This window comes from [Clostridium] citroniae WAL-17108, assembly GCF_000233455.1.
GTDB lineage: Bacteria > Bacillota > Clostridia > Lachnospirales > Lachnospiraceae > Enterocloster > Enterocloster citroniae.
Genome location: NZ_JH376424.1, coordinates 162,349 through 365,163, shown reverse-complemented (window position 1 = coordinate 365,163; position 202,815 = coordinate 162,349). Strand labels below are relative to the sequence as shown.

The 202,815-nt window shown below is 47.7% G+C and carries 186 protein-coding genes and 3 pseudogenes (1 of these 189 only partly in view); 157 read left to right on the top strand and 32 right to left on the bottom strand.

Annotated features, from left to right (window positions below; genetic code table 11):
- From HMPREF9469_RS18845 to HMPREF9469_RS18690, 35 genes and pseudogenes are all read left to right on the top strand, one after another.
- Positions 1-608 (top strand): polysaccharide biosynthesis protein (locus HMPREF9469_RS18845; RefSeq protein WP_007865177.1); only part of this gene is annotated, 608 nt, incomplete at its 5' end.
- A gap of 204 nt (positions 609-812) precedes the next feature.
- On the top strand, positions 813-1,343 hold the full coding sequence (gene loaP, locus HMPREF9469_RS18840; RefSeq protein WP_007865175.1) for an antiterminator LoaP: 531 nt from the start codon (positions 813-815) through the stop codon (positions 1,341-1,343).
- The gene (locus tag HMPREF9469_RS33010) at positions 1,324-1,545 is read left to right on the top strand and encodes a hypothetical protein (protein WP_007865172.1); all 222 of its coding nucleotides are present in this window, start codon (positions 1,324-1,326) and stop codon (positions 1,543-1,545) included. The genes loaP and HMPREF9469_RS33010 overlap by 20 nt, the downstream gene beginning before the upstream one ends.
- The gene (locus HMPREF9469_RS33850; RefSeq protein WP_242827929.1) at positions 1,509-1,658 is read left to right on the top strand and encodes a DegT/DnrJ/EryC1/StrS family aminotransferase; all 150 of its coding nucleotides are present in this window, start codon (positions 1,509-1,511) and stop codon (positions 1,656-1,658) included. Before HMPREF9469_RS33010 ends, HMPREF9469_RS33850 begins: the two co-directional genes overlap by 37 nt.
- Before the next feature lie 349 nt (positions 1,659-2,007).
- On the top strand, positions 2,008-2,316 hold the full coding sequence (locus tag HMPREF9469_RS33845) for a sugar transferase (RefSeq protein WP_227884455.1): 309 nt from the start codon (positions 2,008-2,010) through the stop codon (positions 2,314-2,316).
- A 341-nt stretch (positions 2,317-2,657) separates the two neighbouring features.
- Positions 2,658-3,266 (top strand): annotated as a pseudogene (locus HMPREF9469_RS31430) (polysaccharide biosynthesis protein).
- Between the two features lie 155 nt (positions 3,267-3,421).
- Complete coding sequence (locus HMPREF9469_RS18825) at positions 3,422-4,705, top strand: DegT/DnrJ/EryC1/StrS family aminotransferase (protein WP_007865170.1); 1,284 nt, start codon at positions 3,422-3,424, stop codon at positions 4,703-4,705.
- A 24-nt stretch (positions 4,706-4,729) separates the two neighbouring features.
- Complete coding sequence (locus HMPREF9469_RS18820) at positions 4,730-5,401, top strand: sugar transferase (RefSeq protein WP_007865169.1); 672 nt, start codon at positions 4,730-4,732, stop codon at positions 5,399-5,401.
- A gap of 24 nt (positions 5,402-5,425) precedes the next feature.
- Positions 5,426-6,130 carry an acetyltransferase gene (locus HMPREF9469_RS18815; RefSeq protein ID WP_007865168.1) on the top strand — a complete coding sequence of 235 codons (705 nt, stop codon included), beginning with the start codon at positions 5,426-5,428 and terminating at the stop codon, positions 6,128-6,130.
- On the top strand, positions 6,052-6,762 hold the full coding sequence (locus tag HMPREF9469_RS18810) for an acetyltransferase (protein ID WP_082197774.1): 711 nt from the start codon (positions 6,052-6,054) through the stop codon (positions 6,760-6,762). Before HMPREF9469_RS18815 ends, HMPREF9469_RS18810 begins: the two co-directional genes overlap by 79 nt.
- A gap of 33 nt (positions 6,763-6,795) precedes the next feature.
- The gene (locus HMPREF9469_RS32645) at positions 6,796-8,130 is read left to right on the top strand and encodes a 3-hydroxyacyl-CoA dehydrogenase family protein (protein ID WP_007865164.1); all 1,335 of its coding nucleotides are present in this window, start codon (positions 6,796-6,798) and stop codon (positions 8,128-8,130) included.
- 15 nt (positions 8,131-8,145) lie between these two features.
- Positions 8,146-9,414: an acetyl-CoA acetyltransferase gene (locus HMPREF9469_RS18800; protein WP_007865161.1), complete on the top strand. Its 1,269-nt coding sequence runs from the start codon at positions 8,146-8,148 to the stop codon at positions 9,412-9,414.
- 92 nt (positions 9,415-9,506) lie between these two features.
- A complete protein-coding gene (locus HMPREF9469_RS18795; protein ID WP_007865158.1) occupies positions 9,507-10,352 on the top strand; it encodes an aldolase/citrate lyase family protein in 846 nt (281 codons plus the stop codon).
- Positions 10,353-10,355: 3 nt separating this feature from the next.
- On the top strand, positions 10,356-11,504 hold the full coding sequence (locus HMPREF9469_RS18790) for a glycosyltransferase (RefSeq protein ID WP_007865155.1): 1,149 nt from the start codon (positions 10,356-10,358) through the stop codon (positions 11,502-11,504).
- Positions 11,505-11,521: 17 nt separating this feature from the next.
- On the top strand, positions 11,522-12,694 hold the full coding sequence (locus HMPREF9469_RS18785) for a glycosyltransferase family 4 protein (protein WP_007865153.1): 1,173 nt from the start codon (positions 11,522-11,524) through the stop codon (positions 12,692-12,694).
- Between the two features lie 5 nt (positions 12,695-12,699).
- The gene (locus HMPREF9469_RS18780; protein ID WP_007865149.1) at positions 12,700-13,845 is read left to right on the top strand and encodes a glycosyltransferase family 4 protein; all 1,146 of its coding nucleotides are present in this window, start codon (positions 12,700-12,702) and stop codon (positions 13,843-13,845) included.
- A gap of 585 nt (positions 13,846-14,430) precedes the next feature.
- A complete protein-coding gene (locus tag HMPREF9469_RS31420) occupies positions 14,431-15,066 on the top strand; it encodes an O-antigen ligase family protein (RefSeq protein WP_082197773.1) in 636 nt (211 codons plus the stop codon).
- Positions 15,067-15,087: 21 nt separating this feature from the next.
- The gene (locus HMPREF9469_RS18770) at positions 15,088-16,596 is read left to right on the top strand and encodes an MATE family efflux transporter (protein WP_007865144.1); all 1,509 of its coding nucleotides are present in this window, start codon (positions 15,088-15,090) and stop codon (positions 16,594-16,596) included.
- Positions 16,593-17,240 (top strand): DUF1919 domain-containing protein, encoded by a 648-nt coding sequence (locus HMPREF9469_RS18765; RefSeq protein ID WP_050814474.1) that lies wholly within the window; start codon positions 16,593-16,595, stop codon positions 17,238-17,240. Before HMPREF9469_RS18770 ends, HMPREF9469_RS18765 begins: the two co-directional genes overlap by 4 nt.
- A gap of 12 nt (positions 17,241-17,252) precedes the next feature.
- On the top strand, positions 17,253-17,441 hold the full coding sequence (locus HMPREF9469_RS18760) for a glycosyltransferase family protein (protein WP_007865137.1): 189 nt from the start codon (positions 17,253-17,255) through the stop codon (positions 17,439-17,441).
- A 2-nt stretch (positions 17,442-17,443) separates the two neighbouring features.
- Positions 17,444-18,349 carry a polysaccharide pyruvyl transferase family protein gene (locus HMPREF9469_RS18755; protein WP_242827928.1) on the top strand — a complete coding sequence of 302 codons (906 nt, stop codon included), beginning with the start codon at positions 17,444-17,446 and terminating at the stop codon, positions 18,347-18,349.
- 2 nt (positions 18,350-18,351) lie between these two features.
- The gene (locus tag HMPREF9469_RS18750) at positions 18,352-19,335 is read left to right on the top strand and encodes a DUF6625 family protein (protein WP_007865133.1); all 984 of its coding nucleotides are present in this window, start codon (positions 18,352-18,354) and stop codon (positions 19,333-19,335) included.
- A complete protein-coding gene (locus HMPREF9469_RS18745; RefSeq protein ID WP_007865130.1) occupies positions 19,316-20,521 on the top strand; it encodes a Coenzyme F420 hydrogenase/dehydrogenase, beta subunit C-terminal domain in 1,206 nt (401 codons plus the stop codon). Before HMPREF9469_RS18750 ends, HMPREF9469_RS18745 begins: the two co-directional genes overlap by 20 nt.
- Before the next feature lie 73 nt (positions 20,522-20,594).
- A complete protein-coding gene (locus HMPREF9469_RS30735) occupies positions 20,595-21,131 on the top strand; it encodes a VanZ family protein (RefSeq protein WP_007865128.1) in 537 nt (178 codons plus the stop codon).
- Positions 21,132-21,177: 46 nt separating this feature from the next.
- Complete coding sequence (locus tag HMPREF9469_RS18735) at positions 21,178-22,263, top strand: NAD-dependent epimerase/dehydratase family protein (RefSeq protein ID WP_085952478.1); 1,086 nt, start codon at positions 21,178-21,180, stop codon at positions 22,261-22,263.
- Between the two features lie 96 nt (positions 22,264-22,359).
- Positions 22,360-23,061 (top strand): hypothetical protein, encoded by a 702-nt coding sequence (locus tag HMPREF9469_RS18730; protein WP_007865118.1) that lies wholly within the window; start codon positions 22,360-22,362, stop codon positions 23,059-23,061.
- A gap of 146 nt (positions 23,062-23,207) precedes the next feature.
- Positions 23,208-24,458, top strand: coding sequence for a nucleotide sugar dehydrogenase (locus HMPREF9469_RS18725; protein WP_007865116.1), 1,251 nt, complete (start codon positions 23,208-23,210; stop codon positions 24,456-24,458).
- A 127-nt stretch (positions 24,459-24,585) separates the two neighbouring features.
- Complete coding sequence (locus HMPREF9469_RS32095) at positions 24,586-24,735, top strand: hypothetical protein (RefSeq protein ID WP_007865114.1); 150 nt, start codon at positions 24,586-24,588, stop codon at positions 24,733-24,735.
- Positions 24,736-24,911: 176 nt separating this feature from the next.
- A pseudogene (locus HMPREF9469_RS33840) lies at positions 24,912-25,894 on the top strand (phosphohexomutase domain-containing protein); the annotation flags it as partial.
- Between the two features lies 1 nt (position 25,895).
- Positions 25,896-26,857, top strand: a pseudogene (locus tag HMPREF9469_RS18715) (glutamine--fructose-6-phosphate aminotransferase); the annotation flags it as partial.
- 11 nt (positions 26,858-26,868) lie between these two features.
- Entirely contained in the window at positions 26,869-27,321 is a 453-nt protein-coding gene (locus HMPREF9469_RS18710) for an AfsR/SARP family transcriptional regulator (RefSeq protein ID WP_007865099.1), read from the top strand.
- Positions 27,322-27,390: 69 nt separating this feature from the next.
- Positions 27,391-29,649 (top strand): hypothetical protein, encoded by a 2,259-nt coding sequence (locus HMPREF9469_RS18705; protein WP_007865096.1) that lies wholly within the window; start codon positions 27,391-27,393, stop codon positions 29,647-29,649.
- Between the two features lie 137 nt (positions 29,650-29,786).
- Positions 29,787-30,206 (top strand): Hsp20/alpha crystallin family protein, encoded by a 420-nt coding sequence (locus tag HMPREF9469_RS18700; RefSeq protein WP_007865094.1) that lies wholly within the window; start codon positions 29,787-29,789, stop codon positions 30,204-30,206.
- Between the two features lie 159 nt (positions 30,207-30,365).
- The gene (locus HMPREF9469_RS30730; protein ID WP_007865093.1) at positions 30,366-34,493 is read left to right on the top strand and encodes an EAL domain-containing protein; all 4,128 of its coding nucleotides are present in this window, start codon (positions 30,366-30,368) and stop codon (positions 34,491-34,493) included.
- Positions 34,490-34,765, top strand: coding sequence for a metal-sensing transcriptional repressor (locus HMPREF9469_RS18690; protein WP_007865091.1), 276 nt, complete (start codon positions 34,490-34,492; stop codon positions 34,763-34,765). Before HMPREF9469_RS30730 ends, HMPREF9469_RS18690 begins: the two co-directional genes overlap by 4 nt.
- A gap of 239 nt (positions 34,766-35,004) precedes the next feature.
- Here HMPREF9469_RS18690 and HMPREF9469_RS18685 read toward each other — a convergent pair whose 3' ends face one another.
- The 3 genes from HMPREF9469_RS18685 to HMPREF9469_RS18675 form a co-directional block, all read right to left on the bottom strand.
- A complete protein-coding gene (locus HMPREF9469_RS18685) occupies positions 35,005-35,748 on the bottom strand; it encodes an ABC transporter permease (RefSeq protein WP_007865088.1) in 744 nt (247 codons plus the stop codon).
- Positions 35,735-36,463, bottom strand: coding sequence for an ABC transporter ATP-binding protein (locus HMPREF9469_RS18680; protein WP_007865087.1), 729 nt, complete (start codon positions 36,461-36,463; stop codon positions 35,735-35,737). Before HMPREF9469_RS18680 ends, HMPREF9469_RS18685 begins: the two co-directional genes overlap by 14 nt.
- A gap of 75 nt (positions 36,464-36,538) precedes the next feature.
- Positions 36,539-37,282, bottom strand: coding sequence for a MerR family transcriptional regulator (locus HMPREF9469_RS18675; RefSeq protein ID WP_007865084.1), 744 nt, complete (start codon positions 37,280-37,282; stop codon positions 36,539-36,541).
- Between the two features lie 441 nt (positions 37,283-37,723).
- On the opposite strand from HMPREF9469_RS18675, the gene HMPREF9469_RS18670 reads away from it, so the two are divergent.
- Positions 37,724-39,250 carry an ABC-F family ATP-binding cassette domain-containing protein gene (locus HMPREF9469_RS18670; RefSeq protein WP_007865082.1) on the top strand — a complete coding sequence of 509 codons (1,527 nt, stop codon included), beginning with the start codon at positions 37,724-37,726 and terminating at the stop codon, positions 39,248-39,250.
- Here HMPREF9469_RS18670 and HMPREF9469_RS18665 read toward each other — a convergent pair.
- A complete protein-coding gene (locus HMPREF9469_RS18665; protein WP_007865078.1) occupies positions 39,234-39,905 on the bottom strand; it encodes a Crp/Fnr family transcriptional regulator in 672 nt (223 codons plus the stop codon). The two genes, HMPREF9469_RS18670 and HMPREF9469_RS18665, sit on opposite strands and share 17 nt — an antisense overlap.
- A 120-nt stretch (positions 39,906-40,025) precedes the next feature.
- Here HMPREF9469_RS18665 and HMPREF9469_RS18660 point away from each other — a divergent pair, with 120 nt between their 5' ends.
- The 11 genes from HMPREF9469_RS18660 (at position 40,026) to HMPREF9469_RS18610 (ending at position 53,005) form a co-directional block, all read left to right on the top strand.
- Complete coding sequence (locus HMPREF9469_RS18660; RefSeq protein WP_007865065.1) at positions 40,026-40,349, top strand: nitroreductase family protein; 324 nt, start codon at positions 40,026-40,028, stop codon at positions 40,347-40,349.
- A 178-nt stretch (positions 40,350-40,527) separates the two neighbouring features.
- Positions 40,528-41,535, top strand: coding sequence for a phosphate acyltransferase PlsX (plsX, locus tag HMPREF9469_RS18655; protein ID WP_007865063.1), 1,008 nt, complete (start codon positions 40,528-40,530; stop codon positions 41,533-41,535).
- 50 nt (positions 41,536-41,585) lie between these two features.
- A complete protein-coding gene (gene acpP / locus HMPREF9469_RS18650) occupies positions 41,586-41,816 on the top strand; it encodes an acyl carrier protein (RefSeq protein ID WP_002564308.1) in 231 nt (76 codons plus the stop codon).
- A gap of 74 nt (positions 41,817-41,890) precedes the next feature.
- Positions 41,891-42,583, top strand: a complete 693-nt coding sequence (gene rnc, locus HMPREF9469_RS18645) for a ribonuclease III (protein WP_007865052.1) — start codon at positions 41,891-41,893, stop codon at positions 42,581-42,583.
- 48 nt (positions 42,584-42,631) lie between these two features.
- Complete coding sequence (gene smc, locus HMPREF9469_RS18640) at positions 42,632-46,192, top strand: chromosome segregation protein SMC (RefSeq protein ID WP_007865051.1); 3,561 nt, start codon at positions 42,632-42,634, stop codon at positions 46,190-46,192.
- Positions 46,193-46,249: 57 nt separating this feature from the next.
- Complete coding sequence (gene ftsY / locus HMPREF9469_RS18635; RefSeq protein WP_007865050.1) at positions 46,250-47,188, top strand: signal recognition particle-docking protein FtsY; 939 nt, start codon at positions 46,250-46,252, stop codon at positions 47,186-47,188.
- A 57-nt stretch (positions 47,189-47,245) separates the two neighbouring features.
- Positions 47,246-48,478: a threonine ammonia-lyase gene (gene ilvA, locus HMPREF9469_RS18630; protein ID WP_007865049.1), complete on the top strand. Its 1,233-nt coding sequence runs from the start codon at positions 47,246-47,248 to the stop codon at positions 48,476-48,478.
- A gap of 54 nt (positions 48,479-48,532) precedes the next feature.
- Entirely contained in the window at positions 48,533-50,116 is a 1,584-nt protein-coding gene (locus HMPREF9469_RS18625) for a ClC family H(+)/Cl(-) exchange transporter (RefSeq protein WP_040416849.1), read from the top strand.
- Between the two features lie 39 nt (positions 50,117-50,155).
- Positions 50,156-50,704 (top strand): hypothetical protein, encoded by a 549-nt coding sequence (locus HMPREF9469_RS18620; protein ID WP_007865042.1) that lies wholly within the window; start codon positions 50,156-50,158, stop codon positions 50,702-50,704.
- A 12-nt stretch (positions 50,705-50,716) separates the two neighbouring features.
- Positions 50,717-51,010 carry a hypothetical protein gene (locus HMPREF9469_RS18615; RefSeq protein ID WP_007865039.1) on the top strand — a complete coding sequence of 98 codons (294 nt, stop codon included), beginning with the start codon at positions 50,717-50,719 and terminating at the stop codon, positions 51,008-51,010.
- A 297-nt stretch (positions 51,011-51,307) separates the two neighbouring features.
- Positions 51,308-53,005: an ammonium transporter gene (locus tag HMPREF9469_RS18610; RefSeq protein WP_007865036.1), complete on the top strand. Its 1,698-nt coding sequence runs from the start codon at positions 51,308-51,310 to the stop codon at positions 53,003-53,005.
- A gap of 62 nt (positions 53,006-53,067) precedes the next feature.
- On the opposite strand, the gene HMPREF9469_RS18605 is transcribed toward HMPREF9469_RS18610, so the two are convergent.
- On the bottom strand, positions 53,068-53,952 hold the full coding sequence (locus tag HMPREF9469_RS18605) for an MBL fold metallo-hydrolase (protein ID WP_007865033.1): 885 nt from the start codon (positions 53,950-53,952) through the stop codon (positions 53,068-53,070).
- A 216-nt stretch (positions 53,953-54,168) separates the two neighbouring features.
- Here HMPREF9469_RS18605 and HMPREF9469_RS18600 point away from each other — a divergent pair, with 216 nt between their 5' ends.
- The 4 genes from HMPREF9469_RS18600 to HMPREF9469_RS18585 all read left to right on the top strand — a co-directional run bounded on the left by HMPREF9469_RS18600 (position 54,169) and on the right by HMPREF9469_RS18585 (position 59,036).
- Positions 54,169-55,047 (top strand): DUF368 domain-containing protein, encoded by an 879-nt coding sequence (locus tag HMPREF9469_RS18600; RefSeq protein WP_007865030.1) that lies wholly within the window; start codon positions 54,169-54,171, stop codon positions 55,045-55,047.
- Positions 55,048-55,057: 10 nt separating this feature from the next.
- Positions 55,058-56,971 (top strand): sigma-54-dependent Fis family transcriptional regulator, encoded by a 1,914-nt coding sequence (locus HMPREF9469_RS18595; protein ID WP_007865027.1) that lies wholly within the window; start codon positions 55,058-55,060, stop codon positions 56,969-56,971.
- Positions 56,972-57,229: 258 nt separating this feature from the next.
- Positions 57,230-58,114 (top strand): 2-hydroxy-3-oxopropionate reductase, encoded by an 885-nt coding sequence (gene garR / locus HMPREF9469_RS18590; RefSeq protein ID WP_007865023.1) that lies wholly within the window; start codon positions 57,230-57,232, stop codon positions 58,112-58,114.
- Positions 58,115-58,136: 22 nt separating this feature from the next.
- Positions 58,137-59,036: a dihydrodipicolinate synthase family protein gene (locus HMPREF9469_RS18585; protein WP_007865020.1), complete on the top strand. Its 900-nt coding sequence runs from the start codon at positions 58,137-58,139 to the stop codon at positions 59,034-59,036.
- A 54-nt stretch (positions 59,037-59,090) separates the two neighbouring features.
- On the opposite strand, the gene HMPREF9469_RS18580 is transcribed toward HMPREF9469_RS18585, so the two are convergent.
- Positions 59,091-60,014, bottom strand: coding sequence for a LysR family transcriptional regulator (locus HMPREF9469_RS18580; RefSeq protein ID WP_007865018.1), 924 nt, complete (start codon positions 60,012-60,014; stop codon positions 59,091-59,093).
- Between the two features lie 484 nt (positions 60,015-60,498).
- Here HMPREF9469_RS18580 and HMPREF9469_RS18575 point away from each other — a divergent pair, with 484 nt between their 5' ends.
- From HMPREF9469_RS18575 to garD, 9 genes are all read left to right on the top strand, one after another.
- On the top strand, positions 60,499-61,833 hold the full coding sequence (locus HMPREF9469_RS18575; protein WP_007865015.1) for an ABC transporter substrate-binding protein: 1,335 nt from the start codon (positions 60,499-60,501) through the stop codon (positions 61,831-61,833).
- A gap of 63 nt (positions 61,834-61,896) precedes the next feature.
- Positions 61,897-62,790: a carbohydrate ABC transporter permease gene (locus tag HMPREF9469_RS18570; protein ID WP_007865013.1), complete on the top strand. Its 894-nt coding sequence runs from the start codon at positions 61,897-61,899 to the stop codon at positions 62,788-62,790.
- 10 nt (positions 62,791-62,800) lie between these two features.
- The gene (locus HMPREF9469_RS18565) at positions 62,801-63,637 is read left to right on the top strand and encodes a carbohydrate ABC transporter permease (RefSeq protein WP_007865010.1); all 837 of its coding nucleotides are present in this window, start codon (positions 62,801-62,803) and stop codon (positions 63,635-63,637) included.
- Positions 63,638-63,659: 22 nt separating this feature from the next.
- The gene (locus HMPREF9469_RS18560) at positions 63,660-64,610 is read left to right on the top strand and encodes a phosphoglycerate dehydrogenase (protein WP_007865004.1); all 951 of its coding nucleotides are present in this window, start codon (positions 63,660-63,662) and stop codon (positions 64,608-64,610) included.
- 27 nt (positions 64,611-64,637) lie between these two features.
- A complete protein-coding gene (locus tag HMPREF9469_RS18555; RefSeq protein ID WP_007865002.1) occupies positions 64,638-65,546 on the top strand; it encodes a dihydrodipicolinate synthase family protein in 909 nt (302 codons plus the stop codon).
- A gap of 89 nt (positions 65,547-65,635) precedes the next feature.
- Positions 65,636-66,649 carry a LacI family DNA-binding transcriptional regulator gene (locus HMPREF9469_RS18550; RefSeq protein ID WP_007864999.1) on the top strand — a complete coding sequence of 338 codons (1,014 nt, stop codon included), beginning with the start codon at positions 65,636-65,638 and terminating at the stop codon, positions 66,647-66,649.
- Between the two features lie 16 nt (positions 66,650-66,665).
- The gene (locus tag HMPREF9469_RS18545) at positions 66,666-67,316 is read left to right on the top strand and encodes an RpiB/LacA/LacB family sugar-phosphate isomerase (protein WP_040416844.1); all 651 of its coding nucleotides are present in this window, start codon (positions 66,666-66,668) and stop codon (positions 67,314-67,316) included.
- 4 nt (positions 67,317-67,320) lie between these two features.
- Positions 67,321-68,592 (top strand): nickel-dependent putative hexonate epimerase, encoded by a 1,272-nt coding sequence (locus HMPREF9469_RS18540; protein WP_007864996.1) that lies wholly within the window; start codon positions 67,321-67,323, stop codon positions 68,590-68,592.
- A 115-nt stretch (positions 68,593-68,707) separates the two neighbouring features.
- Positions 68,708-70,225: a galactarate dehydratase gene (gene garD / locus HMPREF9469_RS18535; RefSeq protein WP_007864968.1), complete on the top strand. Its 1,518-nt coding sequence runs from the start codon at positions 68,708-68,710 to the stop codon at positions 70,223-70,225.
- A 75-nt stretch (positions 70,226-70,300) separates the two neighbouring features.
- On the opposite strand, the gene HMPREF9469_RS18530 is transcribed toward garD, so the two are convergent.
- On the bottom strand, positions 70,301-71,209 hold the full coding sequence (locus tag HMPREF9469_RS18530) for an AEC family transporter (protein ID WP_007864965.1): 909 nt from the start codon (positions 71,207-71,209) through the stop codon (positions 70,301-70,303).
- 199 nt (positions 71,210-71,408) lie between these two features.
- On the opposite strand from HMPREF9469_RS18530, the gene HMPREF9469_RS18525 reads away from it, so the two are divergent.
- From HMPREF9469_RS18525 to HMPREF9469_RS18305, 45 genes are all read left to right on the top strand, one after another.
- On the top strand, positions 71,409-72,845 hold the full coding sequence (locus HMPREF9469_RS18525; protein WP_007864962.1) for a D-alanyl-D-alanine carboxypeptidase family protein: 1,437 nt from the start codon (positions 71,409-71,411) through the stop codon (positions 72,843-72,845).
- A gap of 127 nt (positions 72,846-72,972) precedes the next feature.
- On the top strand, positions 72,973-73,623 hold the full coding sequence (locus HMPREF9469_RS18520; protein WP_007864959.1) for a precorrin-2 dehydrogenase/sirohydrochlorin ferrochelatase family protein: 651 nt from the start codon (positions 72,973-72,975) through the stop codon (positions 73,621-73,623).
- On the top strand, positions 73,616-74,524 hold the full coding sequence (hemC, locus tag HMPREF9469_RS18515; protein WP_007864957.1) for a hydroxymethylbilane synthase: 909 nt from the start codon (positions 73,616-73,618) through the stop codon (positions 74,522-74,524). The genes HMPREF9469_RS18520 and hemC overlap by 8 nt, the downstream gene beginning before the upstream one ends.
- A 1-nt stretch (position 74,525) precedes the next feature.
- Positions 74,526-76,079 (top strand): uroporphyrinogen-III C-methyltransferase, encoded by a 1,554-nt coding sequence (gene cobA, locus HMPREF9469_RS18510; protein ID WP_007864955.1) that lies wholly within the window; start codon positions 74,526-74,528, stop codon positions 76,077-76,079.
- Between the two features lie 81 nt (positions 76,080-76,160).
- Complete coding sequence (locus HMPREF9469_RS18505) at positions 76,161-76,805, top strand: hypothetical protein (RefSeq protein WP_007864954.1); 645 nt, start codon at positions 76,161-76,163, stop codon at positions 76,803-76,805.
- 76 nt (positions 76,806-76,881) lie between these two features.
- Positions 76,882-78,270 (top strand): Wadjet anti-phage system protein JetA family protein, encoded by a 1,389-nt coding sequence (locus HMPREF9469_RS18500; RefSeq protein ID WP_007864952.1) that lies wholly within the window; start codon positions 76,882-76,884, stop codon positions 78,268-78,270.
- A complete protein-coding gene (locus tag HMPREF9469_RS18495; RefSeq protein ID WP_007864949.1) occupies positions 78,260-79,057 on the top strand; it encodes a DUF4194 domain-containing protein in 798 nt (265 codons plus the stop codon). Before HMPREF9469_RS18500 ends, HMPREF9469_RS18495 begins: the two co-directional genes overlap by 11 nt.
- The gene (locus tag HMPREF9469_RS18490; RefSeq protein WP_007864947.1) at positions 79,044-82,466 is read left to right on the top strand and encodes an ATP-binding protein; all 3,423 of its coding nucleotides are present in this window, start codon (positions 79,044-79,046) and stop codon (positions 82,464-82,466) included. The genes HMPREF9469_RS18495 and HMPREF9469_RS18490 overlap by 14 nt, the downstream gene beginning before the upstream one ends.
- A 95-nt stretch (positions 82,467-82,561) precedes the next feature.
- Positions 82,562-83,920, top strand: a complete 1,359-nt coding sequence (locus HMPREF9469_RS18485; protein ID WP_007864935.1) for a citrate/2-methylcitrate synthase — start codon at positions 82,562-82,564, stop codon at positions 83,918-83,920.
- A gap of 282 nt (positions 83,921-84,202) precedes the next feature.
- Positions 84,203-85,534, top strand: a complete 1,332-nt coding sequence (locus HMPREF9469_RS18480) for an enolase C-terminal domain-like protein (RefSeq protein WP_007864932.1) — start codon at positions 84,203-84,205, stop codon at positions 85,532-85,534.
- 61 nt (positions 85,535-85,595) lie between these two features.
- A complete protein-coding gene (locus HMPREF9469_RS18475) occupies positions 85,596-86,972 on the top strand; it encodes a GntP family permease (protein WP_007864929.1) in 1,377 nt (458 codons plus the stop codon).
- A 125-nt stretch (positions 86,973-87,097) separates the two neighbouring features.
- Positions 87,098-87,307: a DUF4177 domain-containing protein gene (locus HMPREF9469_RS18470; RefSeq protein WP_007864926.1), complete on the top strand. Its 210-nt coding sequence runs from the start codon at positions 87,098-87,100 to the stop codon at positions 87,305-87,307.
- Positions 87,308-87,563: 256 nt separating this feature from the next.
- Positions 87,564-88,310 (top strand): 5-formyltetrahydrofolate cyclo-ligase, encoded by a 747-nt coding sequence (locus HMPREF9469_RS18465; RefSeq protein ID WP_007864923.1) that lies wholly within the window; start codon positions 87,564-87,566, stop codon positions 88,308-88,310.
- A gap of 14 nt (positions 88,311-88,324) precedes the next feature.
- A complete protein-coding gene (locus HMPREF9469_RS18460; protein WP_007864921.1) occupies positions 88,325-89,857 on the top strand; it encodes an ABC transporter ATP-binding protein in 1,533 nt (510 codons plus the stop codon).
- Positions 89,844-90,923, top strand: a complete 1,080-nt coding sequence (locus HMPREF9469_RS18455) for an ABC transporter permease (RefSeq protein ID WP_007864918.1) — start codon at positions 89,844-89,846, stop codon at positions 90,921-90,923. The genes HMPREF9469_RS18460 and HMPREF9469_RS18455 overlap by 14 nt, the downstream gene beginning before the upstream one ends.
- Entirely contained in the window at positions 90,920-91,861 is a 942-nt protein-coding gene (locus tag HMPREF9469_RS18450) for an ABC transporter permease (RefSeq protein WP_007864916.1), read from the top strand. Before HMPREF9469_RS18455 ends, HMPREF9469_RS18450 begins: the two co-directional genes overlap by 4 nt.
- 54 nt (positions 91,862-91,915) lie before the next feature.
- Positions 91,916-92,980, top strand: coding sequence for a BMP family protein (locus HMPREF9469_RS18445; RefSeq protein ID WP_007864914.1), 1,065 nt, complete (start codon positions 91,916-91,918; stop codon positions 92,978-92,980).
- 179 nt (positions 92,981-93,159) lie between these two features.
- On the top strand, positions 93,160-94,026 hold the full coding sequence (locus HMPREF9469_RS33370) for a MerR family transcriptional regulator (protein ID WP_007864911.1): 867 nt from the start codon (positions 93,160-93,162) through the stop codon (positions 94,024-94,026).
- A gap of 89 nt (positions 94,027-94,115) precedes the next feature.
- Complete coding sequence (gene ylxM / locus HMPREF9469_RS18435; protein ID WP_007864908.1) at positions 94,116-94,460, top strand: YlxM family DNA-binding protein; 345 nt, start codon at positions 94,116-94,118, stop codon at positions 94,458-94,460.
- Between the two features lie 31 nt (positions 94,461-94,491).
- Positions 94,492-95,868 carry a signal recognition particle protein gene (gene ffh, locus HMPREF9469_RS18430; protein ID WP_007864905.1) on the top strand — a complete coding sequence of 459 codons (1,377 nt, stop codon included), beginning with the start codon at positions 94,492-94,494 and terminating at the stop codon, positions 95,866-95,868.
- Between the two features lie 88 nt (positions 95,869-95,956).
- Positions 95,957-96,199, top strand: a complete 243-nt coding sequence (gene rpsP / locus HMPREF9469_RS18425; protein ID WP_007864902.1) for a 30S ribosomal protein S16 — start codon at positions 95,957-95,959, stop codon at positions 96,197-96,199.
- A 20-nt stretch (positions 96,200-96,219) separates the two neighbouring features.
- Entirely contained in the window at positions 96,220-96,447 is a 228-nt protein-coding gene (locus HMPREF9469_RS18420) for a KH domain-containing protein (protein WP_007864899.1), read from the top strand.
- A 66-nt stretch (positions 96,448-96,513) separates the two neighbouring features.
- Positions 96,514-97,026: a ribosome maturation factor RimM gene (rimM, locus tag HMPREF9469_RS18415; protein ID WP_007864896.1), complete on the top strand. Its 513-nt coding sequence runs from the start codon at positions 96,514-96,516 to the stop codon at positions 97,024-97,026.
- Between the two features lie 159 nt (positions 97,027-97,185).
- Positions 97,186-99,225 (top strand): DNA mismatch repair endonuclease MutL, encoded by a 2,040-nt coding sequence (gene mutL / locus HMPREF9469_RS18410; RefSeq protein ID WP_007864893.1) that lies wholly within the window; start codon positions 97,186-97,188, stop codon positions 99,223-99,225.
- Positions 99,226-99,278: 53 nt separating this feature from the next.
- Positions 99,279-100,235 (top strand): tRNA (adenosine(37)-N6)-dimethylallyltransferase MiaA, encoded by a 957-nt coding sequence (gene miaA, locus HMPREF9469_RS18405; RefSeq protein ID WP_040416839.1) that lies wholly within the window; start codon positions 99,279-99,281, stop codon positions 100,233-100,235.
- Positions 100,236-100,310: 75 nt separating this feature from the next.
- Positions 100,311-101,606 (top strand): methionine gamma-lyase family protein, encoded by a 1,296-nt coding sequence (locus HMPREF9469_RS18400; RefSeq protein ID WP_007864889.1) that lies wholly within the window; start codon positions 100,311-100,313, stop codon positions 101,604-101,606.
- Positions 101,607-101,663: 57 nt separating this feature from the next.
- Positions 101,664-101,915 (top strand): DUF4321 domain-containing protein, encoded by a 252-nt coding sequence (locus tag HMPREF9469_RS18395; RefSeq protein ID WP_007864887.1) that lies wholly within the window; start codon positions 101,664-101,666, stop codon positions 101,913-101,915.
- A 53-nt stretch (positions 101,916-101,968) separates the two neighbouring features.
- The gene (radC, locus tag HMPREF9469_RS18390; protein ID WP_040416777.1) at positions 101,969-102,664 is read left to right on the top strand and encodes a RadC family protein; all 696 of its coding nucleotides are present in this window, start codon (positions 101,969-101,971) and stop codon (positions 102,662-102,664) included.
- 14 nt (positions 102,665-102,678) lie between these two features.
- Positions 102,679-103,524: a rod shape-determining protein MreC gene (mreC, locus tag HMPREF9469_RS18385; RefSeq protein WP_007864883.1), complete on the top strand. Its 846-nt coding sequence runs from the start codon at positions 102,679-102,681 to the stop codon at positions 103,522-103,524.
- Complete coding sequence (mreD, locus tag HMPREF9469_RS18380) at positions 103,521-104,054, top strand: rod shape-determining protein MreD (protein ID WP_007864882.1); 534 nt, start codon at positions 103,521-103,523, stop codon at positions 104,052-104,054. Before mreC ends, mreD begins: the two co-directional genes overlap by 4 nt.
- Positions 104,047-106,965: a penicillin-binding transpeptidase domain-containing protein gene (locus HMPREF9469_RS18375; RefSeq protein ID WP_007864879.1), complete on the top strand. Its 2,919-nt coding sequence runs from the start codon at positions 104,047-104,049 to the stop codon at positions 106,963-106,965. Before mreD ends, HMPREF9469_RS18375 begins: the two co-directional genes overlap by 8 nt.
- Positions 106,966-106,986: 21 nt before the next feature.
- Positions 106,987-107,655 (top strand): septum site-determining protein MinC, encoded by a 669-nt coding sequence (locus HMPREF9469_RS18370; protein WP_007864878.1) that lies wholly within the window; start codon positions 106,987-106,989, stop codon positions 107,653-107,655.
- A gap of 77 nt (positions 107,656-107,732) precedes the next feature.
- Complete coding sequence (gene minD / locus HMPREF9469_RS18365; protein WP_007864875.1) at positions 107,733-108,524, top strand: septum site-determining protein MinD; 792 nt, start codon at positions 107,733-107,735, stop codon at positions 108,522-108,524.
- Between the two features lie 16 nt (positions 108,525-108,540).
- Positions 108,541-108,822 (top strand): cell division topological specificity factor MinE, encoded by a 282-nt coding sequence (gene minE / locus HMPREF9469_RS18360; RefSeq protein ID WP_007864872.1) that lies wholly within the window; start codon positions 108,541-108,543, stop codon positions 108,820-108,822.
- A complete protein-coding gene (locus HMPREF9469_RS18355) occupies positions 108,823-109,944 on the top strand; it encodes an FtsW/RodA/SpoVE family cell cycle protein (RefSeq protein WP_007864869.1) in 1,122 nt (373 codons plus the stop codon).
- Positions 109,945-109,964: 20 nt separating this feature from the next.
- Positions 109,965-110,360 (top strand): methylglyoxal synthase, encoded by a 396-nt coding sequence (gene mgsA / locus HMPREF9469_RS18350; RefSeq protein WP_007864855.1) that lies wholly within the window; start codon positions 109,965-109,967, stop codon positions 110,358-110,360.
- Positions 110,360-111,352 (top strand): D-alanyl-D-alanine carboxypeptidase family protein, encoded by a 993-nt coding sequence (locus HMPREF9469_RS18345; RefSeq protein ID WP_007864852.1) that lies wholly within the window; start codon positions 110,360-110,362, stop codon positions 111,350-111,352. Before mgsA ends, HMPREF9469_RS18345 begins: the two co-directional genes overlap by 1 nt.
- Before the next feature lie 89 nt (positions 111,353-111,441).
- Positions 111,442-111,861: a hypothetical protein gene (locus HMPREF9469_RS18340; RefSeq protein WP_007864849.1), complete on the top strand. Its 420-nt coding sequence runs from the start codon at positions 111,442-111,444 to the stop codon at positions 111,859-111,861.
- 136 nt (positions 111,862-111,997) lie between these two features.
- Positions 111,998-113,395, top strand: a complete 1,398-nt coding sequence (locus tag HMPREF9469_RS18335) for a biotin/lipoyl attachment domain-containing protein (RefSeq protein ID WP_007864846.1) — start codon at positions 111,998-112,000, stop codon at positions 113,393-113,395.
- A gap of 32 nt (positions 113,396-113,427) precedes the next feature.
- Entirely contained in the window at positions 113,428-114,108 is a 681-nt protein-coding gene (locus HMPREF9469_RS18330; RefSeq protein WP_007864844.1) for a YggS family pyridoxal phosphate-dependent enzyme, read from the top strand.
- An 86-nt stretch (positions 114,109-114,194) separates the two neighbouring features.
- Positions 114,195-114,704 carry a cell division protein SepF gene (locus HMPREF9469_RS18325; protein WP_007864841.1) on the top strand — a complete coding sequence of 170 codons (510 nt, stop codon included), beginning with the start codon at positions 114,195-114,197 and terminating at the stop codon, positions 114,702-114,704.
- 95 nt (positions 114,705-114,799) lie between these two features.
- The gene (aroB, locus tag HMPREF9469_RS18320) at positions 114,800-115,897 is read left to right on the top strand and encodes a 3-dehydroquinate synthase (protein WP_040416772.1); all 1,098 of its coding nucleotides are present in this window, start codon (positions 114,800-114,802) and stop codon (positions 115,895-115,897) included.
- On the top strand, positions 115,894-116,421 hold the full coding sequence (gene lspA, locus HMPREF9469_RS18315; RefSeq protein ID WP_007864837.1) for a signal peptidase II: 528 nt from the start codon (positions 115,894-115,896) through the stop codon (positions 116,419-116,421). The genes aroB and lspA overlap by 4 nt, the downstream gene beginning before the upstream one ends.
- Positions 116,422-116,426: 5 nt before the next feature.
- On the top strand, positions 116,427-117,338 hold the full coding sequence (locus HMPREF9469_RS18310; protein ID WP_007864834.1) for an RluA family pseudouridine synthase: 912 nt from the start codon (positions 116,427-116,429) through the stop codon (positions 117,336-117,338).
- Between the two features lie 179 nt (positions 117,339-117,517).
- Positions 117,518-118,156, top strand: a complete 639-nt coding sequence (locus HMPREF9469_RS18305; protein WP_007864832.1) for a cytidylate kinase-like family protein — start codon at positions 117,518-117,520, stop codon at positions 118,154-118,156.
- Between the two features lie 80 nt (positions 118,157-118,236).
- Here the strand turns inward: HMPREF9469_RS18305 and glmS are convergent, their stop codons facing one another.
- Positions 118,237-120,063: a glutamine--fructose-6-phosphate transaminase (isomerizing) gene (glmS, locus tag HMPREF9469_RS18300; protein WP_007864830.1), complete on the bottom strand. Its 1,827-nt coding sequence runs from the start codon at positions 120,061-120,063 to the stop codon at positions 118,237-118,239.
- Positions 120,064-120,650: 587 nt separating this feature from the next.
- Between glmS and HMPREF9469_RS18295 the strand changes: the two genes are divergently transcribed.
- Positions 120,651-122,261: an NlpC/P60 family protein gene (locus HMPREF9469_RS18295; RefSeq protein WP_007864828.1), complete on the top strand. Its 1,611-nt coding sequence runs from the start codon at positions 120,651-120,653 to the stop codon at positions 122,259-122,261.
- Positions 122,262-122,313: 52 nt separating this feature from the next.
- Positions 122,314-124,299 carry an LCP family protein gene (locus tag HMPREF9469_RS18290; RefSeq protein ID WP_007864826.1) on the top strand — a complete coding sequence of 662 codons (1,986 nt, stop codon included), beginning with the start codon at positions 122,314-122,316 and terminating at the stop codon, positions 124,297-124,299.
- Between the two features lie 41 nt (positions 124,300-124,340).
- Here HMPREF9469_RS18290 and HMPREF9469_RS18285 read toward each other — a convergent pair whose 3' ends face one another.
- Positions 124,341-125,066: a tRNA lysidine(34) synthetase gene (locus HMPREF9469_RS18285; protein WP_007864824.1), complete on the bottom strand. Its 726-nt coding sequence runs from the start codon at positions 125,064-125,066 to the stop codon at positions 124,341-124,343.
- 124 nt (positions 125,067-125,190) lie between these two features.
- Here HMPREF9469_RS18285 and HMPREF9469_RS18280 point away from each other — a divergent pair, with 124 nt between their 5' ends.
- From HMPREF9469_RS18280 to prfH, 21 genes are all read left to right on the top strand, one after another.
- A complete protein-coding gene (locus tag HMPREF9469_RS18280) occupies positions 125,191-125,448 on the top strand; it encodes an HPr family phosphocarrier protein (RefSeq protein WP_007864823.1) in 258 nt (85 codons plus the stop codon).
- A gap of 140 nt (positions 125,449-125,588) precedes the next feature.
- On the top strand, positions 125,589-126,683 hold the full coding sequence (locus HMPREF9469_RS18275; protein WP_040416836.1) for a DUF871 domain-containing protein: 1,095 nt from the start codon (positions 125,589-125,591) through the stop codon (positions 126,681-126,683).
- Positions 126,684-126,710: 27 nt separating this feature from the next.
- Positions 126,711-128,633, top strand: a complete 1,923-nt coding sequence (locus HMPREF9469_RS18270) for a BglG family transcription antiterminator (protein WP_007864818.1) — start codon at positions 126,711-126,713, stop codon at positions 128,631-128,633.
- A 152-nt stretch (positions 128,634-128,785) separates the two neighbouring features.
- Entirely contained in the window at positions 128,786-129,124 is a 339-nt protein-coding gene (locus HMPREF9469_RS18265; RefSeq protein WP_007864815.1) for a PTS sugar transporter subunit IIA, read from the top strand.
- A gap of 58 nt (positions 129,125-129,182) precedes the next feature.
- Entirely contained in the window at positions 129,183-129,503 is a 321-nt protein-coding gene (locus HMPREF9469_RS18260; protein WP_007864812.1) for a PTS sugar transporter subunit IIB, read from the top strand.
- 58 nt (positions 129,504-129,561) lie between these two features.
- A complete protein-coding gene (gene celB, locus HMPREF9469_RS18255) occupies positions 129,562-130,893 on the top strand; it encodes a PTS cellobiose transporter subunit IIC (RefSeq protein ID WP_007864808.1) in 1,332 nt (443 codons plus the stop codon).
- 58 nt (positions 130,894-130,951) lie between these two features.
- Entirely contained in the window at positions 130,952-131,476 is a 525-nt protein-coding gene (locus HMPREF9469_RS18250; protein ID WP_007864805.1) for a GrdB-related putative oxidoreductase, read from the top strand.
- Positions 131,477-131,501: 25 nt separating this feature from the next.
- Complete coding sequence (locus HMPREF9469_RS18245) at positions 131,502-132,458, top strand: N(4)-(beta-N-acetylglucosaminyl)-L-asparaginase (protein WP_007864803.1); 957 nt, start codon at positions 131,502-131,504, stop codon at positions 132,456-132,458.
- Positions 132,459-132,461: 3 nt separating this feature from the next.
- Positions 132,462-133,595: a Sapep family Mn(2+)-dependent dipeptidase gene (locus tag HMPREF9469_RS18240; RefSeq protein WP_007864801.1), complete on the top strand. Its 1,134-nt coding sequence runs from the start codon at positions 132,462-132,464 to the stop codon at positions 133,593-133,595.
- Between the two features lie 49 nt (positions 133,596-133,644).
- Positions 133,645-134,400, top strand: a complete 756-nt coding sequence (locus HMPREF9469_RS18235) for a copper homeostasis protein CutC (protein ID WP_007864798.1) — start codon at positions 133,645-133,647, stop codon at positions 134,398-134,400.
- Complete coding sequence (locus HMPREF9469_RS18230; protein WP_007864795.1) at positions 134,397-135,269, top strand: YitT family protein; 873 nt, start codon at positions 134,397-134,399, stop codon at positions 135,267-135,269. The genes HMPREF9469_RS18235 and HMPREF9469_RS18230 overlap by 4 nt, the downstream gene beginning before the upstream one ends.
- 261 nt (positions 135,270-135,530) lie before the next feature.
- Entirely contained in the window at positions 135,531-135,908 is a 378-nt protein-coding gene (locus HMPREF9469_RS18225) for a BlaI/MecI/CopY family transcriptional regulator (protein WP_007864793.1), read from the top strand.
- Entirely contained in the window at positions 135,905-137,308 is a 1,404-nt protein-coding gene (locus HMPREF9469_RS18220) for a M56 family metallopeptidase (RefSeq protein WP_007864790.1), read from the top strand. The genes HMPREF9469_RS18225 and HMPREF9469_RS18220 overlap by 4 nt, the downstream gene beginning before the upstream one ends.
- Positions 137,309-137,610: 302 nt before the next feature.
- The gene (locus HMPREF9469_RS18215; protein ID WP_007864787.1) at positions 137,611-138,174 is read left to right on the top strand and encodes an NADAR family protein; all 564 of its coding nucleotides are present in this window, start codon (positions 137,611-137,613) and stop codon (positions 138,172-138,174) included.
- 5 nt (positions 138,175-138,179) lie between these two features.
- Positions 138,180-139,100, top strand: a complete 921-nt coding sequence (locus HMPREF9469_RS18210) for an NUDIX hydrolase (protein ID WP_007864774.1) — start codon at positions 138,180-138,182, stop codon at positions 139,098-139,100.
- On the top strand, positions 139,101-139,955 hold the full coding sequence (locus tag HMPREF9469_RS18205) for a TIGR02452 family protein (RefSeq protein ID WP_007864772.1): 855 nt from the start codon (positions 139,101-139,103) through the stop codon (positions 139,953-139,955).
- Between the two features lie 37 nt (positions 139,956-139,992).
- Positions 139,993-140,751, top strand: coding sequence for a hypothetical protein (locus HMPREF9469_RS18200; RefSeq protein ID WP_007864770.1), 759 nt, complete (start codon positions 139,993-139,995; stop codon positions 140,749-140,751).
- A gap of 14 nt (positions 140,752-140,765) precedes the next feature.
- The gene (locus HMPREF9469_RS18195) at positions 140,766-142,997 is read left to right on the top strand and encodes a DUF3160 domain-containing protein (protein ID WP_007864768.1); all 2,232 of its coding nucleotides are present in this window, start codon (positions 140,766-140,768) and stop codon (positions 142,995-142,997) included.
- Positions 142,991-143,935, top strand: a complete 945-nt coding sequence (locus tag HMPREF9469_RS18190) for a CapA family protein (RefSeq protein WP_007864767.1) — start codon at positions 142,991-142,993, stop codon at positions 143,933-143,935. Before HMPREF9469_RS18195 ends, HMPREF9469_RS18190 begins: the two co-directional genes overlap by 7 nt.
- A gap of 555 nt (positions 143,936-144,490) precedes the next feature.
- On the top strand, positions 144,491-145,564 hold the full coding sequence (locus HMPREF9469_RS18185) for an RNA ligase RtcB family protein (RefSeq protein ID WP_007864761.1): 1,074 nt from the start codon (positions 144,491-144,493) through the stop codon (positions 145,562-145,564).
- 8 nt (positions 145,565-145,572) lie between these two features.
- Positions 145,573-146,163 (top strand): peptide chain release factor H, encoded by a 591-nt coding sequence (gene prfH, locus HMPREF9469_RS18180; RefSeq protein WP_007864758.1) that lies wholly within the window; start codon positions 145,573-145,575, stop codon positions 146,161-146,163.
- Here the strand turns inward: prfH and msrB are convergent.
- Together msrB and HMPREF9469_RS18170 are read right to left on the bottom strand one after the other, a co-directional pair.
- Entirely contained in the window at positions 146,150-147,112 is a 963-nt protein-coding gene (gene msrB, locus HMPREF9469_RS18175) for a peptide-methionine (R)-S-oxide reductase MsrB (RefSeq protein WP_007864755.1), read from the bottom strand. The genes prfH and msrB overlap by 14 nt on opposite strands.
- A gap of 274 nt (positions 147,113-147,386) precedes the next feature.
- Complete coding sequence (locus tag HMPREF9469_RS18170; RefSeq protein ID WP_007864752.1) at positions 147,387-148,802, bottom strand: sodium-dependent transporter; 1,416 nt, start codon at positions 148,800-148,802, stop codon at positions 147,387-147,389.
- 227 nt (positions 148,803-149,029) lie between these two features.
- Between HMPREF9469_RS18170 and HMPREF9469_RS18165 the strand changes: the two genes are divergently transcribed.
- From HMPREF9469_RS18165 to HMPREF9469_RS18155, 3 genes are all read left to right on the top strand, one after another.
- Entirely contained in the window at positions 149,030-149,758 is a 729-nt protein-coding gene (locus tag HMPREF9469_RS18165) for a helix-turn-helix domain-containing protein (protein ID WP_007864750.1), read from the top strand.
- 111 nt (positions 149,759-149,869) lie between these two features.
- Positions 149,870-150,727, top strand: a complete 858-nt coding sequence (locus HMPREF9469_RS30725; RefSeq protein WP_007864747.1) for a hypothetical protein — start codon at positions 149,870-149,872, stop codon at positions 150,725-150,727.
- Between the two features lie 8 nt (positions 150,728-150,735).
- Positions 150,736-152,865: a penicillin-binding transpeptidase domain-containing protein gene (locus HMPREF9469_RS18155; protein WP_007864746.1), complete on the top strand. Its 2,130-nt coding sequence runs from the start codon at positions 150,736-150,738 to the stop codon at positions 152,863-152,865.
- A 13-nt stretch (positions 152,866-152,878) separates the two neighbouring features.
- Here the strand turns inward: HMPREF9469_RS18155 and HMPREF9469_RS18150 are convergent, their stop codons facing one another.
- On the bottom strand, positions 152,879-154,018 hold the full coding sequence (locus HMPREF9469_RS18150; RefSeq protein WP_007864744.1) for an ROK family transcriptional regulator: 1,140 nt from the start codon (positions 154,016-154,018) through the stop codon (positions 152,879-152,881).
- Positions 154,019-154,300: 282 nt separating this feature from the next.
- Here HMPREF9469_RS18150 and HMPREF9469_RS18145 point away from each other — a divergent pair, with 282 nt between their 5' ends.
- From HMPREF9469_RS18145 to HMPREF9469_RS18105, 9 genes are all read left to right on the top strand, one after another.
- Positions 154,301-155,323: a zinc-dependent alcohol dehydrogenase family protein gene (locus HMPREF9469_RS18145; RefSeq protein WP_007864741.1), complete on the top strand. Its 1,023-nt coding sequence runs from the start codon at positions 154,301-154,303 to the stop codon at positions 155,321-155,323.
- Between the two features lie 235 nt (positions 155,324-155,558).
- On the top strand, positions 155,559-155,996 hold the full coding sequence (locus tag HMPREF9469_RS18140) for a MarR family winged helix-turn-helix transcriptional regulator (RefSeq protein WP_007864737.1): 438 nt from the start codon (positions 155,559-155,561) through the stop codon (positions 155,994-155,996).
- 14 nt (positions 155,997-156,010) lie between these two features.
- Positions 156,011-157,753: an ABC transporter ATP-binding protein gene (locus tag HMPREF9469_RS18135; protein WP_007864734.1), complete on the top strand. Its 1,743-nt coding sequence runs from the start codon at positions 156,011-156,013 to the stop codon at positions 157,751-157,753.
- Positions 157,750-159,603: an ABC transporter ATP-binding protein gene (locus HMPREF9469_RS18130; protein WP_007864731.1), complete on the top strand. Its 1,854-nt coding sequence runs from the start codon at positions 157,750-157,752 to the stop codon at positions 159,601-159,603. The genes HMPREF9469_RS18135 and HMPREF9469_RS18130 overlap by 4 nt, the downstream gene beginning before the upstream one ends.
- Positions 159,604-159,672: 69 nt before the next feature.
- A complete protein-coding gene (locus tag HMPREF9469_RS18125) occupies positions 159,673-160,302 on the top strand; it encodes a hypothetical protein (RefSeq protein WP_007864728.1) in 630 nt (209 codons plus the stop codon).
- A 100-nt stretch (positions 160,303-160,402) separates the two neighbouring features.
- Positions 160,403-161,125 (top strand): response regulator transcription factor, encoded by a 723-nt coding sequence (locus HMPREF9469_RS18120; protein ID WP_048930545.1) that lies wholly within the window; start codon positions 160,403-160,405, stop codon positions 161,123-161,125.
- Between the two features lie 110 nt (positions 161,126-161,235).
- On the top strand, positions 161,236-162,222 hold the full coding sequence (locus HMPREF9469_RS18115; RefSeq protein WP_227884435.1) for an ATP-binding protein: 987 nt from the start codon (positions 161,236-161,238) through the stop codon (positions 162,220-162,222).
- A gap of 100 nt (positions 162,223-162,322) precedes the next feature.
- A complete protein-coding gene (locus HMPREF9469_RS18110) occupies positions 162,323-163,108 on the top strand; it encodes an ABC transporter ATP-binding protein (RefSeq protein ID WP_007864718.1) in 786 nt (261 codons plus the stop codon).
- Positions 163,092-165,128, top strand: a complete 2,037-nt coding sequence (locus tag HMPREF9469_RS18105; protein WP_007864715.1) for an FtsX-like permease family protein — start codon at positions 163,092-163,094, stop codon at positions 165,126-165,128. The genes HMPREF9469_RS18110 and HMPREF9469_RS18105 overlap by 17 nt, the downstream gene beginning before the upstream one ends.
- Before the next feature lie 165 nt (positions 165,129-165,293).
- Here HMPREF9469_RS18105 and HMPREF9469_RS18100 read toward each other — a convergent pair whose 3' ends face one another.
- Positions 165,294-166,346: a tyrosine-type recombinase/integrase gene (locus tag HMPREF9469_RS18100; RefSeq protein ID WP_007864713.1), complete on the bottom strand. Its 1,053-nt coding sequence runs from the start codon at positions 166,344-166,346 to the stop codon at positions 165,294-165,296.
- A 768-nt stretch (positions 166,347-167,114) separates the two neighbouring features.
- Between HMPREF9469_RS18100 and HMPREF9469_RS18095 the strand changes: the two genes are divergently transcribed.
- From HMPREF9469_RS18095 to HMPREF9469_RS18080, 4 genes are all read left to right on the top strand, one after another.
- Entirely contained in the window at positions 167,115-168,524 is a 1,410-nt protein-coding gene (locus HMPREF9469_RS18095; RefSeq protein ID WP_007864711.1) for a hypothetical protein, read from the top strand.
- Entirely contained in the window at positions 168,521-168,793 is a 273-nt protein-coding gene (locus HMPREF9469_RS18090; protein WP_007864708.1) for a hypothetical protein, read from the top strand. The genes HMPREF9469_RS18095 and HMPREF9469_RS18090 overlap by 4 nt, the downstream gene beginning before the upstream one ends.
- A gap of 103 nt (positions 168,794-168,896) precedes the next feature.
- Positions 168,897-169,724, top strand: coding sequence for a rolling circle replication-associated protein (locus HMPREF9469_RS18085; protein WP_007864705.1), 828 nt, complete (start codon positions 168,897-168,899; stop codon positions 169,722-169,724).
- 43 nt (positions 169,725-169,767) lie between these two features.
- Positions 169,768-170,049 carry a hypothetical protein gene (locus tag HMPREF9469_RS18080; protein WP_007864703.1) on the top strand — a complete coding sequence of 94 codons (282 nt, stop codon included), beginning with the start codon at positions 169,768-169,770 and terminating at the stop codon, positions 170,047-170,049.
- A 115-nt stretch (positions 170,050-170,164) separates the two neighbouring features.
- Here HMPREF9469_RS18080 and HMPREF9469_RS18075 read toward each other — a convergent pair whose 3' ends face one another.
- Entirely contained in the window at positions 170,165-170,371 is a 207-nt protein-coding gene (locus HMPREF9469_RS18075; RefSeq protein ID WP_040416768.1) for an Arc family DNA-binding protein, read from the bottom strand.
- Between the two features lie 220 nt (positions 170,372-170,591).
- Here HMPREF9469_RS18075 and HMPREF9469_RS18070 point away from each other — a divergent pair, with 220 nt between their 5' ends.
- The 8 genes from HMPREF9469_RS18070 (at position 170,592) to HMPREF9469_RS18040 (ending at position 174,750) form a co-directional block, all read left to right on the top strand.
- Positions 170,592-170,771 carry a hypothetical protein gene (locus tag HMPREF9469_RS18070; protein WP_143111247.1) on the top strand — a complete coding sequence of 60 codons (180 nt, stop codon included), beginning with the start codon at positions 170,592-170,594 and terminating at the stop codon, positions 170,769-170,771.
- Positions 170,772-170,821: 50 nt separating this feature from the next.
- Entirely contained in the window at positions 170,822-171,055 is a 234-nt protein-coding gene (locus tag HMPREF9469_RS18065; RefSeq protein ID WP_007864694.1) for a hypothetical protein, read from the top strand.
- Positions 171,056-171,070: 15 nt separating this feature from the next.
- Positions 171,071-171,358 (top strand): hypothetical protein, encoded by a 288-nt coding sequence (locus HMPREF9469_RS18060; RefSeq protein WP_007864692.1) that lies wholly within the window; start codon positions 171,071-171,073, stop codon positions 171,356-171,358.
- 120 nt (positions 171,359-171,478) lie between these two features.
- The gene (locus HMPREF9469_RS18055; RefSeq protein ID WP_007864682.1) at positions 171,479-172,147 is read left to right on the top strand and encodes a hypothetical protein; all 669 of its coding nucleotides are present in this window, start codon (positions 171,479-171,481) and stop codon (positions 172,145-172,147) included.
- Between the two features lie 4 nt (positions 172,148-172,151).
- Positions 172,152-172,283, top strand: coding sequence for a hypothetical protein (locus HMPREF9469_RS33365; protein WP_007864680.1), 132 nt, complete (start codon positions 172,152-172,154; stop codon positions 172,281-172,283).
- Between the two features lie 101 nt (positions 172,284-172,384).
- Complete coding sequence (locus HMPREF9469_RS18050; RefSeq protein WP_007864678.1) at positions 172,385-173,086, top strand: hypothetical protein; 702 nt, start codon at positions 172,385-172,387, stop codon at positions 173,084-173,086.
- 95 nt (positions 173,087-173,181) lie between these two features.
- Entirely contained in the window at positions 173,182-173,412 is a 231-nt protein-coding gene (locus HMPREF9469_RS18045; RefSeq protein WP_007864676.1) for a hypothetical protein, read from the top strand.
- A gap of 453 nt (positions 173,413-173,865) precedes the next feature.
- A complete protein-coding gene (locus HMPREF9469_RS18040) occupies positions 173,866-174,750 on the top strand; it encodes an aminoglycoside 6-adenylyltransferase (protein ID WP_007864674.1) in 885 nt (294 codons plus the stop codon).
- 104 nt (positions 174,751-174,854) lie between these two features.
- Here HMPREF9469_RS18040 and HMPREF9469_RS18035 read toward each other — a convergent pair whose 3' ends face one another.
- The 11 genes from HMPREF9469_RS18035 to HMPREF9469_RS17985 form a co-directional block, all read right to left on the bottom strand.
- Positions 174,855-177,038, bottom strand: coding sequence for an ABC transporter permease (locus HMPREF9469_RS18035; protein WP_007864672.1), 2,184 nt, complete (start codon positions 177,036-177,038; stop codon positions 174,855-174,857).
- Positions 177,039-177,042: 4 nt separating this feature from the next.
- On the bottom strand, positions 177,043-177,723 hold the full coding sequence (locus HMPREF9469_RS18030) for an ABC transporter ATP-binding protein (protein ID WP_007864658.1): 681 nt from the start codon (positions 177,721-177,723) through the stop codon (positions 177,043-177,045).
- Positions 177,724-177,780: 57 nt separating this feature from the next.
- Positions 177,781-178,965 (bottom strand): sensor histidine kinase, encoded by a 1,185-nt coding sequence (locus HMPREF9469_RS18025; RefSeq protein ID WP_007864655.1) that lies wholly within the window; start codon positions 178,963-178,965, stop codon positions 177,781-177,783.
- Complete coding sequence (locus tag HMPREF9469_RS18020) at positions 178,962-179,612, bottom strand: response regulator transcription factor (protein ID WP_007864652.1); 651 nt, start codon at positions 179,610-179,612, stop codon at positions 178,962-178,964. Before HMPREF9469_RS18020 ends, HMPREF9469_RS18025 begins: the two co-directional genes overlap by 4 nt.
- Before the next feature lie 64 nt (positions 179,613-179,676).
- Positions 179,677-180,300 (bottom strand): DUF4317 family protein, encoded by a 624-nt coding sequence (locus tag HMPREF9469_RS18015; RefSeq protein WP_040416766.1) that lies wholly within the window; start codon positions 180,298-180,300, stop codon positions 179,677-179,679.
- Positions 180,301-180,535: 235 nt separating this feature from the next.
- Positions 180,536-181,963, bottom strand: a complete 1,428-nt coding sequence (gene glnA / locus HMPREF9469_RS18010) for a type I glutamate--ammonia ligase (protein ID WP_040416763.1) — start codon at positions 181,961-181,963, stop codon at positions 180,536-180,538.
- A 257-nt stretch (positions 181,964-182,220) separates the two neighbouring features.
- Positions 182,221-182,580, bottom strand: a complete 360-nt coding sequence (locus HMPREF9469_RS18005) for a hypothetical protein (RefSeq protein ID WP_007864644.1) — start codon at positions 182,578-182,580, stop codon at positions 182,221-182,223.
- 82 nt (positions 182,581-182,662) lie between these two features.
- On the bottom strand, positions 182,663-186,496 hold the full coding sequence (locus tag HMPREF9469_RS18000; RefSeq protein WP_007864640.1) for an acyl-CoA dehydratase activase: 3,834 nt from the start codon (positions 186,494-186,496) through the stop codon (positions 182,663-182,665).
- 29 nt (positions 186,497-186,525) lie between these two features.
- On the bottom strand, positions 186,526-187,221 hold the full coding sequence (locus tag HMPREF9469_RS17995) for an ABC transporter ATP-binding protein (protein ID WP_007864637.1): 696 nt from the start codon (positions 187,219-187,221) through the stop codon (positions 186,526-186,528).
- Positions 187,208-187,954, bottom strand: a complete 747-nt coding sequence (locus HMPREF9469_RS17990; protein ID WP_007864635.1) for an ABC transporter permease — start codon at positions 187,952-187,954, stop codon at positions 187,208-187,210. Before HMPREF9469_RS17990 ends, HMPREF9469_RS17995 begins: the two co-directional genes overlap by 14 nt.
- Positions 187,944-189,071 carry an ABC transporter substrate-binding protein gene (locus HMPREF9469_RS17985; RefSeq protein WP_007864632.1) on the bottom strand — a complete coding sequence of 376 codons (1,128 nt, stop codon included), beginning with the start codon at positions 189,069-189,071 and terminating at the stop codon, positions 187,944-187,946. The genes HMPREF9469_RS17990 and HMPREF9469_RS17985 overlap by 11 nt, the downstream gene beginning before the upstream one ends.
- A gap of 127 nt (positions 189,072-189,198) precedes the next feature.
- On the opposite strand from HMPREF9469_RS17985, the gene HMPREF9469_RS17980 reads away from it, so the two are divergent.
- The 3 genes from HMPREF9469_RS17980 (at position 189,199) to HMPREF9469_RS17970 (ending at position 190,780) form a co-directional block, all read left to right on the top strand.
- On the top strand, positions 189,199-189,873 hold the full coding sequence (locus tag HMPREF9469_RS17980; RefSeq protein WP_007864629.1) for a Crp/Fnr family transcriptional regulator: 675 nt from the start codon (positions 189,199-189,201) through the stop codon (positions 189,871-189,873).
- Between the two features lie 105 nt (positions 189,874-189,978).
- Positions 189,979-190,320, top strand: coding sequence for a cupin domain-containing protein (locus HMPREF9469_RS17975; protein ID WP_007864627.1), 342 nt, complete (start codon positions 189,979-189,981; stop codon positions 190,318-190,320).
- A gap of 118 nt (positions 190,321-190,438) precedes the next feature.
- The gene (locus HMPREF9469_RS17970) at positions 190,439-190,780 is read left to right on the top strand and encodes a cupin domain-containing protein (RefSeq protein WP_007864624.1); all 342 of its coding nucleotides are present in this window, start codon (positions 190,439-190,441) and stop codon (positions 190,778-190,780) included.
- A 101-nt stretch (positions 190,781-190,881) separates the two neighbouring features.
- Here the strand turns inward: HMPREF9469_RS17970 and HMPREF9469_RS17965 are convergent, their stop codons facing one another.
- The 5 genes from HMPREF9469_RS17965 to HMPREF9469_RS17945 all read right to left on the bottom strand — a co-directional run bounded on the left by HMPREF9469_RS17965 (position 190,882) and on the right by HMPREF9469_RS17945 (position 196,430).
- On the bottom strand, positions 190,882-191,430 hold the full coding sequence (locus HMPREF9469_RS17965; RefSeq protein ID WP_252208251.1) for a YdeI/OmpD-associated family protein: 549 nt from the start codon (positions 191,428-191,430) through the stop codon (positions 190,882-190,884).
- A 162-nt stretch (positions 191,431-191,592) separates the two neighbouring features.
- A complete protein-coding gene (locus HMPREF9469_RS17960) occupies positions 191,593-192,861 on the bottom strand; it encodes an O-acetylhomoserine aminocarboxypropyltransferase/cysteine synthase family protein (protein ID WP_007864620.1) in 1,269 nt (422 codons plus the stop codon).
- A 129-nt stretch (positions 192,862-192,990) separates the two neighbouring features.
- On the bottom strand, positions 192,991-195,057 hold the full coding sequence (locus HMPREF9469_RS17955) for a ribonucleoside triphosphate reductase (RefSeq protein WP_007864618.1): 2,067 nt from the start codon (positions 195,055-195,057) through the stop codon (positions 192,991-192,993).
- Between the two features lie 45 nt (positions 195,058-195,102).
- Complete coding sequence (locus HMPREF9469_RS17950) at positions 195,103-196,017, bottom strand: YitT family protein (RefSeq protein WP_007864616.1); 915 nt, start codon at positions 196,015-196,017, stop codon at positions 195,103-195,105.
- Between the two features lie 29 nt (positions 196,018-196,046).
- Positions 196,047-196,430, bottom strand: coding sequence for a metal-dependent transcriptional regulator (locus HMPREF9469_RS17945; RefSeq protein WP_007864613.1), 384 nt, complete (start codon positions 196,428-196,430; stop codon positions 196,047-196,049).
- Positions 196,431-196,686: 256 nt separating this feature from the next.
- Between HMPREF9469_RS17945 and HMPREF9469_RS17940 the strand changes: the two genes are divergently transcribed.
- Positions 196,687-197,529: a YitT family protein gene (locus HMPREF9469_RS17940; RefSeq protein ID WP_007864612.1), complete on the top strand. Its 843-nt coding sequence runs from the start codon at positions 196,687-196,689 to the stop codon at positions 197,527-197,529.
- A 20-nt stretch (positions 197,530-197,549) separates the two neighbouring features.
- Here the strand turns inward: HMPREF9469_RS17940 and HMPREF9469_RS17935 are convergent, their stop codons facing one another.
- The gene (locus HMPREF9469_RS17935) at positions 197,550-198,788 is read right to left on the bottom strand and encodes an MFS transporter (protein ID WP_007864600.1); all 1,239 of its coding nucleotides are present in this window, start codon (positions 198,786-198,788) and stop codon (positions 197,550-197,552) included.
- A gap of 165 nt (positions 198,789-198,953) precedes the next feature.
- Here HMPREF9469_RS17935 and HMPREF9469_RS17930 point away from each other — a divergent pair, with 165 nt between their 5' ends.
- Complete coding sequence (locus tag HMPREF9469_RS17930) at positions 198,954-200,114, top strand: DUF2812 domain-containing protein (RefSeq protein ID WP_007864596.1); 1,161 nt, start codon at positions 198,954-198,956, stop codon at positions 200,112-200,114.
- On the opposite strand, the gene HMPREF9469_RS17925 is transcribed toward HMPREF9469_RS17930, so the two are convergent.
- Positions 200,084-202,815, bottom strand: the 3' portion of a protein-coding gene (locus HMPREF9469_RS17925) for a diguanylate cyclase domain-containing protein (RefSeq protein WP_242827924.1). It continues 154 nt past the right edge of the window; only the last 2,732 of its 2,886 coding nucleotides appear in the window; its start codon lies beyond the right edge, outside the window; its stop codon occupies positions 200,084-200,086. The two genes, HMPREF9469_RS17930 and HMPREF9469_RS17925, sit on opposite strands and share 31 nt — an antisense overlap.

The following is a 202,815-nucleotide window of genomic DNA, read 5'->3' as shown; positions in this document are numbered from 1 at the left end:
TGGGAAGCAACGGAAGTGTTATCCCGCTGTTTAAAAGACAGATTGAAAGCGGCGGACCGGTAACTGTGACACATAAGGATATCATACGGTACTTTATGACCATACCGGAGGCGGTCAGCCTGGTGATACAGGCAGGAGCCTATGCAAAGGGCGGGGAAATATTTGTCCTGAACATGGGAAATCCGGTCCGGATTCTGGACATGGCCGAGAACCTGATCCGTTTGTCCGGCTATGAGCCGTACAAGGACATTGATATCTGCTTTACCGGACTTAGACCCGGGGAAAAACTGTATGAGGAGCTGCTCATGGATGAAGAAGGTCTCCAGAAGACGGAGAATGAGCGCATTTTCATAGGAAAGCCCATAGAAATGGATTATGACAGGTTTGAGCGGGCGCTTCACCGTTTGGGGGAGGCTGCCAAAAGCGAGACAGGAAACGTACGCCAGCTGGTACATGAGCTGGTGCCGGAATACCATTACAAGGGTATGGACTCAGATCTTGCTGCCGCAGAGGCTGCAACGGGCCGGGAATCCGGTGTTGTGGCTTTGAACGCAGACCAGTTGACCGGGCATAAGAAGGTTGCAATGTATCAATTGGGATTAAAGTAGGATGAAAAGGGTATGAAAGCAGAATTGTCGCTTTGCCGCATTCTGAGGTCATACCTGTTATATTATTAAAAACTATCTATGGGAAAGGCAGGATTTATCCGCTTTATTCATGGAATGGCGAAGCACGCCCTTTTGATACAATGTTGAAATAAGGTACAGGTAATAGATAAAAAGATCTGATTATCAAAAAGGATTGAGAATGGAATGGAAAACTGGTATGCAGTACAAGTAAGGACCGGTCGGGAAGAAATAACAGCCCAGCTCTGCACTAAATTGGTGGAAAAGGATGTTATTATAGAATGCTTCATTCCTAAATGTGAGCGGATGAAACGCTATCTTGGAGAATGGCATATAGAACAGCATGCTATGTTTCCAGGATATATTTTCATTATAACAAAACAGATTGAAATGCTGTTTTTGGAATTAAAAAAAATCCCGGAACTGACAAAAATTCTGGGAAGTGGGACGGAATTTATCCCTTTGAAGGATTCTGAAGAAGAATTGCTGTTGCATATAGGAGGAGAGGAACACCTGGCCAAAATGTCACAAGGATATATAGTGGGAGATAAGGTTATCATCACTTCCGGGCCTATGAAGGATATGGGAGGATATATTAAATATATTAACAGACACAAGCGATTAGCGGTGGTCAGGGTAAACATGTTTGCAGGAGATCATGATGTGACAATGAGTTTGGAGATTGTGAGAAGATTGAATGAATATAGAGAATTTTAAGGGATTTAAAGATAAAATATGGCTGTCCAGTCCTACGATGCATGGGGAAGAACTGGATTTCATTCATGAAGCATTCAAAACCAACTGGATTGCACCTTTCGGAAAAAATGTAGATGAATATGAAAAAAACTGGCGGAATTTGTGGGGTGTGCTGACGCTGCTGCAATGGTATCCGGCACTTCTGCGTTGCATTGTTGCATGAAACTTGCAGGTGTCAAGAGGGGAAGTATTGTTCTCTGCTCAGATCTTACATTTGCGGCTACTGTTAATCCTGTTGCATATGAAAAACGGTACACAGGTATTTATCGATTCTGAGAAAGCGCAGAAGAGGAGGCAAATGTTGGCGGCGAGATTTTTACAAGGGGGTTATGTCTGCCTTCTGGTATCAAAATGACGGTGGAACAGCAGAATACTGTAATTGTAGTTATAGGAAGGATATTCCAGAAAAATAACAGCAGATGATTATTGGATGAATAAGATTATACAAAAATAATGTATGGATGTACATAGAAAGGGCCTTTATAAAAAATATATAAAGTACCCACAGGATTTCCTTTGCACATTACTGGCGTTAGTTGTTTTGTCGCCAATAATGTTGATTATTGTTATTTTAGTTAAAGTAAATATTGGCAGTCCCGTTATTTTTAAGTAGGAGCGACCGGGACTGAATGGTCAGGTATTTACTCTATATAAATTCAGGACTATGACAGACCCAAAAGATAGGAACGGGATTATTCTTTCCGATGATGTACATTTTACGCCATTTGGAAGAAAATTGCGTTCATCCAGCCTGGATGAATTGCCAGAACTACTTAACATGCTCTGGGGAATTTTACAAGGCTTTCGGTGGCCTGAGTTGAATCCTGTTATGAGATTTTTATACAGGTTGACGATTCGAGAGCCGAAAACCGTGAGGTTGGGAAGGCTTCTTGAATGTTCTGTTTGGCCCAACCTAAAGAACATAAAAATCTGATAGGGAGGTTTAACTTAAGCCTGTGTCTGAATCGAAAGAGAAAAGATATGGGCTTTTTGCCGTTGTCTTAGAAAAAGACAATGGCAAATGAATAAAACATATAGAAACAAAATCAAAGCAGGAAATTAGATTTGTTTTCAGCATGTTTGTTGGATATGACTTGATTGTATATGCCATCGTAGCACTCATATTATTAGTTCTTTACCAAGGAATGAATAAGTTGTCAATCAGAGGGATACTGCAGCAGGTATGCCTTTCTGTGATTTGTATTTAGTTAGCAAAGATGAATCCGAAGCAGATTATCATTTTAGACATCTATTATAAATTGGTGCCTATGATGTTTGGCAGGAATTGAGATTGCATATGGCAATCGTCTGCACCTTCAGATTGACATATGTTCGATTACTTATAGAAAAGCACTTGAAAAAGTTTTCGAGAATTATCACCCACAGATCATTATCAATGCCGCTGCTCACAAGCATGTGCTGTTAATGGAACATAACTGTGTAGAAGACATTTATAACAACGTGTTTGGTACACAGAATCTTGTGGAGCTTTGTGAAGCATATGGTGCGGAGCGCTTTATGATGGTTTCCACAGATAAGGCTGTCAATCCGAACAATGTTATGGGCGCAACCAAGAGAATGTGCGAAATGATTTTACAGAGTGCAAGTACACACGGAAATGTAAAATACAGTGCCATACGTTTTGGAAATGTGCTTGGAAGTGCCGGATCAGTGATTCCACTCTTTAAACGGTAGACTGCAAACAGCGGACCGGTTACGGTAACAGATAAAAGGATTATCAGATACTTTATGACAATTCCAGAAGCATTACAGCTTGTGCTGCAGAGTGGAGCAACCGCAAATAACGGAGAACTGTTCGTCTTAGATATGGGACAGCCGGTTAAGATTATGGATTTAGCTGAAAATATGATTCGTATAAGTTAAAGGTACTAAAGGATGCGTATGATACAGGTGACAACTTGAGTACAAAGGAAGCATTGAGAAGTGTGGTTTCTACATTTAAAAGACCTGAAGAAGTCAACAAAGAAATCGCTTCATAAATAATATACTTTAAAGTCATACATAAAAGGGGAACTGTGATGTTTAACAAAGATAGGAAATTTGAGAGATTTGAAACCAAATTGTGGTTGAGCAGCCCGACCATGCATGAAAAAGAAATTGAATATGTGAAGAAAGCCTATGACACAAACTGGATGTCTACGGTTGGAGAGAATATTAACGAAGTGGAAAGATTAGCCTGTGAGTATATAGGGTGCAAATATGCAGTTGCATTGTCAGCAGGAACCGCATCCCTTCATTTGTCAATGAAGCTTGCAGGGATTGAGGCATATGGTATGCCAAAAGTAGGACATGGTGCATTGGAAGGAAAGAAAGTATTCTGCTCTGATATGACTTTTGATGCAACAGTGAATCCTATTACTTATGAAGGCGGAGAACCGGTATTTATTGATACAGAATATGATACTTGGAATATGGATCCGGCAGCCTTGGAGAAGGCTTTTGAAATCTATCCGGACGCAAAAGTGGTGGTTGTGGCACATCTCTATGGAACTCCAGGGAAAATTGACGAATTGAATGCAGTAATCAAGAAGCATGATGCAATTCTGGTAGAAGATGCAGCAGAGTCTATGGGGGCAACCTATAAGGGAGTACAGACGGGAACCTTCGGTAAGTATAATACAATTTCGTTCAATGGAAATAAGATTATCACCGGAAGCTCAGGGGGATGTTTTTTAACGAACGATAAAGAAACTGTAAACAAAGTTCGTAAATGGTCTACACAGGCAAGAGAAAATGCCGAATGGTACCAGCATGAGGAAATTGGATATAACTATCGCATGAGCAATGTAATAGCCGGAGTTGTCCGTGGTCAGTTCCCATATTTAGAGGAGCATATTGCCCAGAAGAAAGCAATTTACGAAAGATATAAAGAAGGACTTAAGGGCTTGCCGGTGGCTATGAATCCAATTGATTTTGAAAATTCAGAACCCAATTACTGGCTTTCCTGCATGATTATTGATGATAACTATATGTGCAAGCAGGTTCGTGGAGAGCGAGAGGCTTGCTATGTGAAAGAAAAAGGGAAAACATGTCCGACAGAAATTCTGGAGGCAATAGCATCAATCAATGCAGAAGGAAGACCAATCTGGAAACCGATGCATATGCAGCCAATATACAGATTAAATCCATTTATTATCAGAGATGGAAATGGACGTGCCAGATCGAATGCTTATATTGCAGGCAGTGCCGCAGATGTGGGAATGGATATTTTTTCAAGGGGATTATGTTTGCCTAGTGACAATAAGATGACAGTGGAACAGCAGAATAGAATTATTGAAGTGATACACGCCTGCTTTGAGTAAATATGGTAACAGAGGATTATAAAAATGGACAATAACATAGCAGCTTCTCACAAAAAAGGATTTTACGAAAAGTACATAAAAAGACCACAGGATTTCATCCTTTCACTTGTAGCAATTATAGTCTTGTCTCCAGTGTTATTGGTGACTACATTTCTTGTGAAAATCAAGTTGGGTTCACCGGTTATTTTTAAACAGCCAAGACCCGGTTTAGATGGAAAGATTTTTAATATGTATAAATTCCGTACAATGACGGATGTAAGAGATGCAGAGGGTAATTTATTACCGGATGAAAAACGGCTCACAAAATTCGGAAAAATGCTCCGGAGTACCAGTCTGGATGAACTCCCGGAATTGTACTGCATCTTGAAAGGTGATCTTTCCATCTGCGGGCCAAGACCACTCTTGGTATCTTATTTGAAATTGTACAATGAGCATCAGATGCGCAGGCATGAGGTCAGACCCGGTTTGACAGGATATGCCCAAGCTCATGGAAGAAACAGTGTAACGTGGGAAGATAAGTTCGATATGGATGTTTATTATGTAGACCATGTGAGTTTACTCATGGATTGGAAGATTGTTTTCCAGACGGTGCTGACCGTGTTGAAAAGGGACGGGATCAATGCAGAAAATTCTGCCACGATGGAAGCATTCAGAGGAACGACAGATACTGGAACGATTGAAAAAAGTAATTCGTAGCAACAGAGAAGGATAGAAGAAATTATGAAGGATATTGTTATTATCGGTGCTGGAGGCTTCGGAAGAGAAGTCCAATGGTTAATAGAGAGAATAAATGATTCCAGTCGAAAAGACAACAGATGGAATATTCTCGGATATATTGATGACAATGTGGAAGCAGGGACTGACATGAACGGGTATAAGGTGCTTGGAGGAGTGGAGTATCTACTCAGCACAAGTACACTGTTGGCTGTAACTTGCGCTATTGGTGAATCAAAAATAAGGGAAAAAGTCATTGGTAAGTTACGTGCACAAGAGAACTTATATTTCCCGAATTTATTTGACCCTTCCGTATTACATTCTGACTTAATTCAGATTGGAGAAGGAAATATTATATGTGCCGGCACTATCATGACGGTAAACATTCAGATTGCGGATTTCTGTATTGTCAATTTGGATTGTACCATCGGACATGATGATGTTCTGGATTCATTTGTGACTATTTATCCGAGTGTCAATGTGTCTGGATGTGTACACGTTGGAAAATGTTCAGAACTGGGTACAGGTACTCAGATTATACAGGGAAAGAATATTGGAAGTGAAACAATTATTGGAGCAGGAGCAGTGGTGGTAAAAGATATGCCGGATGAATGTACAGCAGTAGGAAGTCCATGCAAACCAATCAAATTTCACAATTTGGATGTGTCTCCGAGGGAGGGGGGGGGGGTGATTGGAAAGATACGTTGTTAATTATAGGTGCAAGCGGTCATGGAAAAGTGGCTGCGGATATTGCAGAATTTTCTTACAAGAAGGTTTTATTTATTGATGATGATAAGAATGCTGTTGGAACTAAGGGAGTACCTGTTGTAGGAGATAGCTCTTATGCAGTTATTCATAAAAATGACTGTGATGTCTTTGTCGCAGTCGGGAACTCGAAAACCAGAGAAAAATTGAATATTTATTACAAAGAGAATGGAGTGACACAGGTTTCCCTGATTCATCCCAATGCCTGTGTCTCGGCAGATGCCTACATAGGAATGGGCACGATCATCATGGCTGGAGCGGTGGTAAATGCAGATTGCCATATTGGAAATGGGGTGATTGTCAATACCGGAGCGACAGTTGATCACGACAATACGATTGAGGATTATTCACATATCTCAGTTGGAGCACACCTTGCCGGAACCGTCCGAGTGGGTAAGCATACGTGGGTGGGAGCCGGAGCAGTGGTTAAAAACAACATATGTATTGGAAATACCTGCATGATTGGCGCAGGTGCTGTTGTCGTAAAAAATATTGTTGAGCCTGGAACCTATGTGGGATTACCTGCGGTAAAAGTGGAAGAAAGGCTTCCTGAATTGAATTTGTCATATAAAGCCTAAGTGTGTTCTACTCCATTCAGATTAGGAGGAGCAGTGCAGAATATCAAAGTGAATATCGTAACAGTCGTTGGGGCAAACGGCACAATGGGAAGGAATATTTCCGCTATCTTTGCATCTTTTGGAAATGCAAAGGTCTACATGGTCAGTCGAGATTTGAAAAAATCAGAACAAGCCAAAGAAAAGGCATATCAATCCGTCCGGGCAGAAAGCGTCAAGAATCATATGATACCGGCAGACTATTCCATGTTGGAACAGTGTGTTAGAGAGTCAGATATTATTTTTGAGAGTACAGCAGAAAACTGGAAGATAAAGTCTGAAACAAATAAAAGGATAGCAGAAATTGCAGGCAAGAATTTAAAAGAGTGCCATAGCACTGTTTTCTGTACCGGAACATCCGGCTTATCCATCGCTGAATTAGCTAAGCTGTACCCGGAAGGGGTACGGAGGAATTATATGGGAATGCATATGTTCAATCCCCCGTATACGATGACACTTTGTGAAATGACACCAACGGTATACACTGACCGGAATCTATTTGAGGCTGCGACAGCTTACTGCAGAGATGTTTTACATAGAACTGTGGTAGAAGTAAAGGATTCACCGGCGTTTCTCGGTAACCGTATCGGTTTCCAGTTTATCAATGAAGCTCTTCAATGTGCAGAAAAGTATAAATATAACGGTGGTATAGATTATATAGATGCGATACTCGGAAGTTTCACAGGAAGAACGATGGCACCGCTTGTCACATCAAACTTTGTTGGTCTGGATGTTCATAGAGCGATTGTGGATAATCTGTATGCCAATACAGATGATTTTGCACATGAGGCGTTTATTTTGCCTGAGTTCGCAGAGAAATTGATTGCAGAGGGGCAGCTTGGACGCAAGTCTGGTGGTGGGCTTTACAAGACCGTGATTCATGACAGCGGAGCAAAAATTTATCAGGTGTATGACATAGAATCCGGTATCTACCGGAATGTGATGAAGTATACATTTCCATTTGCAGAAGCAATGCTTGCAAGTTTGAAGGACGGAGATTACGATCAGGCTTTTCATATATTAAAGACAAATCGTTCTCCGGAAGCGGAGTTATGTCTGGGCTTCTTATTGAAATATGTACTTTATGCCCTCAGAGCCACGGAACTGGTGGGATACGATATTCATTCAGCCGATGATGTTATGGCAACAGGATTCAACTGGTGTCCGCCGCTTGCCATGATTGAGGCATTAGGCGGTCTGGACGAGTTCAGAAGATTATACATGGAGCGAATCCGGCAGGAAGATATTGATAAAATCCAACTGAAGCAGTTACTCCAAAGAGTTGAACCATCAAAATATGATTTCCGCAAATTTATTAAGGCAAAGAGATAGAGGTAGGTGAGAAATATGAGCAAAGTATTCTATAACGAGAATAAGGTGTATGTCCTTGGAGGGGCACAGACAGACTTTGAAAGAAACTGGACAAAGGAAGGAAAAGGGGTCGTTGCCCTTCTGAAAGAAGTAGTGAAAGACGGCTTGAATGATGTCCGAATGACCTTTGAATATATAAAAAAACTGAATCAAGAAAATAGAGTTTGTTGTTTTGTCGGTAATTTTATTGCAGAGAATTATATCAATCAGGGACATCTTGGCGCATTGCTTACCGAAGTGGATGAAGCATTTTATGGCGTTCCAAGTGCCAGATACGAAGCTGCCTGCGCTTCCAGCTCGGTTGCATTAGATGCGGCAATCACAAAACTGCGGGTCGGAGATTATGATGTGGCAATCGTGGTCGGATTTGAACTTATGAAAACCGTAGATGCACAGGTTGGAGGCGATTACCTTGGCAGGGCGGCATTCTATGAAAAAGAAGGTGCCGGAATTGCATTACCGTTTCCAAAACTCTTTGGCAAACTGGCTAATAAATATATAGAAAAATATCAACTTGATGAGAAACGTTATATGGATGCGCTGGCAAGAATCTCAGTGATCAATTATGAGAACGCAAAGCGTAATCCGGCGGCACAGACAAGAAAATGGTTTATGGACTTTGAGCAGGCAAGCCATAGAGGTACGGAAACAAATGCGTTCGTTGGCGGCAGACTTGCCATCTCTGATTGCTCACAGGTAACAGATGGGGCGTCAGTGGTCATATTAGTATCCGAACGTTATATGAAAGAGCATCCGGAATATAAAAATGCTCCATTTGTTAAGGGCTTCGGTCATAGAATCGCACCGATGATATTTAGCAAGAAAATGGCTGACAATGAAGGAAGTGAATATGCACTTCCGTGGACAAGACAGACTGTTGAAGACTGTTATAAACGGGCAGGAATGAGCGTGAATGATATTGATTGTTTTGAAACGCATGATTGCTTTACCAGTTCAGAATACGCAGCTATTTCTGCATTTGGCTTAACGGAACCAGGAAAGGAATATGAAGCAGTTGAAAACGGAATGATTGCTTTTGATGGCAAAAAACCGATCAATCCCAGTGGTGGCTTGATTGGGTGTGGACATCCGGTCGGGGCAAGCGGAGCAAGGATGTTTTTAGACTTATACAGACAGGTGACAGACAGGGCAGGAGCGTATCAGGTCAAGAACGCAAAAAATGCAATGATGCTGAATATTGGTGGAAGTGCGACAACAAATTATGTCTTTATTGTTGGCAAATAGAACTATAGATAGGTAATTCAGAAAAATTCAAACAGAAAAATCACATTACCGAAGTGATGTGATTAAAAAGAATAAAGGAATGGTGATTTAGAATGGCACTTATACTGATGTATATAACAAATAATCCAGTTACAGCAAAAATTGCTCAAGAAGCAGGAGTTGACCGTATCTGGATTGATATGGAGTATATAGGAAAGAACGAGCGGCAAGGCGGTATGGATACTGTTCAGAATTACCATACGATTAGTGATATTGAGAAGCTGAGACCAATAGTTACAACAGCAGAGTTAATGGTCAGAGTAAATCCGCTTCATGAGGCAAACGCAGAATATTGTAGTTCAGAGGAAGAAATCAATGATGCGATTAATGCTGGTGCGGATGTAGTAATGTTTCCAATGTTTAAGAGTGCTGAAGATGTAAAGAAATTTGTTGATTATGTTCATGGTAGAGCTAAGGCTCAGCTCTTAGTGGAGACAGCAGAAGCAGTAGAAAACATTGATGAGATTTTGGAAGTACCGGGCATAGATGAAATTCATATCGGGCTTAACGATTTACATTTGGCATATCATAAGACATTCATGTTCGAACTGCTATGTGATGATACGGTATCCAATCTGTGTAAAAAAATCTCTGATAAGGGAATCAAGTATGGATTTGGCGGTATTGCCCGGGTTGGACTTGGTATGTTGCCTGCAGAGTATATTATAACAGAACACTATCATCTTGGTTCAACAGCGGCAATTCTTTCCAGAGGATTTTGTGATGCGAATATTGTTAGCAATCCAATCGAAATTGAGAGTATCTTTATAGAAGGAGTCGCAAATATTAGAAAAAAAGAGATTGAGGTAGCGGCATATTCAGAAGAACAATATCTAAAAAATATAGAAATTGTTCGGGAGAAAGTAGCTGAAATAGTAGAAAAGAAAAAGGCGAGATGATTTATGAGAAGGATTTGTATTTGTACCACAGTCTCAATTACGATGAAAACTTTTGTTGTTGAAACGGCAAAATATTTGCATGAAAAGTGTGGTTATGATATTACACTAATCTGCAATGAAGATAAAAAATTTGAGGAATCATTGCCGGAATATCTGCATTTTATTCCGGTACATATGGCAAGAGGTATTGATTTTTCAGCAATAAAATCAATTAAACAGTTTACAAGGATTTTCAAGGAGCAGAAGTTTGATATGGTTCAGTATTCGACACCGAATGCTGCTTGTTATGCAAGCATAGCTGCCCAAAAAGCGAAGATTCCTGTCAGGCTGTATTGCCAGTGGGGAATCCGATATGTAGGATTAAGCGGTATCTCCCGAAAAATATTTAAATATATAGAAAAAATAGTGTGCAGGAATTCTACCGATATCCGGGCAGTAAGTCAGATGAATAAAGAATTTGCTGTATCCGAAGGACTGTATCCGAGAGAAAAGGCAGTTGTTGTTGGAAAAGGCGGTACAATCGGCGTTGACATGAAACGCTATGATATAGATAAAAAGTCAGAGTATCGTGAAAAAATACGTGCACAGAATGGAATTGGCAGAGAGGATTTTGTCTGTGGATTTGCAGGAAGAGTATCTGCCGATAAAGGATGTACAGAATTGCTGACTGCTTTTCAAAAAGTTGCTGAAAGTAATTCCAAAGCTAAGTTATTCATAGTTGGTCCGATTGAAAGTAACTGCGGCGTTCCTTTAAATATCATTACATGGGCAAAGGAATCTGAACAGGTAATTATGACAGGAATGGTTGAAGGTTCAAAGATGAATGAATACTATTGTGCAATGGATGTATTGGTTCATCCTACATACAGAGAAGGATTTGGCATGGTTCTTCAAGAAGCAGGTGCTCTTGGTCTTGCTATGATTACAACTAAGATTCCAGGAGCATCCGAGGTTATGGAGGATGGGATTTCTTGTCTTCTCGTAGAGCCTAAAAATACAGAAGAATTAAGGATATCTATGCTTGAACTTGTTGAAAATAGAGCGAAGGCTGCTGAATTTGGAAATGCGGCGTATGAAAGAACAAAAAAATATTATGATAGACCAATTATGTTAGAAAACCAAAGAAAAGACTATGAAACACTATTGAAATAAATGCCGGAGGTGACATTATGAAACTGACTTTTGTGCATGATGGTACATTGAAGTATGATAAAGAGGGAAATTATTATGGTACTGCGGTAACACCATATTCATTATCAAGATATAAGTATATGTCAGATGATATTATCGTTGTGATTCGGACATATCCGTTTAAAGAAGGAGAATCAAGAGATCGGTATATGTTGATTCCATCAGAATATAAGATTCAACATGTATCGAATTATATGTCTGTGAAGGGAATACTTTTTGATCGAAGTAAAGTACGAAAAGAGCTAGAAGAAACAATTCGTTCATCAGATCTGGTAATATGCAGATTCTCAGGCGAAACAGGAAAGATCGCTGCAGATATTTGTCATAAGATAGGAAAACCATATATTGTTGAATGCGTAGGGTGTGCATGGGATTCTTATTGGAATTACAATGTTAAAGGAAAAGTTATTGCACTTTATCAGTTCCTGGATCAAAAGAGATTAATACGAAAAGCTCCCTATGTTATTTATGTTACAGATGAATTTTTGCAGAGACGTTATCCAACAAATGGAAAGTGGATTCCGGCATCTAATGTTGAGTTGCTGCCAATGAATCAGAGTAATTTGTCAAATCGCATTCATAAGATAAAGAGTGAAACTTCAAAACCTGTTTTGACAGTAGGCACAGCAGCAGCTATCAATGTTAAGTATAAGGGACAGGCATATGTGATCGAAGCAATGTCCATTCTAAAAAAGGAAGGTCTGCGGTTTAAATATCAGCTAATCGGATCAGGAAACAAGGGATACTTGTATAATATTGTGAAGAAATATGGTGTGGAAGATGACGTTGAATTTTTAGGTACAATTCCACATGAAAAAGTATTTGAATGGGTAGATGCTCTTGATTTGTATATACAGCCTAGCAATCAGGAAGGACTTCCCCGTGCCCTAATTGAGGCAATGAGTCGTGGCTGCCCGGCTATTGGTTCAACAACAGCAGGCATCCCGGAACTTTTGGATAAACAGGCTATATTTATGAGAAAAAAGGTAAACGAACTTGTCGAAGTATTACGCCGGATGGTAAATCCAAGTGTTCGTTTGGAACATGCGGAAAAGAATTATAATGCTGCTTTGCGTTATCAACGTGAAGAAATTTATGCTAGGAGAAACAAATTCTTTGATATGGTTATGAAAGAAAATAAGTTGAGGTAGGGCAAATGAGATTTCTATTTACAGTTGCATCGTATTATCCTGTTGCAGGCGGTGTTCAAATGGTTACACAGTACACAGCAGAAGAGTTAGTAAAAATGGGACATGAGGTTACTATTATAGTTTCAAATTATGATAGAAATGGTAATGAAATACCTTCTCATAATGGTGTAAATCTTCTGTATACAGATGTGTATTCCTTCAGGGATAAAATACACGGAAATAAAGATGAATATATCAATTTGGTTCAAAGTATGGCTAAAGATAATGATGTATTGATTAACGTTTCTTTGCAGACAGCAACTACTGACATGTTGTTGCCGGTGCTCGATACTATTAAGTGTAAAAAGGTGCTTTATTTACATGATATTCATGATTTTTCATGGCAAACATCTGACAAAGAAAGTATCCATAGAGTGATTTCTAAAGTGTATTATAATTTATCAAGGAAAAGATTTTATAATTCAGCATATAAATACATAAAAAATTATGATTTAATAACACATTTATCGCCATTTGATTTGTCTATGAAGTACATGAAGAAACATGGTATAACTCAGAACATTGTTATAGGTAATGCTGCTTTAGATAGTGTATTTGAAGCGAAATCATATTCAGAAAAAGAAGAAAGATATTTTCTCTGTGTAGCAACATATGCAGAGCGAAAATATCAAGAATTTATTGTACGTGCATTTTATCAGGCCAATCTCAAAAACATAAAAATGATTTTTGTTGGTCGAGAGAAAAATGAATATTTGAATAAACTGCTAAAACTTAATGAAAATCTGGCAAACAATCGACCAGATAAACGAATTGAGTTCAAAGTTGGTATTTCGAGAGAGGAAACAGAATGTCTCATTGCTAATGCGGATGCAATGCTGTTAAGCAGCAATTTTGAGAGATTTCCAGTCGTTATTGTGGAAGCTATGGCTTGCGGTGTTCCATTCGTTTCAACGCAACAAGGATGTATAAAATATTTACCAGGTGGCTTTATTGTAAATAATGAAGATGAAATGAGCTATTGGATGGAATTTATTGAAAATAATCAAGAAGTTGTAAAGAAGATTGGAGCTGCTGGATATGAATATGCAATTCATAATATGACGGTAAAATCTAAGGTACAATTGCTTTTAGAATATTTAGATAAGGTGTAAAGATAATATGAAAGAGACAATATATGGGAACGGCAATAGACGAGAGTTACTTTGTCGGATATTATCAATAAATATATTTTGCACGATAGCTTTAGCCAATACTACCAGTGGGGCAGGAAGTTTACAAGTGATTTTTATATTGATAAGTAAATTGTTTATAGTTGTGACAATTTTTTTTAGTTTGTTTTATATTTTTAAGTGTTATGGGGCATTGGTATCAAAGTACATTATGTTACCATTTATATTTGTTGCATACATTTGTATTGTTTATTTAGTACACAATTATGAATTTTCGATTTCATCCTTGATTACTTCATTTCTGTTATATTTTTCATACGCCATTACACTAGATCACAAAAATTACTTTGAAATACTGCCTGATTGGATTATTTTTGGAGGGTATGGGCTTGTAATATACTATATATATTCATATCGAGGAATTATGACTCTATTTCGTTCAATGCAGATGTCATCCATTGATAATGTTTTGGTTCAAAAAAATATTCTTGCTTTCTGCATGGCAATTACAATTTTAATGTGTGCATATAAAGTAATGTATGAAAATAAAAAAAATATTTACTATTAATAATATTACCAGCTTTTATCACATTGGGAAGTGGTTCAAGACGAGGATTAATTTCTCTTTTAATTTCTATTAGTTTGCTATATGTGCTTAAGAATTTGAATTATAAAGTTATTCCTAAAATTGTTGCTATAATAATATTGATTTGTGTTGCTTATAAAATATTGCAAAATAGTGAGATGTCTTATTTGACAGAACGAGTAGAAAGCCTTCTATACATCTTTTCAGATTCATCGTCTTCATCTGCTTCTGATCAAGGTAGAATGGCAATGATAGAAACGGGGTTGCATATGTTTGCAAGCAAACCTTTTTTTGGTTATGGAGCAGGTGGTTTTAAAGCCTTATCAGGTTATAGAATCTATTCACATAATAATTATGTAGAATTATTAGTGAACTATGGAATAACAGGTTTTATAACGTATTATGGTCTAATATTAAATATTTTAGTAAATTTATTCAGAAATATTAAAATAAAAAAAGATGATTATTCCAAACTTCTATTTACATTTTGGATTACAAGATTAGTGTCTGATTTTGGCAACGTATCATACTACGATAGATTGACGCACATTGTGATAGCTTTTTCTATAGTATACATTTATAAATTGAAATACCCACGCAAATTATGTCAACATTAAATCTTTGACTTTGGAGGATTTATGAAGAGTAAGATTTTATTAAATGTAAAATACGGAGTGTTATCTCAAATAGTGAAAACACTTCTGCAGTTTGCAAGTAGAAAGGTATTTATTTATTTTTTGGGAATTGAACTTCTTGGGGTAAACTCTTTGTTTGCAAGTATTCTTTCAATTTTATCAATGACAGAATTGGGGGTAGGTTCAGCGGTAGCTTACAGTTTATACAAACCAATAGCGGATAAAGATTCTAAGAAAATAGCCGGCATTATGTGCTTATATCGAAAGGTATACAGGATTATCGGTTTTGTTGTTCTTGGTATCGGTATAGTGCTACTTCCGTTTATCCCTATGATGGTAAATACTACTGATAATATACCGTTTATCAGAGTGATGTTTTTCATAGTATTATTAAAAACGGCACTAACATACCTATTATATGCATATTCTCAAACTTTTTTGATTGCATCAGAGCAGAAGTATGAAGTAGATAAGACGATCTCTTTGTTTTATATAATTACGAATATCTGTGAAATATGTGTTCTTTTTTTAATAAGGAATTTCATTACATATCTCATTATAGAAATGCTTTGCCTTATCGGTCAGCAGTATACAATATATAAGAAAGCATATAAACAATACCCAGACATTATGTGTGCCCGTGGTGTGCAACTGAAAAAGAGTGAGAAAAAAGAAATATGGAAAAATGTATATGGGCTTTCGATAAATAAGTTTGCAGGAGCAATTCTTAGTTCGATTGATAATGTGATTATTTCAACATTCATTTCTACCACAGTAGTAGGTATATATTCTAATTATACAATGATTTTGGCTGCAGCCACAGGGATTATTTCTATGGTATTTACATCTGTTACTGCAAATGTTGGAAGAAAATTTGCTGATAAGTCTATCAGTGAAGAACATTTTTACATAATGTTTTATTTAAACTTTCTTATATGTGGTTTGAGTACGGCACTATTTTATTTGTTAATCAATGATTTTATATCTATTATGTTTGGAAAAGATTTGGTGTTGGATAATGTGGCAGTATTAGCAATTACAATTAATATGTTAGTATCATATATGGGACAGACGATACAGGTATTTAAAGATGCATCAGGCATTTTCTGGTACGGAAAATATAGACCACTTGTTACTTGTATAATGAATATTGTTTTTTCAATTATTTTGGTAAAGCCTTTTGGAATTGCCGGTGTCGTTATTGCTACTGCCTTAAGTCGTATTTTTACTACAGTATGGTTCGACCCATATCTTGTTTTTAAACATGCTTTTAGTAAAGGAACGAGAAGATATTGGGCAACTTATTTCTTATATATATTTGTTATTGCATCAGCTGTATGTTTAACAAATTTGGTATTTACATTATTCAAATTGAATTCTGGAAGTATCGTGATATTTGTTACAAAGACTGTAATATCTATTGTGTTGTGTTCCATTGTGATGTTATTGGGAACAGTTTGGATGAAAGAAACAAAAATGATTTTTAAGATGATTCTTGGGGAAAAAAAGTGAAAAAGATAAAAAAATATCAAAAAAAGATATATACATCAACTATACAGAAATTTGTTCGATTGTTCAGGAGAGAGTATTTTTTGAAAAATAAGAATTTCACGATTATTTCTAATAACTGCTGGGGAGGTCGTGTGTATCAAAGATATGGACTTCCGTATACATCCCCAACCATTGGGTTGCTTTTATTTGCTGATGAGTACATCAAGTTTGTATCAAATATGAAATACTATCTTTCTCTTGATTTGGAATTTATTCCCAAGACAGAATCTCGCTATTATGAATACTATACAGAGAAAGATAAGTATTATCCTATTGGTGTGTTGGGGGATATTGAAATTGTCTTTTTGCATTATAAAAGTGAAGATGAGGCACGAGAAAAGTGGAATAGACGGAAACAGAGAATTAACTGGAACAATTTGATTGTCAAGTTTAATGATCAAAATAGGGCTACTGAGGAACATATACGAGCATTTGATTCATTACCATATAAAAACAAGCTATGTTTTGTTGCACACCCAGTAGAGGGAACAGAGAGCACAATTCAGTTTACTGAATTTCAAAATGAAAAATTTGTGAAAAACGACATAACCTCATATAAGAGGTATATCAATATTGATAAATATTTGAATGAACATAGAGATTAGAAGGAGAATTTAATGAAGGTTGCCATTGCTACAATGCACGCTGCAAGAAATTACGGAGCTGTGCTTCAAACATATGCATTACAGCAATATTATGAGAATGTTGGATGTGATGTGGAAATTATTAACTATAAATTGCCCAATCAGAGCACAAGAGGGTATTTATTTAATATTAATAGTAAGTTTAAAAAAATATTTTGTTGAAAGTGGCATACCTTGCAAAGACGATTTTACCGAAATGCTTGACCACAAAACTATTTTTAGATTTTCAAAATAGAATGCTTCATCTTTCTGCTCCCGTTGTTTTAGAAGACGGAGAGGTAAAAGAATATCCTAAAGCTGATATATATTGCTCTGGAAGTGATCAAATTTGGAATCCGAGAGCAAATGGCGGATTTAATCCCGTATATTTTTTATCAGAGGCTAATGGAAAGAAAGTATCTTATGCTTCTAGTATAGGAATTCACGATTTATCAGAATTAGAAGAGAAACAAATGAAAAGTTATTTGAGAGAATTTGCTAATATATCTGTTCGTGAACTTTCCAGTGTTCCGATGCTCAAGGAGATGGGATATGACGCATTCTGTGCACTTGATCCGACATTGTTGTTGACGCAGGATGATTGGACAAAGTTTTCGCATGAAAGCATTGATGAAGAACCATATCTATTGGTCTATTACTTTGGAAATGCTAAGGATGCTATGAATACAGCTTCATTGATTGCTCATAAACGAGGATTGAAAATCAGACGAATTGCAGTTGGATTTGAAAAATATGCCTGTGATGAAGAAATAGAACGTTTTATCTCACCGGAACGTTTTGTTTCCTTGTTTTTAAATTCTTCTTATGTGATAACAAATTCGTTTCATGGAACTATTTTTTCAATCAATTTTAAAAAGCAGTTTTTAACCTATCCGACAACCAAAAAAAATGCTCGATTTGATAGTGTATTTCAAATGTTTGGGTTAAGTGATAGAAACTTACAGTTGTATTCGTCTGAGGAGGCTGTTGAGATTCCGGACGTTGATTATTCAGATGTTACTCAGATATTGAATGTAAGGCGCAGAGAGTCCGGGGAGTATGTAGAAGAAACGTTAAAGATAGAGGGATAGTTATGAAAAAAGCGATTTTTATTATTCCGTATTTTGGAAAATTACCATACTATTTCCTGTTGTGGGAAAAAACAGCAGGATATAACAAAGAGTTTACTTTTTGGATTTTAACTGATGACAAAACTGTTGTAACACATTATGAGAATGTGGTGATAACTCAGCTCTCTTTTGAACAGTTTGTTCAAAAGGCGCAAAAGGTATTTGATTTTCCTGTTGGGCTGACAACTCCTCGTAAATTGTGCGACTTTAAACCGACATATGGTTATATATTCGAAGATGAGATAAAGGATTATCAGTATTGGGGCTATTGTGATATAGATGTCGTTCTTGGAAATCTAAATAAACTGATTCCATTGGAAGAAGGACATGATAAGTTATTTGTTCATGGGCATATGACGCTATTTAAAAATACGCCTGACATAAACAGGATGTTTATGTCAGATATTCATAGTAATGAAACGTTTCAGGATGTTTTGGCGGATACAGAAAATCATATATTTGATGAACCTTCAGATGGACTGAATATTAATTTAATCTCAGAACAATGTGGTATTAAGACCTTCTTTGATTATAAGGTGGCTGATATTAATCCATATTCCTATCTTTTTAAAAGATCTTTATATGATTATAGCTGCCCGAGAAAACAGGGACGTATCGTAAAACAGGAAAATATAGCAAAACAAATTTTTTATTGGGAAAGGGGAAATCTGTTTCGATATGCATTAAATAGCAGTAATGAAATGGAGGTAGATGAGTTCCGTTATTTTCATTTTCAGAAAAGAAATATGAAAATTGGAGATATTGAGACTTGTGATTCATTCCTTATTATTCCTAATACGGTAATTCCTTTTGAAGAGGGTATAATTGGAGACACCATTCAGGGTTACACTAAAGATAAGTTGATATATCCTCAATACTATTATTTGAAGTGGAAAAATTTAAAGAAAAAAGTTGGAGGACGTATACATGTTGGTTCTAGAGGATAAGACAAAATGTACCGGCTGTTCAGCTTGTGCTCAAAAATGTTCACAAAAATGTATTAAAATGATACCTGATGAAGAGGGCTTTTTGTATCCGCATATTTCTGATACGGAGTGTATACATTGCGGGATATGTACAAAAGTATGTCCGCAAGAGAATGAAAGTTATGTAAATAAGGAACCTGTCGCTTTCTGGGGGGGAATGGTAAAGGATGAAGCACTGTTAAAAAGCAGCTCATCAGGCGGAGCCTTTTCAGCTATCTGTATGTCACTGGATGAAGATGCAATTATTTGTGGTGCAACATATGATGATGAGCTTAAAGTACACCATTCATGTTGTAAAAATGGCAGTGAAATTGAAATCTTTCGAAAATCTAAATATTTACAGAGTGATGTTAGAAGTGTTTATTCAGAGATAAAACAATTTTTGAAAGATGATAAAACAGTTCTGTTCTCAGGAACAGCATGTCAGGTTGCAGGATTATATGCGCACCTTGGAAATAAACCAGATAAATTATATACTGTGGACTTAATTTGTCATGGGGTTCCAAGTCAAAAGGTGTTTGATGCTTACATTAGTAGTTTGGGAAAACATAAAAATATGAAGATTTCCAGATTTTCCTTTAGAGATAAAAGTTATTTCTGGGGAGACTGGGAAATTGGAACAGCTTTTGGAGATAAAAAACAGTGGAAACATCAAGCTTGGGGTGAAGATTATTATATGACAGGTTTCCTTAGAGGGCTGTTTTACAGGCCGTCATGCTATCAATGTAAGTATGCAAATTCAGATATACAACGTCCTGCTGATTTGACAATCGGAGATTTTTGGGGAAGCGGGAAAGTTAATCCGCAATATAATGATAAAAAAGGGAGTTCGTTAATTGTAGTAAATTCTATCAAGGGTCAAGAACTGCTTGATAAAATGAAAAGCACTATGAAGCTTTCTCTAGTTGACAGAAATCAAGCGATTGAAGAAAACCACAATTTAATTGAGCCTACGAAAACAAATCCGAGAAGAGGTGAATTCTTCGTTGGATTATCTGAAAATCAGGATTTTATGGATTTAATGGAAAAATTCAGGAAAGGGGAATCTCATTCCCAGAAGATAAGAGTGATTGTTACTAAGTTAGTACCATGGATTGTAGAGAAGAAGAGAATAAAAGTAAGAGAAGAACGTAAGGCTGGAACTTAATAAAAAATACAGATTAAGTCTCATTATGATGCAATTCGGATAGTTTTCTGTACAAGTTTTGGGAGGATTGCGTATGTTGAGAGTTATAGCTTTTTTAGGAATCGTGCTCATTATTGCATTTGTGATGAAGCTTTTGCACGAATTCTGTTCAAGAAAAACATTCTATTTTTTGAAATGGTTTATTTTCTGCAGCTATTTTATGAGTGTGCTATATATTACAATATTTTCGCGACCGACTGGAAGTGAAATGAAAGCAAAGTTGGGATTATTCCGTCCATTTCGTGAAAGTTTTTCTTTACACTACACATGGCCAGAGACTTTTCGCATATTTGTTACGGAAGGAATGTCAAGTGCAATACATCTAAGAAGCAATGAGATGTTTCCAAGTATGTTGCTCAATATTATAATGTTCATCCCTATGGGAAATTTGATCCCCTACTTAGTGAAAAAAGCGAAAATTAAATATGCATGTGTCATAGCTGGGATTGTTTCTTTGGCGATCGAGATGATTCAGTATTTCTCTATGAGAGGATGTTTTGAAACGGATGATTTAATTACGAATATTTTAGGGGCTTTCATAGGGTATATTTTATATAAATGTATTGAATGAAAACAATGGTGAGAGATACTTGAGTATTATGGAAAGGACGAAAATGATGGTAAATATTGAACTAAAGAATAAGACAATTCTGGTAACTGGAGCTGCAGGTTTTATTGGTTCTAATCTTGTGTTGGAACTTTTAAAAAAAGAATCACCAGTTAATATTATCGGAATTGATAATTTGAATGATTATTACGATGTAAGTATTAAAGAATGGCGATTAAAAGAAATTGAAAAGGAAACTGAAAGGCATCAGGAATCTATCTGGACATTTATAAAAGGAAACATTGCTGATAAAGTACTAATTGAGAGTATCTTTGAAAACTATCAGCCACAAATAGTTGTGAATTTGGCAGCACAGGCAGGTGTTCGATATTCTATTACCAATCCGGACGTTTATATTGAATCGAATTTGATCGGATTTTACAATATCTTAGAGGCTTGCCGTCATTCTTATGATGAAGGTGCTTACGGAGTAGAGCACTTAGTATATGCTTCTTCTTCCTCTGTGTACGGTACGAATAAGAAAGTTCCATATTCCACAGATGATAAGGTGGATAATCCGGTATCGTTATATGCAGCTACAAAGAAATCAAATGAGCTGATGGCTCATGCATATAGTAAGCTATATAATATCCCGTCCACTGGACTGCGTTTCTTTACTGTCTACGGACCGGCAGGTAGACCGGATATGGCTTACTTTGGATTTACGAATAAACTAATAAAAGGTGAAACAATACAGATTTTTAATTACGGAAATTGCAAACGTGATTTTACCTATGTGGATGATATTGTGGAAGGTGTGAAACGTGTGATGCAGGCTCCGCCAGAGAAGAAGAACGGAGAGGATAGGCTTCCGATTCCACCATATGCCGTGTACAATATTGGTAACAATCAGCCGGAGAATCTGCTTGATTTTGTGACAATCCTTCAGGAAGAACTGATCAGAGCGGAGGTGTTACCTGCAGATTATGATTTTGAAGCACATAAAGAACTTGTTCCGATGCAGCCGGGAGATGTGCCTGTTACATATGCAGATACAAGTGCACTTGAACATGACTTTGGATTTAAACCGAACACAAGTCTCAGCGATGGATTGAGAAAGTTTGCCGAGTGGTATAAGACGTTCTACCTGAATTAAACAAAGCACTATATTTGAAACACCGGGGGTGATGAAATGCCACTATTATTTGAAATGAAACTTCCGGAAACAACCGATGATAGAGAATTTTAAGATATGGTAGTAGATGTCTGTAACGGGATTTATGGAATAGAATTTAGGAAATATGGACGTTGGGGACAGAAGCAATATGGAATAGATATTTTTGAAGACAGCATAAAACATGAGAGGGCTGTACAGTGCAAAAACTATAAACTGAATGTAGCTGAGTTAGATAAAATCATCCATTGCATTACGGTCAATTTTCAAATAGGAGAATTTATAGTTGCTACTAGCGGAAATACAGATGCCAGATTACATAATCGTGTAATTTTGTTTAATCAATCCCAAAACTATCCATATAAAATCACACTGTTGTTTTGGGATGATATTGAAAATGTGATTGTTGAAAACAAATTGCTGTTGCAAAAGTATTATAAGAACCCATCATCAGCTTTCGAGAATAATGGATATAGCGTGGGTAATATGACAGATGAATTTAATTGCATATTATCAGAACATCATGATGTAGAATTTTTAAAAGGTGATCCGATTGCAGGATTTTCCTATGAGTTATGTGTAGATATAGATGTTTTTTTAGGGATCATGGATAAATTGCTCAATAAGTTTTTGATTTTTCAAAAAACAGAGACGTATAATGCAATAGCAAAATTCAGGTATAAGATGGATGAACTTGCAGAGTATCTTTCAAAAAAGCTATATTTAAGTAATAATAGAGAATTTGTTCTATACCTCCCCCTCGTATCAAGAAAACATTGATACAAGTATGAAAAAACAGCAGGAAATTGTTACAAATTCAAATCGTATGAAGGAAGAAATTAATTAGCTATATGGAGTTATAAACCAGGGAAAAACACTATTTCCATATTGATATATGGAATAGGACAGAGGAGTGAAACATTATTATGAAAAACTTTGAAGATTTGAAGATTGCGGTGGCTGGAACCGGTTATGTCGGATTATCCATTGCAACATTATTATCTCAGCATCATGAAGTGATTGCTGTAGATATTGTACCAGAAAAGGCAGACTTAATTAACAATAGGAAGTCACCAATTCAAGATGAGTATATTGAGAAGTATTTAACTGAAAAAGACCTTAATCTAATGGCAACACTGGATCCGAAAATTGCATATAAAGATGCAGATTTTGTTGTGATTGCGGCACCGACTAATTATGATAGTAAAAAGAACTTTTTTAATACATCTGCAGTTGAGATGGTTATAAAAACAGTCATTGAGTATAATCCGGAAGCTATTGTGGTAATCAAATCAACCATCCCGGTTGGTTTTACGGCTTCCGTTCGAGAAAAATATCATTGTGATAATATTATTTTCAGCCCGGAGTTCCTGCGAGAGTCAAAGGCTCTTTATGATAATCTGTATCCTTCGCGAATTATTGTCGGAACGGATATCCAGAATGCAAGGCTGGTAAAGGCAGCTCATACATTTGCTGAACTTCTCCAAGAGGGTGCAATTAAGGAAGATATTGATACATTATTTATGGGATTTACAGAGGCAGAAGCAGTGAAGCTGTTTGCAAATACATATTTGGCACTTCGTGTATCTTATTTCAATGAGCTTGATACCTACGCAGAGATGAAAGGGTTAGATACGCAACAGATTATCAATGGTGTGTGTCTGGATCCGAGAATCGGTACACACTATAATAACCCGTCTTTCGGATATGGGGGATACTGTTTGCCGAAAGATACAAAACAGCTCCTTGCAAATTATGCAGATGTACCCCAGAATATGATGAGTGCCATTGTGGAGAGCAACCGGACAAGAAAAGACTTTATCGCAGATCAGGTACTGCATATGGCAGGGTATTACGAAGAAAATAGTTCCTGGGATGAAAGCAGAGAGAAAGATGTTGTGATTGGTGTTTATCGACTGACCATGAAAAGCAATTCTGATAACTTCCGCGAGAGCAGTATTCAAGGTGTCATGAAACGTGTGAAGGCGAAAGGTGCGACTGTGATTGTATATGAGCCAACACTTGAAAACGGTGTCAAGTTCTTCGGAAGCGAAGTTGTAAATGATCTTGATGAATTCAAAAAACGCTGTGATGCTATCATTGCAAACAGATATGATTCCTTACTGGATGATGTAAAAGAAAAAGTCTATACAAGAGATGTATATCAGAGAGATTAAATATTTCAAATGTTGTCTGCCCTAGCCCCACTTCTGAGAGTTTCAGGGAGGTGCAGGGCAACAATAATTTTTATAATCTGATTAGATTAACATGGTTATTTGACAATTGATTGGAGAATGGTAAGTTATGGGAAAACAGAAAAAGAATCCAAATTATGATGTAGAGAGAATCTTTAAGGAATATACCGATGCAGTAGTTGAAATTTATCTGACAGAGCAAAACGGTCAGACAGTTTCGATACGTTCTGTTGCTGACGAGTTTGATACCATCGTTTAGTAGCCATAAATTTTCTCTTCTATAGGTTGTAAGATATGTTGGTGTTATTACCCCTATTTTACCACTCTTGGAAAGAAAATTCATATAGATCAAGTGACAAAACCCAGTAAAATCAAAGGGTTGCGGCGTATATCAAACGCCTAAAAATACATATATTAAGGAGATACATCATGTAAAAATACTTCGGCACCAATGGCTTCCGCGGCGAAGCCAACAAAACACTAACAGTAGAGCACGCATACAAGATCGGCCGGTTCCTGGGCTGGTACTACAGCAAAAATAAAAAAGATGAGAAATGCCGGGTTGTCATCGGAAAAGACACCCGGCGTTCTTCATACATGTTTGAATATTCCCTGGCCGCCGGGCTTACGGCATCCGGCGCGGACGCTTACCTTCTTCATGTGACCACCACCCCCAGCGTCTCCTACGTGGCTTGCACCGAAGGCTTTGACTGCGGCTCCCCCCACATGGACGGGCTTATATAGTTTGTCAAGGAACAGAAACTGGAGGTGGGATTTGCGTTTGATGGAGATGCAGACCGATGCCTGTGCGTGGATGAAAAGGGCAATTTAGTTGACGGCGACCTTATCCTTTACATATGTGGTTGCTACATGAAAGAACGCGGAAAACTCCTGGGTAATAAGGTAGTTACCACGGCCATGTCTAATTTTGGTCTGTATAAAGCCCTAGAGGAAGTTGGTATCGAATATGAAAAGACTGCAGTAGGGGATAAATATGTTTATGAAAATATGGCCTCCAACGGCTACCGCATTGGCGGTGAACAGTCGGGCCATATTATTTTTGCAAATATGCAACCACAAGAGACGGAATCCTGACAGCTATTAAGATGACGGAAGTGATACTGGAGAAAAAGCAGCCTTTGAGTAAGCTGGCAGAACCGGTACATATTTATCCTCAGGTTTTGGAAAATATTCGGGTGAAGGATAAAAGGGCTGCCAGGGAGGATGCAGATGCACAGAATGCCATATGCCAAGTGGAGCAAAAACTTGGAAAAGAGGGCCGCATCCTTGTAAGGGAAAGCGGGACCGAGCCGGTAATGCGAGTTATGGTGGAGACGGTCGACCCGGCCATATGCAGGGAATACGTGGACCAGGTCATTAGCATTATCATAGCTAAAGGCCATCCGGAGGTATTATAGTATGTGCGGAATTGTAGGATATGCTGGTGAAAACCAGGCAGCTTCCATACTGCTAGACGGACTGGAGAGGCTGGAATACAGAGGGTACGATTCCGCGGGAATTGCGGTAGCAGGCCGGACAGAAGCAGGTGAGGAATACCTTGAGGTGATTAAGGCTAAAGGCCGCCTGAAGGTACTTTGTGAAATGACGGATAATGGGAAAGCGGTGATCGGTTCCTGCGGAATCGGACATACCAGATGGGCCACCCATGGAGAGCCTTCTGTAGTTAATTCCCACCCCCACTGTGCAGGGGATAAGAGTGTAGCAGTGGTTCACAACGGAATCATTGAAAACTTTCAGGAAATAAAAAATAAACTGCAAAAAGGCGGTGCCGAGTTTATTTCGCAGACAGATACAGAAGTGCTGGCCCATCTTATGGAAAAGTATTACAAGGGAAACCCCATTGAGGCTATTGCCCGCATGATGGTGAGGGTCCGCGGCTCATATGCCCTTAGCATCCTGTTTAAGGATAGACCAGGAGAGATATATGCGGTGCGCAATGATAGTCCCTTGATCGCAGGACGTTCCAGACAAGGAAATTTCATTGCCTCTGATGTGCCCGCTATCCTGAAATACACAAGAGAGATCTATTTGTTAAGAATATGGAGATCCTCTGCATTACCAAGGACAATGTCTGTTTATATAATATCGACCAGGAACAGATGGAACCGGAGTTTTTCCTGATAGATTGGGATACAGAGGCGGCAGAAAAAGGTGGGTTTGAACATTTCATGCTGAAAGAAATTTATGAACAGCCCAAAGCAGTAAGGGATACCCTGAACACCAGGATCAAAGACAATCAGAACACACTGGATGATTTAGAAATGAAGAATGAGGAAATTCAAGGCTTAAGGAGGATCCGGATGGTTGAATGCGGTTCCGCCTATCATGTGCGTATGAGTGCAAAATACATTTTTGAACAGGAAGATACAATATGATTTTTATTCAGACATTTTGCGGATTTGATGTTTTTATTAATAATCAGATGATATACTTTCCCAGCAAAAAAGCAAAGGAGCTTCTGGCTATCCTTGTGGATAAACGAGGGGGCAGTGTAACCATTTCCCAGCTTGCATATATGTTGTATGAAGAAGTTCCGGAGATCACAGCCAAAAAGAATATACGGGTACTTGCCCACCGCCTGCGGAAAACATTAAAAGAGCATGAATGCGAGGAACTTCTGATTCACCGGCGCGGCATATATTCAGTCAATACCCAATCATTTACCTGTGATCTATACGAATTGTTAAGTGGGAATAAAACATATATGGCGGCTTACACAGGAAACTATATGTCGGAATATGTATGGGCAGCTCAAACAGTTCCCTATTTAAATGTGGTATACGGCAATTATTATGACAAGGAGACGCCTCCTGGGAATCAATAAAATGGTGTTTCATTTGCTGGGGTATCTATTACAAAAATATATGGAGCGCTTTCATAAGGAGCATAATTAATGAAAAGAGAAAAACTCATAAGAATTATCACGTGCACGGCCGCCTTTTTTGCCGTTTCAACCATCCCGGTATTGGGAGCAGACGGATGGCAGCAAGACTCTGTCCATCAGTGGGTTTACATGGAAAATGATAAAAAATTAGTGAACCAGTGGCTTCCATGGACGGATGGAACCATGAGATATGTGGGAGGAAATGGACAGATTGTAACAGACAATTGGGTAACAATAGGTGAAAACCGCTTTCGTGTCCGGTCGGATGGATCCAGGTATGAAAATGAGTGGTTCAGCCTTACATCCAAACCATCATTGCCATCCGGTAATCCTGGTACCACCTGGTATTACGCAGGGGTTGATGGGAATATACTAAAAAATGGCTGGTATGATTTGAATGGAAAATTGTATTATTTTTACCCGGGAGGAAATTCACCCAGAAATTCTTTTTTTAACCTGGAGGATAAACGATATTATGTAGATGAGATGGGGGCCAGAAAGAATCCCGGATGGTTCTCTATTGATAACGTAAACAGCAAGGGGATCTCCTACACCACTTGGTATTATGTTACGGAAGATGGCTTCCTTTTGCGGGATGGCTGGCATGAACTGGAAGGTGTAACCTGTTATTTTGACACCAATGGCAGCGCCTACCGCAACAGATGGTTTAACTTGAATGATGACCGATACTATGTGGACGAGAACGGAAATCGGCAAAATGGTTGGTTCTCTGTTACAAGTACCAATGCCAATGGTCAGGAATATACCAACTGGTATCGTGCGGATTCAAATGGTGTATTATGGCGCAATGGGTGGAGGGAGTCAGATGGAAACTGGTACTTCTTTGATGCCAATGGTTTGAATTACAGGAAGCGCTGGTACACAGATGAATCCGGGAACCGATACTATCTGGATGAAAATGGAATCCTTCAGGATGATGGCTGGTTTAAGATTGAAAATATTAACAGCAACACCGGTATTGTGTCTGAAAGTTGGTATTATGCATCTGAATCCGGTGCAGTGCTCAAAGGCGGTTTTAGGGAGCTGGAGGAAAAAAAATACTACTTTGACGCCAATGGCCTTAATTACCGGAAACGATGGCTGACCGAGGAAAACGGTAAAAAGCGTTACATAGGGGATGAGGGATATTTATATCAGAGCCAGTGGTTTGTCATCAGTGGTCTGGATTCCAGGAATTCAGATTACAACAACTGGTATTATGGTGATAGTAACGGATATGTGCGTATGGATGGATGGTACAAAATCGATGGGAAATATTATTGTTTTAACTCTTCCGGTGTCATGCGGACAGGCTGGCTGACCGAAACAGCGGATGATGAGGAAGACGAGAATGCCTATTATTACTGCGGGCAAGACGGAGCCAGGGTTACAGGATGGCAGTGGCTGGAAATCCCGCAGAGCTGGATGGATAACTCTGATGTGGTGGATTATGTACAGGAGCATGGAGAGTATGCCTACTTTTATTTCAGCAAATCTTCAGGAAATAAAAAACGTTCTTCGGGAGGCAAAAAAGAAGTTAATGTGGATGGTATAACCTACTGCATTGATGGTAATGGAATTATGTATCCCGGCTGGGTAAAACTTAGCAGCACCACACCGGAGATCAAAGGCTATCGTTACTTTTATCAGCCGACATCAGATCAGGATAAGACTCTCGCCGAAGGGGAGCGGGTCGAAGGAATGTGGTTAAAGCTGGACGGCCCTCCAGACCTTAACAGTTCAGGACAAAAAGAATGGTATTATTTCGACCGGTCTGGCAAACCTAAATTTGGAGAAGAAGACAGCTATCATGTGGAAAAAATTCATGACAGCTATTATGTTTTTGATATGTATGGAGTTGCACAATACGGTCTGATTGAATTGAACGGTGAATTTTATTACTGTAAAGGACCAGACGATGACAGAAAATGTGTTACTGGTAAAACAATGCTAAATGATGGTATAGGCTCATCCCGGGCTCAATATTGCTTTGATCTTAAAGGAAAAGGAATCACGGGCATAAAAGACGGAAATTTTTATTATAAAGGTAAACTCCAAAAGGCAGATTCTGCTGCCCGATACGAAGTATTTGATATTCCGGGAGAAGGAAAGCGTTTGATCAATTCCAGCGGGAAAATCATGAAGAATACAAAAGTAACAGACGGAAACGATCAAAAATGGACGTTAGGCTCAGGAGGTAAGATCTTAACTTATGGTTCCAATGAAGTGGCGGAAATTCTTGCGCCAGAGGCTACGGTTTCCTATTAACAGTTCAAGGAATTATAAACTTTCTATAAATTCCCACCCCCATTCTTGACATCCACCTGGTTGCGTGTTATATTACATATAGAACATAGATAACAAAACATACAAAGCAATTAATGATGGAAAAGGAGAGATGACCTATGTTAATGCCTAGTATATTCAGAGACAACTTATTGGATGACTTTTTTGATTTCCCATTTGACAGGTACGGCACCGGCAGCCTTATGAACACGGACATTAAGGATACGGATAACGGCTATGAAGTTACCATCAACATGCCCGGGGTAAAGAAGGAGGATGTAAAGGCTGAACTGAGGGACGGGTATCTGACCATCCAGGCATCCACTGATTCTAATAAGGAAGAGAAGGATTCCAATGGCAGGTATATCCGCAGGGAACGTTACAGCGGTTCCTGCAGCAGAAGCTTTTATGTAGGAGATGCCGTAACCCAGGAGGATATCAAGGCTAAATTTGAGGACGGCACCCTGAAACTGCTGATTCCTAAAAAGGAAGCAGTGCCGGAAGTGGAAGAGAGGAAGTACATTGCCATTGAGGGATAATACCCCGCGGCTATCCTGACCATAATGAATAATATCCATACCCCGAAAGCCCCTGAGCACAGTCTCAGGGGCTTTTTAAGTTGAGAAGTTGGATCTTTCGTGGTAAACTAGACGGGAAAGCAACGTAAAACCATAATCCTATCCTGAGTGAGGTATCATATGCCGCATAATCCTTTGCTGTTTAGCTCGCCTTTGCTTGTCATGATCACAGATACAATGGGGAGGATCATCTTTATACATGAAAATATGAAACAATTCCTGGGACATCCTGTGTCTGATTACATGGGAATGGATATAGAGTCTGTTGTCGGTGAGATTACAAAAAAGAATCCATTTACAACATCCCGGTATCCCGACCTGAAAATGATTTTTCCGTTCCGGGGAGATAATTACTGCCTTTCTTTCCAAAAAGTACTGCTGGATGAACATGTGGAGGTAACCATGGCCCTTTTGCAGCGAAGCGGGGACATGGAACGGCAGACAGTTTACCATTTTGCATCCATTCTCAACAGCGGTATCTGCATTTTACAGTACACGGAGACCCTTACGATCGTCAGCGCCAATGAGGCCTGCTATCGTGTATATGGTTATACTCCAAAACAGTTTGCCGAAGAGAAGAACAACAGCCCAGTCTCTTTGATCCACCCGGACGACCGCATGGGTATCCGGGAAAAGCTGAACCAATCCATTGCAAGGGGCGAACACTATGTGAGCTTTGAGATGCGCTGCTTTTGCAGGGATGGTTCCATGATATGGGTGGAGGTCAAATCCACCCTTTTAAGGGAAAATGATATGGATATCCTGGTCTGCCTGATCTGGGATATCACGGAAAAGAAACAGCTGGAACACGAGATCTCCCTGAATGTCCAGCGCTATAAGATCGCCCTTTCCAAAAGCCATAATCTCATTTGGGAATATCACATGGACGAAGACTGGGCCTGTATTGAGAATACCACGGATTCGCCCTTCCGGGAAGCTGAGATCATCCGTGATTTTAGTAAACAGACCTTTGAGAGTGCCCGTCTGGACCAGGAATACCTGCCCGCCTTTCGCCAGATGTTCCGGGACCTTAAAGACGGCAGGACTATGACCAGTGCCGTCATACGTGCGACCCCGGGGAACGGAGAAGAAAAATGGTACAGGATCACCCATACGCTCCTGAGCCACGGCAGCCGGCCGGGCAATGTTGCCATCGGTGTTGCCGAGGATATAAGCAGGGAGCATCAGGAACAGGAACGGTACCAACAGGAGGAGAAATACCGTCAGGCCCTGGTCGGCGGTGCCCTGGCCAGTTATGAGATCGATATTGATGATGATCGGATCATGGAGATGATTACTGAGAAAAATAAGGACATGCTGGCATCTGTGGGCCTGTCTGAAAATTGCAGCTACAGCCGTTTTTTAGACCGATGGTCTGAGCAGAATGTGCATCCCCAAGACCGGGGCCTATTCCTGCGGGAACTAAATCCCCAATACCTGCGCAGACAGTATGAAAACGGCCGCCAGGAAGTGGTTTGTGAATACCGCAGCCTGAACGCGGATGAGAAGATGGTCTGGTGCAACACTACGATCTATCTGATCCTGTCAGGCGGACATCTCAGCGGTTTTGTCTATGTCCGCAACATTGAAGAGAAAAAGCATAAGGAGCTTGAACTTCTGCGCCAGTCACGGATCGATCCCCTGACAGGCCTTTTAAACCGTGCGGCCTGTCTTCAGGAGATCAACCGTATGCTGAAGGATCAAGCAGGCGCCTTAAGCGCGCTGCTGATGATTGATGTGGATAATTTTAAGGCGGTCAATGACAATTACGGCCACATGTACGGAGACAAAGTACTGGCAGGAATTGCCTATAAATTAAAAAGTATATTTGAAGATAACGCCGTCCTGGGCCGGCTGGGCGGAGATGAGTTTGTCGCCTTCATGCCTGATATCCCCAATGACGCCGCCGCATGTAACAAGGCCCAGATCATTGCCAGGGAACTTCAGAGTGCCCAGGAGCAGGGAGAGGATCAGATGGGAATCAGCAACTCCATTGGAATCGCCTTCTGCCCCAGACACGGGAATAAGTTTGATGAACTTTACATCAAGGCTGATGCCGCACTGCGGTACGCAAAACAGGCAGGGAAATCCTGTTACAGTGTATTTGGGAGCAAAACCTCCCAGGTTGCACCGCTGCAGTATGTAAACCGGGAGTGGCTGATCGATGAGCTGGAGGAGATTGTCTATATCAGCGATATCCAGGACCATTCCCTGATCTATCTCAACAGGGCGGGACGGGAGCTCACCGGTCTTAAGATGGAGGAGTTTGAGACTTGTAAATGTTATGAGGTGCTTCAGGGAAGGGACAGCCCATGCCCCTTTTGTACCAATACAAATCTCAGCACAGAAGAGTATTATGTGTGGGAATATGAGAATCCTTATTTAAGGAAGAATTTCATTGTAAAGGACAAGCTGGTGGAGTGGAACGGCCGCCTGGTACGCATGGAGATTGCGGTGGATGTGGGGAGCAAGGTGCTCATTGATTCCAATATAACCTCCAAATACCATATGGAGACCGTTATGCTGGAAAGTCTCCGTGCCCTGAATTCAGCCGGCAGCCTGGAGGAGGCCATTGACAGGGTACTGTCCCTTATCGCTGATTTTTATGATGGGGAGCGCGCCTATATTGCGGAGATCGACCGGAAGCGCGGGGTTATAAGCAATACGTATGAGTGGTGCCGCAAGGGCATTTCGCCGCAGAAATCCATGCTTCAGAATGTGCCTGTGGAAAAGATCCCATATATCTATGAAACCATTCATAACAAACAGCATCTGATCATTGCCCGCGCAGATGAGCTGAAGCATACCTATCCAAGTGAGTATCAATATCTGTCTTCCAGAGGAGCGCACAGCTTGTTTGCCGTACCGTTTGAGGATGAGGCCATGGTCAGCGGATATATCGGGGTGGATAATCCCACCATTAATCAGGATACCATCCGGCTGTTGGATTCCATAGCCCTGAACATATCCGGTGAGATGAAAAAGCGGCGCCTGTACCACCGCCTGGAATATGAAGCCTCCCACGATGCACTGAGCGGGCTTCTGAACCGTGGAAGCTTTGTCCAGTACCAGGAAAAACTGGACAGGTCCATGGACCGTTCCTGCGGGATCGTGGCTGCGGATATCAATGGCTTAAAACAGCTGAACCGGGATTATGGCCACAGCCTGGGGGATCAGGTCATTGTGACTGCAAGCTCTGTTATGAGAGCCTGTTTCCCGGAGAGCCGGATTTTCCGGCTCAGCGGAGATGAGTTTGTGATCATTGTCCTGGGAATGGATTATGACGGGTTTATGGAACAGGTAAAGCTGATGGGCAATGATCTGGACATGGAGACACCCAACGGTGTTTCCCTGGGATGTACCTGGGTGGAGCATCTGACTGACTTTAACACCACCCTTCACCATGCGGAAGAATTGATGATCGTCAATAAACAGATCTATTACAAGATCAGCGATGATGTGCGGAAACATTATTCACCGGAAAGCGCAAAAAAGCTATTTTCCGATATGGAACACGGGTACTACAAAATCTATCTGCAGCCCAAGCTGGATTCAGCCACCGGCGGACTGCGCTCCGTGGAGGCTCTGGCCCGGTATCATGACCCCGGGCAGGAGGTGAAGCCGCCCGGCAAGTTCGTGCCCCTTCTTGAAAAGGTAAAGCTGATCCGGTATCTGGATTTTTACATGCTGGAGCAGGTACTGAAGCTCCTTTGCGGATGGAAAGAAAAGGGCAGGCCCCTGGTGCCTGTTTCCGTGAACTTTTCAAGGATCACTCTGCTGGAAAGCGATCTGTTCCGGATCCTGAGGGAAATAAAAAGCAGGTATGATATACCCAGCGGCCTGGTTATGATAGAGATAACAGAGAGCATTGGAGACATTGAACATAAAGTCATAGAATCCATCGGCTCGCGGCTTAGGCAAGCCGGATTTAAGCTTTCGCTGGATGATTTCGGCTCTAATTACGCCAATATGTCCATTCTTTCCATCATACATTTTGATGAGGTAAAGCTGGACAAATCCCTGATCGACAACCTGGCGGAAAATGAGACCAACCAGACAGTTGTAAAATGCATTGTCAATATGTGCCGCAGCCTGGATGTGGAATGTGTGGCTGAGGGAGTGGAGACCAGGGAACAGCTGGAACTTCTCAAATCTTTTGGGTGCAGGACCATCCAGGGATACTATTTCAGCAAACCGGTGGAAGCTGGACAATTTGAAACAAACGACTATAAGGAGGTCCTGACATGAAACAATGTATGGATTCTGAAAATTTACACCGCCGCCTGAAGAAGATCATCGGACAGGTCCAGGCCATTGACAGGATGGTGGATGAGGATGTTCCCTGCGAGGATGTCCTTGCACAGATCAATGCGGCCAAGTCCGCTCTTCACAAGGTGGGCCAGGTGGTGTTGGAAGGCCACATCAAACACTGTGTGCGGGACGGGATCGAACACGGGGATGCGGATCAGACCATTGCCAGCTTTACAAAGGCAGTGGAGCGCTTTGCCAATATGATCTAGGTCAGGACAGGAGATATGACCCATGCATGAGATCAGCGTAAAATCCGTTTTATCAGCCAAAATCGGTATGAACCCGTACCGCGGCTGGATCCCTACACACCGCCGGAGCAGGAACTTTGCATTATTTCCCCGGCGGCCTGGAGACAGATATCGGCCGCCTTTTTTCCTTTATGAATGAATTTGAAGATAAGCAGGAAGGAGAGCAGATGAGCATGACGGATCTCCTTTCCTGAATAAAACTACTCCCACCTGAAGAAGCGAAGGCTGATACAGCTGCAAAGAAGGAACACGCCCGTGATGACAGCCATGGGAATCCAGACGGTAACCGGCTCCTGATCCAATGAGACTGCCTTTAGCAGCTTGATCCCCTGTGTAAGGGGCATCAGGCCGGCTGCCTTTTGCATGGGCTCAGGCATCACCTCATAGGGCAGGGTGGCCCCGGAAAAGATCAGCATTGGGAAATACAGGACAGATGCCGCCACACTGGCTGATTTCATATCAGGCGCAATGCCTCCCACCATCATGCCTATGCTGAACATGGACAGCATAACCAGAATATAGCACAAAAGGAAGGCTGCCGGAGAGCCCTGCATGCGGTAACCGAACAAAAGGGCTGCGCTTGCGTAGACCAGTACCAGGGACACAAGGGAATAGGCTGCATAGATGGTGACATGCACGGCCAATATCATGGCCGGGCTTACAGGTGTTACCTGAAAACGTTTCAGGATGTGTTTCTGCCTGTAATCAGACACCAGAAGGGGCAGACCCATGACACCGCCTGCGCAGACTGCAATGGTGGAAAGCGCTCCAAAGGACTGTTCTAAAAATGTATAGGGCGCTCCCTGGTATGCGGGCCTGTCCCCGAATATGATACCCAGGATAAAAACCATGACCACCGGCATGCACAGGGCAAAGATCACCATGTCCATTCCCCGGACAGAGAGCCTGGATTCGATCTTAAGCATTGTCTTAAATGTTCTCATTTTCTTCCTCCTCTGTAAACCACAGATATGCTTCCTCCAGTGTACAATATGGACTGGCATCCACAGCCTCCTGTACCGTACCGCAAAAGACGGTCCTGCCTCTTTTTAATATGGCGACCCGGTCGCACAGGGCATTTACCTCATCCATGAAGTGGGAGGTGAGAAGGATCGTCATGCCTTCCTTTTTAAGATGCTCCAGATACCTCCATACCTCCCTTCTGGCCTTTACATCAAGCCCGGTGGTCAGCTCGTCCAGGAACACCACTTCCGGTCCGGGGATCAGAGCTAATACAATAAACAGGCGCTGTCTCTGTCCGCCGGACAGGTCGCTGACCGGACTGTGAGATTTTTCCTCCAGTCCGAATTGGCGCAGCAGCTTTTTATAATCCTCCGGTTCCCTGTAAAGGGACATGGTTTCCTCACAGAGTTCTCCCACCCGTATTTTATCCGGATAGCTGGATTCCTGGAACTGCACCCCTGCTTTTTGGAACAGCTGCCTGCGCCCGGATATGGGATCCATACCCAGAACGGACGCGGTGCCGCTGTCCGCCTGCCTGGTCCCCAGGATACACTCTATGGATGTGCTTTTGCCCGCTCCGTTAGCGCCCAGAAGCCCAAAGACTTCCCCTCGTTGCACCTCAAAGGTTAAACCGCAAATTGCCGGACGGCCATGATAGGACTTGCTCAGTCCCCTTACCTGAATCACTGCGTTCATGATAATTACCTCCTTTTCCACTAAAGGATAACACCAGTCAAAAGACTGGTGTGAAAGTGGAGGGTTATTAATTTTTTATGAATATTTTTCCTTCATGCAGCACAGCCGTTTATGGATAAGGGCGGCATTCTTTCCGGCATGGGAAAGGGAGGAGAGCAGGCTGTCACAAGCCGTGATGATCTCATCATCCGGGGTGTCGATGGCTGTCCGTAGATCCGCATCCGGGTCAAGAGATACGGCCTGGAGCATTCTCAAGATGGACGCCAGGGAATAATTGGCGCAGCGCAGGGCCCGTATGATCTTCAGCCGTTTGATATCCGCGTCCCGGTAAACGCGGTAACCGTTTTGTCTGCGTTTTATTTTCATCAGTCCGTTCATTTCCCAGTTGCGCAGCGTGTCAATGGTAATTCCCAGATAATCAGCCGCCTGGTTCCTGGTAAGCTGCAGATCCCCGTCCTCCTCATCCATTCCGGACAGAAGGACCTTTGTGATCCTGATCGCTTCCTCGGCCCCAGCCATCTCAGCCTCTACCCGGGCCATATACTGGTTGACCAGCCGGATAGCCCGGGTGAAATCCTGATCCGCAGCCGCCCTGATCACATCAATGGCCAGGCTTCGCAGTCCGTTTTGAAGGATCTCCACCTGAAAGGCAAGGCGCGCATTGATAAACTGGTCTACCTGCAGTTCTGTAAAGACCCTGTAGCCGTTATCCTTTCGCTTCGGGGGAGTGATCAGATGCAGCTCCTCATACAAACGCACGGTGTTTGGATGGATCCCTATGATCCCGGCAATCTCCGATGTGGAATATGTTCGTCCCAATTTGATACCTCCTGCTTTGACCGTAACATAATTTGATCGTAATATAAGTATTACCTTCTGCTTTGATTGTAACATAAGTTTCAAGTCTGGTGTTATAGTGGAGGCTTGACATACCCGCAGCTGTGTGATAATATGGGGCTGCATTTGTAAAAGGAGAATCATCATGAGCTTTTATTTGTCGGACCAGTTTAAAAAGAAACTCAACTCTGTACAATCCATACCGGTGAAACATTGTGCAGAGTATAGCGTATAGAACCACGCTTTAAGATTTCACCGGGAAATGAAGCGGATAACCGTAACGTCATACCGTCCTGTTTTTTACAGGGCGTATTCGGTTCATGCACATTTCCCGGGATTTTAAGCAGTCAAAGGCTATGGACAATGTTTTGTCCGTGGCCTTTTGTTGTTTAAAGAAATCAGAAAAAGTGAGGATATACGATTATGAGTTTATTAACTATTACCGGGTTATCCCATTCCTACGGCGATCACGTGCTGTACCGGAATGCGGAGTTTACACTGAACAAAGGAGAGCACATAGGGATCGTGGGTCAGAACGGAACCGGGAAAAGCACACTGATAAAAATATGCACGGAGCAGGTGATCCCGGACCAGGGCCGTATTGTACGGCAGCCCGGGATCACGGTGGGATATCTGGACCAGTATGCAAAGCTGGAAGAATACCTGACCGTTAAGGAATTCCTGCGTTCCGCCTTTTCACATCTGTATAAGACGGAAGAAAAAATGAACCGGCTCTATGAGGGAGCGGCAAAAGGGGAAGATGGAATGCTGGTCCGGGCCGCCCGTTACCAGGAATATCTGGAGCAATGTGATTTTTATTCCGTGGAGACCCGGATCAGGCAGGTTGCGTCAGGCCTTGGCCTGACCGGCATGGGATTAGACCGTCTGGTCAGCCATATGAGCGGAGGGCAGAGGGCAAAGGTGATCCTGGCCAAGCTCATATTAGAGCGGCCGGATGTACTTCTTTTAGATGAACCAACAAACTTTCTGGATCAGGAGCAGGTTACATGGCTGGGGGAATATCTGACCGGAATTGAGAACGCCTTTTTGCTGGTATCCCATGACGATCATTTTCTGGAAGTGACGTCCAACCGTATCTGTGATATTGACAATGATACAATAACCAAATATCATGGCACCTATTCTGAGTTTGTTCAAAAGAAAACACGGCTGAGAGATGATTACCAGCGCCAGTATGCAGCCCAGCAAAAGGAGATCAAAAAGACCGAGGAATTTATCCGGAAGAATATTGCGGGGCGGAATGCAAGGATGGCCAGGGGGAGGCAAAAGCAGCTGGACCGCTTAGAACGCATGGACGCGTTGGAAAACAGGGAGATCAAGCCCGCCTTTCCTTTTGTCTGCCTTCCGTTTACAGACACGGAGCATCTCACCGTGGGACATCTCACCGTGGGGTATCAGGAGCCGGTATTAGAGGATATCAGTTTTTCCGTCAAAGGCGGGCAAAAGGCAGTCATCACCGGATTTAACGGAGTTGGGAAATCCACCCTTCTGAAAACGATCATGGGGCAGATCCCCGCTCTGGGCGGAAGGGTCCGTCTGTCTGCCCAGGTAACTGCGGCCTACTTTGAACAGGAGCTTGTCTGGACGGACCAGACCATGACGCCCATTCAGGTCATATCGGATCTTTTTCCGGATATGACAGTGAGGGAGGTAAGACAACATCTTGCTTACTGCGGCATTTCCGCTAAACAGGCATTGCAGCCCATCGGCACCTTAAGCGGAGGGGAGCAGACAAAGGTGAAGCTGTGTATCCTGACACTTATACCCTGTAATCTGATGATCATGGATGAGCCCACCAACCATCTGGATATCCAGGCCAAGGATGCCCTGAAAAAATCCCTGTCCCAATTTCCGGGAACCGTCCTCCTTGTTTCCCATGAGGAATCCTTTTACCGCGGCTGGGCCCAGCGGGTTATTGAGATTTCATGAGCCGGAACTGGTTTTTGTAATAATCCAGGATGCCATCCGCCTTCATCCTGGACAGTTCCCTGGACAGAGCGCTGCGGTCAATGTTCAGGTATTCAGCCATGGCGCTGCGATCCATTGGAATAGTAAAGGAGCTGCTTTCCTTTTCCCTGGATATACAGTTGAGATAGGTGAGGATCTTTTCCCTGGCCGTGGGTTTGAGCAGACAGTCGATCCGTTCATGGAGCACCAGCCCTTTTTGCGCCACTATGCCCATAAAATTCTGCAGCAGCTGTTTGTGGCAGGGACAGTTTTTGCAGCAGCTGCCAGTCAGGCTGGTGTAGGATATGAAAAGAATGGAGGAACCCTCCGATACCTCCACTGAAACCGGGCTTTTGCACTCCCGGCTGGCGGCCAGAAGCACGCCTATTTCGCTGCCCTCACGGAGCAGGGTAATGGTTATGGTGCGGCCTGAGGGATCTGTCCGGTAGGAACGTCCCTGCCCGTTGAGAAGCACACCAAAGCGCCTCACACAGCTGCCCTCCTCGATCACGGTAGCTGCCGCGGTATATTTCCACACCTGTGTATCCAGGCAGGACAGCAGATGCTCAGCGTCCCGGTGGGATATCCCGGCAAAAAGTCCGGTTTTGCATAAGTCCTGAATCGCGCTTGTTTCCATTCCTCTATCCGGTCTTCTTAAAGGCCGTCCTCCTGGCTTTATTCTATAATATAAGGGGAAGGGATTGCAATAGTAACCTTAATAACCTTTGGATTGCCGAACAGGTAACGGTGGTTTATAATGGAACAGGCGCCTGCCACCATACTGATTGTCAACACCCTGGGACTTGGCCTGTCCGCACCACTGACCCCGGAGGAACGGATCTATGAGATCTGCAACTACCAGTCTATCGGAGCCGCCATTGAAAACATGACGCTGGAGGCAGCAAAACTGGGCCTGGGAAGCCTGTGGATCTGCGATATCTTTTTTGCGTACAGGGAACTAAAGGAATGGATGAATGCAGAGGGGGAACTGGCTGCCGCGCTTTCCATCGGGTATGGGGACGAGACCCCGGCTCCCAGGCCCAGGAGACCTCTTAAGGAGGTGACAACATGGAGGAACTGATGCCTGTTCCCTGTCTTGGCTCCTTCTGAAAGAGCCGGATCCGCATGGTTTTGGTACGGGAGGGGAACCATATTTTTACTCCCCCCGCATTTCAAAAAACAGGATAAAAAACATATTGATTTATAGAATGATATCTAGTATATTATAAGTTGTATGCAGGACCGAAAGGAGAGTCAGTATGATTAAAGTAGCGGTAGATGCCATGGGCGGAGACTTTGCGCCGGGCGAGATGGTGGCAGGAGCAGTGGAAGCTGTGAATGCGAAGCCGGGGATCCGGGTATTGCTTGTTGGCCAGGAGCAGACAGTTGCTTCGGAATTAGGCAGATACACCTACAACAAGGACCAGATCCAGGTGGTGAACGCCACAGAGGTGATCGCGACCGAGGAGCCGCCGGTTAACGCTATTAGAAAGAAGAAGGACTCTTCTATAGTGGTAGGTATGAACCTTGTGAAAAAGGGGGAGGCTGATGCCTTTGTTTCTGCAGGAAGTTCAGGGGCCATCCTGGTGGGTGGACAGGTAATCGTGGGGCGTATCAAGGGCGTGGAACGACCGCCTTTAGCGCCGCTTATTCCAACAGAAAAAGGCGTATCACTTTTGATCGACTGCGGAGCTAACGTGGATGCCCGCGCATCTCATCTGGTGCAGTTTGCCCAGATGGGCTCCATCTATATGGAGCATGTGATGGGGATCCGGAATCCAAGAGTCGCAATCGTCAATATCGGTGCGGAGGAAGAAAAGGGCAATGCGCTGGTGAAGGAAACATTTCCATTGTTAAAGGAATGTGAGGGAATCAATTTCATCGGAAGCATTGAAGCCAGGGAAATTCCCCATGGCGCAGCGGATGTCATTGTCTGCGAAGCATTTGTAGGCAATGTCATTTTAAAGCTTTATGAGGGTGTCGGGGCCACTCTGATCAGCATGGTTAAGGGAGGGATGATGTCCACCTTAAGAAGCAAGATAGGAGCACTACTTGTGAAACCGGCGCTGAAGCAGACACTGAAGGCCTTTGACGGCAGCCAATACGGAGGGGCACCGCTTCTTGGCCTGAATGGCCTGGTGGTTAAGACCCATGGCAACTCCAAGCGCACGGAAGTGCGTAATTCCATTATTCAATGTGTCACGTTCAAGGAGCAGGAGATCAATGAAAAGATCCGGGAATCCTTAGGAGCAAAAGGCACAGAATAAGTCCGAAGGACGAACGTAAAAACAAGATTGTAAGAAAGAGGAGCTAAGAGATGGAATTTGAGAAATTACAGGGAATTATCGCAGAAGTGTTGAACATTGAACCGGAGGAAGTGACAATGGCAGCTACGTTCGTAGATGACCTGGGTGCAGACTCGCTGGACATTTTCCAGATCATTATGGGAATTGAAGAGGAGTTTGATATTGAGATTCCAAATGAAGCTGCAGAACAGATTGTGACTGTGGGAGACGCAGTAGAGCAGATTAAGAACGCATTAAATTAATGATGGCACAGGGGCTGTGAGCACAGCCCTTTTTGTGCGTTTTAGGCAGGTCACTAATAGAAAGAAGGATATATATGAACGGCCATTTGAAAGAATTAGAAGAAAGGATTTCTTACCAGTTTAAAAATCCAAACCTGTTTTCCCAGGCCCTGACACACAGTTCTTATGCCAATGAGCACCGCCTGGACCACAATCGCTGCAATGAACGCCTGGAGTTTCTGGGAGACGCTGTCCTGGAGATCGTCACCAGTGATTTTCTTTACCACAAATACGAATCACTGCCGGAAGGTGATCTGACTAAAATACGGGCCAGCATTGTCTGCGAACCAACCCTGGCTTACTGTGCGGGGGATATCCGTCTGGGGGACTACCTGCTCTTGGGCAAGGGGGAGGACGCCACCGGAGGACGCTGCCGCAATTCCGTGGTAAGCGATGCCATGGAGGCACTTATAGGCGCAATCTATCTGGACGGTGGTTTTGCTAATGCAAAAGAGTTCATACATCGTTTTATCCTCAACGATATTGAACACAAGCAGCTCTTTTATGATAGCAAGACTATCTTACAGGAAATGGTCCAGAGCCGCCAGGCGGCCGCCCTGTCCTACGAAATTCTCAGGGAAGATGGACCGGACCACAACAAGTCCTTTGAAGTCTGCGCCAAAATCGGAAGCGAGGAGATCGGGCGCGGCGTGGGACGCACCAAAAAGGCCGCGGAACAGGTGGCAGCATACAACGGCATCCTGAAGCTGAAGGCGGAAGACGTATAACAAGGGGATGCCTGAAACCCGCCGACACAGAAAATAAGCAGGTGAAGCATGTATCTAAAGAGTATTGAAATTCAGGGTTTTAAATCCTTTGCCAACAAATTACTGTTTGAATTCCACAACGGCATTACCGGAATCGTAGGACCAAACGGCAGCGGCAAAAGCAATGTGGCCGATGCCGTGCGCTGGGTCCTGGGAGAGCAGAGAATCAAACAGCTCAGAGGCGCCAGCATGCAGGATGTGATCTTTGCCGGCACCGAGATGAGAAAGCCCCAGGGCTTTGCCTATGTTGCCATTACACTGGACAACAGCGACCATCAGCTGACCATTGACTATGATGAGGTCACTGTGTCCCGCCGTCTGTACCGCTCCGGCGAGAGCGAGTACATGATCAACGGAAGCTCCTGCAGGCTGAAGGATATCAATGAACTGTTCTACGACACCGGTATCGGTAAGGAGGGATACTCCATTATCGGGCAGGGTCAGATCGATAAGATATTAAGCGGAAAGCCGGAAGAACGGCGCGAACTATTTGACGAGGCGGCCGGAATCGTTAAATTCAAACGGAGAAAAGCCATTGCCCAGAAAAAGCTGGAGGATGAACAGGCAAATCTGGTGCGTGTCAGCGATATCCTGTCGGAACTGGAAAAACAGGTGGGGCCTTTGGAACGACAGTCCAGGGCTGCCAGGGAATACCTGCAGTTAAAGGACGAACTGAAGATCTGCGATGCCAACCTGTTCCTTATGGACACGGAGGCGATCGGCCGGCAGCTGCAGGAGGTGGAAAAAAACTGCAGCCTGTTATCCGGCGACATGGATGATACCAGAAAAGAATCAGAACGCCTGAAAACAGAGTATGAAAAGCTGGAGCAGGACCTGACCGGCCTAGAGACCCAGATCACGGCGGACAGGGAAACCTTAAACCGTGAGACGGTTTCACGGGGAAGCCTGGAAGGCCAGATCAATGTCCTGAACGAACAGATACATACGGAGGAGATGAACGAAGAACATCTCTCCAGCCGGAGGACTGTCATCACCGGTGAACTGGAAGTTAAAAAAGGACAGCTGTCCTCCTATGAGGAAGAATACTCCCTCATGGATGCACAAGTATCGGATGCCAGGGAGCGCCAGAACATGGCCCAGGGGCAGCTGGACCGCCAGGACGAGCTGATCCGCACACTGGATGATTCCATAGAAGCAGCCAAGGCTGCGGTGATCCAGTCCCTCAATGAAAAGGCATCCCTTACCGCCAGGCAGCAGCGTTATGAGACCATGCTGGAGCAGGTAAATCTGCGGCGCAGCGAGGTAACGCAGAAACTGCTTAAGTATAAAAGTGATGAGTCTGTTCAGGATGAACTCATCCATAAGGAACAGACAGCCCTGGACCAGGTGCGGGAACTGATGGAGAACAAGCAGTTCCTGGCCCAGGAAACAGAAGATGCCATGACAGAGGCCGAGGGAGAGGTCAGGCGTCTCACACGCAACCAAAACGATACCCAGCAGGAATACCACATGGCTTACACCAAGCTGGAATCCCTGAAGAACCTGGCTGAGCGCTACGATGGATACGGCAACAGCATCCGCCGTGTCATGGAAGTGAGGGACCGGGTCCATGGGATCCACGGCGTTGTGGCGGATATTATTTCCACGGAACAAAAATATGAGACAGCCATTGAGACAGCCCTGGGAGGGAGCATACAGAACATTGTAACAGACTCCGAGGCAACTGCCAAACAGCTGATCGAATATCTGAAAAAGAATAAGTACGGCAGGGCCACATTCCTGCCTCTCACCAGCATTAATGGAAACCAGCATTTCCCACAGCCGGCGGCCCTAAAGGAAAAAGGCGTGCTGGGTCTGGCAAACACCCTGGTGCAGGCGGCCAAACAGTACGAAGGCCTGGCCGGATATCTTTTGGGGCGGGTGGTGGTGGTGGATACCATTGACAACGCCATTGCCCTGGCAAGGAAATACAGATACAGCCTGCGCATTGTGACCCTGGAGGGCGAACTTCTCAGCGCCGGCGGTTCCATGACAGGCGGTGCCTTTAAAAACAGCAGCAATCTGCTGGGACGGCGCAGGGAGATCGAAGAACTGGAGGAGGCCTGCGGCAAGGCGCTGGTCCAGATTGAGAAGATACAGAATGAACTGGCTCTGAAGGAGAGCCTGGCCCAGGAGAAAAAGGCGGAGCTGGAGCAGTTAAAAGCAGAGATCCAGTCCCTTGCCATTAAAGAGAATACCATCCGCATGAATATTTCCCAGCTGGAGGACAAGAAGGCTGAGATCGCGGATTCCTCCAGCGACCTTGTAAGGGAACACGGACAGCTTGAGGAACAGGTAAAGGAGATCAACCAGAGCCGGACGGCCCTGGAGGAGGACACCAAAGGACTGGAGTCCAAGAACACCCAGGCTAACCAGGAGATCGAGGAAAAGACCACGCTCCTGGAAAATGCCCGCAAAGAGCGGGAGGTGGCTGCCGCGGCCCTGTCCGCTGTCCAGATGGAAACTGCCAACCTGGTCCAGAAGCAGGACTTTATAAAAGAAAATACAAACCGTGTGGCCGGTGAGATCCGGAAACTGGAGGAAGAATTTAAGTCCCTGGAAGCCGGCACCGGTAACGCACAGCAGGTCATCCTGGGCAAGCAGCAGGAAATTGAACGCCTGAAGGCGCTGATCGCGGACGGCGATACGCGGATGAGGGAGCTGGAAGCAATCATCGCGGAGCGGGCTGCCCGCAGGGAGACAATGACCAAAGGGCAGAAAGCTTTTTTTGCCAGGCGGGAGGAACTGACCGGCCGTCTGGCCGACCTGGACAAGGACATGTTCCGTATCCAGGCACAGCAGGAAAAGCTGGAAGAAAAGCTGGAGCATTCCACATCCTATATGTGGACCGAATATGAGATGACCTATTCCACAGCCCTGGAGTTAAAAAAGGAGGAATACCAATCCTCCTCAGAGGTGAAAAAGCGGATCGATGAGCTGAAATCCAGGATCAGGGGACTGGGCAACATCAATGTGAACGCCATTGAGGACTATAAGGAAGTATCTGAGCGGTATGAATTCCTGAAAACCCAGTATGATGACCTGACCCAGGCCCAGGCGGAGCTGGAAAAGATCATCGAGGAACTGGACACTGGTATGAGACGCCAGTTTGAAGAAAAGTTTTCCCAGATCCGCGCGGAATTCGACAAGGTGTTCAAGGAATTGTTCGGAGGCGGCCGGGGTACACTGGAACTGATGGAGGATGAAGATATCCTGGAAGCGGGAATCCAGATCATCGCCCAGCCTCCGGGCAAGAAGCTTCAGAATATGATGCAGCTGTCCGGCGGCGAGAAGGCGCTGACAGCCATTTCCCTGCTCTTTGCCATCCAGAACCTGAAGCCCTCCCCCTTCTGCCTGCTGGATGAGATCGAGGCAGCCCTGGACGATTCCAACGTGGACCGTTTTGCGGGATACCTACACAAGCTGATCAAGAACACCCAGTTTATCGTCATTACCCACAGAAGGGGAACCATGGTGGCGGCGGACCGCCTGTACGGTATCACCATGCAGGAAAAGGGCGTATCCACCCTGGTTTCCGTTAACCTGATAGAGGATGACCTGGATAAATAACAGGAACTGTGATATGATTATTGATAAATGTAAATGACAATTAAGGAGTGAAGGTTTATGTCTGAGGGAAAGAAGGGATTTTTCGGTCGTCTGGTAGAAGGGCTTGCCAAGACCCGCAACAACATCGTATCCGGCATTGATTCCATCTTCAGTGGGTTTTCCGCCATTGATGATGATTTCTACGAGGAGATAGAGGAGACACTGATCATGGGCGATCTGGGGATCCAGACCACCATGTCCATTGTGGAGGATCTGAGGGCCAAGGTCAAGGAGCAGCACATCAAGGAGCCGGAGGAGTGCAAGGAACTGCTGGTGAGCAGCATCAAGGCACAGATGGACCTGGGTGAGAATGCCTATGAGTTTGAACACAAAAAGTCCGTGGTCCTTGTCATCGGGGTCAACGGCGTGGGCAAGACCACGTCCGTGGGCAAGCTGGCGGGACAGCTTAAGGATTCCGGCCACAAGGTGATACTGGCAGCGGCGGATACATTCCGCGCCGCTGCCATTGAACAGCTGACGGAATGGGCCGGCAGGGCGGGAGTGGATATTATCGCACAGCAGGAAGGCTCCGACCCGGCGGCTGTGATCTATGACGCCGTGGCTGCCGCCAAGTCCAGGAAGGCGGATGTGCTGATCTGTGACACGGCCGGCCGGCTCCATAATAAGAAGAACCTGATGGAGGAGCTTAAAAAGATCAACCGTATTATTGACAAAGAATACGCCGATGCCTACAGGGAGACCCTGGTGGTGCTGGACGGCACCACGGGCCAGAATGCACTGGCCCAGGCGCGCCAGTTTATGGAGGTTGCCGATATTACGGGGATCATCCTCACCAAGCTGGACGGCACGGCCAAGGGCGGTATCGCGGTGGCCATCCAGTCTGAATTAGGGCTTCCCGTCAAATATATTGGCATTGGTGAGCAGATTGATGATCTGCAGAAATTTAATGCGGATGATTTTGTCAATGCACTTTTCAATGTACAAAGGAATTCTTGAATTCAGCACTGTAACGTGATATAGTAGAAGACAAACGATGGAAAGAAGGACCCAATTATGGAAGAATTGACATTAGAGTGTTTTGAAGAAGCTTCTGATCTTGTAAAAGAAGTGACCACGGAGACAAAGCTTGTATACAGCGAGTATTTCTCTGCCCAGACCGGCAACAAGGTGTATTTTAAACCGGAGAACATGCAGTATACCGGCGCTTACAAGGTGAGAGGCGCTTACTATAAGATCAGCACCCTTAGTGATGAGGAAAAATCCAAAGGCCTGATCACCGCATCAGCGGGCAACCATGCCCAGGGCGTTGCCTATGCAGCCAAGCTGGCCGGTGTGAAGGCCACCGTTGTTATGCCCACCACCACGCCCCTGATGAAGGTAAACCGCACCAAGGGATATGGCGCCGAGGTGGTGCTGGAGGGCGATGTGTTCGATGAAGCATGTGATTATGCCTATAAACTGGCGGAGGAACACGGATATACCTTTGTACATCCATTTGACGATCTGGCCGTGGCAACAGGACAGGGCACCATTGCCATGGAGATCATAAAGGAACTGCCCACCGTGGATTACATACTGGTTCCCGTTGGCGGAGGCGGACTGTGTACAGGTGTTTCCACCCTGGCAAAGCTTCTTAATCCCAAGATCAAGGTGATCGGCGTGGAGCCGGCGGGCGCCAACTGTATGCAGGAATCCCTGCGCCAGGGACAGGTGACCACCCTTCCCGAAGTGAACACCATTGCGGACGGCACCGCGGTCAAGAGACCGGGAGAAAAGCTTTTCCCCTATATCCAGCAGAATGTGGATGATATCATCACCATTGAGGACAGCGAGCTGATCGTTTCATTTCTGGACATGGTGGAGAACCACAAAATGATCGTGGAGAACTCCGGTCTTCTCACCGTTGCCGCATTAAAGCATCTGAATGTACAGAAAAAGAAGATCGTTTCCATCTTAAGCGGCGGCAATATGGACGTGATCACCATGTCCTCTATTGTGCAGCACGGACTGATCCAGAGGGACCGCGTGTTCACGGTTTCCGTACTTCTTCCTGATAAGCCGGGTGAACTTGCCAGGGTATCATCCCTTTTGGCAAAGGAACAGGGCAACATCATCAAGCTGGAGCACAACCAGTTTATCAGCATCAACCGCAACGCTGCCGTGGAGCTCCGCATCACCATGGAGGCATTTGGAACAGACCACAAGAATCAGATCGTGGCGGCGCTCACAGGTGCGGGCTACCGTCCGAAGCTTGTTAAATTCAAGGGAACCTACAGCGAGATGTAATGGAAAGTGTAAGAAAGGGCTTTCAAAGTGATTTGAAACAGGGGGGTATATATGATGCGGCCGGAAGAACATACGGTTACTCATACGATTAACCGTTACCGGAGTTTTCGCTATGAGTTAATATTAGAAGGAGTGATAGTGGGGGCCATTGCAGGCGCCGTGGTGGTGGCGTTCCGGTATTTGATCGGATACGCGGACACATTGCTGCATTCCATTTTGGATTTTGGTCAGAGCCATCCATGGTTCATACCTGTGTGGTTCCTGATCCTGGCAGCAGCGGCCTTTATTGTGGCATGGCTTCTCAAATGGGAATCCCTGATCTCCGGAAGCGGCATCCCGCAGATCGAGGGCGAGATCATGGGTGAGATCGATGAATGCTGGTGGCGGGTGCTGTTAGCCAAGCTGGGGGGCGGCATCCTGTCACTGGGATGCGGCCTTTCCCTGGGCCGTGAAGGTCCCAGCATCCAGTTGGGCGCCATGGCGGCCAAAGGTTTTTCAAGGGTCACTAAGCGTGTTAAGACTGAGGAAAAGCTGCTGATCACATGCGGTGCCAGCGCCGGATTGTCGGCTGCCTTTAACGCTCCCATCGCGGGTATCCTGTTTTCCCTGGAGGAGGTACATAAGCATTTTTCACCGGAGCTTCTCCTATCCTCCATGGCGGCCTCCATCACATCGGACTTTGTTTCCAGAAATGTGTTTGGACTGAAACCTGTTTTTACATTTACCATTACTCACATGATGCCCTTATCCACTTACGGGCATGTGCTGTTTTTGGGAGTTATAATCGGAGCAATGGGGGTTGTCTACAACACCACACTTTCCAAGACCCAGGACCTGTATGAGAGGATCCCCTGGCGCCTTGTAAAGATCCTGATCCCCTTTATGCTGGCCGGAGTGTTCGGCTTTTTATACAGGGGAGTCCTGGGCGGAGGCCACGCCCTGGTGGAGGAGTTGTCTGCCGGGGATATGGTGTTGGGATCCCTGTGCCTGCTTTTGGTGGTCAAGTTCTGCTTTTCCATGGTCAGCTTTGGCTCAGGCGCTCCGGGCGGCATTTTTCTTCCCCTGCTTGTGCTGGGGGCTATTATCGGAAGTATTTATTACCGTGTGGCGGAGCATATGAGCCCTTCTCTGTCAGGACTTCTGGTGAATTTTATCATTCTTGGCATGGCGGGATACTTTTCAGCCATTGTCAGGGCGCCCATAACAGGAATTATCCTGATCAGCGAGATGGCAGGCTCTTTTTCTCACCTGCTCACACTGTCCATGGTATCCCTGGCCGCTTATCTGGTGCCCGATATGCTCCACTGCGCACCTGTTTATGACCAGCTGCTCCACAGACTGCTGCGAAAGCAGAATCCGGACAAACAAGCCACTCTGACCGGTGAAAAGGTCCTGGTGGAGGGGATGATCTTCCATGGAAGCGCTGCCGAAGGCAAAAAGGTATCCGCCATTGCCTGGCCAAGGACCTGTCTGGTGGTGTCCCTGATGCGGGGGGATGCCGAGTTTGTGCCAAGGGGGGATACCATGCTTTTGGCGGGAGATAAGATCGTGGTGCTGTGTGATGAGACGTCCGAGGGACAGCTCCACAGGACCCTGCAGGAATATTGCCAGACCGTTGGCCTCAGGCCTGAGGAGTGATGGAATAACGTATGGCAGATTGGAAAAGGGAGAATATATATGGATCATTATGGAAAAATCTTAAGGAACTCATTGCTGGTTTTTGCTGTAACAGCCGCCTCTGTGCTGGGCGGATGTGCCAAGGAACCCGCTCCGCCTGCCCAGACCACCGCGGCCACACAGACGGAATCCCAGGGCATGCCTAACCCCATGAAGGAGGCGGACAGTGTCCTGGACTTTGAGGCCATAGGCGTTCACATGGTGCTGCCAAAGGAAGCAGAGTCCCCTTCCTATTATATCATCAATGGAGAAGTGGCGGATGTGCAGTTCACCTTTGACGGCACTGAGTACACCTACCGGGCCTCCGACACAGCCCAGGATTTCGCAGGCATTTTTGAACGTTTTAAAGAGGGTGTGCTCACAGAGACAGCAGGAAGCAACGGACAGGAGACCGAGGTTCAGGTCAAGACCACGGAAAGCGGCGGCCGCCTGGCTTCCTGGGAATGGGGCAGTACCAAATATACCCTTTATACATCCGGCGAGGTGGAGGATACCGCCATCGCAGGTCTGGCCGTAACACTGGCCGAGTTAAGTGAAAACGAAAAATAAGCAGGTGCCGTCATGTTGGAATTAAAAGATTTCATGCCTATTAATTTCCTGAAAAAGGAAAAATTCACTGGAAGCCACAAGGGAATGCGTTTCCAAATGGAAAAGGTGGAGGCGGAAGGGGAAGAAAAGCCTAAACTGGGTGTTACCGTATGGCCGGAGCCATATGGATATGACGCTACCCCGGACAGTGAAAAGGAGAAGGTCCTGTTTGACTTTAATGCGGACGGTCTGGCCCAAGGAGTGGACTGGGTAAACCAACAGTTTGAGGCCCAGGCCGGGCGCTGGAAGGCCGCCAGTCTGCGATAAAGGTCTGACCTTTAACATTTTGCTGAAAATAATTGGTATTTTATTCTTTTTTTATAATTTATTAACGAAAACTTAATTAGTGGTTGACTTTTAAAAGTCAGCACATTATAATAAGGCACATAAAGAAAAGCGCTGGTGCTTATAACCGGCGCTTTTTCTGTTCTTACGTAAGCAACAGTGTGCACAATGGGGTGTATTGCGATCGCCAGGTACCGGCGGCAATACACCCTTTTGTTGTTCCAGTGCCATCCGGCACCGTCATCCCCATCAAAAACAAACCTCAAGGAGGAACGTATTATGGATTATTCAGCAGTTAATACTATCTGGGTCCTGCTAGGCGCAGCTCTGGTGTTTTTTATGCAGGCAGGTTTTGCAATGGTAGAGACCGGGTTCACAAGGGCTAAAAATGCAGGAAACATCATCATGAAAAACCTGATGGACTTTGCCATCGGTACCCCGCTGTTCTGGCTTACAGGCTTTGGCATCATGTTTGGGGGCACAGGCGCACTGGTGGGAGGATTGGATCCGCTGGTAAGAGGCGACTACAGCGCGGTCCTTCCCTCAGGGGTACCCCTTCCCGCCTTTCTGATCTTCCAGACTGTTTTCTGCGCAACGGCTGCAACCATTGTGTCGGGAGCCATGGCAGAGAGGACAAAATTTATTTCCTACTGTATCTACAGCGCAGTGATCAGCGCAGTGGTATATCCTGTATCCGGCCATTGGATCTGGGGCGGCGGCTGGCTGGCCCAGATGGGATTCCACGATTTTGCAGGTTCCACTGCGGTCCACATGTGCGGCGGAGTGGCTGCCCTCATAGGGGCAAAGATCCTGGGGCCCCGTATCGGGAAATATGACAAGGAGGGGAATCCAAAGGCGATCCTGGGCCACAGCCTTACACTTGGAGCCCTGGGAGTGTTCATTCTCTGGTTCTGCTGGTTTGGCTTTAACGGCTGTTCCACGGTTGCCATGGACAGCGATGCTGCCGTGTATTCAGCGGGCAATATCTTTGTAACCACCAACCTGGCAGCGGCCACGGCCACGGTAGCCACCATGGTCATTACCTGGATCCGCTACAAAAAACCGGATATTTCCATGACATTGAACGGTTCCCTGGCAGGCCTGGTTGCCATTACGGCCGGATGTGACCTTGTAACCCCTGTGGGAGCCTTTTTCATTGGCCTGATCGCCGCTTTTGTTGTGGTATTCGGCATTGAGTTCATTGACAAGGTGTGTAAGATCGATGATCCTGTGGGGGCCATTGGGGTCCATGGAATGTGTGGTGCTGCGGGAACTCTGCTTACCGGGGTATTTGCTGCCGAGGGCGGCCTGGTATATGGTGGCGGCGCAGGATTTCTGATGATCCAGTTCATCGGCGTGATCGCTGTCATTGCATGGGTTACCGTAACCATGTTCGTCACCTTTAATGTCTTAAAGCACACCATCGGTCTTCGGGCCGGCTGGGAAGAGGAGACTAAGGGGCTGGATGCTACCGAACACAACCTGACCAGTTCCTATGCGGATTTTATGCCCATGGTATTCATGGGCAAATCACAGGAATCAGAGCCTTCCCAAGGGATCTCCATGGAAAAATCCGTTACCGTGGAACATTTCCCCGAATCCAAACCGGCTTCCACAACAGCCAAGCTGACAAAAATAGTCATGGTATTTAACCAGGCCAGATTTGTGGCCCTCAAGGATGCCCTTTCCCAGCTGGGAGTGACCGGCATGACCATTACCCAGGTCATGGGCTGCGGCACCCAGAAGGGCCATGCCAATTACTACAGAGGCATAAAGATAGAGGAAGTGGCCCTTCTTCCCAAGATCAAACTGGAAGTAGTGGTGAGCAGGGTTCCGGTGGAGGACGTGATCGCCACGGCAAAAAAAGTCCTGTACACAGGAAATATCGGAGATGGAAAACTGTTTGTATATGATGTGGAAAATGTGATCAAGGTGCGTACCGGCGAGCAGGGATTTGACGCACTGCAGGGTGAATAAGAGGTCCGGTGATCACACATCCAGACCGCTTAGATTAGACCGTTCAGATTAGACCGCTCAGATCACACGGACCAGATGATCCTGTTGTCCTGTACGTATGCCTGCAGGAGCCCCGTATCCTTCAGCCAGGCCAGGTAGGAGCGTATGGTGGAGCCTACCAGCACATGCTGCTGGAAGTTCATGGTCAGGCCGTAGTAATCAAAAACAGCTTTTAAAACCGACTCAAAGGTCTGCGGGGCAGCGCACAGCTCCAGCAATTTGGCCGCGATCTCATGGACGCACTGTTTATTGTACTCGGCCAGACTGCGGATGCTGTCGGTCGCCTCCGCATGGGCGGGAACAAAAAGGGCGGCCTCCATGGTCATGACTTTGTCAAGGGTCTCCAGATAGGAAGCCACATCATATATAAACGATACCTTGTATTTGTCCAGGGTGGCGCGGCTGCTCAGGCAGTCAGCCAGGAATAGGGTGCCATCAGGGATGCGCACCCCCACCATCTGGAAAAAATGGCCCGGAAGAGGAATGATCTCCAGTTCTCTCAGGGCCTCGTCTTCATACAGGGAATCCATGTCGCTCACCTGGCTGCTTGGGGCCATAAGAAATTTGTGGCGCAGATCCGCAAAGGGATAACCTCCGTAAAGAAATGCTGGTTCCAGTTCCGGGTAAGCGGTAAAGGCAGCCTCCACACCTTTTGCATACACCTTGCAGCCTGTCTGCTGCTGGAGATACCGGTTGCCTCCAATGTGGTCTGCATTGGAATGGGTGTTGATGATGGCGTGAAGCTGCCAGCCCTCCCGTTCCAGAATCTGGCGGACCTTTCGGCCGGCATCCTTGTCATTTCCGCTGTCAATGAGACAGACCTGGGTATCGTCTATTTTAAAAACACCTATTTTAGCAGGACAATTAATATAGAAGCTTCTGGGTCCCGCCTGGATCAGCTCATACATGATGTTACCTCCTTGCATTCTCAGCATTACATTCTTTGCATTACATTCTTTGCATTACATAATCAGGGTTACATTTTTAGTGTTGGTTTCCAGCATAAATTAGCACTATGATACCACATAAAAGCTGAAAAAGAAATAAGATGACTTTATATTTTACTTGAATTTCCCCATAATTCATGTATAATTGTTGAAAGAAATCGACAGGAGGAAATACATGTGCTTTTAAACGGTATCAGAGGGTTCTGCATGGCCATGGCGGACAGCGTTCCGGGGGTATCTGGGGGAACCATTGCCTTTTTGCTTGGGTTTTATGATGAGTTTATCAATTCGCTTAATGATCTGATGGGAAAGGATAATGCCAGGCGAAAACAGGCATTTATCTTCCTTTTTAAGTTGGGGATCGGGTGGATTCTGGGTTTTTGCCTGTCCGTCCTGGTACTTTCAGGCCTGTTTCAGGATTATATTTATGAAATCAGTTCCGTCTTTATGGGACTGACCCTGTTTGCGATCCCCATGGTCATCAGGGAGGAAAGGCATTCCATGAAGGGAAGATACGGCAATCTGATCTTTACCTTTGCAGGGATGGCTTTGGTATTCTGCATTTCGTATTTTAACCCCGCCGGCGGTCAGGGGATCAATGTTTCAGTGGAACATCTGTCCCTGGGACTGGTCGTCTATGTGTTCATCACCGCCATGGTGGCCATCACCGCCATGGTGCTTCCGGGAATTTCCGGTTCCACACTGCTTCTGATTTTTGGTATCTATGTACCCATCATAGGGGCTGTAAAAGAATTTCTTCATATGAACCTGAATTACGTGCCCATTCTGGCGGTGTTTGGTCTGGGTGTCATCACAGGCATTGTGGGGATCATTAAACTGATCAAGCTGTGCCTTGAGCGCTACCGCTCCCAGGCCATCTATACCATCATAGGCCTGATGATAGGCTCACTTTATGCCATTACCATGGGACCCACAACCTTGGACGTGCCCAGGGATCCCATGGGTCTTGACACGTTCAGGATCCTGTTCTTCCTTCTGGGCGGCCTGATCCTGGCCGGACTGGAGTTTATGAAGACAAGACTGGAGAAGCAGTAGAGGAGGACTTATGGGGAAAATCGTTCTTCTGGTGCCCAGGGAGGAAATGCTTTACCAGGCCCACAATATCCTGCAGGAAAAGAAATACGCCATCAGTGACATGCGGATGATCCAGACAGAGAACGCAGTGGTGGAGGCCAGAAGCGCCATTGCTGCCGGGGCTACCATCATCATTGCCAGGGGACTCCAGGCTTCCATTATCAAGCAGTACACGGATATCCCTGTGGTGGAGATCGTGGCAACCGCCCAGGAGATGGCCCTTTTGGTGGTCAAGGCAAAGCAGATCGTGGGTAAGACAAAACCGATCATTGCCGTGGTAGGTGTGAAGAATATGTTCTGTGATATGACGTATTTTGAGACCATCTATGACATCAAGCTGCGCACTTACTTTGCATCCAACGGGGCTGGACTGGAAGAACAGGCCAAGCTGGCCATGGAGGAAGGCGCCGACCTGATGATCGGCGGGGATGTGGCTGTGGCCACGGCAAAGGAAGCCGGTTTTCCCTCCCTGTTTCTTTCCATGACCGAGGATTCCCTGCGCATGGCATTTGCCATGGCGGAAAGCATGGACTTTGCCATGGGCGCTGAAAAGAGGAGCAATGCCCAGATCGAAGCGCTTTTGGATTATTCCTTTAACGGTGTGGTAAACATGGACAGGAATGGTGTCATTACCACGGTCAATCCTGTGATGAGGGATATCCTGGGACCCGAGGGCGAGCAGATCATAGGCCGGAGGATGGAGCAGGTATTCCAGGATATCGACCAGGGAAAACTGGTCCGGGTGCTGGAAGGGCGGGATGAAAGCTATTCCTCCTTTATGCAGGCTAACGGCACCCCTGTGTTTGCCATCCTTGCACCTGTCAGGGTGGGGGATGAGGTGGAAGGCGCCATCCTTACCTGTCACAAGGTAAAGCGCCAGAGACCGGTAAAAGAGCGGGATCACGCGGACGGAAACCATTTGAAGCATCACGGCCTGATCGCCAGGGGCAGCTTTTCATCCCTGGTCCAGAACTCCAGGCCCATGCAGGACTGTATCCATCTGGCAAGGCTTTACTCCCAATCCCAGCAGCCGGTGCTGATCCTGGGGGAGACCGGAAGCGAACTGCGCCTCATGGCAGAGAGTATGCACAATGCCGGCCTGTATAATGACGGGGCGTTTTTTTCCCTCACCTGCAACGGCCTTTCCGGGGAAGAGCAGCATGATATGATCTTTGGCGATAAGGGAGCGGTGTTTCTGGCCAATGAGGGAACCATTTACATGGAAGATGTGGAACATCTCTCCCTGTCCAGCCAGTATGGTCTGTACCAGCTGATCCGCTACAAAACAGGGAGCAGCAGGGACGTTGCGGGAACGGTGCATTTTCACATCCGCATCATGGCATCCAGCACCCTGCCTTACACCAGGCTTTGGGAGATGGTGGAGGAAGGCAGGTTCAGAAGGGACCTGTTCTATCTGCTGTCTGGACTTAAACTTCAGGTGCCCCCTCTCAGGGAGCGCCCCGAGGATCTGGAACAGCTGATCGAAGACCTTTTAAAAGAGTCCTGCGACCAATATTCCAGATATCACGTGCTGACAAAGGGAGCACGCCAGTGCCTGAAGGAATATGGCTGGCCCGGCAACAGGATCCAGCTGGATTCCTACATGAACCGTCTGGTGCTCACCGCTGGAAAAAGAAGCATTGACGAGATCCTGGTGCGTGCCATGTTGGAAGAGTTGTATCCCCCGAAAGAAATCTCCCCTCCCGGTGAGTATGAAAAGGAAGATCGGCCGGCAGGTCTTGTAAAACCTGTGCAGAGCGAGGAGGAGAGACAGATCCGGACCGCATTGGCAAAATGCAGCGGAAACAGGGAACGCACTGCAAAAAGCCTGAAAATCAGCAAGGCCACTCTTTGGAGGAAGATGAAGAAGTATAATATCGAGTAAGTATGATATGGGACTGAAATGAAATAAAATTAAAATATATTTGAAATTACTATTTCATAATTGAATCATTTTTTGAAAGACTGGACGGCTTGTATATAAAAAGCCGTCTTTTTTATTTACAATGTCAATTGTAGAAAAAGAAACGGTCAGATATAATGTGGTCATAGGTCAGGGATATCCTCAGCAGCAAGGGCACACACGCCTTCTTGTCCGCCAAGGGTATGAATGGCCAAATTGAATGAAAGGTGAGGTAATGAAATGAAAGTAGGTTTTATCGGATTAGGCATTATGGGAAAGCCAATGAGCAAGAATTTATTAAAAGCTGGTTATGAGCTGGTTATTTTTGATTTTAACAAGGACGCAGTGAACGAGGTGGTAGGCTGCGGCGCTGTAGCTGCCGCCAACGGCAAGGAGGTTACCGAACAGTGTGAGGTAGTGATCACCATGGTTCCCAACTCCCCTCATGTACGTGCTGCCGTACTGGGTGAAAACGGTGTTGCAGAAGGCGCAAAGCCAGGAACAGTTGTAATTGACATGAGCTCCATTGACCCAACTGAGAGCAAGGCCATCGGCGCTGAGCTGGCCAAGCTGGGGATCGATATGCTGGATGCACCTGTTTCCGGCGGAGAGCCAAAGGCCATTGACGGTACCCTGTCCGTTATGGTGGGCGGCAAAAAGGAACTCTTTGACAAGTATTACGACATGCTCATGGTTATGGCCGGCTCTGTTGTATATGTGGGTGAGCTGGGTTCAGGCAATGTTGCCAAGCTGGCTAACCAGATCGTGGTTGCCGTCAATATTGCTGCCGTATCTGAAGCCCTTACCTTTGCAAAAAAGGCTGGAACAGATCCTGAGTTAGTATACCAGGCGATCAGAGGCGGACTGGCAGGCTCCACTGTTATGGATGCAAAGGCACCTATGATGTTGAGCAGAAACTTCAAACCCGGCTTCCGCATTGAACTGCACATTAAGGACCTGAACAACGCGCTGAACGCAGCCCATGCCATCAGTTCCCCGGTTCCCTTAACAGGACAGCTGATGGAGATCATGCAGGGCTTAAAGGCTGACGGCTACGAGAAGGAAGACCACTCCAGTATTGTTAAGTACTACGAGAAGATCGCCAATACCACAGTTGAGTCATAATCACCCCTAAAGGAGAAGCGTCATGAATACAGATTTTATCAAGGGTGTCATTGTCCCCATTCTCACTCCTGTCAATGAAAATGAGTTTATTGACGAGGCAAAGCTGAGAGATCAGGTTAACTATGTGATCGAGGGAGGCGTACTGGGTATCCTGGCATTTGGCAGTAACGGAGAGTTCTATGTCATTGAGGAAGATGAGATGGAGCGCGGATTAAAGATTATGATCGACCAGGCGGCCGGCCGTGTACCTGTATATTTTGGAATCGGTGCGATCAGCACCAAAAAGTGCTGCCGCCTTGCTCAGATGGCGGTGCGGTGCGGTGCGGCAGGCATTTCCGTGCTGCAGCCCATGTTCTTAAAGCCAACTGAGGATGAGCTGTATCTGCATTTTAAGACCATTGCCGAAACAGTGCCTGAGACACCCGTACTGCTGTACAACAATCCGGGCCGGGTAAACTATACCATGTCCGGCAAGCTGGTGGAGCGCCTTGCCCATGAAGTTCCCAATATTGTGGGAATGAAGGATACCAGCGGCGACATCACCCAGACCTCTGAGTTCATCAGGCGGACAAGGGATGTGGGCTTTAAGGTGTTTGGCGGAAAGGACACCCTGTTATACGCATCCATGTGTCATGGCGCAGTGGGCGGCGTGTGCACGGCGGCCAACTTCATGCCTGAGCTGATCGTGGATGTTTACAATAAGTATGTGGCCGGCGACCTTCAGGGTTCCCTGGAAGCACAGTTTAAGCTGAATCCCGTAAGACTGTCCATGGACGGAGCCAGCTTCCCCGTGGCGGCAAAGGATATGGCCAATCTGAGGGGAAGGGACATCGGTCTTCCCTATAAGCCCAATCTGGCAACACCGGAAGGTCCTGTATTAGACAGGATCAAGGCTGAAATGAAAGCTGCCGGCCTGATCTAAAGGCTGCTTCACAAGGGCTTTGCAATGCCCGCTTTACATTATAGTCGGCAAGGTTCACTGTGTGGCCGTTATCTTGTCTCCCCACTGCTCCTTCATCAGATCGATGAAGCTGCGGGCCGGGCGGCTGAGGTAGCGGCCCTTTTTGTAACTGGCCGTAAACTGCCAGGTTGGGCGGGAGGGCAGGTGGAAACAGCAGAAATCCTGGTCCAGGTCCTTTACATAGTAGTAGGGCAGGATGCCGCAGCACATGTTGGCCCGTATCATGGAAATAATGGTATGGTTATTGCCTGTCTCAAATAATACCTGGGGGCTGAAGCCCGCTTCCGCGAAAATGCGGTTGAGCATGGTACTCATGGTAGAGCGGCGGTCCATGAGCACAAAGGGTTCGTACTCAAGTCTGCGGATATCCATAGTGGCATAGTCCTCCCCCTCTTCGGGCCGGGTGCTGGCCAAGGGATGTCCTGCCGGGATCACCAGGAACAGCTCCTCGTCATAGATCGGTTCATACAGATCATCGCTCCTGTCCTTGTCCGTTAATGTGAGAAACGCAAGATCCAGATCTCCCATGGAGATCAGTTTCTGGAGCTGCTTGACAATGCCCTCCACCGGTTCAATGATCACATTGGGATAGAGCTGGTGAAAGGTTCCGTACACCCGGGTAAACATATTGATCCCCCTTCCGGCGGTAAAGCCCACGGCCAGGTGGCCGCATCTTCCGTCTGACAGATCGTGGATGGTCTGATACGTTTCCCGCTTCAGGCGCATGATCTCCTTGGCGTTCCTGATATAGATCTCACCGGCTTCTGTCAGGTGCCAGTTGGTACGGGAACGGTGGAAGAGGGGGGTTCCCAATTCATTCTCCAGCTTGATCAGCTGCTGGTTTAAGGCGGACTGGGTGATAAAAAGCTTGGCTGCTGCGTGGGTAATGTTATTTTCTTCCGCTATCTTCAATATATATTCAATCTGTCTTGTGTCCATATGATCTCCTTATGATGGGAATTTAATTTCATTCTAACGCATGGATAGCCGAATTGCAAGTTTGTGGATTATTCTGGGAAAATCCGGGAATTATATGTACCAGGATCGATATTGAAATTTTTATAAGAGTGGAAAAAGTTCATAGCATAACGGGTAAGACAGAACTTGATTTATAAATACAATGTGTGCAAATGTGACAAAAAAAACAATAAACTATATAATAGATTGTCAATAGACAACAATAATAATTCGATATATAATATCTTTATAATTACGAAGATATTTCATATTACGAATATAAGAGAAAATCAGTATAATATACAAATGTATCACACTAGTTGTTATATGGCCAGAATGATGTGAATATTTAAGGGGTTTGGGTATTGGGTGAAGTCACCTTATTTTTTTAAAGTATATGTGGAAGCGCTTCCACATATATTCCACAAATGTGATTCCATAATTAAAACATGAAGGAGGAGGAAGAATGAATAAACTGGCATTATTAACGGCAGTAGCTATACTGACCGTAAGTTCATTAACGGGGTGTTCGTCAAAAGAAACTGCGAAACCGGACAATAGTAAAAACAGTGAAACAGAAAGCAACAGTACACTTGCGCAGGACCAGACAGACAAACCAAACATCAGGGTATGGATCAAAAAATCCTTTAGTGAAACTGCTGATAATGCATTGGCGGAACGTCTGAAGGAATTTGGGACATCCACCGGGAAATGTACAGTAGAAGTAGAGTTTATACCAAATGCCAACTTTGGTGAAAAATACGCAGCAGCAGTGGAATCCGGGGAGGTTCCTGATGTAGCGTTCATGACATTGTATTTATTGAGACAGTATTACGACAATGGACTGATGATGGAGATCAGTGACGTAGTGGATGGAATTGAGGGAAGCGGCCATGCATTATCTGAAAAAGCTAAAAGTGCAGCTACATTTGATGATGGTCTGTATGCGGTGCCATACTACCTTAACGGTGCAGCCATGTTTTACCGCAAAGATTACTTAAATCAAGCCGGATGGGATAAACCTCCCGTCACATGGGAAGAGGTTCGTCAATGTGCTAAAGATGTAACTGAAAAGGTAGAAGGTGTATATGGCTTGGGATTTACATATGGAAAATGCCCGGATACAGAAAACAATGGCAGAAGCGCCCTATTCAGCCTGGGAGGCCATATATTTGATACGGAAGGAAATCTGTCCTTGTCCGCACCGGAGACATTGGAAGCCCTTCAATGGATATGCGATTTATATCTGGTAGACGAATCTGTTCCCCCAACTGCCGTCAGCTGGGACGATGCTGGAAATAACACAGCGTTCCTGAGCGGCCAGGTGGCTATGATTTTTAACGCCGCGTCCTTGACAATGGAATTACAGAAACCGGATAATGCAGAATTTGCCGCCAATGTTGGGGTTGCAAACATGCCGTCCGGAGCAGACGGAACAAAGGTCTGCAACGGGCCTCAATATCTCTCCATATTTAAGAATGCAAAAAATCCGGATTTGGCGAAGGAGTTAATTCAGTATAATATGAATTACGACTGGTACAGCGGATGGGTAGATGAGATGAAATATGGGGTACAGCCGGCGTTTGCAGATATAACGTATAACGACCCTTATATTCTTCCGTATATAGATTCAAATGAAAATTCTGTGTGGCAGGGATACCCCGGTCCATATACAGGGATTGCCGCAAAGGCATGGTCTGCCTTTAAGCTGACGGATGTGTTTCAGAGAGTCCTGGTGGATAAGGTTCCGGTGGACCAGGCCGCGGCCGAAATACAGGAGCAGATTAAAGCGTTGGAGTAACAGAGGGTTGCGGGGCTGGCATATGCCGTGCCAGCTTCGCAATATGAAAGGGGGAATTGTTTTATGCAAGAGAATAGGACAAAGGTACTATTTTCCGACAGGATATTAAAGAATATCCTTCCCTATGTTTTGGTTGCTCCGGTAGTGATTTATATTGTATGTGTCATGGTATTTCCTTTCTGCTGGGCGTTATACATCAGTTTTACAGATAAGGTGATTGGTGTAGAGGGAAAATTTTCGGGTCTGAAAAATTACATTGAACTTTTGATGGATCCGGTTTTTCAAAAAAGCATACTGCATACGTTTGTATTTACCGGGGGTTCTGTAATCGCAAAACTTATCCTGGGCATCGCCATGGCTGTGGTATTAAATGAGAAAATCAAATGCCGGAATGTATTCCGTTCCATCCTTCTTTTACCCTGGACCATTCCAACGGTGGTGGTGGTTTTGATATGGCAATGGATGTTTTCTGATGTGGGAGGCGTGCTCAATGCCCTATTGCAGATGGCAGGTATTTCCAAGCCTGTGCTGTGGCTGTCCCAGCCCGGAACCGCCATGTTTTCAGTGATTCTGGTAAATGTGTGGAAAGGGGCCCCGTTTATAGCAATCTCAGTACTGGCCGGACTGCAGAATATATCCCCGGAGTATTATGAGGCGGCCAGCATAGACGGCGCTAATATCTGCCAGCGGTTTATAAGGATTACCCTTCCCCTTTTGAGGGATGTGATTTTCCTGGCGGCATTGATGACGACCATATGGACATTGAATAATTTTGAAGTCATCTGGCTTCTGACCAAGGGCGGACCCTCAAATGCCACGAATGTTGTAGCGGTTTACAGTTATATCATGGCATTCCGGAACAATAATCTGTCCAAGGCGATTGCGACCTCTGTTCTTTTTTTACCGTTCATGGTGCTTTTAATCAACAAAGTCACAAAAAAATCATTGGAAGAGTAGGAGGGAAGACATGCAAAAGAGGAACCGGACAGTTAAAAAAATTCTGCTGTATATGATTCTCGCAGTGTTTGTGATTGCAGCGATCTTCCCTATATACTGGATGCTGAATACATCTTTGAAGCCAAATAATGAAATATACAACCTTAAACCGACATTTTTTCCGAAGAAAATATCGTTAGACGGATATAAAAGGCTGTTTTTTAAAACCGGCTTTTTTACACATATGAAGAACAGTATGATGGTATCCTCAATTACCTCTGTTGTTTCTGTGTTTTTTAGCATGCTGGCAGCATATGCCATTGCCAGGTTCCGTTTCAGAGGTAAGAATCTGATATCGCGTGGGATTATCTACTCATATTTAATGCCGCGTTCGGTTATGTACATACCACTTTATCTCTTTGTGGTTCAGATGGGACTGAATAACTCCCTTGGAGCGTTATACCTGATTTATCCGACCTTTGTGATTCCCTATGCTACCTGGATGCTTATCTCATATTTCAAATCAATCCCAATGGAGCTTGAGGAGGCGGCCCTGATTGACGGGTGTACAAGAATTGGTACGCTGTGCAGGATTATTTTTCCATTATCCCTGCCAGGAATCATGTCAACCATTATTTTTTCTTTTACACTTTGCTGGAGTGAATACTTATATGCGTTTGTAATCATCTCGGATGATCTCCAAAAAACCATCACGTTAGGACTGTCAGATTTGATAGTGGATGATTTATATGCATGGGGCGCACTAATGGGAGGTGCTGCTATATCCACCATACCCGTTGTTCTGCTCTACATGTTCTCATCAAGTTATCTGGTTACAGGCAACGCAGCTGGCGGGGTAAAAGGATAAAGATTATACAGGAGGCAGTATTTTGAATCATATATTGATGAATTTGGGACTCGAAGCAAAATATGATGGGTTTGAAAAACGGCTTAAGGCAGCCGGATTTCAAGTTGTAAGGGCAGGAGAACGCTATCCGGCACAAATCATAGAAACAGGTAAAGGATGCCGGGTTGCTGTGATCAATGCAGAAGACCAGTGGAGCAAGGAAACCATGGAAGGTCTGAAGGATACGCTGGACCTGATTGTCCGATTTGGCGTAGGACTGGACAACGTGGATTTAGCTGCTGCCAGGAACCTGGGAATCCAGGTGGCCAATTCAGCAGGAGCCAACAAAGAATCAGTCGCAGAATGCGCGGTTGCTTTGATGTTGGAATGTACCAGGCGGATATCATGGCTGGATGGGAAATTGCGTGAAGGACAATGGAAAGGTCTGCCAAGGACACATCAGTTTTCAGGAAAAACAGTAGGACTGATAGGTTTTGGGGCCATTGCACAGTCTGTGGCCAAAATGGCAAAGGGATTTGGCTGCAAGGTACTGGCCTGTGATGTAAAAAAAGATGAAGCCGCCGCCAAAAGTCTGGGAACGGTATTTTGCGAGATGGATGAGCTTCTGAAAAAATCAGATTTTATAAGTCTGCATGTCCCATTGACAAAGGATACCCGCCATATGGTATCGGAAGCATTTCTGAAGAAAATGAAGACAACCGCGATTTTGATCAATACAAGCAGGGGACCGGTTGTGGACGAGAAGGCTTTATACTGTGCATTGAAAGGAGGATGGATTCAGGCGGCAGGTCTGGATGTTTTTGAACAGGAACCGCCTGGTGGGGACAACCCGCTGTTTGAATTGCAGAATATAATCGTTTCTCCCCATGCCGCATCTTCTACGGAAGAGGCAGCAGGCAACATTGCGGATCTGTGTATGGAAAATATCCGTTCTTATTTTGAAACAGGAATCCCAAAATACTTTATAAAATAGATATGATTAAATAGAGGAGGGAAATGAATGAACATGCCTATAACCGGAGGCGTTATGCCTGCATTTATTACACCTTTTGATGAAAAAGGAAGGATGATTGACAGTGGAGTACAGGAATTGATTGAATATCACCTGGAAAAAGGACTGGATGCATTCTATGTTGGAGGAAGTACTGGAGAAGCCATGATTATGAACTCTGAGGACAGAATGCATATAGCGGAACTCTCGGTCAGTCTTGTAAAAGGACGTGCTCCTGTCATCGTCCATGTAGGAGCGCCCGATACAGAAACTGCAGTAAAACTGGCGGCACATGCAAAGAAAATTGGTGCTGATGCCATTTCCTCTGTTCCTCCTTATTATTATAAAATGAGCAGGGAATATATTAAGGAATTCTACCGGGCCATATCAGAGACCGCCGGACTCCCTTTTTTGATTTACAATATACCCCAGTTAACTGGAGTTTCCATAAGCAGTGAATTTATGATTGAAATGATGGAGATACCTAATATCATTGGGCTGAAATTTACGGATACAAATCTGGAGGAATTCCGCAAGATAAAAGCATATGATAATGGATACATAAAAGCGTTCATCGGATATGATGCCATGCTGATCTGTGCCTTAATGATGGGGGCAGACGGAGGAATAGGAAGTTTTTACAATATTATGCCAGATGCATTTTCAAAGGTATATGACAGTTTCCAGGCTGGAAAGTATGAGGAAGCCAGGGATGTGCAGTGGCGGATTAATAAATATATTGCGATTATAAAGAAATATATCTGTCCAGCTAACCAGCCTGCCATCAAAGCAATCCTGCGTGAGATGGGATTTAACAGCGGAACGACCAGAGGGCCAATCCTGCCATTGAAAAAAGATATAGAAGAAGCCATGATTAAGGAATTAAAAAAGGAAGGTTTCTTTGAGTTTGTGCGCTAGTTAATAAGAAGCATAGGCACTTCAAATAACCATTGAAAATGAAATCTTCATAGTATATAGTCAAATTAAAAAATACAGGAGAAGTGGCTATGAAAACATTGGAAGATATTTCCCACGAAGCAGGGGTCAGCATTTCTACGGTTTCCAGGGTCCTGAACAACAGCGGCTATGCCAGCAAAGCAACAAAAGACAAAGTCAGAAAAGCAGCGGTTGGATATGTGCCTAATGCAATTGCCCAGAGCATGGTCACCGGACGGTCGGAAACCATAGGTATTTTAATTAACTGTACACCGGAATATTTTTTTATGAATGCATTCTATTCTAAAATATTGCTGGGAATATCTGAGGTACTGAATCAGAAAAAATATAAAATGCTGCTGATCATGAATGAAGGGCAGAATGATCTTCTGGAACTTTATTATAACCGGAAAGTTGATGGATATTTAATTCTGGGAAGCACTCAAAGTGATGTTCTGTATCACGAACTAATCCAGCACAAAGTTCCTTTTGTAGTAATCGGTGAACGCAAGAAGAATGAGGATGAAGTGCACAATGTGGATATTGACAATTTTAAATTTGCATATGATATTGTGAAATATCTGATTAATCTGGGACACAGCCGGATTGGGATGATCAGTGCCAATATGTCCCTTGCCTTTTCTGAACGGGTCAGAGGATATCGCCAAGCTCTGTCTGACAGCAGTATTGAGTTTAAGGAAAGTTATCTGGAAGTATGTGAATACTCTATTGATGAAGAAGCCGTAAACCATGCCAAAAAGCTGATGTATATGCCGGAAAAGGTCACAGCAATATTTGGGGCAAATGACATGATTGCTGTATCTGTTTATAAGGCGGCAGAAGAATTGGAAGTTAAGATTCCCAAGGATATTTCGGTTGTCGGATTCGATGATTCCCAAATTGCACAATATGTATCTCCGCCGCTTACCACAGTGTGGCAGCCCAGTCATGAAAAGGGGACCAGAGCGGCTCAGATGCTGCTGCATTTGCTGGAGTCCAATCCTGAACCGGAATCCGGGCCGGAATTAAAATGTTTTATACAATTCCGGAAGTCCTGCTGTCCGCCTGAATACAATGTCATATAGAGGATTGGGGATGACAATGAAAATTGCGTTAATGAACGAATGGAGCCAGGCACCTAAAAATGAAATTATTTATAGGAAATTACGAGCGGTTGCCGACAAGTACGGGCATTCTGTCTACAATGTTGGCATGGTGAAGGAAGACGATATGCCACATTTGACTTATATTCATTTGGGGCTGATGGCTGCGGTGCTGTTGAATTCTGGAGCAGTGGATTTTGTGGTTACGGGCTGCGGTACAGGTGAAGGCGCTATGATATCACTGAATAATTATCCGGGCGTTATGTGCGGATTGATCAGTGAACCGGTTGATGGATACCTGTTTTGCCAGATAAACAACGGGAATGCCATATCTCTGCCATATGCAAAAGGATTTGGATGGGGTGCGGAACTGAACCTCCAATATATATTTGAACATATACTGTCCTGTGAACGAGGGAATGGTTATCCGCCGGATAAGAAAGAAGTACAGAATCAGAATGCCGCCATATTAAATCGTGTGAAATCAATTGTAAATAGGGATATTATGACTATACTGAACACAATGGATCGCGATATACTGCTGACTTCCTGCAGCGGGAAAGCCTTCAGAAAATGTCTGTTTGAAAATTCTCAAATAACAGAAATAGCGGATTATATCCGGAAAATCAAGGTTCCGGCAAAGGTATAAAGATATGGCCGATCAATTTTTAGAAGAATCCCATGGATTTATTGATGAAAAAAAATGGAACAATTTTCTAGCAAAATACCTGACAAAAGAAATACCCCATAATTTACTGTTAGTGCCCCCTGATTTTACCAGAGGGCACTCTTTTGGAGGCGTCATAACCAGGTTTATATATGAAAAGATGCATAAAGAATGCAATGTGCGTATATTGCCTGCGGTAGGAACCCATATGCAGATGACTGCGGACGAAAAACGGGCGTTTTTTGGACTTGTCCCGGAGGACATTTTTCTGGAGCACAATTGGAACAGGGACAATGTTGAAATCGGTATAATTCCAGGAGAAACAGTATCCCGGGTCACAGGGAGAAGATATGATAGAGATGTTCACATTCAGATAGACCGGCGTCTTGTCTCAGGTGAATATGATAAGGTTATTTCCATCGGCCAAGTGGTTCCCCATGAAGTGGCCGGGATGTCTAATTACAGTAAGAACATACTGGTGGGCCTGGGGGGAAGGGGCCTGATCAACCAATCACATATGATCGGTGCCCTATGCGGCATCGAGACGATCTTGGGAAATGTAGATTCTCCGGTAAGGGCGATATTTGATCATGCAGAGGAATATTTTATGGGCAATATCCCTCTCACATACATCCTGACTGTCACAGCCCAACAACGCAGGGAAGCACAGATGCAGGGACTGTATATAGGCAGGAGCAAGGAACTGTTTAAAATGGCAGCCCGCCGCTCGGCCCAAACCAACATCACCTATCTTCCCGAAAAAGTGCGGAAAATGGTGGTATACCTTGATGGGAACGAATTCAAAAGTACATGGGTAGGAAACAAGGCGATATACAGAACACGGATGGCAATCAAGGATGGAGGAGAGCTTATAATCATTGCTCCGGGCTTGAAGATGTTTGGGGAAAATAAGACAGTGGACGCAGCCATCCGCCAATACGGTTACTGCGGCACTGAAACAATCATGGAATTATATAAGCACGGAGTATTTGAAAATCTGGAAATGGTAAGCGCCCATTTGATCCACGGATCTTCTGAGGGAAGATTTAATATAACATACGCCACAAATCCGGAATGGATGGCTGACACAGAGATAAGAAAAGCAGGATATGGATGGATGCCTCTGGATCATGCTCTTAAGCTGTTTCATCCGGACGATAAATGGGAGGGATATCACACATTGGAAAACGGAGAAGAATTCTATTTCATAAAATCGCCAGCTCTTGGTTTATGGAAAGCAGAGGATCACAACGCTTAAAATAATTAAGAGTAAACTTAAATCTAATAATTTTACTTATGAGTGATCCGTTGCTATAATGAAATTAATTCATAAGTGTACTCCGGGAGTGCACATAAACTAAAGGAGGAAAAAAATGAGCGTTCCCTTATACATTAAAATCAGCGGCAAAGACAATGTGGCTATTGCAGTCAATGACATTCCGGCCGGAACCCAGGTCATGGACGGTGTGGTTGCGGAGCAGGATATCCCCCAGGCCCATAAGATCGCCCTGTGCGATATCCCCAAAAACGGCAGGATCGTCCGCTACGGGGTGGTGCTGGGCTATGCCATCGACCCCATAAAAAAGGGCCAGTGGATCAATGAAACCATGCTTAAGCTGCCCACCCCGCCATCCGTGGACGAGATGACCTTTGCCACCAACCTGGTAACGGACCTTCCTGATCCGCCGGTCGTGACATGGGAAGGGTATGTAAATCCCAACGGAGGGTACGGGGGCACCAGGAACATTCTTGGGATCAGCACAACGGTGCAGTGTGTGACAGGAGTCCTGAACGTGGCTGTGGAGCGGATGAAGCGGGAGCTTCTGCCCAAATATCCCAATGTGGATGATATTGTCCCCATCAACCATGCCTACGGCTGCGGCGTTGCCATCGGCGCACCTGAGGCCAAGGTTCCCATACGCGCCCTGAGAAACCTTGCAAAGCATCCCAACTTCGGCGGGGAGCTGATGGTGGTCGGCCTGGGATGTGAAAAGTTCACAGTGGAAATGCTGCTGGATGAGGCTGACATTTCCCCGGAAAACGTGATCATCCTCCAGGAAAAAAAGGGATTTGACGACATGATCAGCTCCCTGATGGAAATGGCTGAGAAAAAGCTGGCAAAATTAAACCGGAGAACCCGCCAGACCCTTCCACTCAGCGACCTGCTTATTGGTATGCAGTGCGGGGGCAGTGATGCTTTTTCCGGAGTCACCGCCAATCCTTCTGCCGGATACGCGGCAGATATGCTGGTAAAAGGCGGCGCCACGGTTCTCTTCTCTGAAGTCACGGAAGTCAGGGACGGAGTCTATCTTCTGGGTGAGCGCTGCGTCAACAGCGAGGTTGGCAAAAAGCTGGCTGACGAGATGAAGTGGTATGACCGATATCTGGAAAACGGACAGGTGGACCGAAGCGCCAACCCCACTCCCGGAAACAAAAAGGGAGGGTTGTCCAACATTGTGGAAAAGGCCATGGGCTCCATTGCCAAGTCAGGCACGTCCCCCATTGTGGAGGTGCTGTCGCCGGCGGAAAAACCATCCAAAAAGGGACTGATCTATGCGGCCACACCGGCCAGCGATATCGTGTGCGGCCCCTGCCAGCTGGCCAGCGGGATCGGCCTTCAGGTGTTCATGACAGGCCGCGGAACCCCCTATGGCCTGGCGGTCGCTCCTGTGATCAAGGTATGTTCAAGAAACGACATGAAGATGCAGTGGCAGGATCTCATTGATGTGAACGCAGGCCCCATTGCCACCGGTGAAGCTACCATCCAGGAGATCGGAACACAGTTGTTCCACGAGATCATTGACGTGGCCAGCGGCAGAAAGCAGAGCTTTGCCGAGAAATATAAATTATATAATGACTTCTGTATTTTTAATCCCGCGCCCATCACCTGATAAAAACATATTCATATAACCAAAAGCCCTGAGCGTAAGGAACACACTCAGGGCTTTTTAGTGCGCGGACATCCGTTACAAAAGCAGCATCAGAAGCGGTATGGTAACCAGGGACAGAAGGGTGGTTGTCACAATACATCTGGAGGCATAATCCTCGTCCGCCCCATATTTAGCGGCCAGAAGAGCGCTGGTGCTTCCCGCAGGCATGCCTGTAAGGATCAGGGAGACCCCGGCCAGCATGGGTTCCACCCGGATCAGGTTCAGAATAACCAGAGCCACCAGGGGAAGGGCGATCAGACGTACAAATGCCAGATAAAACAGGCTGGGCTCCAACAGCTTTTTCCAGGGCACGCCAATGAGCATGGTCCCGATCACCATCATGGAAAGGGGTGAGGTGACGGCGCCTATATTGGCAATGGCAGTGTCCAGAAAGCCGGGAACCGGAAACCCGCTCATCCGCCGTGCCAGTCCCAAAAATACAGTGATGATACATGGATTCAGCAGGATATTGCGGCATTTTGTCTTAAGATCAGCGGTGGTGAACACGGACAGCCCTGCGGTCCACATGAAGATACGGTTGGGGATAATAAAAATGGAGGCTGCAAATAATCCGTCATTTCCGTAAACCGAAGCGACCATGGGCATTCCCAGAAATCCTGAGTTGTTGACCAGGGTACAGTACTGGAGGATGCTTTTCTTTTCCAGGGGATACCGGTTGTAGATCACCTTTCCCAGAAAAAAAGAGAGGATGGAAATACAGAAGGCCACCACCAGGATCAGAGCCGTCTGCATCAGGACCTCCGGTGTCAGCGGCTTGTTAAAGGAGTTGAAGATCATACAGGGAAGGGTGATCTTAAGGATCAGGTCCACCAGTTTCTTTTTCGTCTCCTGGTTGATGATATGTACCTTCATACAGTACATCCCCACTGCCATATAAATCAGAAGAATCAGCTGAGCATTCAGCATTTTAGTAAAATTTTCCATGCCACAAGACCTCCGGTGCGTCAATGTACGGTACACAGGCATTGCATACCAAGTATAAGTATACCTCAGATACGGTTGGATGGCTAATTAGTTTTTTAAAGAGAGAGAATAAGAAATTTTAATTCATTGACAGCGGCCCCTTATTAAAATATAATCATGTGTAGACTGTTTTATTAAGAGAGTAAAAGAAGAGGTACATATGCATCGTTTATCATACATTATCGTAAGTCTCGTCATGGTGTTATCTTTGTCGACCGTAACCGCGTTTGCAAAGCCGGACTGGCCCACTGACACAGGGGTACAGTCGGAGGCCGGCATTGTCATGGACATGGATTCCGGAGCGGTCCTGTTTGCCCAGAACATACATGAACAAAAGATCCCGGCCAGTATCACCAAACTGCTCACCGCCCTGGTGGTCATTGAAAACTGTGACAACCTGGACGCTCCTGTGACCTTTTCTCACGATGCGGTGTACAACATAGAATCAGGCAGCGGCAATAAACTGGCGTTGGAGGAGGGGGATGTGCTCAGCGTAAAGGACTGCCTTTACGTCATGCTCCTGCAGTCTTCCAATCAGGCCAGCAATGCTCTGGCCGAGTACATCGGAGGCAGCCGGTCCGGGTTTGTGGATATGATGAACCGCAAAGTGGCTGAGCTTGGATGTCAGGAAAGCCATTTTGCCAACCCCTCGGGGCTGAACGATGACACCCAGCGCACCTCCGCCTACGACATGGCTCTGATTGCAAGGGAGGCATTTAAGAATCCCACCCTTTTGGAGATCAGCTCCACAAAAAAGGCTTCCATCCCGGCAACCATCAACAACCCGGACGGAAGGACGTTTTCCATGGAACACAAGCTTGTTATAACCGAGGACGAGAGCAGCGAGGAGTATTATCCCGATGCGGTTGCCGGTAAAACCGGGTGGACCTCCCAGGCCGGCCAGACCCTTGTCACATACGCCAGGCGGGATGGCCGCAGCCAGATCGCGGTTACCTTAAGGAGTACCCAAAAGACCCATTATTCCGACACTAAGACAATCATGGATTTCGGGTTTGCAAGATTTAAGAATGTCGGCATAGCTGACAATGAAACAGACTATGTAACAGGGGATGCATTGGTCACCATCGGTTCCGAGACCTATGAACCCGGCCAGCTCTATATTGACAAGGCAGCCGTGATCACCCTTCCCAATGATGCCCAGTTTGTGGACGCACAAAAGCAGCTGGTCACCGACCTGCCGTCCGACCATCCCGAAGGCGCTGTGGCTAAACTGTCTTATACATACAATGAACGAAAGATCGGGGATGCCTGGCTTTTCACCACCAGGGAGCAATCCGTAAACACGGCCGCCCCACTTCCTTCCCAGGAAGAGCCGCAGACCCAGGATCCCCAGGTTCCCGACAGCAGCGGTGTTAAGATCCCCACCCCGGTGTTTATTGTGGGCGGCGTGATCCTTGTCCTGGCAGCACTTGCAGCCATCGGCTTTTTCTGGATCAAAAAGCGGCGGGAGGCGGAACGCCAGCGCCAGCTCAGACTCCGTGAAAAGCGCAGGCAGAGACTGGCTGATATCGGATTCACGGAAGAAGATTTTGAGCGCATCCTGGAGGAGCGGAGAAAGCAGCGCGACATGGATTAATACAAGTGTATGACGCTACCAAATGAGACGCGGACAGCATGGACCAACTTCTGTCTGCGTCTCATTCAATGTCTTTGCAGGAAGCGGGACAGGAGACAGATATGGGATTGATGGAGGAGGTAAGGAAATGGCATATTTTCCGTTTTTTGCAGATATAGAGGGAAAGAAATGGCTGATCGCCGGAGGAGGCGGGGTATCCCTGCGCAAGGTCAGGGACCTGCTGCCCTATGGCGCCATCATACGGGTGGTGTCCACAGACCTGTCCGCCGGTCTGTTGGAACTGGGTGCGGATCCTGTTTACAGGGGCAGGCTTACCCTGTCCCGCCGGGCATTTGAGGACGGGGATCTGCTGGATGCTGACTTTGTCATAGCGGCTACCAGCGACCAAGCACTGAACAGCCATATATCCGCTGTCTGTCATAGACAGGGGATTCCGGTCAATGTGGTGGACGTAAAGGAGGAGTGTTCCTTTATCTTTCCCTCCATTGTGCGGGACGGCCCCGTGGTGGTGGGCATTTCCACCGGAGGCGCAAGCCCTGTGATCGCCAGATATCTGAAGGCGCGGATCAGCCGGATCCTTCCGGACAATCTGGGGGACCTTGCACAGCAGCTGAGCGGATACAGGGGGCGGATCAAGGCCCTGTTCCCCCATTCTCCAGAGGTACGGTCCGGTCTGTTCTATGAACTGGCGGAGAAAGGCTTGGAAAACGGCTGCAGGCTGACACCGGAGCAGGCAGAAATCATTATTAACAGAAAGTTGGAGCAAGAACATGAGTAAAGTCGTCCGCATCGGCACAAGGAAGAGCGCGCTGGCCCTGATCCAGACACAGCTGGTGGCAGAGGAGCTGAAGCAAGCCTGTCCGGGGCTTGAGATAGAGGTGGTTACAAAGGACACGCTGGGAGACAGGATCTTAGACAGGCCTCTCCAGGAATTTGGCGGCAAAGGTGTGTTTGTGTCAGAATTTGAGCAGGCCATAAAGGCGGGGACCATTGACCTGGCCGTACACAGCGCAAAGGATCTTCCCATGGAGCTGGCGCCCGGACTTTGCATTGCCGCCGTCTCTCACCGCGAGGACCCCAGGGATGTGCTGGTAACCATGAAAGGGGCCATGGAGACAGGAAAAGAAATCATAGGAATCGGTACCTCCAGCCCCAGAAGGCAGCTGGAAGCCATGGAAAACCATGAGATTTTATGGCCTGGTTCAAAGGGAGTGCAGTGCGGCATTCTCAGGGGAAATGTACACACGCGGTTAAAGCGCCTGGAGGAAGGCTCCTTTGACGGGATCATACTGGCGGCCGCGGGTCTAAAGCGCCTGGATCTGCTGGGGCATGACGGATACGATTTCCGTTTCCTGCGGCCGGATCTGTTCATACCTGCCGGCGGCCAGGGGCTGATGGCCGTGGAAGCCAGGGAGGGAAGCGAAGCAGCCGCTCTGTGCCAAGCCATGGATCACCGGGAGGGGAGGCTGTGTCTGACCCTGGAGAGGGCAGTCCTCCAGCTTTTAGAGGCCGGCTGTCATGAGCCGGTGGGAATCTTCTCACAGCTGTCCGGAGAAAGAATGAAGGTTTGGGGAATCAGCCGCAAGAACAATATCACAAAACGCGCCTGCCTGGAGGGGGGCATTACCCCCCGGGAGATACGGCAAATGGCGGAACAGGCCGGAAAGGAGCTTGGCTGATATGAAGAAACAGGGAATAGTGTACCTGGTAGGGGCCGGACCGGGAGATCCGGGCCTTATGACCATAAAGGGCCGGGAACTTCTGGCTTCCTGCGATGCCGTGGTTTACGACCACCTGGCCTCAGAGCATTTCCTTGGCTGGGTCCCCGGGACATGCCGGAAACTTTATGTAGGAAAGCAGGCGGGACGTCACTCCATGAAACAGGAGGAGATCAATGAACTGCTTGTAACGCTGGCCTTATCCGGGCTGACGGTGGTAAGGCTTAAGGGCGGCGATCCCTTTGTGTTCGGCAGAGGTGGGGAGGAGATCCTGGCCCTTGAAGCCCATAAGATCCCCTATGTGGTTGTCCCCGGCGTCACCTCAGCCGTGGCAGTCCCTGAGTGTGCGGGAATTCCTGTCACCCACCGGGCGGTAAGCCGTAGCTTTCATGTGATCACCGGACATATGAGGGAGGGCGGGGAGGGCCTGCCCCCCGGCTTTGAGAACTATGGCTCCCTTCCCGGCACCCTGGTATTCCTTATGGGTCTGGGGCAGCTGCCCGCCATCACACAGCGTCTGATCACCGGGGGCAAATCGCCGGATACACCGGCCGCCGTTATTGAGAGGGGAACCCTTCCCGGCCAGCGCGTGGTCCGGGCCGCCCTGTCCCGCCTCCACGATGCGGTCCAAAGAGAGGGTATCCGCACCCCTGCCGTTATTGTGGTGGGGGAGACGGCAGCCTATGATATGAAGTGCAGCGCATTAAGGCCCCTTTCCGGGATCCGGGTCGGTATCACCGGCACGGAACAGTTTGCAGGCAGGCTGACCCGCGCACTTGAAGCCCAGGGCGCCCAGGTTTCATGGGTTCTGGACATGAAGGTGATCTCCCATGCCGAAAGCGCTCTCATGAAGGATGCCTACAAAAACCTGGAGCAATATACATGGATCGTGTTTACCAGCGCCAATGGGGTAAGGTTGTTTTTCCTGGGTCTGCGGGTTGCGGGCAGGGATTACAGAAGCCTGGGGCATGTCAAATTCGCCGTCATCGGGGAGGGGACCGGCCGGGAGCTGGAGAGGTACGGGTTCCAGGAGGATTATATGCCGGATTCCTATTGCGCCGAAGCGCTGGGACAGGGGCTCTGCGGCATCCTCACACCAGCGGACCGGCTTCTCATCGCACGTTCAAAGGGAGGTTCCCCTGTGCTGACCCGGCTGCTGGGCCAGGCGGGGATCCTGTTTGACGACATCCCATTGTACGAGGTAAAGGGCAGTTCTGTAAATGACAGTGCTGTAAATAACAGCCCTGCAAATGACAGCCCTGCAGATAAAACCGAAACGCTGGACTACCTTACATTTGCCAGCGCTTCCGGGGTCAGGGCTTATTTTGAACGCATGGACTCCATTGGCATGCCATCCTGGCTGCCGGATGCAAAGATGGTCTGTATCGGTGATATCACAGCCCGGGAGCTGGAACGATCCGGACATAAGGCCCACATCACGGCTTCCAGCTACCACATCGGCGGACTGGTGCAGGCGATCATTGACCATGCGGCTCTCTCATCATCTAAATCGTAATAAATATTAAGGTTAGGATAAAGACTTTGTCCATTTAAGCTGATATAATTTTTATATCTGGTTTTACGGGGGAATAAGGACATGAATACAGTAAAAAGGACAAAGTTAAAGGGAAAACATACTGCCTGGATCCTCGTTTTAGCGCTGGCCTGTATCCTGACAGCCGCTGCAATTTGGATGACCCATAGGGGAAAGGGCGGGATCCAGATTGCCGGTGATGCTTATTATGCCGGCAGTTTTCCGTTAGAAGGGTATTTTGATTACCATCAGATGGATAAAAAGTGGGCCGGGAACCCCCTTGGGGAGGCCAGGGACACCATGGGTTCCTCAGGCTGCCTGACCTGCTGCATCGCGGCATCCCTAAAGGGACAGGGCATTTACGATTACACGCCGGGACAGTTAAACCAGCTGTTCAATGACCACGGGGTCTATAATGAAAGCGGCGCCATTATCTGGAAAAACCTGGAGGAAGTCCTTCCAGGCGTAACCGTGGACCTGGACGGCCAAATGTCAAGTGCGTTCATCAACCGTATGATAGAACAGGGGAAATACCCCATTGTAAAGGTAAGGCGCAAAAGCGGCGCCGTACATTGGATCATGCTCACGGGAACAGAGGAAGATTCCTATGACATCACTGCCATGGATCCCATTGACGGATATGTCCGCTTAAGCGATTACGCAAACACAATTTACAGTGTCCGTGTGGTAACAGGAGGATTTTACTGATTGTCACATAGGCTGTTTCCTGCTATAATAGTACGGAAAACCGCTGTCAAAGGCAGGTTGTTACCGGAGGATTAAGATGATACTTATGAATGAAATACCGGACCGGTTTTGGAGCTTATTCCGCTCTATAAACCGGTCTACTTATATTGAAGCGCTATTAAAGATCAATGAGGAATATGAGTACAGCAACTACTTTCTCAGCAGGGAAATGTGCATCCAGCTTCTCAGCGAATATTTTTCCAGAAAAAAGTATGTCCTATGGCAGGACGAGACGGAAGATGACTGGGATACCCTTGAGCCCCCAGCCACCAGGGTCCTGAACTGGCTTTTGAGAAACGGCTGGCTGAGGAAAGTGGATGATTATGCCAATATGACCGTGAATATTGTCATCCCCGATTATGCGGCTGTTATGATCGAAGCATTTGCAAGGCTTGCAAGGGATGAGGAAGATGAAACGGAAATTTATATCCAGAATGTCTATGCCATTCTATTTTCTCTGAAAAATGATCCCCGGTCCAGTATAACCCTTCTCAACACCGCGCTGGTCAATACAAAGAAGCTGAATAAGTCTCTGCAGGATATGCTCCATAATATGGACAAATTCTTCGGCAGCCTTTTGGAGCAGAAAAATTATGAGAGCCTGCTTAAAGAGCATCTGGACCGCTATGTGGAAGAAATTGTAAACAGAAAATACCATATCCTTAAGACTTCCGATAACTTTTATCTGTATAAAACAGATATCAAACGCTGGATCACAGCCATGCGCCAGGACGAGGAATGGATCGGGCAGATGTGCGCAAGGCCCGCTGGTTTCTTTGTGCGGAAACCCTCCAATGTAACCGAGGCAGACGTCATGGAAAAGCTGGATCAGCTGGAACGCGGGTTTAACGACATAGAGCACCGCATTGCCAACATGGACAAGGAACACACCCGCTATGTGCGGGCCACGGTTACCAGGCTCAACTATCTCCTGAATCAGGAGGATAACATGAAGGGACTGGTGGTGCAGCTGCTGAACCATTTATCGGAATATGACTGTCCCCAGGAGGATGTATCATCCATTGGGGCCAGGATGAACCTGTCCCAGGTAAGTATTTTATCGGAACGATCCCTGTACAAAAAGCGCAGGACAAAGACGGATTTTAAAGAACAGTTAAAGGACGAGGCCCTGTCCAGGGAGCTGTCCATGGAGGAGGTCCTGAACCTGAACAAGGTAAAGAACCGCTACAGCAGAAAAGAGATCGAAGGCTTTATTGAAACCCATATGGAAAACGGGATCATGGCAGTGGACAAGGATACTGTTTCCAATGACGAGGAGTTTGAAAAGCTGATCCTGGCTTACGATTATTCCACCCGCTTAAAAAGCGCCTATGAGGTGGAGGACCAGGAACCGGAGATGATACACAACGGCAGATACACCTACCCGGGCTTTGTATTTGCAAGGAGGAAAAATAATGCCATTTGACATACCCTATTATGACGGCCTGATGCAGGAAGAACAGGCCCAGGTCACAGGATCCATACGCCTTTTGCTCCACCAGACATTTATCCTGGAGCGCAAATTTGACAGGCGCACCGGGCGTTTCCAGTATAACCAGGAGTTCCGCGCCTGCAACAAGCATCTGGAATTTATCAGGAACTATTTTGCGGTCAGCGGGGTCGAAGTTCAGGAGAACAGTCAGCTGGGCCTTATCTATATCCAGGGAGAAAATCTCATCGGAGATAAGCTGCCCAAGCTGGCCACTCTCTATCTGCTGGTGCTGAAGCTGATCTACGATGAGCAGATGGAGAGCGTGTCCACCAGCGTCAATATCTACACTACCCTGAGGGAGATCCACGAAAAGCTGGGCAGCTACCGTCTCTTTAAAAAGCAGCCCTCCCCCACGGACATCCGCAGGACAGTCACACTTCTCAAAAAATATCAGATACTGGAGCCACTGGACCTGCTGGAGGACTTAAACAGCGACAGCCGCATGATCATCTATCCCTGCATCAACGTGGTGCTTATGGGGGATGATGCCAGACAGCTGCTGGCATCCTTTGATGAACGGCAGGAGGATGAGGGCGTACAGGGAAAAGCGGACCTTCCGCTTGAGGAACCTGATGTGACGGAAGAAAGCGAATTGGAAGAAAATGAACTTGAGGAAAATGAACCCGAAGAAAATGAACCCGAAGAAAATGGACCCGAGGAAAATGGACCCGAAGAAAAGAACATAGAGGAGAAAGGAGCGTCAGACAATGGAATTGACTGAAATAAACCGGACAGCCCAGGAACATTCCCCTGCTCCACAGGAAGGGACCCCAGGAAAAAGCCGCTTCCTTGCCCTTTCCAGGATCTGTCTGAATAACTGGCACTATATCAGCAGGCGCACCCTCTCCTTTAATGAAAATATCAACTTTTTCACCGGCCATTCGGGAAGCGGCAAATCCACGGTCATTGACGCCATGCAGATCCTTCTGTACGCCAACACGGACGGGCGTGGGTTCTTTAATAAAGCGGCGGCTGATGACTCGGACCGAAGCCTGATCGAGTACCTGAGAGGCATGGTCAACATTGGGGACAACAATGAGTTCTCCTATTTGAGGAACCAGAACTTCAGCTCCACCATTGTGCTGGAGCTGAAGCGCAGTGATACAGGTGAATGCCAGTGCGTGGGGATCGTATTTGACGTGGAGACAGCCACCAATGATATCTCGCGGCGTTTTTTCTGGCATAAAGGCCCTGTTTGGGAAAATGAATACCGCACCGGAAAAAGGACCATGTCCATTGCGGAAGTGGAGTCATACCTTCAGTCCCACTACAACAAAGAGGAGTGCTTTGCAACCTCCCATAATGAACGGTTTCGCAGGATCCTTTACGATACCTATCTGGGCGGGCTGGATCCTGAGAAATTTCCTCTTCTGTTCAAACGCGCCATTCCCTTTCGCATGAATATCAAGCTGGAGGATTTTGTGAAAGAATATATCTGCATGGAAATGGATATCCACATTGAGGATATGCAGGAGAGTGTGATGCAGTACGGGCGCATGAGGAAGAAGATCGAGGATACCTGTGTGGAAATACGGGACCTGGAGGAGATCCGCCAGGCCTTTGCGTCCTATGAGGAAAAGGAAAACCAGATCAAGAAATGCACCTATTTTGTGAAAAAGCTGGAGATTCTGGACCTCCAGACCCAGGTCAGAACTCTGGCCGACAAGCTGAATCTTGCCAAAACAGACCTGCTGCGCCAGGAGGAGGCAAGGGCGGGCGTGGAAACACAGATCGCTGACCTGACGGAACAAAGCGATGACCTGCTGCGCCGGATTGCATCCACCGGGTACGAGGACCTGAAGCAGCAGGCGGAGAGTCTGAACGAGCTGCTGGAGCGCCTGGGAAAAAGTGAAGCCAGGTGGCAGCAGACCACACAGGCGTTAAAATGCTGGGAGGAGGAGGATATCACCTCCAATCAAACCCTTTGGGATATTGAGGAATTTGAAAACCGCACCATTGATGAACACACTCTTTGCCGGTTAAAGGAGTCCATTGGCTCCATGTGCACCGACACGGAAAAGCAGCGCCAGGAAGCGTCCTCTGTGATCCGGGACCTGAAAAACAAAGAAAAGCAGACTAAGGATGAGCTGGAGAAACTGCGCTCCGGAAGCAAGGCATATCCCAAATATCTGGAAAACGCCAGAACCTTCCTGCAGCGCCGTCTGCTGGAGGAGACGGGAAAGGGCGTGGATGTCCATGTTCTGGCCGACCTTTTGGAGGTTAAAAATGCCCAGTGGCGCAATGCGGTGGAGGGCTATCTGGGCAGCCAGAAGCTGAGTCTTGTGGTGGCCCCGGGGTATGCCAGGGCTGCCCTGAAGATCTACGGGGAACTGGACAAAAAAGAATATCACAGCGTGGCCGTGCTGGATACGGAAAAGATTTCGGGAAGCCAGCACGCGGTGCTGCCCAATGCGTTGTCCCGGGAGGTAACGGTCAGGGAGTCCTACATACAGCCCTACATGGATCTGCTCCTGGGCAAGGTCATCAAGTGCCAGACCATAGAGGACCTGCGTGAGTGCCGCATCGGCATTACGCCGGACTGCATGCTGTATCACAGCTACCGGCTGCAGTATATCAATCCGGATCAATACAGCAAATTTGCCTACATTGGCAAGGACAGCATGAGACGGCGCATCCGCCTTCTGGAGCAGGAACTGGAATCCCTGGGCGTCCAGAGAAAGCCCCATGAAGAGGTGGTCAGGGAATGCCAGCGCATCCTCACCCTGGAGCAGCTATCACTGGAGCCTGGAGAGTACATGGAGTGGCTTAAGGATATCGGTTCCTGGAATGAAAAACAGCGCGAGAAAAAGCGGATCCTTCAGAAACTGGAGAAACTGAAGGTTCAGAACGTGGACCAGCTGGAGCAGGAGAGAAAGGCTGTGGTCAGCCTGTGCGATGGCAAAAAGAGGGAGCGGGATGAGCTGCTGAATATGATAAGGGATAAGGAAAATGAGATCAGCCGTTATCAGAATGCGGCCATTGCCCTGAACGTGACCCTGACGGACCAGGAACGGGGATGGGAGACAAACCACGATTTCGAGTCCCAGCTGGCCGGATACCTCTCGTCCAAGGACCACCCCAGATATGACAGGGAAAGGGAGAGTTATGCCGCCAGATGTGTTAAACTTACGGAGAGCAGGGACACGGCCTTCCAAAACCTGATGACCGTACGGACCGATTACCTGAGGCGCTATCCCAACCGAAACTTCCCGGTCAACACAAAGGACAACCAGGCCTATGACCACCTGCTAAAGAGCCTGTCCTGCGACCACCTGGACGAGTACAGAAAAAAGGCGGCCGAACAGGCCAGGGCAGCGGTGGAGCATTTTAAAAATGACTTTATGTACAAGATCCGAAGCGCGATCCGTGAAGCCATGCTGCGAAAGGACGAGCTGAACCGTATCATCAGCCGCCTGGATTTTGGAAAGGATAAATACCAGTTTGTCATTGGACGCAACAGGGGGGCGGACGGCCGGTACTATGATATGTTCATGGACGAGTCCCTGGAGGTAAACCCCTCCGAGCTGGCGGATTCCTTTGATCATCAGATGGACCTGTTCACCGCCCAGCACGAGAACCGGTACGGGGAGCTTATGGGAGAACTCATAAGCATATTCATCCCTCCGGAAAACGCCAATCCCCAGCAGATGGAGGAAGCCAAGCGGAACATGGACAAATATGCCGATTACCGCACTTACCTTTCCTTTGACATGCAGCAGCTGATCCAAAACGAGGATGAGGTCATCAAAATACGCCTGAGCCGGATGATCAAGAAGAATTCAGGCGGAGAGGGCCAGAACCCGTTATATGTAGCTCTTCTTGCCAGCTTTGCCCAGGCCTACCGCATCAATCTCTCCCCCAAGATGGAACGCAATCCCACCATCCGCCTGGTGGTGCTGGATGAAGCGTTCTCCAAAATGGATGCGGAGAAGGTGGCCAGCTGTATTGAACTCATCCGCGGTCTGGGATTCCAGGCCATCATAAGCGCCACCAATGACAAAATCCAGAACTATGTGGAGAACGTGGACAAGACCTTTGTGTTTGCAAATCCCAACAAAAAGTCCATCTCCATCCAGGAATTTGAGAGGGAGCGTTTCCCGGAGCTGATAAAAGATTTGGAAGAGGAATAGGAAAGTATTGCAATAATTTCCAAAATATATTAAAATAGTACTATTACTGATTTTACAGGAGGATACTATATCGAAAACGGAAGGAGACGATTTGCATGATTCAGACAAAGGAATTTTTGGACAATGTGGGTCAGTGGGCAGATATCTGCCTGAATGATGAGAGGATTGATTTAGGGCTCTACGAAAAGTACGAGGTGAAACGTGGGCTTCGTGACAAGAATGGAAACGGCGTGGTTGCCGGATTGACAAAAGTGTCCAAAATTGAGTCCAATAAGGTTGTGGATGGGGTAAAGGTTCCCTGTGAGGGCAAGCTATTCTACCGCGGCTATAATATTTATGATCTCATAGGCGGAGTAGTGAGAGACAACCGGTTTGGTTTTGAGGAGATTGCTTATCTGCTGCTTTTCGGGGAGCTCCCCAATGACGTGGAGCTGTCTAAGTTCAGGGACAGCCTGGCATACAGCCGCACCCTGCCCACCAATTTTGTCCGGGACGTGGTTATGAAAGCGCCGTCCAAGGATATGATGGTTTCCCTGAGCAAGAGTATCCTTACTCTGGCATCCTATGATGACAAGGCGTGGGATATCTCCATTCCCAATGTCCTGAGGCAGAGTATGATGCTGATCAGCGTCATGCCCATGCTGGCCGCATACAGCTATCATGCCTTTAACCATTATGAGCGGGATGGGAGCATGTACATCCACCGTCCGGATGAGAAGCTGTCCACGGCTGAAAACCTGCTGCGCCTGCTGCGTCCTGATATGAAGTATTCCCAGGTGGAAGCCCATGTACTGGATCTGGCGCTGATCCTTCATATGGAGCATGGCGGAGGAAACAACTCCACCTTTACCACCCATGTGGTCACCTCTTCAGGAACCGATACATATTCCGTTGTCTCTGCAGCCCTTGCCTCCTTAAAGGGGCCCAAGCACGGCGGCGCCAACATCAAGGTAGTGGAGATGATGGCAGACCTGAGACAGAATGTAAAGGATTTAAAGGACAGGGATGAGGTGGAATCCTATCTGAAGAAGCTTCTTCACAAGGAAGCATTTGACAGAAAGGGCCTTATCTATGGTATGGGCCATGCGGTCTACTCCAAGTCCGACCCGCGTGCCGAGATCTTTAAGCGCTTTGTCAAGCAGCTTTCAGAGGAGAAGGGACGCATTGACGACTTTGAGCTTTACTCCATGATCGAGGAACTGGGTCCCAAGGTGATCACGGAGGAGCGCAAGATCTATAAGGGCGTCAGCGCCAATGTTGACTTTTACAGCGGCTTTGTATACAGCATGCTGGATATTCCCGAGGAGATGTTCACCCCTATTTTTGCCATTGCCAGGATCGTTGGCTGGAGTGCTCACCGCATTGAGGAGCTGATCAACATGGATAAGATCATCCGCCCTGCTTATACCAGCGTAATGCAGGAAGAGGATTACAAACCATTGTCACTGCGCTGATTTAAAAATCCGGTTTTTGCCGATCAATGATCCGGCTTGTGCAGAAAACATAAAAAGTACACAGGGCTATACAGGATAGATGAGTGGTCACCTATTCTGTATAGCCCTGTTTTTGTGCTGCGGCAAATTATCACCCATATTTTTACAATCATAAAACTATAAATATTTTTAAGAGTAAAAATAAAATTAAGTAATTTGACTAAGTGTAAATATTCCTTTAAAATGAAGATAACAACAAGGAACAGGGATCAGAACTTATCAAACAAAAGGAGAGTAACGAATATGACAACACCTGTAATCACAAAAATGGAAGTGTATCCGGTAGCAGGAAAGGACTGTATGGAGCTGAACCTGAGCGGTGCCCATGCTCCTTATTTCACAAGGAATGTGGTGGTCCTTTACGCGGACAACGGCGAGATGGGCGTGGGCGAGGTCCCGGGAGGCAAAAAGATCACCAATGCCCTGGAGGAATGTATTCCGCTGGTGGAGGGTACAAAGGTCGCCGAGTACAAAAGCACCCTGTTAAAGGTAAAAAAACATCTGGATTCCAAGGGCGAGGAGGATGTGAGAGGCAACCAGACCTTTGATCTGAGGACCGGGGTCCATGTGATCACTGCCATCGAAGCGCCCTGCCTGGATCTGTTAGGAAAGCACCTGGGTGTTCCCGTATGTGAACTGCTGGGAGAGGGACAGCAGAGGGACAAGGTACGGATGCTGGGCTACCTGTTCTTTGTGGGGGACCGCAACAAGACCGATCTGGCTTACGATGCCGAACCGGACGCAGACTGTGAATGGTACAGGATCCGCCATGAGGAGGCCCTTACAGCGGACAGGATCGTGGCCTTTGCCAAAGCTGCCAAGGAAAAATACGGGTTCCAGGATTTCAAGTTAAAAGGCGGCGTCCTTGCGGGTAACGAAGAGATGGATGTGATCCGGGCCTTAAAGAAAGAGTTCCCGGACGCAAGGATCGACCTGGATCCCAACGGAGGATGGCTCCTTGAGGAGGCGGTTGAGTATGTAAAGGGGATGCAGGGCATCCTGACCTATTGCGAGGATCCCTGCGGAGCTGAAGGCGTTTATTCAGGTCGGGAGATCATGAGTGAATTCCGCCGCCGGACCGGATTCCCCACAGCCACCAACATGATCGCCACAGACTGGCGTGAGGTGGGCCATTCCCTGGAATCCCAGGCCGTGGACATTATTTTAGCCGATCCCCATTTCTGGACCATGAACGGTTCCGTGAGGGTGGCCCAGATGTGCCATGATTTCGGATATACATGGGGAAGCCATTCCAACAACCACTTTGACATTTCACTGGCCATGTTTACCCAGGTGGGCGCAGCCGTGCCCGGCGAATACAATGCCCTGGACACCCACTGGATCTGGCAGGAGGGGATGGAACGCCTGACCAAGGAACCATTACAGATCGTGGACGGCTGTGTGGCCGTTCCCAGGAAACCGGGACTTGGCATAGAGGTGGACATGGAACAGGTAAAAAAAGCCCATCAGCTGTACCTGGATCACTGCCTGGGCGGCAGGGATGACTCTGTTGTAATGCAGTATCTGATCCCGGGATGGAAGTTCAATTCCAAGAAGCCCTGTCTTGTCCGTTAATGTTATTTTCCCGCCGTCCTGAACTGTTACAATCACACAAAAGAATAGGAGTCAAACCGTTATGACGAATGAAACACAAATGCTTCTGGGACTGTTTTTAGGCATTGCCGTTATGATATTTCTTGTCATGAAAACAAAGACCCATACATTCATTGCACTGCTCCTGGCAGCACTGATCACAGGTATTGTGGGACATATGAGCCCATCTGAGGCCATTGATGCCATCCAAAACGGCTTTGGAAGCACACTTAAGAGCACCGGCATCATCATCGGCCTTGGGGTCATGATGGGCGGTATCCTGGAAAAGACAGGCGCTGCAGAACGCCTTGCCTACACGTTCATCCGCCTGATCGGCAAGGGAAAGGAGGAGTGGGCACTGGGGATCACGGGATGGTTGGTTTCCATTCCCGTCTTCGCGGACTCTGCCATTGTGATCTTTGCCCCCTTGTGTAAAGCCATGTCCAGGGTCACCGGCAAGTCCGTGGTCGGGCTGGCGCTGGCACTGGCCTGCGGCCTGCAGTGCACCCATGTAATGGTTCCCCCCACACCGGGTCCGCTGACAGCCGCCGGCATGCTGGGAATTGACGTAGGACAGATGATCCTGGCAGGAAGCGGCATGTCCATCCTGATCTTTGTTGCAGCTATCCTGTATGCCAAATGGGTGGGACGCAAGATTTACCAGATCCCCCATGAGGACGGTACATTTGAGCGCATGGACTACAAAAAAGAATACTTAAAGACCATGGACCAGCTGGAGGAGATCATGAATGCCAGGGAACTTCCCGGTCTGGCTCCGTCCCTTGCCCCAATTCTTATCCCCCTGGTGCTGATCCTCTCCAAGACCATAGTTGACTTTGCAGGTATGCCGGAGGGAACCGCATATACCATCATCAGCCTGCTAGGTTCCCCCATCGTAGCCCTGGGTATCGGAACCACCCTGGCTGTCTATGGCCTGGGCGCCAAGATCGACAAGGACAAACTCCTGGGCATCATGAACGACAGCATCAAGGACACCGGAATGATCATGCTGATCACAGGTGCCGGCGGTTCCCTGGGCAATGTAATCAAGGTCAGCGGGATCGGTGACGTGCTGGGCGCCACCGTAGTGTCTTGGCCCATACCGGCCATCCTCATTCCCCTGATCATCGGCGCCCTTATGCGTCTGGCCCTTGGGTCTGCAACCGTGGCCATCACCACGGCCGCATCTCTGACAGCCCCACTGGTCAGCGTTTTGGGAGTGAACCCCATTCTCCTGGCGCAGTCATGTTGTATCGGCGCCATTGCATTCAGCTATTTCAATGACAGCGGATTCTGGGTATTCAACGGAATGTTCGGCCTGACGGACTTAAAGGACCAGTTAAAATGTAAGACGGCCGTATCCATGATCATGACAGGGGTGGGGATAGCAGAACTGCTGGTGCTCAATATGGTTATGTAGAGAAATCAGGAATGATTCCTGAATCTATATACAATCTTTATATGCCCCTTTGAAATTCCAATAGCATCTTTATGAATCATTCTCTTATAATGAAGGCAAATATCAAAAGAGAAAGAGCTGTTATTATGGGGAAATTTGACTATAAATTTGTGGAGGTCCCATTTGACGGGAATTTAAAAACAGGCAATCTGGAGACCTTTGAGCGTTGTAAAGAGATCATTATGAATGAAGCGGCCGATGGATGGAGGCTGATCCAGATCATCAGCCCTGCAGGTGAAAAGAAGTCGCTTAGCGGAAGCTGCAGTTATGAAATCGTGCTGGAAAAAGAGAACTGAACATTTAATACCGGAAATCTCCGGAAACCTGTGTCCGATCAACAGGCTTCCGGGGATTTTTTACGTTCCGGGAAAGGGGACCGTGGCCGGACCACGGCGCCCGAAGAGGGTATAATTCCCCCTCCCCGTGCAATTTTATCTGTGTGTTAATTTTATATTGACAAACATGGAAAAACATACTAATATTAGCTGTGTTAATAATAAGAATGCTCAATATGAGAAAAAACAATAAATACACAAAGGAGAATGCGGGGAAATGAAGATGGACGCAAAAACAGCAAGGGTTAAGATTTGGGAAGAGTTACTTAAAGTTGCAAGGCCGGATTCCAAATTCAGCTGGGAATTTTCAGAGTTTATAGCAGATTACGAGGGCAGTGACAAGGGCGCCGCTCTGCTGGCCTCCACAGATATGTATAAAAATGCAAAGGTGATCTTCATCACCCCTGACAATAACCTGGAAAAACTGCGTGAAACAGCATTCCGGGATAAAAAGACCGTGGTCATGACAAACTATGGGATCACCCGGGGATTTTTCCTCATCAAACCCGAGTTTATCCCCGAAGGAAAAGAGGAGGTCGCATCTTTGCTGGACGGCGTTTCCCGTTACTGGAAGCACCAGACACTGGAGCAGTTAAAGGAATCCGTGGGCCACATCGATATGCTGGTCACAGGCGCTTCCGCCATCACCCCCAGCGGCATCCGTTTTGGCAAGGGACACGGCTACTTTGATCTGGAATGGGCCATGCTGTACACCATGGGCATTGTGGATGAAACTTCCGTTATCGTTGGCGCCGGACATGACTGCCAGGTTGCTGACGTGGATGTTACGGTGGAGGAGTATGATACAGCCATTGACTATATCGTAACCCCTACGCGCATCATTGAGACACGCCACGAATTTCCCAGACCGGTGAAAGGCATTATATGGTGCCGCCTTGCCCCGGGTATGAGAGAGCAGATCCCGCCGGTACAGGAACTGTGGTGCAAAGTACATTGCAAATAAACAGGAGAACATCCATGGACAACCAGACTCCATTACTGGAATTAAAAGGTATTACAAAAACATTCGGCAGCTTTACAGCCAATGAGGACATAAATCTTACCGTATATCCCGGAGAAGTCCATGCCCTTCTAGGCGAAAACGGCGCCGGCAAAAGTACCTTGATGAATGTGATCTATGGGATCTATAAGCCGGACAGGGGAGAAATCCGCCGTTTTGGCAGCCCGGTGAAGATCCAGTCCCCCAAGGACGCCCTGCGTCATGGAATCGGCATGGTCCATCAGCACTTTATGCTGGTGGACGTGTTCTCGGCCATTGAGAACATAGGTCTGATGGGGGATGCGGGGACCTTCTCTATTACAAACCGCAAGAAGATAGAAGAGAACCTGGAACATCTGAAGGAAAAATACGGGATCGATGTGGATCTTCACAGCCCTGTGGAGCAGCTGAGCATCGGCATGCAGCAAAAAGTCGAGATCCTCAAGCTTTTGTACACAGGTGCGGACCTGCTTATATTTGACGAGCCCACGGCGGTTCTCCTGCCCCAGGAATGCGATGGCCTGTTTGAGATCATTTCCAATCTGGTCAGCGAGGGCAAAGGGGTGATCTTTATCAGCCATAAGCTGGACGAAGTCCTGAAGATCAGCAAACGTATCACAGTGCTCACCAAAGGGCGCGTCACAGGTCAGATCGATACCAGGGATGCGGATAAATCCACCATTGTGCGAATGATGGTGGGAGAGGAAGTGAATCCGCCTGAATTTGACAAAAAACAGACCTGCCATGAAAACCAGGTGCCTGTAATCTGCGCCGAGAACCTGGAGGCGGAGGATGACCGAAAAGTCAAAACCCTGAACGGCGTGTCCTTGTCCGTGTACCCGGGAGAGGTGGTAGGAATCGCCAGTGTGGAGGGTAACGGACAGGTGGAGCTGGCCGAAGTGCTGGCAGGGGTCCGCAAAGCCCTGGGCGGCACGGTGCGGATCAATGGTGAGGAGGTTTCCACCAGAAATGCAAAGAACTTTATTGATAAGGGCATTGCATATGTCCCTGCTGACCGTAACTATGTGGGCAGTGTGCCTGATTTCCCTCTCTATGAAAACTGGATCTTAAGGAACAGGAAACCTCCTAAAAAAGGGTGGTTCCTGGATTACCGCTTTATAAAGACCCAGGCAGCCAAAGCCATGATCGACTTTGATGTAAGGGCCAGGGGGATCACTGACAGGAGCGCCAACCTGTCAGGAGGAAACCTGCAGAAGTTTATTTTGGCAAGGGCGCTGAGCAAACACCCCAAAGCCATGATCTGTGCATATCCCACCAGAGGGCTGGATATCAAAGCCACCTGGTTTATCCGTGAAAAGATCCTTAAGGCACGGGAAGACGGAATGGGGCTCCTTCTCCTGTCCGGGGATTTTGAGGAGCTGTTTGCCCTTTCGGACCGCATTGTGGTCCTTTACCGGGGCAGGATCGTGGGAGAGGTGGTTCCTGAAAAGACCACGGTCCGGGAAGTAGGTATGATGATGATGGGGGTGACGGCAGATGAAACTACTTGATTCCATGCAGGAAGCCGGGACAGCGGTCAAATGTCTCATTACCCTGGCCGCCGTGCTGGCCGCCCTTTTGATCGGAGGCATTTTTATCGCCATCCTCCGCGTTGACCCTTTGGAGGCCTATTATTACCTTCTGGTACGGCCCTTCCGCTCCTTTAGAAGCATTGGAGAAATTTCCGTAAAGCTGGTGCCCATCCTGATCGTGGGACTGGGAGTATCCTTTACGTTCCAGGCCAAGCTGAGCAATCTGGGCGGGGAGGGGCAGATTTGCCTGGGCGCCATCGGCATGACCATTGTGGGGATCTCCCCTCTTGCAAAAAGCCTGGGGCCCGTGTGGCTTCCCCTGGGAATCCTGACCGCAGCCGTATTCGGCGCACTGTGGGCCGGGATCGCAGGCTTTTTTAAGACACAGTTCGGGGCCAGTGAGATCATTACAACACTGCTCCTGAATTACATAGCAGTGCAGTTTTTAAGCTACTGCGTCTATTATCCTCTTAGGGATTCCAAGGGAAATATCCCCCAGTCCGCCAAGGTGGCTTCCACACTGCCAAAGCTCTTTGAAGGTTCCCGTATGAATGCGGGTATCCTCATTGCCCTGGCCGGTTTTGTGATCTACTGGATCGTCATCAAAAAGACCAGCTTCGGATACCGACTGAGGGTCCTGGGCGGCAGCATCAAGGCCGCTGCCTTTGGAGGCATCAGCCAGAAAAAATATTATCTGTCAGCCATGCTGGTCAGCGGTGCGTTTGCAGGAGTGGCCGGAGCCATTGAGATCGCAGGCACCCAGACCCGTCTGCTGGAAGGCCTGGCCGGCTCCTACGGATTTGACGGAGTGGTGGCGGCGCTGTTGGGAATGCTCCATCCTGTGGGGGTCCTGGTATCATCCATTCTTCTGGCAGCCCTTTCCTCGGGCGCGGAGACCATGCAGGTAAAAACAGGTGTTTCCTCCCTGTTCCTCAATGTGCTCCAGGCCCTGATCGTACTGTTCATCCTGCTGGGCTTCAGCTTTTTCGGAGCAGCGGGAAAGAAGAAACAGTCTGACAAAAGAATAGGAGAGGTGAAAAAATGAGTGAGATCTTAACAGCGGCATTTTTGGTTCCTCTTTTTACAGCAGGCGTGCGCATGAGCGTACCGTTGATATTCGGTTCAGTGGGTGACGTGGTGTCAGAGCGTTCCGGTGTGATGAACATCGGCCTGGAAGGTGAGATGCTGGTAAGCGCCCTCATATCCTTTATGGCAGCTTACCATTCATCCAGTATAGTCATTGGCATCCTGGCCGGAGGACTGGCAGGAATGTGCGGGGCCCTGCTCATCGCATTCTGGGGCGTCAGCCGCAAGCAGGACCAGTCCGTGGTGGGCATCATGTTCAATATCTTTGCCCTTGGCTTTACTAACTTCCTGTACAGGGCCGTGTATGGCGTGAGTACGGATAAGATCAAAGTGGACATATTAAAGAATATTGAGATCCCTGTTCTGTCCCGCATCCCGTTTATCGGTGATATTTTCTTCAAACACAATGTACTTGTGTACATTGCGCTCATAGCCGCTGCCCTTGTATGGTTCCTGCTAAAATATACCAACCTGGGACTTAAAGTGGATGCTGCAGGGGAAAATCCCAGGGCCGCGGCCGCGGCCGGCATCAATGTGGTGAAGATCAGATACAGCACCTATATGTTCAGCGGCTTTATGGCAGGCATCGGAGGCGCATTCCTTTCCTGCGGCATAGTGGGGACATTTACGGAAAATATGTCCTCGGGCCGCGGCTTTATCTGTCTGGCCATCACCATCCTTGCCAGGTGGAACCCTGTGTTTGCGGTATGCGCCGCATTCATGTTCGGTACGGTGGAAGCTTTGCAGCTGCGGCTCCAGGCGCTGGGGTCCCCCCTTCCGTACCAGTTTTTTGTGGCCCTTCCTTATGCGGTGACGCTCATCAGTCTTGTGATATTCGGACGCAATATCCATGCTCCCCGGTATCTGGGACAAATATATAATAAGGAAAGCCGGTAACCGGCCTATTTACCTGCTTGGCAGGATTAATATAATACAAAAGGAGACGTAATTATGAAAAAGAGCAAACAAGTAGTATCCCTTCTTCTGTGTGCCGCCATGGCAGCATCTGTGATCACAGGCTGCGGCAGCAAAGCAGAAGAAACCACCAAGGCAGCTGAAACAGAAAAAACAGAGGCAGCCCAGGAACAAGGTGAAAAAGCCGCTGCCGGGGAAGTATCCAAGATTGCTATCCTTCTCCCAGGCTTTATCACGGACAAATCCTGGAACCAGGGCGCTTATGAGGGCCTTAAGGAACTGGAATCCCAGGGCTATGGGATCGCCTATACAGAGGATGTGCAGGCAGCTGACATGGAGTCCACCTTCAGAAGCTACTGCGAGGAGGATTATGACTTTGTGATCGGACACGGCGTGCAGTACGGAGACGCCTGCGTCCGCGTGGCTGAGGATTATCCTGAAAAATATTTCTTCATCACAGGAAACCCGCCTGAAGGCGAAGAAGCCCCATCCAACATTGCTTTCTATGATTACAAGGAGTATGAGGGCGCATACGTGTGCGGCGTGCTGGCAGCAGTGCAGAGCCAGAGCGGCGTGATCGGCTACATCGGCGGCGGAGACAACAGCACGCAGGCTTCCGATAAAAACGCATTTGTGGAAGGCGCAAAGGCAGCCAGACCTGACGTGGAAGTAAAAACAGTGATCACCGGCACCTTTAATGATTCCTCCAAGGGAAAAGAAACCGCCCTGGCCATGATCGAGCAGGGTGTTGACGTGATCCTTCAGACCTGCGATGAGACAGGGCTTGGAGCATTTGAGGCATGTGAGGAAAAGGGTGTGTTCTGTATCGGATATACCTCCGACCAGGCATCCCTGGTAAAGGACGACCTGTGCCTTACCTCCCTTATGGTAAGTATCCCCACCATGATCACCTCCCAGATCGACATCATCAATGCAGGCACCTTCGGCGGACTTGAAAACCCCGGTTTAAAGGAAGGCGTTATCAGTATCGCCCCTTACAGCAGCAAGGCGACTGATGAGGCAAAGGCAGCAGCTGACGAGGCAAAGGAAAAGATCATCAGCGGAGAGATCGTCCTGACCCCCAACTACAACAGCAACTAAATATTCCATAATTTTACAGTCCGGGGTGGAATGATCCGCTTCGGGCTGCTTTTTATGGCTATCACAAGGGATTATAAAAATTTCTCTATCATTTCCCCATTATTTCCAAAAATATACTTGACTGTACAGTTCCTGTATAGTTTACAATCAATGTATCCCAGGAAAGGAGGGTGCGTTGTATGAAGATGAAAGAAGCAGAAGCCAGAACCGGGCTGGACCGAAAAAACATCCGGTACTATGAAAGCGAAGAACTGCTGGAGCCCGGGCGCACGGAAGGAAACCGGTACAGGGATTACAGCGAGGAGGACATTGTACGGCTTTTGGAGATCAAGCTTTTCAGGCAGCTTGGCATTCCCATAAAAGATATACGCGGCTATTATGAGGGACGCATAGGATTGGGGGAAATGATGCGGATGCGCCGCAGCCAGATCGATGGAGAGGTGGAGCAGCTAAAAAAGATGGGGCAGATGTGCACCCGTCTGGAAGAGAGAATACAGCTGAGCCCCGTGGAGATCGGTCAGTGTCTTAAGGAGATCCATGAGGATGAAAAACAGGGCTTCCTGTTCCAGAACATCAAAAAAGACTGGATTTTGTTTAAAAAGGAACTTCATGGCCAGTACATTTATTTTGAACCCCAGGAAGAGATCCTGAACCCCACTGACTTTGCACGGGAAACCGCTATCTATGCCCAAAGGAACCATCTTGACTATGAAACGATCAGACTGGAGAAAACATATGCCCTGATCCGGCTGGAGGGGATCGCGTACCAGGCTTCATTTACCTTTGGTCCCTGTTTCCGTCTCGCAAGGCTGCCGCTCGTCAAGCTGACCCGCTGCAACCCCCCGAAAAATGTAATGTCCACGGGCAAATACCTGTTCTTCTCCCTGGTTCCCATCATGGTTGCCATGTTTGGGATCGGGTTCAGCCTGATCGGATCCCAGTTTTATCCGGGCCATGGCCAGCTGTACCGCTCCGTGACAGTCATCTGTCTCCTGGCCGCTATTTTTATCTATGCTGGCTGTAAAAATGTACATTATAACGGGTAAATAAAAATTTATAAAAACTTTCAGGGAATGTCAAGTAAAAATGCTTGACATTCTTTCTGCCATCGTGTATGATATCACAGGTGGTTGAAATGGAAAAGATTGTGGAACAAGGTTTACTTTATGATTTTTATGGAGAACTGCTGACAGAACACCAGCGCAAAGTGTATGAGGACGTGGTGTTTAATGATCTTTCTCCCAGCGAGATAGCAGGAGAACTGGGGATCAGCCGTCAGGGTGTCCATGATCTGATGAAACGATGTGACAAGATACTGGAAGAATATGAGGCCAAGCTTCATCTGGTGGCCAAATTCATGAAAATCCGGGATATGGCCAGGGAAGTGGAACACCTGGCAGACGAATGTGCCCGAACCGGAGATATGGCCCTGATCGGCCGGATCCGCAGATTGTCGGGAGAAATCACCGGCACCCTGTAACCCGCAGCGGTGCGGCCCTTAGGAGGTATTCATGGCTTTTGAAAGCTTATCCGATAAATTACAGAATGTATTCAAAAACCTGCGCGGCAAGGGCAGACTGACAGAGGCAGATGTAAAAGCTGCTTTAAAGGAAGTTAAGATGGCCCTGCTTGAGGCAGATGTGAGTTTCAAGGTAGTAAAGCAGTTTGTCAGCTCGGTTCAGGATCGGGCGGTTGGGGAAGATGTATTCGGCAGTCTGACCCCCGGACAGACGGTTATCAAGATCGTAACGGAAGAGCTGGTAAAGCTCATGGGTTCCGAAACCACGGAGATTGCCCTGAAACCGGGCAACGAGATCACCATCATTATGATGGCAGGCCTTCAGGGTGCTGGTAAGACCACCACCACGGCCAAGATCGCGGGCAAGATGAAAGCCAAAGGCAAAAAGCCTCTTCTTGCAGCCTGCGATGTATATCGTCCTGCGGCCATTAAACAGCTGCAGATCAACGGAGAGAAAGTCGGCGTCCCTGTCTTCACCATGGGGGACAGGAATAAACCGGTGGACATTGCCAAAGCCGCTGTGGAGCATGCGGCTAAGAACGGAATGAACCTGGTCATACTGGATACTGCCGGCCGCCTTCACATAGACGAAGGCATGATGGAAGAACTGGTGGAGATTAAGGATCATGTGGACGTATACCAGACCATACTGGTGGTAGACGCCATGACCGGACAGGATGCGGTCAACGTATCCGGCACATTTAATGAAAAAATTGGTATTGACGGTGTCATCCTCACAAAGCTGGATGGCGATACCCGAGGCGGTGCGGCGCTTTCCATCCGCGCTGTCACAGGGAAACCGATCCTATATGTTGGTATGGGCGAGAAGTTGTCCGATCTGGAGCAGTTCTATCCGGACCGCATGGCTTCCAGGATCCTGGGAATGGGAGATATCCAGTCCCTGATTGAAAAAGCAACGGCCGAGGTAGATGAAGAGCAGGCCAGGGAACTGAGCCAGAAGCTGCGCAAAGCGGAATTTGACTATAATGATTTCCTGACCCAGATGCAGCAGATCAAAAAGATGGGCGGTATGGGAAGTATCCTCTCCATGATGCCGGGCATGGGCAGCCAGCTCTCCGGTGTGGATATGGATGAGGGCGAGAAATCCATGCGCAGGGTGGAATCCATTATCCTTTCCATGACCAAGGAGGAAAGGGACAATCCCAACCTGATGAACCCCTCCAGAAAGCAGCGCATTGCCAAGGGCGCAGGCGTGGAGGTCAGTGAAGTCAACCGCCTGGTCAAACAGTTCGACCAGATGAAGAAGATGATGAAACAGATGCCCGGCCTTATGGGCGGCGGCAAAAAGCGGGGCGGCTTCGGCGGTCTTGGCGGACTTATGGGCGGTAAGATGAAATTTCCATTTTAAGGCCCCGGTAACACAATACATTAAGCTAGTCAAACAGGATATCCTGTATGTCTAATATAAGAACAAATCACAAGGAGGTGAAAATCACATGGCAGTAAAGATGAGATTAAAAAGAATGGGACAGAAGAAGGCTCCTTTCTATAGAATCGTAGTTGCTGATTCCAGATCCCCAAGAGATGGAAAGTTCATCGAGGAGATCGGTTATTATGATCCAACCAGAGAACCAAGCGTAATCAAGTTTGACGAGGAAGCGACTAAGAAGTGGATCGCAACAGGCGCACAGCCTACTGAGACTGTTGGAAAACTCTTAAAGATCGCCGGCATTCAGTAAGACTCAAATGAGGTGGAGAGATGAAGGAATTAGTCGAAGTGATTGCGAAAGCACTGGTCGATAACCCAGATGAAGTTGTCGTTACCGAATCAATGAAGGGCGAAGATACATTGATCGAACTTAAGGTGTCTCCTGCCGATATGGGCAAGGTCATTGGCAAACAGGGCAGGATCGCAAAAGCAATCCGTTCCGTAGTCAAGGCCGCTGCATCCAAAGAAGACAAGAAAGTAATTGTTGAGATTCAGTAATTGATGGACCGCCGGCCCCTGGGCTGGCGGTTTGTTTCTTGCTAGGTGAGAAAGGTTATATATTATATGGAAGACATGCTCAGAGTAGGCGTTATCACATCTACCCATGGAGTGAGGGGAGAGGTAAAGGTATTTCCCACAACAGATGACCCCAAACGCTTTAACGAATTAAAAGAAGTTATACTTGACACAGGAAAAGAACAGATACCTCTTGAGATTGAACAGGTGAAGTATTTTAAAAACATGGTCATTCTCAAATTCAAGGGATATGACAATATAAATGATATTGAAAAATACAAATCCAAAGACCTGCTCATTACCAGGGACCATGCGGTGGAACTGGGACCGGATGAATACTTTATCACAGACCTCATAGGACTTCAGGTGCTTACAGAGGACGGGGAAGCCCTTGGCGTCCTGAAGGACGTACTGGAAACAGGCGCCAATGACGTTTATGTGGTAGAGATGAAAAACGGCAGGGAGCTGTTAATACCCGCCATCAAGGACTGCATCCTGGATGTGGATACGGAACAGGGGACCATGACCGTACATCTTCTGGAAGGTTTGATGGATTTGTAAAACGAAAGGCAGTGAAGTGGGTACGGGTCAGAAAGTTCACCCCTGCAAAAACGAATGATTAAGGAGCCGGCCCTCCAGTAACTTGGGGCCGGCGTTTTTAGGGTTACGTACACTACAAACCCATATAACATACAAAAGCATTGACGGAAAGGATACCATATGGCCAACATTACTGTATTAGATCAAAGCACCATTAACAAAATAGCGGCAGGAGAGGTAATCGAACGGCCGGCTTCCGTGGTAAAGGAACTTCTTGAAAATGCCATTGATGCCCAGGCCACTGCCGTGACCATAGAGATTAAGGACGGGGGCTGTTCCATGGTCCGGGTGACGGACAATGGCTGCGGTATCCCCAGGGACCAGATCGCCCTGGCCTTTCTGCGCCACGCCACCAGCAAGATCAGATCCGTGGAGGACCTTTTCACTGTTTCCTCCCTTGGTTTCAGAGGTGAGGCTCTTGCCAGCATTGCCGCAGTGGCCCAGGTAGAACTGATCTCAAAAACAAGCGACAGCCTGACAGGCTCGCGTTACCAAATTGAGGGAGGAGCGGAACGTGGGCTGGAGGAGATCGGAGCGCCGGAAGGAACCACCATCATTGCCCGCAATCTGTTCTATAACACCCCGGCCAGGAAAAAATTCCTAAAGACCCCCATGACAGAAGGGGCCCATGTGGCTGCCGTGGTGGAAAAGATCGCCCTGTCCCACCCTGATATCTCCATCCGTTTTATACAAAACAATCAGAACAAGCTCTACACCTCAGGAAACCATAATTTAAAAGACCTGATCTACACCGTGTTCGGACGTGAGATCACATCCAATCTTCTGGCCGTAAACGCCCAGGAGGGCGATATCCAAGTGTCTGGATTTATCGGAAAGCCGGTGATCGCCAGATCCAACCGCAACTATGAAAACTACTTTATCAACGGACGCTATATCCGCAGCAGCGTGATTTCAAAAGCCATAGAAGAGGCATATAAGCCCTTTATGATGCAGCACAAATATCCCTTCACCATGCTGCATTTTACCATACAGCAGGACACTCTGGACGTGAATGTCCACCCCACCAAGATGGAGCTGCGCTTTTCTGACGGAGAAGCTGTCTACCGCGCAGTGGTCAAGGCGGTGGCGGATGCCCTGGCCCACAAGGAACTGATACCCGAGGTGAGCCTCGCCGAAAAAAAGGAGAAGGAGGCCGCGGACCTGGCCCAGCGGCTGGCACCCAGGCCCGAGCCGTTTGAGGTAAAAAGACGCGAGTCCATGAACCGCGCCGTCCAGCCCGCAGCCCAGGACAAGGCTTCCTCATCTGCCAGTTATGCCCGGACACCTCCGCCCAAGCCATCCTATGTGAATGAACTGATGCCGGAATGGCTGAAAGTGCGAAAACGGGAGCAGGAGGCTGCTGCCAATGCCATGAAGGATTCAAACGCCACTCAGAATACTGCCTCCACTTTTTCTGAGAAATTACAGGATATCAACAAAACAGACTCCACTTCAAACAAATATATTGGAGATAAACAGGATCAAGTCCCCACTTTAGCAGAAGATCAGTCCAATGCCCCGGCGCCAAAGGAGCCGGAGCAGCTGGACCTGTTTGACGGAAAGCTTTTGGATCCCAAGGCCAGACTGAGGCATAAACTCATTGGCCAGCTGTTTGACACCTACTGGATGGTGGAGTACAATGAGCAGCTTTTTATTATTGACCAGCACGCGGCCCATGAAAAGGTACTCTATGAAAAAACCATAAAGACCTTAAAAACAAGGCAATACGACACACAGATGGTGGAACCGCCTATTATCCTCACACTGAATATGAACGAGGAGGTCCTGTTAAGCAGATACATGAGTTATTTTACAGGAATGGGATTTGAGATAGAACCCTTTGGAGGCCGGGAATATGCAGTGCGCGGCGTTCCTGCCAACCTGTTTTCCATTGCCCAGAAGGAACTTTTGATCGAAATGATAGACGGGCTTTCCGATGATATCTCGGTGCACAATCCTGATATCATCTACGAGAGGGTGGCTTCCATGTCCTGTAAGGCTGCGGTCAAGGGCCATCACTCCCTGTCCGCCGCGGAGGCCAATGAACTTATTGACCAGCTGCTGCAGCTGGACAATCCCTACGCATGCCCCCACGGCAGGCCCACCATTATTTCCATGACAAAATATGAACTGGAAAAGAAGTTCAAGCGAATTGTGTAGACTGACAACGAAAGGAGCTGCGGAAAATGAAACAGCTGCAAATGAAACAGCCAATGAAACAGCCTCTCATTATTCTCACCGGTCCCACCGCTGTGGGGAAAACAGCCCTGTCCATTCAGCTGGCCAAGGCCATTGGCGGGGAGATCATCAGCGCTGATTCCATGCAGGTGTACCGCCGCATGGATATCGGTTCAGCCAAGATCACGCCAGATGAGATGGATGGGATTCCCCATTATCTGATCGATGTGCTGGATCCGGACCAGGACTTTAACGTGGTTACATTTCAGCACTTGGCCAAAGAGGCGTTGACGGAAATCTACAGCCACGGACATGTGCCCATTGTTGCAGGAGGCACGGGCTTTTACATCCAGGCCCTCCTATATGATATCGACTTTCGGGAAAATGACGAAGCAAGCCCTGTCCGCAGTGAACTGGAAGCCCTGGCAGAAGAAGCAGGAGAGGCGGCGCCGGATCTTCTCCACAGCATGCTGCAGGAGGTGGATCCTGAGGCGGCCGGCCAGATCCATGCCAACAATTTAAAGCGTGTCATACGGGCCATAGAGTATTTCAGGATCACCGGGGAAAAGATATCCCTTCACAACGAGCAGGAACGTAAGAGGGAATCCCCCTATAACTTCCTATACTATGTAGTGAATACGGACCGTTCCCTGCTCTATGAACGCATTGACCGCAGAGTGGACCAGATGATGGAAAACGGTCTTATTGAAGAAGTAAACAAGCTCAGGGACTTGGGGTGCCGCCGTGGACAGACCTCCATGCAGGGACTTGGCTATAAAGAGATCCTGGATTACCTGGAAGGCCGCGTAAGCCTGGATGAGGCTGTGTATATACTAAAACGCGATACCAGACATTTTGCCAAGCGCCAGCTGACCTGGTTTAAGCGGGAGAGGGATGTGCGGTGGCTGAACCTGCCTGAATTTGAAAACAATACTTCCCGGCTGCTGGATCAGATAATAGAGGATTGCAGGGCGAAGGGGATTGTGATATAATGACAAACTGGCGCGGGAGAAAACGCTTATAAAATAATAACAGCCGGATCAGACGGATTGGAGATAAGATATAAAATGGACATAAAAAGTTTACAAGGGATGTATAAGGAACTGGGCATCAGCCCCCAGGTAATGGAGTTTGGCAGGGAAGTGGAAGCCGGGCTGAAGGAGCGGTTTGAAGGGATTGACGCCATTGCCGAGTATAACCAGATGAAGGTTATCAAGGGAATGCAGGATAACCGGGTCAGCGACATTCACTTTGCCGCGACCACCGGATACGGATACAATGACCTGGGCCGTGACACTCTGGAGGATGTATATGCCAGCGTATTTCATGGAGAAAGCGCACTGGTGCGCCCCCAGCTGATCAGCGGTACCCATGCGCTGCACGTGGCTTTATCAGGCAACCTCCGCCCCGGAGATGAGCTTTTATCCCCGGTGGGCAAACCATATGACACCCTGGAGGAAGTGATCGGCATCCGCGATTCCGTGGGATCCCTTAAGGAATACGGGGTGACCTACAGGCAGGTGGACCTTCTTGAGGACGGAAGCTTTGACTTTGCCGGGATCGCAAAGGCAATGAATCCCAGGACAAAGCTGGTAACCATCCAGCGTTCCAAAGGATATGCCACACGTCCCACCCTTTCCGTGGACAGGATCGGTGAACTGATCTCCTTTGTCAAAGAGATCAGGCCGGATGTGATCTGCATGGTAGATAACTGCTATGGAGAGTTTGTGGAGGAAAAAGAGCCTACGGATGTGGGAGCCGACATGATCGTGGGATCCCTGATCAAGAATCCGGGCGGAGGCCTGGCCCCCATCGGCGGCTATATTGTGGGAACAAAGGAATGTGTGGACAGGGCATCCTACCGTCTCAGCGCTCCCGGACTTGGAAAAGAGGTGGGCGCCAGCCTGGGGATCAACCAGCAGCTTTACCAGGGCCTGTTCCTTTCCCCCACGGTTGTTGCAGGCGCCTTAAAGGGCGCTGTATTTGCCGCCAATATCTATGAACGCCTGGGATTTCAGGTGGTTCCTGACAGCAATGAGTCCCGCCATGACATTATCCAGGCCATTACCTTTGGCACACCGGAAGGTGTCATTGCCTTCTGCAAGGGGATCCAGGCAGCCGCGCCCGTGGACAGCTATGTAACGCCGGAGCCATGGGATATGCCGGGATATGACAGCCAGGTCATTATGGCTGCCGGAGCGTTTGTCCAGGGATCCTCCATTGAGCTTTCCGCGGACGGTCCCATTAAGCCGCCCTATGCTGTATATTTCCAGGGAGGACTGACCTGGTACCATGCAAAGCTGGGAATCCTTAAATCTTTGCAGCAATTATTGGATGACGGTGTTTTGAAAATTTTAAGATGACACTTTAAAGGACTTATGGTAATATATACTAATTAGGTAGACCGGAGGACAAGGTACATGCATTACAAGAATTTCTGGATACTTTTGATCATGCTCCTGGCAGGTATTGTGCTGGGCGGCTTTATGGGACAGCTGGCCGAGGGGGTGCCCTGGCTTGAATGGCTGAATTTCGGACAATCCTTTGGACTGGATTCCCCGTTGGTCATCAATTTCGGGATTCTGGTCATCACCTTTGGACTTACCATCAAGATCACCATGGCCAGCATAATCGGAATCGCTGTGGCCCTGATCATTTACCGGTTTATTTAAACAGTTCTATTTTCTTAACTTTGTACTTGGAGAGGTGCGTAGTTAGGAGAGAGATGGAAAGAATAAGAATGAAGGATCTGCCCAGTATGGACCGTCCCTATGAAAAATGTCTTTGCCATGGCCCGGAGGGCCTGACAGATGCAGAGCTTCTGGCAGTTATCATACGCACAGGCAGCAGGGACCAGTCTTCCCTGGCCCTGTCAGAAAAGCTTCTGGCCCTTGGCAGTCCCGGTGACGGATTGCTGGGGCTTTTGCATCATTCCCTGAATGATTTTATGAAGATCAAAGGCGTGGGGAAAGTGAAGGGGGTACAGCTTTTATGTATCGGCGAGCTTTCCAGACGGATCTGGAAGAGAAGAGCCCGGGTCAATCCCATTTCCTTTGGGAACCCCCAGGAGATTTCCGATTATTATATGGAAGATATGCGCCACCTGGAGCAGGAGGAAATAAGGGTCATGTTCCTGAACACCAAACAGGTTCTGATCAAAGACCATCTTATTTCCAGGGGAACCGTGAACGCATCGGTCACCACTCCCCGTGAGATCCTCATAGAAGCGCTCCGCTGCTGCGCGGTGTCCATGGTGCTGGTGCACAATCATCCCAGCGGAGACCCGGCGCCAAGCAGAGCAGACCGGATGCTCACCGGGCGTGTAAAGGAAGCAGGAGCCCTGATCGGTATTACCCTTATCGACCATATCGTCATCGGAGACAGGTGTTACCTCAGTTTCCGCGAACAGAAAATATTGTAAGAGGAAGTTAATCCATGGAATCTAAACACAGCAAATATATACTTACGGGACTCACGGTACTGTGCGTGCTGATGATCTGCATCACCTCCCTGAAAGACGGTATCATGGAACCGCTGCGGACAGGAGTGGGATATTTCCTTATTCCCATCCAGTCCGGGGTCAATGCAGTGGGCACCGGAATCTATAACGAAATAAGGGATTACGGTTCGCTGAAGGATGCACTGGCGGAAAACGAAGAATTAAAAAGTCAGGTGGCCCAGCTCACAGAGGACAACAACCGTCTTCAGGCTGAGCAGTTTGAACTGGACCGCTTACGGCAGCTGTATGAGCTGGACCAGGAATATATGCAGTATGAGAAAATCGGAGCCAGGGTCATTGCCAGGGATTCAGAAAAATGGTTCCAGGTTTTCCGCATCAACAAAGGCTCCAAGGATGGAGTGGCTGTGGATATGAACGTGGTGGCTGACGGAGGACTGGTGGGGATCGTCACGGATGTGGGGGCTAATTATGCCACGGTCCGTTCCATTATTGATGATTCCAGCCGCGTGGGAGCCATGAAGCTGGATTCCTCCTATACCTGTATCGTGGCAGGGGATCTGACCCTGTACGAGGAGGGGAAGCTGAAGCTCACCGATTTTTCAAAGGATGCCCAGCTGCGGGACGGGGACCAGATTATCACCTCCAATATCAGTTCCAAGTTCCTGCCCGGAATCCTTATTGGATATGCAACAGATGTAACCATTGACCCGGACCACCTGACCCAGTCAGGCTATCTGATTCCCATTGCGGATTTTGACAATCTGCAGGAGGTATTGATCATCACGGATATCAAAGATACAGGAGAGGCGGCTGCCCAGTGATTCATGCAAAGGTAAAACAGGTTCTTATCAATATATTGTTTATTGTGCTGGCATTTACGGTGCAGAACTGCGTATTCCCTTTACTTCCGTTTTTGTCCGCAACGCCTAATCTGCTTTTGATCCTCACATTCTCCTTTGGGTTTATCCATGGAAAGAATGCGGGGATGCTTTACGGCATTTTATCAGGACTGCTGTTAGACCTTTTTTACAGCGGCCCCTTTGGGTTCTATACCCTGATCTATATTTATATCGGATATGTGAACGGTATTTTCACCAAATATTACTATGAGGACTACATTACCCTGCCCCTGATCTTAAGTATTGTGAACGGGCTGTGGTACAGCATGTACGTTTATGTATTCCGTTTCCTGATACGGGGAAGGCTGAACCTTCCCTATTATTTCAGGAATATCATGCTGCCCGAGATCATTTTCACGGCGGTGACCACCCTTTTGATTTACCGGCTGTTCTTATCTGCCAGCAGACGCGTGGAAGATATAGGAAAAAGGAGAGACAAGAATCTTGTTTGAAGAACTTTTGGAGATCGTACAGGAATTTTTTAAAAAGCTGTTCAGTTCCAGGCTTTTTGCCCTTTCTGTCATATTTACCGTAATGTTTGCGGGCCTGGTGGGGAAACTGTTCCGGATGCAGATACTGGACGGAAGCGACTACCAGGAAAAATATATGCAGAAGACGGAGAGAAGTGTGGATACCCCAGGCACCCGGGGTAAGATTTATGACTGCAACGGATATGAGCTGGCTTACAATGAACTGGCATATTCCGTAGTCATCCAGGACACGGGAGATTACTCCAGGCCTGCTGACCGCAATAAGATGCTGTACCGTCTTGTAACCATACTGGAACGGCGGGGAGAAACCGTGGAGGGCAAGTTTGAGGTGGCCATGGACCAGAACGGAGAGATGATCTTTACTTCCACCTCCGAGTCTGCCAAGACCAGGTTCCTCCTGAACTTTTACGGCCGTTCATCCAGCGCGGAGCTGGACGACCCCAAGGGGAAATATCCCAGGAATATCACGGCCAGGGAGGCATTTGAGACAAAAAAGCACAGCTATGAACTGGACAAGATGAAGGATGATAAGGGAAATGCCCTGATCCTTCCGGATAAGATCGCCCTTGACATGGTCAACATCATTTACACCATGAAACTGACCGAATACCAGAAATACGAGACCACCACGGTGGCTGTGGGCATCAGCAATGAAACCATGACCGAGATCAATGAAAACATTGCCGACTTAAAGGGTGTTTCCGTGGAACAGTCCTCTGTCCGCAAATACAACGACAGTCTGTTCTTTGCCCCCATCATTGGCTATACAGGCAAGGTCCAGGAAGACCAGCTGGACGAACTCAACGAACAGTGGCGCCACACCGATGAGGCCGCCGGGCTTCCCCAGGACTCTAAGAAATATGATCTGAACGATATTGTGGGGCGTACGGGGATTGAAAAATCCATGGAGCTGGAGCTTCAGGGTGAAAAGGGATACTCCAGGATGTATGTGGATAATATGGGACGCCCCCGTGAGATCATTGAAAAAACAGATGCCAAGGCTGGGGATGATGTCTATCTCACCATTGACAGGGACCTTCAGATCGCCACCTACAAGCTGATCGAACAGCAGCTGGCCGGTATCATCACCTACTGGCTGAGGAATGAGGACGTGGACCCGCTGACCACAGCGGACTCCTCCAAGAAAAAGATACCTGTAAAGGATGCGTATTATCAGCTGATCAACAACAATGTCCTGTCCCTTCCGGATATGGCCAGGGAGGATGCCTCGGACATTGAAAAAGAAATATACAGCACCTATGTGACATCCAGGGACCAGATCCTGACCAATATCCGCAACGAGCTTATGAGTGCACACGCCATGGCCATGAACGACCTGCCAAAGGATATGTCCACTTACATGAACTATATCTATACATTTTTGTCGGATTCCTCCATCGGTATCATCCAAAAGGACAGGATCGACCAGTCCTCGCCGGAGTATCAGGCATGGAAAGAGGGGAGCATCAGCTTAAGGGATTATATCTACAGCGGAATTGCCGGCAGCTGGGTGGATACCACACGGCTGGATGTATCCAGCAAGTATTCCGATGCGGACGATATCTTTGGCCAGCTGGTGGATTATGTGATCGAGTCCCTGAAAACTGACAACAAGTTTACCAAGCGTATGTTCCGCTATCTTGTAAATGACGAGGTGATCACCGGCAACCAGCTGTGCCTGGCCCTCTTTTCACAGGGCGTGCTGGAGAACAATCCCCAGGAGATAGCGGCCCTCAGGACAGGAGACAGCACCTATGCGTTCCAGTTTATCCGGGAAAAGATCTCTAACCTGGACCTGACGCCGGCCCAGCTGGCCTTGGACCCCTGTACGGCCGGGGTCGTGGTCACGGATGTGCGGACAGGGGAGGTAAAAGCCCTTGTAACTTATCCCAGTTATGATAATAACCTGATGTCGGGCAGCGTGGATGCTGTGTACTTTGCCCAGCTCCAGGATGATATGTCCAAACCATTGTACAACAATGCCACCCAGGCCCAGAAGGCCCCGGGTTCCACATTTAAGCCCATCACTGCGGTGGCTGCCCTGGAGGAAGGTGTGATCGGACTTCAGGATACCGTTGAGTGTACCGGTATTTACGACCAGGTTTCCAATCCCATCAAGTGCTGGATTTATCCGGGACGGCATGGCGGCGAGAACATAGAGGAGGGCATACAGAACTCCTGTAACTATTTCTTTGCGGAACTGGCCCACAGGCTCTGTATCAAACCTGACGGCACCTATTCACCGGAGCAGGGACTGGATACCCTGCACAAATATGCGGCCATGTTTGGACTGGACCACACCTCGGGAGTGGAGATCCCGGAAAATGAACCTCAGATCTCCACGGAGGACCCTGAGCGTTCCGCCATGGGACAGGGCACCCATTCCTACACCAACGTGCAGCTGTCCCGCTATGTGGCGGCCATTGCCAACAGAGGGACCGTATTTGAACTGAGCCTTCTGGATAAGCTCACGGACTCCAACGGCAACCTGATCACGGATTACGCGCCCACTGCAAGTTCCCACATTGAGGCTTCGGACTCCACATGGAACGCGGTCCAGACCGGTATGCGCCGGGTGATCACGGACAGCTCTGCCAAGAGCATTTTCTCAGACCTCCCGGTGGAGGTTGCAGGCAAAACAGGTACTGCCCAGGAGGACAGGACCAGATCCAACCATGCCTTCTTTGTATCCTTTGCACCTTACAGCCATCCCGAGATTGCTGTTACAGTAAATATTCCTTACGGTTATGCAGGAACCAACGCGGCAACCCTTGGCAAAAAGGTGTATGAGTATTATTATAGATATACGACCCTGGATCAGATCCTTGATTCCGGAGCCTTAGGTGTATCAAATGTAAATATTGGTGACTAAACCAGCAAAAGAGGTGATTGTATGCACAATGCGGTAGTAATCAAAAGCAGTAAGGCGGGCATGACCGTGATCCTGGACCCGGACCTTCCCTTTGGCGAGTTAGTGGAAGCCATCGGGAAGAAATTCAGCGAAAGCGCCAGGTTCTGGGGTTCAGTCCAGATGACCCTTACATTGGAAGGGCGTATCCTTACTGCGGCGGAGGAATTCGAGATTGTTGATACGATTACGAGAAACTCACAGATCGAGGTGCTCTGTCTTCTGGACACGGATGCGGAGCGGATTGAACGTTGTGAGAAAGCACTGAATGATAAGCTGATGGAGCTGAGCTCCCAGACCGGGCAGTTTTACCGCGGAACACTGCGAAGGGGAGACTGCCTGGAATCAGAAGCCAGCATCATCATCATTGGCGATGTGGACCATGGGGCACGGGTGACTGCCAAAGGCAATGTCATTATCCTGGGTGATCTAAGGGGTACCGTGACAGCCGGAGTGGCGGGCAATCTGGACGCCGTGATCATGGCCTTTGAGATGGCGCCGCTGCAGATACGCATCAGCGATATCAGCAGCCGTTTCAATGAGCGGAACAAGCGTTTAGGAAGAGGACCGATGCTTGCTTTTGTGGAGAATGGAGAGATCCAGGTTCGCCCGCTCAAAAAAACATTCCTAAACAATATGTTAAATTTTGCTTAATGCCAAAAAAATACTGGTAAATTTACGAAATTTAATGTACAATAGGAAGGTAAAGTAATTTTCAGGAGGATTTCATTATGAGTGAGGTCATTGTGATTACTTCTGGAAAAGGCGGGGTAGGCAAAACGACTACTTCTGCCAATGTGGGAACAGGACTGGCTATACTGGGTAAACGTGTAGTGCTGATCGATACTGATATCGGCCTGCGCAACCTGGATGTGGTCATGGGACTGGAGAACCGCATTGTCTACAATCTTGTAGACGTGGTGGAAGGCAACTGCCGTATGAAGCAGGCCCTGATAAGAGACAAAAGATATCCAAACCTTTACTTGCTGCCATCTGCGCAGACAAGGGATAAGACTGCTGTGAACCCGGAGCAGATGATTAAGCTGGTGGACGACCTGAGGGAAGAGTTTGATTACATACTGCTTGATTGTCCGGCCGGTATCGAACAGGGATTTTACAACGCCATCGCCGGCGCGGACCGCGCCCTGGTGGTAACCACCCCCGAGGTATCCGCGATCCGCGATGCAGACCGTATCATTGGTCTTCTGGAACATGCGGAGCTGGATGAAGTGGATCTGATCGTCAACCGGATACGGTCTGACATGGTCCGGAGGGGGGACATGATGTCCCTTAGCGATGTGACGGACATTCTGGCAGTAAACATTATCGGAGCAGTTCCTGATGACGAGAATATCGTTGTATCGACCAACCAGGGAGAACCGTTAGTGGGTATGGGCTCCTCGGCCGGACAGGCTTACCTGGACATCTGCCGAAGGCTGTTGGGAGAGAGTGTTCCTATGACCAATCCCGGACAGGCTGAGACTATATTTGCCAGACTGCGCAGTATATTAAGGCGTGCTTAGAAGGGATGGTGTCAAGGTGAGATGGTTCTTAAGGTTTCACACCCGGCGTTCCGGAGAGACAGCTAAGATGCGGCTTAAGCTTTTGCTGGTATCCGACAAGGCAGGCTGCTCACCGGAGATGATACTGATGATAAAAAATGATGTGATTCACGTCATTTCAAAATATATGGAGATAGAAAAGGACAACGTCCAGATACAGATGGAAACAGACAGTCCTCTTTCCGGCAGCGGCCGGACCCTGCCTGTGCTTCATGCCAACATACCGATTCGTTCCATATCGAATAAGGGGCTATATTAGATGTTTTTGGATTATGATTTTAGACATTTTAACTTTCGGCTGATATTTTACATGATTGCGCTTAACGTCATCGGCATACTTGTCATAAGAAGTGCCACTAATCTGGACGCAGACGCAGTCAACAAGCAGCTGATGGGGGTCCTGGTGGGACTCGCAGTGGCTATAGGGTTGTCACTCATTGATTACCATAAGATATTAAATTTCAGCATAGCTATTTACGGCGTATGTATCGCCAGTCTGGTGGCTGTGCTGATATGGGGCAAAGTAGTCAACAATGCAAAACGCTGGATTGAAGTGCCGGTACTCGGCCAGTTACAACCATCGGAATTTGTAAAGATTGGCCTGATTGTGACTTTTTCCTGGTATTTCATGAAATATCAGGAAAAGATCAATCAGGTCAGTACTGTTGTGATTGCTGCCGTCCTGTTCGCAGCTCCGGCAGCACTCATATTTCAGCAGCCGAATCTGTCTACCTGTCTTGTGATCATGGTGATGATACTGGGAATTGTATTTGCCAGCGGCATCAGTTATAAGTGGATCATGGGAACCCTTGCTGTAACCATTCCCATGGTTGCTACGTTCATTTACCTGCTGCTCCATGGAATGATCCCTTTTATTAAGGAATATCAGGCAGGCCGTATCCTGGCATGGTTCTATCCGGATCAGTATGGTGAGGCCCGCTACCAGCAGAACAATTCCATTATTGCCATCGGCTCCGGTCAGTTAAAAGGCAAGGGGCTGTTTAATACTACGATTGCTTCTGTAAAAAATGGTAATTTCCTGTCAGAAGAGCAGACGGATTTCATTTTCGCCGTAATAGGTGAGGAGTTGGGATTCATAGGCTGTGTGATAGTGATCGTACTGTTTTTACTGATAGTATATGAATGTCTTATGTTGGCTGGCCGGGCAAGGGATCTATCCGGCAGGCTTCTGTGTGTGGGCATGGCAACGCTGATCGCGTTCCAGGCATTTGCCAACATTGCGGTTGCCACTGGTATCTTCCCTAACACGGGGCTTCCGCTTCCTTTTATCAGTTTTGGAAGCAGTTCCCTGATCAGTATCTTCATCGGTATGGGGCTGGTGCTGAACGTAGGACTTCAAAGAGAGACAAGACATTTCTAATCCAAGGAGGGTTATATAATATGACAATTGGTTTGATTGCACATGACGCAAAAAAGAAACTGATGCAGAATTTCTGCATCGCCTACAGGGGGATTCTCAGCAAGAACACCCTGTACGCCACAGGCACCACGGGAAGACTGATCGAGGAGGTTGCCAATCTGAATATCCACAAGTATCTTGCCGGCCATTTAGGCGGTATGCAGCAGATGGCTGCCCAGATTGAGCACAACGAGATGGATCTGGTCATCTTTTTAAGGGATCCCAACAATCCAAAACCTCATGAGCCGGATGTAAACAATGTGGTACGTCTGTGTGATATCTATAATATTCCCCTGGCCACCAACCTGGCATCCGCGGAGCTTTTGATCAAGGCTCTGGACAGAGGTGACATGGAATGGCGGGAGGTTGCCAGGTAATGACGGTTTGGGGCAGATTAAAAGGCAGAAGACGGGCATCTGCCCTTTTGTGTACGCTTTTTTTAGGTGTATCTGTCTGTGTAAGCGGATGTTCTGCCGGATATGAAGATGCCTATGTTCTGGAGGAGCGTATTCCGGCCCTGGATGAGGGAGCGGCGCCCGCGCGTTTTGCGGATGCGTTTGCATCCGACCTGTGCGTGGTTACGGACGAGAGCGGGTTTGATGCTGATTTTGCCACATCCGAGGCAGCGGCTCTGTTCGATATCAGCGACAGGGAAGTCCTGTACAGCAAAGAGGCATTTGAAAAGCTGTATCCGGCCAGCGTTACCAAGGTGATGACAGCATTGGTGGCAATCAAGGAAGGTGACCTGAATTCCCGCGTCCATGTGACGGAGGATGCCGTGATCACAGAATCCGGCGCCACCCTGTGCGGTATAGAGCCGGGCGATACCCTGACATTGGAACAGCTGCTCTATGGGCTTATGCTTCCCTCCGGAAATGACGCGGGGGCAGCCATAGCAGTCCATATTGCGGGAAGTATCGATGCCTTTGCGGACATGATGAATGAGGAGGCTCTGCGCCTTGGCGCCACAGGCACCCATTTTGTCAATCCACACGGGCTGAATGACCCGGATCATTACACGACCGCATACGATCTGTATCTTATTTTCAACGAGGCGCTGAAGTATCCTGCATTTCGCCAGATCGTGGGTACTACGGCCTATACGGCCAATTACCACAATAAGAACAGCGAGCCTGTAACAAAAACCTGGAAGGGCGGAAACTGGTTCATGACAGGCGAGAGGGAGACGCCTGACGGCCTCAAAGTATTTGGGGGAAAAACAGGCACCACCAAGGCGGCAGGGTATTGCCTGATTATGGCTTCACGGGATGACTCTGACAAGGAGTATATATCGGTTGTATTGAAGGCGGACAGCCGTCCGCATCTTTATGACAATATGGCAAATATAATTTCTAAAATCGTCAAATAGTGATTGCGCTTTCTATGAAGTTATACTATAATTAGAGTAATCTTAATTGATTTTTTATACAACATATATAACTCAAGGAGGAGATTCGTATGGTTCAGATTATTGCAGGAAAAAAGGGTAAAGGCAAGACCAAACATCTGTTAGATATGGCCAATGCAGCAATCAAGGGGGCCAACGGCACTGTCGTATATCTGGATAAAAGTGCCCAGCATATGTATGAGTTAAATAATAAGATTCGTCTCATTAATGTCAATGAATTCCCAATTACAAACAATGAAGGATTTTTAGGTTTTATCTGCGGTATCATTTCCCAAGATCACGATTTGGAAACCATGTACCTGGATAGCTTTTTAAAGCTGTCATGCCTGGAGGGGGCTGACATATCCGATACATATATGACATTGAAAAATATCGGTGAAAAGTATCATGTAACTTTCGTACTGAGTATTTCCCTGGATGCAGAAGAGCTTCCGGAATGCGCCAAAGGTGATGTGATTATTTCATTGTAATGATACATTTTTTGTGATAAGATAGGTGACAGGAGTGATAGGGCTGCCTGCCGTGCCGGGACATACATGCCTGGTATGGCGGGCAGTTGTTTGTTATTTTTTATTCTTTGATTCAGAAAAGGAGTGGCCTTGTTCCATGGCTAAGAAGAACAAGAAGGTTGTCCGCTACAAGCGGCCTCTGAATATCAATGTGGGCATGATCATTTTTGCGATTATATTCCTCTACCTGGTGTTCAGTGTATATACATATCTGAAAAGAGAAAAAATCCAGTTTTATGAAGTAGTTGACGGAGGCATTGTCAGCAACCGGATGTACACAGGGCTGATTCTCAGGGAGGAGCAGGTAAGGAATGCGGACCGTTCAGGCTACATTAATTATTATCTCAGGGAAGGCAAGCGGGCATCGGTGGGCAGCAGGATCTATTCCCTGGATGAAACCGGAAGTCTGGAAGAGCTGCTAAAGGACAATGCGGAGGCCGGCAATTCCCTGTCTGATGACAGTCTTTCCGACCTGAAAAAGCAGCTGACTTCCTTTGTACTGTCTTTCAGGGATCAGGACTTTTCTTCCATTTACGATGCAAGATATTCTCTGGAAGCTTCCGTCATGGAATATTCCAGTTTCAGCGCCCTGGATCAGCTGGACAAGCTGGCTCAGGAGTCCGGCGCAGTCTTTGAACAGGTCCGGACCGATGTGTCCGGGGTTGTGTCTTATGGCTTTGACAATTATGAGACAGTGACCACCGCTGATATCGAAGCGGCCAGTTTTAACAGGGATACCTATGTAAAGACCCTTAATAAGTCAGGAAAGCTTATTGACAGCGGCTCCCCTGCCTATAAGATCATCACCTCTGAGAACTGGTCCATTGTTTTCCCCCTCACAGAGGAGGACGCTTCCCTATATTCGGATAAGACCACTTTGCGGGTTATCTTCAGGGATTACTCCATGAGCACACCGGCTTCCTATTCCACCTTTACCGGTAAGGACGGGGCCTCCTATGGCAAACTGGACTTCACCAAATATATGGAACAGTTTATATCAGACCGGTTTATTGATTTTGAGATCAAGACAGAACAGACGGACGGCCTTAAGATACCGGCCAGCGCTGTGACTGAAAAAAGCTTTTACCTGATCCCCATAGATTATATGACCCAGGGAGGCGATTCTTCAGAAAGCGGATTTAATAAGGAAGTGTACACGGAAAACGGATCCTCTGTTGTGTTTGTGCCGACCACCATCTATTATTCAGATGATGAATTCTTCTATGTGGATATGAATGAGGAGGAAGGATTCAAGGCCGGGGATTACGTTGTCAAGCCATCGTCCTCTGAACGGTATCAGATCGGGCGCACGGCTTCCCTAAAAGGTGTTTACAACATAAATAAGGGCTATACAATTTTCAAACAAATTGATATACTGGATTCCAACAATGAATTTTATACCATAAGGCGGAATATGACCTATGGGTTGTCCGTTTATGACCATATTGTGCTGGATGCTTCCATGGTGGAAGAGGGACAGCTTCTGTATCAATAAGAAGGCTAAGGCCGGCAAGGAGGAACGAGTAAATGATAAAAGAAAATCTGGATCAGGTAAGGGAAACCATCAATGCAGCATGTATCAGGGCGGGCAGGAGACCGGAGGAAGTCACTCTGATCGCCGTGAGCAAGACAAAACCGGTTCCCATGCTGGAGGAGGCATATGCTGCAGGAACCAGGGACTTTGGAGAGAATAAGGTCCAGGAGATCCTGGCCAAGAAGCCGGAACTGCCCCAGGACATCCGCTGGCATATGATCGGCCATCTTCAGCGCAACAAGGTCAGCCAGGTGATCGGCAACGCGGTGATGATCCATTCCGTGGACTCCCTGCGCCTGGCCCGGCAGATTGAAGCGGAAGCAGCAAAAAAAGAGGTGGATGTGGACATTCTTCTGGAGGTCAATGTGGCCAGGGAGGAGAGCAAATACGGGTTCATGCTGGAGGAAGTTGAGGATGCCGTCATGGCCATAAAGGATTTTCCCCACGTGCACATAAAAGGACTTATGACAATTGCGCCATTTGTAGACAATCCAGAAGAAAATCGTGGAATTTTTAAAAAATTATTTGAATTTGCTGTTGACATAGGTAGGAAAAACATTGATAATGTTACTATGGGTGTGCTCTCAATGGGAATGACTGGGGATTATGAGGTTGCTGTTGAGGAAGGCGCAACCATGGTTAGGGTCGGTACCGGTATTTTCGGTATACGATAAGGTGTTTCCGCCAGTGAGCTGATTGCTGGAACCAGTGTCTGGACACGCTTAAGGGGACACTTCATATAGAGATTGGAGAGTGTAAGATGAGTCTGTTAGGTAAGTTAATGGATACCATGAGATTAAGTCCTGAAGAGGAAGATGATGATTACTACCTGGACGATGACTTTGAAGAGGAAGCTCCCCGCAAGGGGCTGTTTACAAAGAAAAGTACGGAATATGAAGATGAGGAAGAACAGGACAAGCCAAGATTTTTAGGAAGATCGAATCCCAAAGTAGTGCCCATGCGGCGCAGCATGGAAGTAACCATGATAAAGCCAACCTCTATGGAGGACTCCAGGGACATCTGTGATTATCTCCTGGCAGGCAAGGCAGTGGTACTTAATATGGAGGGTATACATACAGAGGTAGCTCAGAGGATCATTGATTTTACATCAGGGGCAACCTATTCCATGAACGGTAATCTTCAGAAGATATCCAACTATATCTTTATTGCAACTCCTGATTCCGTTGAACTATCCGGTGATTTCCAGGACATCCTGGCCGCAGGCGGCGCTATGGGAATGGATGTGTCAGGACTCAATATCCGTTTATAATGCATTTGGATGAGAAAGACGATATGGAAGTGAATGCGGCAGACCACGAGCGTCTGCCGATTTGTTGTTATAAGTACATAAAGGAGGAAACTGGTATGGCAGACAGAATGAACGTGTGCAGGGATGGACAGCCTATTTATGACATTGTGATGGACACATCCTTTTCACGACTAAAGGATGAGGCAATGGGTCTTTCCCTGAAAGACCATAAGATATGTATTGTGACGGATTCCAATGTGGCAAAGCTGTACCTGGAGGAGGTGACAGCCATCCTTTCAGAGTGCTGCAAAAAGGTCTCCGTGTATGTGTTTTCCGCCGGTGAGGAAAATAAAAACCTGGATACAGTCAAGAGACTGTATGAGCACCTGATCCTGGAACATTTTGACCGCAGGGATATGCTTGCCGCACTGGGAGGCGGTGTGGTTGGGGATCTGTGCGGTTTTGCTGCAGCCACTTACCTGAGAGGCGTGGGATTTTTCCAAATTCCCACAACTCTTTTATCCCAGGTGGATTCCAGCATCGGAGGTAAGACCGGTGTGGATTTTGACGCCTACAAAAACATGGTGGGAGCATTCCATATGCCACGTTTTGTGTACACCAACCTCAGTACCCTGCTGACGCTGTCCAATGAGCAGTTTTCCTCAGGCATGGGGGAAGTGATCAAACATGGTTTGATCAAGGATAAGGAGTATTACCAGTGGCTTAAGGACAACCGGGAGGGAATCGGGGCCCGGGATTTGACGCTGTGCCAGAAAATGGTCTTTGAGAGCAACCGCATCAAAAAGCAGGTGGTGGAAATGGATCCCACTGAGCAGGGAGAGCGGGCGCTTTTAAACTTTGGCCACACCCTGGGCCACGCGGTTGAGAAGTTAAAGGATTTTACCATGCTTCACGGCCACTGTGTGGGCCTTGGATGTATTGCAGCCGGATATATTTCCTATAAAAGGGGAATGATTACAGAGGAGGAGTTTAGGGATCTGAGGTCTGTCTTTGATGCTTACGGACTTCCCGTAACCGTGGACGGGCTCACCTGGGATGAGGTCCACACAGCTGCAAAAAGTGATAAAAAGATGGACGCCGGCGTGGTCAAGTTCATTCTTCTCCGGTCCATGGGGAATGCTTATGTGGACAGGACCGTGAGCAGTGACGAGATGAAAGAAGGATTTGACTGCATAGGAGGACATAAAGAATGACAAAACAGAAAAAGTCCATTCTGATCAGTTTTATGATCGGATTTGTGATTCTGGTGGGACTGGACCAATGGACTAAAGGACTGGTGGTCGCACATTTAAAGGGGCATACGCCCTTTGTGGTCTGGGATGGGGTTTTTGAATTTTATTACTCGGAAAACAGGGGAGCGGCCTTTGGCATGATGCAGGAAAAACAGCTTTTCTTTTTCCTGATCGCACTGTTGGTACTTGGCGCAGTGGCATATTTGATGGTGAAAATGCCCACTGACAGGAAATACCGTCCCATGTCCGTGTGTCTGATGATGGTCAGCGCCGGTGCGGTAGGCAATATGATCGACCGGATCAGCCAGGGTTACGTGGTGGATTTCCTGTATTTTAAGCTGATCAATTTCCCTATATTTAATGTGGCGGATTGTTATGTTACCATTGCGGCGGCCTGCCTTGTGATCCTTATCATGTTCTATTACAAGGACGAGGACATGGCTTGTTTTGCCATCAAAAAACACGGCAATGCCGAAAAGGAGTAAGCCACTTGAAACAGGAATTTTATCCAACGGACATGGAATCCGATATGAGGATCGATAAATATCTGTCTGAATCCTGCCCCGAATTAAGCCGTTCCTATATCCAGAAGCTGCTTAAATCAGGGCAGGTTCTGGTTAACAAAAAAGGCGTAAAGGCCAGCTATGTGGTGTCTGAGGATGACCATATCGAGCTGGAGGTCCCCGCGGCCGTGGAGCCGGAGATTGAGGCCGAGGCCATGGACCTGGATATCCTTTATGAAGACCAGGACATCATTCTGATCAACAAGCCCAAAGGCATGGTGGTCCATCCGGCTGCCGGCCATTACAGCCATACCCTGGTCAACGGCCTCATGTACCACTGCAAAGACCAGCTTTCGGGTATAAACGGGGTTATGAGACCGGGAATCGTCCACAGGATCGATATGGATACCACAGGCGTGCTCATTGCCTGTAAGAACGATATGGCGCACAATTCCATTGCCGCCCAGCTCAAGGAACATTCCATCACCAGACGGTATCAGGCCATTGTCCATGGTGTCATAAAAGAGGAGGAGGGGACCGTGGTTGCCCCCATTGGGCGCCACCAGACCGAGCGCAAGAAAATGTGCATCAACTACAGCAATGGACGCGGCGCCATTACCCACTATCGGGTATTACAGCGTTTTAGCCAGTTTACCTATGTGGAATGCCGCCTGGAGACAGGGCGGACCCACCAGATCCGAGTGCATATGGCCAGCCTTCACCATCCACTGCTGGGGGACCATGTTTACGGCCCGGCCAAATGCCCGGTCCCCGGATTGACCGGGCAGACCCTTCACGCCGGAATCCTGGGAATCGTGCATCCACGCACAGGGGAGTACATGGAATTCACAGCCCCCCTGCCAGAATACTTTGATAAACTGCTCCGTACTTTGCGATAAAAGCATATTTATAAGAGACAGTATAAGACAAGTTGTCACTTTTGTCGAAATCCTTTGGGTTATTTTATATCTTTTTGTACATTTCTATATACTTTTCTGAATTTTTGAGTTATAATACTTAATAGATAAAATATGATACATTCATAACATGACATAGAGAGCAGAAAGGGGAATGTAGAATGACAAATAATCTTATTATCACAATTGGCAGACAGTGTGGAAGCGGAGGCAAATTAATCGGCGAGATGCTGGCCGAGAAGATGGGGATTAAGTGTTACGACAAGGAACTGTTATCCATGGCAGCAAAGCACAGCGGACTTTGCGAAGAACTGTTTGAAAAGCACGATGAAAGACCCACCAGCAGTTTCCTGTACTCCCTGGTAATGGATTCTTATTCCATGGGATACACGGCTTCCGGATATTCCGACATGCCTATTAACCATAAGATATTCCTTGCGCAGTTTGATACCATCAAGAAGCTGGCAGAGGAAGCCTCCTGCGTAATTGTTGGGCGGTGCGCGGATTATGCACTGGAGGATTACCCCAATGTAGTCAGCGTGTTCATCACAGGAGATGACAAGGATAAGCTGAAACGTCTTCAGGAGCTTTATAAGGTGGATGAATCCAAGGCAAAGGATATTATGATCAAAACAGATAAGCAGCGTTCCAGCTACTATAATTATTACTCCAATAAGAAGTGGAGCGACCCGCGCAGCTATGACCTGTGCCTTAACAGCAGCGTCACCGGGCCGGAAGGTGCGGTGGACGTGATCATGAATTTCGCAAAGGTAAAACAGCAGTACAAAAAACAGCAGTAAAGCCCGTAATTAAAACCGCCGCCCGCCAGTTGATTTTGGCGGGCGGCGGCTTTGTTTTCGGCGGTTTTGTTTTCAGCTTTTTATTCCACTGTCACTGATTTTGCCAAATTGCGGGGCTGATCCACATCCAGGTTCTTGCCAATGGATGCATAGTAGGCAATGAGCTGAAGGGCAACGGCTATGGGGAACACGGTGAACCGGTCCTCAAGGTCAGGTATCCTAAGTTCCACATCCGACACCCCATCCTCTATGGCTGCCTGCTCCTTGGCCAGGAGGATGACATAGGCTCCTCTTGCCTTAACTTCCCTGATATTCGAGATGGTTTTGGCAAATACGTGATCCTGGGTGGCAATGGCAATAACCGGGACATTGTCATAGATCAGTGCAATGGTTCCGTGCTTTAGCTCCCCGGCAGCGTATGCCTCTGCGTGAATGTATGATATTTCCTTCAGCTTGAGGGCGCCTTCCAGGGAAAACGCATAGTCCAGCCCTCTGCCGATAAAGAAGGTATCCCTCTCACGGATCAGATGGCGTACAAAGGACTTAATATGGGAGGACTGGCCGATCATGGATTCCATGGCCGGGATCACCGCCAGCAGATCCTCCATAAATTCCTTTGCATCCGCCTCACTGCATCGTTCTCTTGAAAGGGCCATGCGGCAGCAGAGCATATATAATGCAGCCAGCTGGACGGAATAGGCCTTGGTGCTGGCCACAGCGATCTCAGGGCCGGCATGGGTGTAAAGCACATGGTCGCTTTCCCTGGCAATGGTTGATCCCTTTACATTGACAATGGACAGCGTGCGGGAGCCCAGGGACTTTGCCAGTCTCATGGCTGCCAGGGTATCGATGGTCTCACCGGATTGGGAGATTACGATCACCAGTGTGCTTTTATCTATAAGGGGATCCTCATATCGAAATTCTGAGGCAATGGACACGGTAACAGGAATCCTGAGCAGCGGTTCCATCAGCGCTTTTGCCACCATACCTGCATGCATGGCCGTTCCGCAGGCAATGATGCGGATCTGTCCGCAGTCTGTAAATAATTCATCCGGGATCCCATCTGACGTAAAATCAGGAAGTCCTCCCGCCAGACGGGGAAGGATGGTATTCTTTAACGCTTCCGGCTGTTCATGGATCTCCTTCAGCATAAAATGGGGAAATCCATTTTTCATGGCAGCATCCATATTCCAGTTCACTTCCAGCATTTCAGGCTGTATCCTGGAACAGTCCATATCATATACCCGGATCTTGTAAGGGGTCAGGCGCAGGATATGATGTTCGGGAACCACAAAATACTCCTTTGTAAAAGAGATAAGGGCAGTGAGATCCGAGGCCACCATTGCCCCTGACTGCGTGTAGGAGGCCACCAGCGGGCTGACGCTGCGCACCGCATATATTTCCCCGGGCCGGTCGTCAAAAAGGATACAAAAGCCGTAGGAGCCCTCCAGCTTTTTTACGAACGTCCCAATGGCGATCAGGGGATCATGGCTGCATTCCTCGTACACTGCATCAAGTACCCAGGCAGCCACCTCACTGTCGGTCTGGGACACCAGTCTGTCCCGGATTCCATATTCTTCTGTCAGCTGATGATAATTTTCAATGATACCGTTGTGGATCAGGGTCACCTGCCCGGCGCGGTGGGGATGGGCGTTTTCATCAGTGACACCTCCATGGGTTGCCCATCGTGTATGGCCGATTCCGCAGTGGGATATATCCCCCGTCTTTTTAACACACTCCCTGAGAGCAGCCACCTTTCCTACCTTTTTGATGACCTTTACCTGTGAGGCCGTATTAAAATAGGCAATTCCGGCGCTGTCGTAACCTCGGTACTCCAGCCCCGACAGTCCATTTAAAAGCAGATCCTTGGCCTCAAGAGGGCCTGTATATCCAATAATCCCGCACATAATTTTTACCTCTCTTTTTTCCACCACATGGATGCTCTAAAAATGGCCATAAAAAATAAGCTGTCACTGTATGCCAGATTTTTAACAATGCCAGTTGTGGGGGTTTTTATTTGATTTTTCCATTGATCCCTGTCCGGTTATACCGCTTCTGTTTTGCAGTTACCCGCATATTTAACGGTATATCACACGCCCGGACCGCATGGGAGAGTATCCGCCGAATGTTTCGATTATCTCTCCTCCTCGTTAACCTTCTCACCGGCAGCAGCTGTTCTGCTGTTCACGTTCCCGGTAAAAGGTGCATGGCGCTTAGCTTTGCTATTGGATTCTATTCCTCCTTAAATAGAATGAAAATATTATATCTCACTCTATTTTATGCGTCAACCATATTTTGGGTGAGGTCCCATTATTAATGATTACTTAAGAGATTTGTTCTGTTTTTTCCCCAGGCATTGTGTTATAATGGGGAGCGATATAAGCGCAGTATTACTGACACTGCCGGGATTACTCTTTATGTGCAGGGACACTTGTTCCCTTATCCGCTGAGAGTAGGATAACCCCATAAGACGATACCCATAGGATAAACTAAGATGAACCATGATAAGAACCATGATCTGATCCAGACAGCCCGCAAGCTGTATCAAACTTATAAACATCACATACTGAAAGGAACCGTCCTGATCCTGGTCTTAAGTACAGGCTGTTACATATCATACAGGGCAGGGCAGCATTCACAGAGGCCTTCAGACCAGGTTTCAGCTGCCCCTGACGGGGAAATGAAAGACAGTGCGGTCCAGGAGACGCTTAAGGGAGAGCCTTCTTTTGCTTTTCCGCCTTATGCTTCTTATTCTGAGGCCACCCCTGCCAATGCAGAGATTATGAGTCCCTATATCCTAAACCTGGCTTATCTGTATGAAGGGACTGAGGATGCCGCCGATGCCACCTACAGTTATGCAGGCCGCCTATACAGCATGCTTTCAAGCATGGACGCCAGGTGGTCCTCGGGACTTTATGACCTGTACAGCTATACGCCGGAGCGGCTGTCTGCCCAGATGGGTCTGCCGGTCCAGGCTGTCACTGCCGCATCAGGAGTCATACCGCAATTTAAAAATATCAGCATGAGTTTTCTGGATGGAGACGGACAGGCAACCAGCCGTACATCCAATGCCCGCGATATCATTTCCATGGCAAATACGCTTTATTATCACGGTGTTTTAAGCAGTATGGACCAGCTGGAGGAATACGCGGCAAACATGTGGAACAATTCCCATCAATATTCACTGCAGATGGGTGACATCTACTACTGTGACGGCAGCTGCCTGAAAGAGGCTGCAGCCATAACCGGGCAGACGGAAGCCCCTGCTGACGGACAGACACCCCCTGCCGCAGCTTCCGTCAGCGGTGAAAAACGGGTGGGCCCCGGTGAAACAGCTGTCTCTACAGCTACGGAATCGGAACCTTCCCTGGCCTCTGAATCCTCCTGTCCCGGACATATAGACCTTTCCATCACCATAGTGGTGACAGGTGCGTCTGAGTCAAATGGACTGTTTCCGGCGGATTCTTATGCATCTGCTTCATCCGCTGAAGTCTCATCCTCATGGAAAGGGTGGGATGAGTCCGCTATGGAAGGGGTCAGGACATTGATCGCTCAGGACTGGTATGAGGAATATGGCCTGAATACCACGGATCTTTTCCTGCGAAATCCCCTGACCTCTGGGGAGATCGATCTATATATGAGCATGGTTCCTGAGAACACCAGCCAGATGAAACGGGATTTTGTAAAATATGCGCTTACCTCGGTTGGAAAAGTCCCCTATTACTGGGGCGGGAAACCATCTTCTCCCGGATATACAGGGAACAATTTCGGTTCCATTGTCACGCCGGACGAGGACGGGCGATTCCTTAAGGGCCTGGACTGTTCGGGCTGGATCAACTGGCTATACTGGTCCGTATCAGGACGCGGTCTGGGCGCGGAGAGCACCGGCACCTTGATTTCCAGCGGAACAGCCGTCACAAAGGAACAGCTGGTTCCCGGGGATATCTGCATACGCACCGGCCCCCAGGCCCATGTGGTCATATTCCTTGGCTGGGCAGCGGACGGTCAGATGCTGTGCATCCAGGAGACAAGCGGAAACATCAATAATGTGGAGGTTGGCATCACCACGGGAGAATGGCAGAGCTACCGGCGCATTATAGAATAGATAATACCATGTTACAGCATTTTAAATTAAATGATAAATGAGGTGTTTTACCATGAATTACAATGATAATGATGATGAATTGGAACGCATGCGGGCCAGAAGCACCAGAGGACCAAGGCGCTCCACCGGAAGACCGAACCCCTCCGCGGGCAGGTCTAACCCATCTGTCGGGAGATCCGGCTTATCCTCAGCCCGTCCGGCTTCCCCTGATCGGTCCGCTGCAGGAGCCGGCTTACGGGACAATTATGATGATGAATATTATTTTGATGAGGAGTTTGGCGAGGAGGAATATGGAGGGCGGAACCGGCGGCAGGTGGATTTTGACGTTACCAACAGCCGCGGGGGATATGAAAATGATGAGTACGGTTACTTGGATGATGAGTTTTATGATGCATCTGAGGGCAGAATCGGAAACAGCAGGAACGGGAACAACAGGACAGGAAATACCAGGGCGGGAGGACAGGCCGGTGCCGCTTCCAAAGCCCATTCCGCGCACACGGGAAGAAGGCCTTCCGGCAGCCCTTCCTCCAAGACACAAAAACAATCACGGAAAACATCTCAATCCTCCAAATCCGGACAGCGGACCCGTTACCAGGATGAGGATGACTTTTATGCAGACAGCAGCGGAAGGAACAGAGACGCCTCCAGGCGTCCAGGTCAGGGACAGATGGCAAAAAGACGTAAAAAGAAAAGCTGGAAGGGAATCCTGCTCATACTGCTTGCAGCAGTCATTGGCTATGGAGCATGGCTTTTCCTCCACAGACCCACAGGGATTTGGAATGTGGCTGTATTTGGCGTGGACAGCAGGGACGGCAATACAAAAAACGCCCTGGCGGACGTGCAGATGATCTGCAGCATCAACCGCTCCACCGGAGAGATCAAGCTGGTCAGTGTGTACAGGGATACCTATCTCAAGATCAATTCAGAGGGCACTTATCATAAGATCAATGAGGCATATTTTAAGGGGGGACAGAAGCAGGCGGTCGCTGCCTTGGAAGAAAATCTGGATCTTAAGATCGATGACTATGCCACCTTTAACTGGAAGTCCGTGGCTGAGGCCATCAATATACTGGGCGGCGTGGATATCGATATCACCGATGCGGAGTTCAAACACATCAACGGCTTTATCACGGAAACGGTCAATTCCACCGGAATCGGTTCTGTCCAGCTCTCAGCGCCCGGCCCCAATCATCTGGACGGGGTACAGGCAGTTGCTTACAGCCGCCTCCGCCTGATGGACACGGATTTCCAGAGAACCGAACGCCAGAGAAAAGTTGTGATGCTGGCCCTTGAAAAGGCAAAGCAGGCTGATGTATCCACCCTTACCTCCCTTGCCACCTATCTGATCCCGCAGATTTCCACCAGCGTGGGGCCGGATGACGTACTTCCCCTGGTAAAGGATATCAACAAATACCATATTGGCGAAACAGCAGGCTTCCCCTTCTCCAGGCAGACCAAACGTGTAGGGAAAATGGACTGCGTCATCCCCACTACCCTGGAGAGCAATGTTGTCCTGCTCCATAAGTTCCTGTACGGAGAGGAGACAAGCTATAGCCCATCCTCAGCAGTAAAGAAGATCAGCGCACATATCTCCGAGGAGACAGGCCTCTATGAAGAGGGTAAGGCTGCACCTTCCGGCGGCAGTTCAGGCGGTTCCTCCGGCGGACAGACACCGGCTCAGACAGCACCGGCTCAGACGCCTGCACCGGAGACAACAGCTCCTGAGGAAAGTACCCAGGAGAGTGTGGAGGAGACAACGCAGGAGGAGACAGAACCCACGGAAGAAGAAACAGAGGAAACCCAGGAGATCGGTCCGGGGATCACTAAGCCGCACCAGGAGCCGGACAGAGACAATGAAGAGACAAAGGAATCCGACAAAGGCCCGGGAGCCGGGGAGCATACAAAACCGGCTGAAAAGCCAACCTCCGCCCCCACCACAGAAGCGCCCGATACGCCGGGTCCGGGAACCGGCGGTCCGGACTCTGCACCTTCTGATCCCGGTACAACAGGTCCGGGAGAAGCAGGCCCGGGAGTCTGATAACTTCCACAGTGAGCCCATCATAAAACCGGCCTCAGGCATTATTTCAACGCCTGGGGCCATCCTTTTATATTCCCGTCCAAAATGGCATGGAACAGGCAATCCTTCAGATGGGGATTGTCCTGCTGCAGGTCCTGAATCAGCTCCTTAACATACTGCCTTTTGGTATATCCGTCCATGGGGCAGGGATTCTTGCACACGGGAAGCTGGTACTTATTCCGGAACCCGATCACATCCGCTTCCGTCACAAACAAAAGCGGCCTGATCACGGTCAGATCCATCCGGTCCAGATATGTATAAGGGGAAAAGGAGTGGAAACGGCCCTCATAAAACAATGACATCAGCATTGTCTCGATCACATCATCCCTGTGGTGTGCGTATGCGATCTTATTGCAGCCCAGCTCCTTGGCCTTTTCATTAAACGCACCTTTGCGCATCTTGGCGCAGAGAGAGCAGGGATTGGACTCTTTGCGTATCTCAAACAGTACTTTTCCAATCTCCGTGGGTATCACAGTATAGGGGATCCCAAACTCCCGGCATAATTCCCTGACCGGCTCCAGATTCATGTTTCCCAGTCCCAAATCCACGGTAATGGCCTGCAGTTCATATTTCTTTGGGTAAAACCTCTGCAAATGGTGAAGTGCATACAACAGAGTCAGGCTGTCCTTTCCACCGGACACGCCCACGGCGATCCGGTCCCCATCCTGAATCAGTCCATATTGGTCCAGCGCCTGCCTGGTCAGGCTCAGCAATCTTTGAAGTTTCATTCTATTAGTTTCCTTCCATCATCTAAATTCCAATGATAGTATTTTAACCATCTACACACCCGGTTGTCAAGAATTCTTAACTATGTTAAAATGGGGGGAGGAATAAACAAAGGATGATGATGATATGATAAGCTATAAATACGTTGTTTCAGACAAACAGGGACTTCATGCAACCAATGCCATGAGCCTGTGCAGGGCTGCCTCCGACTATGAGAGCAGCATAACCCTGAAAGGGGAACGAAAGAGTGCCGACTGCAAGAATGTACTTGCGCTGATGAGTCTGGGCGCCCGTCAGGGAGAGTGCCTGGAGTTACTGGTGGAGGGACCGGACGAAGATCAGGCGGCCGGTTTTCTGCAGGGACTGATGCGTACGATTTTATGATCCACGCGCACGATTTTGTGATTTCCTAACTGCTAGGAAATATCTTTACCCCTTTTTTCCATATGGATGGGTTATATTGATAACAGCATATTGGATCCGGCTGCAGGACAGCCAACTTAATGAAAGAGGGGTATATATTTATGGCAAGATTAGGTATCTCCGTTTATCCGGAGCATTCCACAGCGGAACGCGACCAGGCGTATATAAGAAAGGCAGGGAGTCTTGGGTACAAGAGGATCTTCACCTGCCTGTTAAGCGTGGGAGATAAGAGCAGGGAACAGGTAGTCAGTGAATTCCGTCTTCTGGCGGATACGGCCCATGAGTGCGGCATGGAGATCATCCCTGACGTAAGCCCTGCGGTATTTTCCAAAATGGGGATCTCCTATGAGGATCTGTCTGTCTTCCAGGACATGCATGTGGATGGGATCCGTCTGGACGAGGGTTTTGACGGCATGAAGGAAAGCCTGATGACCTATAATCCCCAGGGGCTGAAGATTGAACTGAATGCCAGCACCCAGCTGGTTTACGTGGAAAACATCATGGACCACCACCCTGACCGGTCCAAACTGGTCACATGCCACAATTTCTATCCCCAGCAATATTCCGGACTGAGTCTGGAACATTTTAACAAATGCAATGAAAAGATGAAATCCATGTATCTTCCGGTTGCCGCCTTTATTTCCAGCAACAATGAAGGCACCTATGGTCCCTGGCCGGTCAATGAAGGGCTCTGTACGCTGGAGATGCACCGCGGCCTGCCCATCGGCTTCCAGGCCCGCCACCTGTTTGCCACAGGAATGGTGGATGATGTCCTTATTGCCAATGCATACGCCTCGGCTGAGGAGCTTGAGGCATGCGCGGCCGTGAATCCCAGCATCCTCACATTCGGGCTGGTTTTAGAAAAGGAACTGACCCGGACAGAGCAGAAGATCCTGGACTACGAGCCAAAGCACGTGGTCCGCGGTGATATGAGCGAATATATGATACGCTCTACCTGGCCCAGGGTAACCTTTGCGGATGAGTCCATCCCGGCTGCCAACACACGGGATTTAAAGCGGGGTGATGTGGTCATCCTCAATGACGGCTACCTGAAATATAAGGGGGAACTGCACATTGTATTAAAAGATATGCCCAATGACGGACGTAAAAATGTCATCGGCCACCTGCCGGAATATGAGCATGTCCTGCTGAATTATGTGGAGCCTTGGAAGGTGTTTGCTTTCTGTAAGGCATGACAAGAAAAACAGATAAGGAGTTAAACCATGCAGAACAAAAGACAGGAACAGCTGCTATCCATACTTTCTGAACGGGGGGACTGGATGACCAGCCGGCAGCTGGCCGGCCTTCTGCAGGTTTCAGACAGGACCATCCGCTCTGATGTGGAGTCCATCAATAAACGGATAACCCCGGCGCCCATTGAATCCAATGTGCGCCAGGGTTATCGTGTTATGGAGGGAGCACAAGACTGCCTGCCTGAAACAGTTAAACAAGGCCATGAATCAGACGTCCCCCAGACACCCGGGGCACGATGTGTATACATCATACAAAAACTGCTGTTTGATACAAAGGAATTGAACCTGGTATCTCTCCAGGATCAGATCTTTGTCAGCGGTTATTCCATTGACAATGACCTAAAGCGCATACGGAAAATGCTGGAGCCCTATTCAAACCTGAAACTGGTCCGGAACAAGGAATGCATTTCCCTGAAAGGGGACGAGGCCAGCAAACGGCGTTTTTACCGCGACCTGCTGGTAGCTGAGGTCCAGGAGAATTTTCTCAACATGAACCTGCTGGCCGGTCTTTACAAAAGCTTTGACCTTCTTGCGGTCAAGGATATATTCGTGGATGTGCTGGAGGAGTATGACTACTCCATCCATGAGTCCATGTTTCCCATGGTCATGCTGCATGCGGGCACCAGCCTTGAACGCATGAACTGTTCCAACTATGTGAATATGGAAAATGGAAACCAGGGGCTTAAGGATACCATTGAATACCAGATCTCCCAGACCTTCTTTGACCGCATATCCAAACGGCTCCACATAACGGTCCACGATGGGGAGGTGGGCATGTTTGCCCTGGTCATCATGGGTAAGCGGGCTTCCAACTACACCAGTGATTTTGTAAACTTTGAGGGGAAATGGCTGAATACAAAGAAGCTGGTCACCGAAGCCCTGGAGGGGATCTATTCCCTGTTCGGCCTGGACTTTCGGGAGGACGGAGACCTGATCGCCGGGCTTAAAATGCATATCCACGGCCTCATAGACCGCGTAAAAGCCAAAGCCCATATGCAGGATGTGTTTGTGGAGGAGATCAAGCGCAAGTATCCCCTGGTATTTGACATGGGTATCTATGTGGTGGAACAGCTGGAAGAAAAACTGGGCGCCCCCATATCCGAGGTGGAATCCTGTTACATTGCCCTTCACCTGGGGGCTGCCAGCGAGCGCATCAACAGTGCGGGAAAGTACAGGACCATCATGATCATCCCACACAACCAGTCATTTTCTGATATGTGTGTGAAGAAGATATCGGAAATGTTCCGGGAGAGGATGGAAGTGGTGGGGATTTTCCGCTATTTTGAAGAAGAGACAGCTTCCTCCCTGGACCCTGACCTGATACTGACCACATTTCCTCTGGAGCACAAACTGGATGTGCCAACAGTCCCCATCAACCTGTTTGTGGATTCAGAGACGGAATCCAGTATCCTCCAGGCTATCAATAAGCTGGACAAAAAACGGTTTCAGCTGGAATTCACATCCCATATCGGCAGCCTGATACGCAAGGAACATTTTCATGAAAATGTAACACTTGAGACACCGGAGGAAATTATATGCCTATTGTGCCGCGGCCTGGAAAAGGAAGGCATTGTGGAACCGGATTTTAAGGATATCGTTCTTAAAAGGGAGCAGATGTCACCGACTTCCTTTGTGAATGCATTTGCAATTCCTCATGCTTTTGGGGCATTTGCCAGCAATTCCACCATTGCGGTAGCCCAGCTTAAGAACACGGTGCGCTGGGGGAACTTTGACGTGGGCCTGGTCATGCTTTTTGCCATCAATGAAGGAGATGAGAGGATGATCAAGATCTTCTTTGACTGGGTCAGCAATGTGGTGAATCATCCCGAGGAGCTGGCAAAATTAGTGTCATCCTGCACCTATGAGGAATTTATTGACAAAATAATGGGTTGAATTTCCTAACAGCTAGGAAATCCGATTAATGAAAAAAACTGAATAAAGGCCTTATAATAAAGGCAACTTAATAAGAGATGCAGCAAACAGACAGTTTTGTTGCATTTTCTCATTTACGATTTTAAGCAAAACAGCAAACAGGAGGTAGCACTATGGTAGAGGGATTAGAGATGACATGCTTTCAGATCATATCCAATGTGGGAGCGGCGCGTTCCAGTTACATTGAAGGGATCCAGAAAGCAAAAGCAGGGGATTTTGACGGGGCAAGGAAATGCATCGAGGAAGGGCAGAAGCTGTTCCTGGTGGGACATGAAGCACATTTTGAACTGATACAAAAGGAAGCCCAGGGCGTGGAGGTAGGCGGCTCACTGATCCTGGTCCATGCGGAAGACCAGCTGATGAGTGCGGAAAGCTTTAAGATCATTGCCGAGGAAATGATTGCAAGCTACGAGCGCATCATTGAACTGGAAAACAAGCTGGAAAATAAATAATCATTAAAAACAAAAAAACAACCATAATAAAGAATGAGAACATAAGGAGGATTTTACAATGAAACGTGTATATTTATTCTGCAGCGCAGGTATGTCGACCAGTATGCTGGCAAGCAAAATGCAGGGTGTTGCCAACTCCCATGACCTTCCCATCGAGGTAGAGGCATTTCCGGACGGCAAGATCGGTCAGATCATTGACGAGAAGCACCCTGACGTCATCCTGTTAGGGCCCCAGGTTAAATACCGCTATGCGGAGATCGTTGAAAAATACGGCAGCACAGGTATCCCCATCCAAGTGATCGACCAGACAGATTATGGAATGATGAACGGCGAAAAAGTTCTCAAATCAGCGATCAAACTGATGAAGTCAGCGAAATAGAGAATAGCAGAGCGCCCAGGCGTATTGAACAAAATATCTGATATGGGGGAAATAGAAAATGTTAAGTAAGTTAGAGTCCGTACTCATGCCTTTGGCAGAGAAAATCGGTAAGAACAAGTATCTGATCGCTGTCCGTGACGGCTTCCTGTTATCCATGCCACTGTTGATTGTAGGTTCCTTCTTCCTGCTGATCGCCAACTTCCCAATCCCGGGCTGGAGCAGCTTCTGGGCCAGGTTCTTTGGAGAGAACTGGACCTCCTACTTCTCAAAGCCAACAGACGCCACCTTTACCATTATGGCAATCCTGGCCGTGATCGGTATCGGCTATTCCTTTGCGGAACAGATGAACGTGGATAAACTGTTCGGCGCAGCGATCGCCATGGTGTGCTGGTTCCTGATCATGCCTTACGAGATACTGTCCGGCGACACAACAGTAACCGGCATCCCTCTGGGATGGGTTGGTTCCAAGGGAATCTTCGTAGGCATCATTGTAGCCTTCCTTTCCGTGCATATCTATGCATGGGTTAATAAAAAGGGCTGGGTCATTAAAATGCCGGACGGAGTGCCGCCCACCGTTTCCAAGTCCTTCTCAGCCCTGATCCCCGCCGGTGTGGCAGTCCTGGTGTTCTTTGTCATCAACATTGTATTTGCCATGACTCCATATGGGGATGCATTTACCTTTATCTTTACCATCCTTCAGACACCGTTACTGAGACTGGGGAACACGCTTCCGGCCATGGTGATCGCTTATATATTCCTGCATTTTTTCTGGTTCTTTGGAGTAAACGGCGGTTCCGTAGTAGGCGCTGTGTTCAACCCGATCCTGCAGACCCTGTCCGCAGACAACCTGGCGGCCTTCCAGGCAGGCCAGCCGCTGCCAAATATTATTTCCCAGCAGTTCCAGGACCTGTTCGCCACCTTTGGCGGCTGCGGTTCCACCTTGTCACTGCTCATCGCCATGCTGTTATTCTGCCACTCCAAACGTATTAAAGAGCTTGGCAAGCTGGCATTTATCCCCGGTGTGTTCGGTATCAATGAACCCATTGTATTCGGCCTTCCCATTGTGCTGAACCCCATGATCCTCATTCCGTTCATGCTGGTGCCGACCATTAACATTGTTATTTCCTATGTCTGCATGAGCATCGGCCTGGTTCCTCTCTGTTCCGGCGTTGCAATCCCCTGGACCATGCCGGTTGTGCTTTCCGGTTTCCTGGCAACAGGATGGCAGGGCGCCGTGCTCCAGCTGCTGCTTCTGATCCTGGGCGTATTCATCTACATGCCGTTTATTAAAATGATGGATAAACAGTATCTGGCTGATGAAGCCAAAGCTGCTGAAAGCAAAGATGATGATGATATTGATTTTGACGACCTTTCCTTTGATGACCTGTAAAACCAGCGGGGCCTGTACCTTTTGTGCAGGCCCATTATAAAAACAAGAGGTGTATAATATGAAGATAATTATGATATATGATCAAATCCAGTCAGGACTTGGAACAAAGGACGATACCATGGTTCCCCTTACAGGGAAAAAGGAACCCATCGGCCCGGCGGTCATGATGGAACCCTTCTTAAAGCAGGTGGACGGACACGTGGCAGCATGCCTGTGCTGCGGCAACGGCACCTATCTTGCCAATCCGGAGGAAGTGAGCCGCAAGCTCTGCGCCATGGTAAATAAACTTCAGCCGGATGTGGTCATGTGCGGACCGGCATTCAATTATGCGGACTACGCGGCCATGTGTGCAAAGGTTGCCTGTGACATCAACGCAACCACCAATGCAAAGGCCTTTGCAGCCATGTCAGCGGAAAACGCGGACACCATTGCGGCATATAAGGATAAGGTGGCCATTGTGGAAACGCCAAAAAAGGGCGGAATGGGCTTAAACGATGCCTTGAAAAACATGTGCGCCATGGCCAAGGCCCTGGCTGACGGGGAAGACATAACCGGACTTAAGAATACATTCTGTTTTAAATAATTCATTGGATAAGGAGGAATCTGTCATGTGGGGAATGATCGCAACCTGGCGTATGGCCGTGGAAGGGATTACAAAGGGCGCCCAGCTTTTAAAGGACGGAAAGGACGCGGGGGATGCCATTGAGACAGCCATCCGTGAGGTGGAGGATTTTCCATACTATAAGTCCGTGGGATATGGAGGACTTCCAAACGAGGAGATGGAAGTGGAGATGGACGCCGCGTTTATGGACGGGGACACACTGGATATCGGTGCAGTGGCGGCGATTAAGGATTTTGCCAACCCTGTTTCCATTGCAAGGCGTTTAAGCCATGAAAAGGTCAACAGCCTGCTGGTGGCTGAGGGCGCTGAGAAGTTTGCCCACAAGGAAGGCTTTGAGCGCAAGAACATGCTGACCGACCGCGCCAAGGCACACTACCGCAAGCGGGTCAAGGAAGTGGCCGCCATGGAGATCAAACCTTACTCCGGACACGACACCGTGGGAATGGCCTGCCTGGATACCACAGGCAAAATGACTGCCGCCACCTCCACCAGCGGTCTTTTTATGAAAAAAAAGGGGCGGGTGGGAGATTCCCCTATCTCAGGCTCCGGATTTTATGCGGACAGCAAGCGGGGGGCTGCCAGCGCAACCGGACTGGGGGAAGACCTGATGAAGGGCTGCATTTCCTATGAGATCGTAAGGCTCATGGGTGAGGGCATGCATCCCCAGGAGGCATGTGAGACAGCTGTGAATAAGCTGGACGCGGAGCTGAAGGAGAGAAGGGGCCAGGCCGGAGACCTATCCCTGATCGCCATGAATCCCAAGGGTGAATGGGGCGTTGCCACCAACATTGAGGGATTTTCCTTTGCGGTCGTCACGGAAAACCAGGAACCCACCGTTTATCTGGTGACCCGGGGCCAGGACGGACACTGTACCTTTGAAACCGCTTCCCAGGAGTGGATGGAACATTACATGAAGACGCGTATGGCGCCTGTCGAGGAATAAAACATGGGGTTGAATTTAGGCTTGGATCAGAGTATTATAGAAGCCGTGGACAGCTTTAAGGATGAAATGATCCAAAGTATCCTTGAGCTGGTACGGATCGACAGCGTGGAGGGGGAGGCATCAGAGGATGCCCCTTTCGGCCACGGCGTAAAGCAGGCGCTTTTAAGGGCGCTGGATATCGGCGGACGCCTGGGCTTTGACACTGTGAATCTTGACAACCGCATCGGCTATGCCCAGTATGGCAGGGGAGAAGACAGTTACGTCTGCGCCATAGGGCATGTGGATGTGGTTCCGGCGGGGGAGGGCTGGAAGCAGCCGCCCTTTAGCGGATACATGGAGAACGGAACCATTTACAGCAGGGGAGTATTGGATAATAAAGGGCCTGTGCTGGCCTGCCTTTACGGTCTGGCAGCCCTTAAAAAGCTGGGTCTCACGCTAAAGCATCCGGTGAGGATCATCTTTGGCTGTGACGAAGAAACAGGCTTTGAGGATTTAAAGTATTACCTCACAAAGGAAAATCCCCCCATCTATGGATTTACACCGGATTGCAAATATCCGGTGGTATACAGTGAACGGGGACGGGCCGTTGTCCGGATCTTAGGTAAAAAAGACAGTCTGCAGCCATTTTTTAAATTTGTGAACCAGTATTTTATCGGGGCGAAAAATACAGGGGACCGGCTGGGCATTGACTTTTTCCACGAGGAATATGGGACCATGGAAATGCGCGGTTATAAGCTGGGATGCGCGGATGAAACGGTCAGCTTTGACGTGACACTCAGCTATCCGGGCGGTTTTTCCATTGGACAGGTCATGGAAAAAATCGGAGAGAAAGTGTCGGACTCAGGGCTTCACACAGAGCTGTTGACCAACTATGATCCGGTTATATTTGAAAAGGACAGCCCCATGGTAAAGGCGCTTCAGGAAAGCTACGAGATCGTAACAGGACGGGACGGTACGCCGGTCACCACCACAGGCGGGACCTATGCAAAGGGGATGCCGGGGATCGTGCCCTTTGGTCCAAGCTTTCCGGGACAAAAGGGGATCGGCCATAATCCCAATGAATGGATGACCGTGGAGGACCTGATCTCTAATGCCAGGATATATGCATTGGCACTGTACCGTCTGGGACAGCTGTAGGAGGCCGCCATACCAATGAATCAGATTCAGATGGAAAGGAACAGAAACTATGTTGGAAATATGCTGCGGCAGCTACTATGATGCGGTTCAGGCCGCTTGTGGGGGCGCCAAGAGGATTGAGTTAAACAGCGGGCTGCATCTGGGCGGGCTTACCCCTTCCCTGGGCACCCTGGAGCTTGTGAAGGAGCACTGCGCTGTGAAAACAGTGGCAATGGTACGTCCCAGAGGCGGCGGATTCTGCTACTGCAGAGAGGACTTTGAAGTAATGGAAATGGATACCGGTCTTCTGGTCCGCCATGGCGCGGACGGGATTGCCTTCGGCTGTCTGAACCCGGATGGCACCATTAACCGGGCACAGAATGAACGGCTGATCTCCATCATCCATGAATACGGGAAGGAGGCCGTGTTCCACAGGGCCTTTGACTGTACGGAAGATCCCTACCAATCCATGGAGATCCTCATTGACATGGGGGTTGACCGGGTGCTTACCAGCGGACTTAAGGCCAAGGCAGCAGAGGGGGCAGCTCTTTTAAAGGAACTGCAGGCCATGTACGGAGACAGGATTGAGATCCTGGCAGGCAGCGGCATCAATGCAGGCAATGCCAGAAAACTGATGGAGGATACCGGCCTCACCCAAGTGCACAGTTCCTGTAAGGACTGGGTAAAAGATCCTACCACCATTGTGAACAATGTTTCCTATGCCTTTGGACCCGCGCCCAACGAGGACGCCTATGACGTGGTTTCAAAAGAGCTGGTGCGCAAACTGCTCATAAGTATAGGAGAGGCAGAGGAGACAGTGCTATGATTGCCAAATACAAGAAAAACATCATGGTGCGCAGGCTTATAACCATTGCGGCGGTTGTTGTCTCCGCACTGCTTCAGACCTATGTGATACAGGCATTTATCCGGCCTGCCAACCTTTTGTCCAGCGGTTTTACCGGCGTGGCAATCCTGATTGACAGGATTGCCTCTTTATATGGGCATAATATCTCCACATCCCTTGGAATGCTGGTCCTCAACATACCGGTGGCTTTTTTGTGCAGCAAAAGCATCAGTATGCGTTTCACCTTTTATTCCATGCTGCAGGTATTCCTTGCCAGTTTTTTCCTGAAGGTATGCCACTTTGAACCACTGTTTAACGATGTGCTTCTGGATGTGGTGTTCGGCGGCTTCCTGTACGGGCTCGCCATTGCCATTGCACTGCGCGGAAATGCCTCCACCGGCGGCACTGACTTTATTGCACTTTATGTGTCCAACAAGACCGGGAAATCCATTTGGGAGTATGTGTTTGCAGGCAACTGCGTTATCCTGTGCATTTTCGGGTATATGTTCGGATGGCTTTATGCCGGGTATTCCATCCTGTTCCAGTTTGTCTCCACCAAGGCCATTTCCGCCTTCCATCACAGGTATGAGCGGGTAACCCTGCAGATCACCACCACCCATGCGGAGGATGTGATCAAGGCTTACGTAAAAGAGTACAGGCACGGCATATCCTGTGTGGACGCTGTGGGAGGCTACAGCCACAGCAAAATGTATCTGCTCCACACAGTGGTTTCCTCCTATGAAGTGAATGATATCGTTCATCTGATGCGGGAGCAGGATCCGCATGTGATCGTAAATATGATCAAGACCGAGAATTTCTACGGCGGGTTTTACCAGGCGCCTATTGAATAAGGATGAATTGTTTCAATCCATTTTTTGACCTTTTTTTCATTCCACCTTTCCGGCAGCAATCCTTTTAATTTCTAATTCACTGCTCTTAAACATCTTTGTGATTGCTGCTGAGATAATTCTATCATTTCAAAGTGTATTTCTACAGAGTTTCCCAATCATTTATTTGATCCCATTTTATTGATTCCTCTTGCCATATGGAGTACAAAATGTTATCATACTATTTAGAGTACATATTGTAATCCAATTTGGAGGTGGGATGCAATGCAGCAGATATCAAATTGTGAATTAGAACTTATGAAAATAATCTGGGGCAGCAAAGGAAAAGCTTTGTACGCGGACCTTGTAAAAGCACTGGAGGAGAAGGGCACTCCCTGGACTAAAAACACGATCATCACCTTATGCTCAAGGTTAGTTGACAAGGGATTTTTGAAAACGAATAAGATAGGGCGCAGGAATGAATACACGTCTGTTATTTCCGAGGCAGAGTATCAAGCCACACAGACCCAGGATTTTCTCGAAAAGATCTATGAAGGCGATGCAAAAGGACTTGTAGCCACTCTGTTGCAAAAGGACTTGCTTTCCTGTGAGGAATACGAGGACTTAAAGCGTCATTGGGAAAGGGGCGGAGGCAGCAAATGAACGACATGCTAAAACTATGCTTGTCCCTATCCCTTTCCGGATCGATCCTTATTCTTGTCCTTTTTCTCTGCAGGCCTTTATTCAAATCAAATATGAGCAAGGTATGGCAGTATTATATTTGGCTCATTGTGATCGCCAGGCTGCTGCTCCCCTTTGCGCCGGAACACAGCCTTGTGGGAAATTTTTTTAGAAACCATGACCGCGCTGTTTTACGATCAGAAGGATCAAGGCTGCCCGGATTACATTTTGTGCCGCAAGCAGGAGATGAAGCTGCTCCAAATGATCTCCCCACTGACCCCCCAGCAGAAGAGGAGAGCTATTTCCCGTTGCGGATCATACAAGGCTGTCTTTTAACATTGGCACAAAACAGAGGCATAATCTGGCTGGCGGCCGCCCTTATGCTTCTGATCCGAAAGATCACCATTTACCAGAGTTTTATAAAATACATAAAAGCCGGTCGTTCTCCGGTTGACGACCTCCGCCTTTTAGAACAACTGGGACAGGCGGCAGAAGAAGCAAAGATCCATGGGGCGGTGGAACTATATATTAACCCCCTTATATCCTCCCCGCTGCTTATTGGCTTTTTTCACCCCTGCATCGTGCTGCCGGGAACAGATTATCCGGATTTGGACCTCCAATATACGATCAAACATGAACTGACTCACCACAAGCGGAAAGATATGTTTTACAAATGGCTTATGCAAACAACAATATGCCTGCATTGGTTTAACCCGCTTGTATATCTAATGGCGCAGGATGTCAACCGCCTATGTGAATTATCATGTGATGAAATGATCATCCGGCATTTGGACAAAAGCGCAATGAGGGACTATGGGAACACTTTGCTGGGTGCCGTAAAGACCAAAGGAAACTATCAAAACCCACTGGCTTCTGTTACATTAAATGAAAGCAGGGAATTATTAAAGGAAAGGTTGGACGCTATCATGAATTTTAAAAGACCATCTAAAATGAAAAAGATATTATCATTCCTCCTGACACTTACCATTTGTTTCGGCGGAGTATTTACCGGCGCTTACGCCGCAGTTCCTGATCAGTTACAGGGAAATGTCTCCGGACAGGAAGCCTCTGCAGAGGAGGCCGCCCAAAAGGAAGCCGGGGATGTAGTCATAAATTTATCCAGTAATGGACAAAACGCCATCACCAAATCAGGCAGTTTTGAGGTAAACCACAATCAGGCCTTAACTCTTGTCATCCAGTCTGATATCAAGGGAGGCACCGTTGATTTATTCCTCTTTTCACCTGACAACAAGGAACAGCGCATTACCCTTGGCGGCTCAGACGAGACTAAAACCATCGATCTTTCAGCCGGCAGATGGGCTTATAATTGCACCGGATTTTTTGAGAGCGGCAGGATCACCATTATAGGCGAAATAAAATAACCGGCAAAAAACAGTGTTATGCCGAAAAGTTAACATAAAATATTTATGTCAACTTTTCGGCGTTCCTTTCTCTATCAATCCCATCTTAATGCTTTTATCTGTCTTCTCACCTTTCACCTTCTACTCATTCATTTTCTGTTACATTTTACCAAATCTTCTTGACAATCAAATGGAAAGCATATATGATGTTAGTAACGAATTGTTATTAACATATTATTACTATCATTCCATCATTACCATCGCATTACTAACACCATATTACTATTACATCTATCCCGCATAATCCAAAGGAGGAGAGCGACATGGTTTACTCATTGGAAGATTTGAAAAAAGCATATAACAAAGGCCAACATTATAAATTCCTGTTTTTCTGGGGGCATACACCGGATCCCAGGGGAAGGATCACCGAGACCTGCCTGAGCCAGTGGTGGATGGCACGTTTTGAGATAGAAGGAATCACGTATTCCTGCGCGGAGCAGTTCATGATGGCGGAAAAGGCCAGGATGTTCCATGACAAGGAGATGCTTTCCCTGATCCTGGGCGCCAAACATCCCAAGGCCATGAAAGCCTATGGCCGCAGCGTCCGCAATTTTAATCAGGAAATATGGGAGAATTCGTGTTACGATATTGTGAAAAAAGCAAGCATGGCAAAATTTTCCCAGAACCGGGAACTGTGGGAATTTCTCCGTTCCACTAAAAACAGGATACTGGTGGAGGCCAGCCCAAGGGACCGCATCTGGGGTATTGGCATGGGAAAGAGTAATCCGGATGCCAAATGCCCTGTAAAGTGGAAAGGCAGCAACCTTCTGGGTTTTGCCCTGACCGAGGCCAGGGACATCCTGATGGAACAGGAAAAGGAGGGGTGACAGGAATGGGCAAAGACATTGGAATACTTGACCGGAACGGTCTGACGGAAGCCGAATTTTTAAAATCCTATGATCCCGGCCGCTATGAACGGCCTTCCGTGGCAGCGGACATGGCTATTTTCACGGTTTTGGAAGAAACAGAAGATAATTACAGGAAGCTTCCTGAGAAGGAACTGGGCATACTGCTGGTTCAGAGAGGGGTCCATCCCTATCTGGGCTCCTGGGCCCTGCCCGGCGGCTTTGTAAGGCCGGATGAGACCACGGAACAGGCTGCCAGAAGGGAACTTAGGGAAGAAACCGGGCTGGACCATGTGTATATGGAACAGCTGTACACCTTCAGTGATCCCGGGCGCGATCCCCGCACCTGGGTTATGAGCTGTTCCTATATGGCGCTGATCGACAGCTCCAAAGTCTTTATAACAGCAGGGGATGATGCGGACAATGCCCGCTGGTTCCACATATCCTTCCATCTGATGGATGAACATACGGATTATCCCGTTCCCGCGGATACGGAGGCGCCCAGAGTGATCCGTGTCCAGCATTATAAGCTGGAATTAACCGGAGGCAGTACCTGTCTTTCTTCTATCATTGAGAAATGCATTACCAAAACAGAAAACGATACCATCATTGAATACAGGATAACAGAAAACAACGGCCTGGCCTTTGACCATGCCAGGATCATCACCTATGCCCTGGAACGGCTCCGGGGAAAGGTGGAGTACAGCGGACTGGCCCTCCACCTGATGCCCTCTGAATTTACATTGACACAGCTGCAGCAGGTATATGAAGTGATTCTGGGGAAACGCCTATTAAAGGCAGCGTTCCGCAGAAAAGCAGCCTCCCTGGTGGAGGAGACGGATTCCTACACGGGGAACGAAGGCCACCGTCCATCCAGGCTGTACAGGAAAAAATGGAAGGAGTTTTGAATGGACAGAAAAGCAATTGCCAGAGAAACACTGGAGATCATGAAACGGGGAACCTACGAAGCCCACGGAAAGACAATTGATATTATAAAACAGCACAGGGCATCTGTTGACAACAGCCTCCTATTCACCCCGGAGCAGGCAGAGACCCTTGCAGCAACCTATGTGAAGCGGGAGCCGCCCGGCAGATTACCGGTGATGAGGGCCATGAACTGCTCCACTGTGGATGCCGTTCTCCGGCTGTCACGGGAAGGGGCTGTGAACCCGGGGGTACTGAACTTTGCCAGTGCCAAGAATCCCGGAGGAGGGTTCCTAAACGGGGCAATGGCACAGGAAGAAAGCATCGCTGCTTCCAGCGGACTTTACCAGACCCTGACCAGGCACCCGGAATACTATCAGAACAACCGGAACTGCCCATCCATGATATACACCAATCACGCCATCTATTCACCTGAAGTGGTGTTTTTCCGCGATGGCCGGTTTGAACTGCTGGAGGAGCCTGTGACAGCTTCCGTGCTCACACTGCCGGCTGTCAACATGGGACAGGTAATGCAAAAGGGAGAAGATATACATAAAGGGGAAACCGCCATGTATGAACGGATGAAACTGGCCCTGGCCCTGTTCGTGCAGATGGACCACCGTCATCTCATTCTTGGGGCTTACGGGTGCGGCGTATTCCGCAATGATCCGCACAAAATAGCCTGCTGGTGGAAAGAACTGCTTATAGAATATTTTGCAGATACCTTTGACAGTGTGGTGTTTGCAGTTATGGACCGCTCTAAAAAGGGAGAGTGTCTGCGGGCATTTGAGGATATGTTTGGAGCGGATGGATCAGGCAGACCGTATGGAACACACTGACCCCGCAGTAAAACGCGATGGAGAGAGGAACTGCTATATGAAGCCCAAATTGACAGCGGCCCTGTGTCTGGCCGCGTTATTACCAGCGGCCGCAGTCACCATAGGGGCCGCAGCCATGATGGCTGCCGTTGATCACACGGCGGAAACCAATATTATTTCATGGTTTGTTGCGGATATGGACAATGATTCACTTGAAGAGCTTCTGGTTGTGGTCGGCAATGATCCAAATATGGTCCTGGATACAGGCGAAGCATACGGTGATCAAATAAAAATATATTCCGATTTTGAGATCACAGATCATAAACCAGTCGTAAAGGGAGAACCGGATCTGTCATTTGACCTCTCCGATATTAAGCCCATGAAGATACAGGCTGGGGATATCAATGGTGACGGCGTGGTGGAGATTGCCGTCTGCGTCTATAAAACCACAAAATTCCATCCGTTCCCGGCAAAACGGCCTTTTTTCTATGATCTTGCGGACGGCGGTTTGGAGCCGGTCTGGCTGGGTTCCCGGCTTTCAAGGCCCTTTGACCAATACATACTCCATGACATGGATGGGGATGGAGCGGATGAGATCATCTCCATAGAGAGGACGGAGCAAGGGGATATCTTATTTGCAGCGTACGACTGGAAGGGGTTTGGTTTTGAGGTAACAGCGGTTTCGGATGAAGTAAAGGAAGAAGCGTTTTTTTCAAATCATATAAACCATAAAGAGAAAAACATATCCGTAGCAATAGCGGGGGAGAGCTATATGCTCCGGCTGGAAAATGAAACACTTATATTAACCCAGGAGTGAGAGGAGATGAGAGGATGAATAAAAAAGCTTTATTGGTGCTGAGCATTGGAATGATACTGATATCTGTAGGCGCCTGTGCAGCTCATGAAACCAGTGAGCGGCTGAACAAAGAACCGGAACCTTCTGTGGTGGAAGAGAGCCTTCCTGAAAAGGATGGAAATGCGGACATACCCTCTGCCCCCGATCCCCAGCCCAAGGGCTCCCGGCAAGTGAAAATGAATCTGGATTTCAAACCCGGCTTTCATATTTCCAGTGAGGAATATAAACCTTTAACCATTGAGGCCAAGGTTCCCGCCTACTCACTTAATGCCGATCTGTCCAATATTGAGAACATGGACCAGTTTTCCAATCTGACCCAGGAGCAGAGGGCAATGATTTCAAAGAATGGTTTTGTGGTAACACCCACGGATTCTCAGCAGCTGTTCTACATCTATGAGGATAATACCTACAAAAAAATCCCCGGTTTTGTGACCGCGGATTCCGTTTTACAGCTCTATCACATCTTCTATGACTACTCGCTGCGTAATCTGGAAACCGAATTTTTGTGTGACGACCTGAACCGGCTTAACGAAAGCATGATAAGGGAGCTGACAAACGAATACCAGGATGCGGATAATATAGAGGTAAAGGATAGTATCCGCAAAATGCTGGGATATTTCGGAGTAGCCGGCCTGACTCTTGGTCAAGAGCTGCCGGAGGATTTTCCGGCAGAGGCCGCAGATCTTGCAAGACAGGAATATGATCTGGTCCAGGCCGCATCCGGGAAAGCTGCCTCCCCCATGTTCGGCTTTGATATTGAATATTCCCTTTTTAAGATAAGGGGGCACTATACCAGAAGCGATGAATTGGGGAAATACTTCCGGGCCATGAGCTGGTACGGCATTGTACCCATGCCGTTCTATGATGAAAAGGGGCAGAGGGATGAGGAATCCGCCATAAGGGCCATTGTGACCGTGATGGCTCTGTGCAAAGCACCTGCCGACAGCGGTGTGAAGCTGTGGGAAAATATCTACAGCACCACCAGCTTTTTTGCAGGAGAATCCGATGACATAACCCCTTATGAAGTTGCCCAGGCAGTCCAAACAGTCTATACAAATGAACCTGATATGAATCAAATTCCCAATAAGCTGGAGGATTTTTACCGCGAAGTGGAGCAGATGAGAAATGCGGATATCTTATGGAAGATGGAGGGGATCGTCACCCAGCCCCAGATGCGTTTTATGGGGCAGAGGTATATTCCTGATTCGGAAATCCTGCAAGAGCTGACAGAACCATACAAACGTCCCTTCCCATGTGGAATGGATGTATTTGCCGTATTCGGCTCGGAGCGTGCTGAGGAGATACTGGATGAAATCTACCAGCCGAAACAGCAGTGGGACAAATACGAGGAAAATTTCCGTAAGTTGGCGGACCAATTCCGTTCCCAGACCGTGGAGGAACAGACCGGCAATCTTTACAACGGCTGGCTGTACTGTCTGAAAAGCCTGACATCCAGAGTGGACAGCGGCTACCCCTTGTTTATGAGAAATACAGCCTGGGAGGACAAATCCCTGTCCACCGCCCTTGGAAGCTGGGCGGAAATACGTCACGATACCATACTTTACGGAAAACAGTCGGGAACAGAGTGCGGTGGTGACGAACCGCCGGAGATACTGGGATATGTGGAACCGAATCCTGAATTTTTCAACCGCCTCCTTTGGCTTACAACAGCTACAAGGGAAAATCTGTCCGACAGGGGACTTCTAAGCGACAGCATGAAGTATAAAATGCTGGACTTTGAGGATATGCTGGATTTCCTTAAAACTTGTGCCTGGAAGGAACTGAACGGTGAGGACCTGAGCCTGGAAGAACACTATTCCCTGCTGACCTACGGCGGCACGCTGGAGTATCTCAGCAGTTCCATAGCAGAGGCCAGCGACTGGTATCTGGTGGAGTCGGACACGGACAAACATATGGCCGTGATCGCTGATGTCCATACCAGTGACAGCGCCTATCTTGAGGCAGGTGTGGGAACTGCGGCTGAGATTTATGTGGCTGTGTCGCAGTATGGGAAAATTTATCTTACCAGGGGAGCTGTGTTTGATTATTATGAGTTCGTGTCCGGGGAACGGCTGACCGATGAAGAATGGCAGGAACAGCTCAAACAAAATCCGCCCCAGAGACCGCCTTTTACGGATTCATTTATGGATAAGACTTCCGGCGGGGAAGTTCCCGTGCCGGATGAACCGTATTCCACGGGATGTTAAAGCGCAGACGTTTATATTTCACACTGTTTGCCCTAATCATGGGAATGGGAGCCTTCATCCGGTTTAAGGCGGAACCGGATGAGGTCACCATTTCTATTGTGGGGGATATCATGCTTTCCAGGGGCGTACAGAAATACCTGGATGAATACGGCTATGACTATCCCTATGGAGATGTACGCCAGTGGTTTTTGAAGGATGACCTGACCATCGCAAACCTGGAGTGTCCCATTACAGAGAATGAAAATGCAGCCAACAAGGCCCGGCGTTTCCTGTTCAGGGCGGACCGGGAAAATGCCGCTTCTTTAAAACAGGCCGGATTCGACTGTATAAATCTGGCTAACAACCATTCCATGGACTACATGAGCGCCGGGCTTCATGACACCATGAAGTATCTGGATGACAGCGGCCTGGCCTATGTGGGAGCATCGGAAAATACTTCCCTGAAACAGCCTTATATTTTTGAAAAAAACGGGATCCGGGTAGGTGTTCTGTCCTACAGCGCCCTTCCCCCGGAAGGTTTTTTCTTTCACGAGGAAAAACCCACGGTCCAATATATCAGTACCATGGATTTTTCCGGGCTGGAAGAAGATATCGCCGCTGTCCAATGTGATTTTTTAATCGTGTATTTTCACTGGGGGATTGAATACCAGCAGTATAAAAGCGATATGCAGGAACGGATTGCCAAGAAGGCCATTGACCTTGGGGCGGACTTTGTAGTGGGCGCCCATCCCCATGTGTTGCAGGAGCCGGAAATCTATAAGGACAGGTATATTTATTACAGTCTGGGAAATTTCGTGTTTGACAAACAGATTCCGCCGGGAACGGATGAAACCATGATCTTACAGATAACCGTGGGACGCCAGGGGCTGACGGGGGTAGAGGAGATCCCGCTGGTAATCCGGGAGGGGAAACCGGTATCCGGGTTACAGGGAACCTAAACCATTGACAGGCCCGCGGCCTTGCCTTACAGATATTTTTATATTATAATAAGATACATCAAACAAATGGAGAAACGGATCATGAACGCAGGTGAATTTTTTTCAAAGCTATTTGAGAATCCGGTCAATACAGTCATTACCGTACTTACCGTAGTGATCATCATTGAACTGATCAAGTATTTTAGCAACCGTAAGTAAACGAACGGCCTTAACGGCGGTATATGTACGACAGCAGAAGGGGCGGATCCATGCCGTCTTTGACTGGATACCGCCGTATTACGGTTTTTGATACCTTAACTTATCGCTATTTTGAAACAAAATAGTTGACATTTTCCATATTTCCCATTATAGTAAATTTTAGAATCAAGAAGATTTATGATCTTCATAAGCAAAGGAGTGGTTGTTATGTTGGCAAATCAGATGAATCAGGTGAAAACAAGATAACAGTGTAGATCAGACAGGGACTGGCGTACCATATGTTTTTTTACGCACGGCTTGTTGTCGTGTTTTTTTGTACCCTTTTTTACCTGTCAGCTTATGAAGGAGAATTAAGATTTGAATCAGGAAAATTGTATATTGATCAGCAGTGAGAAGAACTGGGTGGAGCAGGCGGCCAAGGACCAGCTCTGCGGCGTGGGCAGGCTGCCCGGTGTTATAAAGGCAGTGGGGCTGCCTGACCTGCATCCCGGCAAGATACCGGTTGGAATGGCTGTACTCAGCCAGGGAAGATTTTATCCCCATCTGATCGGGAATGATATTGGCTGTGGAATGAGCCTTTTTCAGTCGGAGGTCAGACAAAAGAAATTCAGGATGGATAAGTGGGTAACACGTTTAAACTCCATACGGGAGTTGGGAGACATCCCCTGTGATATTCCCTATGAGGAAAAATGCCCCTTCCGGGATTTCGGGACCATTGGCACAGGCAATCATTTTGCTGAATTCCAGTGCCTGGACCAGGTGTATGACGAAACTGCAGCAGGTAAACTGGGACTTATGGACGGAAAAGTCCTTCTCCTCATCCATTCCGGTTCCAGGGGCTATGGACAGGATATCCTTTCACGCTTTTATTCACCAGAAGGGCTGGAGGATGGGACCCCGGAGGCGGAAGCCTATCTGGCGGAACATAACAACGCTCTTTTATGGGCAGAGCGCAACCGGCTGGCGGCAGCGGCCAAGCTTTTGGATCATCTGGGTGTGGACAGCCAGGTAAAACTGTTAATGGACAGCTGCCACAATTATGTGGAGCAGACCAAAGAGGGATGGCTTCACAGGAAGGGCAGCGTATCAGCCGGACACCGGGCCGTGGTTATTCCAGGTTCCAGGGGAAGCCTGACCTACGTGTGTGTGCCCGGAAAGGACACAGGCCTATCCCTGAACTCCCTTTCCCATGGAGCAGGGCGCAAATGGGCACGCAGTATCTGCAAAAGCAGGATTGACCGAATGTATGACCGCAATTCCATACGAAGCACAAAGTATAAAAGCCAGGTGGTGTGCCATGACACCAATCTATTGTTTGCAGAGGCGCCCGAGGCGTATAAGAACGTGGAACAGGTGATCGGATCACTGCAGGAATACGGACTGATCCATGTGGCAGCCACACTGCGTCCCCTGATCACATTTAAAGGGTAGGTGAGGGTATGAGAGTACAGATCAGTTCCGGGCAGGGCCCGGCGGAATGTGAACTTGCAGTGGGATTATTGTTCAAACAGCTTCAAAGGGAGAGAACGGATATCCGCCTGATCCAAAGTGTCCGGGGACGCAATGCAGGTGGGTATTCTTCCATTCTGTTCGAGACAGAAGAAGATGTGCGGGAGTTGGAGGGCAGCGTACTTTGGGTATGCAAAAGCCCATTCCGCCCCGAGCACAAGCGGAAGAATTGGTATATTGACGTGAGCATGCTGGAACAGCTGCCGGATGCGGCAGAGGATATGCAGCTTTGCTTTGAAACCTTCCGCAGCGGAGGAAAGGGCGGACAGCATGTGAATAAGGTGGAGACAGGGGTGCGCGTTATCCATATCCCCACCGGGATATCGGTTGTATCCACAGAGGCCCGGAGCCAGCACATGAATAAAAAGCTGGCCATAAACCGCCTGTGTGATATCCTTTCAGAAAAGAACCTGGAAAACAGGCAGAAGGAAAAGGAACTGGCGTGGCTGGAACACACCCGCCTGGAACGTGGAAATCCGGTGCGCATTTACGAAGGCATGAAGTTCATCAGGAGGAAGTGATCAGGTCTCTGTAAGCCCCATACCCCTCTGCCTCCATCCGGCTTAAGGGAATAAAACAAAGGGAGGCGCTGTTGATGCAGTATCGCAGTCCTCCCGATTCAATGGGACCATCGGAAAACACATGGCCCAGGTGGGAACCGCCTTCACGGCTTCGGATCTCCACACGGGTCATTCCATGGCTGTCATCATGGTGTTCCGTAACCGCCCCGGGATGGATGGGCCTTGTAAAGCTGGGCCAGCCGCAGCCTGAGTCAAACTTGTCATCGGAAACAAAGAGCGGCTCCCCGGTCACTACGTCCACGTAGATGCCCGGCTCCCTGGTTTCCCAATATTGACCGGAAAAGGGACGCTCCGTGGCTGAATTCTGGGTCACATCATACTGTTCCCGGGTCAATTTTTGTTTCAGGTCATTTACATCTGTGCGAATGCCCACTGTACCGTCCCGGCGCACCTTTAGGCGGTCAAGGCTGCTGAAATCAATATGGCAGTAGCCGTTGGGATGGGCCTTGAGGTAGTCCTGGTGATCATCCTCCGCGGGATAAAAGCTTTTAAGAGTTTCAAACTCCACTGCCAGGGGTTTTTCATAATCCTTCTGCACCGCGGCTATGACGGTCAGGATTTCCGCCATGTCCTCCTCGTCCGTATAATAGATGCCTGTCCTGTACTGGGTTCCCCTGTCATTTCCCTGCCTGTCCACACTTACAGGGTCAATGATCTTAAAAAACAGCTGTGTCAGTATACGCAGTGTGACCACTGCAGGGTCATACACCACATGGACTGTTTCCGCAAATCCCGTTCTGCCGGAACACACATCTTCATAGGTGGGATCCTTCGTATTCCCATTGGCATAGCCGGAGATTGTATTAAGGACACCTGGAACCCTGGAAAAATATTCCTCCACACCCCAGAAGCATCCTCCTGCATAATATATTTCTTTTGGTACATTCATTGCCATTCCCCGCTTTCTTTGTGCTGGTGGATCCTATCATATAACGTAAGTGTCTCCATCTCCGCCGGTTATTATAACACAAGCGGCAAAGATGAAGTCAAACGTGTTTCCAGCGCTTACAGGAATCATTCCATTGACGCTCGGGGGTGGGCGGATCCCTATGTGACGGAAGATGAGATCAAGGAAAAGGTCTTAATCCGGTACTTCCCCCATATGGGAAGGATCCGGTAAACGCCGGATCCGGTAAAAGATAGACCCGGCAAACAATCCGTTCTCATCCAAACCAGCCGCGGATCACGGTAAAGATACCGGCTGACTGTAAAAACAATACCGTCATCATGACAGGTGTCACATAGCGTATCATAAATGCGTACATTTTCTTGCGCTTAAAAACATTTCCATTTACTTCCATCTCCTCATTGATCCAGGATGGTTTAATGATCCAGCCCACAAAGATGCAGGTCAAAAGTGAGATAAAGGGCATCAGGAAGCTGTTGCTGATATAGTCCATCAGATCCAGCAGCTGGGCGGTCTGGCCGTTTGGCAGAGGCATTTCAAAGTAAAATACATTGTATCCCATACAGATGACCGCGGCAGCGCCCGCGAACAGGATGCCGATGGTCAGGCTCATCTGCCGGCGGGATCTGTGAAACAGTTCCATGCAGTTGGCAACCAATGTCTCCATTATGGAGATACAGGAGGTCAGGGCGGCAAATGCCACCATGATAAAGAACACAAGACCGATCAGGGAACCGGCCTTTCCCATGGCGTCAAAGACCTTTGGAAGAGAAACAAACATCAGACTGGGGCCGGAAACCATGCCTTCGGTGCCGGAGAACACGAACACGGCGGGAATGATCATAAGTCCTGCCAGGAACGCAACTCCTGTGTCGAAGAATTCAATCTGGCTTAGGGAACGGTTCAGATTAACCTCTTTTTTCACATAGGAGCCATATGTGATCATGATGCCCATGGAAACACTCAATGAAAAGAACAGCTGGCTCATGGCATCCAGAAGGATCTCCAGGAAACGCTTAAAAGTGATCCCTTCCAGATTGGGGATGATATACACCCCCAGTCCCTGAAGACCCGTACGTGTGACTCCGTTTCCATCCGTATATTTAAGGGTAAGGGAGAAAAACGCAATGCCCATGATCATGAAGATCAGTCCAGGCATGATGATCCTGGAAAACTGTTCAATTCCTTTTTCCACGCCCCGGTACACGATAAAGGCAGTGGCTGCCAAAAAGATCAGCATAAAAACCACCGGTGATGCCTTGGACGTGATAAAGGAAGTAAAATAACCGTCCTGTGCCGCTTCTGAACCGCTGGCAGTGAGATAAGCCACAATATACTTTGTGACCCACCCACCAATCACGGAATAGTAGGTCATAATCAGTGCCGGCACAAGAAAGGTAAGATATCCCAGGAAGTTCCATTTTTTGTTGATGGTGCCAAATGCCTTGAGGGCATTCTGCTTTGTCTTTCTTCCAATGGCCACATCTGTGGTAAGAAGGGTAAATCCAAAGGTCAGTACCAGCACAAAATATATGATAAGGAACAGCCCGCCCCCGTCCTTTGCGGCCAGGTAAGGAAAGCGCCATATATTTCCAACGCCCACCGCACTTCCTGCCGCAGATAATACAAATCCGATCGAACCGCTGAAACTGCTTTTCTTTTTGGTGTCCATAAAACTCCCCCATTTTTCATATGTTATAAAATTCAAACATGCTATAGTCTATCAGAAATGTCCCATAAATCAAACAGAAGAATGTTTCGCTAAAATAAACTTTTCAGGCAAAAAGTTTATTCTTAGTAGAATTTTAATGAAAGATGATGTATGATATTGTATTGGATGTGTGAAATATACAAAAGTGTGTATTTTAAAGAAACTTTTAGGAGATCACAGGAGGTACTATGAACAAGATCAGTTTGCATATAGGCGACAGGATACGCATGTACCGGAAGGCCCGGGGACTGACCCTGCAGCAGCTGGCGGACATGATCCACAAAAGCCGTGCAAGTGTGAGCAAATACGAAAACGGGGAGATCACACTGGATGTTGAGACCCTGTGTGAGATAGCCCGGGTGCTGATGGTCAGCCCCGGGCAGCTGATGGATATCCAGCCCGCTCTTCCCAAAACAGCGGAGACAGCATTTCATATTCCTGCTAAAAGTCCCTTTTTTCAGGCGAAGCGGCTGTATTTTTATTTTTATGACGGCAGGTACAAACGTCTGAAGGATGGGATCATTGATATATATGAAAGGGAAAATGCCCCGGGCAACTATGAGGCCACCTTGTCCATCAGCGCTGTAACCCCTGCCGGAAGGAGCAGTGAGATCTATTACACCGGAAAGGTGGTTTACAGTGATATGCTCATCCGGTTCTCCTTTGTAAACCAGTGCAATGCCCTGGAGGAGGATCTGCTTTATATATTCAACCCATTGGAGATCAGGGATTCCACCGTGGGGCTGCTGTGCGGTATATCCAGCGCGGACCTGATGCCCTGCGCCTTTAAGTGCCTTGTGACCCTGACGCCCCAGGAACACACGGAGAACTTTAAGCAGCAGCTTCTGATCACCAAAAAGGAACTTCAGAAATGGCAAAAGCTGAATATGCTCATTGTGGACAACCGGGAACTGTAGTCCCTTTCGTTCCTGAATTGTAAAATTACCATGCAGAAATCTCAATAAAAACTTAAAGCTTGGCCTCTGTAAATATAGTATAATTGTAACAGTTCAAGGCGGCTTGCCTTCTTGACCGAAAAAACCACCCCAAAGGAGGAACAGGAATTGCAATCCCTCAGACAGATAAAACGCTCGCGTCTCATAGCCGCGGCCCTCATTGCCCTGGCTGCGCTTTTTGTCATATGGAACTTATATGACACGGAATTCCATTATACGAATACAGAGGAGGGCAGGCTGTCGGCCCTACAGGATTACATCCCCGGTACTGATTCCCAAACCAGGAAGGTCGGCCCTGATGATCCCCTTCAGGTGATCGCCTGGCAGACTGCCAACAACCGGCTGTTTATTTTCTATGCCGCAAAAAACAGGGACAATGTACACGGGATCCTGCACCTTCAAAAGGGGATAAACGGCAAATACAGGCCTGTGAACGCAAGCATATCGCCTTTTCCTTTTACCTCCGGTGTGTACAGTGAAACCCTGTGGGTGAAAGGAACGGACTGGAGTCCTGTGATACTGGCCGGGGACGGCTGTGAAACCATTGATTCATTCCAAGTGGAATATGGGGCAGGGATCGCGGAGGACGGGATCCAGGACACCGTTACAGCCAGTATGACCTATCCGGTGGAACAGGGGGATTTCCTCTGGCTGCTGGACAGGAAGGAACTGCTGGAACAGCTGGGGCTTGCAGGGAAGGACCCTGTCCGGATCTCAGTGAACACCATCCGCCTTCTGGATACGGATGGCGGGGACGTCACCGGCCAGTACACGGATGATCTTGTCAATGACAGCTGGAGCGGCAGCAAGGGGACTGCAGAGATGGGCATGGTGTATGTGTTTATAGAGATCACCGCAATATTGGGAGTGATCGTTGTCCGGTATTTTTTAATAAATGATAAAATAAAATCAAAAAGGGACAGGAATTGAGGTATCGTATGCGAAGCAGAAGAAAGAGAAAGAACAAGGGCAGGGCAGCAGCCATTGTCATAGCTGTCCTGGCTGTTGCCGCCGGTTTGGCCGGTGGTTCCTATTACTATATACAGGGCCTGAAAAAGGCGGAAATTCCTGCCCCGGATGAGCTGTTTGCCCAATACACCTCCTACCTGGACCATGGCAGATACGAAGATATGTACGATATGCTGGATGAGCAGAGCAGGCAGGAGATCAGCCTGGAGGATTTTGTCATCCGCAACAAAAACATATATGAAGGCATCGAGGCCGGTAATATCCAGTCACAGATCAGTGCAGTGGAGGAGCCAAAGGAACATGTGGCAATTGTCAGCTACCAAATGAGCCTGGACACAATTGCAGGACCGGTTTCCTTTCCCAACCAGGTAACCTTTGTGAAAAGCCGGGAGGACAATCTTTACCGGATGGCCTGGAGTGACCGTGTGATCTTTCCTGAATTCGGGAGTACGGACAAGGTGCGGGTGTTTACGGAAAAGGCGGAGAGGGGACAGATCTACGACAGGAACGGAACTCTTCTGGCAGGAAAGGGAACCGCCTCCCTGGTGGGCCTTGTTCCCGGTAAAATGCAGGAGGACCCATCCTCCGATTTGGAGCGGCTGTCTGAACTTTTAGGCATTTCCACTGAAAGCATAGAAAAAAAGCTGAGCGCCGGATGGGTCAAAGATGACTCTCTGGTCCCCATTAAAACCCTGAAAAAGGTGGATGAACTGAATCTTCAGTCCCAGTATCCCACTGAATCCAATGTGCAAAACCGTGGGCTTCAGGATACACTTCTTGCCATTCCCGGGGTGATGATCACCGACACCCAGGTGCGCACATATCCCCTGGGCGAGCAGGCCGCCCATCTGGTGGGGTATGTGCAGAATGTCACTGCAGAGGATCTGGAAAAACATCCGGGAGAGGGGTATCTGACCGACAGCGTGATCGGACGGAGCGGAATGGAGGCATTGTTTGAAAAGGAGCTAAAGGGGACCAATGGCTGTACGGTGGCCATCATACGGTCCGATGGTTCCCTGAACCGGAATCTGGCATCCATTCCCAAACAGGATGGGACGGATATCACGCTGACCATTGACAGTGATCTTCAGCGCATGATTTATCAGGCATTTGAGACAGATAAAAGCTGTACCGTGGCCATGGATCCATGGACCGGTGAAGTCCTTGCCCTGGTAAGCACTCCGTCCTATGATAACAACGACTTTATCCTGGGGATGTCCCAGGATAAATGGACCGCCTTAAATGAGGATTCCCGCAATCCTCTGTTAAACCGTTTCAGGCAGAAGTTCGCCCCCGGCTCCTCCTTTAAACCCATCACCGCAGCCATTGGACTGGCTTCTGAGACCCTGGATCCAAATGAGGATTATGGGAATGAGGGCCTGAGCTGGCAGAAGGACCGGAGCTGGGGGAGCTATTACGTTACCACCCTCCATGAAACCGATCCGGCCAACCTGGAAAACGCCCTGGTGCTTTCCGATAACATTTATTTCGCAAAGGCGGCCCTGAATATCGGCTATGACACCTTTGCAAAGTCTATGGACCGGCTGGGCTTTGGTCAGGAGCTTCCCTTTGAGATTGCTGTGGACAAGTCCCAGTATTCCAATACCGAAACCATTGAGACGGAGATCCAGCTGGCGGACAGCGGATACGGGCAGGGACAGGTATTGGTAAATCCCATTCATCTGGCCTCCCTGTATACCATGTTCCCCAATCAGGGCACCGTCATAAAGCCCCGGCTGGTATACGAAGCCGGAATGGAAGCCGAACCATGGCTGGACCGTGTATTTACGCCGGAGATAACAGACCGCATTGCAGAGGGCATGAAAAAGGTTGTTTCCTCTGAACACGGCACCGGGCGCGCCGCCTTTCGCCCTGACCTGGAGCTGGCGGGAAAGACGGGAACAGCGGAGATCAAAGCGTCCAAATCAGATACCTCCGGTACAGAGCTGGGCTGGTTTGCCGTATATACCACGGATCCCGGACTCACAACCCCGGTGCTCCTGGTAAGCATGGTGGAGGATGTAAAAAACGCGGGCGGAAGCGGACTTGTGGTGAGAAAGGATAAGGCAGTGCTGGATGCCTATATTCCTTCAAACTAAGGCTAAATGAAACTCAAAATGAATCCAGAAACTTCCTGACCAGTGAAATAGCTGCCCCAGGGGCTGCGGAATCCTCTGTAAAAACACTGCGGCGCAGATATACGGGGGAGGATTTAAAGGGGCATTCCTCATTGACATACCGGGTCAGAAGGGAAAAATCCTGATCCTCCATGAATCTCTGCAAATATCCTCCGATCACATATTCGCAGTCCAGCAGCATACGGATATTGCTGATGGCAAGTGCAAGGTCATGGAGGTAATGGTCCCAGATTACGGCGCGTTCCCTGCTGCCTGCGCGAAGGGCAGAAAAGAACCCTCCCAGGGCTTCCCCTGCCTGAAGCTGCAGTGCATAGGCGGAACAGTAGGCTTCAATACAGCCTTTCTTTCCACAGTAGCAGGAACGTCCTCCCGGGTACAGTCTCATATGTTCAATGACGCTGCTGCTGAGCGCGTGGCCGCGGTGCACCTGGCCGTTGATGATCAGCGCTCCTCCAAAATTACGGGTCAGCAGCAGGAGCACGGCATCCTTCAGATCCTTTTGGGCCCAGACCTCTGCAGTGGCTGAAGCTTCCGTATCGTGGATCATGGTGCAGGGATATGGGATATGCCTTTTGATCTCCTCCAAGGTCAGATCCGTACAGTCCAGGATCTCTCCATAGATAACCGCGGTCCCGTCAGCGGATACAAGCCCCTGCAGGGCAATGGACACCCCAAGGACCTGATCCTGCCGGTAGGGCGTGAGGGAGACAAACTCCCGGACCGATGTGCCCAGCTGCTCAAAGTACGCAGATGTGCGGGCAAAGGGAATGGGAAATTCCTCCGCCTTTAAGATCTTGCCATACAGATCCGCCATAACAATTCCATATGATTCTTTTAGCAGGATGACTCCAACGGAAATACGCGCATCCGATACAAAGCAGTATATCTGCGCCTTGCGCCCACCGGTGGATTCATAAAGCCCCCTGCGTTCAATTAATCCCAGGTTTTCAAATTCCTTCAGGTTCTGTGTCACTGTGGGCAGGCTCATGGAGAGCTTACGGCTGATATCCTGCTTGGAGATCTCTTTGTGCTCATAAACAATCCGCAGGACCCTGCGGCGGTTGGTAACACGCAGCTCTGAGGAAGTCACCGATGAAGTTTCAGCTGACATCATTTAATACACTCCTTTTGCAATTCACTTTTATAAAAGTTAACATTCTTATTTTACCTGTAAATGTCCCCAAAGTAAAGCAGTAAGATGCCCCGTACACCAAGAATACGCCCCAGTTCCCATGTCCCAGTTCCCACGTCCCTGTTCCCACGTCCCTGTTCCCACGCAAAAAGAGATTGACATTACATCCTTCCCGTGTTATTGTTTATTCAGATAAGCAAAGTACTTTTGTATAAGTTATTTTTCAAACTGTTTTATGATGAAAACAGGGAAAGGAATGTTTGGATGAAGGGAAATTACTTTTTAGGGGACAAAAAGTTCCGGCTGGATGAGATCCCTGTACCGGAAACAGGGGAACATGATGTGCTGATCCGCGTTGCCGCCTGCGGTATCTGCGGCACGGACGTACATATTTATCACGGGAGCAAAGGTTCGGCCGAAGTGCATCCTCCGGTGATCCTTGGACATGAACTGGCCGGGGTTGTGGAAAAGACAGGCAGCGCCGTCACCACGGTAAGGCCGGGAGACCATGTCACTGTGGATCCCAACAGCTATTGCGGCAAATGCCATTACTGCAAGATTGGGAAAAAACAGGTCTGTGAAAGCCTCTACGCAGTGGGCGTCAACAGGGACGGCGGTTTTGCCCAGTACTGTGCCGTACCGGAGACGCAGTGCTATCAGCTTGACAAAGAAATCCCCTTAAAGTACGGCGCCATGACAGAGCCTTTGGCCTGCTGTATCCACGGGATTGACCGGATCGGTCTGGTGCCCGGCAACACTGTCTGCGTTATCGGGGGCGGTGCCATCGGACTTATAATGGTTCAGCTGGCAAAACTGTCAGGCGCTTCCAAGGTGGTTTTAAGCGAGCCGGTGTCCATGAGGCGTGAGATCGGAATGGAAGTGGGTGCGGACGCGGTCATTGACCCGGTGCACGAGGAGATCGGACAGCGGCTGACAGAGATCCTGGGAACGCCGGGAGCTGACGTTGTCATCGAGTGCGTGGGAATACCGGCCGCAGCGGAACAGGCGTTTAAAGCAGCGGATAAAGGGGCTGTCATTCTGCTTTTCAGCGTACCCAGTCCCGGTTCCACCTACGCCATGCATCTGGAGGAGATCTTCCAAAAGGAACTGACCATTGTGGGGTCCATCATTAATCCGGATACCCACGGCCGCGCTGTCGCCCTTATTAACAGCAATGCCATTCAGCTGGAGCCTCTGATCACCCATTTATTTCCGCTGGACCAGCTGGAACAGGCGATCCTGGCACAGCAAAGTTCAGAATCCATTAAGGTGATCGTTGAACCATAACACATAATCGAACAGAAATCCACTTGGTCAAAGGACCTCCGCTTTCCCATATCTGCACCCATACGCAGACATGGGAAAGCGGAGGTCCTTTTATATTTATCCTATCCCGCCTTATACGGTGTATATAGTTTATAAAATATTCAGAAATCCTTCATTGACATTGCAGTCAGTGCTATGATAGTATAGTCCACACAGTGAATAGTAAAATATACGGACTAATTGAGGAGGATAACCTATGAACCATCCAAGCGTGAGAGAGCAGTTACGACAGTTTTTTGATATTATGGATTCCATTGAAGACCTGTATGAAACCTACGCCAAATCAGTGGGGCTGACCTATGCCGGCCTTCTTGTGCTGGATATCATATATGACACGCCTGAAAACTGCACCCAGAAATTCATCTGCGAACAGCTCCATTTTCCAAAGCAGAGCGTCAACCAACTCATACGCGGACTGTTGGACAACGGTTACGTGGAGATGAAGGAAATGGACTTTGACCGGCGCAATAAGGTTATCAAGTTTACCCCATCCGGCCAGGAGTACGCAGACCAGGTAATGGGGCGCCTGATGGAGGCGGAAGAGGCTGCCATGGGTCAGCTTTCCTTTGAACAGAGACAGGGGCTGCTCCAATTGCTGCAGATCATGAAACATGGTTTTGAGAAAAATATATAAAGGAGAATTATTTAATGCTAAAACTAATGGTTTTTTTGAAACCATACAAAAAATGGACTGTTTTTATGTTCCTGCTCCTGTTCATTCAGGTATTGGGAACCCTGTATATTCCAACCCTTACCGCAGGTATTGTTAACAGCGGGATCGTGGCAGGCGATCTGAACTATGTGCGTGAAACCGGGGTTTTTATGCTGGTTGTCGCCTTATTCACTGCAGGCGTGTCCATTGGAGGCACCTACATTTCCACCTATATTGCAACCGGGATGGGAAGTGATATACGCAAACGCTTATTTTTCAAAGTCCAGTCATTTTCCGCAAATGATTTTAACCGGTTTGGTGCAGCTTCCATGATCACCCGCAGTACCAGTGATGTGGTCCAGATCCAGCAGGCATTTTCAGCCCTGGTCCAGATGCTGCTTCCCGCTCCCTTCATGACCATTGCCGGGCTGATCCTGGCTTTTTCCAAGAACAGGCTCCTGGCCTTCATCATATTGGGGCTTATGATGTTCCTGATCGCTTTTTCCGCAATTGTGATCACCAGGGTAACCCCTATGTTTGAACATCTCCAGACCCTGATGGATAAGATCAACCGTACGGTCAGGGACAATATCATCGGCGTAAGGGTGATCCGGGCCTTTAACCGTACCGGCCATGAAAAGGCAAGGGTGGATCAGTCTTTTGCAGATTACGCCAAAATTGCCATAAGAGCCAACAAGTTTTTTGCCTGCGTACTTCCCATGGTCATGGGTGTAATGAGCCTGTGCACCCTGCTGATCCTGTGGTTTGGCGGGAAACAGGTGGCTGCCGGAAACATGCAGATCGGTGATATCATGGCGATCATTGAGTATGCAGTGCTGATCCTCATGTATCTGATCATGGGGGTTGCCGTATTTGCCATGGTGCCCAGGGCCCAGGCCTGTGCACAGCGCATCAATGCGGTTCTTGATATGGAGCCCGAAATCTCAGACAACGTTGTTTCAGGCAAGGTCGTGAAATTAGAGGATCCCGTTTCCCATGGGGAAGTGGAGTTTAGAAATGTCACATTCCGCTATGAACACGCGGAGGAGGATGTACTCCATGGTATCAGTTTTTCCGTCCGCAAAGGCCAGACCACCGCAATCATCGGGGGGACCGGCTCCGGCAAGTCCACCATTGCCAGCCTGCTGATGCGTTTTTATGATATACAGGAAGGCAATATACTGATCAAAGGAAGAGACATACGGGAGTACGGTCAGCGGGAACTGAGGGATATGATCGGCTATGTGCCCCAGAAAGCGTTCCTGTTCAGCGGGACCATTGCCGATAACCTGCGCCATGGGAAAAAAGATGCCACGGACCTGGAAATGCACCATGCAGCCGCCATTGCCCAGATTGATGATTTTATCCGTGAACATAAAAAGGGCCTGGATGCTCCCGTATCACAGGGGGGCGGCAATTTTTCCGGCGGACAAAAGCAGCGTCTGTCCATTGCAAGGGCTGTTATAAAAGAACCGGATATCTTCCTGTTTGACGACAGCTTCTCCGCCCTTGATTTTAAGACGGATGCAAAGCTTCGCAAAGCGTTAAAGCAGGAAGTAAAGATGAGTGCTGTTATCATTGTGGCACAGAGGATCAGTACCATTACCGATGCGGACCAGATCATTGTTCTGGATGAGGGCCGGATCGTTGGAAAGGGTACCCATGAAACATTGATGGCAGACTGTTCCGTGTACCAAAACATTGCCCAATCCCAATTAAGTCAGGAGGAATCCGCATGAGTGAGGAAAAAGACATCCTGGAAAGCCAGAGTTCCATTGAATTGTTTGGGGATGAAATGTCGGCTGACCGGGCCCAAAATATCAAAGGCACGGCAAAACGTTTTTTCAGGGATCTGATGAAACAGAGAGCCAAGATACTGGCAGTGGTTCTCTGCATCATAGCCGCCGCCGTGTTTAATATCATCACGCCTGCCCTGATCGGCCAGGCCATCAACCAGATTTATGACGGCATAAAGAATGCCGTATCCCAGGGCACCGCCTTCCAGGTCAACGTGTCCACCATGGGTAAGATCATATGGGTGATCGCAGTGCTTTACCTGTTCAGCGCCCTGTTCAGTTTTCTTGAACAGTATATCATGGCCAGCATTTCCCAGGACATCTCCCTGTCCATGCGCAGGTCCATCAGTGAAAAACTGAACCGGCTGCCTCTTTGTTACTATGATACCCACAAGAAAGGAGATATCCTGAGCCGTGTCACCAGTGACCTGGAAAAGGTGGCGGACACATTGCAGGAAGGCTTAAGCCAGCTGATCACATCCGTGGTGACCATTGCGGGGGCATTTATCATGATGATGGTGATCAGCCCCTCACTGACCATGATCGCCCTGGGCAGCATTGTGGTAAGCGTGGTCACAGCAGCCCTGATCTCCCTTAAAACCAACCGGTATTATGCAGCGAACCAGGCTGCTCTGGGGGAGTTGAACGCCAGCATTGAGGAGGCATTTACGGGAAATGCCATTATTAAAGCATTTAACCTGCAGGATGAAATGGTAAAAACCAATGACGAACTCAATGACAAGCTGCAGAAGGAATCCACAAAGGCACAGTTCATCACCTACGCCATCACGCCCCTGGTGCGTTTTCTGGGGCAGATCGGCTATGTCATCATTGCTGTGCGCGGCGCTGTATCCGTTATCAGCGGCACTATTACAATCGGTGAAATCCAGGCCATCTTCCAGTATATCAATCAGATTACCGAGCCGGTTACCCAGCTGTCCTATATAATAAACCGACTGCAGGGTGCAATCGCATCAGCGGAGCGGGTTTACCAGATACAGGATGAACTGGAGGAGATACCGGACACTGCCAAAGAACAGCTGCTGCCGCAGCCAAAGGGAAATGTTTCCTTTGAACATGTACGGTTCGGATATCACAGGGACAGGATTTTAATGGAGGATATCAATATCTCGGTCCGGGCAGGAAGCAAGGTGGCCATTGTGGGGCCAACCGGAGCAGGCAAGACCACCCTGGTAAATCTGCTGATGCGCTTTTATGAACTGCAGGGAGGTAAAATAACCATTGACAATGTCAATATCAATGAAATGAGCCGCAGGGAGCTGCGTTCCATCCTGGGTATGGTTTTGCAGGACACATGGCTTTTTAACGGAACCATTGCGGAGAATATCGCATACGGGCGAAGCGGGGCAACCGGTCCGGAGATCCGCCAGGCAGCAAAAGCAGCCAGGATCGACCACTTTATCCGTACCCTGCCCCAGGGTTACCAGACCATGGTGGATGATGAGCTCCTTGGCATGTCCGTGGGACAAAAGCAGCTCCTTACCATTGCAAGAGCCATACTCGCGGACCCGTCCATCCTGATCCTGGATGAGGCCACCTCCAGCGTGGATACCAGGACAGAGATCGAGATACAAAAGGCAATGGGGAACCTGATGAAGGGGCGGACCAGTTTTGTCATCGCCCACAGACTTTCCACCATACGGGATGCGGATCTGATCCTGGTCATGCGGGAGGGCACCATCATTGAACACGGTACCCATGACGGCCTAATCAGGCAAAGAGGGTTTTACGCGGACTTGTACAACAGCCAGTTTGCTGCAAAAGCTTCGTAAGTTTTAAGAGAATTACCCCTTTTCACAGAAGCTGCAAAATGATAAGATAATGTAAAAAAGGAGTTTTGCATGTTTCCAGTGAGTACCTATGAGGAAATCGTTAAAAAAGAACGGGAATTAAACGAAAAACATATTATTGTCCTGCTGTTTGTCCGTCCCAGCCTTCCGGGAGCCCGGGAAATCGTGGAGGAGTTCAGCTATCTTTATTATAACTCCAGCAGGTACTGCTCCATCTATGCTGTGGGATATACCAATGACCCGGAGACAGGCGGCGGCTACCGGAAGGTCTATGAGATCGGCAGCAGTGCGTGGTATTACAGCGACAGGGTATTTGTGGATTTTAAAAGGCAGCTGGAGCGGCGCCTGAAGTGGAGGTACAGCGGGGAGATCGAGGCTATCATCCTTCAAAGCAACCCGGATGGGAGAGAGATCCTGAATTTTCAAAATTATGTGGCCATTGACGTGAACTACGGGATCAGGAACGGGTATCTGGATTCATTCTCACGTTTTATGGAATCCCTGGTGCGGTATTCCGAGGTGCAGGTAGAAGCCGCCCAGGTGGTAAAGGATCTCAGGAAACAGACATTTCATCTGGGTGATATGATGGGGGAGGCCATTGAGGAAAGCAAGCGGATTCCGGGCCCCTTAAAACGGATTCTAAAGGACCGCTTGTTTTACCGGACCTCCCGGTCTTATTAATCCGTGTACGCTCGGATTGATCCGTGTACGCTCGGGAGATTACCGGCCCCCATCTTTGCATCTGATCTTGCCGGAGTACACACCCATGTTTGGAGGAAGCATGTATCATATATTGATCGTAGAAGATGACAACACCATAACCAATGTTCTGAAACGCACACTGGAAAAGTGGAATTACCAGGTGGCGGCAGTCACTGACTTCAGCCGCGTCCTGGAACAGTTTGAACAGACAGCGCCGGATCTGGTCCTGCTCGATATTTCGCTTCCCTTTTTTGACGGCTACTACTGGTGCGGCCAGATCCGCAGACTAAGCCAGGTGCCTATCATTTTCATATCCTCTGCCTCGGATGATATGAACCTGGTGATGGCAGTAAATCTGGGGGCGGATGATTTCCTGGCCAAGCCCTTTAAGCTGGAAGTGGTTTTGGCGAAAATACAGGCGCTGCTGCGCAGGACCTATACATTTAATGAACAAAAGACCGTACTGAGAGCGGGTGCTGCTGTCCTTAACATAGGAGACGGATCCCTGGCCTCAGGCAGTGGAAAGCTGGATCTGACCAAGAATGAACTGCGGATCATGAAATGTCTGATGGAGCAGAAAGGCCGGGTGGTATCCCGGGACAGCATCATCCGGTATTTGTGGGAGAGCGAACATTTTATCGATGATAATACCCTTACCGTTAATATGACGCGTCTTCGCAAAAAACTGGAAAGCATCGGGTTAAAGGGACTGATTGAGACAAAAAAGGGACTTGGGTATCTTCTGTCTGAAGCAGGAATCTGCAACGAGGCAGCTATGGGGCAAGAGGAGGTAAGGTCATGATCTCCCTCTTTTTTTCGTATTGTAAAGAACGCACACCCTTTCGTTTTCCAATGATCCTTCTCCTTCTAGTCACTGTAATCTGGTGGCTGCAGGACCTTCCGTGGCAATCCATGACATATATCCTCCTGCTCAGTTCAGCCTGTGTACTCACCTGCACGATCCTGGATTTCTTAACCGATCTGCGAACCTGCCGCAGGATCCGGGAGCTGACGCTTCAGGCGGAGAATGGACTATTTCTGCCTCCGCTGCCTGCCAAAGATGAAGATGGCAGGAATGAAGAGAAGAAAAATGAAGGGGACAAAAATAAAGGGGGCCTTGAACAAACAGGAGTCCCTGCCGGTGGAAAAGATGAACAATGGTTCCATCTGGTCCGTCTCTGGCAGCAGCGCTGCAAGGAGGAAAAGGAGAGGAGCAGGGAAGAAAAGCAAAAGAACAGCCGATATTATACTCTATGGTCCCACCAGATCAAAACACCGGTCTCCGCCATGAATCTGCTGCTTCAGGAGGATCAGGTGGACCGCCAGGCAATGGAGCAGGAGCTGCTGAAGGCTGAACAGTATGTGGATATGGCGCTGCAGTACCAGCGTCTGGACCAGGCCGGCCGTGACCTGGTATTAAAGGAATACAGCCTGGATTCCCTGGTCAAAAAAGCAGTCCGGCAATGCGCCCCCATTTTCATCTATAACAAGACCACGGTCCATCTGGAGCCGTTAAAGGGAGCCGTGCTCACTGACGAAAAATGGTTCCTGTTTGTCCTGGAACAGATTCTGTGCAATGCCATAAAATACACCCGGCAGGGGGACATACGCATCTATGTAACCGGATCTGAGCATATGGCTGCCTCCGGCGATTGGGCCGGGTCTGAACTGGTGATCGAGGACAATGGCATAGGTATACGCAGGGAAGACATCCCCAGAGTGTTTGAATGGGGGTATACCGGATATAACGGACGGCAGGAAAAACGTTCAACAGGCATTGGCCTGTTCCTCTGCCGCCAGGCCATGGAAATGCTTGGACAGACCATCCGCATCGATTCCCGGGAAGGAGAGGGGACGCGGGTATATCTCGGCTTATCCGGAAGCCTTTCAAAAATGTAAGGTTCAAAGGGAAAAATGTAAGCTGCTTCTATGGCAGCTTTTTTCCATGCTTTCTATAATAGGAGACACAATACAGATACAGGAAAGATTGGAGGTAACTATGTCTCTTTTGGAAGTCAGACACTTAAAGAAAGTATATACCGCCCATTTCGGCGGTGTGAAGGCAGTGGCCCTGGCAGATATTGAGTTTTCCGTGGACCGCGGGGAATACGTGGCCATCATGGGAGAATCCGGTTCCGGAAAGACCACCCTGTTAAATATTCTGGCAGCCCTGGATAAACCCACTTCAGGCAGCATCATGCTGGATGGAAAGGATATGTCAAAGATCCCGGACAGCCGTATGGCCGCTTACCGCCGGGATAACCTGGGATTTGTGTTCCAGGATTTTAACCTGCTGGACACGTTTTCAATCAAGGATAATATTTTCCTTCCCATGGTTCTGGCAAGAAAGGATTACCATGAAATGGAGGAACGCCTTGCGCCTCTTGCAAAGCAGCTTGAAATTGAGGACCTTTTGGAAAAATTCCCTTACGAGGTATCCGGCGGACAGAAGCAGAGGGCGGCAGTGGCCCGCGCTTTGATCACAAAGCCGCGGCTGCTTCTGGCAGATGAGCCCACCGGAGCCCTGGACTCCCGGGCAGCAGACGGGCTCCTGCGCATTTTTAAGGCAGTGAACCGTTCCGGACAAACCGTATTCATGGTAACCCACAGCACCAGGGCAGCCAGCCATGCTGGCCGTGTACTCTTTATCAAAGATGGGATCATCTTCCATCAGCTCTACCGCGGAACCTGCACCAATGAGGAAATGTACCAGAAGATATCCGACACATTAACGGTTCTGGCCACCCGCAAAAGAGGGGAGGAACGTGATGAACAGCGTGCATAACTTCCTTTTCTATCCAAGGCTGGCCCTCACCAATATGAAAAAAAACGCAAGTATCTACAGACCCTACCTGCTGGCTGGCGGCCTGCTGGCCGGGCTTTTATATGTTCTGGATTCCGTGGGGGTCATGGTGGAAAAAAGTCAGATGGCCGGCAAGGATATTATGCAGGTGATTGTTGAAATCTGTGGAAATATCTGTATGTTATTTGTTTTCCTGATCCTGTTTTATATCAACAGCTTTGTGATGAAACGAAGAAAAAAAGAATTCGGCCTGTTCTGCGTCCTCGGCATGGAGAAAAAGCACCTTGGCTTTGTTCTGTTCTGGGAAGTGCTGATCGGATTGACCGCCAGTCTTTTGTCAGGTATCATAATAGGCGCCTTGTTCTCCCAGGCCATGTTCCTGCTTTTGCTAAAGCTGGTGGAACTGCCCGGAAAACTGATGTTTACCATCCCATTCCAGTCGGTGGGCAGGACCTGCCTGATCTATGGGACTGCATTTTCCATTGTCCTGGTGTATGATCTGATCAGCGTGTCCAGGGCAAATCCCATCCAACTTTTAAAAAGCAGCGAAACGGGAGAGCGGGAGCCAAAAACCAGATGGTTTATGGCAGCTTCCGGCACAGCAGCCCTGGCGGCAGGGTATGGGATCGCCATCCACACCCGGACTGCTTCCGGTGCGCTCCATTTCTTTTTTCCCTCCGTCATACTGGTCATGGCCGGGACCTATTGCCTGTTCCAGGCGGGCAGTGTGGCAATCCTGAAAACCCTGCGCAAAAAGAAGGATTTTTACTACAAACCGGAAAACTTTGTGGCTGTATCCGGTATGATCTACCGCATGAAGCAGAATGCGGCAGGCCTTTCCGGCATCTGTATCCTGTCCGCCGCAGTACTCATTACCCTTTCCACCTGCGCAAGCTTATATGTTGGGGAGGAGGATATATTAAGGAACCAGTATCCCAGGGAAATCTCCCTGTATGCAAGGGCAGAGAACGCTGAATCTTTGCCTTCCGGCGTTTTGGATCATGAAAACGCCCATCAGCCCCAACAGGTACCGGAAGCCATCCGGTCAGCGGCCCGCAGCCTGGCCCTTGAACATAACTGTGAACTTGAAAACATGATGGATTTCTATCAGCTTTCCTTTAATGCAGACTACAATGGGAACCGGATCAGGGCAGTCCGCGGCTATGATCCGGGCACGCTTATGGTTTACGTCCTGACCCTTTCGGATTATAACCGGAACAATGACGGAAATGCGATCCTGGCTCCCGGTGAGGCAATGTACTACGCGCCTGCCGTGACCCTTGGAGATTCGGTGGATCTCTGCGGCCTGGGTTACCGGATTGCCGGGCGTTTGGAGGAATTTGATATAACCCAGCTGCCGGGTTTTGCAACTCCCAGAGATCTGGTGCTTTTGATACTGCCGGAGTTTGCCGACTTACAGGATCTTGCCCGTTCAAGCCGCGGGATTCTGGGAGAGGAGGACGGAAACCGCATCCAGGTCAGCTATCACTGCTTTTTTGACCTGAAGGGGCCGGCCCAGGGACAGGCCGGATTCCAGGCGGAGTTTAAGGACAGGATTCCAGGCATCACCAGAGGGATTGCAAGGGACCAGATACGGACAGAGTTCTACCAGCTGTACGGAAGCATCCTGTTTGTGGGCATATTCTTTATTGCGCTGTTCCTTACCGCCACGGTAATGATCATCTACTATAAACAGATAACAGAAGGCTACGATGACAGGGAGCGGTTTCAGATCATGGAAAAAGTGGGCATGAGCACTGCTGAGGTGAAGAACACCATCACAAGGCAGGTCATGATGGTATTTTTTCTTCCCCTGGGTATGGCGGTTATCCATATTATCGTAGCATTTCCCGCCATGTGCAGCCTGCTGTCCATCTTCAGCATGTATAATACACGGTTGTTTGCTGCATTTACGGTCGGCTCCGTGCTTGTGTTCGGGGCAGTATACCTGTTTGTTTACCGGTTGACAGCAAGGACTTACTTTAAGATTGTACAGGATTAGGTTTTGTGGCTGCCTGCTGCTAAAAAAGGGGATTTTCATTTAAAAAAAGGGATTTTCATTTCACACTTGTGATTTGAGAATCCCCTTTTTGCGGTAAAATAAAACTGCAATTACATTTACACTGTTGGCCTTTCCAAAAAAGGAATTGTTTTATTAGGACAATTCCTACTTTTCCCGAAGCCTTACTTTATTGCGGGCGCTGCGTCTGCGTTCATCCTCCAGAGCAGCGTAATGGCGCTTGGTCGTATTTACATCCGAATGTCCAAGCACATCTGCCACCAGATAGATATCACCGGTCTCACGGTACAGATTTGTCCCATAAGTACTGCGCAGCTTATGAGGGGTTATGGGTTTTAAAGGTGACACGGTCCTGGCGTATTTCTTTACCAAATTTTCCACACTCCTCACAGCCATCCGTTTACGCTGGAGGGAGAGGAAGAGAGCATCCTCGTGCCCCGCTTCCGGAATAATGCGGTCCCGTTCCTCCAGATAATCCAGCAGTGCATCCTCCACCTCTGTGCCGAAATATACAGTAACCTCTTTCCCGCCTTTCCTGTAAATACGGATACCGCCGTTTTTAAAATCAATATCAGAAATATTGAGCCCCACACATTCGGACACGCGGATACCGGTTCCCAGCAAAAGAGTCAATAATGCCAGATCCCTTACTTTTGTCTTCAGGTGGTAACTTTTCTGCTTGTCTGTGAGCTTATCCCCCTGTTCCACCTCATCCAAAAGAAGAGCAACCTCATCCACATCAAGGCGGATGATCTCTTTTTCATGAAGTTTGGGAAGCTGCACCAGGGCGGCCGGATTATTTTTAATCCGCTCATTTCGGTAATAATAATTATAGAAGCTTTTCAAAGAGGAGATTTTACGCATGATCCCCCTTTCTTTATTCATAACCTCCTGGTTTTTTTCATTAAATCGATACTTAAGGTATTCCATATACTCTTCAAAATCCGTCACGGAAAGCTGATCTAAATGTTCAAGGGTAATATCCATGATCTCTTTTTTGGCAAGAACGGGATTTTCCTTGTGGAGGAAATCAAAAAAAACATGCAGGTCATAGGCATATGCGATACGTGTCCTGGATGAAGTCCTTGGCTCGATCCCCCGGAAAAAATCCCCGCAAAAGGGCGGTAAGTCCTTAATCAAATGGCGAAGCTTTAATATATTTTCCCTGTCTATCTGTTCATGATAGGATAAATTACTCATATTATAAGAACCTCCTTTCACCAGGAACGATTATCTGACATTACTGGTCTGTTTTATATTCTAGCCTTATAAATCATTGATTGTCAATTATTATTTAGAATATAATATTAAATGTTGGTTTGTTGAGGGCAGGAGAGGAAAATGGATTGATTTTTCGTGGTTTGGTTTACATAAATATTTTATGTAAACTGTTGTATGAAATCTGTTGTATGAAATTGTCAACAATCATGAATGAAGGGCGGAAGAGAAGGAGTTTGATTAATTGTGATAGGGTATATTATGGATTTTATCAATTATGCCCTTGATTCAATTACGATTTGATTCCTATGAGAGTAAAAGAGAAATTGCAGCCGGCCATATAACTACATTGATTTGTTAATTATTTAACATATTTGAAAATATAATTATTTCTATAAACAAAAACCTTATATAAAAAGCATAAAGCTTGTACAATAAGGAATCGATCAGAAACCAGGAGATATTGAAGATGCTCCTGGATATAATTATAATGGATATAATATATAAAAGGAAATACTCAGCGATACCTGGCCAAGTTCCAATGGATACCTGGCAGGATTGTGTTTCGGATGCTGTATGGGCAAGTGTTAGAGGAAGAGACTATTTATTATTGTACATATGGCGATTCGGCTGAAATGACTGTAATTTAAGATGTTATCGGGATATCGTTGCGTTTATGCGAGATTGCGGCATTATTCCTTCCAACTATTCGTTAAACTAGACTTTCGCGAATAGTTGGAGGTGTGCCCCATGTCTGCTGTAAAGCTGCGTAAAATCCTTTCATTGAGTTTTTCCCTGGTTATTGTCCTTTTATTTCCTCTGACCATTTATGCGTCAACCGCTACTCCTTCTGAAGTACGGCCCTCGGGTGCCTACTCGAATTTTGTCGAATCTTTGGATGAGGATGTTTTAATTGCATCACCAAATAATGCAACATCTATGGATGAATGCATGGAATCAGATGCATTTGATATATTAGATGTTCCTACGCTTATGTCATCTAATAATGATACTGTATCCAATTCGGTTGATTATTCTGGTGTACAGATGTGCCTTGCCTATTATGATATGTCGGGCGTGCTGCATCATGTTTTTTCTCAGGTTGATGATGAGGGCTATGCGTCTATTCCTCTCCCATCTAACTATGCTTCTGGATCATGGTTTGGTTTTGTTTTGTCAAAAAAGTCTTTACCTCCTGCTGGTAAATATAATATAAAAGTTCATTTTGGTAGTAATACGTATATATCGTATGGTGGTAGTGCTTTATGGTTTGGGGTTCGTTATAGCAATGTCAATGAGCAATCAACTTCATTTCCTGTTACGGGTACATATAGTTCAGGTGATTTTTATCTTAATTCTAATGTTTCAGTTGGTGCATCTGCTGACCAGCTTAATATTTCTAATTGGCTTAAATCGGATACTGGTACACCTCCTTGGGGTGGTTATGTGTCTATCAGTTTTACGAGACTTTCTAGTGATACGCCAGTTGAGGGTGGTTCTCCTGGGTCAGATGATATTAACCAGGACATTAATCAATCAATTAGTGATAATACAGCCCAGCAGGTCGAACAAGGTGACACAATTATTGAATTGATAAAAAATACGATTCAGACTATCTCCTCTCAGCTTACGGCTTTTTGGAATCAACTTGCAGGTGAATTTACGAATTTATATAATAAAATGTCTCAGCAACATACCGAACAATTGGAAGCTGATCGGACGAACACGGATGATATCATAGCTGCTGATGATGCCAATACTAATAAGGTCACTACTGCTATTGAATCCCATGGAAATTTTATCATTGAGGGTCTGAAGAAACTTTTCATTCCCTCAGACGAATATTTTAAGGCTTATTTTGATGACCTCTATAGCTGGTTCAGTGAAAGGTTTGGGTTCCTCTCCTTCCCTATTGATTTACTATTGGAGGTCATTGATATTTTTGCCAACTCATCTCAGACAGATTGTGTGCTGGTACTCCCCTCTTTTACTATCATGGAAAATCTGTTATGGCCTGAGATGTCGTTTAATCTGACTGAGTTTTTAGATACTAATTTTTCTTTCGTGGTTGTGGCAATTAAGACCGTCACAAGTATTTATTTAGTGATGGCGTTCGTGCAGCTATGTGAGGAAAAATGGAATGAGGTGATGATGAATTGATTCTGGAAAGTGTGTTTGACCTCTTCTCTTCTGCCCTAAAACTGATTTTTGGATGGATTAATCTTCCGGAGCTGCCAGGTGAGATTCAGACAGTAGTGGATTCTCTCTTTCAATATATGCGCGCTGGTCTTGGGTTTGTATTTCTGTTCTTTAATATGGATCTGGTGAAAATCATGTTGCCATTCGTGATTGTTGTAGCGAATTTTGAGAAGGTCTATAAGATTGTGATGTATGTGTTGCGGAAGATTCCTTTCCTTGGGATTGAGTGAGTGGTTGGCATGGCTGCCGGAACCGCACCAGCGGTGCGGTCCGGTAGCCATTACTTGACAGTATAAACACTTAACACTCATTTTTATAAAAACAGGGGGTCATATGGAACTATATAATGTGAAGATAATCACTTATCCTGACCTTACTAAACAATACCGTATCTATCAGAATACGATTGGTAGTGATGATTTAAGTATCCCTGTACGGCCCCGTAATGGGGGTGATCGTAATCCGTTTGATGGTAAAGTGTGTAAGGATATATTGGTTGATATTAAGGATTATAAGAACCATGTGGATGAGGTGAGTATAAAAAGGACAAAGAAAAAAGTCTATGATTATGCTAAATCAAATGAATGGGAATGGTTTGTTACTTTTACTTTCAGTCCTGATAAAGTGAATCGATATGATTATGATGAATGTACAAAGTACCTCAGTAAATGGTTTAATAATCTAAAGCGTTCCTCTCCTGCTCTCTCCTATCTGGTTGTGCCTGAACAACATAAAGATGGTGCATATCATTTTCATGGATTATTTAGTGGGATTAATGAACGTCAGATAGTATGGACTGGTAAGTATGTTGTAAAGAGGGTTCGAGGGCTTAGAAGTAAGTTTGTACGGACGAAAGAAAAGATATATAAAATAGGCAGCTATAAGTTAGGTTGGATGACAGCAACAAAGGTCAGGGAGATGGAAAAGGTCACGTCCTACATAACAAAGTACATTACGAAAGATATGTTAAATGGTCTGCATGGTAGGAAGCGTTATTGGTGTTCCAGGAATTTGGTTTTGCCTTTGGAAGAGGTTTTTACCCTGGATGCTACAGACCGTTTTATCCTGTCTCAGGAACTGGATGACAGTTCAAGGTTCAAAAAGGTTTCGCAAGTATGTTATGGGGACATGACCCAATCAGTTAATATATATGAGGTTTGATATCAGTGTAGCTTATTAATTGTAATCTGTCAAGGAGGTATTCATGTTAAAAAAAATCGTGTTATGGTTCTGTTGTTCTGTAATGTTTTTTTTGGCTTTTGTTTTTGGAGTGTTTCTTTGGTTAATATTTGCCGATACTGAACGTGCCCTTGCTACTATTCCTGTAGATAATTGGTTTGGTTGGTATGGCATTGGTCTTTGTTCTGGATTCTCTTTCCTTGCAGTTTGTTATGTTTTAATGGATGTGGTTATAGATAAAGTTTTTAATAAGTGTAAAAAGACCCAAAAACAAGGTTATGACAAGGATGATTCCAAAAAGGCATAGAATTATGTGTGTCATATCCTGAGTTGCAAATGTAATGAATTTTGTAATTAAGCTTATCATAGTATTCTCCTTCCAGCGGAGCAGCGTGTACTGCTCCGTTTTTTCATGAGTTTCTTTAACCAGTCCTTGAGATAGATGACTTTTCCAACTTACTCTTCTGTTCTGCCCGGTTCTGTTGGGCTTCATAATTCTTAATATAATTATCTAATATGTGATGAATTTGTTCATTTGTACTTCTATGTTCTGCTTCTGCAATCTCTTTTAATTTATCAATAGTTTCCTGTGGTAATCTGACAGTTAGTCTTGGTAAATTTGATGGCATAAAATTCCTCTTTCTTTTATTGACAAAGTGACGTCACCTGTGATAGACTAAGTAACAAGAGGTGACGTCACTTTGTCACTCGTGATAGCGTGGTTGTTGTAGGTGCATTGGTAACCTTCCGAAAATCTGAGTCATTCCGAATAGGTGTAGGGGTACAACTATTTTACCATGATTTCAGATTTTTGTATATTAAGATTTTCCATGGGAAGGGGCTATGAGTATGGAATACATGATTGGAAAAAAATATCCTGCCATAATGAATGATAAGGTTACATGTTTTAGTGTTTTGGAAATTGAGGAGCATGAATGTTTAATTCAGTGGCAGGATGGTGATGTGGAATGGGCCTATATCCTTGACATGAATCGGTGGGTATTAGATTCTTGTCGAGATAAGGAGTAATTGTAAATAAATGTTTTAGTAACAGGTTGAATGGTTAAGGAGGTTAAGTCATGAAAGTACAAGGTGAATTTAAGTTTTTAGGTGTGGAAAAAAGGCAAGGTTTTAAGGACCCGTCCCAGGTATTTTATGTAGCCGGCTTTGCCCAGGGATTGGATTCCCTCCGCTGTTATGTGGATGCGGAGGCATATGGCAGGTATTCCGGTATTGAACCTTATTCCGATGTAACGGCGGAATTAGAATATAACCCGGTATCGGGTAAGGTTGCACTTGTGGGCATTAACTAGAAAGGAGGATTTAAGGTGAAGTTGTATCAGTCTTTAAAGAAGTATGGCACTCTCCCGGTCGCTACTGGTCTTATGGCAGTTTCATCTTTTCCGGCTTTGGCATCTGAAGCCAGTACTGTCACATCCACGGATTGGGCGCCTATCATCACAGCCATGACAGGACAAATATCCGTAACAACCGTGGTCGGTGTGATTGCTACAGCCATAGGCGCTGGCATTGGCCTGGTGTTCATGTGGTGGGGCGGTCGCAAGGCAGTCCGTACCCTTATGGCAGCATTCCGTAAAGGTAAGGTGTCCATGTAGCTCAGGGGTTGGGGGTGGCGGTGGCCACTTCCCTTTTTTTATTTTCTGACAATTTCTTTTTCTCTAGTTGCGGATCGGCTATCTATAAAGGTGAATTGTCAGAATTGTTTGGAGGTTGTTATGTCTTTTAAATGGTATATGGGTTCTCTGGACATTGGGAATGTGTTTAAGGTCTGGAAGTATAACAAAGAGTTCCGTAAACAGCATCCTGAGTATTTTGACCCGGATGGGATTATTGTTTTTTGTGGGATGCAGGGTGCTGGTAAGACAATCAGTGCTGTTCAGTATGTCCAGCGACTATGTGAGTTGTATCCCCAGGTGAAGGTATGTAGTAACATGGATCTGAAACTGCCTGAGGGTATTGAGGTATATCCCTGGGATGGTGTCCACTGTTTCACAGATATCAATAATGGCTATGCCGGGGTGATATACCTGATAGATGAGATACACCTGGAATTTAATTCCCTGGAATCGAAAAAGATGGATAGCAATATCTTCACGGTAGTTTCCCAGCAGCGGAAACAGCGCAAGCATATCGTGGGGACATCCCAGGTATTCAGCCGTATCGCGAAACCGTTCCGTGAGCAATTCCGCTATGCGGTTGCCTGCCGTACCATGCTCCGCTGTATACAGGTTAATGCCCTGATTGATGCGAAAAATGCCCGGGAGGTAGATGGCGAGGTTGTTGCCAGCAGTATTAAACGGTTTTTCTGGTTCCACTCCCCTGCGCTGTATGACAGTTATGATACTTACGCAGTGATGAACCGATACCGGCAGGATTGGGGGTGAGTAGATGCAGGTTGCTATTGGATTATTTGCGGATGTAATTAGGGAAGCCATGCCTTATGCGATTGTCTTTGCCCTGGGACAGCGGATTGTTACATTGTTCCTTGGGATGGCCTTTAGAGGGGATGTGCGCTTATGATATGGAGGAGGATGTATTGTGTATTACTTTGTTTGGTTCTGTGTGCTCTATACTGTTTTCGGTCTTATGCGGGTGAGTATACGCTCACTGAGGAGGATTTTATGGCTCCTGAGGGATATCCTCAGGCTGCGCAGGATGATATGAATGGATGGCTTTCCAGTGTCCCTGATGAGGATATGGATTTTGATCAGTATCAGCAGATAATGGAAATCCTGTATCCTGAATTGGCGGAGGGTGATGAGTATGAGGATGATATGGCTGATGATGAGGATGATGATTACATGGAGGATGTTGCTGTTGCTTCTGGCTCTAATGCTCGCATTGCTAGTCCTTCTAATGCTGAACGGAACAAAGCGAAAACGGTAGCTAATATCATGAATATCAGTTCCCCTGTGGTTTACAGTTCGTATACGCCCTATGATTCGTCCATTTCTACTACGGTGGTAACTTATATGTCTGATGTGCTTCCAAAGCTGGGAAACGTCCATTACGTGCTTTTCCGTCATGGTCAGTACGCTTACCGTCTGGTTTATGCAAAGGATATGATCTGTGATGGTACCACCTTCACGGCGGAGGATGCACAATATATTGCTTATGATTCCAGATATTATACCTGGACTTCCGGGTCGGAAGGTTCCTTCCGGCTTCAGGCCAATAACTATATTGTGTACAGTGACCTTGAGGGGTATCCTATGCTTCAAAGTGAAGCTACATACTATTGGCTGATTATTTTCTTTGCTGGGGTTGCGTTGATGTTTGTAATTTACCGTTCCCTGTTTAGCCCGGGCCGTGTGCGGATATGATGGAATATATGCATTTCCTTGTCCGCTCCCAGTGCCATGTCCCATATGGTTACGGATCGTCATTGTCTGGATTATCTACGTTATGGAGGTTTATTATGTTGGTGAATTTTGATAAGACAGAACTGCTCTACCTGGACATATTAGCAACGGAGAAACTGGATATCGTAAAGCACCGCTATGAACGCGATAAAAGGATTTTTGATACTTTGGACATTGATGTTCATGAACGTATGGTCTTATATGAATCCCAGATAAAAGCGTTTACTGATATACATAACAAAATAGTTTCGGCGGTAGGTTCTTTGTGTTTGGAACCTACTGTTTAGTACTTACTGATTACTAGACTTTCGCGAATAGTTGTAGGTGTGCCCCATGTCTGCTACAAAGCTGCGTAATTTCCTCTGACCATTTATGCGTCAACCGCTACTCCTTCTGAAGCACGGCCCTTAGGGATCCCATTTGGTTTTTTCAGATAATACTGCTGTAAAAACTCACCATATGGTCCGCTTCTTCGGACAAAGGCGGTTTCCGCATTACAGGCAAGTGTATTGCGCCTGTTTCATATCCTCCCCGTAGACCGCATCAATCTCCTTCACAAATATGGACTCCTTCCCCTTTAAAGTCACAACAATTCAGGGCAAACACGGCACAGATTTCAATGGAAAGCTGGTTATACATTCTGGATTCAATGATTGATTTGCGGGCAGGCAGCCTGGATTGACATTTACTTCCAAATGTGTAATGATATAAATTAACCGGAAAGGCAGGAAAGAAATCAAATGAGAACTGAACAGGAAATGCTTGATTTGATAATAGGTACCGCAAAAAATGATGAACGAATACGGGCCGTTTATATGAACGGCTCCAGAACAAATAAGAATATTAAGAAAGACATTTTTCAAGATTATGATATTGTATATGTGGTTCATCAGACAAAGCCTTTTTATGAAGACAAAAACTGGATTGACCTATTCGGAGAAAGGCTGTTTATGCAATGTCCGGAAGAAGTTGACATATGTATGGGGATGGAGGTTGATCTTAATAAGTGCTTCGGGTGGCTGATACAGTTCAAAGACGGAAACAGACTTGATCTGCATGTTATTCCCATTGAAGAAGTAAATATTGGGGAAGATAAATTATGTATGATCCTGTTGGATAAAGATGGTATTTTACCAAAAATCCCTGAACCGTCAGATGAGGATTACCGGATCAGGAAACCAAGCCAAGATGAATTTTGGGCCTGCTGTAATGAGTTTTGGTGGTGCCTGAATAATATCGCCAAAGGCTTGTGGCGTGAAGAAATACCCTATGTACATAAAATGTTTTATGATGGCAGCCATCCACAGTTAGTAAAATTGTTAAATTGGAAAGTGGGTTATGAAACAAATTTCCAGGTTTCAACAGGAAAGGCGTCAAAAAACTTGAAAGCATATTTACCGGAAGAAATATGGGATAGATTTTTAAAAACATATATCAATGGCAACATAGATGATATTTGGCGTTCTGTGTTCATAATGTGCGACCTGTTTCATGATACTGCATTTGAGTTAGAAACAAAGTGGGGACACACCTATCATGTAGAAGAAGCAAACGCAAGTTACGGTTTCTTAAAGCATATACAGTCTCTTCCCAAAAATGCAACAACAATTTTTGACAAAGTTTAACCAATCGGGGCTGAATGCGCAGTTTTGAGCAGAGCTGCCGCTCTATGACGAGAAATTAATCATTTTGCTGCAGCCCCTTTAAGACCCTTAACCGCACATATCCATTACTCCAATGTATCATCCCTCAGTGCCTCAGACAGACTGCACTTCATGACTTTCTTCCCCCCAAGATAATAGGCCAGTGCCACAAAACCAGCCATTATCAGACAGAAGGCCAGAATGGGACCAACGGGGGCTTTGGCTATAAACTCCATCGGGTCCAGATAGCTTGCTTTTATCATAACCCCCACTGCTGCAACAGTAAGGGGAATGGTAATAAGAATTGGGCGTCCTGCAATCACTGCTGCCTCAATACAGAATATCTTTCTGATTCCTGCCGGAGTCATGCCTATGGATATATACTGGGCAAATTCCCGCTTTCTTTGGCGCAGAAAACCTAAGGTGTTGGAAAACACATTGGCGATTCCGATCAATGCAAGGATGAAACACAGCCCGCCTATGACAAGCTGATATCCGAATATCATGATATCATTTGTAATCTTTTCCTGGATCCGGTTCTCAATTTCAATATCATATATGCCGCCCAGCAGGCAGAGTACGTCCTCTTCCAGGGCGTCCAGTTCCTCCAGCGAAGCTCCCTCTTCAGATAATATACGGATCCATGTATCCTGCTGTGTCCCCTCTATGTCCCCGGATATCTCTTTCCATAAAGACAAAGGGATAAACTGTACTAATGCATAGTCATCGTACTCTTCCCTCAGATCAGGCGCTTTTTGAGTATAAGCTGTCACAGGGACCTCTGCTTTACTCTCCTCCCCTGCGCTTTCCAGGAGAATCCTGCTGCGGTCTTCTGCAATATAGGGAACATATCTGGGATACCGGAAATTGCTGTTTAGGCTGTCCCATATCCTGTTTAAAATAATGGTTCCGTCAAGTCTGGGCAAAACACCAATCTGTTTGCAGTAATCTGTAAATCCTGCGTCATCCAGCACAACAATTGGGGCCTTTACGGTCCATGGACCCTGCTGGCCGGTAACCGCACTAAGACCTCCTATTGCAGCCAGTTCCGGACTTTGATTCCCTTCAGAAACAGAGCAGAAAGCCTCTGATTTCTGATACACGATCAGATCACGCACTCCTTTAAGACTGCGCAGTTGGCCGGACAGTCCAAAGGTTTCAATCTCCGTATCCTTTAAAGTGACCATAATATCCCAGTCATCCTGGTATCTCTCAAAATAAGTATATTCCGTGCTGATATTTGAAAGGGCAAAAAAACACAGGATCAATGTAAAGCCCAAAAAAGAAAGGGTAAGGGATATTGTGGAGGTATACATGGATCTCCTCCTGGCTTTCAGGGAATTTCCTGCAAGTTCTCCCTCTATTCCGAACAAAAAACGCAGGACAGGGGAATGTATCTCCTTTCTGGGTTTCAATTCTCCCGTATATCGGATGGCTTCCAATGGGGTCAGCCTGCTCAACTTTCTTGCCGGCAGCCAGGCTGAGCATAACACAGTCATAACAGATGACAGGATCGTCCATGCAAATACAAGAGGATGATATTGAAAGGCAGATTCATGCCTGCCCGGAAGATCTGCCCCTATCCATTGAATCGCCTGACTCACCCCGTAGCTTAGGCCGGTTCCCGCCAGGCTGCCAAGCAGGATTGGTATCAGGCTAAGCATCATTGCTTCCTGTATCAGACAGGTCCGTATCTGTTCCGGTGTTGCCCCAATGCTGGAAAAGATACCAAGCTGATGGATCCTTCCATTCATGGAAATTGCAAAAGAATTACGGATGATCAGTATCAGGGAAACGGACACAAGCAGGAGGATAACCAGGTAAAATGTCATTAAAAGCGGCGGGTTCCTCTCCTGGGGATCATGGATCAGATATCTGGACAAAAGCAGTTCATGAAAGGAAGCCACATCCTCCTCCAGACCTAACTTTTCTGTGATCAGGGGCATATCCTTATAAATATTTCTTACATTTTCAAAGTAAATGTCAACAACCGTCTCCTGTTCCCCGGACAATCCATTATTAATAACCGCTGTTTTAACATTGCTGAAATTCTGAATGGTGATCAGATCCTCCTCATTGATCCCGGCAGTAATGCGGCCCTGCCAATCCCCTTCTTCCATGATGATCCCCTCAACCTCGTATACCCAAAAGCCATAAAACAGGCTGCACAGAAACGAAAGAAATAACGCGGCAATAAAAGCAGCCGCAATAATGGATATGCTGGAAGCACGATTGTTCTTAATATAACTCCTTGAGTAATCCTTCCACATATTCCTATCCCCTCCTCCGGTCGCTGATAACACGCCCATCCTCAATGGTTATGACGCGTCCGGCTTCCAGCGCAATCCCCTCATCATGGGTAATCAACAAAATAGTCTGGTTCAGGCTGCGGTTGGATCGCTTAAGCATGTCCATGATTTCTTTGGAGTTCTTCCTATCCAGATTGCCCGTTGGCTCATCAGCCAGCAACAGAGCCGGGCGGTAGATCAAAGAACGGGCAATGGCGGTCCTCTGCTGCTGCCCTCCGGATAATTGGACAGGCAGTGATTCCAATTGATCCGATATGCCCAATGCGTTTACTACCTGTTCAAAATGCTCCTGGTTTGGTTTCCTTTTGTCCAACAGAAGGGGCATCAAAATATTCTGTCTGACGGTCAGGGTTGGGATCAGATTATAAAACTGATAAACCAACCCCACCTTTCTGCGCCGGAACATGGCGGATTGGGTGGGATTTAGAGTGGAAATATCAATCCCCTCGATCATTACTCTTCCCTCGGAAGGTTTATCTACACTTCCAATCAGATGCAGCAGCGTGGATTTACCTGAACCGGATGCGCCTACAATGGCGACAAACTCCCCTTTGTTTACTGAGAGGTCAAACCTGTCCAGGGCAATTACCTTGTTACTGCCATAACCATATATCTTGCTTAAATTCTCACATTTTAGGATTTCCAAAGGGCTCGCTCCTTTTCCTGTTATTTTTCTTCCATTATAACAGGCCAAAGTGACTGGTCAGTGACTGTAGAACCGGATTTCAAACATTCCTCCGGCCCCTGGATGATTGCCAGCCCGGATCGTTCCATTCTGGCGTTGGATGATCTCTTTGGACAGGGCAAGGCCAAGGCCGATTCCGCCTTTTGCTGCATTTTTCCCCTGATAAAACCGTTCAAAAAGATGAGGCGTGTCCTCTGCGGCAAATCCATCGCCTTCATCCCATATCATAATTTCCGTGTACAGCAGATTTTGTGAATAGGTACAGTAAACACTTCCCCCAACAGGCGTATACTCAGCGCAGTTCTTTATCAGGTTCATAATCGCTTCCATGGTCCAGTCCAGATCAGCGGTAATCTCCATTTTGCCGTTTTCAGGAATTTGAACAGAGACTTCTGATTCTCTTAATACCTCCTGTAAATTATCGGCAGCAAGATTAAGCAAAGTAAAGACATCCACTGATTCCTTTTCCAATAAAAGGGTGCCTGCGTCAAGGCGTGCCAGGAGAAGCAGCGCCTCCTCCAGATGAACCAGCCGGCTCAGTTGCTTTTGTATCTGATCCGGCTGATCCATGGACGGATGCTTTTTCATCATCTGGGCGGACAGGGAAATGGCTGTCACCGGTGTTTTAAGCTGATGGGCAATATTGGACAGATTATCTGCAAAAGCTGCCTTCTCCTGAATGGCGGCTTCCCTTGTCTGATACAGCATAGTCACTGTCTTATATAGTTCATCCTGCAATTGAGAAAATCCGTCCTCCCTTGCTTCCAGGGCAAGGCATGAATTTCCCGTATTCACCCTCTCAAGATACTCTGTCAATGCTTTTATGCGCAAAGACTCCTTACGGCGCCAGTGCCAGGCGGCAAACAGGAACAGACCACCGGAGACCGCAAAGCCGGTAACGGAAAACAATATGCCGTATTGATATTCACTGCTCAGAAAATCCCATGACCTGTAGCCATAATCCAACAGTACATTTCCATCCTCCTCTGGTCCGGAATGCATTTTAAATTTTTTCAGGGATGACAGTACAGCCTTCTCCATCTCCGGATGTGCCCTTAGGATTTCACTGCAGACACTGCTTAAAACATGAAATTGGATGCGGCTATACATCCCTGTCATCAGCACGGCGGTGACCGATGATGCAAAAAGGCTGACCGCAAGGACAATTGCAGGGAACATTCCTCCACTCTTCCGGCGGCTCATATGGTGTCCTCCATGCGGTATCCAAAGCTTCTCACCGTCTTCAGGCAGGAGGGCTGATTTAGTTTTTCTCGCAGGCGTTTAATGGTAACCGTAAGCGTATTATCATTTACATAGCTTCCATTGATATCCCACACCTGCTCCAACAATTTATCCCTGGGAACAGTCCTCCCTCTATTCTGCATTAAAAGCAATAATACCTGGTATTCCTGCTGGCTTAGGGCAATTTCCTCACCCCTGCAAAAAACCCTCATGCCATTCCTGTCAATTGAAATATTATCACAGGACAGATACTGCGCTGATACATTTCCCGCTCTGCGCAGCAGGGCACATATACGGGAATACAAAACATCCAGATCAAAGGGCTTCACAACATAATCATCAGCGCCGTTTTGGAAACCGGAGATCATGTTATGAGAACCACCGCGGACAGTGAGGAACATCACCGGCAGGTTCTCCCACCTGGAACGGATCCAGCGGCAAAGAACATCCCCCTGGCCATCCGGCATATTCCAGTCTAACAGAATCAGCGATGGCACTTGTTTCATAAGCGCCTGCCTGGCCGCTTCCACTGTTGTATAAATCAAGACATGAAAGCTTTGTTCCTCCAGATATTCCTTAACCGTGTTCCCAATGAACTCATCCCACATAATAAACTTCAATCATCCCTGTCTTCTCCCATTAAAACCAACATCCAATCTATCAATGTATTCCTCAACCAATCCCAAGTATTTCCAGTAATTCATCATGGGGACGATCTGCCTCTGCCTGGAACACCGCAATATGATTCAGGTCCCCGCTCCTGTCTGTAAATGCAGGAAATAAAAAACCGCATTCCGGCTTTGTTGGTTCATACTCTCCTGCCATCGGACAAACAGCACAGATCATATATTCAAACACCTCCTCGGATTCCCATAGCCGTTCCCTGTCCGATGTCTTAGCAGGGATATCATAACGGTCATGGAAGACCAGGATGGCGTAGGCTGAATTTGTTTTATAATTTTCCATGACAACATCATAAAATGTATCCATCAGGGCGTCATTCTTTAAGCCGCATTCATTCATCGCCATGAGCAGCTGCCACATGCTCCCGGGCTTTCGAGCGCCTTCACGGAATTCATATTTTTTCAGGTTCACATTTGTTGGTGAAAAAGGGATCTCCTTTGCCAGCTTCAGTTTTTTCGTTCTCTCAGGTGCAGACAGTTTCAGGAAATTCGTATTAAAACTCCCCTCAAAATCCCCATCCCTGTCCACATAACATCCTGCAATCCTTGTAAATGATGTCCGTGAAAGGGTCATCCGCCTTGTCAGCTCCAGCATATCCTCTCTGTTTATCATTGTCTGTCATTTACCTTTCTGTGATTTTATCAGTTTTCCATTGGAATGCTCCATTCAAACCGTTTTGCCTTTGGAAATACCATGAAACATTATAACAAATACAGCTACAAATACAATATTAAAAAAATACAGTATTATAAATCCAATACCAAAAAGAATCCGGCCCTCCCAAAACCATAAGGTTCCATGAGACAGCCGGATTCTCCTCTGCTTTCATTTATGCGGTATTGGTTGATCACAGATCATAATACCGCTGGAATTCTGCCGGATGGGGGATCAGGGACAGTTCCCCGCTCTCCTCCCGTTTGTTCTTAAGCCATATCCGGATCAGACGTTCCGGGAACACCCCGCCGGCTGTCAGATACCCATGGTCCGCCTCCAGGGCATCCAGCGCCTCATCCAATGTTTTGGGCAGGGATTGGATCTTTGATTTTTCCTCCTCGGACAGCTCATAAAGATTACAGTCAAAGGGCCCCCAGCCGTTGGCCTGGGGATCAATCTGATTCTTGATCCCGTCAAGGCCGGCCATCAGGATCGCCGCATAGGCATAATATGGATTCGCTGTTGCGTCCGGATTCCTCAGTTCAAACCGTTTTGCCTTGGGTGTTTTGGCATATGCCGGAATCCTGATCACAGCGCTTCGGTTGGATGTGGCGTATCCAATGGTCACCGGCGCCTCGTATCCGGGCACAAGGCGTTTGAATGAGTTTGTGGAAGGATTGGTAAATGCACAGAGGGACGGGACATGCTTTAACAAACCTCCCATAAAATAATGGGCTGTTCTGCTCAGGCCGGAATATCCATTCTCATCATAAAAAACCGGCTCCCCGTCTTTCATCAGCAGCATGTGCACATGCATTCCGTTGCCCGCCTCTTTATAAATGGGTTTCGGCATAAAGGTGGCTGTCCTTCCATCCTGGACAGCCGCGTTGTGGACCACGTACTTGATGATCATGGTCTTATCCGCCATGTCTACCATATCGCCCAGCTCCACCTCGATTTCCATCTGTCCTGAGCCGCCCACTTCATGGTGATGATATTTTACATCCACGCCCCAGTCCTGGAGCATCATGCACATCCTGCTCCTTAAGTTATAAGCCACATCCTGAGGCGCCGCAATATGGTATCCTCCGCTCCCGGGAACCTGAAAGCCCTTGTTGTCAAACGTCTCCTTCCCGCTGTTCCAGGCCGCCTGTCTGGTATCCACGGTAAAGGCCATACGCTGCGGTTCCACCATATAGCTGACATTGTCAAACAGATGGAATTCAAATTCCGGCCCGATCAGCATCCGATCCGCAATCCCCTGTTCCTTCATGTACTCAATGGCTCTCAGGCTTACATTTCTGGGATACTGGTCAAACGGGCGGTTTTCCTTACCAATGACACATGCGTCCCCGCACATGGTCAGGGTAGGGACCTCTGTAAATGGATCCACCACCGCGGTATCCGGGTCCGGTATGAACACCATATCACTCTTTTCCACCGGAGCATATCCATAATTGGATCCGTCAAACCCAATTCCCTGTGTAAAGATCTCCTCGTCAAACCGTTCCACCGGAATCGTGATGTGCCTCCACCGTCCATTTAGGTCCGTCATCTTGAAATCAATCATCTTGATTCCCTTTTCTTTGCAAATACGCAATACATCTGCACTCCTTGACATGTTTTCCCCTCTCAATTACTGCCCTCATAAAAAAGACATGATAACAAATTTACTTTGTTATGTAGATTCTACCATATTTTTGTAAAATAATCGCCCTTAAAATGTTTATTTCTGCAGAATATCCCAGGATCAGGGTTCAATCCCCAGAAATTGTCACGCAATTATCTGTTGCGCAGCGATAAAAGAAGCACCAGCCATTGCGGCTGGTGCAGTGTAAAGCAAACGGTGTAAGGCAAACCTTATCTAAATCCCTGTTTTTATTTGAGGAGGTCCTCTTTTTTATTAAGGATGGCTTCCACCGCTGCGCAGGCCGGACAATCACAAAACTTTGCCCCGGCAGCCTTGATCTCCTTTGCATGTGCTGCAACATCCTTCGCTTTATCAGACCCAAAAACCTGGCTGCCTGCATCAGATTCCGCAAAACCAATCAGACCGTCAATAGGCATGATATCCGCTTCCAGCTCATCTATGTATTTCTTTGTTTCTGCAGCTTCATTTTCAGTTCCAACAGCATCCAACCAGGCTTTAGCCGCTGCCTTTGTCTCACTGTTACATGTTGGCGCATCAATTAATTCGTGTGTCTTTTCAACAACATAGCTTAATACTTCTTTACCCATAATTGGCATACCCTCTTTCTTCTGAAATTTACCTATATTTTACCATAATTATCAGGCTTTTGCAATTTGAAACGCAGAATAATCATATATAATACAAGAAGGAACGCAGCCGGTCCATATCGCCGGATTCCAGACGGTTCCCAAAAGACATGCGGTATAAAGGACAGCCGCCGGCCCCTTCCTTGAGAGTAAGGATCATCTCCGTATTTTCATATTGGGGAGCCATGGAGATCACGCCTTTTGCAAGCTTTCGTTCCTGTTCGGTTTTGGCAAAGCGATACCGTCCTCCTCCTCCCGCAAACTTCGGCAATACCTGATCCGCCTCCCACATCAGCGTCCTGATATTATCTGCAAATGGATTATATATTCCCATTTTCTTTCCCGCCATCTGAAGATATTCCTCCAGGGGTTTTAACCTCATCTGTTCTTCTTTTGTCTCGGCGAGGTCCATCCACAAAAACAAAAGGAATTCTGAGAGAGGCTGAATGCGCAGCATATATCCCTGTTTCCTCAGCATGTGGATCACGGGCTTGCCAAACGTCATCAGGGTCATGGGGTCTCCTGTCAGTGAGACAACAGGACACGGCTGTTTTTGCCGGGATCTGTATTCGGCTTCCATTGCCAGGTCGCCTGCCAGCAGGCAAAGAAACAATCCCTTCAGATCCATGGCAGTGTCCGGAAGGCGCTCCAGACAGGGGGACAGAACAGAAAGCCTTCCGGGCCGTATCCTCTGCAGTGTGGAGTGGATGACGCGGCTGTACTGATTATCCGCCTCCGCCCCTTGCGTATAAGGGATCAGGATCTGTCCGGTATACCCGGACCTTAAGGCACGGACCGCCATTCCGGAAATAAGTGTGTATGTGGAGTATTCTTTTGTCACAGTCTCCTCCAATCCCGCTTTAATATCTGCCTGGAGGTCAGCCGGAAGCAGGGTGGGTGACATTCCCAGTTTCTTCATGTATGATTCCAGGAAACGGCTGTAGGGCTGTATGTCCGGAAGGATGATCTGATCTGCCACAGACATGGCCTCTTTTAGCTTGACCGGATGGACCGGCAGTTTCTTTATCTCAAAATCCGCCGGCTGTTTTACTGTTTCCCGCTCCTGAAGGCTGCTTAAAAAAGCTTCCACACGGGTAATCATGCCTATCTTGGAAAAATGCTCGTCAACTTCAATCTGAAGATAGGGTTTATCCCCCATCTCATCCCTGAATAAATGGGTCAGCATGGTATCAGGCCCGCATCCATGGTTGGTCAGATAGACTGCATACAGATTCGGATGGTTCTTTACCAGCTTTGCCCCGGACAGGATATGCTGCCCAAAGGGCCAGCACAGGGTCCCGTACTCGTCAGACAGATCCAAATCATGGGCCGGCAGATGGGACAGGCTCAGAAGTTTCCAGTTTCTCTCCTGTATCAGCTTGGGAATTCCCATATTCAGTACCGGGTCCGCTGCTCCGTAATTACGCGCGATCAGCACAAGGGCCTTTTCACCCGGTTTAAGACGGCTTAAGACCTGCCTCCCCTGTTCTTCCAATGCTGCCGTATGACGCCGTACCGCTGCCGCCCCTGCCATCAATGCTCTTTTACAGTCTTCCATTCCAAATCCCAGCCGCTTCCCCACCTGAAGCATGGACTGTGCCATGGCTTCCTGACCAAAATCCAGGTCAAACACAGGGTTTAACAGCTGTATTCCTTTTTTTTCCAATTCCAGTTCATCAAACACCAGCCTTGGTGCCGTCTGCATATACACGCACCCATAATTATGCCTGACCTTTGATGTCTCATGTTTCATGGTATGGATGGATGGAAGAAACACATAATCCACCTTTCGTTCTGCCAGTTCCAGCATATGGCCGTAAATCAGTTTAACCGGATAACATGTCTCATTCCTTGCATGGCTTTGGGCCATGGCGATCGTATTCTCATTGGTAGGTGAGGACAATAAGACACGGTAGCCCAGCTCTGTAAAAAATGCATTGGCCATTGGGAAAAATTTATGCATCATCAGCGCATAGGGGACCCCTACCGTCTTTGCACCTTTTGATAGGTGCGGATCGTATCCCTTTAATAGCAGCTCCTCTGCCTGAAAAAAGGCATCTATATCCTTTCTGGAATCCTTCTCAGGTTCCGGCCGTTGTTGATGCGAGCCTGTTTGATGAGACTCCTTTTTAACAGCCTCCTGGGCCAGAAGAGCTGCTCCGAATGCTCCGCTGATGGCAAAAACAGGTGAAACCGTAATCCGCTCTCCATATACCCTGGTAAAAGCAGCCACGATCCCCGGATTGTAAGCCACACCGCCCTGAAGTATGATATGGCTGCCAACCGGCTTTTCCCCCACTACCTTGTGCAGATAATTGCGCACAACGGAATCACACAGACCTGCCGCAATATCTGCTGGTTCCGCCCCCTGGGCCTGGGCTGTTGTAATGGAGTTTTCTATAAAAACCGTACAGCGGTCCCCCAGATCCAGGGGAGACAAGGAGGACAATGCCAATGGCCCGAATTCCTCAAGGGGAACTCCCATGCGCGCCGCCTGTTCCTCAATAAAGGAACCGGTTCCCGCTGCGCAGATCTTATTCATCTGGAAATCCCTGACATACCCATGATCCAGGGAAATATATTTGGAATCCTGTCCGCCGATTTCAAATACCGTATCCACTTCCTGGTCAATAAATGCCGCGGCCCTTGCCTGGGCCGTGATCTCGTCACGGATCGCCTGGGCCTTCAGACTGCGCCCGATCTTCTCCCTTCCGGATCCGGTTACCCCGATTCCTTTGATGGACAGCCTTTCGCCCAACACCTGCTTCAGGTGATCAAGCCCCTTTTCCACAGCGCCGGCAGGATCCCCTCCGGTACGCAGGTATTGAGAATGGATCAGCCTTCCCCCTTGGTCCAGCACCACCAGATTGGTACTGGTAGAGCCGATATCAATGCCAAGAAAGCAGCTGTCCGGCAAAAGTCCTTCCCCCTGCCAGGAGACGGGATCCATCTCCCTCACCCCCATTGCCCTGTTTTTGATGCCCTGTTCCATGGCTTTTAATTTTGAGATGCGGATCATGTCTTTCCTGACAGCCGTCCCCCTGCTTAAGGCCAGCCTGAGATCGGACAAGGATACACTTTGGTCCGCCATCACGGCCGCCCCGGCCGCCTGCTCATATTCAAAGTGATCCGGCAGAACCAGCTCCTCTTCCTTCAAATGCAGTATATCCCCCAATGCACGGACCACCCCTTGGTTTTTCATCACTCCGCCGCATAGCAGAACGGGCGCAGCCACAGGAAGGCGCCCAATGAGGACCGAGCGGTAATTTCTTACCATGGCGTAACAGAGTCCCAGCATAATATCCGCAGCCGGTACCTGTTCCTGCTGTAGATGGATCACATCACTTTTTGCAAAAACCGCACACCGCCCGGATAAACGCGGTATGGATTCTGCCTTTTGTATCAGAGATGAATATTCCTCCATGGGCAGGTTCAGCCTGACCATCTGGGACTCAAAAAACGAACCCGTTCCCCCTGCACAGTGACCGTTTATGGCAAACTGAGGCGGACCTCCTTTTCTAAGTCCGGTTATGTATCTGGCGTTCTGGTATCCAATGTCAATTGCCGAATCCGCCTGGGGACATAGAAGGCGGCATCCCTCCGTAATGGCAGGAATCTCTTCCGCCATCCGGATATCCGGGTATAACTGGAGGATTTCAGCTGCCCCGCTGCCTGTAGCAGCGGCCAAAGTATCCGCTGATTCCAGGGAGATCCCGGGCACAGCCACTCTGCCGAGCATCTTGTCAAGAGTCCTGAGTCCATTACCCTTATGTTCTTTTTTTGTTGTATACAGAATCTTTCCATCCTTTAAAAAAACCAGCTTCACCGAGCTGGTTCCCATATCGATTCCTATTTGGATCTGATCTTTATAACACATCTAAAATCCTCCATGGTCTTATTTTTATCTTACCGTCCCAATATTCTCCAGATGATCTCCCTGCGTATATCCTGCAGTTCGGGATCAGCACAGTCCCTGCCCTCTTTTCCCGGAAGAATAACCTCCCATGCCACCCGGGCGGGGCGGGCGGAAAGTACTAAAATACGTGTGGCAACAGTCAGCGCCTCATCAATCTCATGGGTTACAAAAAGGATCCCCTGTCTCTGCTTTTTCCAGATCGAGAGCAGCATATTCAGCATTTCCATCCGTATCCCGTAATCCAGGCCCTGGAAGGGTTCATCCATAAGCAACAGGTCGCTTTTGTGATAAAACGCCCGGGCAATGGCGCACCGTTTGGCCATGCCTCCTGAAAGCTGGGCAGGATAATAGTCCTCAAAACCCCCAAGCCCCACTGCATCAATCCACTCCCGCACCGCCTGTGCTGCACCGGGAGTATTTTCCTCCCTTGCCAGACGGATATTGTCAAAAACCGTTCTCCACGGAAGCAGACGGCTTTCCTGGAACACATACCCTACCCTGTCCGGGACACCGGACACACTCCCCTTATCCGGTTGAACCAATCCGGAAATAATATTTAGCAAGGTGGATTTTCCGCACCCGGAAGGGCCGATCAGGGCTACGATCTCTCCGGGCTCCACAGAGAAATCCAAATGGTCAAGGGAAGCTAAATCTCCAAAGGTTTTTGAAAGGTTAGAAACCTTCATAAGTACAAGCTCCTTTCCCGGTAAACAGACATTTTAAGATCCAGTGCGTCAGATAACAGAATGACACCAGAATAACTGACCAGGCGATCAATGTCTCCGGCTCAATATTCAGCCGCGCTGTGGTAATGGCTCCTCCGATTCCGGTGCTGGTGGTCAGCACCTCCCCCATGACAACGATCTTCCATCCGCCTCCCACTACAATTTCCAGGGAAGACCGGATATAGGGGGCTAAAGATGGCAAAATGACGTGCATAAGGATCTTTTGTTTGGAAAAATGATACATTCGGGCCATTTCCAGCAGTTTTGGGTCAATATTGCGCACTCCCTGACACAGATTGATCGCGACCGTGGGAAGGGTCGCTGTCACCACAATAAAAATACAGGGCTTTCCGTTAAATCCAAACCACACCAAAGCCAATACAACCCAGCACACAGGCGGCACTGTCTGGAAGATCCGCAGGACCGGTCCCAAAACCGATTCCACCCGCGGCCAAAATCCAAACAGGAGCCCCAGAACACTGCCCAGAAGGATACCCACCGCCAGGCCGGCAGCAAGCCGGCCCAGTGTCAAAGCCATGGTTGTCCACAGGCTGGCCGTGGTCAGAATATGAAAGACCTGACGTGCCACACTGTCAATGGAAGGTACCACCATTGGAGGAAAAAAGAGAGTCAGCACAAACCATGTCCCAAAGATCAGCACAATGGTCAGCATATGGTCCATTTTATGGTTCATGGTAATACATATCCTCATCCGGAATCTCACCGCCGATCATGGCGGCATCAAATTCATTCAGCATCTGATAAAATGTATCCAGCTCCGCCTTGGCATCCAGGGCGGATTTATAATATAGTCCCATGGTGGGAATGGCCTTTTGTACCATCCGGGCCTTCATTCCCAGATGTTCCTCCGCCAGGGCCGCCGCCTCCTCTGGATGCTCCAGCACCCACTCAAGGCTCTCCTCATAAGCCTTCTCAAACCGGGCTGCAAGTTCCGGATTCTCCTCTGTAAAGGACGCCAGTGCACCAAATCCGGCATTGGGGATCATGGTATCAGTTCCGGTTGCCTTCTGCCATTCCTCCTCAAAACTCAAGGCACGGCGGACATCCGGGTTCTGGCTCAGGGCAGCCGTCACCTGAGGTTCGATCTGGGTTGCATAGACCGCCTTTCCGGAAGCCAGCAGCGAGGTCACCTCCGGTGTGCTGGCATAGATGATCTCCACATCCTCTCCCACTTTAAGACCTGCGGCAGAGATAAAATACTGGGTCAGGGCATCCGGCGGAGATGACTGAAGGGGAACATATACGGTCTTTCCTTTTAAGTCGCTCCAATCACGAAAATCGGGATCTGATGTGAGGAAATATGTAACGCCCCATGTATTGACATTCATCAGCTGCACGTCCAGCCCTTTGTTATAAAGCTTTGCCACCACGGTCAAGGGAAATGCGAACATCTGGTGCCCTCCGTCCTGGACCATGGCGATCAGCTGCTCCGGACCATCCCACACATCCAGCTGGATTTCTACCTGATCACCCAGCGCATTGGTGGACATCATATGGAGAACGGGAAGGGCCGGCGGTGCTGTGGGTACACCGATCTTCAGGACTGACGACTCCCCGCCCCCTGTCCCGGGATCAGATATCTCGGCGTTCTCTGGAACAGATGCCTCGGCGGTTTCTGGAGCAGATGTTTTGGCGTTATTTGAAAGGGATTCCCTGGAGGAATCTCCGCTTTCAATTGCCTGGACGGAAACTGAGGCCTTGGTATCCGCCTGCCGTGCCTGGGGCGCACAACCTGCCAGGCTGCTGAACACCAGGCCAAAAGCCAGTAAAAATGAGAGATTTTTTTTCATTTGATTTGACATTCCTTTCTGTTGGTACTATAGTAGATTCGTGGGTTAGTTATGGCTAATCCGTTAGCTGTATTATAGAATGAGCCATGCATTTTGTCGGTTGCCATGGCAACGAGGAGGGAATTCTTTGGAATATAATTTATCAGTATTAGGACATGTTCCGCTTTTTGACGGTATTCCGGAAGATAAATATCACAATGTGCTGCAATGTCTGGATGGAACGATCAAGTCTTTTCCTGCCGGAAAGATTATACTGGATATTGGGGAACCGTCCAAACAGGCAGGAATTGTTCTGGACGGAAAGATCCAGATCATCTCCTATGATGAGGCAGGGAATTCGATTAATATGAATCATTGCTGCGCAGGGGAATGTTTTGGTGAAGCAGTTGCATGTGCGGTCAAAAATCAAAGCCCCATGCAGATCAGTGTCCTGGAAGACTGCCGCATCCTGCTCATCAGGTTTGACAATCTCATGAAGCCCTCTGCCTGTCCCTACCGCAATCAGGTCACTGTAAACCTGCTGCGGCGCCTGGCAGAAAGAAACCTGTTCCTTAACCGTAAGATACGCATTCTGGCCCAGAAAAAGCTGAGGGACCGTATTAAACTGTATTTACAGACGCAGCCCTTGGCCAGGGACGGCACCATACAGATCCCATTCAACCGCAATGCATGGGCTGAATTTCTGTGTGTGGACCGAAGCGCACTGTCCAGGGAACTGGGAAGATTAAAAAATGAGGGGATCTTGGTCTGTGAAGGAAACCGGGTGATCCTGATGGACAAGGGGTTTTTGTCCCCCAGTTGAGAATATTTTATCATCAAATAGACGTGCAATGTTGCCACAGCAACTGAATATTTATATAAAACCAATTATACTGGTGCTGTCAGACAAAAAAGAGAGGAGCAAACCATGAGGTTTTTAAGACATTTGCCCACTGCGGCACCTGAATCTCTAAACAGTTTAATCCAGTATCGTCCAAACCAGGTGTGCAGTATGAGTCTCTATCAAAGCCAGGAAGTCCAGATCACCCTGCTTGCCTTTGATAAAGAGGAGGGCGTCAGTGAAGAACTGTATCCCGGAGACACCCTTTTCTTTATGGTGGATGGGGAGATGACTCTGACAGCGGGAGCAGAGGAACACCTCCTGAAAAAGGGGCAGGTGATGGCTATACCTGCCGGTGTTCTCCATTCCTTAAAAAGCGCTGTCTCATTTAAGATATTACAGATAACGGCAGTTACTTCTGCCAACTAAAAAGTGTACTCCCGGAATCTCCCCGGCATCTATCTTTGCAGCTGATTTTCCGCCAGCCGCGCACAAATCTGAGTACCGGGAGGTTCCGAAAGTACACAAAACATATCAGGAGGATTATATGGAACCATTGATCAAAAATATTGAACATGCCGCTGCCTTTGAGCTGGCACAGAAAGTAGATTATGATTCATGCAAGGTAGTGAGCCTGACCCTTGCCCAGCAGCCCGGTGCGGGGATCACCCTGTTTGCATTTGATGAGGGAGAAGGTGTCAGCACCCATGCGGCTCCCGGAGATGCCATGGCCTTTATAATTGAGGGTGAGGCATTGATCACCATTGACGGTGTGGAGCACCATGTAAAGAGCGGGCAGGCCATTGTCATGCCTGCAGGCATTCCGCACGCAGTAAAGGCCAAAACAAAATTCAAGATGATGCTGACTGTTGTAAAACAAATAGATTGATATCACAAGATGGTGTTACAACAAACAGATCCGTCCGCTGTGGGCGGAGGACGGCTGCTGCCACAGGCAGGCCGCCTCCGCCTTTGCATATTTGGCGTTTCTCACATTGGTTTCAGGTTTTTGTTAAGCCGGTCCACCATCCATGCCGTCCTCTTCTCACGTCCGGCATCTGTTTTCGCATCAAAGTAGGCCCTGGTATATGTTTTCTTAACCGACTGTGACATGGCAAGAAAATTAGTATGGGCAGGCTCATATCCCTTTAACAGGTCTGTCACCGCAGCGATCTGATCCTCTGTGACAGCCGGGGGCTTTGGGGCATCCCACCGGCCGTTTTTTCTGGCTTCTTCTATTTTTTTCCTGCCATGGTCAGTCATGATCCCCTGTTTTTCAAGCTTTTCCGCCAATGCTTTATTTTTCTCCGACCACTTGCTGTTTTCCCTGCGCAGGGAGAAGTATTTTTTATAGGTTTTGTCATCCATACTCTGCATCTGTCCATCGATCCATCCAAAACAGAGCGCTTCCTCAAGGGCTTCGCCTGCCTTCAGCGTCTTTGGTCCGCCTGCTTTTCCAAAGAGCAGCCAGACCCCTTCATTTGACAGGCAGTTTTCATGCAGCCATGCACGAAACTCCTCCCTGTCTGAAAACACCATCCTATCATTCACTTTGTTTACCTCCTCTGCCCTTGTCCACTGAGGGTACCATAAAAACAGTACAAAAATGGACGCCTTACAGGCCGTCTTCAGTCCAACAACCGTGTCCGTAAGCTGCGTCCATTCATTCTTAATTTCACCTTAGAAGCGGGAGGATCCCCCTCAGGACATGGAAGCCTTAAGAGCCAGATCCAGATCCTCTATAATATCATCTATGTTTTCCAGTCCCACGGAAAAACGGATCATTCCCCCATTAATTCCGGCAGCAGCCAGCTGTTCATCGGTCAGCTGCCTGTGTGTCTCGCTGGCTGGGTGAAGGACACAGGTCCTTATGTCCGCCACATGCACTTCGTTGGAAGCCAGTTTCAGGGAATCCATGAATTTTGCCGCTGCAGGCCTGCCGCCCTTCATGATAAATGAAATAACACCGCTGCATCCCTTTAAGTATTTCTTTGCAAGCTCGTAATCGCGGTTGCCGGGAAGTCCCGGATACAGAACACTTTCCACGGCATCGGACTCCTCCAGGTGCTTTGCCACTGTCATTGCATTCTCACAATACTGTTTCATGCGCACAGGCAGTGTCTCAAGGCCAAGATTCAGCAAAAACGCGGAATGGGCGGCCGGATATACGCCAAAGTCCCTCATTAGCTGCATCCGTGCCTTGATGATATACGCCATGTTTCCATAACTGTCCGTATAGGAGATCCCATGGTAGGATTCATCCGGCTCAGTGAGTTCCGGGAACTTGCCGTTTTTCCAGTCAAATTTGCCGCTGTCAACAATCACTCCGCCGATCTGTACAGCATGTCCATCCATATACTTGCTTGTGGAGTGGATCACAATGTCGGCGCCAAACTCAAAGGGCTTGCACAGGATAGGGGTGGCAAAGGTATTATCCACGATCAGAGGAACCCCCATCTCATGGGCAATGTTTGCAAACTTTTCAATATCAAATACCTTTAATGCCGGATTGGCAATGGTCTCGCCAAACACAAGTTTGGTATTGGGCTTAAAGGCAGCCTTGATCTCTTCATCCGAAGCATCATTGTTAACATAGATGCACTCAATTCCCAGCTTTTTAAGGGTAAAGGAGAACAGGTTAATGGTGCCTCCGTAAATCGTGGGAGTGCTGATGATGCTGTCCCCAACCGTACAGATATTGAGAATACTGAGAAGCGTGGCCGCCTGACCTGATGTGGTGCACATTGCCCCCACTCCGCCTTCCAGTTCAGCGATCTTCTGTTCCACTGCCATCACTGTGGGATTGCCAAACCGTGAATAGCAAAGTCCTTTGGTGGGATCATCAAAAATAGCAGCTACCTCTGCAGCAGAATCATATACATACGTGGTGCTCTGCACAATGGGCAGCACACGTGGCTCCCCATTTCCCGGGGTATAACCTGCATGTAAACACTTAGTTTCGTCTTTCATTTTACGTTTCTCCTTCTGTTGAACATATTAGTAAGCTTTAAACCTCAATACACATTATACAGTCTTTGCTGTCCGGATACAAGTTTTCCTGTTTCGGAACCTGTCCCGGAACCCGTTTCAGGATTAATATCAGATCCTGTACATGACCCTGTTCCTAAATTCCTGGGCTTTGCCGTCATTCCAGTCATGGACCGGCCTGTAATATCCGGCGATCCTGCTGTAGATATCTGCTTGGTCGCCGCATTTGGGACACACCTTCTGTCTGCCGGGCAGGTAACCGCAGGACTGGCAGATCGTATAAATGGGCGACAGCGTACAGTAAGGAATCGTATGCTCCGTGATCCCATGAAAGACCACATCCCTTGCCTTTCTCCAATCCTCAAGCTCCTGCTCCACATAGATGTGGAAAACAGTCCCCGTGGTGTAAAGGGGCTGTACCTCATCCTGGTTTGCCAGCGCCTCCTCCAATGGAATATCATGGTCTGCGGGAAGCTTTGTGCTGTTGGTGTAATACGGTGCGTTCCCCTCCCGGCCCCCTGTCCTGATCCCAGGGAAACGCTCCCTGTCAAGCCTGGCAAAACGGAACGTAGCCGACTCTGCCGGAGTTGCCTCCAGACCATAAAGGGTTCCGTATTCCAGCTGGTATCCGATCAGTTTTTCCCGCATATGGTTTAACACAGAGACAGCAAACTGTCTTGTCTTCTCCGACTCCATCCCTGCCCGCAGCCATGGGGCATTCAAACCTGCTTCATTCATGCCGATCACGCCAATGGATGAAAAATGGCTGTCAAAATCAGACAGGTAGCAGGCTGTATAAGGATAAAGGCCGTTCTTTAACAGATTGGAGACCACCCTTCTCTTTGTATCCAGGGAACGTGCTGCCAGATCCATCAGATGGTCCAGTCTTTCATAAAATTCCTTCCCGCTCCCGGACTGGAAAGCGATCCTTGGAAGGTTGATTGTCACCACGCCGATGGCTCCCGTGTGCTCCCCGTATCCGAAGAATCCTCCGGCCTTCCTGTGCAGCACATGGAGATCCGGCCGGGTTTCCTGGCAGGAGATCCTCACATCCTCCGGTACCAGGCCGCTTCTGGTATAGTTGATAAAATACGGTGTGCCGTATCGGGATGCCAGTGAAAACAAAAGCCGGTTCTGTTCCGTTTCGGACCAGTCAAAATCAGACGTCACCCCATAGGCCGGGATCGGATACTGGAACCCCTGGCCATTGGCATCGCCCTCCAGCATTGTTTCCAGAAAGGCTTTATTGACCATGTCCATCTCTTCCTGGCAGTCCCCGTATGTAAAATCCATCTGTTTCCCGCCTACAATGGCCCGTTCTCCCGCCATGTCCTTTGGCACCTTCAGATCCATGGAAATATGGGAAAACGGCGCCTGGGTCCCCCATCTGCTGGGGGTATTGACCCCGAAAACAAATGCTTCCATGCATTTTTTCACTTTATCATATGGCAGGTTGTCTGATTTTACAAAAGGTGCCAGATAGGTATCAAAGGAGGAAAATGACTGGGAAGCCGCCCATTCATTCTGCATAATACCCAGGAAATTAACCATCTGGTTGCACAGGGTGGCCAGGTGTTTGGCCGGGGAGGCTGTGATCTTTCCCGTAATTCCCCCAAGGCCGTCCAGCAGCAGTTTTTTTAATGACCATCCGCAGCTGTAGCTGGTCAGCATGGACAGGTCATGGATATGGATATCCCCGTTGAGATGCGCATCGGAAACCTCTTTGTCATATATCTCCGTAAGCCAGTAATTCGCTGTCACCGCTCCTGAATTGTTCAGGATCAGCCCGCCCACGGAGTATGTTATGGTGGAGTTTTCTTTCACTCTCCAGTCCTCCACCTTCACATAGTTATCCACCACATCCTTATAATCCAAAGTGGTCTTTTCCAGATTCCTGATCTTCTCCCTCTGCTTTCTGTAAAGTATGTAAGCCTTTGCCACGTCCGTGTATCCCGCTTCCTCCAGGACCTTCTCCACACTGTCCTGGATATCCTCCACCGGGATCCGGCCGTCCTTCATCTTTCCCTGGAAATCGGAGGTCACCCGAATGGACAGCAGTTCAATGATATCATCCGTATATGATTTGCCGGTTGCCTTAAATGCCTTCTTGATCGCCACAGTGATCTTCTCCAACTGAAACTCCACGATTTCTCCGTCCCGCTTAACTACAAAAAACATATCCTGTTCCCTCCTCAAAAAGTTGTCCCTGTCCCGCCCCATTCATCATTCAAATGGCTGTATATAAAAATTCCCCATCACATCGCTGGAATTTATGACATTCACAAATGTGTCGGGATACTGCTCCCGGATCCTCTTTTTCATTTTCCGCACATCATTGTCCGACAGCACGGTATAGATCATATACTTCTTATGGGCCGTATATGAGCCGAATCCCTTCAATATGGTACTGCTGTGGTTTGTAAGCTCAAGCAGGTCGGCTGATACGTCCGCCGGATGGTCCGTGACAATGAGCAGAGTCTTCTTCTTATATTTTTTATAAAAGGTATTGATGATCTGTGTATTACAAAATTGGAAAATAATAGAATATAATGCTTTGTCCATGCCAAAGATTGCTCCTGAAACCAGGATGATCACCGCGCTGAACAACAGCATATAGTTAAATGTGGACACCTTATACTTGACGGACAGGGACATGGCTATAAAATCCGTCCCCCCTCCGCTGGCATTATGGTTAAGGATAAGGCTCATTCCCAATCCGTTGAGGATCCCTCCAAAAACAGAGATCAGCAGGATATCTCCCGTGATGGGTATGACCGGCAGCTCATCCACCAGAACCGACACTGTAAGCAGGCTGATGCAGGACAGGATTGTAAATTTCCTGCCCACCAGCCGGTAGGCAAATACAGCCGGTATTGCATTAAATAATACATTGAGCACAGTAAATGAGATCTTCACATCATAAAAAGTCAGGCCCACCCTCTGGATCAGTTTTGCCAACCCTGAGAAGCCTCCGGGCACCAGTTTTCCCTGCTCCACAAATGTATTCATGTTGACGGCCACAATCAGGCTCCCCAGCAGAATACACAGGAATGCGCCTGCATCCCTCCACTGCTTGTTTCGATCCGTCTTTTTCAGCTTTCCCTGAGTAAAATCTGAAACAATGTTATTCTCTTCCATGCATATCTCCTGCCCTGTTATCTGCCCTGTTATTTGTCTTGTTCCAGCTCATGCAGCAACCCCGCTTTTTTCAGGGCTTCAAAACTCTCCTCACTGATGGCATGCTCCAGCCTCCCGGCGTCAATATGCGCCTGTTCATGGGATATACCGGCATCCATGAGTACCTGCTCAAAAAAGCAGTGCATCTCAAACACCAGCTCGGCTTCCGCCTTGCCGCTGTCTGTCAGCTCAATCAAACCGGCAGGATCCTTTTTAATATATCCCTGCTCCTCCAGCTGCTTAACCGCAATGCAAACACTTGGTTTGGAAATTCCCATGTGCTGTGCGATGTCAATGGAGCGGACCGTGCCCTTATTGTTCTTTAAAATATAAATAACCTTTAGATATTCCTCTCGTGATGTGCTCAGTTTCATATAACCCCCCGCCTCCCTAATTAAATATGAACAGATCGATCAAGGATTGCTTTTATCCATTCTCTTTCTCCTCCCATAATTGTATCATATTACCACAACTGTTCAATCACTTTCTTCCTTGTTTTTACAGAAAAGCATCTGTGAATTGCATGAAAGTCCTTCGTGTGATACAATACCAAAGGATATTTTTAAGTCTGTTTAACCTGCGGACCAATACGGATTGAACAGACAATAATGGATTGATGGGAGATTTAACATGAAAAAACGGGAAGCGGTCTGGGAGTTCATCATGATTACATTTGCCACTGTTATTGTAGCTGCGGCAGTCTTCTTTTTTCTGATACCCAGCCATGTATCAGTGGGAAGCATATCCGGTCTGGCAATCGTGCTTGGGAATTTTATTCCCCTGAAGATTTCCGCCATCACCTTTGTACTGAACATTTTTCTTCTGATTCTGGGCTTCCTGTTCATCGGAAAAGAATTCGGCTCAAAAACCGTATACACCTCCTTCCTGCTTCCGGTTGTGCTGGCTGTGTTTGAACTGATGTTTCCGGACAACCAGTCCGTTACCAATGACGCGTTTCTGGACATGCTCTGCTATATTTTTGTGGTGAGCATCGGTCTTGCCATGCTGTTTAACCGGAACGCCTCCTCAGGGGGACTGGACATAGTGGCAAAATTCCTGAACAAGTATCTGCACATGGAACTGGGCAAGGCCATGTCACTGGCCGGCATGTGCGTGGCCCTGTCCTCCGCCCTAGTTTATGATAAAAAGATCGTGGTGCTGAGTGTATTGGGAACTTATTTAAACGGAATTGCCCTGGACCATTTTATTTTTGGCTTTAATATCAGGAAACGTGTATGCATCATCTCCGAACACGAGGAAGAGATCAGGGAATTCATCCTCCATCATCTCCACAGCGGCGCGACCATCTATGAAGCCATTGGCGCCTATGACAAAAAGCCCAGAAGAGAGATCATTACAATTGTTGATAAAAGCGAGTACTCCATGCTGATGACATTTGTCTTAAAGACGGATAAGGATGCATTTGTGACAGTCTATACGGTAAATGAGATCATATACAGGCCCAAATGCTGATAAACGGCGCAGATATTCCCTTATCCGCTAAAGGTAGTTCCTCTTGTGTCACAGTTTCGCACTGCAGGCACTGCAAGGCAGAGGAATGAAGCCAGCAAAACCAGCGCTCCTGCAATCAGGAACCACTTTTCAACCCCGTATGTTTCCGCAAATACTCCTGAAACAGCCAAGCCCACCGGGCCGCTGATCAACTGTATGCTGCTGGACAATGACAGCACACGTCCCAGGTATCTTGCCTCAAAATTGCTTTGCAGCAGCGGTGTATAGATTCCCCAATAAAAAGGTCCGGACACCCCCATCAGCCAGGAACAGACAACAAACAGGGAAAATCCCCCTGGCGGAAGGACCCCTGAGACAAACAAGCTGAAACTCATCAACAGGAAGGAACCAATAATGGTATGGATCCTGTTTTTTGTTCCTCCCCACCTGGACAGGATCAGGGAGCCAAACAAAAGCCCCAGTGAAAACACGACCTCAACCAAACTTGCATGGGTGCTGGTCCCGTTAAAATAGGACATACTCATCAGAGGAAACAATGCGCTGGCGGGCATCAGCGCCAGTGTATAAAGAGTACCGATCAGAACCAAGCCCAGCATCCCCTTGTTAGTGAGGAGGATCTGGAATCCTTCTTTTGCCTCCCGCAGCACCTGCACCTTTCCCCGGCTCCCGTCCCTGGGCAGTTCCGGAATGCTGGTGATCCCCAGGGTAAACACTGCGGTCAGGGCACCTATAACATCCAGGAAAATGATCCCGCTTAAACTCCATGAACTATAAAAAACAGCAGCCAGAACCGGGCTTAATATCTGTGAAACAGACCCAAGGGCCTGGGAATATCCGGCGCATCTGGTCAGCTGGTCCTCAGGTACGATCTGGGGCGTAACCGCCTGCAGGCAGGGGGTATGGAATGCCGAACCCACAGAGCGGCACAGCAGGACCGCAAGTATCAGCTCAGTGGACAGCACGCCCATCCATCCTGCGATCACCATGACAAAGCTGGCTGCAGAGATCAAAAGGTCGGATATGATCATGATCCGCTTCCGGTTGTATCGGTCAATAAACACGCCTATAAACGGCCCCAAAACTCCCTGGGGCAGAAATCCCATCATCATGGCTGCTGACAGCACAAGGGCGGATCCAGTCTGATCCGTAAGATACCACACAATGGCAAACTGAAGGACAGAGCTGGAAAACTGAGACAATGCCTGCCCTGCCCATATTGTAAAAAAGTTTTGTTTCCAATTTGATATTGATCCGTTCATTCCAACGCTCCCAATCAGTGATTAAAATTATATTATAGATAGTATATGGGATAAAATCAATATGATCAGTGATTTCTTTATGAGTATATGGATCCTGCTCTGAGTTGACATATTTTTCATATATGGTATAAATGAGTCATAACAACAGATGGGGAGGACCGGACCATGGAGAAAAAATACGCATTTCACCCCAAAGATTATGAGATTGGTGAGACTGAACAATTCTATACAGATATGGCGGCCAAGGGATGGCGGCTTACAAAGCGCGGGGCGATCCTCAGCCGCTTTTCCCCTGACGGTAACTGCGCCATGCAGTACAGGGTCGATACAGCGTCCCCAAAAGAACTGGAAAAAAGAAAAGCCGGATTTAAGGAACAGGGATGGGAATATGTGACCGGCCACGGCTGCATCCATATCTTTTGTGTTCCAAAAAGCCGCGGGGTCACTGCATTATATCCCCAGCCGCGGAAGCAGGCAGATACACTAAAACCCCTTAGAAAACAGTATGTCAGCGCACTGCTCCAGCCGCTGATATGCGTTTTCTTCCTGATCCTTTTATGGAACGTATCCTACGCAGTAGTCGGGCAGGGGCATTTTCACGTGGAGTTTTACCGCATCTGGGTGGAGGAAACCGCTTTGTCGGCCGGGTTTGCGTCCTTTCTTTTGTGGAGCGTGTACAGTAACATACGGGGGATATGGCATATTGGCCGCCTGCGCCGGTACATGGAAAGGGGAATCTCACCGGATCATCCATCCGTTCCCGCTCACCCCATTCTCCGGTTCACGGACCGAACATTGATCCTGTGTACCGTGATGCTGGGAGGCCTGGCATTATTCCAGAGAATCGGCCGCCTCACCTATGACATGCCCTCTCAGTCGGATGGTCCGTATATCCTGCTCTCCGACATGGGGGTCACAGGTCAAAGGAACCAAAGCTTTGTGACAAATAGAAGCAGTCAGGTGGTTTATGACCAGTCACTTCTCGCGGAACACTGGGACACATTTGAAACGGTTGAAGCTGACGGCAAAGAATTGTGGATGTATCAGGACGTTTACCATCTTAAATATGGCGGCATGGCAATACCGCTGATGAATTCCCTGATGATGGACGCCACCTTTGCCAAACTACCCGCGGACTTTATTGCCCAGGATATTCCGGGACTGGACTATGCCTGGACCGGCCAGCGACTGGAGTGTATTGCCGTGTCAGGCGATATGGTCTATTATGTAACTTATCCCTTTCACGACCATGGTGAAATGATATCAGCCCTAAACGCCATTGCCGTCAAATGCAGTTACCTTCCCCGCCCCATGGAGGGATCATAGACCTGATAGCGGCTTTTTCCCTTATCCTTTGCAGCATACATTGCCAGATCCGCCCGTTGGAACAGGGTTGTAAAATCCAGTCCGTCATTGGGATGGAATGCAGCGCCTATGCTGCAGGTGGGGTGGAATATGATCCCCTTTTGCGTGAACATTTCCTGAATGGATGCAAGGACCATGGACATGCGTTTCCTGACCGTGTCCACATCCGGAACACAGGTCATAAAGATCAGGAATTCATCGCCCCCGATCCTGGACAGGATATCCTCCCCGCGAAACTGCCGGTTCAGCACATCCGCAACATTTCGCAGCACCATGTCCCCGAACATATGGCCCCTGTTGTCATTGATCTGTTTAAAATTATCCACATCCAGGATCAGGAGCGCATTGAGACTGCCGTGAAGCGGCTTTTCCAGCATGGCATCGATTAGTTTTCTGGCCTGGCGGCGGTTATAAAGCCGGGTCAGTTCATCCCGTTCCGCCTGGTACTGAAGGGCCTCTGCCGTCCTTCTCTGCTCATCTACATCAGCCAGCATGCCGATCACACGGCTGACCTGGCCCAGGGCGTCAAACTGGGAGGAGGCCCTCAGCCGGAACCATTTATACCGTCCCTCCCCATCTGACAGCCTGAATTCCATCTCTTTATAGGGCAGTCCTTTTTTTAACTCCTCCAAATCTTCCAGGAACAGCGGTAGATCGGCCGGGTAGATATGGGATATCAGACGCACCTTGCGGGTGAATTCTTCCCGGATGGGCACATACCCTAACTTTTTTCCAAAATTAGATGAATAATTTACGGTATCCTTTCCAATGTCCCACTCGATGAGGATATCCTCCGCCTGTTCCATGATGATCCTGTGGCGCTCCAGGGACAGACGCAGCTCCTCCTGAGCCTGTTTGGTGGCTGTGATCTCCATCAGTGCGCACACCAGATGTTCCGTGTTGTCGGATCCGGTCACCACCTGGCATTTTTCCAGAACCCACAGGATCTCCCCTTCCTTTGTCTCCAAACGGTATTCCAACTCCGCTGATCTGCCTTCACTAAGCTGCCTGGCCGTCTCTTCCACGACCCTGCCCTGATCCGGGGCATAGATCATTCTAAGATACTTATTATCAAAGCGTTCCCTGATCTCCTCATCGCTGTACCCCAAAAATTCATTCAGGCCCCCATTGGTCTTAACAAGGGTGAATTCCCTGTCATTGAGACAGCTCTGGACACTCCCTATCATGCGGCTGAGGGCAGCGTCATTGAACATCCGAAGCTCCATGGCACTGGAAACAGGCAGTTCTCCTTCATCCGGCTCCAGTTCGCTCCATATGAGCAGGGCTTTTTTCTGATAAGGATTGCCTGTATTGACCCGCAGCATGGTGGCCCGGCACCATCGGTATACCTGGTATACACGGTCATAGATCCTGTAACTCCGGCTTTTTTTGTTAAAGCCCTTATCCATAAAATCATGCTGGTATTCCCCCAGAAGCTTGATCGCAACAGATCTGTCATCCGGGTGAATGGCGGTCCGGGCAAAATTGCCAAAAGCTTCCTCAAAACAGCTGCTGGACTTTAGCAGATCGAAATCATGGCTTGCCAGATACACAACATGGAAGAAACCTGTGTTAAAATCCACTTCCACCACAGTGGAATCAATATACTTCAGCAATGTCAGATATTTATGCTGACCCGTATGCTGGCTTTCCTGGTTCTCACCATAGCGGCTTACCGCCTCGTCTGCGGTGAGCATTGAAACCTTCATGGTCTTCCCGTCCTGATATTCATTGGATAATCCGGCAAACGTATCCTTGACATTCTTAAAACACTCCAACAGCCTGGGAGAAAATACTCCGCATTCCCCGTTCAGGATCATATTGATCGCCCGGGCCGGGGGGATAGCCTTTTTGTAAACGCGGTCGGAGGTCAGTGCGTCATAGCAGTCACAAATCCCCACTACCTGGGCACAGATGGGTATATTGTCCCCGTGAAGCCCATCCGGGTATCCTTTTCCGTCCCATCTTTCATGATGATACCTGCAGATGTTATAGGCATACCGGAGATACTCCTTATCCCCCATGCGGTCCAGGTTCTCCAGCATCTCACAGCCTTTTGTGGTGTGGGTTTTCATGATTCCAAATTCTTCCTGAGTAAGCCTTCCCGGCTTGTTAAGGATGGAATCCGGGATGGCAATCTTCCCAATATCATGCATGGAGGAAGCGCTGGCTATGATATCGATCTGTCTTTTGTCAAATCCTATTTCCGGAAAATGATTGGATACCTCCTCCAGCAGCACCTTTGTAAACATACGGATCCGCTGTATATGCTGTCCTGTCTCCACGCTCCGGTACTCAATAATGGCGGACAGGGCATCGATCATCACCGCATTGGACTCCAGAAGCCTGGCAGCCTGCTCATCGATCCGTTCCTGAAGATTCTGCTGGTTCTGGCAGAGGGCAATACTGTTTTGTACGCGGCGTTTCACCACCACCGGCTCAAACGGTTTCATCACAATGTCGGAAGCGCCAAGGTCAAAGGCTTTAACCGTATTATCCGGCGAATCCTCGGAGGTGATCACAATGACCGGACACTCAGCAAGCATATCCAGATCATTCATCTCTGTCAGCACCTGAAACCCATCCTTTTGAGGCATGACCAGATCCAGGAGCACAGCGGCGATCTGCCTGTGATACTGTTTTAAAAAAAGCATTGCCTGGT

Excerpts from the sequence above, each read along its gene's own strand:
- HMPREF9469_RS18050 (WP_007864678.1), top strand. The coding sequence starts at position 172,385 with ATGGCTCCTGAGGGATATCCTCAGGCTGCGCAGGATGATATGAATGGA.
- HMPREF9469_RS18570 (WP_007865013.1), top strand. The coding sequence starts at position 61,897 with ATGCAAGAGAATAGGACAAAGGTACTATTTTCCGACAGGATATTAAAG.
- HMPREF9469_RS18355 (WP_007864869.1), top strand. The coding sequence starts at position 108,823 with ATGTTTTTGGATTATGATTTTAGACATTTTAACTTTCGGCTGATATTT.
- HMPREF9469_RS18370 (WP_007864878.1), top strand. The coding sequence starts at position 106,987 with ATGCACAATGCGGTAGTAATCAAAAGCAGTAAGGCGGGCATGACCGTG.
- HMPREF9469_RS18210 (WP_007864774.1), top strand. The coding sequence starts at position 138,180 with ATGGGCAAAGACATTGGAATACTTGACCGGAACGGTCTGACGGAAGCC.
- HMPREF9469_RS18230 (WP_007864795.1), top strand. The coding sequence starts at position 134,397 with ATGATTGCCAAATACAAGAAAAACATCATGGTGCGCAGGCTTATAACC.
- aroB (WP_040416772.1), top strand. The coding sequence starts at position 114,800 with ATGGCAGACAGAATGAACGTGTGCAGGGATGGACAGCCTATTTATGAC.
- glnA (WP_040416763.1), bottom strand. The coding sequence starts at position 181,963 with ATGTCAAGGAGTGCAGATGTATTGCGTATTTGCAAAGAAAAGGGAATC.
- HMPREF9469_RS18070 (WP_143111247.1), top strand. The coding sequence starts at position 170,592 with ATGGAATACATGATTGGAAAAAAATATCCTGCCATAATGAATGATAAG.
- lspA (WP_007864837.1), top strand. The coding sequence starts at position 115,894 with ATGACAAAACAGAAAAAGTCCATTCTGATCAGTTTTATGATCGGATTT.
- HMPREF9469_RS18585 (WP_007865020.1), top strand. The coding sequence starts at position 58,137 with ATGAATACAGATTTTATCAAGGGTGTCATTGTCCCCATTCTCACTCCT.
- HMPREF9469_RS18485 (WP_007864935.1), top strand. The coding sequence starts at position 82,562 with ATGATTCAGACAAAGGAATTTTTGGACAATGTGGGTCAGTGGGCAGAT.
- HMPREF9469_RS33850 (WP_242827929.1), top strand. The coding sequence starts at position 1,509 with ATGGTATCCGGCACTTCTGCGTTGCATTGTTGCATGAAACTTGCAGGT.
- HMPREF9469_RS18045 (WP_007864676.1), top strand. The coding sequence starts at position 173,182 with ATGTTGGTGAATTTTGATAAGACAGAACTGCTCTACCTGGACATATTA.
- HMPREF9469_RS18825 (WP_007865170.1), top strand. The coding sequence starts at position 3,422 with ATGTTTAACAAAGATAGGAAATTTGAGAGATTTGAAACCAAATTGTGG.
- HMPREF9469_RS18555 (WP_007865002.1), top strand. The coding sequence starts at position 64,638 with ATGAACATGCCTATAACCGGAGGCGTTATGCCTGCATTTATTACACCT.
- HMPREF9469_RS18745 (WP_007865130.1), top strand. The coding sequence starts at position 19,316 with ATGTTGGTTCTAGAGGATAAGACAAAATGTACCGGCTGTTCAGCTTGT.
- HMPREF9469_RS18790 (WP_007865155.1), top strand. The coding sequence starts at position 10,356 with ATGAGAAGGATTTGTATTTGTACCACAGTCTCAATTACGATGAAAACT.
- HMPREF9469_RS18500 (WP_007864952.1), top strand. The coding sequence starts at position 76,882 with ATGATACTTATGAATGAAATACCGGACCGGTTTTGGAGCTTATTCCGC.
- HMPREF9469_RS18580 (WP_007865018.1), bottom strand. The coding sequence starts at position 60,014 with ATGGACACAAGACAGATTGAATATATATTGAAGATAGCGGAAGAAAAT.
- HMPREF9469_RS17975 (WP_007864627.1), top strand. The coding sequence starts at position 189,979 with ATGAGGTTTTTAAGACATTTGCCCACTGCGGCACCTGAATCTCTAAAC.
- HMPREF9469_RS18470 (WP_007864926.1), top strand. The coding sequence starts at position 87,098 with ATGGGGAAATTTGACTATAAATTTGTGGAGGTCCCATTTGACGGGAAT.
- HMPREF9469_RS18035 (WP_007864672.1), bottom strand. The coding sequence starts at position 177,038 with ATGTGGAAGGATTACTCAAGGAGTTATATTAAGAACAATCGTGCTTCC.
- HMPREF9469_RS18075 (WP_040416768.1), bottom strand. The coding sequence starts at position 170,371 with ATGCCATCAAATTTACCAAGACTAACTGTCAGATTACCACAGGAAACT.
- HMPREF9469_RS18275 (WP_040416836.1), top strand. The coding sequence starts at position 125,589 with ATGGCAAGATTAGGTATCTCCGTTTATCCGGAGCATTCCACAGCGGAA.
- HMPREF9469_RS18615 (WP_007865039.1), top strand. The coding sequence starts at position 50,717 with ATGTTGGAATTAAAAGATTTCATGCCTATTAATTTCCTGAAAAAGGAA.
- HMPREF9469_RS18760 (WP_007865137.1), top strand. The coding sequence starts at position 17,253 with ATGAAGGTTGCCATTGCTACAATGCACGCTGCAAGAAATTACGGAGCT.
- HMPREF9469_RS18810 (WP_082197774.1), top strand. The coding sequence starts at position 6,052 with ATGCAAACCAATCAAATTTCACAATTTGGATGTGTCTCCGAGGGAGGG.
- ftsY (WP_007865050.1), top strand. The coding sequence starts at position 46,250 with ATGTCTGAGGGAAAGAAGGGATTTTTCGGTCGTCTGGTAGAAGGGCTT.
- HMPREF9469_RS18785 (WP_007865153.1), top strand. The coding sequence starts at position 11,522 with ATGAAACTGACTTTTGTGCATGATGGTACATTGAAGTATGATAAAGAG.
- HMPREF9469_RS18575 (WP_007865015.1), top strand. The coding sequence starts at position 60,499 with ATGAATAAACTGGCATTATTAACGGCAGTAGCTATACTGACCGTAAGT.
- HMPREF9469_RS18265 (WP_007864815.1), top strand. The coding sequence starts at position 128,786 with ATGGTAGAGGGATTAGAGATGACATGCTTTCAGATCATATCCAATGTG.
- HMPREF9469_RS18565 (WP_007865010.1), top strand. The coding sequence starts at position 62,801 with ATGCAAAAGAGGAACCGGACAGTTAAAAAAATTCTGCTGTATATGATT.
- HMPREF9469_RS18735 (WP_085952478.1), top strand. The coding sequence starts at position 21,178 with ATGGTAAATATTGAACTAAAGAATAAGACAATTCTGGTAACTGGAGCT.
- HMPREF9469_RS17970 (WP_007864624.1), top strand. The coding sequence starts at position 190,439 with ATGGAACCATTGATCAAAAATATTGAACATGCCGCTGCCTTTGAGCTG.
- rnc (WP_007865052.1), top strand. The coding sequence starts at position 41,891 with ATGAACGGCCATTTGAAAGAATTAGAAGAAAGGATTTCTTACCAGTTT.
- HMPREF9469_RS18605 (WP_007865033.1), bottom strand. The coding sequence starts at position 53,952 with ATGTATGAGCTGATCCAGGCGGGACCCAGAAGCTTCTATATTAATTGT.
- HMPREF9469_RS18285 (WP_007864824.1), bottom strand. The coding sequence starts at position 125,066 with ATGAAACTTCAAAGATTGCTGAGCCTGACCAGGCAGGCGCTGGACCAA.
- HMPREF9469_RS18480 (WP_007864932.1), top strand. The coding sequence starts at position 84,203 with ATGACAACACCTGTAATCACAAAAATGGAAGTGTATCCGGTAGCAGGA.
- HMPREF9469_RS18150 (WP_007864744.1), bottom strand. The coding sequence starts at position 154,018 with ATGATGTCAGCTGAAACTTCATCGGTGACTTCCTCAGAGCTGCGTGTT.
- HMPREF9469_RS18820 (WP_007865169.1), top strand. The coding sequence starts at position 4,730 with ATGGACAATAACATAGCAGCTTCTCACAAAAAAGGATTTTACGAAAAG.
- miaA (WP_040416839.1), top strand. The coding sequence starts at position 99,279 with ATGAAACAGCCTCTCATTATTCTCACCGGTCCCACCGCTGTGGGGAAA.
- HMPREF9469_RS18260 (WP_007864812.1), top strand. The coding sequence starts at position 129,183 with ATGAAACGTGTATATTTATTCTGCAGCGCAGGTATGTCGACCAGTATG.
- rpsP (WP_007864902.1), top strand. The coding sequence starts at position 95,957 with ATGGCAGTAAAGATGAGATTAAAAAGAATGGGACAGAAGAAGGCTCCT.
- HMPREF9469_RS17935 (WP_007864600.1), bottom strand. The coding sequence starts at position 198,788 with ATGAACGGATCAATATCAAATTGGAAACAAAACTTTTTTACAATATGG.
- HMPREF9469_RS33365 (WP_007864680.1), top strand. The coding sequence starts at position 172,152 with ATGCAGGTTGCTATTGGATTATTTGCGGATGTAATTAGGGAAGCCATG.
- HMPREF9469_RS18445 (WP_007864914.1), top strand. The coding sequence starts at position 91,916 with ATGAAAAAGAGCAAACAAGTAGTATCCCTTCTTCTGTGTGCCGCCATG.
- loaP (WP_007865175.1), top strand. The coding sequence starts at position 813 with ATGGAAAACTGGTATGCAGTACAAGTAAGGACCGGTCGGGAAGAAATA.
- HMPREF9469_RS18295 (WP_007864828.1), top strand. The coding sequence starts at position 120,651 with ATGAACCATGATAAGAACCATGATCTGATCCAGACAGCCCGCAAGCTG.
- rimM (WP_007864896.1), top strand. The coding sequence starts at position 96,514 with ATGGAAGACATGCTCAGAGTAGGCGTTATCACATCTACCCATGGAGTG.
- HMPREF9469_RS18670 (WP_007865082.1), top strand. The coding sequence starts at position 37,724 with ATGAGTTTATTAACTATTACCGGGTTATCCCATTCCTACGGCGATCAC.
- HMPREF9469_RS18270 (WP_007864818.1), top strand. The coding sequence starts at position 126,711 with ATGCAGAACAAAAGACAGGAACAGCTGCTATCCATACTTTCTGAACGG.
- HMPREF9469_RS18040 (WP_007864674.1), top strand. The coding sequence starts at position 173,866 with ATGAGAACTGAACAGGAAATGCTTGATTTGATAATAGGTACCGCAAAA.
- HMPREF9469_RS17955 (WP_007864618.1), bottom strand. The coding sequence starts at position 195,057 with ATGTTTTTTGTAGTTAAGCGGGACGGAGAAATCGTGGAGTTTCAGTTG.
- mgsA (WP_007864855.1), top strand. The coding sequence starts at position 109,965 with ATGACAATTGGTTTGATTGCACATGACGCAAAAAAGAAACTGATGCAG.
- HMPREF9469_RS18750 (WP_007865133.1), top strand. The coding sequence starts at position 18,352 with ATGAAAAAAGCGATTTTTATTATTCCGTATTTTGGAAAATTACCATAC.
- HMPREF9469_RS18305 (WP_007864832.1), top strand. The coding sequence starts at position 117,518 with ATGACAAATAATCTTATTATCACAATTGGCAGACAGTGTGGAAGCGGA.
- HMPREF9469_RS18710 (WP_007865099.1), top strand. The coding sequence starts at position 26,869 with ATGATTTTTATTCAGACATTTTGCGGATTTGATGTTTTTATTAATAAT.
- radC (WP_040416777.1), top strand. The coding sequence starts at position 101,969 with ATGGAAAGAATAAGAATGAAGGATCTGCCCAGTATGGACCGTCCCTAT.
- HMPREF9469_RS17990 (WP_007864635.1), bottom strand. The coding sequence starts at position 187,954 with ATGAACCATAAAATGGACCATATGCTGACCATTGTGCTGATCTTTGGG.
- HMPREF9469_RS18335 (WP_007864846.1), top strand. The coding sequence starts at position 111,998 with ATGGCTAAGAAGAACAAGAAGGTTGTCCGCTACAAGCGGCCTCTGAAT.
- HMPREF9469_RS18550 (WP_007864999.1), top strand. The coding sequence starts at position 65,636 with ATGAAAACATTGGAAGATATTTCCCACGAAGCAGGGGTCAGCATTTCT.
- HMPREF9469_RS18240 (WP_007864801.1), top strand. The coding sequence starts at position 132,462 with ATGGGGTTGAATTTAGGCTTGGATCAGAGTATTATAGAAGCCGTGGAC.
- celB (WP_007864808.1), top strand. The coding sequence starts at position 129,562 with ATGTTAAGTAAGTTAGAGTCCGTACTCATGCCTTTGGCAGAGAAAATC.
- HMPREF9469_RS18475 (WP_007864929.1), top strand. The coding sequence starts at position 85,596 with ATGACGAATGAAACACAAATGCTTCTGGGACTGTTTTTAGGCATTGCC.
- HMPREF9469_RS18685 (WP_007865088.1), bottom strand. The coding sequence starts at position 35,748 with ATGAGAACATTTAAGACAATGCTTAAGATCGAATCCAGGCTCTCTGTC.
- HMPREF9469_RS18525 (WP_007864962.1), top strand. The coding sequence starts at position 71,409 with ATGCATCGTTTATCATACATTATCGTAAGTCTCGTCATGGTGTTATCT.
- HMPREF9469_RS18000 (WP_007864640.1), bottom strand. The coding sequence starts at position 186,496 with ATGTGTTATAAAGATCAGATCCAAATAGGAATCGATATGGGAACCAGC.
- HMPREF9469_RS17945 (WP_007864613.1), bottom strand. The coding sequence starts at position 196,430 with ATGAAACTGAGCACATCACGAGAGGAATATCTAAAGGTTATTTATATT.
- HMPREF9469_RS18205 (WP_007864772.1), top strand. The coding sequence starts at position 139,101 with ATGGACAGAAAAGCAATTGCCAGAGAAACACTGGAGATCATGAAACGG.
- HMPREF9469_RS18245 (WP_007864803.1), top strand. The coding sequence starts at position 131,502 with ATGTGGGGAATGATCGCAACCTGGCGTATGGCCGTGGAAGGGATTACA.
- HMPREF9469_RS17930 (WP_007864596.1), top strand. The coding sequence starts at position 198,954 with ATGGAGAAAAAATACGCATTTCACCCCAAAGATTATGAGATTGGTGAG.
- HMPREF9469_RS18395 (WP_007864887.1), top strand. The coding sequence starts at position 101,664 with ATGCATTACAAGAATTTCTGGATACTTTTGATCATGCTCCTGGCAGGT.
- HMPREF9469_RS18345 (WP_007864852.1), top strand. The coding sequence starts at position 110,360 with ATGACGGTTTGGGGCAGATTAAAAGGCAGAAGACGGGCATCTGCCCTT.
- garR (WP_007865023.1), top strand. The coding sequence starts at position 57,230 with ATGAAAGTAGGTTTTATCGGATTAGGCATTATGGGAAAGCCAATGAGC.
- HMPREF9469_RS18730 (WP_007865118.1), top strand. The coding sequence starts at position 22,360 with ATGGTAGTAGATGTCTGTAACGGGATTTATGGAATAGAATTTAGGAAA.
- garD (WP_007864968.1), top strand. The coding sequence starts at position 68,708 with ATGAGCGTTCCCTTATACATTAAAATCAGCGGCAAAGACAATGTGGCT.
- HMPREF9469_RS18290 (WP_007864826.1), top strand. The coding sequence starts at position 122,314 with ATGAATTACAATGATAATGATGATGAATTGGAACGCATGCGGGCCAGA.
- HMPREF9469_RS18020 (WP_007864652.1), bottom strand. The coding sequence starts at position 179,612 with ATGTGGGATGAGTTCATTGGGAACACGGTTAAGGAATATCTGGAGGAA.
- HMPREF9469_RS33370 (WP_007864911.1), top strand. The coding sequence starts at position 93,160 with ATGAAGATGAAAGAAGCAGAAGCCAGAACCGGGCTGGACCGAAAAAAC.
- HMPREF9469_RS18455 (WP_007864918.1), top strand. The coding sequence starts at position 89,844 with ATGAAACTACTTGATTCCATGCAGGAAGCCGGGACAGCGGTCAAATGT.
- mreC (WP_007864883.1), top strand. The coding sequence starts at position 102,679 with ATGGAATCTAAACACAGCAAATATATACTTACGGGACTCACGGTACTG.
- HMPREF9469_RS18110 (WP_007864718.1), top strand. The coding sequence starts at position 162,323 with ATGTCTCTTTTGGAAGTCAGACACTTAAAGAAAGTATATACCGCCCAT.
- HMPREF9469_RS18610 (WP_007865036.1), top strand. The coding sequence starts at position 51,308 with ATGGATTATTCAGCAGTTAATACTATCTGGGTCCTGCTAGGCGCAGCT.
- HMPREF9469_RS32095 (WP_007865114.1), top strand. The coding sequence starts at position 24,586 with ATGGGAAAACAGAAAAAGAATCCAAATTATGATGTAGAGAGAATCTTT.
- HMPREF9469_RS18420 (WP_007864899.1), top strand. The coding sequence starts at position 96,220 with ATGAAGGAATTAGTCGAAGTGATTGCGAAAGCACTGGTCGATAACCCA.
- HMPREF9469_RS18280 (WP_007864823.1), top strand. The coding sequence starts at position 125,191 with ATGATAAGCTATAAATACGTTGTTTCAGACAAACAGGGACTTCATGCA.
- plsX (WP_007865063.1), top strand. The coding sequence starts at position 40,528 with ATGATTAAAGTAGCGGTAGATGCCATGGGCGGAGACTTTGCGCCGGGC.
- HMPREF9469_RS18065 (WP_007864694.1), top strand. The coding sequence starts at position 170,822 with ATGAAAGTACAAGGTGAATTTAAGTTTTTAGGTGTGGAAAAAAGGCAA.
- HMPREF9469_RS18095 (WP_007864711.1), top strand. The coding sequence starts at position 167,115 with ATGTCTGCTGTAAAGCTGCGTAAAATCCTTTCATTGAGTTTTTCCCTG.
- HMPREF9469_RS18490 (WP_007864947.1), top strand. The coding sequence starts at position 79,044 with ATGGAATTGACTGAAATAAACCGGACAGCCCAGGAACATTCCCCTGCT.
- HMPREF9469_RS18460 (WP_007864921.1), top strand. The coding sequence starts at position 88,325 with ATGGACAACCAGACTCCATTACTGGAATTAAAAGGTATTACAAAAACA.
- HMPREF9469_RS18155 (WP_007864746.1), top strand. The coding sequence starts at position 150,736 with ATGCGAAGCAGAAGAAAGAGAAAGAACAAGGGCAGGGCAGCAGCCATT.
- HMPREF9469_RS18130 (WP_007864731.1), top strand. The coding sequence starts at position 157,750 with ATGAGTGAGGAAAAAGACATCCTGGAAAGCCAGAGTTCCATTGAATTG.
- HMPREF9469_RS18595 (WP_007865027.1), top strand. The coding sequence starts at position 55,058 with ATGGGGAAAATCGTTCTTCTGGTGCCCAGGGAGGAAATGCTTTACCAG.
- HMPREF9469_RS18190 (WP_007864767.1), top strand. The coding sequence starts at position 142,991 with ATGTTAAAGCGCAGACGTTTATATTTCACACTGTTTGCCCTAATCATG.
- HMPREF9469_RS17995 (WP_007864637.1), bottom strand. The coding sequence starts at position 187,221 with ATGAAGGTTTCTAACCTTTCAAAAACCTTTGGAGATTTAGCTTCCCTT.
- HMPREF9469_RS18015 (WP_040416766.1), bottom strand. The coding sequence starts at position 180,300 with ATGATAAACAGAGAGGATATGCTGGAGCTGACAAGGCGGATGACCCTT.
- HMPREF9469_RS17985 (WP_007864632.1), bottom strand. The coding sequence starts at position 189,071 with ATGAAAAAAAATCTCTCATTTTTACTGGCTTTTGGCCTGGTGTTCAGC.
- HMPREF9469_RS18665 (WP_007865078.1), bottom strand. The coding sequence starts at position 39,905 with ATGGAAACAAGCGCGATTCAGGACTTATGCAAAACCGGACTTTTTGCC.
- HMPREF9469_RS18400 (WP_007864889.1), top strand. The coding sequence starts at position 100,311 with ATGGACATAAAAAGTTTACAAGGGATGTATAAGGAACTGGGCATCAGC.
- HMPREF9469_RS30735 (WP_007865128.1), top strand. The coding sequence starts at position 20,595 with ATGTTGAGAGTTATAGCTTTTTTAGGAATCGTGCTCATTATTGCATTT.
- cobA (WP_007864955.1), top strand. The coding sequence starts at position 74,526 with ATGAAGAAACAGGGAATAGTGTACCTGGTAGGGGCCGGACCGGGAGAT.
- HMPREF9469_RS18140 (WP_007864737.1), top strand. The coding sequence starts at position 155,559 with ATGAACCATCCAAGCGTGAGAGAGCAGTTACGACAGTTTTTTGATATT.
- glmS (WP_007864830.1), bottom strand. The coding sequence starts at position 120,063 with ATGTGCGGGATTATTGGATATACAGGCCCTCTTGAGGCCAAGGATCTG.
- HMPREF9469_RS18135 (WP_007864734.1), top strand. The coding sequence starts at position 156,011 with ATGCTAAAACTAATGGTTTTTTTGAAACCATACAAAAAATGGACTGTT.
- HMPREF9469_RS17960 (WP_007864620.1), bottom strand. The coding sequence starts at position 192,861 with ATGAAAGACGAAACTAAGTGTTTACATGCAGGTTATACCCCGGGAAAT.
- HMPREF9469_RS18250 (WP_007864805.1), top strand. The coding sequence starts at position 130,952 with ATGAAGATAATTATGATATATGATCAAATCCAGTCAGGACTTGGAACA.
- HMPREF9469_RS18200 (WP_007864770.1), top strand. The coding sequence starts at position 139,993 with ATGAAGCCCAAATTGACAGCGGCCCTGTGTCTGGCCGCGTTATTACCA.
- HMPREF9469_RS17950 (WP_007864616.1), bottom strand. The coding sequence starts at position 196,017 with ATGGAAGAGAATAACATTGTTTCAGATTTTACTCAGGGAAAGCTGAAA.
- HMPREF9469_RS18330 (WP_007864844.1), top strand. The coding sequence starts at position 113,428 with ATGATAAAAGAAAATCTGGATCAGGTAAGGGAAACCATCAATGCAGCA.
- HMPREF9469_RS18795 (WP_007865158.1), top strand. The coding sequence starts at position 9,507 with ATGGCACTTATACTGATGTATATAACAAATAATCCAGTTACAGCAAAA.
- minD (WP_007864875.1), top strand. The coding sequence starts at position 107,733 with ATGAGTGAGGTCATTGTGATTACTTCTGGAAAAGGCGGGGTAGGCAAA.
- HMPREF9469_RS18125 (WP_007864728.1), top strand. The coding sequence starts at position 159,673 with ATGTTTCCAGTGAGTACCTATGAGGAAATCGTTAAAAAAGAACGGGAA.
- HMPREF9469_RS18025 (WP_007864655.1), bottom strand. The coding sequence starts at position 178,965 with ATGAGCCGCCGGAAGAGTGGAGGAATGTTCCCTGCAATTGTCCTTGCG.
- HMPREF9469_RS18165 (WP_007864750.1), top strand. The coding sequence starts at position 149,030 with ATGAACAAGATCAGTTTGCATATAGGCGACAGGATACGCATGTACCGG.
- HMPREF9469_RS18625 (WP_040416849.1), top strand. The coding sequence starts at position 48,533 with ATGCGGCCGGAAGAACATACGGTTACTCATACGATTAACCGTTACCGG.
- ilvA (WP_007865049.1), top strand. The coding sequence starts at position 47,246 with ATGGAAGAATTGACATTAGAGTGTTTTGAAGAAGCTTCTGATCTTGTA.
- HMPREF9469_RS18080 (WP_007864703.1), top strand. The coding sequence starts at position 169,768 with ATGTTAAAAAAAATCGTGTTATGGTTCTGTTGTTCTGTAATGTTTTTT.
- HMPREF9469_RS18705 (WP_007865096.1), top strand. The coding sequence starts at position 27,391 with ATGAAAAGAGAAAAACTCATAAGAATTATCACGTGCACGGCCGCCTTT.
- HMPREF9469_RS18055 (WP_007864682.1), top strand. The coding sequence starts at position 171,479 with ATGTCTTTTAAATGGTATATGGGTTCTCTGGACATTGGGAATGTGTTT.
- HMPREF9469_RS18545 (WP_040416844.1), top strand. The coding sequence starts at position 66,666 with ATGAAAATTGCGTTAATGAACGAATGGAGCCAGGCACCTAAAAATGAA.
- HMPREF9469_RS18325 (WP_007864841.1), top strand. The coding sequence starts at position 114,195 with ATGAGTCTGTTAGGTAAGTTAATGGATACCATGAGATTAAGTCCTGAA.
- HMPREF9469_RS18105 (WP_007864715.1), top strand. The coding sequence starts at position 163,092 with ATGAACAGCGTGCATAACTTCCTTTTCTATCCAAGGCTGGCCCTCACC.
- HMPREF9469_RS17940 (WP_007864612.1), top strand. The coding sequence starts at position 196,687 with ATGAAAAAACGGGAAGCGGTCTGGGAGTTCATCATGATTACATTTGCC.
- HMPREF9469_RS18520 (WP_007864959.1), top strand. The coding sequence starts at position 72,973 with ATGGCATATTTTCCGTTTTTTGCAGATATAGAGGGAAAGAAATGGCTG.
- HMPREF9469_RS18620 (WP_007865042.1), top strand. The coding sequence starts at position 50,156 with ATGGATCATTATGGAAAAATCTTAAGGAACTCATTGCTGGTTTTTGCT.
- HMPREF9469_RS18495 (WP_007864949.1), top strand. The coding sequence starts at position 78,260 with ATGCCATTTGACATACCCTATTATGACGGCCTGATGCAGGAAGAACAG.
- mutL (WP_007864893.1), top strand. The coding sequence starts at position 97,186 with ATGGCCAACATTACTGTATTAGATCAAAGCACCATTAACAAAATAGCG.
- HMPREF9469_RS18690 (WP_007865091.1), top strand. The coding sequence starts at position 34,490 with ATGAAACAATGTATGGATTCTGAAAATTTACACCGCCGCCTGAAGAAG.
- prfH (WP_007864758.1), top strand. The coding sequence starts at position 145,573 with ATGAGAGTACAGATCAGTTCCGGGCAGGGCCCGGCGGAATGTGAACTT.
- ffh (WP_007864905.1), top strand. The coding sequence starts at position 94,492 with ATGGCTTTTGAAAGCTTATCCGATAAATTACAGAATGTATTCAAAAAC.
- HMPREF9469_RS18145 (WP_007864741.1), top strand. The coding sequence starts at position 154,301 with ATGAAGGGAAATTACTTTTTAGGGGACAAAAAGTTCCGGCTGGATGAG.
- HMPREF9469_RS18120 (WP_048930545.1), top strand. The coding sequence starts at position 160,403 with ATGTATCATATATTGATCGTAGAAGATGACAACACCATAACCAATGTT.
- smc (WP_007865051.1), top strand. The coding sequence starts at position 42,632 with ATGTATCTAAAGAGTATTGAAATTCAGGGTTTTAAATCCTTTGCCAAC.
- HMPREF9469_RS18450 (WP_007864916.1), top strand. The coding sequence starts at position 90,920 with ATGAGTGAGATCTTAACAGCGGCATTTTTGGTTCCTCTTTTTACAGCA.
- HMPREF9469_RS18815 (WP_007865168.1), top strand. The coding sequence starts at position 5,426 with ATGAAGGATATTGTTATTATCGGTGCTGGAGGCTTCGGAAGAGAAGTC.
- HMPREF9469_RS18770 (WP_007865144.1), top strand. The coding sequence starts at position 15,088 with ATGAAGAGTAAGATTTTATTAAATGTAAAATACGGAGTGTTATCTCAA.
- HMPREF9469_RS18800 (WP_007865161.1), top strand. The coding sequence starts at position 8,146 with ATGAGCAAAGTATTCTATAACGAGAATAAGGTGTATGTCCTTGGAGGG.
- HMPREF9469_RS18780 (WP_007865149.1), top strand. The coding sequence starts at position 12,700 with ATGAGATTTCTATTTACAGTTGCATCGTATTATCCTGTTGCAGGCGGT.
- HMPREF9469_RS18680 (WP_007865087.1), bottom strand. The coding sequence starts at position 36,463 with ATGAACGCAGTGATTCAGGTAAGGGGACTGAGCAAGTCCTATCATGGC.
- HMPREF9469_RS18235 (WP_007864798.1), top strand. The coding sequence starts at position 133,645 with ATGTTGGAAATATGCTGCGGCAGCTACTATGATGCGGTTCAGGCCGCT.
- msrB (WP_007864755.1), bottom strand. The coding sequence starts at position 147,112 with ATGAATGTACCAAAAGAAATATATTATGCAGGAGGATGCTTCTGGGGT.
- HMPREF9469_RS18220 (WP_007864790.1), top strand. The coding sequence starts at position 135,905 with ATGAACGACATGCTAAAACTATGCTTGTCCCTATCCCTTTCCGGATCG.
- hemC (WP_007864957.1), top strand. The coding sequence starts at position 73,616 with ATGAGTAAAGTCGTCCGCATCGGCACAAGGAAGAGCGCGCTGGCCCTG.
- HMPREF9469_RS18195 (WP_007864768.1), top strand. The coding sequence starts at position 140,766 with ATGAATAAAAAAGCTTTATTGGTGCTGAGCATTGGAATGATACTGATA.
- HMPREF9469_RS18115 (WP_227884435.1), top strand. The coding sequence starts at position 161,236 with ATGACATATATCCTCCTGCTCAGTTCAGCCTGTGTACTCACCTGCACG.
- HMPREF9469_RS18005 (WP_007864644.1), bottom strand. The coding sequence starts at position 182,580 with ATGGGTAAAGAAGTATTAAGCTATGTTGTTGAAAAGACACACGAATTA.
- HMPREF9469_RS18540 (WP_007864996.1), top strand. The coding sequence starts at position 67,321 with ATGGCCGATCAATTTTTAGAAGAATCCCATGGATTTATTGATGAAAAA.
- HMPREF9469_RS18085 (WP_007864705.1), top strand. The coding sequence starts at position 168,897 with ATGGAACTATATAATGTGAAGATAATCACTTATCCTGACCTTACTAAA.
- acpP (WP_002564308.1), top strand. The coding sequence starts at position 41,586 with ATGGAATTTGAGAAATTACAGGGAATTATCGCAGAAGTGTTGAACATT.
- HMPREF9469_RS18170 (WP_007864752.1), bottom strand. The coding sequence starts at position 148,802 with ATGGACACCAAAAAGAAAAGCAGTTTCAGCGGTTCGATCGGATTTGTA.
- HMPREF9469_RS30730 (WP_007865093.1), top strand. The coding sequence starts at position 30,366 with ATGCCGCATAATCCTTTGCTGTTTAGCTCGCCTTTGCTTGTCATGATC.
- HMPREF9469_RS18215 (WP_007864787.1), top strand. The coding sequence starts at position 137,611 with ATGGTTTACTCATTGGAAGATTTGAAAAAAGCATATAACAAAGGCCAA.
- HMPREF9469_RS18530 (WP_007864965.1), bottom strand. The coding sequence starts at position 71,209 with ATGGAAAATTTTACTAAAATGCTGAATGCTCAGCTGATTCTTCTGATT.
- HMPREF9469_RS18100 (WP_007864713.1), bottom strand. The coding sequence starts at position 166,346 with ATGAGTAATTTATCCTATCATGAACAGATAGACAGGGAAAATATATTA.
- HMPREF9469_RS18700 (WP_007865094.1), top strand. The coding sequence starts at position 29,787 with ATGTTAATGCCTAGTATATTCAGAGACAACTTATTGGATGACTTTTTT.
- HMPREF9469_RS18225 (WP_007864793.1), top strand. The coding sequence starts at position 135,531 with ATGCAGCAGATATCAAATTGTGAATTAGAACTTATGAAAATAATCTGG.
- HMPREF9469_RS33010 (WP_007865172.1), top strand. The coding sequence starts at position 1,324 with ATGAATATAGAGAATTTTAAGGGATTTAAAGATAAAATATGGCTGTCC.
- HMPREF9469_RS18660 (WP_007865065.1), top strand. The coding sequence starts at position 40,026 with ATGGAACAGGCGCCTGCCACCATACTGATTGTCAACACCCTGGGACTT.
- ylxM (WP_007864908.1), top strand. The coding sequence starts at position 94,116 with ATGGAAAAGATTGTGGAACAAGGTTTACTTTATGATTTTTATGGAGAA.
- HMPREF9469_RS18505 (WP_007864954.1), top strand. The coding sequence starts at position 76,161 with ATGAATACAGTAAAAAGGACAAAGTTAAAGGGAAAACATACTGCCTGG.
- HMPREF9469_RS18725 (WP_007865116.1), top strand. The coding sequence starts at position 23,208 with ATGAAAAACTTTGAAGATTTGAAGATTGCGGTGGCTGGAACCGGTTAT.
- HMPREF9469_RS17965 (WP_252208251.1), bottom strand. The coding sequence starts at position 191,430 with ATGGTGTTTTCAGACAGGGAGGAGTTTCGTGCATGGCTGCATGAAAAC.
- HMPREF9469_RS18465 (WP_007864923.1), top strand. The coding sequence starts at position 87,564 with ATGAAGATGGACGCAAAAACAGCAAGGGTTAAGATTTGGGAAGAGTTA.
- HMPREF9469_RS18340 (WP_007864849.1), top strand. The coding sequence starts at position 111,442 with ATGGTTCAGATTATTGCAGGAAAAAAGGGTAAAGGCAAGACCAAACAT.